Below are 188,492 nucleotides of genomic sequence, written 5' to 3' on the forward strand. Positions count from 1 at the left end.
AGCTGACAACGAGCCTGGATCCGACGCCGCGGCATCCGGGGACCGCACCCTGGCTCCAGCATGCCTGCTGGCGTTCTCTTCCGATGTTGGACGTGGAGCATGCCCGCCGCAGCCTGACCTGGGCGAAGGTGCGGTTGGTCCCGGGCAAGAAGTCGTTGGATGAGTTCTTGCTGTTGTCGCTCGTGCTGGACGTCGTCGAAGCGGACGAGGTGGCGGAGCAGTTCGGGTTGGACCACGCGTTCCTGAGCCAATGGTTCTCCCATCTGGTGGACTGGCGGAAGGCGTTCCCTCCACACCAGTGGCTCCGGCTCCTCCTACGGGCCCGGGTGCTGGGCTTCCCCGTGTCCTCGAAACAGCTTCATCCCCACATCAAGAGGGTCGGTCCCCGAGCAGCGGCCCGGATCGCCCTGGACGAAGGCGAGCTGCTGGCCTTGAGGCTGCCGCTGAAGGGCGCCAGCCTCCTGGAGACGGCCCGTCAGCTCTTCCGGCAGAGTGAAGACCCAGTCGGTGCCGTCCTGGCTTCGCTGTTCAGGACGGTGGCGCTCCTGCGGACACCGCTCGTGAACATGGAAGGAGTGCGCGAAGAACTGATTTCGGATCTGGCCCGCCTCCCGCTGACCGCCCACCTGGGCCCGATGAAGCTGCTCGGTGCGAGCGGCCCGGCGGCGAAAATGCTCCCCCGGCCCCTGCTCGACCTGATGGGGCACAACAAGGACTGGAGGGAGATCCTCCTGCGAGTCGGGGGCGTGCTGCTGGCCTTCGAGGATCTGCGTGATGGGGGCGACCGATTCGATTCGCTGAGCTGGGAACGGGGCTACTCCAAGTACACGTCCTCGGAAATCCAGGGGTTGCAACGAGCGCTCGCGCGCTCCAAGGCCTTGGCCTTCGAGGACGAGCCGCTTGAGAACACGGGCTCCTTCAGCGCCGGGCCCCTCCCCCCCACGACGGTCCACAGCGAACTGCTCTTCACCGCGAGAAGCCGCACGTCAGAGGCGCCGAGCGACTTCGGCGCGGTCGTCGTCGACCTGACCTCGAGCGAAGGCGCGCGAACCGAAGCGTTCTTGCTGACCCAACGCGAACCCTACGGGCCGGCGGCGACCAAAGCCGGCGATCGTTTGTTGTCATTGCCCTCTGTCACGCGCTGGAACGGCGGCGAAGTGGCCTTCGAGGTGGACACCGCCGTCGCGGGAATCTGCTGGGAAGCAATGGTCGCCCGCTCACTCCGGCAGACCCGGGAGCAGCAACTCGATCTCGACCTGCGCCGCAGCAGCGCCCAGGGATTTCAACCGACCGCACTGAGGGTCCGCCAACCACTGCACGTCGGCGTCGAACTGGGCGATGCCCTATCCCAACGACGCCTTGGTCAACGCTGGTTGGAGACAGCGCCGAAACGGACGGCCCGAGTCCTGGGCGGTGGCGAGGACGAAGCTCCCCATGGGGAGTCGGCCACGGTGGATCTGCTGTACCTGCGGGCCTCTCCCATCGTGACAGCAATAGGTCCCTGGATGGAACTCACGATGAGCGGACACTCCGAGAACCGCTTCCGGGAGCGGGGGCGACTCATCTCCGCGGACAACTTGCTCGCGTGGATGAAGCATCTGAGGGTCTGCATTCTCGCGGGCCCGCAGTTGCAGGATACCCAACGTGTCGAGAGTGATCGTCTCCATGCCGCCACCGCCCGGGCCTTCGCTTGCGAGCTGGCGGATTCGGGACAACTCACGGCGGTCCTGGTGCTCCCCTCTTTGCCGGAGGGTCTTGAATTCGAAATGAATGCGCTCGTGGCCCAGGCGTTCACCCAACAAGATTGGGCACGTGCGTTGAGTTCAAGGGTACGAGAGATGCGCACCCATCTTTTTCAAGCACTCGGGCAGACCGACGACGCATGGGAAGTCGCGATGGATTGTTGTCTCTACATGCCACCCCAGTCGCAGCTGCACTTCTGACCGCCACTTCCCCCGTGGAGCGACCCATGTCCGGTTCCGAAGACCCGCTCGTCCTCAACGGCATCGACGGCGTCACCGGACAGTACCTGGTGCAACCCGTGGAACTCCCGGCGGCCGCGGAGGTGGCGGAGCCCAGTGGGCACGCGCCCTACTTCGACGCCTGGAAGAAGTGGCTCGAACTCATCCCCCGGGGCCTCGCCTACGCGCTGCCGTTCGACGTGGACTCACAGGATCCCACCCAGGCCGGTTGGGGCGTGGTGTTCCACGCGCAGGCGTCCGACGAGCTCCGCAAGGGCCTGGAGCCGCTCATCGCCCACCGGCGTGAACTCGTGGAAGCGGACCGGATGCACGTCCTCGCCTACCAACCGGGTGAGACGGCGCATCAGTTCCTCGCGCGCCACGGGGTCGGCGTCGGTGACGTGGACCCCACGCGCGTGCCGTTCTACCTGCTGCTCGTCGGCGGGCCGGAGGACATCCCGTACGACCTCCAGCACGCGCTCTCCCTGTCCTACGCGGTGGGCCGTCTCTCCTTCGACACCCCGGCCGAGTACGCGCGCTACGCCGAAAGCGTGGTCACCTACGAGACAGGCGCCACGGTCCCCAACCACCGGCAGGTGAGCTGGTGGGCCCCGAAGCACCTGGGCGACCGCTCCACCCACCTGAGCGCGGACGACCTCGTCACCGCGCTCGCCCGGGGTGCATCCGCGGACCTTCCGCCCCAGCTCACGAAGACGATCGCCGCGAAGCTGCGCTACGCCAGCCGCGATGCCATCGAGGACGACGCGACCAAGGAGTGGCTGCTCTCCGCGCTCCACGGTCGGGACGTGCGTCCGGCCGTGCTCTTCACCGCGTCCCACGGCGTCGGCTTCCCCTCGAACGACGCGCGCCAGCGCTCCGACCAGGGCGCCCTGCTGAGCCAGGACTGGACCGGCTTTGGAGCGATGGCCCCCGCGCACTACGTGGCGGCGTCCGACATCCAGGACGACGCACGACTCCACGGGCTGGTGGCCTTCTTCTTCGCCTGCTTCGGCGTCGGCACGCCCGCCCATGACGAGTTCCCCATCAACCCCGCCCGGAAGGGCGAGGCACTCGCCCCCGCCGCCTTCGTCGCGGCCCTGCCTCGGCGGCTGCTGTCCCATCCGGCTGGCGGCGCGCTGGCGGTGATTGGCCACGTGGAGCGGGCCTGGGGCTTCTCCATCAAGCCCCTGCACCTGGCGCAGTCCACCCTCCATCCGTTCCGCAACACGCTCGCGAAGATCATGTCCGGCCAGCCCGTGGGCCACGCGCTGCGCGACTTCCGCGACCGGTTCTCCGACGTGAACAACATCCTGCTGACCCACCTGGATGCCAACACGTCCAACGGCAAGCTCGCGCCCCGCGACCTCATCCACCGGTGGATTGAACGCAACGACGCGCGCAACTACGTGGTGCTCGGCGATCCCGCCGTGCGCATCCGCCACACCGAACTGCAGGCGATTCCCTGAAAGGAGCATGACCCCATGCGAACGCTCATTCTCAGCGACCTCCACCTCGGCAACGGCGGGCCCTACGACATCTTCGCGGGCGCCGCGGAGCTGCCCGCCCTGCTGGACTCGCTCACCAGCGCGCCCACCCACGTGGTGCTCAACGGTGACAGCTTCGACTTCCTCCTCAACGACGACCCGCTCGCGGTGGACCCGAAGCGCACCCTCGAACAGGCCCGGGCGCTGGTGAACTCCGCGCAGACGGCGCCGTCGCTGAAGGCGCTCGGCCGGGTGCTGGCCTCGGGCGGGCGCGCGACGATGGTGGTGGGCAACCACGACCTGGAGCTGGCCCTGCCGGACGTCCAGGCCGTGGTGCGCGCCGCGCTCGCGCAGCCCGCCTCCGTCGCCTCACGGCTGGAGTTCCGCGACGGCACCGCGCCCCTCCAGTTGGAAGTGGGCGGAGCCCGCGTGCTCGTCACCCACGGCGAACACACGGACGTGACCAACCGCATCGACTACGACTCGCTCCTGTCCTCCGAGCGCGACAGCCGCTTCCGCTATCCGCCGGGCTCCGTGCTGGTGAAGAGCCTGCTCAACCCGCTCAAGCACCAGCACCGCATGCGGTACATGGACCTGCTCAAGCCGGACTTCCAGGGGGCGGTGATGGTGGCGCTCGGCGTGAAGCCCGACGCGCTCAAGGTCCTGCTGACCTCCGGCACCCTCACCCTCCTGCGCCGGCTGATCCAGAACAAGGGCATCGCGCCGGCCTTCGCCTTCCCGCCCACGGACGATGCCCAGGCGGCCACGGAGGCGGAGTCACACCTGGCGCAAGCGATCGCGGACGTGGACCTGGAGGACGATGAGGTGAACGCGCTGCTGTCCGCGTTGGATCCGGATCAGCTCAACGCCTTCGAAAGCCCCAGCGCCCTGGGCCGTGCCCGCTTGAAGCTGTGCAAGGCGGGCTTCGCGCTCTACGCGCGCCTGCACCGCACGGTCGCGGGGAAGACGGGCACGGACTACTTCGCGCTCGAACCGGGCAAGGACGAACTCGCGGAGAGCGAACGGCTGGGCAAGAAGTTCGGACCCCAGGCGGTGGTGATGGGCCACACCCACGCGGCGCGGTGGCACCAGGGCAACGGGCGCGTGTTCGCGAACACCGGCACGTGGATCTCCCTCCTTCGCCTCCCCTCCCCGGACGCGTCCGACGAGGACTGGGGCGAGTACCTCGCGGAACTCCAGACCAACCCCGCGCTGGAGCCGTCCCGCCAGAAGCTGGCCCGGCTGGAGCACCGCTTCACCTGCGTGGAGGTCGCACCGAACGCTTCGGGAGCGACGTTGCGGCTGGCCCAGTGGAAGGACCAGGGGCTCCACACGCTGGGCAGCGCGGAGCTCAAGGCAGGAAGCTGAGCCGTCAGCGCGCCGCGGGCCTGTCGGCCGAAGCGGACAGCACGCCGTGCAGCACGGCCAGCATCACGGCGCACGCGAGGATGTGGGGCGCGACGTAGGCGAGGCCCCACTTCTCCGCGATGACACCGGCAAGGCTCGGCAGCGCCGCGACGCCCGCGGTGGCCGCGCTCACCTGGAAGCCCACCGCGTGCGCGGACACGTCGGTGCCCACCCGGCGCGGCGTCTCCGACATCAGGCCCGGGAAGATGGGGGCCAGCGCGAAGCCCAGCAGCACGAGCCCCACGAAGGGCGGCACGCTGGGAATCGCGAACAGCAGCGCGCCCACCACCGCGAGCCCCGTGCTCGCGCGCAGCATCCGCACCGAGCCCAGGTGTTCGACGATGAAGCCCGACAGGATGCGACCCACCAGCAGGCTGCCCCAGTAGAGGCTCACCCAGGTGCCGGCCTCCGCGGTGTGCAGGCCCCGGCCTTCGGTGAGCACCGTGAAGCTCCACTGGCCGGCCGTCACCTCCACGCCCGTGTAGAAGAAGAACGTGGCGATCTGCAGCCACACCCGGGGCCGCCGCAGCGCCTCCGCCGCGCTGGCGGTGGGCACCTCCGCGTGGGCTTCGCCTTCGGGCCGCACCGGCGCATCCCACTGCCGACGCATCACCAGGAACATCAGCGCCAGCGTGCCCAGCACGGCGCCGATGACCGCGTACCCCGTGCGCCACCCGAAGCCTCGCGTGAGCAGCGCGGTCATCAGCACCGGCCCCAGCGCCGCGCCGACGCTGTAGGCTGCATGCAGCCAGTTCATGTGCTTGGGCCCGAAGTTCTGGGCCGCGTAGTTGTTGAGCGCGGAGTCGATCGCTCCCGACCCGAAGCCGATGCAGCACGCCGCCAGCAGGAAGAGCGCGAACACGGACAGGGTCGCGTATCCCGCGAGCCCCAACGCCACCAGCCCCGTGCTCACCGCCAGCAGCAGGCCCAGCTTGAGCAGGCGCATCAACCGTCCCGCGAGCAGCCCGGACACGAAGTACGCGACCGCCGCCGAGGACAGGATGGCCCCCATGCCCGCCTGCGACAGGCCGAAGGTGCTCCGCAGCGACGGCCAGGCGACCCCGAGCACCGCGTCCGGCAGCCCCAGGCTGATGAACGCCAGGTAGGCGAGCGTGAGGAGCGCGGGACGCGGACGGGGAATGGGCACGGAAGCAGTCACGGCCGCGCAACGTAGACCGCGCCCGGGCATTCCCTCCGTGCATTTCGGTGACATTCATCAGGGCCTTGACGTTGTCACTGGTGTCAGGCCCTAGGGTCCGTCGGCAGGAGAGCAGGATGAACATCGGAGAACTCGCCCGGCGCACGGGCAGCAGTGCGCGCTCCATCCGCCACTACGACAAGGCGGGGCTCATCACGTCGTACCGGAGGGACAACGGCTACCGCGACTTCGAAGAGGAGGCCGTCCCCCAGGTGATGCAGGTGGCGCGGATGATCCGCCTGGGCTTCTCCCTGGAGGAGATCGCCACCTTCCCGCCCTGCATGCTCCGGCAGGTCACCACCGCCGTCTGCCCGGACGCCCTCGCGGCCCACCGCGAGCGGCTGGCGGAAGTCGACCAGCAGCTCTTCGACCTCGCGCGCCTGCGGGAGCGACTGATCTCCGTGCTGGACGCGAACGCAGCCCCTCTACCCTCCACCGAACGAGCACCCCATGAACCGTCGTGACGTGATGAAGACCGCCCTCCTGGGCGCAGGCCTGCTGCCGGGAATCGGCCTCGGCGCCGCGCCCGCCCCTGCTCCGGCGAAGCGCGACAAGCCCCGGACGTATCTGCTGGTGCACGGCGCGTGGCACAACGCCCTGCACTGGACCCGCGTCTCCGAGGCCCTGTCCGCCCGGGGGCATCAGGTGGTGGCCATCGACCTGCCGGGGCACGGCCTCAATGCGCGCTTCCCTGCCTCCTACCTGACGGGCCCCGCCGCGCGCTTCGCGGAGGAGAAGTCGCCCCTGGCGGATGTGACGTTGGACGACTGCGCGGCGGCGGTGGTGTCCGCGCTGGAGAAGCTGAAGGGCGGGCCCAAGCCCATCCTCGTGGGTCATAGCGCGGGCGGCACCGTCATCACCCGGGCGGGTGAGCAGGCGCCACAGCTCATCGGCCGGCTGGTGTATCTGAGCGCGTACTGCCCGCTGCGCCTCCAGAGTGCCAGCGGCTACGGCGCGCTCCCCGAGGCCCGCACCGGACATGGTGAAAACCTCTTCATCGGCGACGCGGTGAAGGTCGGCGCGGTGCGCATCAATCCTCGCGGCGACGCGGCGTACCTGGAGGCCCTGCGCGCGGGCTTCTACCAGGACGTAGACCCCGAGGGCTTCCTTCCCTTCGCGCTCACCCTCACGCCGGACATCCCGCTGTCCCTCTGGGTGGGCAAGGTGGGGGCGACGAAGGAGCGCTGGGGACGCATCCGACGCAGCTACATCCGCTGCACGCAGGACCGCGCACTGGCCCCCGCGCTCCAGGACCTGATGATCCGCGAGGCGGATGCGTTCACTCCAGGCAACGCCTTCACCGTCGAATCCCTGGAGTCCTCCCACTCACCGTTCGCGTCGCAGCCGGAGAAGCTGGCCGCGGTGCTGAGCGGCCTGCGCTGAGCCGAGCACCTCAGAAGATGGACAGGCCCGTCAGCGTCGTGAACCGGTCCAACGCCTCCATGCCCGCCACCGAGTTGCCCTGGGCATCCAACCCGGGGCTCCACACGCACAGGCCGCAGCGGTTGGGGATGATGGCGATGATGCCTCCGCCCACGCCGCTCTTGCCCGGCAGGCCCACGCGGTAGGCGAACTCGCCCGCGGCGTCGTACGTGCCGCAGGTGAGCATCACCGCGTTGACCTGCTTGGCCTGGCTGCGCGTGAGCAACCGCGCTCCGTTCGCGCGCTCCCCATGGCGGGCGAGGAACCCGCACGCCCGGGCCAGGTCCGCGCAGCTCATCGCCAGCGAGCACTGCCAGAAGTAGTGCTCCAGCACCTCGGAGACGGGGCTCTCCATGTTGCCGTAGCTCGCCATGAAGTGGGCCAGCGCGCGGTTGCGGTGGCCGTGCTCCGCCTCCGACGCGGCGATGACCTCATCGAAGTCCACCGACGGGTTGCCACTCTCCGCGCGGAGGAAGTCGCGCAGCGCGCCCCGAGCGTCCCCGGTGAGCTGTTGCAACCGGTCGGTGATGACCAACGCGCCCGCGTTGATGAACGGGTTGCGCGGGATGCCGTGCTCGTACTCCAACTGCACCAGCGAGTTGAACGGATTGCCCGACGGCTCCTTGCCCACCCGCCGCCACACCGCGTCCCCGTCGCGCGACAGGGCCATGGCCAGGGTGAAGACCTTGGAGATGCTCTGGATGGAGAAGGGCTCGCGCCAATCGCCCACGCCGTACACGTCCCCGTCCACCGTCGCGAGCGCCATGCCGAACCGGCGCGGATCCACCGCCGCCAGCGCCGGGATGTAGGTCGCCACACGGCCCTGCCCCACCACCGGCCGCACCGCGGCCCACACGTCGTGCAACACCGCCTGATAGTCCATGAGGCGCCATCCTCATCCACAAAGGGCGTTCGGCCTTTCAGAAAATCCGTGCGGCGGTGTCTGCTGTTTTCATGCGCCTCTTTTCAACCACCCTGCTCTCCCTCGCCCTGCTGGGCACCGTCCCCACGGCCTGCTGCAGCAACACCTCCTCGGCCTCGAACTCCTGCCAGGGCCCGGACGTCACGCCCACCGACCCGGGAACCGTCCAGGTCACGCAATTGGGTGCCGGGGAGCTGAACGCCGGTGGTCAGAAGTGGCCCTACCAGTTGCTGAAGCTGGAGGTGCCCGGCCGGGCCGCCACCTACGCGCAGTGGTTCCCGCCCCGGAAGCTCGGCGTGTCCCCCACGGTGATGATCACCAAGCCCTACGACGGCATCACGTGGACGGGCGAGGCCGTGGACGCGAAGTGGGCATCGCGTGGCAATGGCCTGCACCCCGATGACAGCGAGCCACACTACGGGCCGGGTTCGTCCCCCATCGCCTTCACGCCCACGACGCCGGAGATCATCTCTGGCGAGGCGTTCATCTACCTGGCCCATGACTTCGGCGTGCTCGCCGTCTTCGGCCGCTTCTACGCGGGCGGAGACCTCCAGAACGACCGCGACGACATGAACGCGGGCATGCGCTTCCTGGCCCAGGCGTCCAACGTGGACACGTCGCGCATCGGCGTCTTCGGCGGTTCGTGGGGCGGTTACGAGGCGCTCTACGCCGCGGCGGATGCCCCGGCCAGCGTCATTCCCAAGGTGGGCGTCGCCATCTCCCCGCTGTCCGACTTCGCCCAGGAGGTGGACTACGTAAGCCGCGTCGTCCCCTCGCGCGTGAGCGACCCGGCGATGCGCACGCGCTACCAGCAGTTCTTCGAGCCGTACTTCCGCCGCATCTTCGCCACCACCGGCGGCGACCCCGTCACCACGTCGGGCGCGGACTATTCGCGCTGGGACGCGGCCCACCTGCTCGACAAGGTCCAGACGCCGTTCCTCATCCTCCACGACGACTGGGACACCCTCATCCCGGTGGAGCACACGCGCGCGCTCGTGTCCCTGGCGCCCCACCGCTACACGCCGCTGTACTTCCAGAACGCGGGCCCCGTGAACTGGAACACGCTGGCACCGGACCACGGGCCCACGCTCGCGGCGAATGGCACGGTCCTCATCACGCTGAGCGTGGCGCACCTCATCGTGAAGCTGGGCGCCGCGGAGCAGACCCTGCTCATCCCCCACGCGGACGGCACCGTGCGCACGTGGCTGCAGGGCGTGCGCGCCCTCCAGCAGTTGGACCGCGATGTGACGGACGTGGCGCCCCGGCTCCTGGAGCTCACGGATCCGCGCGTGCAGATGTACGAGGCCACCGTGGGCAGCGTGCAGCCCGGCGCGGCCTTCGTCGCGGCCCAGGTCAACGCCGTCTGGGGCACGGCCTTCACCGATGCGAACATCCGCGCGGCGCTGGAATCAGGACTGCCGACTCCGTAGCGAGCCATGGGGCACCCTCAGAAGGGTGATGCGCTACCGCTTGAAAGCCGTGTAGACCGCCATCCATGACCCGATGGAACACCCGATCATGGGGCATGCTGGCGGTCCTCGGGCTCGCCTTGGCGACGACGGGCCTTGGGGGTACAGCTCGCGCCCAGGCCGGCAATGCACCGGTTGCCCTGGCGCAGGCGCCGTGCACCTCCAAGGACTCCACGGTGAGTTGCTGCGTGAAGACGCACCCACTGGCACCGGAGCGATGCGGCGCCACGAAGCTGGAGGCGGAGGAGATCCTCTTCGCCGCCAAGGTAGCCATGGCGTTGGCCAGGCCAGACCTGCCGGAGTGGAAGCGAGCCTGCATCGAGAATTATGTGAAGTGCCAGGACGAGCACTGGATTGGTTCCTGCTACGCGTGCTTCCGGTACTGCGAGGGTCAACAGGGCGAATGGCCGCGCGACAAGTGCCATCGCAGGACAGGAGACGACTGAGCATGTCAGAGGACATCGACTGGGATCCGGTACGAGAGTTGGCCGCGCGCGTAGAAGCGGGCGAGACGCTGACGCTCACCCCACAGGTGCGCGAGTTACTCCTGCGCACGGCACGCCAAGTGGGGATGCCGGCGTCCGCCGCACGGACGGCTGTCGAAGACGTGGGCGCCGCCACTACGCTGTTGCGTGAGACCCGCGCGCGCATCCGAGACGGCTCCATCCGCCTATCGCTCACGGAGATGAGGGCGCGCGACCTCGCACGGGCCGGAGACACGGCCGGCGCGCGGAAGCTCCTCGAAGACCTGCTTGCCGTGGAAGTGGTGCCTCTCTACCTGCAGGAGGCGAAACTGGCGCTGGAGGAACTGGACTGACGGCCGACCCTCCGCGCGGCACTGGAATCCGGCCGAACGACACCGTGGAGCGCCGCCTGCTTCAACGCAGGCCCGCACGCTTCGCCAGCTCCTGGGCCAGCGCGCGCAGCTCCTCGGCGCCTGACGCGTTCGGGCTCGTGTCGAACACCACCTCGTAGCCCAGGCCCGCCTGGTTGATGGACTCCGAGCGCGGGATGCGCGCGCGCAGCACCGGCACCGTCACGTCCTTCAGCGCCTCTTCCATCGCCACGTTGGTCGCGGGCGTGCGCCGGTCCCACAGGTTCACCGCGGCCACCAACTGGCCGCCGTCCTCGCGAACCTCGCGCCACGCCGTTTCAATCTCCGCCAGCCCCTGCAACGCGAACGCGCCCGTGGGCACCGGCGCCACCACCACGTCCGCGAAGCACATCACCGCCTCCGTGAACGCACCAATGGACGGCGGCGTGTCCACGAGGATGACGTCCGGCGTCCACGACAGCGTCTTCAGCGCGCGCGGCAGCGCCTGCAACCGGTGCCCCCAGCCGAACAGCTCTCGCTCCAGCGCCGCCATGCGCGGAGCCCCCGGCGCGATGTAGAGATTCGGCCGCTTCGGCGACGCCACCACCACTTCGTCCAGTTTGTGCTTCGGCCGGGGCCCGAAGGCGTCCGCCACGCACGGGCCGTCACGCGTCTCCAGGCCCAGCACCAGCGACGCGTGCGCCTGCGGATCCAGATCCAGCAGCAACACCCGGTGGCCCGCGTCCGCCAGCGCCGCCGCCACGTGCGCGCACAGGGTCGTCTTCCCCACGCCTCCCTTGATGGTGCAGAACGCAATCGTCGGCATGATGGACTCCGCTCCTACCAGGATTCCGCCGCCCGCTGGGCCGCGCCGGAATGGACCGCCCGCCCCATCCCGTGCGCTCCAGAATGGAGCAGCCCTCCGTCATCCCCTCACCCAGCCCAATGATTCCAGGCCCTTGGCGCTGGCACCGGACGTGCTCTGTCCCCTCCACGTCAGGGCGCCTCGCAAGGGTGCCGGAAGCTTCAGGAGGAACATCATGGAAATCCGGTTCTTTGGGGTTCGGGGCAGCATCGCGGTGTCGGGTTCTCGGATTGGTGGCAACACGGCGTGCGTGGAGGTGACGAGCCAGGGCGAGCGGCTGATCCTCGACGCGGGCACGGGCATCCGCACGCTGGGCGAGGTGATGCTGCGCGAGGGCGCCCCGCAGAAGGCCACGATGTTCTTCTCGCACCTGCACTGGGACCACGTGCAGGGCTTCCCCTTCTTCACGCCCGCGTACCTGCCCACCACCGCGCTGACGCTGTACGGCCCGGGCGCCAACGGCGCGCAGGCGCTGGAGTCCACGCTGTCGCAGCAGATGCGCCCGCCGCAGTTCCCGGTGCCGCTGTCCACCATGCGCTCGAAGATGGCCTTCGGCTCCGCCATGCATGGCCAGACGGTGGAGGTGGGCCCGTTCAAGGTGACGCCCATCGACGTGCCGCACCCGGACGGCTGCATGGCGTACCGCGTGGAGGCGGATGGCCATTCCTTCGTGTACGCGACGGACGTGGAGCTGCCGGAGCGCCTCACGTCGGACGTGGCGCGCCACTTCGAGGGCGCGGACGCGCTGTGCCTGGACGCGCAGTACACGCCCGACGAGTACGAGGGGAAGAAGGGCATGTCCAAGAAGGGCTGGGGCCACTCGACGATGATGGACGCGGCCAAGGTGGCCAAGGACCTGCACGCCGGGCGACTCTTCCTCTTCCACCATGATCCGTCCCACGCGGACGACCTGCTGGAGGACATGGCGCAGCAGGCCCGCGGCCTGTTCCCCTTCACCGAGCCCGCGCGTGAAGGCCAGCGCATGCTGCTGGGCCGCGCGGCGGGCGCATGAGCCTCACGAGTCCGGAGCCCTGCGCTACACTGTCCCGCGAGCCCTTCACGCTGCCGCCGCTTCCTGCCGCCATGCCCTCGTCCCCGCCGGATGTGTCCCAGGTCCTGCTCCCCTTTGGCGGCCTCGTCGGGCGCGAGGTGGACCTGGATGCCTTCCTCCAGACGCTCGTGGACCGCATCGCCATCACGCTGCAGGCGGACCGCGGCACGCTCTGGCTGTTGGATCCGGTGCGCCGCGAGCTGTTCAGCCGCGCTGCGCACCTGCCGGAGGTCGCGCAGATCCGCGTGAAGCTGGGCCAGGGCGTGGCGGGCTACGTGGCGGAGGCCGGTGAGCCCGTGCACGTGCCAGATCCGCGCGGCGAGCGGCGCTTCTTCGCGGACATCGACCGGATGACGGGCTACCGCACCATCAGCCTGGCGGCGGTGCCCCTGCGCGACGCGGCCGGCGCGGTGTACGGCGTGCTCCAGGTGCTCAACCGCCTGGGCGGCGGACCCTTCACGGAAGACGACACCCAGAAGCTCACCGCCATCGCGGCCCAGGTGAGCACCGCGCTCCAGACGACCAGCCTCTACCTGGAGCTTCAGCGCGCGAAGGATCAGCCGCAGGCCCCGGTGGGCTACTTCTTCAACCGCATCATCGGAGAGGCCCCGCCCCTCAAGGCCCTCTACCGGCTGGTGCAGAAGGCCGCGCCCACGGACGCCACGGTGCTGCTGCGCGGGGAGAGCGGCTGCGGCAAGGAGCTCTTCGCGCGCGCCATCCACGTCAACGGGCCCCGGCGGGACAAGCCCTTCGTGAAGGTGGACTGCGCGGCCCTGCCCGCGTCCCTCATCGAGAACGAACTCTTCGGCCACGAGAAGGGCGCTTTCACCGGCGCCGACCACCGCATGCCCGGCAAGTTCGAGGCGGCCGACGGCGGCACGGTGTTCATCGACGAGTTGGGGGAGCTGCCCCAGTCCGTGCAGGGCAAGCTCCTGCGCGTGCTCCAAGACCGGGAGTTTGAACGCGTGGGCGGCACGCAGGCCGTGAAGGTGGACGTGCGCATCGTCGCGGCCACCCATCGCGACCTGCCGCGCATGGTGGCCGAAGGGAAGTTCCGCGAGGACCTCTACTACCGCATCAAGGTCGTGGAGCTGCTCCTGCCCCCGCTGCGCGAGCGCGGCGCGGAGGATATCGAACGGCTCGCGCGCCACTTCGTCGCCACCGCCGCCCGGCGCCACCGGCTGACGGCGCCGCGCCTGAGCGTCGCCGCGCTGGAGCGCCTCAAGCGCTACCGCTGGCCCGGCAACGTGCGCGAGTTGGAGAACTGCATCGAGAGCGCCGTGGTGCTGTCCGAAGGAGAGATCCTGGAGGAGCACCTGCCCCTGCCCTCCCTGGACCGCCCGCTGTCCTCCGCGCCACCGGAGTCCATGGTCCGGGAGGCCCGGGAAGCGCCCGGTACGTCGGGGGAGGCGCCGCTCCTGCTTCCGCTGGCGGAGGTGGAGCGCCGTCACATCCTGCGCGTGCTGGAGGCGGTGAAGGGCAACCGCACCGCGGCGGCACGGACGCTGGAGATCGGTCGCAACACGCTCAGCCGAAAGCTCAAGGAGTACGGGCTGGCGGACGAGGGCTGAGCGTCGCCCCGTCCGTCCTGGCGCCGCTCTGCCCCCCAACAGGCAGCCACCCGAGGGGTGCCCTGTTTGATGGTGCCCTCCAGCGAGGGGGAAGGCCACCTCTCCTCAGGGCCGTTGTGCGAACCGCGAGGACCGGATTCCGGGAGGCGGTGACCGTTCTCCTCCCTGGGGTTCCCCGTGCAGGACGTGCCCCCTGGGGGAGGAGTACGTCATGGCGGATATCCTGGATGTTCCGGCGAGCAGACGGCCCGCCGAAAAACCCGAGACACACACCGGCCGGATCGTCCTCATCTCCCTGGTGGCCGCGCTCGGCGGCTTCCTCTTCGGCTTCGACACCTCCGTCATCAACGGCGCCGTCGGAGCCCTGGAAACCCAGTTCGCCGCGAGCAGCTGGGCGTTGGGGCTGGCGGTGTCCTCCGCGTTGATTGGCTCCGCGATTGGCGCCCTCTGCGCGGGCGCCGTCGCGGACCGCTTCGGCCGCACGCGCACGATGATCATGGCCTCGGACCTGTTCATCGTGAGCGCGCTCGGCTCCGGCCTCGCATTCTCACTCTGGGACCTGAGCTTCTGGCGACTGGTGGGCGGGCTGGGCGTAGGCGCCGCCAGCGTCGTGGCGCCCGCGTACATCGCGGAGAGCGCCCCGGCGCACCTGCGCGGACGGTTGGCGTCGCTGCAACAGCTGGCCATCGTGGTGGGCATCTTCGTGGCCCTCCTGGGGGACTTCGCTATCGCGCGCTCCGCGGGCTCGGCCTCCAACCCGGGCTGGTTCGGCATCACCGCGTGGCGCTGGATGTTCTTCAGCGGCCTGCCACCCGCGCTCATCTATGGCCTCGGCGCGATCTTCATCCCCGAGTCTCCGCGCTATCTGGTGGCCAAGGGCCGTGAGCAGGAAGCGCTCCGCGTGCTGCGCGACATCGAAGGAGACACCGCCCCCACCAAGCTCGCGGAGATCCGCCGCTCCGTTCGCCAGGACCGCAGGCCGCACCTGGCGGACCTGAAGGGGGGCCGGTTCGGCTTCCTGCCCATCGTGTGGATCGGCATCGTGCTCGCGACGCTCCAGCAGTTCGTGGGCATCAACGTCATCTTCTACTACTCCAGCGTCCTCTGGCAGGCGGTGGGCTTCTCCGAGCAGAGCTCGCTGCTCATCACCGTCATCACCAGCGTCACCAACATCCTCACCACGCTCGTCGCCATCGCCTACGTGGACAAGATTGGCCGCAAGCCGCTGCTCATCATCGGCTCCGTCGGCATGGCGCTCACGCTGGGCCTGCTCGCGTACCTCTTCGGCACCGCGCCGCAGGACGCCACGGGCAATCCCGTCTTGCAGGGGACCGCCGGCACCACGGCGCTCATCGCCGCCAACCTCTACGTCGTCTTCTTCGGCTTCTCGTGGGGCCCCGTCGTCTGGGTGCTGCTGGGCGAGATGTTCCCCAACCGGATCCGCGCGCTCGCGCTGTCCATCGCGGCCATGGCGCAGTGGGTGGCCAACTTCGTGGTGTCCGCCACGTTCCCGGCGCTCAAGGCGCTCGGGCTGGGCTGGGCCTACGGCCTGTATGCCGCGGCCGCCGTGTTCTCCATCTTCTTCGCCGTCCGCTTCATCAAGGAGACGAAGGGCCGCGAACTGGAGTCCATGTAGTCCCGAGGGGTAGGCGAAATGCTCGAAAGCCCGTACGTCCGTACAGGCGTACGGGCTTTGTGCACCTTCACGCGTTGCCTGGGTACAAAGACACCTGATCTATTTGACACCCGGGGTCAGGGCCTTCCAGCATCTGACTCATGCTGAAACATTCCCCCTCGCGAAACCGACTCACAGGCGTTCTGCTCGCCTCCCTGCTGCTCGCACTGACGGCCTGCCCCGGCACGGATGAGCCGGATGAAGACGGTGGCACCCCCGTCACGGACGGTGGCACCAACTCGGACGGCGGCCCCATCGACGAAGGTCCCGCGTTCTGTGGCGACGGCAAGAAGCACTCGACCGAAGCGTGTGACGACGCCAACACCGTGAGCGGTGACGGCTGCACGTTCAACTGCAAGGAGATCGAGATCGGCTTCGACTGTCCGACCCCCGGCCAGAAGTGCGTGGTGGGGACGGCCTGTGGCAACGGCGTCGTGGAGCCGGGCGACCCGGACGCCGGCGTGACGGGCGAAGTGTGCGACGACCGCAACAAGGCGGACGGCGACGGCTGCTCGGCGAACTGCAAGGCCATCGAGCCGGGCTGGACCTGCCCGTTCCAGGGTCAGCGCTGCCGCGCGGCCCAGTGCGGCGACGGCAAGATCGCGGGCGACGAGGAGTGCGAGGACGGCAACACCACCAACGGCGACGGCTGCAGCAACACCTGCCGCCTGGAGCCGGGCTACAAGTGCGACCCGGGCCAGCCGTGCGCGAAGACGACCTGCGGCGACGGCAAGAGGGAAGGCACGGAGCAGTGCGACGACGGCAACAACGACATGGGCGATGGCTGCTCGCCCCTGTGCGTGCTGGAGCCCAAGTGCGTGAACGGAACCTGCCAGCCCATCTGCGGTGACGGCGTCATCCTCCCCGGAGACACCACCGAGGAGTGCGACGACGGCAACGTGCGCGCCAACGACGGCTGCTCCGCCACCTGCAAGCTGGAGGAAGGCTTCGCCTGCACCCGCGTCACCGAGACCCCGCCGAACTCCGTGGAGATTCCCGTCGTCTACCGCGACTTCCGCGGCATGAACCAGCCCGTCGGCGGCGCCTACCCCGCCACCCGGCACCCGGACTTCGATGACCTCAACACCGGGGATACCGGCATCGTCGGTCCGCTGTACACGGGCACGCTCACGAACAACAAGCCCACCTACGCGAAGGCCACTGGCAGCACCCCCTCCACCCACGGCAAGGTGGCGTTCGACCAGTGGTACCGCGACACCCCGGGCGTCAACGTGACGGTGGTCAGCACGCTGAAGCTGGACAAGCAGGGCAGCGGCGCCGGCTCCTACCTGTTCGACAACCAGAGCTTCTTCCCGCTCGACAACCTCGGCTGGGTGAAGCTGGGCCAGGAGAACAAGCAGAACGACGGCAACGGCACGCCGCGCAACTTCAGCTTCACCAGCGAGGCGCGCTACTGGTTCGAGTTCAAGGGCACCGAACTGCTGAGCTTCCGCGGTGACGACGACGTGTGGGTGTACATCAACGGCAAGCTCGCGCTGGACCTGGGCGGCGTCCATGGCCCCCAGAACGGTGAGGTGTCGCTGGCCAACGCCACCACGGTCAGCAACCTGGGGCTGGTGAAGGGCAAGATCTACGAAGTCGTCGTGTTCCAGGCGGAGCGCCACATCACGGGCTCTTCGTACAAGCTGACCCTGAACAACTTCGAGACCCAGCGCACCAACTGCGAGTCCACCTGCGGCGACGGGCTCCCCAACCCGGGCGAGCAGTGCGACAAGGGCAACGCCAACGGGCCGGGCTACGGCAAGTGCAGCCTGACCTGCATCTGGAACGCCCGCTGCGGCGACGGCATCACCCAGTACAACTTCGGTGAGACCTGCGACGACGGCAACGACAACAACCTCGACGACTGCCCCAACAACTGCATCTTCGATCCGGGGTGAGTCCGCTGAAGCCCCGGTGCCTTCAAGGCCGGGGCCCTGCGTCCGGACCCCTCACAGGGTCCGGGCGAGCATGAACGCGGCGGCCAGGGACAGTCCCCCGGCCGCCGCGCAGTGTTTCCAGGCCCCGCGGGACAGCACGCCCCCGGTGCCCATGGCCTCGTCCCCCAGCACCACCAGCGCCGACACGCCCGCGGCCAGCACCAGCAGCGCCCCACCCACCGCCTTGACGAGCACGTCCGGCGACACGCGCACCAGGGGTTCGTCGCGAGGCCACGGGACGAAGAGCACCAGGCCCAGGGCCAGCGCGCCAAAGCCGGCCAGCAGCCAGCGGGGCCGGGCCCGCGCGGACATCCGTCCCAGGGTGAACACCGCCAGCAGGAGCACGGCGAGGCCCGCCGCGCACGCCGGCACCCAGAGGATGCGACCCAGGTCCTCGCCCATGCCCTACCCCCGCCCCACGGGCCCCTGAAGGACACGGAGCCCGGCGGGAGCAAGGTGGGAACGGGAGAACGGGGCGGCAAGCCCCTCGAAGAGAGCGGGCGGCTACTCGCCGCCGGTGGCGACCTTGCGCACCGGACGCGCCTGGAGCGTGCCCGACACCTTCAGGTCGTCGTAGGTGCACTTCATGTTGCGGCACCCCAGCGCCAGCTTGCCCACGCGGCCCTCGAAGCCGGGGAGCATCTTCGTGGCGAAGAGCTTGTTGTTGAGGAACGCGTCCGCGCGCACGCCGTTCTTCTGCTTGCGCAGTTGGAGGCGCACCAGGAACGGGCCCTGCCGGGGCAGCGGCATCTCGTCACCGACGAGGTTGCGCGCGTCCTCGGCGCTGTTGCCCACGACTTCACGCCCGTCCTCGGCGGAGATGTAGCGCCACGACAGACGCATGCCCACGTCCGGGATGGCGAAGACGGACACCTGCACGTCGCGGATGCGGAACGCCAGCTCCCCGAAGTGCTGCGCGTCCTCCTCCACCAGGTACTCACGGCCCAGCGGCTTCACGTCCATCAGCGTCTCCGCCGTGAAGTCGTCGCTGGTGAAGTAGCGGTGCGCCAGGTAGGCGCGCGGCACCAGCTTGTTGCCGTCCGTCTCCATGCCGCCCTGGATGGCCTGCAGTTCGCCATCCACCATGCGCCACGTGCCGCTGTGGACGTTGATCTCCTCGGTGCCCTGGCCGAAGCCCACCTTCAGCGTGGAGGCCGTGCCGCTGCCAGCGGGAGGGGCCAGCGTGAAGTCGGAGAACACCTCGCCCTCCGTGTTGGCCGGCCACTGCGCCTGGCCCGGCTTCACCTTCAGCCCCTGCGTGCCGATGACGTACTTGTCGTCCTGGCCCAGGTGCAGGCTCACCGGCCCCACGAAGGCGCGCACCCCGAAGCCCAGCAGCGCGAGTCCCCCCACCACGGACAGGCCCGTGCGCACCCGGCCCCAGCCCGCGTTGAACTTCTCCAGGAGGACGCTCTCCGCCCCCGGGGCCGCCTGCCCCGCGGGGACGATGTCCGCGCGACGCACGCGCGCCAGCTCCGCCCCGGGCACCGCCTGGTGCGGCGACGACGAGGCGGACACCAGGGACTCCAGCGCCTCGCACACCTCGGTGGCGGTGGCGTAGCGGGCCTCGCGGTCCGTCTCCAGCAGGCGCTCCACCACCGGATCCAGGCGCGGATCCAGGCCGCGCACGCGCTGGGACGGCAGCTTGAAGCGGCCCACGGGCAGCTCGCCGGTGAGCGCCTCGTACATCATCACGCCCAGCGAGAAGAGGTCCGCCCGGCCATCCACGTTCTTCGCGTCCCGGCGCTGCTCCGGGGCCATGTAGTTGAGCGTGCCCATGGCCACCGACGTGGCGGTGAGCTGCTTCTGGGAGTCCGGCTGCCGGATGCCCGCGAGCCCGAAGTCCGCCACCTTCGCGTTGAGCCGGCCATCCAACAGGATGTTCTCCGGCTTCAGGTCGCGGTGGATGATGTTCTTCTCGTGCGCGGCCTCCACCGCGCGCGTCACCTGCAAGAGCACCTTCAGCGCCTGCTGGGGCGAAATCGGCTCCGCGCCGCTCAGCGCGTGGCGCAGCGACTGGCCCTCCACGTACTCCATGACGAAGTAGTAGTGCTCGCCCTGCACGCCCCGGTCGATGATCTGCACGATGTGCGGGTGGCTCAGGGCCGCCAGCGCCGTGGCTTCCTTGTCGAAGCGCGACACGAACTCCGCGTCCTTCGCCAGCCGGGGCGGCAGCACCTTCACCGCCACCGTGCGGCCCAGCGACTGCTGGCGCGCGAGCCACACCTCGCCCATGCCGCCGCGACCCAGCACCTCCAGCAATTCCAGGCCCGGCAACTGGGGCTTCGCGCCCGTCAGCACCGTCTCCGCGTTCTCGATCTGGCGCACGGCCGTGTCCACCGCGGGCCGGGGCCGGGCCGCCTGGGGACGCACCACCGTGGCCCCCTCCCCGTCCGCCGACGCGTCCAGCGCCTGGGCCTGGGGGTCCGACGCCGGCAGCGCGACCCCGGACGTGTGCCCGGAGAGGCCATCCACCGGGGCCGGAACGACGCCTCCGGGAACCTCTGCCTCACCCGACTTCGCCACGCCATCCGGTCGCAGGACGTTCATCTCGGCTTCCCCCGGGGAATCGGAGACGGCTTCCGCCCGCACGGACAGCGAAGGCGACCCGGCCAGGGCCGTTGCCTCCGCAGGTCCGCCGTAGGGATCCGTCTCACGTCCCAACCTGCTGTCCTCCCTGTCCGTCCCGACACCTGGATCGGCGGAAGGTGACATCGACACCGGTGGATTTCCCACCGTGCGCGGCACGAACGTCACCGCGACACCTGTTTCCTCGTCACTGTGGACAGGCGGCTTGCTGAGCGACGCGTCGGCCGGACGGATGCTGGACACGTCCGCGCGCCGCACCTCGAACCGGATGCCGCAGCGGCAGACGACCTTCTGGCCGCTCACGTACACCCGGGTGTCGTGCACCGTGCCGCAGTTGGGGCACGACTGCGTCGTGGTCATGGCGCGCATGGCTTCAGCGAACCTTGCGCGAGGTGGAGGTGGTCAGCTCCGCGCCGTGCACGCGGAAGGTCTGCACGCCCTTCTCCTTGCCCTTCACCTGGAGCATCGGCAGCTCCTCCACGTCGAAGCCCGGCCCTGACTTGCGCACCGTCGCCTCCGACGCCAGCACCTCGCCGCTCTTGGCGATGCCGCACAGCCGCGAGGCGGTGTTGACGGTGTCGCCAATGGCGGTGAACTCGTGCCGCTCCGCGCTGCCCATGTAGCCCACGACGGCCTGTCCCGTGTTGACGCCAATGCCCACTTCAATGGGCTTCTTGCCGTCCAGCACGCGCTGCCGGTTGAGCTCCGTGACCGCGTCCTGCATCTCCAGCGCCGCCCTCAACGCCCGGCCCGGATCATCCGGATGCGACGAGGGCGGACCCCACACCGCCATCACGCAGTCCCCGATGAACTTGTCCAGGTTGCCTTCGTAGCGGAACACCACGTCCGCCATCGCGGTGAAGAAGCTGTTGAGCATCGACACCACCTCCTGCGGAGAATCACTCTCCGCCAGGGTGGTGAAGCCGCGGATGTCCGCGAACAGGCAGCTCACCTCCGCGAGCCGGCTCTGGCGCAAGTCCTCCGTGCCGCCGTTGATCACCGCGTCCGCCACCGCCTTGGACAGGAAGCGCGACAGCTCCGCGCGCGTCACCGCCTCGTTGCGGATCTGCTCCGCCAGGGCCGCGTTCTCCAGCGCGATGCCGGCCTGCGCGGCGATGCCGGACAGGATGGTCAGGTCCTTCTCCGAGAAGGCGTTGATCTGCTGCCGGCTGTCCAGGAACAGCACCGCCTGGATGTCGCCGTTCACCATCAGCGGCACCGCCATGGCGGAGCGGATGCCCTGCGCCACGATGCTCTCCGCCGCGGAGAAGCGCTCGTCGATGATGGCATCCGCCGTCAGCACCGCCTTGCCCGTCTCCACCACGCGCTTGAGCACGGTGTCCGACAGCATGACGTTCACCATCTTGCCCTGCCGGTGGTGCACCGCGGCCGGAATGAACTCCCCCTCCACGCCCACCTTCAGGATGACGCCGTGGTCGGCCGCCAAGAGCTCGAAGGCCACCTTCAAGATCTGTTCGAACAGGTCCGCCTGGTTGCCCTTCAGGCTCACCTGCCGGTGGAACTCATGCGCGATGCGCAGCTTCTCGTAGTCGCGGCGCAGGGCGGCGTTGTCCGTCACCTGCTCCGCCGGCCGGAAGTTCTGCGGCACCTGGTCCATCTGCGCCAGGAAGGCCGGCATGGAGACGGCGTTGGCCACCACCGTCACGCCCGGCAGCGTGGGCGGGTTGCCCTGGCCGGGCGCGGCCTCGCCGTTGTGGAAGACGAGCCGGGAGGAGCCCAGGGCGATCTCGTCCCCGTCGCGCAGCCGCATCTCCCCCGCCACCCGGCGCCCGTTGACGAAGGTGCCGTTGGACGAGTTCAGGTCGCGCAGGACGAAGTCCCGCCCCACCTTCTCGATGGTGGCGTGCTCCTTGGACACTTCGCGGTCCACGAGCCTCAGCGTGTTGGACGGGTGACGGCCGAGCGACGTCGTCGGCCCCAGGGGAAACTCCCCCAACGTCCCGTCCGCGAACCGCCCCGTCAGGTGCGGCCCGCGCGGGTGCGACCCGGACCTGGGCGGGAATGGGGCGGGTGCCTGGTTCACGCGCGAATCCTCACCGGCCCGGACACTACCAGAGCCCTCCGCCCCAAAGGAACGCTCGCGTCACCCCACCCCTTCCGGGCCACCGGCGCCCTGTACGGCCGGTCAGTCCCCAGGCTCATCCCCTGGCTCATATCGAAGGTGGGGCCACCGTCCCCGGGGCCGCGGGGGCCGCTGACGCGGGCGGACGGGCGCCGGGAGAGCGGAAGGCCAGACCAATGGACGGCTGGAAGGTCACCCCACCCAGGTTCCGTTTGGCCCCGAAGAGGTCCGGCCTGCAGATGACGTAGCCGCCCGTCAGCTCGGCGTAGACGTGCACGTAGCGGTAGCCCAGGGCGAAGCCCACCGTGGAGCCCACGAAGTGGCTGCTCACCGACGTGGGCAGGCTCACGTCGAAGCCCGTCACCGGGGCGCCCTGCTGGGAGAAGTCAACCAGCTGCGGGTCCATCCGGGTGTGGCTGTAGACATACTTGGGGGCCCCATAGAGTTTGAACACATCGCCGTACTCGGCGCTCAGGTAGAGCGGCACCTCCACGTCGAAGCGGTTGAAGTCCCCCAACCGCACCACCTCCAGCACGTCCAGCACCGCCCCGGAGAACAGGTGCTTGGACACCCCCAGCCCCAGGGCCAGGTCGTAGGAGCGGTTCTTCGCCTCGCCGCCGTGCGCCAGTCGCACCTTGCCGTCGAAGCGCAGCGAGTTGCCGCTGAAGCGCCCACCCAGGTCCAACCCGTCCACGATGCCCACCCGCACCATCAGCTCCGGGTTGACGCCCGGCGGGGCCACCACCAGGGCGATGCCGGCGGTGAGCAGGCGCTGCTGATCCTCCTCGGAGAGGTTGTAGGGCCGGCCCTCCTCGATGGCGTCCCTCGCCTCGCGCCCCTGGTCGATGCCCACGTCCACCACGTCCACGAGGGTGCCCACCGGCACGAACACGCCCATGCTGCCCGTCACCTGGACCTGGCCTGGGGACAGCGTCTTCGCGGTCTGCATCGTGGAAAGGGGGGTGGCACAGCCCACCGTGACGCCGGCGAGTCCCAACAGGAGCAGGACGGGAAGAGATCTCATGGGGTTGCAGGTTAAGCCCATTTCGGGTGTGAACGCTTCAATCCGCGCGTCCACGCTGCTAAGGGGGCTGTCGTGCGAATCAAGCAAAAACCCGAGGACTTCTCCGTGAAGGAGTCCTACCGCTTCGACGAAGCCGCCAATGGGCGGCATCGTGTCTACCTCATGGACAAGCAGAAGTTGTCCACCTTCGACGCGGTCAACCGCCTCATTACGAAGTTCGGCTTGAAGCCGGGCTCCATCAGCTACTGCGGCCTGAAGGACAAGCAGGGCCGCACCGAGCAGATCATCGCGGTGGATGGCGCTGACGTCGACATGCAGGAGCCCGACCTCCGCCTGAAGTTCCTGGGCCGGACGGACAAGGCCCTGTCGGCGCGCAACATCACCTCCAACCGCTTCTCCGTCACCGTGCGCGCCCTGACGCACGACTCGCTGGCCCCGCTCAACCTGGCCACCGCCGAGGTCAACCGCCTGGGCGTGGTGAACTACTTCGACAGCCAGCGCTTCGGCGCGCTCAAGCATGGCCAGGGCTTCATCGCCAAGGACATCATCCGGGGCGACTTCGAGGCCGCGCTGCACAACTACTTCGCTCGTCCCTCGGAGCTGGATCGCACCGAGGACGCCAAGGTGAAGGGCTTCTGGCGCGACAACTGGGGCCAGTGGGACGCGCGCGTGCCCTTCGAGGGCGCGAAGAAGTACCACCGCATCCTGCGCTCGCTGCGCGACCATCCGAACGACTGGATGCGGGCGTTCCTGCAGATCGACTCGGACTACCGGGCGATGATCCTCTTCGAGTACCAGAGCTTCCTCTGGAACGAGGGCGTCCGGCGCTACCTGCAGTTGCTGCTGCCGCGCGAGCACATGTTCCCCATGCGCTACCAGGCCGGCACGCTGCTGCACTTCCGGGACGCGAGCCCGGAGGTCCTGAACACGCTGCGCGAGGCGACGTTCCCGCTCGTCGGGCCGGACTCCACCTTCAGCGACCCGAAGGTGGCGGAGGCCATGGCGTGGGTGGTGGGCCGGGAGAAGCTCAAGCTCTCCGACCTGCGCATCAAGAACGCGGAGCGGCTGCTCTACTTCAAGGAAGAGCAGCGCCCGCTGCTGATGCACCCGCACAAGCTCGTCGTGGGCCGCACGCAGAACGACGACGTGAACCGGGGCGACATCAAGGTCAACGTGGCCTTCACGCTGCCCCCGGGCGCATACGCCACGCTCGTCATCAAGCGCCTGTTCCACTTCGAGTACACCGAGGACACGAAGGACGAAGTGCGCGCGTCGCAGCGTCCGCGCCTCGTCGCCACCGAACGGGCCGAAGCCCACGTCGAGGAGGCCCAGGCCGCGAAGCGTGAAGCCGAGGGCCCGTCGCGCCACCGCACGCTCGCCAGCCACAGCACCCGCGCGCCCGCCCGCGCCACCAGCCGGGATCCGCGTCCGGGCGGCCGTGGCGAACGCGTCAACGTTCCCACCCGTCCTGAACGTCCGGCCCCGCACGCCCGCCCCGCCCGTCCCGCCCGTCCCGGTGCCGCCAGCCGCGACGCCGCGACGGAGACGGCCAGCGACAGCGCCCCCGTGGCGTCCGCCCCCAAGCGGGCCTCCAGCCGCGATGAGCGGTCCGGCACGGAGCGCAAGGCCGGCCGCTTCGGCACGCCTGGCCGCGAGGAGGCTCCCGGCAAGGAAGCCCGCCCGCCCAGCCGCATCGGCCGGCTGGCCCGGCCTCCCCGGGGACTCGACGCTGCCTCCGCCCCCGAAGGCCGGTCCGACCGGGCTGAGCGGACGGGTTCGCCCCGCCGGGATGAGCGCTCCGCGCGTCCGGCCCGAGCGCCTGCTCCCCCGCCCGCCTTCACCGCCGCGCCCGTGCCGGAGCCGGAGATCCCCCTGGGTTTCCGCGCCAAGCAGCAGAAGCGCAAGGACGTGAAGGCCGAGGCCCGGGTGGAAAAGGCCGAAAAACAGCGGCTTGCGGCGGCCAAGTCCGTGAAAAAACAGAAGAGGAAGTGATGTCGGGGGGCGTCGCAATGGCCTGCCGCGACGCCCGTAGGACAAGGCGTGAACGCTCTTGCCCTCGACTCGCTGCCCATGGCCATCGGAATGCTGATGGCTGAGGACGCCGCTCCGCTCCCCTGGAAAGCGGACGTGCAGGCCGCCCGCAAGGGGGACCCGTCCGCCTTCGAAGCCCTCGTTCGCAGCGTGCAACGCCCGGTGTACGGCCTGGCGTTGCGCCTGCTGCAGAACGACTCGGAGGCGGCGGAGGTCGCGCAGGAAGCGCTGCTGCGCGCGTACCAGAACCTGCACCGCTACGACGACGCGCGCCCGTTCGACCTCTGGGTGCTCGCCATCACCCGCAACCTCTGCCTGGACCTGCTCCGCCGCCGCACCAAGGTGCGCACCGAAGAGCTGGAGCCCATGAAGGAGGTCCTCCCCAGCCACGAGGCGTCCCAGTTGGACGGCGCCATCGCGCGCGAGGAGCGGCTGTCGCTGGAGGCCGCCATGGAGACGCTCTCCGTGGACGACCGTGAAGTGCTGGCCCTCTATTACGTCCAGAAGCGCACCACGAAGGAGATCGCGCAGATCATGGGCTGCGCGCCCGGGACCATCATGGCCCGGCTGTTCCGGGCCCGTGAGAAACTGCGCAAGAAGATGACGCCCGCAGAGGAGGAGATCCGATGAGCCCCTGCCCCGACCTGGAAGTCCTGTTCGCGGAGCTGGAGGCGGGTGAAGGCCCCGGCCTGGACCACGCCGCGGAGTGCGAAGCCTGCGCCGCGCGGATGGAAGACCACCGACTGCTGGAGCAGGACCTGTTCCGGCTGGCGGATCCGCTGCCGCCCCCGTCGCTGGTCGTCAACATCATGGCCCGCGTCGCCGAAAGCCCCGTCCCCCAGCGGCGCGAGGTGTGGACGGGGCTGGCCATCCTGCTGACGTCCCTGGGCGCGGGGCTGGGCTTCCTCTTCTCCAGCGACCAGGCGCTCGGTCGCTTCGGCACCGGCTTCGCTTCCACCGTGGGCAACAGCCGCGCGTTCGTGGAAGGCCTGTTCAGCGGTGCCCATGCCCTCTGGAGCACCGCGGGCGTGGCGGTGGCGTGCTTCATCGCGGTGGTCGTCCTGTCCTCCCTGTTCGGGCTGAAGCGGCTCGTCGGTTCCCCTCCTCCGTCCCTCTCCGAAGCCTGAGCGTGACCATGAAGATCCTCCCCCGACTGCTGCTCCCCACGCTCCTCCTCGGCGCCCCGCTCGCGCTCGCGGAAGGGCCCCCGGCGCCCCCCTCCGCCACCACCGCGCCCACGCGCACCATCGACGTGAGCTTCCGCGGCTCCCTGCGGGACGCGCTCAAGACGATCGCGGAGAAGGGCGGCCTGAACCTCGTCGTCACCGGCGACCTGGACACCCCCGCGGAGGTGCGCCTGCGCGGCATTGGCGCCGAGCAGGCCCTGCGCACGGTGGCCCGCGCGTACTCGCTCCACCTGGAGCAGGACGGCTCCATCTTCACCCTGCGCCCGCTCACCGCCCGGGAGAAGGAAGCCGGCTCGGCCGGCAACGCCCCCGTCGCCCCGCCCGCCGTGCCGGTGCCTCCGATGGTGGCCGCCGCGCCGCCGCCGGCTCCACCCGAGCCCGTGGACGCCGAGGAAGCCGCGGAGCTGGAGGAGGCCGCCGCCACCGCCCACGCCGAGGCCGCGAAGGAGCAGGCCGAGGAGGCCAAGCAGCGCGTGCGCGAGGAGATCCGCGACTTCCGCGACAGCTTCAAGAACAAGCGGGGCCGGCGCGGCACCCGGGACGTGGTGGCGCGCGGACAGAACCTGGAGGTGAAGCAGGGCGAGTCCGTGGAGAGCGCGGTCGTGTACGGCGGCAACCTCATCGTGCGCGGCACGGTGGAGGACGACGCCGTCGCCTTCGGCGGCAACCTGGAGATCCACGGCCACGTGGAGGGTGACGCGCACGCCTTCGGCGGCAACGTCATCCTGGGCCCGGACGCACAGGTGGAAGGCGACGTGTCCGCCTTTGGCGGCCAAGTGCAGAAGGCGGACGGCGCCAAGGTGGAGGGCAGCCTGGAGTCCTTCGGCGGCGCGGGCCTGGGCCGCATGGTGGCCGGGGAGATCAAGCGCGGCATGACGGAAGCGCGCAACCCTGGCGCGGCGGTGGATCCCTCGGATTCGGACCACGATGACGACGACCGTGGCAATGGGGGTGGCGGACTGGCGTCGTTCATCCTCCAGTTCGCGCTGCTCTTCGGGCTGGGCTTCCTGGGGCAGATGTTCTTCCCGGCGCGCATGAAGGAGCTGGGCGAGGAGATCCGCAGCCGCCCCGGCCAGAACGTGTTGGTGGGGTTCGTGGGCACGCTGGCGCTCATCCCGCTGACCATCGTCCTGTGCATCACCCTCATCGGCATCCCGGTGGCGTTCGCCCTCCTGGTCGCCTCCATGCTGGGCACGGCGCTGGGGTACGCGGCCGTCGCCAGCGAACTGGGCACGCGGCTGCCGGTGATGCGTGGACGCAAGACGCAGGCGGTGGTGCTGGCCCTGGGATTGGGGGTGCTGCTCCTCATCAGCCACATCCCGGTGCTGGGCGTGCTGCTCAACCTCTTCCTCACCCCGCTGGCGTTCGGCGCGGTCATCCGCACCCGCTTCGGCTACCGCCCCCGGGGCATGCCGGAGCCCATCTTCCCCCGGGACGAAGCGCCCGTCTGACGCACCGGGCCTCAAGGCCGACAGGGTTTGCCACACCGCATCAAGGAAGCCCCGCTCCCCGCGCACCGGGAGTGGGGCTTTTCCTTCTCCAACAAGTGCCGCGCTCACACGCCATCACCTGGGCTGTCGGCGCGAGGTGTTGACGGGGAGCGAGCGGACGCCGACAGGCTTTGACCGCCCGGGTCCGGTGCGCCATTTTGCGCGGCACCCATGCGACGCCTCCCAGACGCAACCCCGCGCGGCAGGGCCATCACCGTGGACCTCGAGGGCGAGAGCATCCCCGCCATCGAAGGCGAGCCGGTGGCGTGCTCCCTCATCGCCGCGGGCGAGAACGTCCTCTCCCGCTCCGTGAAGTACCACCGCCCGCGCGGGCCCTTCTGCTTCGCCGCGGCCTGTTCGCACTGCCTCATGCGCGTGGACGGTCTGCCCAACGTCTACACGTGCCGCACGCCCGCGAAGGAAGGCATGCGGCTGGAGCGGCAGAACGCGTACCCCTCCGCGAACGTGGACATCTTCGCGACCATCGACTGGTTCTTCCCCAAGCGCTTCGACCACCACGAGATGTTCGCGGGCGTCCCCATCGCGGAGGACGTGATGGCGAAGGTGGCCCGGCAGCTCGCGGGCCTGGGCCTGTTGCCGAAGGAGCCCGGCCCCGAAGCCCTGCCCTCGCGCACCATCCACATCCGGGTCGCGGTGGTGGGCGGAGGCCCTGCGGGCCTGGAGGCGGCGCGCGTGCTGGCCGGCAAGGGCGTGCCCTTCCTCCTCCTGGAGCGCGACGCGAACCTGGGCGGACGGCTGATCCACGGCACCCCGGAGGAGGGAGCGCCCTTCGTGCCGGAGCCCACCGCGTTCCCGCAGGGCAGCGTGCTCCGGCGGGCCACCGTCCTGGGCCTGTACGACGACGAGCACGGCCGCTACCTCGCGGTGGCGTCGCAGGAGCCCGAAGGCCTGCGGCTCTTGAAGGTCTACGCGGAGCGCTTCCTGCTCACGGTGGGCGGCCATCCCCCCACCCTCCCCTTCGAGAACAACGACCTGCCCGGCGTGTTCGCGGGCCGCGCGGCGAGCCTGCTGCTGCGCCGCCATGACGTGGCCCCGGAGGTCGCGACGCTGGTGGGCCACGGCCCGGAGCTGCACGCGCTGGCGGACTGGATGTCCCAGCGGGGTGTGGAGGTGGCCGCGGTGGTGGACCTGAAGGGCCCGCTGCCCGCGAACGCGCACCCCAAGGCGTGCGTGGGCGACGGGCTCAAGGCGCACGGCCTGCGCAGCGTGGGCGCGCTGAGCTTCACGCCCCAGGGCGGCCGCAAGCAGAAGGTGGCGTGTGACGCCATCATCGTGTCGGTGCCGGTGACGCCGGGCTTCGAGTTGGCGCGCCAGGGCGGCGCGAAGGTGGAGTTCGACGCGAACGCGGGCCACTTCCGCGTGGACGCGGACGCGGACGGACGCACGCAGGCCGCGGACGTGTTCGTCGCGGGCGACGTGGCGAAGGTGGGGACGGCGAAGGACGCGGCGGCCATGGGCCAGCGCGCGGCGCAGGCGCTGCTGGGAGGACTGTCATGAGCAAGGCGCTCGTCTGTACCTGCGAGGACGTCACCGTCTCCGACATTGAACACGCGCTGGAGCGGGGCTACCAGGACGTGGAGTCGGTGAAGCGCTTCACCGGCTTCGGCACCGGCATCTGCCAGGGCAAGAGCTGCCACTCCGCGGTCGCGGCGCTGCTCCAGAAGTCGAAGGCACTCAAGTCCGAAGCGGTGGTGCCCTTCACGCCGCGCCCGCCGCTGTACCCCACGGAGCTGCGCCTGCTCGCGAGCGCCCCGGTGGACGAATCCGTGCCCCCCATGGGCGGCGTGCCCCAGGAGCTGGAGCACTTCCCGTCCGCGCTGCGGCCCCAGGGCCCGGTGCCGCGGAAGGCGAAGGTGGTCATCATCGGCGGCGGCATCATGGGCCTGGCGCTGGCGTACAACCTGGCGCTGCGCGGTGAGACGGACGTGGTGGTGCTGGAGCGCGGCTACCTGTGCGCGGGCGCGTCCGGCCGCAACGGCGGCGGCGTGCGCATGCAGTGGGGCACCCCGGCGCTGATCGAGCTGGCCAAGCGCTCCATCGACTTGATGAAGGTCTTCGCGCGCGACCTGGGCGTCAACGTGTGGCTGCGCCAGGGTGGCTACCTCTTCCTCGCCAAGCGCAAGGACACGGCGCTGCGGCTGGAGAAGAACGCCGTCCTGCACAACAAGTACGGCGTGCCCACGCGCATCATCACCGCGGACGCGGCGCGCGACATCGTCCCCGGCCTGACGATGAAGGACTGCCTCACCGCGGCCTACAACCCGGAGGACGGCGTCATCTTCCCCTGGGCCTTCCTGTGGGGTTACGCGCAGGGCAGCGTGAAGCGCGGCGTGAAGGTGGAGACGTACACCAACGTCACCGGCTTCGAGACGAGCAACGGCCAGGTGCGCAAGGTGAAGACGGACCGGGGCGACATCGCCTGCGACACCGTGGTGCTCGCCTCCGGCGCGTGGAGCCCCCAGGTGGCGAAGCTCGCGGATGTGGCCCTGCCCAACGAACCGCACCGGCACGAGATCCTCAGCACCGAACCGCTCAAGCCCTTCCTGTCGCCGCTGGTGTCGGTGCTCGACACGGGCCTGTACTTCAGCCAGTCCATGCGCGGCGAAATCGTGGGCGGCATGGGCGACCCGAAGGAGCCCGCCGGCCCCAACATGGGCAGCACCCTGCGCTTCGTGTCGCGCTTCGCCCGCGCCCTCACCGAACAGCTCCCCAACGTGGGCCAGGTGAAGGTGCTGCGCCAGTGGGGCGGCCTCTACGACGTCACCCCGGACAACAACCCCATCCTCGGCCGCACCCCCGGCCTGGACAACCTGCTCCAGATGTCCGGCTTCGTGGGCCACGGCTTCATGATGGCCCCCGCCGTCGCGGAGCGGATGGCGCAGTGGATGACCTCCGGCACCTCCGACGAACTCTTCACCCGCTTCAACCTCCGCCGCTTCGAGAGCGGCACCCTGGAGCGCGAGGAGATGATCATCGGATAGAGGGGCCCGGCGCCCACCCCGCCCTGTCTCCGCTTGGGACAACAGGGCGGGACTGGTTGTCCGTAAAAGCGGCACTCCTTGAAATACACGTAAGCCCCCGGGATGGCTGGGGATTCGCCCGGGGATGTGACGTTTCTTTACAAACGCAACCGGGTTGCACGGAGCATCCACGCACCACCCCTGGGGCGGCGGGGTGGCGGGCTCCCTCTGGGACACCCCTTGGCACGCGACGTGCCTTGCCCTTCGCGCCGCGCAATGCAGCGCGAAGGAGGTTCCCGTGGTCGCGAAGAAGCTCGTGGGTGCGATGCTGGTGATGGGCCTGACGGCGTGTGGTTCCATGGACCCGCAGGACCTGCCGGACGCGGAGCCGAACGGTCCGCTGGCGTCGCAGGAATCCAACGTCATCGTGGGCACGCTGAACTGGGTGAGCTCCACGTCCCTCACGGGCACGCAGTTGGCGAAGTCCAAGGCCGTGGGCTACCTCTCCATCCCGGCGGTGGGCAGCCGTTGCACGGCGTGGCTCGTCTCCAACGACGTCATCATCACCAACAACCACTGCGTTGGCAGCAGCGCGGACGCGGTGGGCGCTCGCGTGTCGTTCAACTACGAGGACAACGTCGCGTCCGCTTCGCGCATCTGGTACCCGTGCGCCACGTTCATCAAGACGTGGAGCGGCGATGACATGACGGCGCTGCGCTGCTCGGCCGTCAACGGTCAGCTGCCCGGCGCGGTGTACGGCTTCCTCGCCGTCTCCAGCACCAACGCGGCGACGAACGCGTCCGTGTACGTCGTCAACCAGAACTGCGACTACTACACGACGCCCTCCTGCGTGCCGACGAAGAAGTCCTCGCCGGGCTCCGTGCTGAACGGCAACTACAGCACCACGGACATCTCCTACAACGCGGACACGCTGGGCGGCTCGTCCGGCTCGCCCGTCATCTCCACGTCCACGAACCAGGTGGTGGCGCTGCACCACATCGGCGTCGGCGGCAACTCGCAGGGTCGCGGCACGGCCAACACCGGCGTGAAGGCCACGCGCGTGAAGGCCCGCCTCGCGGAGATCGGGCTGTAGTCCGTCCTCACGTCGCGGACGAAGGTTCCCCCTGGGCCAGCAGCACCGGCCTGGGGGGTTCGTGCGTTCCGGGCCCGGAAGGCGAAAGCAGCAGCTTCCTGCGCAGGCCGCCCAGGGCCAGTCGCCCCAGGCCCCGCTTGAAGGAGCGCGGCAGCAGGCGCAAGAGCCGCATCATCCACCGGTGCCCCAGGCCCGGGTACACCAGCGCCTCCCCCCGCTCGAAGCCCGCCAGGGACTCGCGGGCGCACTGGCGCAGGGACAGCTGGAAGAAGGGCGTCACCTCTTCGTCCAGCGCGGGCTCCATCGCGAGCGGCCCCGCGGCCACGAAGGTGACGGGGATGCCCGCGTCCTTCACCTCCAGGCGCAGGGATTCGCTGAAGCCATCCAGGAAGCGCTGCGTGGCGGCGAACGTCACCGCGCCCGGCAGGAAGAGGCGCGCCGCGCCCGAACCGATGGTGAGGATGCCTCCCCGCCCCCGCTCCAGCATGGGCCCCAGCAGCCGGTGCGTGAGCATGGCGGGGGCCAGCACGTTGGCGTGCACCAGCTCCTCGATGCGCTTCCAGCGTTCGTCGGCGTACAGCCCGCTGGAGGAGTGATCCGCGTTGTTGATGAGCACGTCCACGCGCACGAAGTTGCGCTCCAGGTGCGCGAACAGGTCGTCCACCGCGCCGGGATCATCCAGCCGGCAGGCGCGCAGCATCACCCCCAGGGTGGGGTTGCGCAGCAGCAGCTCCTCGCGCAGGGCCTTCAGCGCCTCTACCTCGCGCGCGACCAACACCAGGGTCCTGACGCGGGGGGAGAGCAGGCGGGCAAGCTCGCGGCCGATGCCGCCAGCGGCGCCAATGATGAGCACGGTACCGTTGTCGATGGGAGGGCGCATGGGGGTGAACCTCGGGTGGAAAGTTGCCCACGCCAAGGGGGACCTGCGTGCCTGCTCCGTTGCTCAACATCCCGCGACCGGCCGCTCGCCCTCAGGGCGGGCGGACGTGCCCTGTTGTGCACCTTGGGAGGAGGACATCCATGGCTGGCCCTTCACGCATCCTCGTGCCGGTGGACCTGAAGGACGGGTCCCGTTCCGTCGTGGAGTATGCCCTGCAGCTCGCGCGGCCCTTCGGGGCGACGGTGGACATCATCCACGCCTGGGAGCCGCCGCAGTACGTGGCGCCCGACCTGCTGGTGGCCTCACCCGGGTGGGACGCACAGTCCCTGGAGACGATGGCGCGCGACACCGCGGGCAAGGAGCTGTCCGCGCTCCTGCGCTCCCTGGAGAGCAGCGCGCCCGTGGCCCTGTCCCACCGCGTGGTGATTGGCGAGGCGGCCAACGTGGTGCTGGAGGAGGCCGAGCGCGGCAAATACGATCTCGTCGTGATGGGCACCCATCAGCGCAAGGGCATCACCCGCATGCTGCTGGGCAGCGTGGCGCAGAAGGTGGTGGGCCGCGCGGCGTGCCCGGTGCTCACGCTGCACGTCACGCCGGAGAGCTAGGCCCTCAGGGCTCCGCCCACTGGCGCAGGAGGTTGTGGTACACGCCCGTCAGCATCACCAGCGCGGGGCTCCCGGGCACCTCGCGCGTGAGCTGCATGATGGACGTGTCCATGTCGAAGAGCAGCGCGCGCTGGGATGCATCCCGCACCATGCTCTGCACCCAGAAGAACGACGCCAGCCGCACGCCGCGCGTCACCGGCGTGACGTGGTGCAGGCTGGTGGACGGGTAGATGATGAGGTCCCCCGCGGGCAGCTTCGCGGAGTGGTTGCCGTACGTGTCCTCCACCACCAGCTCCCCGCCGTCGTAGCTGTCCGGCTCGCTCAGGAACAGCGTCGCGGACACATCCGTGCGGATGCGCAGCGACGTGCCCGCGAGCGGCCGGATGGCGTTGTCCACGTGCGAGCCGAAGTCCATCCCCGACTCGTAGCGGTTGAACAGCGGCGGGAAGACGCGCTGGGGCAGCACGGCGGAGATGAACAGCGGGCTCTTCTCCAGGCCGGAGAGCACCAGGTCCCCCAGCTCCCGCGCGGCGGGACTCCCTTCGGGAAGCTGGAGGTTCTTCTTCACCTGCGCGGACTGGCTGCCCGCGGTGGCGCGGCCATCCTCCCACGCCGCCTTCTGGAAGACGGCGCGGCAGTGGACGACCTGCTCGGGCGTGAGTACCTGCGGGATGTGCACCATCATGAGGACATCCTCCCACGCCCGGCCCATACCGAGCGCGCGGCTAGAACCGCACGTTCGCGGACAGCACCGCCGAGCGGCCTTCCGCCGGCACGGCCTGACCGCCGTAGTACGAGTCGTAGTAGAGCTTGTCGGTGAGGTTGTAGACGTTCAGCTGCAGGTCCACCTTCTTGAACGCGTAGCTGGCGAACGCGTCGAAGCGCCAGTAGTTGGGCACCTTGGAGAGCAGCACTGTCGCGTTGGCGGGGTTGTTCACCGGAACCACGTCCTGGAACACGGCGCCGCCGCCCACGGAGAGGTTCTCCAGGATGGCGTACGTGGTCCACAGCGAGAAGCTGCGCTTGGGCGTGTTCACCAGCCGCTGGCCTTCCAGGAAGTCGTTGGTGTGCTCCTGGATGCTCGCGTCCAGGAACGTGTAGTTGGCGAACACGTTCCAGCCACGCACGGGCGAACCCGCGACGCCGATGTTGTAGCCCTGCACCCGCTGCTTGCCCTCCAGGATGGTCGCGGGCCCTTCCGGATCGCTGTTAGGCACGCGGGCGTTCTTCTTGTTCGTGCGGAAGACGGCCGCGTTCATGCTCAGGCGCTCGGCGATGACGTCGGACTTGGCGCCGATTTCAAACGTCTCGTTCTTCTCCGGATCCAGGCTGACGGTGTCGTTGGCCAGCGTGGCCAGCTCCGCGCTCGGGTTGGAGGACGTGCCGTACATGCCGTAGACGCTGGTGTTCGCCACCGGGTGGAGCACCACACCCGCGCGCCAGTTGAACAGGCCGTTCTCCTGTTCGAACGGCGTCGTCTCACCCGCGGCGCTGGTGGATGAATAGTCGCTGTGCAGGCTGTCGTAGCGAAGGGTCCCCAACAGCTCCACGTACTGGCCCACCTGCACCTGGTCGGACGCGTACACGCCCAGGTTCACCTGCCGGCTCTCGTTGGAGGACCCGAAGACGCGGCTGACGGCGGAGAGGTCCGGGTTGTGGTCCGGGTTGTACAGGTCCGCGGGCAGGTTGGGGCCCGTGGGCAGGCCCACCGCGGTGAGGTTGTTGCGGTCCTGACTGCGCTGCTCACGCGACAGGTCCAGGCCCACGTTGGCGGTGTGCTTGAGGAAGCCGGTGGTGAACACGCCGCGCAGGTCGGTCTGGTTCGCCAGGTACGTGTTGTCGTTGTTCGTCTCGAAGCGCTGCCGTCCGATGGTCGTCGGAGCACCCGCCGGCGTCAGGCCGCGCGGCGCGGTGGGCCGGGCGAAGCGGTCCACGCCGCCGTAGCGCAGGGTGTTGGTGAGCTTCAGGTTGCTGCCCAGGTCCGCCAGCACGCGCGCCGTGCCGATGTGGACGTTCACGCGCTCCACGTCGGAGTCCTTCACGCCGTAGAAGTTCTCCCGGGGCACGCCCAGGGTGACGGACACCGGGTAGCCGTTGAAGTACGGCTGGCCGTAGTCCGGCACGCTGTTCTCGTGCTGGTAGAAGTAGTCCACTTCCAGCGCGACCTTGTCCGCCAGTTGGAAGCGCGCGGACGGCGCGATGCCCGCCCGGTTCTCCGTGACGACGTCGCGGCCCGCCACGTCCGCCAACTGCCCCGTCGCGCTCACGCGCAGTTGGATGCGATCAGACACCTCGTGGTTGACGTCCGCCTCCACGCGGCCAGACGGCGCGGTGCCGCCCGACAGCCGCAGGTTCTGGAACGACCCCTTGCGCGGCTTCTTCGTCACCAGGTTGATGGCGCCGCCCGTGGAGCCTCGGCCGAAGAGCACCGACGACGGGCCGAAGTAGACCTCCACGCCCTCCAGGTTGAACGTGTCGCGGGTGAACCAGCCCAGGTCACGCACGCCGTCGCGCAGCGTGTCCGTCTGGGCGGAGAAGCCGCGCAGCGAGAACGAATCACCCTGCCGGCCACCCTCACCCGCCGTCACCGTGATGCCGGACACGTTGCGAAGGGCGTCGCGCAGCGTCGTCGCCTGCTGCTCCTGGATGACCCGCTCCGGCACCACCGTGATGGTCTGCGGCGTGTCCACCAGCGGCCGGGGCAGGCGCGCCAGACTGGCCTCCGTCGCGTTGTACTTCGACGCCGCGCCCTCCACCTCCACCGTGGGCAGGACGAAGACGTCGTCCCCGCCCTGCGCCGTGGATTCCGCCCCCGTCACCGGAGCTTCCGCAGCAGCGGGAGTCGCGCCCTCCACCGGACGGGCCTCCTGCACGGGCGCCGCGGGCTCGGCGGCCACCGGGGCCTCCTGCGCCACCGCCCCACCCGCCGCCAGCGCGGAGGCGAGTCCCACCGCGGGCCCCCAGGGCCACAGCGCGCCGCGCACGCCTCCAGGGTTTCCATTCGATGAGCGGATTGCAGAACGACCGGGCTTGGCTGTGGACACGGGTCCCCTCGGGAAGAGTGGTGCGGCTAAATGAGAATGATTCTCATATGCAGGACCCTGTTACATGTGACAAGATATTTCTTCCCCAAAAGAGCTGTGATTGAGGTCGCCGGGCAAACCCAGCACTGCCAGACATCAGGCGTTCGAATGCCACACGCCTGGGAGTGAAAATGCGTCGGCCCGGAGCCGCTCGCGCGGTCCGGGCCGTGGATGTGATTCATGAGGGGACTCTCACAAACACAATACCCGGCCAATCCCGGATATTGTGTTTCATGAGGGGAATCTCAGGCAGCGTGTGTCTTGGACTCCGGGGACTCGGGGACTGCCGCGGCCGGTGTCGTGGTCTGGGTCCGGCGGCGCGGGAAGAACCGGCGCCAGGACAGCGAATAGCCGGTGTAGACCAGGAAGACGGCGCCGAACGACGCGAGCGCGGCGATGAGCTGACCTACCCACCCCAGCGCCTCGCCAGTGTGCAGGAAGCGCAGCCACGTGCGCACCTTGCGGCCGCTGTTGAAGTCCGCGTACGTCTCCGTGCGCAGCGCCTGTCCCGTGAACGGATCCAGTGACACCTGGACCGACGAGAACAGCGGCCACCGGTCCTGCTCGCGCACCGTGAAGGTGCTTGCCTGCGGACCGCCGCGCCCGGCACCGCCTGGGCCTCCGGGCCCACCCTCCGCGCGCGGGCCACCCTCGGGCCGACCGCCCCCTGAGTTCCCCTGCGGCGGCGTGGGCAACCGCAAGGTGAGCGTCTCCCAGGGCTTCGCCTGCTTCATCACCACCGCGAAGAGCGCATCCAATTCCTGGGGCGCGGTGCCGGGCGCAGGCGTGGGCACGGGCACTGGCGGTGAAACATTGGGCCCCTGCGCATTGGGCGGCGGGTTGCCCGTGAGCGTGAAGACCAGATTCGTGGCCCACTTGTAGGAAATCACGCTGGCCGACACCGTCAGCACCAGCAGCACCGGCAGCGACCAGAAGCCAATGACGTTGTGCCAGTTGAAGTCGCGCGCCTTGCCCTTGAGCCCGCCGCGGAACCACAGCGTCGGCCGCATGGCGCGCAGCGCCCACTTGCGCGGCCACCACAGGAACAGGCCCGTCACGCCCAGGAAGAAGAAGGCCAGGTTGCTCGCGCCGGTGATGGCCTTGCCAATGGGGCGCTGGTCGCCCGACACCGCGAGCCAGCGGTGCGCGTCCTCCATGGTGTTGAAGAACGCGCGCCAGCCCTGCGCCCCCTGCTCGCGCACCTCGCCGGTGAAGGGGTGCACGTAGACGGCGCTGTTGCGCCCGGTGGCCACCACCACCACGCTGTCCGCCTCTGGGTAGAGCGTCACCGCGGTGGGCTGCGCACCCGGCCGCGCCTCCTTCACCTTCGCGACCATCGCGTCCACGGACAGCCGGGGCGTGCCGGAAGGCGGCGGCGCCGCGTGACGGGCCTCGCGGTCCGCCCAGTCGACGATCTGCGACTCGAACGCGATCGCCACGCCAGTGAAGGACATCACCCCGACAACGAGTCCGACGGTGAGACCGGACACCAGGTGGATCCAGAAGAGGACGTTTCGGAGGAGGCCAGGCTTCATGGTGTGCGTCTCTTCGAGCAGGTCACTTCAATGCGAACTTCACGGGGATCACGACCTTGACGCGAACCGGGCGCCCGTCGTGTCCCAGCGCCGGCGAGAAGCGCCAGCGTGAAACGGATTCGATGGCCGCTTCGTCCAAACCGGGGACCGAGCGCTGGATGCGCGTATAGGCCGGCTCCACGCGCCCATCCGCGCCAATCACCACGTACACCATCACCACGCCCGTGATGCCGTCCTCACGGGCCCGGCGCGGGTAGTCCGGCTTGCCGTCGAGCAGCACCGGCAGCTTCATCACTTCCCGGGGGGAGAAGATGGCCGGCGCCGCGCCCAGCCCGCCCACGCGACCTCCCGCCAGCCCGCCCACGGTGCCGCCCTCCACACCACCCACCACCCCCTGCGGAACACCGGGCCCCACCGGAGCATCGGCCACCGCCGGGGAAGGATCCGGGGCCACCTCCTCGGGCGTCGCAGGCACCTCCTCCTTCACCGGCTCCAGCACCTTCACGGGGACCATCAGCTCCTGCTTCACCGGGCGCGGCCTGCGGGCCAGGGGCTTCACCGGCTCCGAGCGGGCCTGCCGCGCCTGCGTCCCTCCGCCCAGCGGCGGCGGGGGCGGCGCGTACGCCATCAGCACCAGCTCCGGCTCCGAAGGCTTCACCCGCGCGGGGGGCTCGCGGCCCGCCAGCGTCAGCCCCACCGCCAGCGCCACCACGTGCGCCACGGTCGCGGCCACCACCGAACCACCCCACCGTCCCCAGGCCCCCTCCGCCGTCGCATCCGCCGACAGGAACAGCCCACCGGACACCCGCACCTCGTTGATGCGGGCACCCGAGGCCTGGGGGCGCACGGGACCCGTGTCCAACCCATCGTCGAAGTTGAGAATGGTTCTCATTTTCACGGTGTGAGAGCAAATACCCCCTGGAAGGTGGGAACGTCAATCTGTAGCCGGGCTGAAAACATCCCGGCGCGTCAAGTCGGGACCATTTCGACGCCAAGGGCATGATTTTCCGGGGTAATTGGGAGCTTGAGTGCGTATAAAGGCATTCCGCTGGCACGGTTTTCCGCTGCCAGGGGTTGTCGCACCCCGGAGCGATGACCCACCCCCCTTCTTGATGACGACCGTCCCCGCCACCTCCGGGTGTGAAGCCCTCCGAGAGACCAGGATCGCCCTGGCGGCGGTGGTGTGCGCGGTGGCCTTCGCCGGCTTCCTGGGGCTGACGGGCCCCTCCTTCGACGCCCCCCGACAGGCGCGGGTGGAAACCTCCCGCGCCCCGACGGTGACGCGCACGCCCTCCGGCAAGGGCGCGCGCTGGGTGTCGGGCCTCCTCCATGAGGACCCGGTGGGCACGCCGGTGCCCGCCTCGCGCGATCAGGTGGACCCCGGCGGCGTCAGCCACCGCACGACACCGCCGTTCGTGCCCCGGCTGGACTCCCTGCGCGCGCTGCTGGCGCGCTACGACGCCCAGGTGCTCGCGCGGGCCCACAGCCTGCTTGCCCAGGCGCTGCCGTCCCGGCTCGCGCCGCTGGCGGACCGCCCCCGGACGGTGAACTGTCCGGCCCAGGGCCCCCCCGTCACGGGCTGAGCGTCGCGCACCCTTCTTTTTCGTGGGCCCGTGACCGTGAGGCTCCCGGTGTGCCTTCAGGAGCCCAGGCAGGCGGGCCCTTCTTCCACCCATCGCACCTTTCTCATCGCGCCTGCTTGTGCAGGCGCGAGAGGCCGCTTCAATGTCTTCGTCCCCTTCTTCCGACCCCACCCCCACCCCGCCGACCCCGGGTGGAGCCACCCACGACCAGTGGCAGGGCGCGCGCCTGTTGTGGAGCGCCCTGCTGTGCCTGGTCATCATCGGCGCGGCCATCGCCCTGGAGCGCTGCGTTTGAGCCCGCCCTAACTTCCAGTGAGCCCCCGGCTCCGCGCGGTCCAGGCGGGGTCGGGGCCCGCGAATCCGGACGTCCCACCCCCAAGGCGGGATGTCCCTTCCATCCACGACGGTCCCCTGCCCCCGCCCGCATCCCAGGGGTTGGACCGCCCCCGCTCCTCCGAGGCGCCTCCCATGCACGACGCCCACGCCTTCCTCCAAGCCCTCGCCACCGTCCTCTGTGTCGCGGCGGTCACCACGGTCCTCTTCCAGCGCCTGCGCCAACCGGTGGTGCTGGGCTACATCCTCGCGGGCGTCATCATCGGGCCGCACGTGCCCATCCCGCTGGTGGCGGACCCCAACATCGTGACGACGCTGTCGGAGCTGGGCGTCATCCTGCTGATGTTCTCCCTGGGACTGGAGTTCAGCCTGCGCCGGCTGTTCCAGGTGGGCCCCACCGCGGGGCTCACGGCCGTCATCCAGTGCAGCGTGATGGTGTGGCTGGGCTTCATCGTGGGCCGCGCCTTCGGCTGGACGATGCTGGAGAGCCTGTTCACCGGCTGCTGCATCGCCATCTCCAGCACCACCATCATCGCCAAGGCGTTCGACGAGCAGAACATCCGGGGCGCGCTGCGCAGCATCGTGGTGGGCATCCTCATCGTGGAGGACCTCATCGGCATCCTCTTGATGGCCATGCTCACCGCGGTGTCCACGGGCTCCGGCCTGTCCGCGGGCGACCTTGCGCTGACGGTGGGGAAGCTGGCCGCGTTCCTGGTGGGGCTGGTCGTCATTGGCCTGCTGGTGGTGCCCCGGGTGATGCGCGCCATCACGAAGCTCCAGCGTCCGGAGACGACGCTGGTGAGCAGCATCGGCATCTGCTTCGCCATCGCGCTCCTCGCGCAGGCGTTCGGCTATTCGGTGGCGCTGGGCGCGTTCCTCGCGGGTTCGCTGGTGGCGGAGTCCGGCGAGGGCAAGGAGATTGAGCATCTGGTGCAGCCGGTGCGCGACCTGTTCGGCGCGGTGTTCTTCGTGTCGGTGGGCATGCTCATCGACCCGGCGCTCATCCGCGAGCACTGGCTGGCCATCGTGGTGCTCACGCTGGTGGTCGTCTTCGGGAAGATCATCAGCGTCACGCTGGGCGCCTTCTTCACCGGAAACGGCACGCGCACGTCCGTGCAGGCGGGCCTGAGCCTGTCCCAGATTGGCGAGTTCTCCTTCATCATCGCGGGCCTGGGCCTGACGCTGAAGGCCACGGGCACCTTCCTGTACCCGGTGGCGGTGGCCGTGTCGGCCATCACCACACTGACGACGCCGTGGCTCATCCGCGCCTCCGGGCCGCTGGCCAACTGGGTGGACCGCAAGCTGCCCGCGCCGCTGCAGACCTTCGCGTCGCTGTACGGCAGTTGGGTGGAGAATCTGCGCACGTCGCCGCGCCAGAAGACGGTGGGCGCGAACGTGCGGCGCATGGCGATGATGCTGCTGCTGGACGCGGCGCTGCTCACGGTCATCGTCATCGGCACGTCGGTGATGCTGCCCCAGGTGACGGCGTACATCGACTCGCGCATCGAGGGGAACGTGACCTTCACCCCGATGATCGTCATCGGTCTGGCGGTCGTGCTGGCCCTGCCCTTCTGCGTGGGCATCATCCGCGTGGCGCGCCGGCTGGGCGTCGTCCTGGCGGAAGGTGCGTTGCCGGCGGTGCCGGGCGGCAAGGTGGACCTGGCGGCGGCGCCGCGCCGGATGCTCGTGGTGGCGCTGCAACTGGCGAGCGTCTTCATGGTGGGCGCGCCGGTGGTGGCCATCACCCAGCCGTTCCTGCCAGGCTTCCCGGGCGCGGTGCTGCTGCTCATCTCACTGGGAGTGCTGGGGTTCGCCTTCTGGCGGAGCGCCACGCACCTGCAGGGCCACATGCGCGCCGGAGCGCAGGTGATTGTCGAAGCGCTGGCGACCCAGTCCCACGCGAAGACGGGCGACGACGAACCCGCCCCGGACGTACTGCACAAGGTGCGTCAGTTGCTGCCGGGCCTGGGCGAGCCGGAGTCGGTGGCGCTCGCCGCGTCCAGCGCCGCGGTGGGCCGCACGCTGGCGGAGCTCAACCTGCGCGGCATGACGGGGGCCACGGTGCTGGCCATCCGCCGGGGGACCGAAGGGGTGCTGGTGCCTTCCGCGCAGGAGGTGCTGCGCGCGGGGGACATCCTGGCGCTCGCGGGGACGCACGAAGCCATCGACGCGGCGAAGGACGTGCTCGGCGGGGGCGCTGGAGCCGGGGTGGACGCCGCACCGGTGTGATGCGGTGGATGCAATGGGGGGACGGGGCCGGCCGTAGGCATGGCATGCCGTCCCCCTTCCGCATCTTCCGCGTCACGGAGGCTTCCACCATGCGCCGCCCCTTCCTGCCGACCCTCGTCCTCGCCTGCTCGCTGGCCGTGCCTGCGCTGGCGGCGGAGCCCGCGAAGCCGGCCAAGGCCCCCGTGAAGCGGGTCTGCGTCAACGTGAAGGACGGGAGCAAGGCGGTCCAGGGCACGGACCTGATCATCGAGCCCGGGGAGAAGATCAAGGACGCGGTCGCGGTGGACGGGGACGTCATCGTGAAGAAGGGCGCGGTGGTGGACAACGACGTGGCCGCCGTCCGGGGCCGCGTCATCCTGGAGGCCGGGGCGCGGGTGAAGGGCGACGTGGTGTCCCTGGGCGGCGAGGTGCGGGTGCCCGCGGGCGCGCGCGTTGACGGGAGTGCCCTGGCCCTGGGCGGCAAGCTCAAGGTGGACAAGCAGGAGGACGTGGGCGGTGAGAAGGTCAACTTCTCGATGGAGCTCAACGGCGAGGACCTGGTGAAGCAGGTCATCGGCAAGGCGCTCGACGAGGATCAGAAGTGCCACATCCTCGACGACGATGACGACAAGGATGTCTGAGGCGCGCGGCCCCGGCTGTCGCGCCGGGTGCGGTGTTTGGAGATGATGGGCTGAACGCCCATTGCCCCCCTGCGACCCCGGGTCGGATGGGGTTCATCCCTGCCATTCCCAGATTCCGTGCGATGCGAAGACGAACGGGCATCGTGCAGTGGTTCAACCTCGCGATGGGCTTTGGCTTCATCGCTCCCGATCGCCGGGGCGCGCACGTCGTCGTCCTCCGGGAAGACATCGAAGCGGAGGGCGACCCCATCCTCACCCGGGGACAGGCCGTCTCCTTCGAGTACTTCACGGGCCACGGGCGATTCACGTCAAACCGCTGGAGCCTTCCCTGGCTGCGGGTGACTGAACTCCAGGATGAGTTGGCCCAGCCCGAGGGGCGGGATGGGTTCTTCGCGGGCGTCCACAGGTTCAGCAAGGCCCGAGGAGCATCGCTTCCCACGGGCTCCCCGGGCTTCTCCAGGGGTGAACCCAGGGAACAGCATCATGGGACGTGGAACCGTGAAGTGCTTCGACCCCATCAAGGGCTTTGGATTCATCACCCCGGATGAGGGCGGACACGACCTGCTCTTTGAATTCGTCTGCCTGGCCGCCACGGACCGACCCGACTTCAAGGAGGGTCAACGGGTGGAGTTCGATCCCATTCCAGGCAGCGCGGCCCCCGAGGTGAAGAACCTCCGGCGAAGGGCGTAGGGCCACAAGGCGGGCCAGGGCAACGACAGACCTCCAACGAGGCTGGCCTGCTCAGCCCGTGCGATGGGCGGCCCCCCAGATTCCCACCTTGCCGTCGTCCATGCCCCAGCTCACGAAGCGTCCGTCCGGAGAGAACGCCACGGAGCTGCCCTCCATGTCGTCCAGGTCCGAATAGGCGAAGAGCTCTTGTCCATCGTGGGCGTTCAGCACCACGAAGGCGCTCGTGTCCGGGCTGGCCGCGATCAGGGAGCCCGCAGGGTTGAATTCCAACTGGAGGACTCCCGAACCCGGTCCTTTCATCACTCGCACGACGTCGAGTGAGGGCAGGCTCAGGAACAGCAGCTCCCCCGCCGTGTTCGCGGCGATGAGCTGGTCTCCTGAGGGGACGAACGCCACGGTCCAGATGCGAGAGGACTCGAAGGAGCGACTGCCCACCAGCTTCCCTGTCTTCGCCTCCCACAGGCGGATCGACGCGAGGGTCACCGCGCCCTCGCGCTCCTCGGCGGCCCCCGCGGCGGCGAAGACCCCATCGGGGGAGAGCGCACAGCCATGGAAGAGCGCGCGATCATCCCGTCGCCAGATCAACCAGTTCTTGCGCAGGTCCCAGAGCAGGACGCGTCCGCCCGGGGCCGTGAGCAACAATCGCGTGGCATCCAACGACAGACACGCCCCCGATACGGACATCCCGGTCTTCACCGTGGACACCAGGGCGCCGTCGGTCACCGACCAGGTCTGGAGGGCGCCCCGGAACGTCACGGACAGGAGGGTCTGGGAATCCGGCAGGAACCACGCCGCCACCCCACCGGCCAGCGGGCGCGTGAAGCGCGGCGTGCACCCGTCCGCCTCCAGGTCCCACCAGCGCAGTTGATCCTCCCCCCGGTTCCGGACCGACAGCAGGTAGCGCGACGACGCGTCCCAGCCCAGCACCTGTCTCAGGGCGTGCGGAGAGCGGTCCGGTTCGCCCAGCGTCCGCACCAGGGACAGGCTCCGTGCGGTGTCGGGGGTCAGCAGGGGGGAAGGCACGCGCATTCGCGGCCAGGATACGGGATCCGCCCCGAACAGGGCGTGCGGACCTGGACGCGCCCGTCGCCCCCCGCGACCCCAGGTCGGGATGGCTCGCTTCCCACCGTTCCAAGATTCAAGGACACCGCCTGGATTTCCCCAGGGGTGGCTCAGAGGGACGGCGACACGGCGACGGGAACCGTGAAATCCGGCCGCTGTAGCCCACGCGCCGTGTGGGCTCACACGAAGGAGGGCGGGCACGACTCCGGGCGTCACCCCTGGCGCACCCTGGGTGGTGTCCCCTCCGATTCCAGGTGGGGGCTTGAGCGCCGGAGGATGGAGGGCCTAAGACGCCTGCGCCCCTTCCCGGGGCTGCCGTTCCGAGGACACCCATGCTCAAGAAGATCGCCATTGGCCTTGCCGCCGCGCTGGTGCTGCTGCTCGCCTTCATCGCCACTCGCCCCGACACCTTCACGCTGTCGCGCACCGCCACGGTGCCGGGCACGCCGGACGTCGCCTTCGCGCTGGTGAACGACTTCCACCAGTGGAGCCAGTGGTCTCCGTGGGACAACCTGGATCCGAACCTGAAGCGCGTCTTCGGCGGCGCGGAGTCGGGCACCGGGGCCACCTACGCGTGGACGGGCAACTCCGACGTGGGCGAAGGCCGGATGACCAACGAGGAGAGCCGCGCGAACGAGTCCGTCCGCATCAAGCTGGAGTTCATCAAGCCCTTCGCCGCCACCAACACCACGACGTTCACGTTCAAGCCCGTGCAGGATGGCACCGCCGTCACCTGGACCATGACCGGTGAGAACGGCTTCATGAGCAAGGCGTTCTCGGTCTTCATCGACATGGACAAGATGGTCGGCAAGGACTTCGACAAGGGCCTCGCCAGCATGCAGGCCGCCGCCAAGGTCGAGGTCGCCAAGCGCGCGGAGGCCGAAGCCGCCCGCAAGCAGGCCGAGGCGAAGGCCGCCGAGGAGGCCGCCGCCGCTACCGCCGCCGCCGCGCCCACCGAGGGCGCTCCCGCCGTGGCCGTGCCCACGCCGTAGTCCCCACGCCAATCCCTTGCGGTTCCCGGCCCCTTGTTGCCTCCCAGGCAACAGGGGCTTCTTGTTTCACGACAATCTGTCATTGCACGACCCGGCGTCACTCCGGGAATCACCCATGGTATTTGTACTGCCTCTTCGACACTACGAGGTCTGGCAATGCCTGTGTTTCGTGGAGCCTCCCGGCTCGCGTTGTGCCTGCTCACGTTCGTCCTTGCCTGCGGTTCCACCGAACCTGATCCAACCCCTGGTGAGGACGACGAAACCGACAAGGTCGCCGCGCTCACCCTCTCCCCGAACGGGGCGACGCTGCTGGTGGGTGAATCCCTGACGCTGGCCGCCCAGGCGGTCGACAACACCGGCCAGGTGCTCAGGAACGTCCAGGTGACCTGGAGTTCCTACCTGCCGGAGTACGCCACGGTGACGAACGGCCGGCTGAAGGGCGTGGCCGCCGGCGGCACGGTCATCACCGCCAAGGCGGGGGCGGCGAGCGCGACCCTGTCGGTGATCGTGATGCCCACCGACGCGTCCCAGCCCTCGAGCGACGAGGTGCTGGCGTCCGCGCGTGAAGCCGGCCTCATCAACGACGAGGAACTGCTGGCCTACCAGGTGTACGCGGCATTCAGCGATCCCCGCCTGCCCCTCCAGTACAAGGCACGGGTCGAACGGGGGTTCGACGTCACCGTCCTCGAAGCGCTGCGCGAGCGCTTCGACAGCCTCTCCGCGCCGATGCAGCAAGAGCTCGGAATGTACCTGCTGCGCCCGGATGACCCGGGGAGCTGGCTCAACGCGCCCCTGCCCGACGCCCGACTGAGCAGCATGAGCCGGCCCACCTGCCGCCAAAGCGGCGGGGGTTGGTACTCCCTGTCGAAGTCCACCGCGAAGGTGAAGGTCTGGTTCGAGTACGCCGTCTCGGGTCAACGCGAGCAGGCCCAGCTCCTCGACGATGCCATCGAGAAGGAGATCTGGCCGAAGTTGATGGCGCTGGGACTCAAGGAGCCGCTCACCGACGAGGACTCCATCGGCTGCAACGGGGGCAGCTCCCAGCTCGACCTCTACCTGGTCCGCAACATGGGCGGCTACGGGTTGACCATCCCGGAAGGTCTCAGCAACACGCAGGCGCGCACCTACATCCAGCTCTGGGACGGGCTTGGCGATGGTGAACTCAAGGCCGGGGCGACGCATGAGCTGATGCACGCCATCCAGTGGGCCTACAAGACGAAGGACTGGCAGAGCCGCTACGGGTGGATCCGGGATGCGACCGCGAACTGGGCCATCGACCAGGTGTATGGACAGTCGCTGCAGCTCGAACACCAATACGCCGACTGCTTCATGAGCACCCCGGACCTCCACCTTGAGAACCGCACCAAGAACCACTGCACCGCGCCGGATGCGGGCGATGCCGCACGCGACTACGGCGCCTACCTGTTCTTCCAATACCTGTCGAAGAAGCACGGCCCGAGCGTCGTGGTGGCGGCGCTGGACAAGCTGACCACGGAGACCTCCAGCCTCACCGCGGTGGACTCCGTCATCCCCGGCAAGCTGGAGAAGGTCTGGCCGGAGTTCGCGAAGGTGCTCTGGAACCAGGCGCCCATCGACACCAAGGCGGAGTCCTTCAAGGCGTGGGACAACCTCACGGAAAAGGTGAAGTTCAAGGCGCTCAAGGGCGACCTGGCCGGCGCGCCCGAACACAAGGAAGAGCTTCCCACCGAGCTGAACAACCTGGCCAACAGCTACCACCACTTCACGTTCAGCGACCCGAACACGCGCTCCCTGCTGTTCCACAACGGGTGGTTCAAGAACATCACCGAGTCGAAGGATCCCGTGAAGGTACTGGCGCTCTGGAACGACGCGAGCGGGACGTGGCACGAGGAGGACTGGAGCGATTACGAGTACGTGGGGCTCTGCCGCGACATGAAGTCACAGCGGGCGCAGGACCTGATCATCATCACCAGCAACGCGAAGTTCGCGCCCGGCGGCGGCGGGAGCCTGACGGCGGCGAAGACGCCGTACCTCAAGCGCAGCAACGTGGGCTGCTGGAAGTACAAGGGCACTTCGAAGGCGGTCCTGATGGGGGCGGGCTGGTCGGGCCGGGGAAAGGTCACCGACGCGAACCTGGAGTTCCAGGTGCTGGGGGACTCCACGTCCACGGCCTATGAGCATCCGAAACTCCCGCACACGAAGCGGCTCGGGGCGTTCATGCTCATGATGCCCAGCGGCGACCTCACGCTCGACATCAGCTACTCGCGCCATGGCTGCAACTACTCGCACGGGCCCACGAAGTACTCGCTGGGGCCCACGGGCGGGGCGATGTTGATGAACCCGTTCAATGAATTGAAGTCAACGGAGCCCGACATCCAGGACTGGCTGTCACACGCATCGCGCTCGTACAGAGCGGCGCTCGGCGACGGACGCATCATCAGCGTCGCCGTCAGTGGCAAGGACTGCCAGGGACCGGAGCTGGATGCCCTTGGGAACATCCTCTTCACGGACTCGGGTGAACCCACCGCCACACCGGCGCTCGTGAAGCCGAATGGCGAGCTGTCCGGGACGGTCTCCATGTTCGACGGCGTCTTCAGTTGGACGCTGCAGCCGCAGATCGAACCCTGAGCCGCGGCGTCGCCGCAGGAGTCCATGGCTCCTGCGTCGGCCTGGCCGTCCTCTCAGGGCTCGGGGACGAAGCGGTAGAGGGCGCTCTCGATGTCGGACGTCAGGTAGACGGTACCCGAGCGCCCCACGGCGACGCCCGTGGGCAGGTAGCCCGGCGGGAAGGGAGCGCTCTCGGGCTGGCCGATGCGCAGCTTGCTCGCGACCACCGTCGATTTTCCCGTGGCCGGGTCGATGCGCACCAACTGCTTGCCCCTGGAAGATGTAGGTCCAGCCGTCGTTGACCATGTCGACGGGCTGCTGGCGGCCGGAGACGATCGCGGAAAAGTTGCGGATGCGCTCCTGCTGCCAGCCCGGCTGGAGCGACTTCGCCCAGGCCTCGTCCGTCGGCTGGTTGGCGCGCACGCCGACCCCCGAGGGGGTGCGCGGAAAGACATACAGCTGCCGGGCCGTGGCGCCCAGGTGCGGAAGCCCGGCCATCACCTGTCCGCGTCGGGCAACACCTCCACCCGCCGCTGGCTGGAACAGGCCATCCAGGCGGTCGTCGACGAAGGCGGGACCTGAAGGACCGCCGCCGCCCCTCATCCACGGGTCGTCAAGAATCAGAAAAGGGGCGGCCGTCTTCCGGCCGCCCCTCCCCTTCAGCTCAAACCCTCACCCGGCTACTTCGTGAAGGTGACAGGCCCGGAAGACAGCGTGGTGTTGTTCGCGCCGTCCACCGCGCGCACGCGCCACGTGTGCGTGCCCGTGGCCAGCCCGTTCACCGTCGTCTGCTCGGTGCCCACGCCGTACACCTCGAACTCCCACAGCGAGTAGCCGTAGGCCGTCGCGCGCTGCACGCCGCGCATGCGCACGTAGCGGCCCACGCCCGTGAGGCCCGTCCAGTCGTCGATGCCACCGTCGCCGGTGTCCACCGTCCTCAGGGCCACCCAGTTGGTCGCACCGTCCAGCGACGTCTCCAGGACGTAACGCCGGCCGTACGCGGCCTCCCAGTTCAGCAGGATGCGCTTGATGCTGTAGATGGCGCCCAGGTCCACCGTGATGGAGTCGGTGTCACCCGTCGTCGCCGTGCCGACGCTCGACCAACGCGTCGTCAGGCTGCCGTCCACCGCGTCGTTCGGGCTGCCGAACTCGGACGAGGTGGCCGCCACGTTCTTGCCCCGCGCCAGGTTCGTCCCGGCCGGGGTCGCCGCGCTCCGGAGGATGGTCGGCGTGCGGTCCGCCCCGTCCACGATGAGCACGTACTCCGACACGCCCGCGCCCACGTCCGTCGTCTGCTCCCAGATGAAGCGCGTGGCCGTGCCCGGCACCGCCTGGCCCGCCGACGGCGACAGCGCCGCGAAGGCCCCCGGAGGCGTCGTGTCGTTCAGCGTGAAGGTGAACGTGGGCGACTGCGTCACCCCGTTCGCCCAGTTGAACGCCTTGACGAACCAGGTGTGCGTCCCGTTCGCCAGCTTCAGGCTCTCCAGCGGAGCGGACGGCGTCTTGGTGATCGCCACCGGCGCCGCGTTGCCGTCGATGAAGACCTCGTAGCGCTGGATGCCCGTCTGCGGATCGCTGCTGGCGTTCCAGGTGAACGCCGGACGCGTGCCGGTGATGACCAGGTTGTTCGTCGGCGTCAGCAGGCTGAACGCCACCGGCGCCGTCGCATCCGTCAGGCCGAAGCCCTGGATGCCCGCGCCGTACTGGAACAGCGGGTTGCCGTAGATGGGCTCGATGTGCTCGCCCGCGGCGATCTTCGCGCGGATCGTCGTCCGCTCCGCGGCCGTCGCACCCAGGTCGTACGGCAGATCCCAACGCTCCAGCTGGTCGTTCTCCACGTCCGTGCCAATCTGGTTCATGGCACGCGGCAGTTGCCACGGCGTCTTGCCGCGAGGCAGCACGTCGCCGAACAGCACGTCCGCCACCGCGAAGCCACCCATGTCACCGGGTCGGTAGGCGATGAGGAACGCGTTGGAGATGGGCATCACGTTCGTCAGGACATACGGCCGCGGCATGATCATCACCGTGGTCGTGGGGATGCCCCGCGACTTGAAGCTGTTGATGACGCCGAACTGGTCGCCCCACTTCGCGTCGTGGGCCGGGCCAATGGGATCTCCAGGCAGGTACGGCTTCTCCTTGTCCCACTCCGTGCCGTGCGTGAAGTAGCTCTCACCCACCACCACGATGGCCGCATCCGGCGTCACGCCCGCGGGGGCGGCATCCTTGTAGACCGTGAGGCCCGCCGCTTCCGCGCGCGCCTTCACCGCCGTGTAGATGGTCGGATCGCCGAACTCGTAGCCATGGAAGTCCGACCGCCAGGTCACCATGCAGGACATGTCGTCCGCGCGGGGACCCGCGATGACGATCCTCCCACCCGCCGGCAGCCGGAGGGGCAGCGCGCCGTCGTTCTTGAGCAGCGTCATCGCGCCTTGCGAAGCGCGGCGGACCGCGGCCTTGCTGGTGGCGGTGTGCCACTCGGAGGTGCCCGCAGGGCCGTTCTTGTACGGGTCCTCGAAGATGCCCAGGCGGAACTTCAGGTCGAGGATGCGCCGCACCGAATCGTTGATGCGGGCCAGCGGCACCTCGTTCTCGAAGTTGGCCATCGCGGACGGCGTCGCGCCGCCCATGACATCCGAACCCGCCGTGGCGGACCGCACCCACGCGCCGGAAGGCAGCCAGTCCGAACAGATGACGCCGTCGTAGTTCAGCTTCGTGCGCAGGTAGTTGAGGATGCCCGGGTTGTCGCCCGCGCCGTACCCCTCCGGCCCCAGCAGCCAGCTACCAGCGTAGCCCGGCATGATGCCGCTGGTGCCCGCCTCGATGGCCGCGTGCCACGGACGCATGTGGTAGTGGATGGTGGTGCCGTCGTAGGTGATGCCCGCCTCACCGCCAGCGCCCTGGCCCGGCCAGTGCTTCGTCGTCACCCAGATGGAGTTCGGGTTCACTTCCGGGCCGCCCTGGAGACCGGCGATGAGCGCGCGGGTGATGCCCGACGCCAGCTCCGCGTCCTCGCCGTTGCCTTCCTGCGTGCGCGGATAGAGGACCTTGGTGTTCACCTCCGCCAGCGGAGACAGCGTGCCTCGGCTGCCAATGGCGATCTGCTCGCGGCGCTGGATGTCACCCATCTCATAGACGGTGTCCAGGTCGCGCGAAGCGGCGAGCGCCGGCTGCGTGGGCCAGCTCGTCTTGTAGCCGTGGATGGAGTCACCCGCGTCGATGTGCGGGATGCCCAGCCGCGTGGCCGCGGACGCCCTCTGGAACATCGGGATGTCCGTGGGGGACAGCGGCCCCATCTGGAAGCCCGCCAGCGGGTACTCCTTGGCGTCGTAGAACATCTGCATGGCCTTCTCATGCAGCGTCATGCGGCCCATCAGGTCGCTCACGCGCACGGAGATGGGGTTGCGCCAGTTCTCGTACGGTTCAATGGTGCCGTTCTTGTTCAGGTCGCGCGAGCCATTGATGATGTTGACGCCGTCCGCCTGCGTCTCCACCGTTGGCAGGTACACGCTGAAGTTGCCGATGTCGGAGCGCGGCGTGCTGCCCGACAGCGTCGCCACCACGTACCACTTGTACGTCCAGCGATCCGGCAGGTCCTCCGTGAAGGTGAAGGACGTGCCCGTCTGCGACGCCACCTGCGTGTAGCGCTCCAACAGGCTGCCCGGCGCCATCCAGTCGTAGTCGTTGCGCGACAGGTTGACGTAGAGCCTGTAGTTGGTCGCGCCCGTGACGGGGGCCCACGTCAGCGTGGGACGGCGCGTCGTGGTCACCATCGTATTGTTCGTCGGCGTCACCAGCCGGAACGAACCCGTCACCGGCAGCGGCGCGGGCGCCACGTACGGGTCCGGGATGATGGTTGGGTCGCGCGGATCCGTGGGGCCATTGCCCGTGGAGTAGATCTCCACGTTCCAGTCCGCGCCCTGCACCGCCAGCGCGCTGACGGACTGCCCGCGCTGCTGGCTGCCATTGTAGTCCACCACCGCCAGACGGATGTCCGTGTTGGGCTGGGTGGGCGAGAACTGGTTCTTCGACAGCGTCACCGTCGTGTTGGGCGGGAACGTGAGCTGGTAGGTGAACGGCCCGGGAGGGTTGCGCACGGACGGCGTGGTGTTGCCCTCCTCCGGCACCGGCGTGACGCTGATGGGCGCGGGCGACACGTTGATCTTCGCGTACGCCAGCTCCGGGAAGTTCAGCTTGAGGGTCTGGTTGGTGGTCTGCGTCGGCGGAGGGTTGGTGCCGCCGGACTGGTAGACCTCAAAGGACCACAGCGAGTAGCCGTAGCCGGTGCCGCGCTCCGTGCCGCGCATGCGGATGTAGCGGTAGGTGCCGGAGACCGGAATCTCCCGGCGGCCGATGACACCGTTGGTCACCGTGTTGAGGGTGACCCACGTGGTGTCGTTGTTGGAGCCGTCAATCGTATACGTCTTGCCGTAGGCGCCTTCCCATTCCAGCACCACCTTGCCCACCACCTGGGAGGAACCCAGGTCCACGCGGATCCACTGGGGATCCACTTCGGAGACGGAGGCCCAGCGCGTCGTGCCCAGGCCGTCGAACGCGAAGCCCGGCAGCAGGTACTCGGAGTTGCCCTCCACGCTGGACGCCGTGGCCGGCTTGTTCAGCGCCAGGTCCGTGGTGACGGGCGGAGGCGTGGTGCCCCCCGTCTCATAGATGGCGAACTCCCAGAGGGAATAGCCGAACGCGCCCGAGCGGGTGACGCCCTGCATGCGGACGTAGCGGCCGGTGGTCCCCGCCGGCAGCGACAGGTCATCCACCGCGCCGTCGCCGTTGATCACGGTAAGCGCGTCGGTGAACGTCGTGCCGTTGGCCGACACCTGGATCTTGTAGCCCGTGGCGTAGCCCGCCTCCCAGGTCAGCACCACGCGCGAAATCGTGCGCGTCTGCCCCAGGTCCACGGTGATCCATTCATTGTTCGTGAAGGCGCTGCCCCAGCGCGTGCCGCCATTGCCGTCCACCGCGTACTGCCCCAGGAAGATGTCTTCCGCGGAGGACGTCGTGGTGGGTCGGTTCAGAGCGACGTTCGTCTGGGCCTGGGCCGGCGCGGCCGCCAGCACGGAGACCAGCATCGCGACCGCGACGAGGGCCTTCCTTAGCCAGACACCGGGTGGTGCTTCGAGCAGAACGGGGCTTGTGCCCGTTCTTGACAAATCCGTTGAATATTCACACATTGGGGGACGACTCCTTGAGTAGGAACCACCGTGAGGCATGCGTCTGGACGCGCGACCAGGACGCGCGTCAAACGCAGAGGGACTGCCTTGGCTGGAGCCACTGCTTCCCCGCCCTGACGGCGCCGGACGCGGGGGCGCCGGTGACGTCAAGACAAGGCTCGGGCGTTCCGGCTGTCATCCTCGACAGCCGACCCACCCTCCTGGCACTGCGTCCTGCCTAGTTCGCGGTGAAGTACAAGTTGTCGAGCAGGAGAGACTGACCGGCGACACCACCTTCAGCGGCGAAGGTGAACGGTGACGACACGGCGTTGAGCTTCAGGCCCGCCGCGGTGAAGTCCGCGATGGGGATGGCCAGGTGATGCCACGCACCGTCATTCACATAGCCGTACTTGGAGGCGACGAGCGGATAGCCCTTCTCATCCGTCTTCACGCCGCTGGACATGCCGATCTTCACGTTCGCGAAGGCGGCTTCCGAGGACTTCATGCTGACGTGGAGCGTCTTCCACGCGTCCAGGTTGTGCACGTTGGTCCAGTGCACCCCGAAGCCCATCCACGGCTTGCCGTTCTGGACGATCTTCGTGGAGAACTTGCCCTCCACGCGGTCTCCCACGGGGTCGAAGATGTCCTCCACGTAGACGGTGTTGTCGTAGAGGTAGAAGTTGGTGTCCACGTTGTCGAGCACCACCTCTTCGGAGTGGCCCGTCTCGTAGAAGATGCCCACCATCAGGCGGCGCTGACCGTCCTCGAAGGGGAACGGCCCGGGCAGCACCTCCTCCTCGGGGTCCGTCCCACCGTCGTTGTTGCTCCCGATGGGGCCCTGGTCCGAGTAGTCCGCCGGGCCCGGATCCGGGCGGCAGGCGGAGAGCATCAACAGCAATCCAAACAACGGCGTCTTCATGGCTTCACCGCCCGGTCCGCACCACTGGAGGTCTTCACCATCACCCAGCCGCCCGTCACCGTGCCGCCCAGCTCCACGACGCCCTTGTACGCGGGCGTCACCAGGTCATAGGCGATGGTGCCGGACGCGTCGTACGTCACCGCGTCCGGGAAGTTGTCGAGCACGGACTGGAAGGCCTTCACCGCCATCTCCCGCGTCTGCGGAAGGCTGGCCTGATCCGCCAGGCCCCGCTGGTAGATGGCCGCGAGCTGGACGCCCACGTAGTACTGCGCCTCGCCGTACGGCCCCTGGGCCAGGATGGTGGCCCAGGAATAGAAGCCCGCCACGGGGCTCGCGCTGGCCTGGATGTCCCACTTCGTCTCGGTGCCCACGCCCGACAACCGGAAGGGGTTGTACGGGTCGTCCAGCACGGACGTGTTCGGGTAGACGCCCATCAGGGGGTCGGTGACCACGAAGGTCATGTCCTCCAGCGAGCGGCCGTAGATGATCGTCGGATCTTCGTAGCAGCCGGACAGCGACACCACGGCGGCCACCAGCAGAGCAGTCCTCATGATGCGTCGTCCCTCAGAGAGAAAGGATGGCATACGCGCCCACCTCGTATTCGCGGCCCTTCAAGCCCTCGGTGATGCCTCGCTCGTTGAGGCCCTCCGAGTACTCATCCAGCATGCGGACCAGGCCGCGCAGACCGAAGCGCGTGGACACCGCGCCCAGCACCGGCTTCTTCAACCCGTAGGACAAATCCCCGCCCAGCTGCACCGGGTAGGTGAGGTTGAAGACGCGGTGGTAGTCGTACGGGCCCCAGTCGTTGAAGCGCATCTGCGCCGCGAACAGCAGCGTGTCGTAGAGCGCGGAGGCGTCCAGGCCGAAGCGGTGGATCTGCCGGTCGTCCTCACCCGCGGACTGGTTGCTGCCCACGAACGCCGTGCCGAACAGGCGCAGGCGCTGGCTGGGATTGCCCACCATGCGCAGCGTCGTCTCCCACTCGTCGCGGGCGACGGGCGAGCGGCCGAAGGCGATGGTGCTGCCATCCGCGAGGATGGCGATGCTGGCGTCACGCGACGTGGGCTGGTGGCGGTAGACGATGTCCAGGCCCGCCGCGAAGGGCGCGTCCTCACGCAGATCCCGATCCCACGCCCAGAACCAGGTGCCGGGCGTCGGGTCGAAGGTGATGAGCAGCTCCGCGCCCAGCGTCTCGCGGTTGTCCAACACGGTGAAGGCATCCACCAGCACGCTGCGCGGCTTCACGCCCGCGAAGTACTGGCCCGTGGCGGGGTCGAACGCGTCGTTGATGGTCGGGTTCGGCCCGACGAGGGGCTTCTGGTAGAGCAGGTTCGGGGAGATTTGAATCATGCCGAACTGCAGCGCGGCGCCCAGCTGGCCGGCGTAGTGGTTGCCTCGGCCGCTCTCGCGCAGGCTCCAGCCGGTGATGATGTTGGCCTGCTCCGGTCCGCTGTCCGCGACGAGGCCGCGGATGGAGGACTGGAGGAGCCAGCGCACCATGCCCATGTCGTAGGTGAGCCGCGCCTTGGCGCCCAGGGTGTCCAGGAACTGCACCTGATCCTGGAGCACGTCGTAGCCGCTGTTGAGGTAGCTGGGCGCGTCCGCGGCCGCCTGCCGCGTGTAGGTGAACGTCTCGCCGATGCGCTGGGGCGCGGAGAGCAGGCCGCCCACGTCCAGGACCATCTTGCCGGTGGCGTACTGGAAGTTCAGCGCCGTCCTGCGCGCGATGCGCTCACGCACCACGGAGGCGGTGCTGGACGAAGCGCCCTGCGCCAGGTCCTCCTGGTGCACCAGGGTGATGTTCACCGGGCCCACGTTGTTGCGGTACTTGGCCACGGCGGAGGGGTTCGCGCCCCAGTACAGCTCCGGGCCCACCGCCACCTTCAGGCCCTCCAGGTTGCGCTTGCCGCTGAACACCACGCCGAAGGGCGCGTTGCCGTTGTAGATGTCCAGGTTCGGCCCGTAGTTGGCCTCGCGGTAGAGGCCGAAGAAGTCGCCCTCCTCGCCCCAGTGGTAGTGGCCGGTGCGGTAGTAGCCCTCGAGCGCGAAGTCCGCCCGGTCCACCTTGAACTCCGCCTGATAGAGCGCCAGCCGGTCCAACGGGTTGTTGGACGTCTGCGGTGAGCCGGGGGTGACGGGATTCGCCGTGCCCACGCCCGGCGTGGAGCGCGCGCCGCGGTTCTCGTAGAACAGGTTGTTGAGCCGGTTCTGCGCCACGTTGCCCACGACGTTGAACGACGCGCGGCCGTAGACGCCGCTGGCCGGCTGCACCGCCAGGTCGAAGTAGACGGACTGGGTGTGGTCCGCGGAGCTGCGGTTGGGACGCACCGTCGCGATGCTGCCGCGAGACAGCGAGCTGTCCAGGAGCAGCCGCAGGTTGGACACCCGCACCGCGCTCAGCTCCTCCGTGCGCGCCAGCGCCACCGACGACGTGTAGCTGCTGGTGAGCGCGGAGGGGCGGATGCCCGCGAAGAACTGGCGGATGGTGTCCGGGTTCGTCGTGGGCGCGTACGGATCCAACCGGAAGGCGGCCTGGAGCACGTAGTAGGCGGTGCGCGGCTGGATGCCGCTGATGCCGTTGTCGTCCGGCGGGCCCAGGGCCGCGATGCCGAACCACTCCTCGTTCATGTTGTTCTGGCCGGGGACGAAGTCGGACGTGTAGCCCCCGTTGGGCCAGGACGCGGTGGTGTCGTGGATGGAGAGGTTGGCCTCCTGGCCCATCTTCCACCAGCCGTCCACCCACTGGAACACGAAGCCGCCCACGGCCGTGCCCGACAGGCCCTGGCCGTAGCTCTCCAGGTAGATCTGCTCCCACTGCGTGCGCAGGTATTCGGCCTGCGCGACGTGGTCCTCGCGCCCCGCCTTGGCGTCGTACGCGTCCGCGCCGAACTCGGAGAAGAACACCGGCTTGTTGAGCTTCTGCTTCACCTCCGCGAACATGTCGCGCGCGGTGGCACCCCGGTAGACGTTCGTGCCCAGCACATCCAGGTCCTGGCAGTGCTTGGCGATGAGGTCGATGTACTGGAGGTCGCCGTTGGCGATGGACACGGGGTGGTTCGTGTCCCGCTTCTTCACCGTGCGCGTCGCTTCACCGTAGAGCGTGTACAGCGACTCCGCGCGGGCGGCGTCCTCGTGGCCGGGCAGCGCCTCGATTTCAAACGACGTCCAGTGCAGGCCGTAGTTGTTCTCGTTGCCGAGCAGCCACATCAGCACGCCGGGCACGTCGCGGTAGACTTCGACCTTCTGCGCCAGCGCGTCGAGGATGGCCTTGCGGTGCGCGGGGTTGGAGTAGTCGATGTTGGGGACCATCACCCCGTTGACGGCGTGGCCGTAGCGGCCCATCAGCGGGTTGAGCATCGTGTAGATGCCGTAGTTCCGGTAGATGTACTCGACCCACTGGGGCGGGATGTCGTCGAACTGGCGGATGGCGTTGATGCCCGCGTCGCGCAGCAGGCCCATCTCCTTGGCCAGCACCTGCTTGATGAAGTCCTCCGACTGCATCCAGAGCGAGTACCGGTAGTTCTCACCGATGGGCGTGTAGCCCCAGTTGATGCCGTGGATGGCGAAGTCCCGGCCGTCCACCTGGAGCTTGAAGCCGCGCTCGTCGTGGATCACGCGCGTCACCGTCGTGCGCATGGCGGCGCCGTGCACGGTGGTTTCGGGCGGGGGCGCGGGCGCGGCCACCGGGGCCGGTGCGGCCTCGACGGGGGCGACCGGAGCGGCCGGCGCCGTGGCATCCACGGGGCCCGCGGAGGGCGGCTGGCTGGCGGCCGGCGCCTGGATGGGCGCCCCTGCCCCGGGCTGCTGCGCCACGGCCTGCGCGCTGCACAGCGCCAGACACGTCGTCGTCAAAAAGAGCTTTTTCAAGCGGCCTGCTCCACGTCCAGGCCGTTCTGGGCCACGACGTCACGGTAGAGGTGGGCACTGTCCTTCGGGGTGCGCTGCTGGGTGGCGTAGTCCACGTAGACCAGGCCGAAGCGCTTCTCGTAGCCGTACGCCCACTCGAAGTTGTCCAGGAGCGACCAGGCGAAGTAGCCCGCCAGGTTCACGCCCTGCCCGATGGCGTCCGCGCACGCTTCCAGGTGCGTGCGCAGGTAGTCCACGCGCTGGGTGTCGTGCACGCGTCCGTCCGCGCTCAGGCCCGTGGAGTACGCGCAGCCGTTCTCCGTGATGTAGATGGGGCCCGGCTTGTATTCCTTCTCCAGGTGGACGAGCAGCTTCGTGAGGCCCTTCGGGTAGACCTCCCAGTCCATGTCCGTCTTGGCCGGGTTCACGAACACCGTGCGGGGCGCGTTCTTCTCCTCCGGGATGCGGTTGCTGCGCAGCACCGCGCGCGAGTAGTAGTTCACGCCCAGGAAGTCGGTGGGCTCCGCGATCGTCTTGAGGTCGCCCTCCTGGATGAAGTCCAGCTTCGCGTTCGGGATGCGACCCGCCTTCACGTGGTCCTCCACGACGTCCATGGGGTAGCCACGGCCGTAGAGGGGCTCCAGGAACCAGCGGTTGAAGCCGCCGTCGAAGTCGCGGCACGCGTCCGCGTCCTCGGGGCTGGGCGACGCGGGCTCGCCGGGCGTGAGGTTGAGCGTGATGCCCACCTCCGCGTTCTTCACGTTGGAGCGGATGACCTGCACGGACTTGCCGTGGGACAAGAGCAACTGGTGCGACGCGGCCAGGGCCTTGGACCAGTCCTTGTGGCCCGGCGCGTGCTCGCCGTTGCCGTAGCCCAGCACACTGATGCACCAGGGCTCGTTGTGGGTGATCCACCGCTTCACGCGGTCCCCCAGCGCGCGGCTCATCACGTCCGCGTACTCCACGAAGGCGTCGCCGGTGGCGCGCGCGGGCCAGCCGCCCTGGTCCTCCAGCACCTGCGGCAGGTCCCAGTGGTAGAGCGTGACGAAGGGTTCGATGCCCGCGCCCAGCAGCGAGTCCACCAGCTTGGAATAGAAGTCCACGCCGGCGGTATTCACCTGGCCCCGGCCGGTGGGGAGGATGCGCGGCCACGCAATGGAGAAGCGGTAGGACTTCAGCCCCATCCAGCGCATCAGTTCGATGTCCTCCGGCCAGCGGCGGTAGTGCTCACAGGCCACCGAGCCGTCGGACTTGTCGTTGATCTTCCCGGGCGTGGCGGCGAAGCGGTCCCAGATGGACTCGCCACGACCGTCGACCGTGGTGGCACCTTCAATCTGATACGCGGAGGTGGCCACACCCCAGAGGAAGTCAGGAGGAAACTGACGCATCGGCGGTAACTCCTTTCGAAGCTTCAAGGTGGCAGCGAACGAGGTGGTTCGCGGCCGGCAGGACGTCGGGGGGAGGAACGGTGGAGCAGCGCGGCTCGGAGACAGGGCAGCGCGGGGCGAAGGGGCAACCCACGAGCGGAGGCAGGCCCGTGGCGGGGCGCACCGGCAGCGCGGCCTGGAGGAAGTCCACGCCATCCGGCACGGCCGACAGCAACAGCTTCGTGTACGGGTGGCGCGGCTGGCCCAGCACCTGTTCGGCGCGGCCCGCCTCCACCACCGTGCCCGCGTAGAGCACGAGGATGCGGTCGGCCAGGTGCCGCGCGCTCGCCAGGTCGTGGGTGATGAACAGGATGCCGATGCCGCGCTCCTGCGTGAGGCCGCGCAGCAATTGCAGCACGCCCTTGCGCGTGGACACGTCCAGCATCGACGTGGGCTCATCCGCGATGATGACCTGCGGCTCCACCGCCAGGGCGCGCGCCACCGCCACGCGCTGGCGCTGGCCGCCGGACAGCTCATGCGGGAAGCGCTTGGCGAAGTGCTCCGCGGGCGTCAGGCCCACGGACTCCAGGAGCGACAGCACCTTGGTGCGCAGCCCCGACTTCGGCACCCGGCCGTGGCGCACGAGCGGCCGCTCCAGGTGATACGCCACCGTGTGCACGGGGTTGAGCGAGGCGAACGGATCCTGGAACACCATCTGCACGCGCCCGCGGTAGTCGAGCGACGCCTGCGCGCTGCCATCCGCGAGCACGTCGCGGCCCGCGAGGCGCAGGTGCCCCGCGTCGGGCATGTCCAGCCGGGCCAGCAGCCGGGCCAGGGTGCTCTTGCCGCTGCCGGACTCGCCCACCAGCGCGACGATCTCCCCCTGCTGGAGGGAGAAGGACACGCCCTTGAGGATGGGTCGACGCTCGCGAGAGAAGAAGCCTCCCACGGTGAAGCTGCGGGTGAGCCCTTCGGCCTCCAGCAGGGGCGCGCTCATCGGTGACCTCCAGGGATGGCGGCGACGCGCATGGACGGCCGGGACACCGACAGCTCCGGGGCCGCTGTCGCGTGCGACGTGACGGACACGTCGCCCGCGATGAGGTGCGGGAACGAGGACAGCAGCAGCTGCGTGTACGGGTGGCGCGCGTTGGTGCGCAGCCCCTCGGAGGTGTTCAGCTCCACCAGCTTGCCGCCCTGGAGGATGCCCACGCGGTCCGACAGCGCGAGCAGCAGCGGCAGGTCGTGCGTGATGAAGAGGATGGCGAAGCCCAGGCGCTGCTTGAGCTCCACCATGCGCTGGAGCAGCTCCTTCTGCACCACGACGTCCAGCGCCGTGGTGGGCTCGTCCATGATGACCAGCCGGGGCTCCAGGACCAGCGCCAGCGCGATGCCCACGCGCTGCCGCATGCCGCCGGAGAGCTGGTGGGGATACGCCGTGACGAGGTCCGGCGACAGGCCCACCATGCCCAGCAGCTCGCGCGCGCGGGCGTAGGACGTGGCGCGGGACACGCGGCCGTGCGCCGCCAGCGTGTCGTGGAACTGCTCACCCAGCGTCAGCACCGGGTTGAGCGCGCTCATCGCGCTCTGGAACACCATGGACACCTGGCGCCAGCGGAAGGCGCGCAGGCCGGCGCCCTCCAGCGCGGTGACATCCATGCCGTTGAAGAGGATGCGCCCCTGCGTGATGCGCGCGGAGGACGGCAGGAGGCCCAGCAGCGCCGAACCGATGGTGGACTTGCCGCTGCCGGACTCGCCCGCGAGGCCGAACACTTCTCCCGGCGCCAGGTCGAAGGACACCGTGTCCACCACGCGGGAGGCACCCTTCTCCGTCGCGTAGTCGATGCTCAGATCCTGCACGCTCAGGAGCACGCCCGGCGCGGGCCGGTCCACGTGCACCGGGGCCACGGTCCCCTTGGGCAGCGGCGCGGGCTTGTGCACGCGCAGCGCGGGGTTGGTCATCTCATCGATGGCGGAGCTCACCAGCGTGAGCGCGAAGCCCACGAGCGCGATGCACATGCCCGTGGGGACGAAGATCCACCACGAGCGCGTGAGCAGCGCCGCGTCGTTGCCGGCCCAGTACAGGTTCGTGCCCCACGTCACCGCGCTGACGTCGCCCAGGCCCAGGAACTCCAGGCCCACCTGCGCGCCCACCGCGTAGAGCGTGTTTCCAATGAACGATGAGCCCAGCAGCGACGCCATGTTGGGCAGCAGCTCCCGCGACACGATGCGCGCGTGGCTCTCCCCCGTCACCACCGCCGCGGACACGAAGTCGCGTCCGCGCAAGGCCAGCGACTCCGCGCGGAAGACGCGCGCGTTCCAGGCCCAGCCCGCCACCGTCAGCACCGCCACCATGCGCAGGGGGCCGGACGGCAGGTACGCGCCCAGCACGATGGCCAGCGGCATGCCGGGAATCACGAGGAACACGTTGGTGGTGAGCGACAGCACGTCGTCCACGCGGCGGCCCAGGTAGCCCGCCGTCACGCCCATGAGCGCGCCGACGAGCGTCACGAGCGCGCCCACCGCGAAGCCCACCGCCAGCGTCTCGCGCGCGCCCACCACCGTCTGGGCGAGCACGTCCTGCCCCTGGCCCGTGGTGCCGAACCAGTGCGCCGACGAGGGCGGCTGGTGCGGACGGCCGACCAAGTCCGTCGGATCCATCACGAACCAGGGGCCCACCAGGGCGAGCAGGAGGAAGAACAAGAGCAGGCTGCCGCCTACCGCCGCCTTCCGGTGGCGGAGCAGCCTTCGCAGGGAGTCACGCATTCGAGCGGGTCCTCGGATCCAACCAGAGGCAGATGAGGTCCACGGCGAAGTTCGCCGCGAGCACCGCGAGGGTGATGACCAGGAACAGCCCCTGCATCAGCGGGTAGTCCTGATTGCGCACCGCGAGGATGAGCAGGTAGCCCGTGCCCGGATAGGAGAAGACGATCTCCGTGAGCAGCGAACCGGAGAGCACGAAGCCCACCGCCATGCCGAAGCTGGTGACGTTGGGCAACAGCGCGTTGCGCGCCGCGTACCGCAGCATCACCTGACGGGGAGGCAGGCCGCGCGCGTGCGCCAGCCGGATGGAGTCCGTGCCCAGCGTGGCCACCATCGTGTTGCGCATGCCGAGCATCCACCCGCCCAGCGTCGCCACGACGATGGACATCGCGGGCAGCACCGCGTGCCGGGCCACGTCCGCGGCGAACGCGAACGTCATCCCCGGCTCCATGTCGTGCCCGTACGCGTGGCGCAGCGGGAACCACCCCAGCACGAAGCCGAAGAGGTACAGCGCCAGCATCGCCAGCCAGAAGTACGGAAAGGCCCCCAGGAACGCGAGCGCGGGCGCGAGGCCCGAGTCCAGCCACCCTCCCCGGTTCCACGCGGCCAGCACGCCCAGGAAGGAGCCCAGCGCGAAGCTGATGATGACCGCCACGCCCGCCAGCGCCACCGTCCACATCAGGCCGGTGCCAATCACCTCCGTCACCTGCGACGGGAAGTAGGCGTACGACATGCCCAGGTCGCCCTGCATCAGGTGCTTCAGGTAGGTGAAGTACTGGGCGTACAGCGGCGCGTCGGTGAAGCCGAAGGCGGCCTTCAGCGCGCCCATGGCCTCCGGGGCCACCTTGCCCTCGAAGCGCGCGAACATGGCCGCGGCCGGGTCACCGGGAGCAAGGCGCGGAATCACGAAGTTGAGCGTGAGCGAGGCCCACGCGGCGATGAGGTAGAAGCCCATGCGCCGGAGGATGTAGCGACCCATGCTCAGCGCTCCCTCGGGGTGAGCTCCGTCAGCACCAGCAGGCTGTCGGGCTCCGCGTGCGGCGCCAGCCGCGCGTAGGGGTTCTGTTCGGTGGGGAAGCCGGTGAAGCGCAGCGAATTGGACTCGCCCCACGACGGGTTGGGGAACAGGGGGATGGCGGGCGCCAGCGCGGAGAAGCGCTTCTGCACCGCGGACATCAGCGCGTGCTGCTCCTCCGGGGTGCCGGCGCGCTCGAAGCGCACGAGCAGCTCATCCGCCTCCGCGTCCCCCAGGCGGTGCCAGTTGGCCGCCGCCACCTCGCCCACCGGGCGCACCGTGCGCGGGGACAGGAGCCACTTGTAGAAGTTGTACGGCGTGGGCCCGTCCAGCGACCAGGAGATGGCCAGCTGGAACTCGCCCTTCTGAAGCCGCGTGAACCACGTGCCGAACTCGTACGTCTTGAGCTGCACGGAGATGCCCAGCTTGCGCAGGTCCCGGTTCACCACCTGCCCGGCCCGCACCCAGTCCGACCACCCGCTCACGACCTCCAGGTCCAACGCGAAGGGCTTGCCGTCCGGCAGGCGCCGCAGGCCGTCCGCGCCGCGCAGGATTCCCGCTTCGTCCAGGAGCCGGTTCGCCTCCGCCAGGTCGTAGCGCGTCCACGCGTCCTTCGCGACCTCCGCATCCTTCCAGCCGGTGTACGCGTCGTTGAGGGCGGTGGCGTCCGCGGGGCGGGTGTAGCCGTACATGGCCACCTCCACCAGCCGGTCGCGGTCCAACGCCATGCTCAGCGCCTTGCGCACGCGCACGTCGTCCAGCGGGGGGCGCGTGGTGTTGGGGTACAGGAAGACGGTGCTGCCGTAGAGCGGAAACCAGCGGTTGTGGTGCGCGGGGTCTCTTGCGACGAAGGTGCGGTCCACCGCCGGGACGAAGTTGCCGGCCCAGTCCACCTCCCCTTCCACGAGCGCCATGTTGGCCTGGTCGTTGGTGGGGAACGCCAGGAAGCGCAGCGCGGAGACCGCGGGCTTGCCGGGCATCCAGTAGTGCGGGTTGCGGCCCAGCTCATAGACCTGGTTGCGGAACAGCGTCACCTGCGTGAAGGGCCCGGTGGCCACCGGCTCCGGGTTGGTGAACGTCACCGGATCCGCGATGTGCTCCCAGATGTGGCGGGGCACGACGATCTGGTGCGCGATGTCGGAGAAGCCCGGCAGGTACACGCGCGAGAAGCTGAAGGCCACGGTGCGCGGCCCTTCCACCTTCACGTCGGTGATGAAGCGCCACACGCCGCCGGCATCCAGCGCCGGGTGCTTCTTCAGGAGGTTGAAGGTGAAGGCGACGTCCTCGGCGGTGAAGGGCTTGCCGTCGGACCAGAGGACGTTCTCGCGCAGCGTGAAGCGCAGCGTCTTCTGGTCCTCCGTCCACGCGTGCTGGGTGGCCAGCCACGGCACCCACTTGCCCTGCGCGGAGCTGAAGATCTGCATGCACTCGTAGACGCCGGCCCGGGTGGGCCAGCGCGCACCAGCGCCCGCGAACAACGGGTTGAAGTTGCGCACCCACGCGCTCTGCTGCTCCACGGAGACGAAGAGCACGCCGGGCGGACGCGGGCGGGGCTCCGAGGAGCACGCCAGCAACAGCACCAGCGGCAGGAACACGCGGGCGAACTTCACGGCGTCGGCCTCGAGTAGACGCGCACGTAGTCCACCTTCATCGTCTGCGGGAACACCGTGGAGGAGTCCGGAGGCCCCACGAACGAGCCGCCCACCGCGACGTTGAGGATGATGAAGAACGGATGGTCGTAGACCCACTTCCGGCCGCTGGGCAGGTTGTCCGGCGTGGCTTCGAAGTAGACGGTCTCGTCCAGCATGAAGCGGACGCGCTCGGGTTCAATCTCCACCGCGTACACGTGGAAGTCCGTCTGGAGCACGCCGCCGCCGACGGCGTGCTCGCGGCCGATGTTCTGCCCGCCGGAGTAGCCCGGCCCGTGCAGCGAGCTGCGCACGATGGAGGGGATCTGCCCCCGGTGCTCCATGATGTCGATCTCACCGCACTCGGGCCAGCCGACCTGATCCACGTCCGCGCCCAGCATCCAGAACGCCGGCCAGATGCCCCGGCCCGCGGGCAGCATGATGCGGGCCTCGATGCGGCCGTAGGTGTGCGTGAAGCGGCCCTTCGTGGACAGGCGCGCGGAGGTGTAGTCGTTGCCCTGGAAGCGCTCCTTGCGGGCGGTGATGGCCAGGTGGCCCTCGCCGTCCAGGGACGCGTTCTGCGCGCGGTTGGTGTTGTATTCGAACTGTCCGTTGCCCCACCCGTCCCCGCCCACCTCCGGGCGCCAGCGCTCGCTCGCGGGCAGCGAGCCCGCGGGGCCGTCGAATTCGTCCTGCCAGACGAGCTCCCAGCCGGTGTCCGGAGCCACCGTGTCCGGCTTCGGCGTCTCCGGCTTGTTGACGACCCCGGCGGCGGGATCACAGGACATCAGGCCCAGGCCGGACACGGCCAGGGCGACAAGGACACGACGCGACGTCATGCGGACCTCCCGACGTTCTGCGTGGGAAAGAGGGAGCGGTCCCGCAGGGCCGCCTGAAGCACCAGGGTGGCCGCGCCCACGGCGATGGCCCGCTCCCCCAGCGCCGACGTGACGATGCGCGTCTCCGCCATGGACACCGACAGCGCGCGCTGACGCACCGACGCGCGCAAGGGGTCGAGCAGCATCTCGCCCACCGACGAAATCTCTCCGCCGAGCACCACGATGGCGGGGTTCAACAGGTTCAGCAGGCCGCCCACCGCGATGCCCAGGTACGCGCCCATGCCGTCGATGATCTGCTTCGCGGCGGCGTCGCCCGCGCGGGCGCCCTCCACCAGGTCGCGCACCGTGGGGCCCTTGCGGCCCCGCGTGCCCATCAGCTCGCGCGCGCGCTCGGTGAGCGCCGTGGAGCCGATGAGGGTGACGAGGCAGCCGCGCAGACCGCACACGCAGAGCGGCCCGTTGGAGTCCACCGCGATGTGCCCGATTTCGCCGGCCGTTCCGCCCGCGCCCCGGTACACGTCGCCGTGGATGATGTGGCCGGCACCGATACCGGTGGCCAGCTTGATGTACGTCAGGTCCTCGCCCCCGGAGCCCGCGCCCCAGAAGCACTCCGACAGCGCGCCGAGGTTCGCGTCGTTGTCCACGAACACCGGCATGTCGAAGGCCGTTTCGAACCACTCCTGCACGTCCACGTTCTTCCAGGCGGGCAGGATGAGGGGCGACATCTTCCCGGGCGACGCCGGGTGCACGGGGCTGGGCACCGCCACCCCCATGCCGACCACGGAGCGCCGGGGAACGCGTTCGGCGTCCAGGCACTCCTGCACCAGCTCCTTCGCCTTCTGCAGCGACCCTTCCGGATCGCCGCGGACCGCGTGGCTCGCCTTGCTCTGCGTGCGCACGCGGCCTCGGAGGTCCGTGAGGACGACCGTGACGTGGGAGGCGCCCAGTTCGACGCCCACCAGGCTGAAGGCCTCGTCACAGAAGCCGATGAGCGTGGGACGGCGGCCCCCTCGGGAGACCCCGGCGCCAATACTGCGCACCAGGCCCGCATGCTCCAGGTCCGCGACGATGGCGGAGACGGTCGACGGACTGAGCTCCGTGCGCCGGGCGATCTCCGCCCGGGAGATCTGACGCTCGCGCCAGATCATGTTCAGCAACAGGCCGCTGTTCTGCGCGCGCATGCCCGCCGCATCGACCGTCAGTACCGCCATTCCCGCTTTCATCGTCCGCTCACGTTCTGTGTCTGGGTTCGCGCGTCACGCGCGGTGGGACGTCAGTGCCACTGGATGTCGTCGAGGAAGAACACGAGTGGATTGACTTCCAGTCCGCCCGCCGCCCAGCCGAAGCCACCGCCGACATTGCCGTAATTGACGATGCCGATGTCAATCGTGTACCGCGTGGGCACCGCGTTCAGGGTCAGGTCCCCGGTCTCGATCTTGAACTTGTCCTTGGTCGTGGTGCCGTTGCCCACGAAGAAGCCGACAGCCTCTCCGCCCTTCTCACCCCAGGCGTAGAAGGACACCGACGTCGCACCCTTCGGAACAGCGAAGCCTTCCTCGCCGCCCCAGTTGCCCGCCGGGAAGTGCCAGTAGACACCCGCCCAGTTGTCCCCACCCACTTTGGTCGCGGTGAACTTGTGGCAGTTGCCCAGGCCCGTGCCCGGTCGAGGCGAGGCACAGACGGCATCGTCCACGATGCCACCCTGAATCGAGCCGTTGCCCATGTAGCCGCTGGCACCCCAGTTGCCGTCCACAGCCAGGGGGAACGCCGACTGAGGACCCGCGTCCGTCGTCGTGCCGGCATCCGTCTCCGTGCCCGCGTCGGTGGTGGTGCCCGCATCGGTGGTCGTGCCCGCGTCGGTGGTCGTGCCGGCGTCGGTGTTCGTGCCCGCGTCCGTCCCCGTGCCCGCGTCCGTGTTCGTGCCCGCGTCCACCTTGGTGCCCGCGTCGGACTGGGGCGTCGGGTTGTCCGTTTCCTCGGGGTCACATGCGCCAATGAGCCCCGCGACCGCGAAAACTCCGGCAGCCGCCCACGTCCACGCGAAACGCTTGTTGCGATTCATGCGATCCCCTCCTGGTTGTCTTGCTGGGATGACTTCGTTCTTACGGCGAAGAAATCAGTCGTTGTTGGAAGTCGCCGCTCGTGTGCTGCGATGCGTTACGTCCGCCGCCGTGCGTCAGAGGAGAACCCCTTCCCCTGTCACCCTGGGCTCCTGCTGCATGGAGCCATCCCGCGTCCCCGCCCATCGCGAACACAGCCGAGTTCGTTCGATGGTCGAAGAAATACCAGCCCCGTTCACTGATTTGCAAGCGCGCGACGAAGCCGCACGCCCGGTAAACCGGGTAGGCGCGCCTGCCGCGCTGCGGCGTGGTGCATGCGGATCGTGCGGCAGGGGCCTGGAGCTGTGCGACCGCGCTGTCGCGGCAGGCAATACGCTCCGGCAACTCGCTGTCTTATACGGTCGCGTGAACGAAAAGCTCTTGACGGTTCGTCCAACACGCGGACCCGATCGTCGCGCCGACATGAATCGCCCGACCGGAATCGGCTCGGAGGCGAAGCGCTCCAGCGGCATCTGGCTCCTGCCCGCCTTGCCGAGAAGATCGGTCAAGGCGGGCACACGCTGACTTCATCACTCCCAGGCAGGGCCGACCGACAAGTGACCACCGCCTCCGCAGTTAAAGATCATCCGCGAAACACTTGGGTCATCAAGGGCGCATCAAGGCAGAAGCGTGCCCAGGTCGCTCCTCCAGACAAGGTACCCTCGAGTTCCATCCTGCCCCTCGACATGAAGGCACCATGTTTCCTTGGTGTAGTGGTCGTCCAAGATGCGGACCTGTTGCTGCGGCATGACCCGCCCGACGATGTCCCCAGGGTTCAAGTTGCCATAACGGTCGCAACTCTCCTTCGACTGAAGCAGTGGAGTTTCCACCGAGACCCGCAGATGCCTGAGCTTCTTCTCATCGGTGCACCCCAGGAATATCAAAACGATTCCGGCAAGCAGACGCTTCAATCGAACCTCACTGTAGAAACTTGAACGCCGGCCCCCAGGGTGCTGTCGATCCAGTTGGGGGAACACTCGCAGGGTAGTGATTGTTGCCCGACATCATCCCACCAAGAATGAGCGTTGTTGCATAATCAAACGGCGAGGTCGAATGCCCGGAGAGCGCCCAGCCAGTGGCGGCCCCCAGCGCTTCCTGACTGGGATGCGTGCAGTTCTTTGAAAGAAAATTGTAGTCCTTGGGACCATTGGCCTTTCCGAACGCAACAAGCGACGCCTCGAAGTCTGCTTCTTGTTGAGGGGTCAGGGGGAGGACCACGCCCGTTCCATTCCTGAACCCATTTTTCCCGAGATAGTCAGAAAATGCATTGACAGTCATTCCTCCGGGTCCCCAGGAGTAGGAGGTTCCATTGACGCGAGTGGAAACATGTCCAAAAGAAGAGGCTCCCCAGCCCGCCGCACTCCAGAAGATGACTTCCGCATCCAATCCCGTGCTGTCAGAAAAAAACACAGGGTTGTTCAGTGCATAGGCATAAGCCGGCCGAATATTGGGGCCTGTCGCAAGAAGCCGCTCAGGCTGCAAGTACCTGCCAATGCTCGGATCGTAGTATCGGTTCCAATTTTCGAAGAGATCTGTTTCGGCGTCGTAATAGTGCCCTGCGAAGCGCAGCGGGGTCCAGAAGGGCTGGGCCCCCGTCTGGTAGCGCTGGTACTCGTACCCCTCCAGGGCAGCACCGGTGGAGGTGTTGGGCCCGGAGCTGTCAGCTGCTCCCGCGCTGATGTTCACGCCGATTCCGTCCGCAGACAGCGGGAACCACGGTGTCACCACTCGGCCCATTTCCTGCTCCGAATAGGTCGCCAACACGTTCCAGGGAAAACCACTGCTCAGGACCGTGATCTCATCGTCTTCATCATGGAGGTCGATGAACTGGAACCGCGCCCGAGCACGCACCTGGACGTTGCTGTTCTCCGCAGGCTGCGTGAAGCCAGAGAAGGATTCACCGTCCTCATCCGGGTAGGGCATCGCGGAGCTGTCCGTCGTGGCTCGCCGGTTGACATGGCCGAACGGCTGGTAGTCCGCCGCCCCAGCCACCAGACCTTCGCCGTTCAACATCAGCACGGGCTTGCCTACGTGGTCCGTCACGGGGAAATAGACGCCGCACGCGGCAGCCTCTCCGTCGCGCCGACAGTCTGCGGTCGTATCCGACTCCCGCTCATCCAAGGTCGCGTCCAGCTTGCCCCGGAGGATCACCAGGGGTCGGCCCCCCAGCCAGACGTAGTCGTCAACCACCCGGAAGCTGCCCTGGTAGATCTCGTTCCATCCCTGATCCACCAAGAGTTCGTTGCCAATGCCATGGAAGAATTCATCCCGCTGATTGAACGGGTTGACCTTCGCGCGTCGCCGTCCCAGGGCGTCGTAGTAGTAGTTGTACGTCGCGCCGTTGACCTGCACGGCACGGAAGACGGACTCGCGCGCGGACCCCTGCCCGTCCGCGGCATTGAAGGGCGCGTAGCGCAGGTCCAGGACGTTCGCCGGACTGCCCGTGGAATTGGAATAGTGACCGGACTCCTTGCCCACCACCCGTCCATCCGCGTCGTAGGCGTAGGCCACGTCCTTGAACTGGCCATACGGAGGGGTCACCGACAACAAACGATCCGCCAGTGCTCCCGTACCGTAGACAAGGGTATCCGCCAGACTACCCGACCACTGGCTGAAGGCCGTGCGATTGCCACGCCGATCATAGCCAAACGTCTGGCTGCTGAAGGCCCCGCCTGTCGCATCATCGTTTCCCGAGGGCCGTGTCGCGGACGTCAGTCGCAGCGTCGGGTCGTAGTTGTAGATCTCCGTCCGGGGGGTCGTCGCCCCCAGCAGACACGTGTCGGTGCGTACGACCTGATCCGCCTTCCACGTGTACGTGCGCTTGTAGATGTCACCGTTATTGTTGCTGCTCCCCGGCAAGAACTCGTCTCGGACCACGCGAAGAGAACGCAGCCGCCCCGTCAGGTCCGAGTTCGCAGCTGACGGGAAGACCACGGAGCAGTTGGACGGAGCCAGTGTTCCATCGTCCCCCATGGCGTACTCCACCGACGCCGGACGGGACTGGAGGGGCAGCGGATTGATCTGATAGCCCCGCAGTCCGCCAAGGGGCTCCCAGAGAATCTTGCTCACCAACCGACGCGTCTCCGTTCCAGTGCTCGTGAACAGGGTAACGTCGATGGCGGACACCCGATGGGCGTTCGCATGGGTCCCATAGACATAGGAGACGGTGCGGCCATAGGGATATTGAATGTCTGTCAGCCGGCCCTCATAGTCATACGTGTAGCGCGTCTCAAGCGCTGGAGTGCAGCCATAGGCCGACGGGCGCTGACGCGACTCCGATTCCACCCGCCCAGCCACGTCATAGTGGTACCAGGTGCGCCCGAACGAGTCGTCCCGGTAGAGCAGCCGGCCTTCCGAGTGCGTCACGGAACTGCCGCAGTACGCCGGTATCGCGGCCTCCTGGTCGTACCCCAGCTGGAAGAGGGTTTCGTTGACAGGTTGGGTGCCACCACTCCGGCGCTTCGCGCTCTTCATGCGGCTCAGGATGTCGTGGCTGTACTCCAGCCATTCGCCACCCTGCCGCATGGCCTCCGTCTGCTTCACGAGCAGGTTTCCCCGCGCGTCGTACGACTGGCGCAGAGGCCCGGTGGCATGGGGCAGCTGCACCTGCACGAGGTTGCCAAAGTCATCGTACTGATAGGAGCCAGGCAAGCCGCAATTCTCCGTCAGAATGTCACAGCCCGTCCGAACAGTCTTTACGTTCCCCTGAGCATCATAGACCAGGACGGAGTGCTGCTGGATGCCCCCAGGCAGGAACTCGGACACGCTCTTGAGGCGGTCCGCGGTGTCGTAGCCCATCGAGGAACAGAGGGAGGACAGGGACGCATCCGGGTTGCGACAGAAATCAGGCGCATCATTGAATGGCAGACCCGTCGCCTTGAGATTGTTGTTGGCATCGAAGGCGCGAACCGAGGCGAAGCTGCCCATCCCGCCCCCCTGTCGGGTGTAGGTGGGTCGTGACTGGGGATCCTGATGATGGGTCACCCGCGTCCGGGCTTCTTCCACGCCATTGCGACGGGCGCGTGTCTCCTCCGTTTTCAGTGCTCCGCCCGGCCAGTAGGTCTTGAGCGACTTCTCGCTCCAGTCAATGCCATGCTCGTCATCAGCCAGGGCGACCCACTGGAGCTGGTTGGTCTTCTGGCCCCCCTGACACCCCACACCCGCGGCGGTGCCGGTCCGGTAACAATAGACAACCCAGATACCACTGGGAATCTGAGCAGCGCGAAGTTGCGCTCCATCGTAGCGAAGCGTCGTCGTCTGGCCGCCTTCGTTGGTCGAACTCACCACGCGCCCGCCCTGGTATTCCACCGTGACGATGCCGCCCTGGGGTGTGGTGATCCTGGTCGCGGAACCGCGCGCGTCGTAATCGCCGTACTCGGTGATGAGCGGCCCCCAGGCACACGTGTTGGATTCGCCCTGATGATAGGTATAGCGCGAAGCCTTCCACAGACGTCCCGCGTTGTTGCTGCGCTCGGTGGAGGGGGGCCCGTAGTAGTGATACTGCGTGATGGGATAGTCGGATCCCCCGCACTCCGTTGCTTCAGGGCCCGTCACGAGGCAGGGACCACGAACCTCCTTCAAGACCGTGCCTCCCGTGTCGGAGTCTCCCGAGCACCGATGGTGGTTGTAATAGAAGATGCCCACGTGTCGGGCCACCGGGCTCGTCCACGTGCCGGTCGCGTCGTCAAACGTCTGGGTGAATCCAGAACGAATGACGGACTTCGGGAACCGGGTCGCGGCATCATAGGTGGTACGGGTAATGGCCTGCCCTCCAGCCTGGAGGACGGAGGCGATGGTTTCGGTGGTGGAGGTCACCGGCTTCCAGGGGCTGGCGATCGTCCCCGGAGGAAAGCTGGCGAGGACATGGGTTGTCGTTACGCCTGGGATGCCGCCATTGCCCTGGAAGTCCTGGCCATAGACGCGTGACTCCTGCACCACGGGGCTGACGGTCCCCGGAACGGAACCCGTGCCTGCGGGGGCAAAGGACCTCTGGGTGACGTCGTAGCGTGCCAACTTGTTCCGGACGGAGCTCATGTACAGCGAGCCGTCGGCCGGCGTCTCGTATTCATAATTGATGTCCCCGGCGGCGAAGCTCACGCAATTGCCTGACAGGCAGGTGTCCTGGACGGAACTCAGGATGGCGTACGGGGCATAGAGCGTGCTGCGGGTGAAGAACTTGCGGCGGTACTGCACCGTCGTGCCGGCGGAGTCGCCGGAAGTCGCTGTCGTGGGCTCGGCTGAAGGAGGCACACAGTTCGGACCGCCGCCCATGGAGGACGGCCCATCGCAGTTGCCGGAACCCGCGCTCATGGCCATGGCCGAGCTCGTTCCACTGGACACCGTGGCGACCTTGCCCCCCTGATACTGATGCCCCCCGACGGGGGCTTGGTTGACAGAGACATTCCACGCCGTGGACGCCGCTGTCGTCGCCGTGGTGTCCTCGTAGGAGACGCTGTCCCCGGTTTCCGGAAAATCAACCCTGGAGAGAAGACCGGCCGCCTCGAAGCTGAGACCGGGCGCAAGAGGGTAGTGGTAGACCGCGATCGCTGTCTCCGCTGCGCTGAGAACAGGGTTGGCGGAGTTCGGATTCTTGCGCAGGTACAGCGTGTCCAGGACGCACTCCGTTCCTGGAACAGTGCCCGGGCGGGTATTCACGGCCCGGTAGGACAGACGCAGCCGGGCCCCCTCTTCCGTCGTCACCGTTGAAAGGTAGGGAACGCCATTGTACAGGCTGCTCTCACCCGGGCAGACGAACGCCTGGCCGTTCTGATTGAAGGGAGGGGGCGTCGCGTATGCCAGCGTGAGGCGGACGCGCGGAGTCCCTGCCAGGCGATCTTCCTCGATACGGGTCAGGAAATGGCGCCGCACCACGCCATTGGCCATCCACCTGGAGCTATAGACGTAACGGCCTTCGCCCGGTTTGACGAGCACGAAAGAACCATCAGCGGCCTTGAAGAGGCTGGCATTGGACCAGCGACTGTTCGTGCGGGGCGTGGCAAAGCAACCCGAGCCGGTGTCCTGGCAGGCCGCGAACTCAAGCACTTCCCCTTCTGTATCTCGCACGGCCCAGGTGCTGGCGCCCGGAACGGCCCCCTGGACGTAGACGAAGCTGTAGAGGGTGTGCCACCAACGTAGGGAGCTCTGGCGGGTCGGGCTGGAGCCAAAAGGCTTGGCGATATAGGGCTCCGTGCTGTTGCCCAACATCGACTGGTAGGACCAGAAGTTGTCGGTGGAGACGTATTTGCGCACGAAGTTCAGGCCGCCTTGCTCACCATGAATCCCCAGATCCGCGACGGTATGGCGCGTGGTGAAGTCCTTCAGGTTCACGCGGGGGGAAGACATGGATGAGACACCGGCGCCCGCAACCGTGGCGACGCTGCCCTCACAGACGTCAGGCTCGGGTTCCGGATCTTCCTTCGCGCCCTCCGCACCATCTCCTTTTCCCGTCCCCCCACCCGCGCCACCGCCCCCCCGGCCTGGGACATACGAGCCTGGACGCTGCCCAGGGGGTGGGTTTGTCAGGGTGAGGCCAGGCAGGGGAGCGCTGACGCCGCCACAGCGAATGGGATTGGAGTCGTCCCACGACCCACAGTCGTCATCAGCGACACTGGCGCTGGGCCCACCACCCGGCGAGCCAAAACCGCCCTGAGCATGGGCGCACACGGGACCGACCGCGCAATAGGTGCCACTGAAGGTCCTCGCTCCCGTGAGGCCATCAATCTGCGGTTTGATCCCCGCGCAGGTGTTGCCACATGCGTTGCTGTCCTCGCACGAGGTGCCGCCGGGCGCGCATTGGAAGTTCCGCGTGGGTCCCGTGGCGCAGTGCATGGCCTCCGCGATGTAGCCCGTCTCACTGCAGGGCTTGCTCGACACACAGCACTGAAAGTTGCCTCCGGCCTGAGTGCTGCCGGAGAGGCCGAACGTCGGGGCCTTCAAGCAGCCGTTCGGACCACTGCAGGAACTCTGCGAGTCATTGGATCCCAGGCAGTAGCCGACATTCAGCCCATCGCCACAGCCGCATGTCCAGCGCGTGTAGCCAAACCCCGGCCGTTGTTCGCAGTAGTCGAACGTGGAACTGCCCGCGCAACCCTCGTCCACGGCACCATCGCGGTCGTCGTCACATTGGTTTCCACAGACGTCCAAGGACTGGGACACAGGGGGCTGGCAGGGGCCGAGGTTCTCCCCGTCCACGCACACTCTCGTTCCGCCCGCGCCGCACGTGGAGCAGGCCTGGGGCTGGTTGTGGGCAATGCAATCGCCCCAGTCACCGGTGCCTCCGGGAGGGGCGGAACACTGTTTGAAACCGCCACAGCCACCGCTCATGTCGCAACTGGTGGTCGCCCCGAAGGAGCAGGTGGAGGCGGCCTCCACCGCGCCAAAGGGCGCCAGCAGGAGGACACACAACAAGACTCGGACAAACAATGGCATCACCGTCTCCGACGGGTAGGAAGCTGCAAGATTGATAGGGATGCGAAGCTCAGCCTCGCGGCGATGCTGCGGCGGCCGTCCACTGCGCGGGAGGAATGCAGACCCGGGCCTGGGCACCCGGGTGCACGCGGGTGCATTTCCACTGCGCAGGGCACTCCGATTCCGCGGCGCACTTCTGGCTGCAGAAATAGCCCTCATCGGGCGAAGCACCCGTGTGCAGACAGAGGCCGGACTTGCACTCGGAGTCACCGTGGTCGGTACAGGCCTCACCCACCGCCCTGTTCGCGTCCCGCGACAGGGTCGTGCGGTGCTCGCCCAGGACCGGGGAAGGCGATCCCACCGCGACAACAGGCTCCGGCGACTCCGTGGAGCAGGCCAGCACGCCGGCCAGAAGCCCTCCACACAGCCAAAGTGAGAGGGATTTCCTACGCCCCAAAGCAATCAAGTCGCCGCCCATGTCGATGAAGGATGAGGGCGCAAGCATTTGCAGTGTCCCCCAGTGAACACCGCGACATAGAATGGACGATGCTCCAATGTCAAGGCCATGGCCTGACACGCAGAGGCCCAGACGGGTGCACGCCCGGTCCCAATCAATCCCAGACATGTGTCAGTGCAGCGGAGGTCCGCCGATGATCTGGTGGACCATGGCGAGGAGCTGATCGATGTCGAAGGGCTTGGGCAGGAAGCCCGCGCACGGCAGGTGCTGCCAGAACTCCGGCGGGCTGGCGCTCATCATCACCACCGGCACGTCGCGCAGGACCGGGTCGCGCAGCATGGCCTCCAGCACGCCGGGGCCGTTGAGCAGCGGCATCATGTAGTCCAGCAGCACCATCGCCGGACGCTCGCGGGCCATCCGCTCCAGGGCCTCACGTCCGTTGAGGGCCGTGGCGGTGCGGTAGCCCTCGTCCGACAACAGGTCGCGGACGGCCTCCACGATGCCGAACTCGTCGTCGACGATGAGGACGGGCCCCATGGTCAGGTCCCTCGGCGCTTGCGGACGTTGCGGCGCGGCTTCGGGAGGGGTGCCTTGGCCGCGGCACGCTTGCGGACGTTGCGGCGCGGCTTGGGAGGCGGGGTCGGCTCCGGGGCGCGCGTACGCGCGAGGCCCGTCATCAACATCTGGCCTTCCGCGAAGGGCTGCCCCACCCGGAGCCCCTTGCCCGTGATGTGCAGCTCGCGCAGCGAAGGATCGTAGCCGCTGTTGCGCACCTTCAGCACCGCGACGAAGCGGCGCAGCTCGGAGTGCAGCTCCGCCAGGCGCAGGAACAGGATGTTCTCCGCCACCATGGAGATGCCCTTGAGCGGGAAGCGCACCTCCGGACCGAAGGCGGTGGTGGACTCGGCGGTGTAGACCAGCGTCACCTCGCGCACCCGGCACTCGTTGACGAGCGCCGCCAGGAAGCGCGCCACCCGGGCACTGCGGGTCGAGGCGCGGCGCAGCGCCTCGTAGCCATCCAGGAAGATGCGGCGCACCCGTCCACTGCGGATGGTGGTCAGCAGCTCGGTGCCCAGCTTATCGAGGATGTTCTCCGTGGGCGGCCGGAAGCTCACCTCCAGGTCACCCCGCTCCATCAGCGGCTGCAGGTGCAGCCCCACGCCCGCCGCCTGGGCGAGCATCCGCTCCGGCGCGTCGTAGAAGGCGAAGTAGTGGCCGCGCTCTCCCTGCCGGGCCCCTTCCGCCAGGAAGCTCAAGCCCAGGAGCGTCTTGCCGCTGCCCGGGGGCCCCAGGAGGATGGTGGTGGAGCCGGCGGGCACGCCACCCAGGAGCATCGTGTCCAGGCCGGGCACGCCAAAAGCGGCGCGCTCGTTCTTCCCAGCGCCGGGCACCAGGTGCCCATCCACCATCGACTCCAGGCGCGGGTAGATGGTGAGCCCGTCCCCGGTGATTTCGAAGCCGTGCTGCCCCATCTTGTACGCGCTGCCCCGGAACTTGCGCACGCTCAGCTCGCGCAGCGTGCGCACCCCGAAGGTGCGCTGCTGGAGCAGCAGCATGCCGTCCACCATGGTGTGTTCGGCGCGCAGGCCCTTCTCGCCTCCGGTGGTGAGCACCAGGGTGGTGCAGCCGATGAGGCCCGTCACGACCTGGAGGCCGTGGATGAATTTCTTGAGCGCCTGGCGCGACGGGGCCAGCTCCTCCGCGGCCAGCAAGCCGTCCAGCACCAGCAGCGAGGCCTTGTGCGCCTTGACCTCCTTGCGCACCAGCGCCGCGAGCGCGTCCAGCCCACCCTGTTCCAGGATGGTGAACGCGCTCAGGTAGCTGATGTTCCCGGGCACGCAGGCCGAATCGAAGAACGACAGCGTCTGGAGGTTGCTCACCAGGTCCGTGTGCGACTCGGCCAGCAGCGTCAGGTACAGCACGCGGCTGCCCTGGGTCGCCTGATGGAAGCAGATCTGGTTGGCGAGGATGGTCTTTCCCGCGCCCGGCAGCCCCAGGACCATGTACATGCGGCCCTTGCGCAGGCCTCCGCAGAGCACCGTGTCCAGACCTGGGATTCCCGTGGCCAGCCGCTGCTCTTCCCGTGGACCCGCCTGCCCCATCACACGCTTCCTTCCTGGGCGCGGCGCGCCGGTCAGGGCCGAAGCTTCCGGTCCTGACGACTCCATAGTTCAGCCGGACTTGAAAGGAGCAACAATCTGGGAATCGCCCAGTGGAGGACAACGCGGTCCCAATCTGCTGGCTGCCTACCGGGCGACGTGGGGGTCCGTCGCCTGCCCCCGGGCCCCGCTTCCCGTCAACGGCTTGAGGGACGCACGCAGGGCTTCAATCTGGGCGCGGGCCTGGTTCTTGAGCGACTCCAGGTCGTCCAGGGTCATCCCCTTGGTGGAGATGGGCGTGCCCACCGTCACCAGCCCGCGAGACGTGGCGAAGCGCCACGAGTGCTTGGGCAGCGCGAGCCGCGTGCCGCTCACCGCCAGGGGCAGCACGTCCGCCTGCGCCTCGATGGCGAGCCGGAAGGCGCCGTCCTTGAAGGGCAGCAGGTCCTCCGTCTTGGAGCGGGTGCCCTCCGGGAAGATCATCACCGGCATCCCCTTCGCGAGCCACGCCTTGCAGCGCCCCATGGCGCCGGTGGCCGAGTCGCGGTCGCCGCGCTCCACCGGGATGTCCCCCGCCATGCTCATCATCCAGCCCACCACGGGCACGCGGAAGAGGCTCTTCTTGCCCAGCCACTTCATCTCCCAGGGCAGGTGGGAGATGAGGAACGGATCCGCGTTGGACTCGTGGTTGCTCACCACCACCGTGTTGGGCGCGATGCCGTTGGGAATCACGCCGTGCGTGCTGAAGCGCCAGAAGGGCGTGAGCTTCGCGGCGGTGAAGCCCACCAGCCGGAAGCAGCGCCCCGCCACGTAGCGGCGTTTGTCGAACAGGGCGGTGAAGATGAACAGGGTGAGCTGGACGAAGAAGCCCACCAGGGCCACGAGGCCCACCTCGACCCAGGTCCAGATGGAGAGCAGTGCGTTCATGACGGATTGTCCCTTGGGCACGATGGTATTTCAGGAGAGGACGGCCGGATCCAGGTCCACGCTCACCGGACAGTGGTCCGACCCGTGGACGTCCGGATGCACCGCGGCCTTGCGGACGTAGCCGAGCGCCGCGGGGCTCGCGAGCACGTAGTCGATGCGCCAGCCGATGTTCTTCTCGCGCACGCCGGCGCGCTGGCTCCACCAGGAATAGTGGCCGCCCGCGGGGTTGAAGTGGCGGAAGGTGTCCACCCAGCCGGAGCGGATCCACCGGTCGAACTCCTCGCGCTCCTCCGGGCGGAAGCCGCTCGTCTCGCGGTTCTCGCGCGGGCGCGCCAGGTCGATGTCGCGGTGCGCGGTGTTGAAGTCGCCCATCACCAGCACGCGCTCGCCGTCGCGCAGGGGCTTCTCCAGCCGCGCGAAGAGGCGCTGGTAGAAGTCCAGCTTGAAGGGGATGCGGCTCAGGTCCCGGTCCTTCCCGTTGCCGTTGGGGAAGTAGCCGTTGACCACGGTGAGCTTGCCGAAGCGGGCGAACTGGAGGCGGCCTTCCGCGTCCATGGCGGGGGCGCCCAGGAGGGTGTCCAGGTCGTCCGGCTCATGGCGGCTGAAGAGGCCCACGCCGCTGTAGCCGGGGCGTTCCGCAGCCACGAAGTGGGTCTTCCAACGGCGGGGAGCGCGCACCTCCGCGGGAAGCTGCTCCACGCGGGCGCGCACCTCCTGCAACCCCACGATGTCCGCCCGGGCCTTGGACAGCCACGGGAGGAACCCCTTGCGGTGGATGGAGCGCAGACCGTTGACGTTCCAGGAGACGACTCGCACGCCCCCGCTTATGGCGAAAGCGCGCGGGTATTTCCAGCCCCCACCGTCCCTGGAAGGACGATGGGGGCCGGCCCTACTCAGTGCGTCACGGCTATTCGGTGGCGCTCGCCTTGTTCTGCGGGCCACGCGTGGTGCGGATGATGAAGTCCGCGCTGTTCACGTTCGTGTCGTAGCTGTTGCCTGCCGCGGCGTCGACGCCGCTGCCCTCCATGGTCGCGGCCGACGAGGTGGCCTTCGCCTTGCGCTCGTAGCTGCCAGCGGCGGCGGGGGTCCCGCTGACGGGGCTCTTGCCCTCGGCGGAGTCCGCGGTTCCGTAGCCCAGCGTGTCCACCGCGTTCGCGTCGTTGATGGCGGTGGTGAGGTTGGCGGGGCCCACGCGCACATGGCCGCCGCCGGCGCCCATGGCGAAGTTCGTGGCCCAGTTCGCGTCAGCGGCGACGCTGGTGCCCACGTAGCTGCCACTGCCCACCAGGTAGAAGCCGTGGGCGGCGATGCGCGCGCTCGTCGGCAACGCGAAGTTGCCGGTGTACACGGGGCCCGCAGCGCTCTTGTACTGGAGCCTCCAGCCGCCGATGTTCACTTCCGCGTTCGTGGGATTGTAGAGTTCGACGAACTCGTCGTTCGCGTTGGCGCCGGCCGCGGCGACTTCGCTGATGACGATGTGGTTCGTCGTGGGCTCAGAGGTGACCTTCGCCTGCGCGGACACCGACTGGCCGCCGAGCGTGGCGACCACCGTGCCCGTCGAGCCGGAAGCGCCACCCGTGAGGGCGAACTTCGCGGAGATCTGGTTGGCCGGCACCGTCACCGACGTGGGCACCGTGCCCACGCCACCCGTCGTGGAGAGCGTGATGATCGTGTCCGCCGCGGGCGGCACGTCGAGCGTCACGGTGAGGTTGACCGTCTTGCCCGGGGCCACTTCCACCGTCTCCGGCGACAGGAAGGCCAGCGAGGCGGCCTCGGTCTCACCGAGCACGCGCACCGTGGCGTTACGCGAATCCGAGCCCAGCGTGGCCGTCAGCGTCGCCTTGGCCGAACCCGCCGCCGCGTTCGCCGTCACGATGACCGCCGCCGAACGGGCACCCGCGGGCACCACCACCTGGCCGTTGTTGGCCACGGTGACCGAGGGGCTGGACGAGGTGACCTGCACCACCACGGCCGTGTCGGACGGGGCGCTCAGCGTCACTTCCAGGGACTCCGGAATCGTCTCACCCGTGGTGCCCGAGCGCGCGAAGGTCGCGGCCGGCTCCAGGGCGGTGAGCGTCACGGGGCTCGTGCCCGCGTCCGTCGTGCCGCCGTCCGTCTCCGTACCAGCATCCGGCGCGGGACCCGCGTCGGTGCCGCCGTCCGTCTCCGTGCCGGCATCCGTCTCCGAGCCCGCGTCCGTACCAGGACCCGCGTCGATGGCGCCGCCGTCCGTCTCCGTGCCCGCGTCCGTCTCCGTGCCCGCGTCCACCGGACCGCTGCCGCCGTCCGTCTCCGTGCCGGCGTCCGTCTCCGTGCCCGCGTCCGTCTCCGTGCCCGCGTCCACCGGACCGCTGCCGCCGTCCGTCTCCGTGCCCGCGTCCGTCGTCGTGCCCGCGTCCGTCTCCGTGCCCGCGTCCGTCGTCGTGCCCGCGTCCGTCGTCGTGCCGGCGTCCGTCTCCGTGCCCGCGTCCGTCTCCGTGCCCGCGTCCGTCGTCGTGCCCGCGTCCGTCTCCGTGCCCGCGTCGGTACCGGCGTCCGTCTCCGTACCCGCGTCCGTCTCCGTGCCCGCGTCGGTGCCGGCATCGTCGCCGGTCACACCGCCATCGGTTCCGGTGCCCGCATCGACCGTGGGGGTCGTGACCTGGCAGCTGTTGTTGCAGCGATCGCCTTCGTTGCGATTGCCGTCGTCACACGCTTCACCGCTCTCGACGATGCCGTTGCCGCAGACAGGATCCTTCGGGTCATCACCACCGCACGCGGACAACAACAACAGCACCGCTGACAAAGGGACCAGCAAGTGCCGGAAAGACAAGGACATGGAGACTCCGTGTTGAGTACAGAGTCTCTTCCAAACCACAAAATTACAGGGGGACGCAAACCCGCCGGGACACTTTTGCCGCCCCTTTTCTTGACGACCCAGGTCATCGGTTTCTTAAAACCCGACAACCCTGGGGAGTCCCCTTCCCGGCCGTCGGATCAGCCCGGAATGACGGGGGTTTGCGCGAGGGCCGGGGCCTCCAGCCCGTGGACCAGGAGGAAGCACCGGACAGCCTCGGAGATTTCCGTCCCGGCCTCCAGCAGGCCCGCATGGCCGGCGTCGTCCACCTGGAGCCATTCGGCCTGGGGCAGCGCGCGGTGCAGGCGCTGGACTTCGCTCAGCGGTACGAGCACGTCATCGCGCGCGGCGATGATCAGCACGGGCACCCGCACGGAGGGCACGACGTCCCAGGCGTGGCCCTCGGTGAGGCCGCGCAGGGTGCGCCAGTAGGCCTGGGGGCTCATGCGGTAGAGCGCATCCAGGAACTCGGCGATGTCCTCTCGCGGTGCCCGAGCGCGCAGCGCGCCCACGGCCCGGCCCAGCGGATCCGCGAAGCGGCTGCCGATGACGGCCTTCACCGCGGGCGCGACCACCGGCACCCAGGGCGTCCCGGCCCGCAGCAGTTGGCTCACGGCGGACAGCGCCAGACGCGGCCCCCTGCGGGGAGACGCCGCGCCCGGCAGCCCGGGCGTCCCCGCGATGAGCGTCATGGAGGGCACCAGCTCCGGACGTCGCCGGTACAGCTCCAGCAGGATGCGCACCCCCATGGAGAAGGCGATGTGGTGGGGCGGCCGGCCATTGCCGCGCGCCATCGTCTCCTCGGTGACGCGCTCCAGGTCATCCACGTGGACCTTCACGCGGTAGTCACCGTCGCGCGACTCCTCGCTGCCGCCGTGGCCCCGGTAGTCCCAGTGCACCACGCGGTGGTCCTGCTCCAGGTTTCCGACGATGTGGCGCCAGAAGTTCTCCGACGTCCCGATGCCATTGGTCAGCAGCACCGGAGGCCGGTCCGCGAGCGCCCGGTCCCGCACCGCCTCCGGCAGGCCCGCGCTGTGGTTGTGGACCGCCACCCGGGTGCCATCCGGGGCGGAGACGAAGTGCGTCGAGCGACGGTAGGGCATCCCTGCCCACCATGCTGCCGGGCAGGCGCGGGTGCAAGGCTTCCCCGCCCGCCTGCCCTGGGGCTTCGTCCACGTGGGAGCGCGCGAAGCTGGACGCAGGGCACGCCTCCAGGAGATCGTGTCCGCGAATGGTCAGCATAGAGGCGGAAGGGTTGGACGTGGTGGCCGTGCTCGCCCACTACGAGGCGCACGGCTTCGCGCGCCTGGGCCGCGTGCTGGACGACGCGGGCGTGGAGGCCCTGCGCGAGCGGGCGGACGACCTGATGCTCGGCCGCGTGGTGTACCCGGGCCTGTTCTTCCAGCCGGACGCCACCACCGGCCGCTACGAGGACGCGCCGCTGGGCCTGGGCTGGCAGGGGCCGTCCCTGGACTACCGCAAGCTGGAGAAGCTGGAGAAGGATCCGCGCTTCCTCGCGTGGCTGGAGAACCCGCTGTTCGAACGGATCGCGCGGGCCCGCATCCCGGGCGACATCGTCCTGTACCGCGCCATCCTCTTCCACAAGGGCCCGGCGGGCGGCAGCAACCTGCCCTTCCACCAGGACGGTGGGAAGCTGTGGGGCCTCACGCGGGAGCCCGACCTGCAGATCTGGACCGCGCTGGACGACGCGCCCGAAGGCGGCGGCTGCCTGGAGGTCGTCCCCGGCAGCCACCGGGCCGGGCTGGTGACGGCGCTGGGGGGCGTGATTCCCCCGGACCGCGTGGCGGCGGAGGACGCCGAAGCGCACGTGGTGTCCCTGCCGGTGCGGGCCGGCGAAGCGCTGCTCGTCCACAACCACGTGTGGCACCGCTCCGGCAGGGGCCGGCCCGGACAGCGGCGGCGCGCGTTCTCCGCCTGTTACATGAGCGCGGACACCACCTGCGTGCGCAAGAAGAAGGCCCCGCGCGTCTTCCCGCCGGTGTTCCGTCACCCGGTGCGCGGCGGCTGAAAGGCCCTATCATCCGGAGCGTGTCCGGACACCCGGGAGTCCTCGTCGCCGAACAGCCCCACTACCTGCCGTGGGTGGACTTCTACGAGCAGGTGGCCCGCGCCGGCACGCTGGTGGTGCTGGACGACGTGCAGTGGCTGCGTCGGGGCTGGCAGCGTCGCACGCGCGTCGCCCTGCCCTTCGGCGTGCCCACGCCGCCGCCCAGCGAGCCGGGCTTCCAGTGGATGTCCATCCCGCTGGAGGATCCGCACCGCGACACTCGCATTGGCGAGCTCGCGGTGGACGCGCGCCAGCCGTGGGCGCGCAAGCACCTGCAGACGCTGGTGACGCTCTACGGAGGGCGCCCCTACTTCCGCGCGCAGGTGCTGCCGCGCCTGGAGCCCTTCTACGACGCGGCTGCGCGCGAGTCCGGACCGGGGTCACTCCTGCGCGTGCTGCTGTCCAGCATGGCGCTCTTCTACGAGCCGCTGGGCCTCGCGCCGAACCTCGTGTGCTCCTCCACGCTGGAGCGCCGGGGCGAGGACAAGACGCAGCGACTGGTGGAGTACTGCCTGCAGACGGGGGCGCACACGTACTATTCGGGGACGGGCTCCACGCTGTACCTGAAGCCGGAGCGCTTCCGCGCGGTGGACGTGCGCCTGTTGTGGCAGCGCTTCCGTCACCCGGACTACGCGCAGGGGCGCGAGGGCCGCTTCGTGACGGGGCTGTCGGTGGTGGACGTGTTGGCCAACGTGCCGCTGGAGACGGTGCGCACGTGGCTTGAGCCGTCGCCGTGGGGGCCGTTCGCGGGGAACGGCCCCCAGCCCCTTCAGCGGGCCGACGCGGAGGTGGGGCCGGACGCGGGCTTGTCGAAGCGCACGAAGTAGCTGCGCACGGCGGCGTCCAGCAGCGCCGGGTCCAGGCGCGGATGACTGCCCTGGTAGTTGGCCATGTCGATGACCTGATCCAACAGGTCGCGCGGCTGACACGCGGCGAAGGGCCGGTGGTTCGGGCGGTAGTGCTCGTCGATGAGGTAGTCGATGGCGCGTGCGTCGTAGGGCACGCCGCGCTTCCTGCACATCATCTGGAAGATCTCGTGGAACTGCTCTTCGTCCGGGCGCTGCACCTCCAGCTTGTAGCGGACGCGGCGCAGGAAGGCGTCGTCCACGAGGTCGCTGGGATCCAGGTTGGTGGAGAAGGCGGCGAACACGTCGAAGGGCACCTGGAGCTTCTTGCCGGTGTGCAGCGTGAGGATGTCCACGTCGCTCTCCAGCGGGACGATCCACCGGTTGAGCAGGTCCTTGGGGGACACCTTCTGGCGGCCGAAGTCGTCGATGAGGAGCATGCCGTTGCTCGCCTTCATCTGGAACGGCGCCTCGTAGTACTTCACCTCCGGCGTGTAGACGAGGTCGAGCATCTCCAGCGTCAGCTCACCGCCCACCACCACCAGCGGACGGCGGCAGCGCACCCAGCGGCGGTCGTACGAAGGCGCGCCGGGTTCATCCTCCACCGCCTTGTGGATGTTGGCGTCGAACATCTTCACGACGAAGTCGTCGATGAGCAGCGCGTGGGGGATGAAGATGTCCCCCTCGTAGCAGTTCACCATGCCCTGGCAGATGGCCGTCTTGCCGTTGCCGGGAGGGCCGTAGAAGAAGATGGCGCGTCCGGAGTTCATCGCCGGACCGATGCCGTCGAAGATGTAGTCGCGGATGATGAGGTCGCCGAACTTGTCCTGCATCCGGTCGCGCGTGATGCGGTTGCCGCGCACGGTCTGCTGCTTCACGGCGGCGACCCATTCGTTGAAGGGCACGGGCGCAGGCCCGTTGTAGCGGTTGCGGTCGAGGATCTGCCGCAGCACGTCCGTCACGAACGTGGTGAGCTGGTAGATCATCGTGGAGCGGCCCACGCCGGAGCCGCCACCGCCGCGGATGTCGATGTACTTCTGCCGGCGCAGGCCTTCGATGATCTCATCCACCAGCGTGGTGGGCAGTTGCAGGCGGGCGGCCACGTCCATGCCGCGCATCTCGCCGGCGAAGAAGATGGCCTTGAGGACCAGCTCCTCCACGAACGTCGCGTTGAGACCACACTCCTGGAGGTTGCGAGGCTGCGTGGGCCAGAAGCGGTTCGCGGCCGGCGACTCCCCGCCGTCACGCCGGGGGCCCCGACGGTCCGGGCCTGCATACGCCTGGGGCGCCACGCCGCCGCGACGGTCCGGACCGGCGTAGGGCTGCTGCGGGTTCCCGGGGCGACGGTCCGCCGCCGAGCCTCGACGCTCCCCTTCGCCATTCGAGGGACCTGCGCGACGGTCTGAGTCCGCCGGGGGCGCGGGAGGAGGCCCGCCCCGCCGTTCGGAATCCGGGGGCGCGCTGGCGCGGCGGTCCGCGTCGGCGGGAGGGCCGGGGGGGGCGGTGCGCCGCTCGGTCTGCACGTCCACCACATCGTCGCTGAAGGGCGGAGGTGGACCCGGGGGGACCACGCCCGAGGCCTGCGCCGGGGCGCGGGGGCGAGGCATCGGATCGAAGATGACGGAGGGCAGCGGCGCGGGCGGCGGGGGCCGGGGGCGGGCGAACGGCTCCGCGGGCGGCGGGGGCGGCTGCTGGGTGGGAAGCGCGGTGGTGGTGGGCGAGCGCTGGCGCGGAGGCGGAGCCAGGACGGGGGTCGCGGGCGCGGCGGGCGTCTCCAGGGGGGTGACGCTGCGGTTCGGATCCTGCTCGGCGTCCTTGGAGGACGGACCCGCGCCAGGAGGGGGCCTGCGGAAGAAGTCGGTCATCACGGCTCCGGCAGAGGGGAGGTCACTCTACCCCACCGCCCACGGTGGGGTGTTAACTTCGGGGCATGAGCTTCTTCCAAGCACCCCCCGGACTTGGCAACCAGTACGACGACGACGCGTTCCTGCAGGGCTACCTCGCCCGGACCCTGCCGGAGGACCTCCGTCGTTCGATCACCGACGACCTCCGCGAGTTGGGAGAGCTGGGCGGCAAGCACTTCTACGAGTTCCAGCTCCGCGACCGGCTGAACGAGCCCGTGCTGACGCAGTGGAACCCCTGGGGCCAGCGCATCGACCACATCGAGGTGTCCCCGCTGTGGAAGGAGGCGGAGGCGCTGACGGCGCGCAAGGGCCTGGTGGCGGTGGCCTACGAGCAGAAGAGCGGCGCGCTCAGCCGGGTGCACCAGTTCGCGCTCAACTACCTGGTGCAGCCGTCGCTGGATGTCTATTCGTGTCCTCTGGCGATGACGGACGGCGCGGCGCGGTCGCTGTTGTCATTGGGCAACCAGCAGCTCATCGACCACGCCCTGCCCCACCTGACGTCGCGCGACCCGGCGACGTTCTGGACGTCGGGCCAGTGGATGACGGAGCGCACGGGCGGCTCGGACGTGGGCCTGACGCTGACCGAGGCGCGCCAGTCCCCCGAGGGCTGGCGGCTGTTCGGCACGAAGTGGTTCACGTCCGCGACGACGGCGCAGATGGCGCTGACGCTGGCGAGGCCCCAGGGCAACGGCCCCGGCGGCAAGGGCCTGGCGCTCTTCTTCGTGGAGACGCGGGACGCGGCCGGCAAGCTCAATCACCTCCAGATCAACCGGCTGAAGGACAAGCTGGGGACGCGCAAGGTGCCCACGGCGGAGCTGACGCTGGAGGGGACAATCGCGACGCCGGTGGCGGGGCTGACGGACGGCATCCGCAACATGGCGATGATGCTGAACGTGACGCGCACCTGGAACGCGATGGGCGCGACGTGGAGCATGCGGCGCGCGCTGGCGCTGGCGCACGATTATGCGAAGCGCCGGGTGCAGTTCGGCGCGCCGCTGTCGGAGAAGCCGCTGCACGTGGACACGCTCGCGGGGCTGGAGGCGGAGTTCCAGGCGGGCTTCCTGCTGGCGTTCCGGGGAGTGGAGCTGTTGGGCAAGCTGGAGACGCGCACGGCGACGGAGCAGGAGCAGTTGCTGCAGCGGCTGGTGACGCCGCTGGCGAAGCTGACGACGGGCCGGCAGGTGGTGCACGTGACGTCGGAGGTGACGGAGTCCTTCGGCGGCGCGGGCTACGTGGAGGACACGGGCCTGCCGCGCATCCAGGCGGACGCGCAGGTGCTGTCCATCTGGGAGGGCACGACGAACGTGCTGTCGCTGGACGCGCTGCGCGCGCTGGCGAAGGAAGGCACGCTGGAGGCGTACTTCCACGAGGTGGAGGGCCGGCTGTCGAAGGTGACGGATGTGGGCCTGCGCCCCTGCGTGAAGACGGCGCACGACGCGCTGGAGCACGCGCGGGTCTGGGTCTCCAGCGCGATGGCGAACCCGACGACGATGGAGGCCGGGGCGCGGCGGTTCTCGCTGACGCTGGGGCGCACGCTGGAGCTGGCGCTCCTGAGCGAGCACGCGCAGTGGTGCCTGGATAATGGGCACGGGCCGCGCACGCGCGCGGCGGCGCGGCGGTTCCGGCAGAACGGCGTGGACCTCATCCAGGATGAGATCGACCTGGATGACTCGCGGCTGCTGGGGTGAGGGCGGGATTCGGGACAGGTGCACTCGGACGGCGCCCCCATTAAGAAGCGGGCGCCATGTCCGTCCTGAGTCCCGAGCAGTGCCAGCGCTTCGCCGCCGATGGGTATCTCGTCCTGCCGTCCTTCGTGGAGGGCGGGACGTGCGCCCGGATGCGGGCCTCCATCCAGGAGCAGCTCGCCTCCGGTGAGGGGCCGGTGGAGTACGAGGCCGACGTGGCCTACCCGGGCTCCCCGGCCAGCCTGACGGAGGAAGGGGGCCGGACGGTGCGCCGGCTGCTGCGCGCCCACGAGCGCTCTGCCCTCTTCGCCGCGTGGTTCGACGACGCGCGGATGCTGGAGGCCCTGGGACAACTGCTGGAGGGCCCGGTGGTGCAGGCGCGGGCGCACCACAACTGCATCATGACCAAGCAGCCGCGCTATTCGTCGGACACGGGCTGGCACCAGGACGTGCGCTACTGGTCCTTCGCGCGTCCGGAGTTGATCTCCACGTGGTTGGCATTGGGCATGGAGACGCCGGAGAACGGCGGCCTGAAGGTGCTGCCCGGGACGCACCGGATGTCCTTCGCGCCGGAGCGCTACGATGACCGTCTGTTCTTGCGGCCGGAGCTGACGGAGAACGCGGCGCTGATCGCGGATGCGCAGTACGTGCGGCTGTCACCGGGGGACGTGCTGCTCTTCCACGCGCGGCTGTTCCACGCGGCGAGCCGGAACCATACGGTGGACACGAAATATTCGGTGGTGGCCACCTACCGGAAGACAGATAACCTGCCAATTCCAGGATCACGTTCGGCGCGGCAAGCCTGATCCCGCTCCAGACATGGCTTTTGCTGGTCGTTAAAGCAGTCCACGTTGGGTTCCTGCTACAATGGCATCCACACGTATTGCAGCAGCCCTGGCTGCCCGGTCTGGGCCAGCTACACGAATGCCTTCTCCAACAATGGCACCGGGGCGGAGCCCAACTGCAACGTTGCCTATCATCACAACTACTGCGACGACCTCGCATCCGCGCCATCACCGACGGTGCCCGGCACCCAGTGCTTCGCCAACTGAGCTGATCCAGGTTCTGGAATGAGAGGGCTGGATTTCAATTCCTGCCTGGAATAAGAGCCCTCCCATGACCAGTCCATCCCTTGCGTCTCTTTTTCCCCTCAGTCGAAGTCGGAGGAATGCCTTCCTCCAAGCCTTCCTGACCCTGGCTTTCGTGACGGGCTGTGAACCCCAGACAGCCCCCCCACGGACCCTGCACGCCATGGAGGAACCCGAGGTGCCGAACAACCCTGGCAACCCGGGGACTTCAAACGATCCAGAGCAACTGCCTGGTGTGATGTGCGCCCGCGTCTACAACGGCAGCGGGACCTTCCAACGTTCGTTCTGTGCCACCGGTCAGCTGGGGATGGCCTGTCGCGGGGCGCCCACCCTCACCTGTGGTGACGACAACACCGGCACCAGTCCCGCCACGGGGCCCCGGGCCATCTGGTACCAGAAGGCCATCGACTGGGCGAAGCAGTCTGGCCATCCGAAGGTGGTGCTGGATCCGGGCATCATCACCATCACAAATACGACCAAGATTCCCTGGGGTTGGCCCTGGCCCCAAGGCGTGGGCATCCACGTTCCGCCTGGAATCCACCTGGAAGGTTCCCAGGCCTACGACACGGCACCCACGGTCATCAACGTGGCCCACGCCAGCACGGATCTGGAATCCCTCATCATGGTGGCGGATCCCCTTTCCGACCTGTCGTTGCCCGCGCAGCTCGCCGACGCCAGCGTTTCCTACCTGACCCTGGTGGGGACCACGAACAGTGGCTACGACCGGGGACAGGCCTGCCCTTCCACGGGGCATTCGCTCAACTCCATCCTCGACCTGGACGGGCATGAGCCCACGCTGGCAAACGCCACGTGGCCGTTCATGCACGGCAAGCGGCTCATCACCACCGGCGTCCACGTCGCGCATTCCAACGTCACGAATGGCGCGCCGGTCAGCCTGCACCACCTGAAGATCGCCCACGTGGGTGGTGGCATCGCCTACGGGTGGAATACCATCTACAACAAGGAAACCCCCTCGTGTCAGACCCGGCCCGGCTTGAAGCTGACGGTGACGCCGAAGACAGGCGCCCCCTGCCCCACGGGCACGGTCGAGCGGAGGCTGCTGCTCAGCGCCGGGGCCAGCTCCTGCCGCCCCAACGTGTGCAATGCCGACGGCTCCATCCCCGCCGGGGATTGCTCCGCCATCTCCCCCTACCCCGCGGGCCTGAACCAGCTCCCCGACGGTTCGTATCCGCTCGTGCCCTATTGCATTGGCGTCGTTCCGACGACGGAGTGGGGAGCGCCCCTGTACTGTGCGTCCAAGCCGTATGAGATTCCGGGGAATCCCGACGCACGCTCGCAGGTGCACCACAACTCCATCTGCGACGTGAAGGTGGCGGTCAACATCGTGGGCGGCAATGTGGACGTGACCAAGAACGTCGCGATCCGCCATGCGACGGACCGGGCGAACTTCTTCGGCATGAGCACGGACGGACACCTGCCCTATTCACAGTCCACCACGTACTCGGAGAACTTCGTGTCAGGCTTCCAGCTGGGCTTCCTGACCGACGGCAGCCAGTACACGTACGTGGATGACTGCACCTTCCGCCGGCTGACGGGCTACCACCCCAGCGAGTTCGCGGACTTCCAGAATGTGCTCGACCTGCGGCAGTTCATGTTCGACGACGCCCAGCCCTTCTTCGCCCAGACGGAACCGCTGCGCGGCTTCATCGATCACGTCTACATCCGGGACAATCGCTTCTACAAAAACCAGATGGGCATCTCGCTGTACCGGGTCAACTGGGGGTTCGTAGGGTTCAACACCATCGATTCTGCGGGCGCGGTGGGCTCCGGTGACATCGGCGTGTTGACCTCGAATACGATCAACAGCTGGATCTACGGGAACACGATCCGCGACTTCGGACATGCCATCGACATCGCGGGGTCGCCCGGACAGCAGTCCACCCTGGGCTCCTGCTACAACGGCATCCACACGTATTGCAGCGACTATGGTTGCCCGCTCTGGGGCTCCTATCCGAACAGCTTCTCCGGCAGTGGCAGCCTGGGAGGCACCACCTGCAACGTCGCCTACCACAAGGGCTACTGCGCGGATGCCGCCTCCACGCCGTCTCCGACGTTCCCGGCGGGCGTCGAAACGCAGTGCTTCGCCTACTGAGACATCCGCCGTCTCCTGAATGAGCGTCGTCCAGGAAGGATCGCGGGCCCGGGAGCTTCTGCTCCCGGGCCTGTCGGAGTTCGGGCAGACCATACTGCTCCAAGAGGGAGGCTGAAGGCTGGCCCGTCCAGCGTCGTGAGGAGGGCCTTCGCTCAGGGAGCGTATTGATACCGCTCGACGATCTTTCCCTCTAGCGAGACGGCGTAGAGTTCGAACCAATCGAACTCGAAGTTCCCACCTGGGCCGATCCCTTCGCAGTAGTCGACTCGACGATTCACACGAACGATGTAGATGCCCTTCCCCTTGCCTACGACCACGTCCAGAGCGCGGGCCGTGAAGATGCACTCCCCCCGACGGGACTTCGGGAAGCGACTCACGACATCTTGGAGTGCGGCGTAGGAGGCCAGAATGGCGGGCCCATCCAGGGTCGCCATGGGCTGCACATCTTCCGGCCATTCAAAGCCTGAGGATGCCGCACCCTTGACGCCTGTCCCGGCATCCAGCACGGGCGCGGGCCGGGTCAGGGAAGGAACCCCGGCGTCTGGCTTCGATGCGACTTGAGGTGCCGCCAGTGTCCCTGCGTCCGAAAGAAGCGTCGCCAGAACAAGAATCGGATGAAGCATCATCGAAACGCTCCGGAGCGGATGACCTCCGGCCACGGACCTGGAGCTACCACCAGAAAGGAGCTGCCCTCGCGTCGGCGCAGCTCCTCATTCAGGTCGTAGCGTTTCACACCAACACAGGCGACCAGCGTCCCCACGAGCATTCCCGCAGCGGCGCGAGGCATGCCGCGCCTGGGCGACTCATGGAGACGCGGCACTGCTTTCAGTCCGGCTTGAGGGCTTCTTCCACGTACCGGACGCCCTTGGCCGTGATGGCCTTGCCCTTCTTTGTGTCCTGCGCGTAGCCGGCATGCAGGCGCAGCGCCTTGGCGGCGTTCGGCGCGGCGTACGTCACGCCCAGCCCGCTCCAGAAGCGCGACGTGGTGCCCGACGTGATCTCCACGTCCAGCGACCGCGCCAGGTACAGGGGGATCAGCGACCGCAGGAGCTGGTCCTTCTCCTTGCCGGCGGAGACCAGGTCCTTCTGGCGCGCGTGGCCTCGCAGGGCCGTCTCCAGCACCGACACCGCGTCCTCGCTCGCCGGCTGCGCCGCGGACTTCCTCGCCGGAGCCTTCTTGGCGGCGGCCTTCTTCGCCGGAGCCTTCTTGGCGGCGGCCTTCTTCGCCGGAGCCTTCTTGGCGGCGGCCTTCTTCGCCGGAGCCTTCTTCGCCTTGGGCGCCCGCTTGCGCAGCGCCGAGGGCACCAGCTCCATCCGGCCCTCGAACGGAATCTCCACCACCGTCCCGTCCACCTGCCGCTCGGGCATGGCGTTCCGCATGGACGCGATCACCTCGTGCACGGAGGCACGCGGCGGATCCGAATGCATGGGACGGGAAACACGGGTCGGCCGCGGCTCACTCGCGGGCGGCTTCCCCTGCGCGTAGTACCGCACCCAATCGCTCGCCTCTTCCACTGCATCCTTGAGGCCCACGCGATCGAGCAGCGACCCCAACCACCGAAGACTGTTGCGCACTTGGAGAACCCTCCCGTTCTGATCCACGCTACTACAACCCGGACAGACGCAACCTATATCCCCAGCAATACGGGTTCTTCCATGCCCTCGTGGGTATCCCTGGCGTTTCACACCGGGCCCACAAGCCATTCACGGGAACAGACGTGCAGATGTAGCGCCTTGATCCAGCGCCTCACTGACGCACCGCCCCCCCATTCGAGGCACGGAGCCGCTGCTTGCGTTCGGACACTCCTCCCCACCGAATCCCCAGCGTCGGGCTCTCGCTGATGCTGCTTGCGGCATCCAGCAGAAGTGCCGGGATGACGGGAGGAAGAGAAGGAGCAGCATCGGGGGCTTCGTCTTCCAGGGCACCCAGACCTGTCACCAGCCCAAGTCGGAAATCTATTGGTGCGAACTTCCCTTGTCCGAAAAGTGCCGCGCGCAAGCGATGGTTCACGAGCTGGCGCATTCCTGTGGATGGCAGCATGGCGATGGACTGGGCGTCCCAGGCAACAACGGAGATCTCAGGTGCAGATGAACCTCTCGTTCCTCGCGGCCCTCGCGACATCGCTGATGCTCACGCCGGGTTGCCGTCGCATCGTTCCTCCACAGGAAACGTCCGTGCCAGCGGCCCCCGCGCGCCCCCTCATTGAGTTCCAGTCTCCCCACTACGACGGCAAGGCACTCGCCGGCCGCCTTCTGGTGGGCTCGGAAGAGGGAACCCTGACGCTGGACCGGCGGCTCATCGAGAACAGCTCGGTGGAGGTTGTCGCCGTCCTGGACTGCGCGACGGCACAGCCCGTGGAGTTCCTGGTCGCGGACCGCTTCCCGCCGCCAGCCCGTGAAGAAGACCTCCTGAGGCTGGAGCCGGGATACTGGTTCGGGACCCAGGTCGACTTCCCGCTGTTCGACGAACAACTCAACGGCAAACCGGGTCCGGACTGCATCGAGATCACCCTCTCCTTCATTCCGAAGCCCCCCACCCCGGCGCTCACCACCACGCTCCGCGTGAGCCAGATCCCGGCCCCACCCGATGCCGGACAAGGGCCTCACTGACGCACCGACACCACGCTGCGCGTCTTCACGTTCGTCACCTTCCCCGAACGCTCCAGCATCCCCTCCCCCACCAGGAACAGCGCGCCGTGGATCTCCTTGCGGCACTGCGCATACACGTCCGAAGGCACCACCAGGTTCGCGATCCCCGTCTCGTCCTCCAGCGAGATGAAGCAGATCCCCTTCGCCGTCGGAGGCATCTGCCGGCAGATCAGCATCCCCCCCACCTTCACCCGCCGCCCCGCCGAAACCTGCTTCAGCCCCTCGGCCGTCACCGCCCCCATCCGCTTCAACGTCGGGCGCAACAACTCCAGCGGGTGCTTCTCCAGCGACAGCCCCACCGTGTCGTAATCCGCGCAGACCCGCTCGTAGACGCCCATGGGCGGCAATTCCACCGCCGTGCCGTCCATCGCCATCCCGAAGAACAGGTCGTCCGCGTCCAGCGTCCCCAGCGCCTGGATCTCCCACAGCGCCTGCCTCCGGGCCCCGCACAGCGACGACAGCGCTCCCGCCAGCGCCAGCCGCGTCAGCTCGTGTCTGGGAATACGCGCCCGGCGCGCCAGGTCCCCCACGCTCGCGTAGTCCCCGTTGCGGCAGGACGCCACCGCCCGGCCCGCGGACTCCCCCAGCCCCCGCACCATCCGGAACCCCAGCCGGAGCGCCCCGTCCTCCAGCGTGCAATCCCAACTGGAGCGGCGCACGTCCACCGGCCGCACCTCCACCCCATGCCGCTGCACGTCCGCCACCAGCGTGTGCGGCGCGTAGAACCCCATCGGCTGTGAGTTGAGCAGCGCCGCCGTGAACGCCGCCGGGTAGTGGCACTTCAGCCAACTGGACGCATACGCAATCAACGCGAAGCTCGCGGAGTGGCTCTCCGGGAACCCGTAGTGCGCGAAGCCCCGGAAGTGGTTGAACCACTCCTCCGCCTGCGGACGTGCGTAGCCGCGCGCCTCGCAGCCCTCCACGAACCGGCCCCGGTACGGGAGGATCCGCTCCTCCGCGTGCTTGTGGCTGAGCGCCCGCCGCAGCCCGTCCGCCTCCCCCGCGCTGAAGCCCGCCGCCACCATCGCCAGCCGCATCGCCTGCTCCTGGAAGAGCGGCACGCCCAGCGTCTTCTGGAGGATGCCCCGCACCGCGTCGCTCGGGTATGTCACCTGCTCCTGCCCGTGCCGGCGGCGCAGGTAGGGGTGCACCATGTTGCCCACGATGGGGCCCGGCCGGATGAGGGCGATCTGCACCACCAGGTCGTAGAACTCCCGGGGCCGCAGCCTTGGCAGCATGTTCATCTGCGCGCGGCTCTCAATCTGGAACACGCCCACCGTGTCCGCCTCGCACAGCATGTCGTAGACCTTCGGATCCTCCGGAGGGACCGTCGCCAGGGACAGCTCACGGCCGTGGTGCTCCCGGATCAACGCGAAGCACTTCGACAGCGCCGTCAGCATGCCCAGCGCCAGCAGGTCCACCTTCAGCAGGCCCACCGCGTTGATGTCGTCCTTCTCCCATTGGATGACGGTGCGCCCCGGCATCGCCGCGTTCTCCACCGGCACCAGGTCCACCAGCGGCTCGCGCGTCATCACGAAGCCGCCCACGTGGATGGACAGGTGCCGGGGCACGCCCTCCAGCTCCTTCGCCACCGACAGCGTCCGGAGCACCCGCCCGTCCGTGGGTGACAGGCCCGCCTCCTTGAGGACCTCCGGCGTCACCTGGAAGCCATGCGCCGAGGCGACCCGCGACAGCCGGTCCACCTGATCCAACGACAGCCCCAGCGACTTGCCCGCCTCCCGGAGCGCCAGCCGGCCCCGGTAGCAGATGACCTCGCACACCATGCCCGCCTTCTGGCGGCCGTGCTTCGCGTAGACGTACTGGAGCACCTCCTCGCGGCGCTCGTGCTCGAAGTCCACGTCGATGTCCGGCGGCTCCCGGCGCTCCATGCTGAGGAAGCGCTCGAACAAGAGCCCCATGCGCACCGGGTCGATGGCCGTGATGCCCAACGCGTAGCAGACCGCCGAGTTCGCCGCGCTGCCCCGGCCCTGACAGAGGATGCCCCGCCCCCGCGCGAACATCACGATGTCCCACAGCGCCAGGAAGTACCCCGCGAACTCCAGCGCCGCGATGAGCCGCAGCTCGTGTTCGATCTGCCGCGTCACCTCCGGCGGCACGCCCGCCGGGTAGCGCGTGCGCAGCCCCACCTCCGTCAACGCCCGCAGGTGGGTGTCCGCCGTGCGGCCCTCGGGCAGGTCCTCCTCCGGGAAGTGGTAGTGCAGCGCGTCCAGCGAGGCCTCACAGCGCGAGGCCAGCTCCACCGTCCGCGCCAGCGCCTCCGGCCGGTCCGCGAACAGCCGCGCCATCTCCCCCGGCGACTTCAGCGTCCGCTCCGCGTTCGGGAACAGCCGCGTGCCCGCCTGATCCACCGTCACCCCGTGCCGGATGGCGGTGAGCACGTCCTGCAGCGGCTGGCGCTCCCGGTGGTGCGTGTGCACGTCGTTGTGGACCACCAGCGGCACGCCCAGCGCGCGGGCCAGCGCGTCCGCCCGGGCTTCCCGGACCGCGTCCCCCGCCGACAGCGAACGGCTCAGGCCCACATGGAAGGCGCCCGGAAAGGCCTCCGCCAGCGGAGCCACCGCCTCCAGCGGCGCGGGGCCGGGCAACAGCGCGAGCAGCCCCGACGCGTGCTCCGCCAGCTTGCGCCAGGGCAGGCCCGCCTCGCCCTTGGGGTGCGTCATCCGGCTGTGGGACACCAACCGGCACAGGTTCGCGTAGCCGCCCGCGTCACGGGCGTACACCACCACCGGCGGGCCGTCCTCCAGCGTCAGCTCCGCGCCCAGGAGCAGCTTCACCCCGTGCTCCTTCGCCACGAGGTGCGCCTTCACCACGCCGTACAGCCCGTCCTGATCCGTCAGCGCCAGCGCGGACAGGCCCCGTCGCGCCGCCTCGGCCACCAGTTCCTCCGGATGGGACGCGCCGCGCAGGAAGGAGAAATGGGATCTGCACACCAGCTCGGCGTAGCTCACGCCGGATCAGGATACTGATCGGGCGTTCAGGCGCTAGATTGGATCTTCATGTTTCGAGCAGGTGACTTCATGGGTTGTCCCCGGGCCTGAGCGTCCTTCAACCATCAATCGCTTCACCTCCGGGCTTGAACTGTCATTGGGCATTGTCATGCTTCGCTAAGCCCAAGCGAGACCCTGGTCTGCCAGGAGCCCGCTTCCGAGGCGCGCGGAGAGGCTTGACGCAGGGCGCCCCGGCGTTGCCCGCTCGCGAGGTGGGCCAGGCCGGGGTGTCTGCCCTTACCCGCCAAAGCCAGCGCCCAAGCCGGAAGACATTTTTGTCGTGAGTCCACGACCGGCCGGCGCGGGTGATTCCGTATGAATTTGAGCAGGACGTTGCTCAACCCCACACAGGAGTCACCCATGAAGCTGCTCTCGAAAACCGTCTTCGCCAGCATCGCCGCCCTCTTCCTCGCCCCGATGACCGCCGTCGCGGCGCCGCGGCCCTGTGAGCTCCAGTGCAAGTACAACGGGTCCTGCACCTTGCTCTGCGACAACGGCGGCGATGTCATCACGTGCGGTGAATTCGGCGTCTGCGCGGGCGCGCTCCAGGCCGAACCGTCCGAGCCGCAGGCCGCCGCGCAGCCCGCGCCCTCCGAGGACGCGGAGCTGGTTTGCCGCGCGCCCGCCGCCGAGGCCCGGGGCTAGGCCCACGCAGCAAGCCACCTCCTGGAGCGGGGCGGTTCACACCGCTCCAGGAGCGCGGCCCTGGAGGGCTTCAATCCCTCTCACCCCAGCCCCCGGATCTCCTCCACCCAGGCGGGCGCCTCCGCCGTCTCCAGGAAGTCGCGCAGCGCGGCATGGACCGCCTCCGGCTGCTCCAGGATGCACATGTGCCCGCCACAGGGCAGCCGCACGAGCCGTGAGCCCTGGATGCGCTGGTGCAGCCGCTCCGCCCGCTCCGGCACCGTCACCAGGTCCTCGTCGCCCACCAACACCAGCGTCGGCGTCACGATGCGGTGCAGCTCCCCCTCCACGCTGCGGCGGTGGATGACGCCCTGCATCGCCCGCCACACCTCGCGCGGGTTGTCCGCGAGCTGCCGACGCAACAGGGCCCGCTCCGCCGCGCGCTCCGGATCCCGCATGAAGGTGCGCCCGAAGTAGAGCGACATGATGGGGTCCACCACCGGCCTGAGGCCCAGCCAGTGCGTCAGCGCCGTGAGCAGCCGGTAGCGCGCCAGCGTCAGGGGCAGCTCCGCCGCCGCGGAGGAGTCCAGGAGCACCAGCGACCGCAACAGCTCCGGATGTCGCGCGGCGACCCGCAGGCCCACGAAGCCCCCCATCGACTGGCCCACGAAGTGGCAGGGCGCCAGTCCCAGGGCCTGGATGACGGCCACCGCGTCCTCGTACACCGTGCGCAGGTCGATGGCCGAGCCACCAGGCGGGGGCTCGCTGTGCCCCTGCCCCCGGTGGTCGTACACGATGCACCGGTAGCGCCCCTGGAGGGCCGAGACCTGCTCGCGGAACAGCCGGGAATCCCACAGGAGCCCATGGCTGAAGAGCACGGGCTCCCCAGAACCTCCGGTGTCTTCGTAGTACAGTCGCGCGCCACGGATGGACAGGTACGGCATGGGCTCTCCCCCAGAGAGGACCCTGGGGTCCTCGCCCGCAACCCCTCCTCCGGGACGATTGTTTCCTGACGCCCGGCCGCCCGGTTTGACAGGAAGCCGAAGCGGCTGCCAAACAAGGACCCCATGGACACCACCGCCTGGCAGCTCTGGCTGATTGCCGCGATCGTCCTCGGGGCGCTCGAAATCAAGCTCTCCGGCTTCGTCACGCTCTGGTTCGCCGTGGGGGCGCTGATGGCGGCCCTGATGGCCGGCGCGGGGCTGGGCTTCGACGGTCAGCTCGTCGTGTTCACCCTGGTGTCCTCGGCCCTCTTCGGCGCGTCCCGGACGATCTTCAAACACGTTTTCATGCGCGACGCCGTGCGTTTGAAGACGGGTGTCGAAGCGATGATGGGCCAGGAGGCCGTGGTGATGGAGGCGCTGTCGGACCCACATGGGGGCACCGTGCGCATCAACGGCGAGCTGTGGATGGCGCGCTCCCTGTCAGGCCCCCTGCCCGAAGGCGAACGCGTCACCGTGGAGCAGATCGAAGGACTCAAGTTGTGGGTGCGACGCCCGTCGGCGTCCCACGAAGTCGCGCTGCCTCAGCCGCGACCCAAGAAGGAGAACGCAGGATGGGACTGACCATTGTTCTGCTCTTCGCGGCGGCCGCCGTCGCGTTCGGGCTCATCACCGGAGTTCGCATCGTTCCCCAGGCCAAGGTCATGGTCGTGGAGCGGCTGGGGAAGTTCCACCACGTGGCCTCCAGCGGCCTGAACATCCTCATTCCCTTCATGGACAGCCCTCGCGCCATGGAGATGCGCACCGGCACCCGCATCGTGCGCAACACGCTGGTGGATCTGCGCGAGCAGGTCATGGGCTTCGAGACCGTCCAGGTCATCACCCATGACAACGTCAACATGGAGGTCGGCTCCGTCATCTACTACCAGATCGTGGATCCGGGCCGCGCGCTCTACCAGGTGGAGAACCTGGCGCTCGCCATCGAGCAGCTGACCATGACCAACCTGCGCAACGTCATGGGCGGCCTCACCCTGGACCAGACGCTCACGAGCCGCGAGACGGTCAACACCAAGCTGCGCATGGTGCTGGACGAGGCCACCGAGAAGTGGGGCGTCAAGGTCACCCGCGTGGAGCTGCGCGAGATTGAACCGCCCCAGGCCATCAAGGCCGCCATGGCCAAGCAGATGACCGCCGAACGCGAACGCCGCGCCGAGGTCACCAAGGCCGAGGGCGACAAGTCCGCCGCCATCCTCCAGGCCGAGGGCGAGAAGATCTCCCGCATCCTGCGCGCGGAGGCTGAGCGCGACGCGGAGGTCGCTCGCGCCGAGGGCCACAAGCGCGCCGTGATGCTGGAGGCGGAGGGCAAGGCGGAGGCCACGCGCCTCACCTTCGAAGCCATCCACACCGGCCGCGCCACACCGGAGGTGCTCGCGCTGCGCTACCTGGAGACCCTCCAGGAGCTGGGCAAGGGCGAGAACAAGATGTTCGTCCCCTACGAGGCCACCGCCGCGCTGGGCACCCTCTCCATGCTCAAGGACGTCTTCGGCCGCGAAGGCGCCCCGGCCCCCGCGCCGGAGGCTCCCCGGCTGCCCGCGCGCAACCCGTCCGCCGCCGCGCTGAGCGCCCAGGCGATCGCCCGCAACGCCGCCGCCTCGGCCACCGCGCCCATGCCGGCCACCCGCCGCGTGCAGCCGCCCCCGTCGGACGAGTAGGCCCGGGCCGCCGGGAATCGTTGTCAGGGCACCGACGGTTTCGCTGTCGGTGCCCGCTTCACGGCGCGACCGGGCTTGCACTCCGCCCGCCGCACACCGCATGCTTCAACCGCAGCACCGTTGTTCGTTGTGCACGCGGGAGGACGTCACAGGTCTTCCCCCACGCGAGGTCGCTCCACCCTTGAAGCTGCACGCCTGAAACCCCGGTCCCTGGCTGTACCCCGCCGCCGCGCGTCCTGATGGGCGTGTGCGCTGGCATCCGGATTCAGGAGTCGCTTCATATGCCTTCGCCTTCCTTGCGCGCGCAGCGCGTCTGCTTTTCCTTCACCGATGCCATCCCCGTCCTCACCGACGTGGACTTCCACCTCGCCCCGGGCTGGACGGGCCTCGTCGGCCCCAATGGCGCCGGCAAGTCCACCGTGCTGCGCCTGCTGTCCGGGGAGCTGAAGCCCACGGCGGGGCAGCTCGCGTTCGACCCGCCCTCGCCCCTCGTGTGTCTGTGTCCGCAGGGCGTGGAGGCCCTGACGCCGGACATCGCCGCGTTCGCGGAGGCGTACGACGCGCTGGCGCGCAGGCTCCACGGGCAGTTGGGCCTGGACGTCACCGCGCTGTCGCGCTGGCCCACGCTGTCCCCGGGGGAGCGCAAGCGGTGGCAGGTGGGCGCGGCGCTCGCCCGCGAACCGGACGTGTTGCTGTTGGATGAACCCACCAACCACCTGGATGCCGAAGGGCGCGCGTGGCTGGTGTCCGCGCTGCGGCGCTTCCGGGGCATTGGCGTCGTCGTGTCCCATGACCGGGAGCTGCTGGAGACGCTCACCCACGCAACCCTGCGCGTGCATGACGGAGGCGCGCACCTGTATCCCGGCGCCTACTCCGACGCGCGCGGCCACTGGGAGGCGGAGCGCGAGGCGGAGGTCGCCGCCCACCAGCAGTCGAAGGCGGAGCGGGATCGCGCGGCGCAGCTGCTTGACCGGACGCGGCGCGAGCACGAGGGCGCCACCCTGTCGCGCAGCACCGGCCGGCGGATGAAGAACAAGTACGACAGCGACGCGCGCACGCTCGGGGCCTCCACGGTGGCGAGCTGGGCGGAGGCCCGCCTGGGCCATCAGGTCACCGTGAAGCGCCGGGAGCTGGAGCGCGCCGAGGCCGCGGTGGGCAGCTTCACCGTGGACAAGACGGTGGGCCGCTCCGTGTTCGTGGACTACGTGCGCTCCCCCAACCCGTGGCTCTTCACGTTCGACACGCCGGGCCTGAAGGCGGGCGACGTGGAGGTGCTGGGCCCCACGCACCTGGACGTGGACCGCGAGGCGCGCATCCGCATCGAGGGCCCCAACGGCGCCGGCAAGACGACGCTCCTCAAGGCCCTGATGGAGCAGTCCCGCGTGCCCCGCGAGAAGCTGCTGTACCTGCCCCAGGACCTGGGCGAGGCCGAGGCCCGCGCCACGCTCGACGCGGTGCGCGAGCTGCCCCCGGAGGAACGGGGCCGGGTGCTGTCATTGGTGGCCGCGCTGGGCGTGGATCCCCACCGGCTGCTCGCGTCAGAACAGCCGTCACCGGGCGAAGCGCGCAAGCTGTTCATCGCGCGCGGCCTGGGTCAGCACGCGTGGGCCCTGGTGCTGGATGAGCCCACCAACCACCTGGACCTGCCGTCCATCGAACGGCTGGAGGCGGCGCTGCGCGACTACCCCGGCGCGCTGCTGCTCGTCACGCATGACGCGCCCTTCGCCCGCGCATGCACCACCACGCGGTGGTTCGTCGCGAATGGGCACGTGCAGGTGGAGTGACAAACTGACTCCAATGATTCCCGGGGAGTGGGAAAAACAGGATTCCGCTTTCGCTTGGGATTGTTTGAATTTATTCCCGGCCTCCCACCCCCAAAGGAGTACTCATGTCACGGCCCACACCGTCATGGAGAGGCGTGTGTCTGCTCATCGCAGGCACGCTGGTATTCAACGGCTGCGGAAGCGACGTCACGTCGTCCGCGAAGAGCCAAACCCAGTCCCTCACCGAGGGACCGGACCTGGTCATCACCGACGTGAAGGGGCCCGCCAACGTGCGCATGGGCGACCCCTTCCTGGCCTCGGCCCGGGTCTGCAACCAGGGCACGGAGCCCGCCCATCCCAACGGCGGCTCGGTGACGCTCCAGTTCCTCCTGTCCACGACCCCCACCCAGCAGATCCTCCCGCCCGGTGCGCCTCCCTCTGCCCAGCAGGTGGTGGTGGCGGAGGTGGGCATGGGGCCACCCCTGGAGCCCGGAGAGTGCATCACCCGGACCCTGACGGTCGGCGCGATCCTGCCTCCCGCCGCGATGGGAGAGGGCGCCTTCTACCTGGGAGCGCTCATCGACACGGAGCAGGTCGTGGCGGAGGTGGACGAGCTCAACAACGGCTTCGTCCGCGGCCTGATGGGCGTGGGTGACCTCGCGGACCTCGTGGTGTCCGAGCTGAAGGTCCCCGCCAGCGCGCGCCCCGGGGACTACCTCCCCGTGGAGCTGCGCGTGTGCAACGCGGGCTCCACGTACGTGAGCGGCAGCAACGTGGCGCTGTTCGTCTCCACCCAGGACACGCTGTCCGTGCCGGCTCCGGGTTCGCCCCCGTCGCCGACCCAGCGCCAGGTGGGAAATGTGTACGTGCCTTCGATGGAGCCGGGCGTGTGCCTCACGCTCCAGGGGGAGGCCTCCGCCCAGCTCCCGGACGCGGCCACGCCCGGGCAGCCGCTCTACTTCGGCGCCATCGTGGACCCGGAGGGCTCCAGGGAGGAGCTGCGCGAGGACAACAACGTGCGCGTCGCGGGCCTGCTGAGCGTTGGCAACCAGGCCGACCTCGTGGTCACCGACGTGACGGGTGTGGACAACCTGTCTCCCTTTGGCTGGGTGAATGCGTCCGTGCGGGTGTGCAACGTGGGCACCGACTGGGCCAGCTCCGTGTCGGTGGACCTGCTGCTGTCCACGCTGCCCACGCTGTCGGGTCCCTTCAACCCAGGCTCCATGACGGAGTCAGTCATCGGCTCGGCGCAGACCTGGGGACTGGAGGCCGGACAGTGCGCCACGCTGTGGGCGCAGGGCTCCGTGTACGTGCCTCCGGCCGCCCTGCCGGACGCGCCGCTCTACGTGGGCGCGCGCGTGGATGGGGCGATGAATGTCCCGGAGCTGCGGGAGGACAACAACACCTTCGTGAAGGGGCTCGTCGGCGTGGGCCATGGCCCGGATCTGGTGATCCGCTCGCTGACGGCGCCCGATGACGCCATGCCCTCCGGGTCCTTCACCGCCGAGGCGAAGGTCTGCAACGTGGGCAGCGAGCCGTCCTACTCCGCCCGCCTGGAGCTGTTCCTGTCCACGGAGGACGCGGTGGTGCTTCCGGCCCCGAACGGCCCCATCTATTCGCGCACCCAGGTCCCGGTGGGCTCGGTGGAGGTGAACAACCTGTCCCCGGGCGACTGCGTGCTCCGCCGGGTGGAGGCGTCGGTCCAACTGCCCTACGAGGCTTCCTGGGGCATGAACCCGAACCCGCCCCTGACGCTGGGCGCCGTCGTGGATCCGCAGCGCACCACCCTGGAGCTGCGGGAGGACAACAACGTCTTCACGCTGGGGAAGCTGGGCGTGGGCTACGGCCCGGACCTGGTCCTGCGCGACCTGAAGGTCCCCGCGAACCTGGGACAGGGACAATCCTTCACCGCGACCTACACGGTCTGCAACGCGGGCAATGACAACGTGCCCGGCTTCGGGATCTCCCTGTACCTGTCCACGCACGCCACGGCGCCCGAACCCCGGCCCGTGTTCTACCCCTCGTATTCCAACCCGGCTCCTGGCTATCACCTCCTGGGCCGCGTGGATTCGAGCCCCTCCCTGCACGCGGGTCAGTGCATCGCGCAGCGGGCGACCTTCTACGCCTCCGGTGCACCGCTCCCGCCCGAGCAGCCCGTGTACCTGAGCGCCGTCGTCGACACGACGTACTCCGAGCTGCGGCGGGACAACAACAGCTTCGCCGCGGGACGCGTGGGCCTGGGCTCGTGGCAGCCGGACCTGGCCATCACCGAGCTCAACGCCCCCGCCAGCGCGCGGCAGGGCTACCCCTTCACCACCTCCGTGCGGGTCTGCAACCTGGGCACCGAGATGTCGAACAGCACCTTCGTGGAGGTGTACCTGTCCTCCGAACCCTCGCTGTTCGTGCCGGCTCCCTACGCTCCGAGCGGACCGCCGCCGTCGTCGCAGATGCCCGTCAATACCGTGTCGGTGCCGTCGCTGGGCGTCGGGGCGTGCATCACGCGGGAGGTCACCGGTACGGCCTCGCGGCCCTACAACTCCAACCCCCAGCAGCCAGTGTACGTGGGCGCCCAGGTCAATCCGTGGCACTGGTCCTCCCAGCAGGAGCTGCGCCGAGACAACAACGTCCTCATGGCGGGACGGATCAGCCTGGGCTCCGGACCGGATCTGATCATCACCGCGATGGACGCGCCCCCCAGCTTCGAACCCAACGCGCCGTTCTTCGTGTCCGCGCGCGTCTGCAACGTGGGCAATGATGCTTCGTCCCCCACGAGCGTGACGTTCCTCCTGGCCCAGGATGACCAGTGGAGCTCGCCTCCGGCCTGGGGGCCGCCGCCCCCGTACAGCAGCAACCAGCAAGAGTTCGCCACCCTGCCCGTTCCGCAGCTCGAGCCCGGTCGCTGCGCGACCCCTTCCGAGATGGTGTCCGCCTACGGGTGGTGGGGGTGGCAGGATCAACCGGTGTACGTGGGCGCCACCGTGGATCGCTCCCAGAACCTGATGGAGGTGCGCGAGGACAACAACGTCTTCGTGCTCGGTCGGATCGGCGTGGGGTACGGCCCGGACCTGGTCGTCACGGACGTGACGGGCCCCACCAACGCCCATCCGGGGCAGTACTTCACCGCCAACGTGACCGTCTGCAACCAGGGCACGCAGGACGCCTTCAACGCGTCGCGCGTGGATCTCTACGTGCTGGGCGTGCCCCAGCTTTCCATGCCGGCGCAGTACGGGCCGTCCTACCCGGAGCCGGTGGCCTGGACGTCGGTGGATCCGTTGGAGGCGGGAGCCTGTGTCTCGCTCCCGGTGGAGGGGAGCCTGAATGTCTACGGGAACCTGGACACCCAGACGTTCCACCTGGGCGCCGCCGTCGACACGTACCGGTCCGTCCAGGAGCTGCGCGAGGACAACAACACCTTCGTCGGCGCGCGCATCGGCGTGGGTTACCGGCCGGACCTCGTCGTCACGGCCATGGGCGGACCGGCCAGCGTCATGTCCAGCGGGACGCTGCGGGCACCCATCACCGTCTGCAACCTGGGCACGGCGCCCTCCCAGTCCCAGTCCGTGGAGGTCGTCCTCTCCACCGAATCCGTCCTGACGGAGCCGGTGCCCCCGCAGGACGGCATGGAGTTCTTCCCCACCCGGTCGCGGCTGGGGATGATGCAGGTGCCCTCGCTGCAGCCGGACGCGTGCACCACGGTGGACGAGCCCCTCTTCGTCACCCTGCCGATGGCGGCCCTGCCGGAATCGCCCCTCTTCCTGGGCGCGATCCTGCCCGTGTCTCCCTACATGGATCAGGAGCTGCGCACGGACAACAACGTCTTCGTGCGCGGTCGCATCGGCGTGGGCAGCGCACCTGATCTCGTCATCACGCAGGTCACCGCGCCGTTCTCCGTGCGCAACAACGCCCCGTTCACCACCACCGTGAAGGTCTGCAACCAGGGCACCGTCGCCGCGGGCACCAGCGCGGGCCGGCTGGAGCTGTTCCTCTCCAACGGCTCCACCCTGGAGTTCCCGATGGACGTCACCATGGGCTCGTCCCAGGTGTCCCTGGGCTCCGTGAACCTGGGCTCGCTGCAGCCCCAGCAGTGCACGACGCGCCAGCTCAGCACCCCCGCCATCCCGCCGCCCGGCGCCTCGGGCTCCGGGTTGTTCTACATCGGGGCCCTCGTGGACTCGCAGCGGTCGGTGACGGAGCTGCGCGAGGACAACAACACCTTCGCGCAGGGCTTCCTCGCGGTGCTGCCGTAGTCGTCGCACGCCGACGGTAGGACCTTCATCGTGTGAACGGGTGTCGGCCGGGGCCAGCGGGTGCCCGGGCGACACCCGTCGCCTTTTTCAGCGCCCCCTGTTCTTCAACGTCCGGCGTCCGTCCACTGGCGGTACCACGCCACCAGCCGGGCCACGCCCTCGTCCACGGACACGCGGGGCCGGAAGCCCGTCTCGTGCTCCAGGCGGGAGGTGTCCGCCCAGGTGGAGACCATCTCCGCCGCCTGCGCGGGCACGGACGTCACGCGGGCGCGCGTGCCCCAGTGCCGCTCCAGCAGGGCCACGAAGTCCCCCAGCACCACGGGCTCACCGTGGCCCACGTTGAGCAGGCGATGGGGCGGGCTTCCCCGTGGAGGCCGGTCGAGCACCCGCAGCACCGCCTCCGCCACGTCGTCCACGAAGGTGAAGTCGCGTCGCATCCGCCCTTCGTCGTGCAGCACCAGGGGCTCGCCCCGCGCCAGCGCGCGCAGAAACAGGAGCGGCGCCATGTCCGGACGTCCCCAGGGCCCATACACCGTGAAGAAGCGCAGGCCGCTGGTGGGCAGCCGGTGCAGGTGGCTGTACGCGTGCGCCATCAACTCGTTGGCGCGCTTGGTGGCGCCGTAGAGGTTGAGGGGTTGATCCACGGGCGCGTCCTCGCGGAACGGCACGGGCGTGGCCGCGCCGTACACGGAGCTGGAGGAGGCATAGACGAGGTGCGCGACGTTCGCCTCGCGGCAGCCCTCCAGCACGCGCACGAAGCCCGTCACGTTGGTGTCCGCGTACGCCGGGGCCTCCGCGTCCGGGGCCCGCACGCCCACGCGCGCCGCCAGGTGCACCACGCCTTCCGGGCGCGCGACCACGAACGCTTCGCGCAGCCGGGCCGCGTCGGTGATGTCGCCTTCGATGAAGGTGAAGCCGTGCGTCGCGGACAGCCTCGCGAGGCGCGCTCTCCGCAGCGCCACGTCCCCCGGTGCCGCGTCCAGCGCGTCCAGTCCCACCACCGCGTCACCGCGCGCGAGCAGCCGCTCACAGACGTGGGCTCCAATGAAGCCCGCCGCCCCCGTCACCAGGATCCGCATGCCCCCCTCTTCGCGCGGGGGGAAGCGCTCCGGAGGCCGGGGCTCACGGCACCACCTGCACCGCGTCGTTGACGGCCCGGCGCAGGAACGAGTTCCAGTCCCCCTGGGCCTGATACATGCTGACGACCGGCTGTGAGCGGAAGGTGTCCGTCCACAGCACCTGCCCGGAGGGGTCCACCACGCCCAGGCGCAGCACCACGTCCACCCGGCCCATCACCGCCGCGCCCGACGTGTCCAGCCAGTCCAGGATGACCACCACGCCGGCCTCGGCCTTGTTCTGCTGGATGAAGGACACCACCTCGTCGGTGAGCGGCACCGGGGCCTGCGACTGGCGCGTGGCGACCACCTCGAAGCCGCGCGAGGCGAGCACCGCCTCCGTCTGCCGCGCGATGACGGTGCGCGGGTTGCTTTCTCCAATCATGTCCTGGCGGAACGAACCGGACGGCAGCACGTCCACGCGCGAGCCCGACACCACCACCACCTTGCGGATGCTTCCCTGCGGGCGCACCTGCGGGGCGGCGCAGGCCGTGAGGACGACGGACACCAGGAGGGCCGGAAGGATTCGGGCGGGGCGCATCCCCTCACGCTAGGCCACAAGCGCCAGGGCCTCCACCGGGACCGCGCCGGCCTCCCCCTCAATCGAACAAGCCCTGCAGGTAGAAGCCCCCGTCCCGTCCGTCGCGGAACACCCAGGCGGGCCCCAGGCCCTCGAAGTGCACGCGGTAGTAGTCGCGCTGGTAGGGGGTGTCCGTCCACCACTCGCCCCCCAGGCGCTCCGGGCCCGCCATCGCCGTCACCCGGTGCCGCTTCCCCGCGAGCCGCGCCGCCAGCAGGTCCCCGGAGGCCGCCACCTCCGCGTCCAACCGCGCCGGCCGGGCCAAAAGCCGCGAGGGCCGCTCCCGGGCTGCCCCCGCCTCGCGCCACACGGTGACGGGCCCCTCCGGCTCCGCCGTGGACAAGAGCCCCCGCCGCGCCTCCGGGGGATGGAACGCCCGGGGGACGTGCGCGACCTCCGGCCGGTGCGCGGCCTCCAGGGACGCGGAGAACAGCGCCTCCTCGCCCAGCGTCGTCGCCAGGCGCGACAGCACGCCCTCCAGGGCCGCGTCCCCCTCCGGCGCGTCCCCCAGCGCCAGTTGCTGGCCCAGGTCCACGTCGTGCGCGTCCACCCGCACCGCGACCTCCGCCACCGGGGCCTCCAGCCGCAGCTCCCCCAGCCGGTGCCGGGCCAGCTCCAGCAGCAGCTTCGCCCGCGCCGTGGGCCGCGCCAGGAGCAGCGGCACCTGGGCCTCTCCGGTGGGATCCAGGCGCAGGACGAAGGTGAGCCGGACGGCCGCCCGCTGCCGTCCGGAGAGCCGCGCGCTCAACCGGTCCAACAGCGTCTTGAGCGCGAACTGCACGGGTTCGAAGGTGTCCGCGGGCGCGTCCAGCACCACCCGGTCCTCCAGCGCTTCCTCCAGGGCTTCAGGGTCGAACGGCGTGTCGTCCACGCCCCGGCACCGCGCGTGCGTCCGGGCCGCGGGCGCGCCCCCCCGCGCCACCACGGCCCCGGCCGGCAGCGCCGCCACCTCCCCCAGCGTGGACAACCCCAGCACGGTGAAGGCCCGCACCGCGTCGTCCTCCAGCGCCCGCAGCGGCAGCGGCGCGAGCGCCCGCGCGCCCTGCCCCTCCGGCACCACCTCCACCCGCAGGGTGCCGTGCCGCGCCAGCACCCGCGAGGTGAAGGCCTCCGAGGCCACCGTCACATGCCCCCGGTAGCCCTGCTCCGCGCAGACCTCCAGCACCCGGGCGCCCAGCTCCGGCTCGCCCCCCACCAGGTGCGCGGCCCCCGCGTCGAACCAGAGGCCATCCGGAGCGCTGCGCTGGAAGCCCGGGCACAGGCCAAGCAGCGACTCCCCCAACACGCGCAGCGCCTGCGCCTCGTCCTGGGGACGGTAGGGGAAGTGCTTCAGCCCAGGCTCCAGCGCGGTCGCCGCCGTCAGCGTCATCCCCATCCGCACGCCGACCTTCAGCGCGCGCGTGGACGCGAAGGCCACCCGGCGCTGGCCGCGAACCTCCTCCACCAGCACGAACGGCTGCCCCGAAAGCCCCGGGGATTCAATGACCTTGCGCTGCACCGGGAAGCGCGTGACGTGCAGGTAGCCCCTCCGCATGACGTGCCCTCAGCAGGCGCCCGACGACGGCGCAAGCCCCTCATGCAGCGAGGGCATGGGCGCGTCGCGGCCGGGGCGCTGGCCCAGGATGCCGCAGCCGTTGCGCACGCTATCTCCCGGTTCGCGGTAGAAGCCCGGCCCCGCGGCGCCAGCCCCCGCATCGGTGCCCAGGTCATCCACGTCCAGCAGCCGGGCCCCAGCATCCAGCCCCACCTCCGGGTACAGCGCCTGCCAGGGGCTCACGACGCGCGTGCCCACGCCCCCGCCCCGGCTGCGCTCCAGCTCCACGGACCAGCCCTGGACGCCCCGGGCCTCCAGCCGCAGCCGCGCCAGCCCATCCGCCGGGGCCTCCGGAGAGGTCAGCAGCAGCACCAGCGTGCCGCCCCGCGCCGCCGCGTCCGCGAGCTTCCGGGCCTCCGGCAGGGACAGCCGCTCCGGCCTCCCCGCCGCGCCCACGCCGTGCGTCAGGTCCACCACCACGCACGTGAAGGCGCCGCTGCGCGCGAGCTGCACGGCGGACCACACCCGCTGCGCGAAGAGCCGGGGCCTCACGACGAGCAGCCGCTCCAGGTCCACGCCCAGCGACGACGCCGCGGGCGGATACAGCTCCCGGGGGCCATCCACCCACGCGCACAGCCGCTGCTCCCGGTGCGCGGCCGCCACCGCGCGCAGGGCCAGGCTGGTGCGCCCCGACGCTGCCTCGCCGCACAGCTCCACGGAGTGCCCCAGGGGAAGCCCGCCCATGGGCAGGAGCGCGTCCACCGCGTCCACGCCCGTGCGCAGCACCGAGAGCGCGCGCCGGGGCGCGGCCTGGAGCTGACGGATCCGTTCGCGCAGCTCCTCCACCACCCCCAACCCCGACCGCTCCACCGCCGCGCCCATGTCGTCTCCCTCGCATGCGCACCCGCAATCGCCGCGGATGTCCGGCCAGTATGCGAAGCGGTCTGACACCCGCGCGAGGGGTTTGATGGCCGTTCCAACCTGTCGGGTCGGGTGCTTGCTCGGAGGAAAAAATGGATCCGCGCCGCGTCCCTTTTCGCGGCATCGGACATGGCGGGTCACTTGCTTCCGGCCACAACGAAAAAGGGCCCCGCGTCTTCACGCGAGGCCCTTCGTACGGGAACGCGCACGGAAGGCGCGCGGATCAGCCCATGACTACCCGGCGCACAGCACCTTGACCTCCACCTTCGTGTCGCCCACGCGCCGCAGGCACGGGCCCAGGAAGAACAGGCGCGCGGAGCGATCATCGCCGGACGGCTCGTAGCGGATGTCGCCGTTGGCCACCGTGCACGTCTGCACCGACCCATCCGCCCGCGTCACGTTCACCAACGCCAGCCGCGGATCCGGCAGGTTCACCACGTCCACGCTCTGCGCCACCGTGGCCAGCTCCGCGATGTCGACCAGCGTCTGCTGGTAGTTGCTCTTGCAGATGGAATCCAAATTCGCCCGCGTCGAATCGAACGCCTGCGCCAGGGCGCTCTGCCGGTAGCCGGGCCCGTAGGACGTCGGGCAGTCGACGTTGCGCACGTAGGTCTTCCCGCCCGACACCTCCGTCACCGCCTCCGCGCGCTTGTCCGTCAGCGCCACCGGCCCGATGGTCGCCCACAGCACCTCGCGCGACGCGCCCCGCCCGTCGTGCAGGTTCTGGAAGATGCGGTAGTACTCCTCCACCGACGTGAGCTTGTCCGCCTGAGAGCTGCACGCATCCACCGCCGGATCCTGGCCCAGCGCCACCGGCGGCGGCCGCACCGTGGAGCTGCAGTCCTCCTCGTCCGACACCACCACCACCAGCAGGCGTGCGCCATCCCGCAGGAAGCCGGCGTTGCCACCTTCCTCCAGGGGCTGCCGGGTCAGGGGCGAGTCGACCGCCAGCCGCACGGCCTCGAAGGGCGTCTCCTGCCCGCTGCCCATGGTGCCCTGGGCCACCAGCCGCTGGAACTTGTCCAGGAGCAGCGGATCCGAGCTGTCGATGAAGCGCTCGAGGGTGGGCTGCCCGGCCTCGTCCTTCACCGGCTGCAGGCGCCCCTCCTGATCCGGATAGGAGCGGATGCTGTCCGACCCGTCCCCCACGGTGAGCCGCTGATACACGGAGGTGGTGATGACCCCCACGCGGAACTCCTGCGCCACCCCGCTGCCGGCCTTGAACGCGGCCAGGAAGGCGGGCAGCTCCGTGGCGATGCCCTGCTGCTCCTCCTGCATGGAGCTCGAATTGTCGATGACGAAGAGGATGTCCGTCTTCTGGGGAGCGACCACCGGAGGGGTCGCCTCACAGGCCTCCGGCACCGTGGAGCCCGCGTCGTCGACGGGCGAATGACAGCCGACCGCCAGGAACGCGGACAGCGTCAGCAGGTGGGCACAGGTGTGGATCTTCACGTCGGCCTCCAGTGCGGAGGCGCACCCGCGCACCGCATCAAGCAGAGAGGGGGCAAGCATGCCCCACCCCCCCTTCGGACGCGAGACTTCTGGGCCGTTAAAGGAGGAGCGTCGTACAGCCGACGAGGCACGGAAATAACGCACATCGCGTTTGCCATGTCCGGTTTGGTTGTTACGTTGGTTCATCCGTCGCAGAAATCAACCGGATGGTTCACCGGCCCGGCTGCTTGCTGACCGGGTTCAAGCAAGGAAGAGGCCGAACTCCATGTCTGACGAGAAGAAGAAGGGCACCGCGGCCAGCGCCATGCCCACCGCGATGGCCCCTCCGGGGCTCATCAACAAGGAAGACATCCCGCAGGTGTTGCCCATCCTGCCGCTGCGCAACAGCGTGTTCTTCCCCGGGGGCGTGCTGCCCCTGGCCGTCGGCCGCCAGAAGACGATCGCGCTGATCAAGGACGCCGTGCGCGATGATCAGGTCATCGGCGTCGTCACCCAGCGCCGCGCCGAGGAAGAAGATCCGGGCGCGTCCGACCTGTACACGATGGGCACCGTCGCCCGCATCGTGAAGCTGCTGAAGATGGGCGAGGACAACTACTCACTTGTCGTCCAGGGCCTCGCGCGCTTCCGCGTGATGGAGCTGGTGCAGGAAGCGCCCTACCTCAAAGCCCGCGTCGACGCCGTGGAGGACAAGACCTCCTCCGAGAACGTCGAAGTGGAAGCCCTGGGCATCAACCTGAAGAAGCTGGCGCGCGAGGTCATCGAGCTGATGCCCGAGCTGCCCGCCGCCGCCACGGAGCTGGTGGAGAGCATCACGCACCCGGGCCACCTGGCGGACCTCATCGCCGCGAACGTGGACGTGCCCATCGAGGAGAAGCAGGCCGTGCTGGAGACGGTCGACCTCAAGGCGCGCATGAAGCTCGTGCTGGAGCTGCTCAACCGCAAGCGCGAAATCCTCAAGCTCTCCAACAAGATCGACTCCGCCGTGAAGGGCGAGATGTCGAAGACCCAGCGCGAGTACTACCTGCGCCAGCAGTTGAAGGCGATCAAGGAAGAGCTCGGCGAGATGGGCGAGGAGGAAGAGGAGCTGGACGAGCTCCAGGAGCGCCTGAAGAAGGCCGCGCTTCCTCCCGAAGTGGAGAAGGTCGCCCAGAAGGAGCTCAACCGCCTGAAGACGATTCCGGCGGCCTCCAGCGAGTACACGGTCGCGCGCACCTACCTGGATTGGATCGCGGACCTGCCGTGGTCGAAGATCAGCGAGGACAACCTCGACATCGAGAACGCGCGCCAGCAGTTGGACAAGGATCACTTCGGCATCAAGAAGGTGAAGAAGCGCATCCTGGAGTACCTGGCCGTCCGCAAGCTGAAGAACGACATGCGCGGGCCCATCCTGTGCCTCGTCGGTCCCCCGGGCGTCGGCAAGACGTCGCTGGGCCAGAGCGTGGCGAAGGCCACCGGCCGCAAGTTCGTGCGCCTGTCCTTGGGCGGCGTGCGTGACGAGGCGGAGATCCGTGGCCACCGGCGCACCTACGTGGGCGCGCTGCCGGGCCGCTTCATCCAGAGCATGAAGAAGGCCGGGACGAAGAACCCGGTCATGATGCTGGACGAGATCGACAAGCTGGGCGCGGACTTCCGCGGCGACCCGAGCGCGGCGCTGCTGGAGGTGCTGGACCCGGAGCAGAACAACACGTTCAGCGACCACTACCTGGACGTGGCGTTCGACCTGTCGAAGGTCATGTTCGTCGCCACGGCGAACCAGCTGGATCCCATCCCCGGTCCGTTGCGCGACCGCATGGAGATCATCGAGCTGACGGGCTACACGTTCGAGGAGAAGCAGGCCATCGCCCGCATCCACCTCGTGCCGAAGCAGCTGCGTGAGCACGGCCTGTCGACGGACCACATCGAGATCCTGGATGACGCGCTGCTCATCCTGACGACCTCGTACACGCGTGAAGCCGGCGTGCGTAACCTGGAGCGCCGCATCGCGGACATCTGCCGCGCGGTGGCGGTGGAAGTGGCCGGTGGCAAGCTGGACAAGCAGACCATCGGTTCAGAGCGCGTGAAGGAGATCCTCGGGCCCGAGATGTTCTACTCGGAGGTCGCGGAGCGCACGGAGGTTCCCGGTGTGGCGACGGGCCTCGCGTGGACCGCGGCGGGCGGCGATCTGCTCTTCATCGAAGCGACCAAGATGGCGGGCAAGGGCGGAATGACGCTCACCGGCCAGCTGGGCGACGTGATGAAGGAGAGCGCGTCCACGGCGCTGAGCTACCTGCGCAGCAAGGCGGAGCTGCTCGGCATCAACCCGAACTTCCTCGAGAAGACGGACCTGCACCTGCACTTCCCCGCGGGCTCCATCCCCAAGGATGGTCCTTCGGCTGGCGTCACCATCCTCACCGCGCTCACCAGCCTGCTGACGGGCATCCGGGTGCGGCACGACACGGCGATGACGGGCGAGGCCACGCTGCGTGGCCTGGTCCTGCCGGTGGGTGGCATCAAGGAGAAGGTCCTGGCGGCGCACCGCGCGGGCATCAAGCGCGTCATCCTGCCGGAGCGTTGCCGCAAGGATCTCATCGACGTGCCGGATCAGGCGAGGAACGAGCTGGAGTTCATCTTCGCCACGCACATGGATGAGGTCCTCAAGGCCGCGCTGGAGTCCTCGCCGTTCAAGGAAGGAGCCGCGATTCCGTCGGCCACCTCCACCGAGACGCCCGCCGCCGAAGTCCGGGCGTAGCGGTCCTCTGAAGCCTTGAAGTGACGCGGGCAGGTTCCCTTCTTCGGGAGCCTGCCCGTTGTCTTTCAGGGATTGGCTCTCACGACACGAACAGACGGAGCACACCATGAAGTACGCCAACCTGGGTCACACGGGCCTGCGGGTCTCCCGCATCTGCCTGGGCTGCATGAGCTACGGCACGCCGAAGTGGCGCCCGTGGGTGCTGGATGAGGAAGCGTCGCAGCCCTTCTTCCGCCGCGCGGTGGAGCTGGGCGTCACCTTCTTCGACACCGCGAACATGTACTCGGACGGCGTGAGCGAGGAGGTGACGGGCCGCGCGCTGCGCCGCTACGCGAAGATGGACGAGGTGGTGCTGGCGACGAAGGTCTACTTCCCCACCGGCAGCGGGCAGAACGAGCGGGGCCTGTCGCGCAAGAACATCACCCAGGCGTGCGAGGCGAGCCTCAAGCGGCTGGGGGTGGAGACCATCGACCTGTACCAAATCCACCGCATGGACCCGAACACCCCCATCGAGGAGACGCTGTCCGCGTTGGATCAGCTCGTGCGCCAGGGCAAGGTGCGCTACCTGGGCGCAAGCTCCTCGTACGCGTGGCAGTTCGCGCGCGCGCTCGGGGTCTCCGAGCGCAACGGCTGGGCGAAGTTCGTGTCCATGCAGGACCACTACAACCTCGTCTACCGCGAGGAGGAGCGGGAGATGCTGCCCCTGTGCGAGGCGGAGGGCATCGGCGTCATCCCCTGGTCCCCGCTGGCCCGGGGGCTGCTCACCGGTTCACGCAAGTCGCTGGATGACCGCGAGGCCACGACGCGCGCGGGCTCCGACACGCTGTCGCCGGTGCTCTACAACCAGGCCGGGGACTGGGACGTGGTGGAGGCGGTGAAGAAGGTGGCGGAGGCGCGCAAGGCTCCGCCCGCGCAGGTGGCCCTGGCGTGGCTCTTGTCCAAGCCCGTCGTCACCGCGCCCATCATCGGCGCGACGAAGCCCGAGCACCTGGAGGACGCGGTGAAGGCGGTGACCCTCAAACTCGCGCCCGAGGAGATCAAGGCGCTGGAGGCCCCCTACAAGCCCCACGAGGTGCGCGGGATGTAGGGGAATCCTGCCGAAGAAGGTGGCCGCGCCTCAGTCTTCCTTCGCGAGCGCGTCCACCTTCTTCTCCAGCGGACGGGCCTCCTCGAAGAACGAATCCATCGAATGCGCCGGAGCCAGGCGCAGCGCAGGCGGCAGCAGCGACCGGGGGAACTCCAGCGCCTCGCTGAAGTCCTCGTTGCCCAGCAACTTCGGCACGTTCGCCAGCACCAGCACGCCCACGGACGCGACCGCGAGCCCGCGCGCCACGCGCTTGCCACTCCACCGCGTCACGTAATGCAGGTGCCAGTAGAGCCCCCACCCCACCAGCGCCAGGACCGCCAGCGTCCGCACGAAGCCCAGCCACGAGCCCAGCGAGAAGCTGAAGCTCAGCAGCGCGAACAGCGGCGGCGCCAACGCGAAGCCCATCAGCACCATCCCGCCGATGGTGGCGTGCACCCGGAAGTAGAAGCTGCGGCGCGCGATGCGGCTCGCCAGCGACCAGCCACCCGCCCACATCAGCGTCAGGCCGAGGGGCAGCACGCTGGAGAGCAGCAGGTCCCCCCAGTCCGTCTTCTGGAACTGGGTCAGCCGCTCGGAGATGAAGGACGTGGCGACCAGCGCCTGCATCGTCAGCGCGAAGGCCCGGGGGCGCTCGAAGAGGCGCTCGCGCGCGTCGGCCGGGGCCTCGTTGACGACGGTGTCCTCCACCGCGAAGCCGCGCGGACGGAAGCGCAGCACCGTGTCCCCCACGGACACTCGCGCGTCCGACGTGAGCACCAGCTCCTGGATGCGCGCCCACGGCGTCACGCTGAAGGTGCCATTCACGCTGCCCACGTCGCGCAGCAGCACCGCGCCGTCCTCGCGCCGCTCCAGGCGCAGGTGTTCGGCGGAGACCTTCGGGTCGTCCAGGATGACGTCGTTGCCGTAGCCGCGACCCACCGTCACGGGCCACTTCTCCAGCCGGTGGCGGGCCTGGACGGCGTCGCCTTCCAACACCTCCAGGAAGATCACTTCGTCCACGACAGGCCCTCCAGGTAGCGGCGCGCCAGCTTGTGCGCGTTCTCCGCGGAGAAGCCGCCCAGCGTGAGGCTGGTGTCCACGCCGTGCGTGGAGGCATTCAGCGTGGCCGCTCTCAGCACCAGATCATAGAGGCCCGGGAAGCGGCGGTAGGCGCGCAGACAGAGGGCCGCGCGCACCGTGAGGCCCTTCACGTCCACGAACTCCGACGTGCAGCGGAAGTTGGTGACGTCCTCGCGCGTGGCGGACACCGGATCCGGATCCTGGGAGAAGAGCGTGCTGTAGAGCGCGGAGAAGCGCATCGCGCCCAGCTTCTGGCTCGTCACGTGCTGGTGCAGGTAGGACACGACGCCTGTGCGGTGGCTGGACGACAGGAAGATGTCCTCTTCGGAGGAGCACTGGTAGCTCGTCACCGTGTAGGGCGTCTCCGGATCATGCGGCGTGTCGCCCCAGCACTTGAGGAACGGACTCCAGCGGCCCGGGACGCGGTACTCGCCCAGCACCTGCTTCGGGAGTTCCGTGGCCATCAGCCGGTCGGTGATTCGCTGTTGGTTGGCCAGCAACTGCTCGCGCACGGACGCCATCAGCGCGGCGGCATCCGGTGGGGCTGTCAGCTCCAGCGTGCGATCCAACAACTGCCGCGCCCGCGCCACCGGCACGAGGAAGCCCACCTGGTTGCCCATGGTGGCCACGTTGACGCCCACCACGCCACCCTCGCCGCTGAGCGTGGGCCCACCGCTCATGCCGGGGTTGATGGCGCCGGAGAAGTGCACGCGCTCGTAGAGGGCGTCGCGCACGAGGCCGTTGTACGTGCCCTCCACGATGGTGGTGCCCAGGTCGCGCGGGTTGCCCATGGCGAACAGGCGCGTGCCCTGCGGCGGTTCACGGTCCTCCAGGCGGAAGAAGTCCGCGACGGGCGCCTCCACCTGGATGACCGCCAGGTCGCTGGCCACGTCCACGGACAAGAGGCGCACCGGCACCGTCGAGTCACCGCGATCCAGCTCCGCGGTGTAGTCCTCCGGGTGGAGCACCACGTCGGAGACCACGTGGTAGTTCGTGAGCGCGTGGCCCTTCTCGCTCACGAAGAACGCGGAGCCGATGGAGGACTTGGTGCCGGAGCGGCGCTCGATGATGCGCACCTGCGCGACGCGGCCCTGGATGCGGCGGAACAAGTCGTGGGTGGCGGGAGGCAGCGAGGCCACCGGCAGCGGCGGCACCACCGGGTTCACGACGCCGGCATCCGGTACCGGAGCAACCGGGGGGGTCGGCGGGCCCGGGGGCGCGAGGGGCCCCTGCGCGAGCACGGCGACAAGAAGGAGGGAGAACATGGGCGCGGCACCGTATCCCAGCGCGAGCCGCACCGGGGATGCGTCGCACGGGCTATGCGGAAGCGGACCCCTCCCCCTGCCGGCGGCGGCGCCAGGCGGCATAGGAGACGAGCAACGCCCCCGCCAGGGTGCCCGCCAGCGCTCCGGCGAGCCGCTTGGAGATGACGCCCGTCACCGGGGCCTCCATCCGGAAGGTCTCCAGCGAGGCGCGCACCCTTGGGGCCATGGCATCCCAGCGGGCCGCGGGCGCGCTCACCGTGACCACGGCGTGGCGCCCCTCCGACGCGAGCCCCGTCACCAGCACCGTGCGCACCTGCCCTGCCTCGCGCAGCGTGGCCAGCACCTCCACCCGGGGCACCGGCCCACCAATGCGGTCCACCCGCTCCGGCGTCAGCGCCACGCCCAGCTCGCGTTGGAAGTGCTGGACCACGGCGGTGGAGAACGCGTCGCGCTCCGAAGGACTGGCGGAGAAGCCCCCATCCACCACGGCGATGAGGAACGTGGCCGCGTCCGGGCCCTCTCCATCCGCCAGCGCCGCGGACAGTCCGCGCGTGCGCGTCACATCCTCCGACACCGCGCCCGCGTGCGAGCCGGCGTAGCGCTCCCAGCGCGTCATCCGGAACGAATCCGGCGGACGGAAGCTGTAGCCATCCCGCCGCAGCTCCGTGCCCAGCGCACCGGACAGCGACAGCCAGACGCCGGTGAGGACGGGCAGGAGCACGGACGCAAGGATACCGTGAAGTCCCTGTGGTGGATCACACCGCACGTCGCGAATCACGCACCCATGCGTGGAGTGGGGCCTTGCGGCCCGGCGAGCGCTCCTGTTTGAGCGTGTGACATCCCGGGCGGGCACCGGCTACTGTCGCGCGCGAGATGACTCCTGCCGTCCGGGCCGACATGGAAGCACGTGCCGACCGCGCCCTGCGCCGGGGTGAGCTGGTCGAGGCGTTCGAGCTGTTCGAGGATCTGTCGCGCGCCTTCCCCCAGGAAGAGGCCCTGGCGCTCAAGCTCGCCCACCTGCGCGATTCCCTCCTGCCCCAGGAGCTGCAACACCTGCGCAACCGCGTGCGGGAACCCCAGCGGCTTCCGTTGGGCCCCGCGTCCGCCATGCAGGAGGGCGAGCGCCTCTTCACCCTGGGCGACTACGTGGGCGCCGCCGCCGCCTACCGCCGCGCGCTCCAGGAACGTCCGGGCAATGAATTGGTCCAGGAACGTCTGGAAGAGTTGTACCGGATGGCCCGCGAGATGCCCGTGCAGTCCCCCACCGACAAGGCCCTGCCCCCCCAGAAGGAGGACCGGCTCCAGGCCCTCCTGGATCGGCTGGCCTCCCGGCGCCGCCTCAAGCGCGACTGAGGGGTGTCCCCCTCGTCCGTCCGAGCGGGATCCGACGCGACGCGTGATTCGTGCGTTGCGCACCCTGCAGGTGGCACCTACAATCCGCACCGACGTTGCTGTCATAGTGTCGCCCGTCCCTACTGACACCTACGTCCGACTTTTCCTGGCCCTATGACCCGACCTCTCCGACTCGGAGTCCTCACCGGCGGTGGCGACTGCCCGGGACTCAATGCGCTCATCCGAGGACTCGTCCGGCGCGGCGCGCACGAGTTCGGGCATTCGTTCGTCGGCATCGAGAACGGCTTCATGGGGTTGATGGAGCCGGAGCTCGTCCGCCCGCTCGGCGTGGAGGACACGCGCGGCATCCTGCCCAAGGGCGGCACCATCCTGGGCACGTCCAACAAGGCGAACCCGTTCGCCTACCCGGTGCGCGAGGGCGCGGCCTGGGTGGAGCGGGACTTGTCGGATCAGGCGATGCGCCGCTGCGAGGAGCTGCGGCTGGACGGGCTCATCGCCATTGGCGGGGACGGCACGCTGTCCATCGCGCACCGGCTGGCGGAGAAGGGGCTGAAGGTCGTCGGGTGTCCGAAGACCATCGACAACGATTTGTCCGGCACGGACCAGACGTTCGGGTTCGACACCGCGCGGCTCATCGTCACGGAGGCGTTGGATCGCCTTCACTCCACCGCGGAGTCCCATGACCGGGTGATGATCGTTGAGATCATGGGCCGGCACGCGGGCTTCCTCACGCTGGAGAGCGGCATCGCGGGCGGCGCGGACCTCATCCTCCTGCCGGAGATCCCCTACCGCGTGGAGGCGGTGCTGGAAACGCTGCGTCGCCGGGCCACGCGCCGCCGCAGCTTCTCCATCATCGCCATCTCCGAGGGCGCGTACCCGGAAGGCGGGGTGCTGTCCGTGCTGGCGCAGGCGGCGGACATCCCGGGCCGGGGCGTGGTGCGGCTGGGCGGATCCGGCAAGGTGTGCGCGGATTTGCTCGCCAGCCACATCGATGCGGAGATTCGTGTCACGGTGCTTGGCCACCTGCAGCGCGGTGGCAGCCCGAGCGCGGCGGACCGCGTGCTGGCGACGCGCTACGGCTGCAAGGTGCTGGACCTGGTGCGGGATGGCGAGTGGGGGCACATGGTGGCGCTCAGGAACAACGAGATCGTCAGCGTTCCGCTGAGCGAGTCGCGCAAGGAGCGCCGCGTGGATCCCCAGGGTGACCTGGTGCGTTTCGCGCGGAGCATGGGCATCGGTTTCGGGGACTGAGGGAGGAAGCACACCACGCCATGTCGCTCGTCGGCCGCCATATCGGTCGCTATCGCATCCTGGAGGAGCTGGGCTCCGGGGGCATGAGCGTCGTGTACAAGGGGCTCGACACCGCCCTGGACCGCGAGGTCGCGGTGAAGGTGCTGCACCCGCACCTGGCCGGCAAGGACGAATCCCGACGCCGACTGGCCCGCGAGGCGCGCGCCGTCGCGAAGCTGCACCATCCGAACATCCTGGAGGTCTTCGACTTCTCTTCGGCGGAGGCGCACGACGCCTTCATCGTCACCGAGTACATCCGCGGCCGCACGCTCAAGACGTACCTGGACGACGGGCCCATGGAGCCGCCGGAGCTGGCGGCGATGATCATCCACGAGCTGGCGGCGGCGCTGGCGCACGCGCACGAAGCGGGCGTCATCCACCGCGACCTGAAGCCGGAGAACGTCATGGTGCGCGAGGACGGGGTCCTCAAGCTCATGGACTTCGGCATCGCGCGGCTCCTGGACATCGAGGACCGGATGACGGTGACGGGCGCGCTGGTGGGTTCGCCCGCGCACATGTCCCCGGAGCTCATCGAGGGCCTGGAGGCCGGGCCGGAGGCGGACGTCTTCAGCCTGGGCATCATGTTCTACGCGCTGATGACGGGCCGGCTGCCGTTCACCGCGTCCAACACCACCGCGACGCTCAAGCGCATCCTGGACGGGACGTACGAGGATCCGCGCCGCCGCGTGCCCGCGCTTTCGGACGAGCTGGCGGAGATCTGCGCCACGTGCCTCCAGCGGGATCCGCAGCGGCGCTATCCCAACGCGGGCAAGCTGCGCGACGCGCTGGCGGATGCGCTCGCGGGGCTGGGGTTCTCCCGCGTGGGCGAGGAGCTCATCTCCTTCTTCGCGGATCCGCCGTCGTACCAGCGGCTGGCGCGCCAGCGCATCGTCGCGGCGCTGCTGGAGCGCGGGGAACGGCAGCTCCAGGAGAAGCGGACGCCGCGCGCGCTGGCGTGCCTCAACCACGTGCTCGCGCTGGACGCGACGAACCAGCGGGCGCTCGGGCTGCTCAAGGGCATCCAGCGTCAGCAGCGGCGGCGCACATGGCGGCGCCGGGGCCTGCGCGCGGGCATCGGGGTGGGCGTGGCGATCGCGCTGGGCGTGGGCGGGTGGCAGTGGAACCGCGCGCGGAATGAGGCCGCGGATCAGGCCACGACCCAGGACAGGAGCCCTGGGAGTGGCGGCGCGACGGCTGCCGGCACGGCGGATCCGCGGGTCCAGGGCGGATCCAACGGCGCACCCGATGGAACCGTGGGTGCGGGTTCGCAGGCCGCGGGCGGGGGCATTGGCACTCCGACCGGTGCACCCAACGGCGCGCAGGGGACTGGCGGATCCACCGATCCGCGGGGCGCGGGCGGATCCACTCCCGCTCCCAAAGGAACAGCCATCCCGGGCGGAGCCACGGGCTTGGAGCCCACGGGCAAGGCCACCGGTTCGCAGGGCTCCAACGGGCCGGCGACGTCCGGCCGCGACACCCTGGTCCCCCCGCTCAATCCCGAAACGACGCCTCGCGCGCCGAACGGCAGCACTCCTGGCACGGGTCTCCCCTCCTCCACCGAGCGCAATCCGCGTCAGCCGCTCGTCGCCAGCGTCGAGCCCACGGACGACCCCATGGGGAAGCACGCCCGTTCGGGCCGGATGCCCGTGTCCATCCTCGTGCGTCCCTACGGCTCCATCCGCGTGGATGGCGGCCCGGCCAGCACCCAGCAGCTCGCGCAGCACGACGTGCACGTGACGCCGGGGCAGCACACCATCATCGTCTCGTGCGGGTACTGCGAGGACGCGACGGAGACCATCGACGTGAAGCCCGAGGGCGAGAACGTCTTCCGGCTGCGCGCCCTGCTCAAGCCCTCGCAGCTCACCATGGACTACCAGCCGCCGGACGCCATCGTGCGCGTGGGCGACGTGGAGAAGACCGCGCGCGACAGCGTCCAGCATCCCTTCGACATCCGCTCGCCCCGGGGCCCCGCCAGCTTCCAGCACCGCGTGGAGGTGGAGATCACCTCGCCCGGTTACAAGACGGAGAAGCGCGTCGTGCTGCTGGAGCCGGGCAAGCCCACCACCCTTCGCGGGAGCCTGTCGTCCGAATGAGCCGTGGCCCGCTGCGCATCCTCCTGCTCCTGCTGGCCCTCATGGGCCCTGCGTCCGCGCGCGCGCAGATGGCCAGCGCGGATCCGGAGGTCGCCGCCCTGCGCTCCTCCTTCGAATACGGCAAGTACGCGGAGGTGCTGGAGCGCGCGGGCCAACGCATCGACCGCGGGGACCTGCCGGAAGAAGACCTCGTGGAGCTGCACAAGCTGGCGGGCCTGTCCGCCTTCAACCTGAACCGCACCGAGGAAGCCGAGCGCCACCTGCGCGCCGTGCTCCGGTTGGATCCCGACTTCAGCCTGGACCCCTTCGTCGTCCCGCCTCCGGCCGTCGCCTTCTTCGAGGACCTGAAGAACCAGATGGCCGGCGAGCGCGACTTCCTCCGCCAGGAGCAGCGCCTGCGCCTGGAGCGCGAGAAGACGGAGACCGAGCGCCGCGAACAGGAGCGCGTTGCCCTGGAGACCCAGCGCCGCCGCGCGGAGGAGCTGGCCCGCCAGGTGACGGTGCGCACCGTGGAGAAGCGCAACTTCCTGGTCAACTTCGTCCCGTTCGGCGCCGGTCAGTTCCAGCAGGGCCGCAACAGCATGGGCATCGTCTTCGCTGCCACGGAAGGCGCGCTCGCCATCACCAGCATCATCGCGTTCTTCGCGTACGACTCGCTCTTCGAGGAGCGGTTCATCACCCTGGACAACGTCCTGGACGAGGACGGCCGCGCCTCCATTCCGGTGCGCTTCATCCCCACCGACCGCGCCCGGCAGGCGGACACCTGGCAGTTGCTGAAACTGGCGTCCGCCACCGGCTTCTACACCGTGTACACGCTGGGCGTGGTGGACGCCGTCTACCACCACGAGGATCAGGTGGTGACCAGCACCACCGTGGAATCCCGCCCCGAGCCGAAGCCTCCCGCCGTCTCCATGGTTCCGCCCCCGCGCCTGCGGCTCTACTCCACCCGGGGTGGGCTGGGCGCCGGTCTCTCCCTCACGTTCTAGCCCCGGACACCCTCCCGCTTATGGCCAGCCTCACCGTCCGCACCCCCGATGGAAAGGTCCGCACGGTCTCCCTGCTCAAGCGCATCACCAGCCTGGGACGTGGACCCGACAACGACGTGCCCCTGGAGGACGGAAGCGTTCCTCCCAACGCCCTGCACGTCACCTACGACGGCACCCGCTACGAAGTGGGCAGCCTGGGCGCCACCTTCCACGTCAACGGCAAGCGGCGCGACAACCACGCGCTGTCCACCGGCGATGTCGTCAAGGTGGGCGGCACCGAGCTCACCTTCTCCCGCGAGGACGCCCCCCGCGAATCCGTGCGCCGGGAGATCCCCGAGCGCGAGGTGTCCCTCTCCGCCGCGGCCGCGCAGTCCTCGGATTCGCACACGTCCGAATTGCCCGGCGTGGCGGGCCGCGAGCTCGTGCTGCTCAAGCGGCTGACCGCGTTCAGCGAGCGGCTGTCCGGAACCTACGACGTGGACCGCATCCTGGAGAGCCTGCTGGACGAGGCCATCGAGGTGACGCGCGCCGACAAGGGCTTCCTCATCCTGATGGAGAGCGGCGAGCCGCGCGTGAAGGCCGCGCGCAACGTGGCGCGAGAGAACATCGAGGACGCGGTGGAGAAGCTGTCCGACTCCATCATCGCCAAGGTGGTGAAGGACCAGCGCGCCATCATCGTCGCGGACGCGCTGGACGCGCCGGAGTTCAAGGCCAGCGAGTCGGTGGTGAACCTCAAGGTCCACTCCGTCATGTGCGTGCCCGTGATGCACAAGGGCGACCTGTTCGGCGTGCTCTACGTGGGCAACGACAGGTTGGTGAACCGCTTCGAACCCAAGAGCCTGGACATGCTCACGGTGTTCGCGGCGCAGGCGTCGCTGCTGTTGCAGAACGCGCTGCTCGTCAACGACCTGAAGCTCGACAACTCGGAGCTGCGCCGCAAGCTGGAGGATCAGCGCTACGGCGACATCGTGGGCGCCTGTCAGGGCATGCGGGACGTGTACAAGCGCATCGACAAGATCGCCCCCACGGACATCTCCGTGCTCATCACCGGAGAGACGGGCACCGGCAAGGAGCTCATCGCCCGGGAGATCCACCGCCGCTCGCCGCGCGTGAAGGGCCCCTTCATCACGGTGAACTGCGGCGCCATCCCGGAGAACCTGCTGGAGAGCGAGCTGTTCGGCCACGCCAAGGGCGCCTTCACCGGCGCGGTGGCCACCCGGCCCGGCAAGTTCCAGGCGGCCATCGGTGGCACCCTCTTCCTGGACGAAATCGGGGAGATGCCGCTCCAGCTCCAGGTGAAGCTCCTGCGCGCCCTCCAGGACAAGATCGTCTACAAGGTCGGTGAGAACCGCGGCGAGCCGGTGGACATCCGCGTGGTGGCCGCGACCAATAAAATCCTGGAGGAAGAGGTCAAGCGCAACGCGTTCCGCGAGGACCTCTACTACCGCCTCAACGTCGTCACCGTGAAGCTGCCGCCCCTGCGCGAGCGCGGCGAGGACGTCATCGTCCTGGGCCGCTTCTTCCTCCAGAAGTATTCGCGCGAGTTCAGCGCCAAGGCCCGGGGCTTCACGCCCGCCGCCGCCGTGGCGATGAAGAAGTACGGCTGGCCCGGCAACATCCGCGAGCTGGAGAACCGCCTGAAGAAGGCGGTGGTGCTGGCGGACAAGCCGCTGCTCGGCCCGGACGACCTGGACCTCAAGCCAGAGAACCTGGAGCCCATCATGCCGCTGCTCCAGGCCAAGGAAGAGTTCCAGAAGCGTTACATCAACGAGGTGCTGGCCCGGAACAACGGCAACCGCACCAAGACGGCCAAGGACCTGGGCGTGGATCCACGCACCATCTTCCGCCACCTGGAGAAGCTGGAGGCGGAGAAGACGGGCCGGCCCCTGCCCCCCGAGGAGGGGGAAGAACTGCTGTAGGCTCCATCTGCCTTCCCACCATGAATCCCCACGCGACGCGAAAGCACAGGGGCATCCTCAAGCCGCTCATGGCGGGCCTGGGCGCGGCTTCGCTCGCGGTGGGCTCCGGCTGCCTCATCCCCCAGGATGAAGCGCTGCTGGAGGGCGTGCCGCAGTTCAAGAACCGGCCGCCGCGCATCGTGGAGGAGCAGGTGGAGCCCTCCGAGCGAATCCTGCGCGCCTTCGGCGTGGGCACCTGCACGCAGGACTTCGGCGTGGTGGTGGAGGACCCGGACGTGGACGACCGCCTCACGGTGGAGTGGTACGTGGACTACAACCCGTCCGACCCCGTGGGCTTCTACCGGCAGATCGTCCTCGCCAACACCGGCCAGCCGCGCCGCGACGACCGGGGCACGCTGCACATGGATCTGCGCTCCGCCAACAACCCGCTGGGCACGCCGGGCCTCCACCTGGTGGAGGCGCTGGTGACGGACCGGCACCTCACCAACCGCCAGCCGGATCCGCCCGAGGAGGTGTTCCTCGCGGACGGCGGCATCGTGAAGGACCCGGGCTTCGTCACCTCGTACTCGTGGGTGGTGAACACCGTGGCGGGGGACTGCCAGTGAGGCGCGCGCTCCGGACCCTGGCCCTGGCGCTCTGGGTATCGGGGGCCGGATGTGGCCTGCTTCCCGAGGACGAGCCGCCGGATCAACTGGTGTGTCGCTCCGACGCCGAGTGCGCCGCGGGCCAGGTGTGCTTCGTGGACGGCTGCGGCAACCCCGGCGGCGACATCGTCGTGGAGGTGCAGGCCCACCCCCGGGCGGGGCTGCACGCGCAGGACTTCCCGGTGGACCGGCTGCGCCCGGAGCAGAACCTGGAGCTGTTCAGCCCGGTGCGCCTGCGCGGCGAGGTGTCGCGGGGCAGTGTCCCCGACACGGACGGCGGCACGACGCCGGTCGCCTACCACGAGCCCATCCACCTGCTCGCCACCGGGGAGTCCCGCCTCATCCCGGGCGTCGCGCGGCGGTACGAGACGACGCTCGTCCCGGACAACGGCGCGTGGATGCTGCCCGTGGGCAGTGGCGACTACACGGTGACGCTCACGCCGGTGGATCCCACCCTGCCCCCGCTGCTGCGCACCACGTCGGTGGATCCGGGCACTGGGGGCTCGGTGGCGTTCGAGCTGCCCGGGCCGGCCCGGCTCGTGTCGCTCGCGGGGACGCTGGTGCTCCAGGGCACCCAGCGCGTGGACGCGGACCTGGAGGTGCAGGCGCTGGATGAGCTGCTGCGTCCCCTGTCCCAGCGCGCGCGCATCACCCGGGCCACGGGGGCGTTCCGGCTGGCGCTCAGCGTGGAGGACGCCTCGCGCCCCACGGTGCTCCTGCGCGTGTCGCCGGTGAACGCCGGGGACCTGCTGCCCTCGAAGACCTTCGTGGTGGAGCCGTCCAACGGCCCGCTCGCGACGCTGGAGCTGGGCAACCCGGGGACGCCGGTGCGCGTGGAGGGCCGGGTGCTGGAGGGCGCACGCGGGGTGCCCATCGCCGGGGCCCGCGTCTCGATGCAAGGCCGGGTCAACGGCGGCGGCACCTTCCAGGGCGTGCCCGTGCTGACGGACAAGGACGGCCGCTACCAGCTCCAGTCCCTGCCCGGCGCACCCGACGCTCCGCTCACGCTGGTCATCGTCCCGCCGCCCACGTCCGCGGCACGCCTCACGCTCCAGCCAGTGACGGTGCCCCCACAAGACACCGCCCTGCCGGAGGTGAGCTGTCCTTCGCGCATGACGGTGACGGGCACCGTGCGACAGCCCGACGGCAGCGCCCCCGCGTCGGGCGTGCGCATCGTGGCGGAGCCGGTGGGCGCCCTGTCCGGCTGGCCCCAGCCACCCATGGGCTTCGAGGTCCCCCTCACCACCGACGCGCTGGGAGGCTTCCGGCTGGAGCTGGATCCAGGCGAGTACCGGCTGGACTTCCTGCCCGGGGAGAACCTGCCGCGCGTCAGCCGCTTCGTCTCCGTGCCGCCCCGGACACAGGAGGAGGAACAACTGGAGCTGGTACCCTTCACGCTGTCGCGGGGACGTTCGTTGAGCGGCCGCATCACCCTGCCGCCGGATCCCGCGGTGGCGCCGGACGGCATCGCGGCGAACGCGTCCGTGCGCTTCTTCCGCGTGGTGACGGTGGCGGGACGGCCCGCGTCGCTGCTGCTGGCGCAGACGGTGTCCGACAGCACGGGGCGGTACTCCACCGTGCTGCCCACACGCTAAAGCGGCTTCAGGGCAGCTTGCTGTTGCTGTCGCGGCGCGCGGTGTCGAAGGCGGCGTGCAGCGCGTCCACCGCACCGCCCACCTCGCTCGCGTACTGCACCGCGTGGATGGTGTAGAGGTCCTGCACCTTCGCGAGCTGCTTGTAGACGGCGCGCAGTTCGCCCCGGGCCGGGTCGCGCGAGTCGAGCGCGCACTCGGATTCGGACTTGCGCAGGCGCGTCAGCCACTCGGTGCGGTAGCGCATCCACTCCTGGTCGACCTTGCGCGCGGGCAGCACGTGCACGAGCTTCTCGCGCTCGGCCTCCAGGTCCTTCCAGTGGCGGTCCGCGGCGTCCAGACACTCGCGCACGGTGAGCGGCGGAGTCACGGCCGGGGGTCGCTCGGGCGTCATCGCCGCCACGGAGTGCCCCACGTTCCAGATCATCCACAGCGAGAACAGCGTGGACAGCGTGATGTGGACCCCATACGCGGCGCCACGGAAGCTGCGGAAGCGGGGGTCTTTCCGGGGTTCGGGAGCGGACACGGGGTCCAGGTCTTACGACCCTGGACCCCGGGTGGCAATGCTTCCGTTTCCCGCCGTCCAGGGGCGGACGGCCCCCGGCAGCAGTCCCGGGAATTCCGGTTACTGACCCGCGGGAGCGGCCGTCTGGGCGGCAGGAACCGCCGCGCCAGGAACACCGGCGGGGGCCGCGGCGTCACCACCGGAGGCCGCGCGCTTGGCGGACGACAGCCGGCCGCGGAACTGCGACAGGTACTGGGTGGCCGGGTACGTGGCCAGCGCGTCGCGCACCGTGTCCGCCGCCTTATCGTACGCGCCCGTCTCCTGGTACGACTGGGCGAGCAGCAGCATGGCGTAGTCGCGCGTCTTGGACTTCTTGTCGCCGTCCACGAAGCGGGCCAGCAGCGGCACCGCCTTCTCGTGCTGGCGCAGCTGGTTGTACGCCGTGCCCAGGAAGAAGGACGCGTCCAACGCATCCGCCTCACCGGGGTTCATGGCGAGGAAGCGCGACAGATCCGACACCACCCCGTTCATCTCATTGCGGCGGAAGGCCTGCTTGCCGCGCTCGAAGGCGGCGTCGCCCGTCTCGCGGCGCAGGGCGGCGGCGCGGTCGTTGAGGGCCTGGCGCTCCAGCGAGGACAGCCGCTGCGTGTCCAGCTTCACCAGCGCGTCGATGCCCTTGAGGCGCTCGTCACCGGGCAGCGTCGTCATCATCTTGTAGACCTCACCCGCGGCGCGCTGGGCTGTCAGGTGCGCGGTGGCGTCGCCCCGCTGCTTCTCCAACTGGGTGCTCAGGTCCGCGACCTGCTTCTCCAGACGCTCGCGTTCATTGGTGGAGCTGGAGCTGCGCGCGCCACTGACCAACACGGCGCCACCGACGGCGAGAATCGCGAACAGCGCGTAGGCCACCGCCGAGGAGAGCCACTGCCGCTTCTGGAAGTCCTCGTGACGCTTGCCAACCGCCTTCACCTCCGCGTGGAGGTTCTTCAGCAGGTTGTCCGTCTTGATGACGAGGTTGCGCGATTCGATGACTTCCCGGCGAAGCTCTGAGAGCTCCTTCTCGAGATCGGTCTTCGGCGATTCAGAGGGGGGCATGGACATCTTCCTGGGACCGGAAATGACTTCGGCCGACTCACGCATGCTAGGGGACTCTCCTGGATGAGGGGCGGGTTCTTTTTCCGCTCCCCAACAGAGCTGTCCGCCACGGTCATTCCCCGACCGCCTGGATGCCTGCGTGCCTGCCTGCCCGGATCGCCGTGTCCTGGGAGTGATTAGAACGTCGGCAGCGGCCGGGACGGATCCGGTGGGAACGTATAAGTCACGCCCAGCGAGAACCAATTGCCGCCGTTGCTGAAGCTGAAGGGTCCTTTGAATCTCGCGGCATCGGGCGACTCCACCGGGCCGCGCAGGAACATCAGGCGGTATTCGGCGGTGATGCCCCACTTCGCGGACAGTCGCAGCGTGGCGCCGAGCGACCCCACCCAGGCCTGCCCCACGTTCTCCTGGAGCGCCGAGCCCTCGCGCTTGGAGGAGGTGACGGTGGGCCCGGTGTGCAGGCCCACGAACGGCACCAGCCCCTGCGGCCCGATGTCCAGCACGCCCTGGAAGCGCAGGCCCACGAGCAGGCCGTACGAGAGCGTGCTGACCTTGCGCGACACGGTGGTGCCATCGCTCAGGCCTTCGGTCAGGCGCAGGTTCTGGATCGTGCCGAACAGGTCCAGGCCCAGCTCCACCATGTCCGACACGGCGTACGCGAACGTCAGCGCGCCCACGGGGGCACCGGAGGATTCCGGCGCGCGCTCCAGGCCCGCGCCAGGTCCCTTCGCGCCGTACCAGGACTCGTACAGCGTGGCGTTGGAGGTCAGCCGGTAGCCGGCCTCCACGGTGACGCGGCCCACGCCGTCCAGGTTGGTGGGCGCGTCACCTCCTCCCTCCTCCTGGGCGAAGGCGGGCGAGCAAAGCAGGGCGAGCAGCAGGGGCGCACGGCGGAGCATCACGGAGGAGGACACGGATCTTTCTGCCGGCGCGACAGGCGCGGTCCGGTGCTACAGGCGTGTGGCACACCGTAGCCCCCACCCCTGCCCCGTCAACATTCCGGCCCGGGCGCGGCGGCGCGCGCACAGTGAAGCCACCGCCGCGAGCCAGCACCGCGTTCGAGCAGGGGTTCGGCACCCCGTCGCCCTGGACTGCCCGGCGCACGCACTGCTCCCCATCGTAGGAGCGGAGCTGGCCCAGAGGCGTCGCATGTGCGGCCTGCAGTGAACGATAGGAAAAATAAATCCAGCGTGTCGATCTCCCCTCCCCTCGTTCGACGCACCTATGAACCCGCGGGAGGGCACACTTCCCGCTCACTGGAGGCAATCCCATGCGTTTCATGATGCTCGTGAAGGCCAGTCCCGAAAGCGAAGTCGGCAAGCTCCCCACCACCGAGGAACTGGTCGCCATGGGGAAGTACAACGAGGAGTTGGTGAAGGCCGGCATCCTGCTCGCAGGCGAAGGGCTCCTGGCGAGCTCCAAGGGGACGCGGGTGCGCTTCTCGGGGAAGCAGTCCACCGTCGTCGATGGTCCGTTCACGGAGACCAAGGAGCTGGTCGCCGGCTTCTGGATCATCGAAGTGAAGTCGAAGGCGGAGGCCATTGCCTGGGCGCGGCGCGTCCCCTTCGAGGACGGGGAGATCGAGATCCGCCAGGTGGCCTCCGCGGAGGACTTCGCGCCGAGCGACCCCACGGGTGAGCTGATGGCGAAGGAAGAGGCGCTGCGCGCGCAGATCGCCGCGAAGGCCTGATCAGCGGGCGCGTCGCTCCAGCTCCAGCAGGGGCATCTCCAACACCACCACCGTGCCGTGCGTGCACGGTGGGGTGAAGTCCGCGCGGTCCAGCTCACCCAGCAGCGCGCGAAGCTGCGCGTCGGTGAGCGGCGTGGCGGAGGCGCGGCGAGCGGCGTGACAGGCCATCACGCGCACGGCCTCCGCGAGGCTCGTGACATCCAGCGGAGCGCTGCGAGGCGGCAGCGCGCGCGAAAGGGCCTCCAGGAGCGCGCGGGGATCCACGCCCTCCAGGCCCGGAGGCACTGACTTGAGCGCAAGGGCGGTCCCTCCGAAGGGCTCCACGTCCACGCCCAGCAGGAGCAGCGCCTCCCGGCCCTCCACCAGGGACTTCACCGCGGCCAGGGACAGCTCCACCGTGGTGCCGAACAGCGACGGCGCGGGGGCCTTCGCCCCGTCGTCCAACCGGCGCAGGTACGCGGTGAGCCGGGCACGCTCCAGCGCGGCGTGCGGATCCAACACCACCAGCGTGCCGCCAGGGCCTTCGCAGACGTGGAAGCGGCTGCCCAAGAGGCCCATGGGCCGCAGCGCGACGAAGTAGCCCGGGGGTGGGGCCTCGTTGAGCTGCGGCTGCGCTTCACCGAACCCGAGCGTGCGGCCCGGCATCGCGGGGCCCGGGAACGGCCCCGGAGCGCCACCTCCAGGAGGAGCGAAGTAGGACGGGCTCAGCGGACGCGCGGGCTGCGAGGGTCCCGGGCCATCCATCGCGGTGGGCAGCGGCGCGCCCCAGGTGGCCTCCTGGGCGCGGGTGAGGAAGCGCTCCACGGCGTGCGCGTAGTGCGCGGCATCCCGGGGCAGCGGATTGGCGGCCTGCTGTTCGGGCGTGCCCAGCCAGGGGGACGCGCGGAGGACCCGCGAGAGGGCGGCGCTCACCGCGTCCTGCACACCCCGGGCGTCGGCGAAGCGCACCTCCTGCTTCTGGGGGTGCACGTTGACGTCCACCGCGCGCGGCTCCACGTCGATGTGCAGCACCACCACCGGCTGGCGGCCCGCGGGCAGGAAGTCCTGGAACGCGCGCTGCACGGTGCTGATGAGGCCGCGGTCGCGGATGTAGCGGCGGTTGACGAAGGTGTAGAGGCCGCGCGCGTTGGGCAGCGTGTATTCCGGCGACGCGAGGTAGCCCGTCACGCTCACGCCCAGCCGCCGCTCCTCCACCGGGAACAGGTGCGGGAAGGACGCGGACCCCAGCGCCGCGGCGATGCGCTCGCGCGGATCATGTTCGCTGGCGGGGCTGGCGAAGAGCTCATGGCCTTCGTGGGTGGCGAAGAAGCCGACCTCCGGGTGCGCGAGCGCCAGGCGCACCACGGACTCCTCGCAGTGCTTGAGCTCGGTGGCGCCCTGCCGCATGAACTTGCGGCGCGCCGGCACGTTGAAGAACAGGTCCTCCACGGTGATGACGGTGCCCACGCGAGGCGGCGCGTCCTCCACCGTGGGCGGCCCACCGCCCTCCACGTGGATCTTCGTGCCCTCGTGCGCTTCGGGCTCCGCGGTGTGCAGCGTGAAGCGGGACACGGAGGCGATGGCGGGGAGGGCCTCGCCCCGGAACCCCATGGAGTCGATGTGGAACAGGTCGTCCAGTTCGCGCAGCTTGCTGGTCGCGTGTCGCTCCAGGCAGAGCGTGGCGTCCTCGCGGTTCATCCCGTGGCCGTCGTCGGAGATGGTGATGCGGCCCACACCTCCGCCCTCCAGCTCCACGCGCACGGTGCGCGCGCCAGCGTCGAGCGAGTTCTCGCACAGCTCCTTCACCACCGACGCGGGGCGTTCCACCACCTCGCCGGCGGCGATCTTGTTGATGAGCACGTCGCTCAGGCGCGCGATTCGGGACATGGCGACTTTCGACCCTCCGCCACCTGGATGACGTTGTCCAGAACATCACGGCCGCACGCGGCTGACATTCCGGGACGGCTGGGCTAACACCCGACACCGCGAATGGAAGTGATCCGAGCAGGCAAGGGCCCGATGCGCATCGCGGTGACAGGCGCCAATGGCGACTACGGCAAGCTGCTCCTGCCGAGACTGGAAGCAGACCCGGCCGTGGAGAGCATTCTCGTGCTCGACACCAAGGAACCGCAAGGAACCCACAAGGTCGAGTTCCACCGGGTGGATCTCACCCGTTACGACGCGGAGAGCGAACTGACGGATGCGCTCACGGAGCGCCCCGTGGACGCCCTCTTCCACCTGGCCTTCCTCTTCGGCCCCATCCTCAACGGCCCGCTGGCGCATGAGCTGGAGGTCATCGGCACGATGAACGTGCTGACGGCGGTGGGCCGCGCGAAGCTGCCCCGGCTGGTGGTGCCGTCGCTCACCGCGACCTACGGGGCCCGGGGCAACAACCCCGCGCTGCTGCGGGAGAACTCGCCCCTGTTCGGCTGTCCGCACAGCCGGTTCGTGAACGACAAGGTGGAGGTGGAGGGCCAGGTGCGGGCCTTCCGCGAACGGCACCCCGACACCCGCACGCTGGTGCTGAGGTTCGCGCCCCTGCTCGGTCGGAGCCTGGACAATCCAGCCACGCGCCTGCTGACCCAGGCCGTGGTGCCTACGCTGCTGGGCTTCGACCCGCTCTGGCAGGCGGTCCACGAGGACGACGCGGGCCGGGCGCTGCACCTGGCCCTGCGGGCGGAGGTGGCGGGGGAATTCAACATCGTGGGGCGCGGGGTGCTGCCGCTGTCCGGGCTCATCCGCCAGGCAGGCGCGCAACCGCTCCCCCTGCCAGGGCCGTTGTTTCGTGGAGCACTTCGCGCGCTCGGGGTGATGGGGGCGGGCACGTTGCCGGTGGCCCTGCTCGACTACATGCATTACTCCTGGGTCGCGGACGGGGAGCGCGCCGAGTCCGCCCTGGGGTTCGTGCCCCTCCACCACGTCAAGGACGCCGCCGCGGCGCTCCGAAGGAGCCAGTCATGACCAAGGGTGTCCTCGGGAATGATCCCTTCCAGCGGGGCGCAGCGCCCCGCGCGGACGACGCGCGGGAGGACAAGGCCGCGAAGAAGGCGCCCGCGTCGAAGAACGCCAAGGGCGCGAAGGACAGCGCCGGGAAGAGCGCGAAGTCAGGGGGCAAGGCCCGCGGCGCCAAGGCTTCCGCGAAGCCGGCCCAGAGCCCGAAACCTCCGAAGGCCGGCAAGGGTCGGGGCACGGACACGAAGCCGGCCGTGACGGCCCCGAAGACCCCCGCCGTGGCGGTCCACAAGTTCGAGGCGCGGGCGAACGCGCGCGGCGCGACGTCCGGGTCGCCCCAGGAGCACGAGGAACGGACCGCGAAGGCACCGCACGCGACCCGCGAGGCCCAGGCGGCTGGCAAGCGCGGGACTCCGCCCCCGTCGCGCGGCGCGGACGCATCCCCCCCCGCCTCGCGGGATGTCAGCGGCACGCCGGCCGGCAAGCCCGGGCATGGCGCCCCGTCGTCCCGCACCTCGGCCCCTGCCCACCCGGGCGACGAGCCCGCGCTGCTGCGTGAGCCCGCCGCGCCCCGTCCCTCCGCCTCCGGGTCGCCGCCCTCCCGGCCGCAGGTGTTCGCGGAGGAGGTGCATGCCACCCGTCCCGAGGAGCGAACGGTGGACCGCGCGATGACGGAGGCCCTGGCCGCGGACGCGGCGGAAGCCGCCGCGAAGACCGCCGTGGACGAGCTGCTCCCGGGACACCCGGGCCAGGACCGGAACATCGAGCGCGTCCTCGCGACGGAGCTCGTCGCCGAACTGGCCGAGTCCGCGGTGCGGCAGGTCCTGGACGACGGCGACGGCACCGCCTCCGAACGGGACCTCGCCACTTTCGTCGCGACCCAGGTGGCCGAGGCCACCGCCGGGGTCGCCGTGGATGAAGTGCTGGACCGCCAGGCCACCGCCCCCGAAGAGCGGGCCCTCTCCACCGCCGAGGACGGCGATGCCCACGACCTGGACGAGGACGAAGAGGAGGTGTGGACCGCCGACGCCTGGCAACGGAATCCGGACAGCGTGCCCGTGAATCCCCCCGAGGAGGCGCTGGACGAGGACGAAGGCGAGGAGGAGGTGTGGACCGCCGACGCCTGGCAACGGAATCCGGACAGCGTGCCCCCAAACGGTTCCCAGGACGCGGACGACCTGCTGGAAGGCGTGGAGCGCGGCGAGCAGGACGGCGTGCACATCTCCGTCTCCGTCATCGCGGGCGCGGCCCCGACCAACGTGGAGCCTGAAGTCGAACTGCCCGACGAGTCCCACGACGAATTGCCGCCCAGCCGGCGCATCCCCCTGTCCCTCGTGACCGACGAAGCACCTCCCCGCCGGGACGAACCGGGGCAGGGAGCCTCCGCCTTCGCCGGGACGGAGGAAGCCGCCCAGCCCCAGGGGCTCGCGGGACGCGCGGCGGGCATGTTCTCCCTGGCGAGGGAGATCGCCGGTCAGGCGCTCGCGAGCGAGGGCCTGGGGCGCGCGGTCGGCGCGATGCACGGCCTGATGGAAGCGGTGCGCACCGGCCTGGGCACCGGCGGTGGCAGCCGGCTGGACGACTACGGCAAGGACGCGGGGCTGGTGGAGAACCTCCAGCCGGTCCTCGACTTCCTCTACGAGCAGTACTGGCGCGTGTCCGTGGAGGGCGTGGATCACGTGCCCCGGGGCGCGGCCATCCTCGTCGCCAACCACTCCGGCGCCCTGCCCTACGACGGCCTCGTGATGTCCCAGGTGCTGCAGCGCGAGCGCCCGGACCTGCGCGAAGCGCGGTGGCTGGTGGAGGATCAGGTCTTCCACGCCCCCATGCTGGGCACCCTCTTCAACCGCCTGGGCGCCGTGCGCGCCTCTCCGGAGAACGCGCTGCGACTGCTGGATGAACACCGGCCGCTGGTCGTCTTCCCGGAGGGCTACCAGGGCGCGAGCAAGCCGTTCGCGGAGCGCTACCGCCTCAAGCGCTTCGGCCGCGGCGGGTTCGTGAAGCTGGCCCTGCGCACCGGCGCGCCCATCGTCCCGGTGGCCATCGTCGGCGCGGAGGAGACCTCCCCGCTGCTGGGCCGCCTGCCCGGTGGGTTCCTCGGGTTCCCGTCACTGCCGCTCACGGCCCCGGGCCCGCTGCCGGCCAAGTGGACCATCCGCTTCGGCGAACCGCTGACCATGGAGGGCCTGCCTCCGGAGTCCGCGGACGACCTGGGCGAGGTGCAGCGGCTCACCGAACAGACCCGCGAAGCCATCCAGTCCATGCTCCAGGCCCTGCTGCGCGAGCGCCGCTCCGTGTTCGCGGGCTGAGGTCCTGGCGACCGGTACGACGGGGGCTCAGCCGCAGACGCGGTTGCGCCCCTGGGTCTTCGCTTCGTAGAGGCGCTCGTCCGCCGCGCGCACCAGCTCCGCGGGCTCGCGGTGGTGCGGCTCCAGCGTGGCCACGCCCACCGACAGCGTGACGGGAACGACCTGCTTGTCGAACTCGAAGCGCTGCCGCTCCACCAGCTTGCGCACCTTCTCCGCGAGCTGCCGCGCGCCGCCCAGGCTGATTTCGGGCAGGAGCAGCGCGAACTCCTCGCCGCCATAGCGGGCGAACACGTCCTCGCGGCGGATGCGCGTGCGCACCGTGGACGCCAGTTGCTTGAGCACCGAGTCGCCCGCGAGGTGGCCGAAGGTGTCGTTGACCTCCTTGAAGTGATCCAGGTCCAGCATCACCAGCGACAGCGTGCGCTCGTAGCGGCGGCTGCGGGAGATTTCGCGATCCAACTGCTCGTCGAAGTAGCGGCGGTTGTAGATCTGCGTCAGGCCGTCCATCGTGGTCAGCCGGTAGATCTCGTCGTGGTACGCCGCCTCGATGTTGCCGCCCGCGATGAACTTGAAGATGGTGCGGCCAATCTTCACCAGGTCGCCGTTCTGCAGCGCCCGGCCTCCCGCCGCCACGTCGTCGTTGACGAACGTGCCGTTGGTGGAGCCCAGGTCCTCGATGCGCACACCCTTCGTGGTGTTGGTGATCCGCGCGTGGTTGCGGCTCACCGCCTCCTGATCAATCTGGATGTCCGCCTTGGACGAGCGACCAATCAGGGTCTCCTCGCGCTTCAGATCGAACTTACGCCCCAGGTCCAGGCCGTAGATGACCACCAGCGCCGCGTCCAGGTTGACGGGGCGCTCGGAGATCTTCGAGATGACGGTGACGACCGTCTCCTTCTGGCCCATGGCGTCGGCAAACGTATCACCGCGCAAATCGTGAAAGCGAATTCACGGCCGGCGCAGGTGCCTTCCCAGGTCGTAGAAGCACTGACACCCCGGTACGTCAGGGCACCCGAACCGTGCGAACGGCGGTGACAGCCGGGCGCAGCGGCAGGTGCAGCCCGTCCACAAGGGACGCCGCGAGCACCACCTCCGCGCCCGAGCACGTGGCGGGCAGCGTGAGCGCCACCTCGCCCGACCGCGAGGCCAGGTCGCTCGACAGCCACAGGCCGTCACAGCCCGGACCGCCACCGCGGACGGTGAGCATCACCCCTCCGTCATCGGTGAGCGCGGGGCCCACGCGGAAGCCGTCCACCCGCACCCGCACGGTGGCACCGCGCGTCAGCGAAGCCCCCTCCCCTGGCTCCACCCACAGCACCTGGGGTCGGCCCTGGTGCAGCGTGGACACGGAGCGAGTCGCCTCCGCGAGCGCTTCCGGAGAAAGTCCCCCGGACTCCGCCAGCGCCGGGGCGCCGAGCGAAATCCCTTCGGCCGTCGTCACGCGCAGGGCCTCCACCGACAGCGAGGCGCGCGAGCCTTCCGTGTCGCCCTGGAAGGTGCGGTCCTCCAGGCCGGACGGAGGCACGGGCAGGCGCACGCCGGACACCGCGCGGCGGCCATCCATCACCACGGTCCAGCGCCGTCCGGCCGCGTTGGTGAAGGTCGTGCGCACGACGGTCGCCAGCGGCACCGTGGCGTCCAGGCGCCACTCGCGGGGCAGCAGGCCGTGCCACGGCAACAGGTCCGGGTTGTAGCGGGAGCCTTCCGGGACGGCGAGGAAGGCGTCGGAGAACGTCACCGGCTGCGTGCCCTCCGGATCAAACCGGGGCGCATCCAGGGGGGCGAACACCGCGCTGGTGGCGGCGCCCGCGGGCACTTCACCCGTCAGGGGGCCCGACGACGCGAGCGCGAGCAACCGGTAGGGCTGCCCCTCCAATCCATGGTGCGCCGGGGCCATGCGCACGCGCACGAAGCCCGGGGTCAGGAGGCCCGGCTGGGTGTCCGTGAGCGGATCCGACGGGTTGGCGTTGACGGCGGCGCCCAGACCCAACGGAACGAGTCCCCGGCCGGGCACGGCCACCGTGCCCAGCACCAGGGCGCGCTCCGGATAGCCCTCGCGGAGCAGGGGCAGCGCGGGCACGCGCACGACGAAGGGGAAGCCCAGCGGAACCTGCCGGAAGTCATGCGTCACCGGCGTGGTGCGCACCCCTTCTCCCCCGCCCGGGGGACGCAGCGTGAACTGCACGTCGCGAATGATCGACGAGGAGAACCGCCCGGACTGGGGCAGCGCGCGCGCCAGGAGCAGCAGCGGATCCGTACCCGGATCCATCATCCCCGCCGGAAGCTCACCCGACGGCACCTGCGCGGTGAGGGCCCAGGCGGAGCGCGTGCCACAGGCGCCCGTGCGCATGGCCTCCTCCGGCTCCGCCACATCGGGGAGCCCGGAATCACAGACGCCGGCGATTCCAGGCGCGATGATATCGGGCTGCGCCGAGACGCCGAGTCCGAACACCCAGAGGTTGTCGGGCACCTGGAACCGGCGCGTCGCGCCCCCCAGCTTCAAGTCCACCGGCCGCTCGGGCCCGGTCACCTGGGCGGGGGCCGCTTCCGACGCGAGCCCTGGCACCGACAGGCCCGTGAGCCCCAGGGCCAGCGCGCCCCCGGAACCCACCGGAGCGAAGTTTTTGAACACCGAGCGCACCCCACCCGCGCGGTCCGCCGGATTGCGGCGCAGGGGCAGGCGCAGATCGCGCGAGCCCTTCACGTCGTAGTGGGCCAGCGTGAGGTAGCCGAAGTCCTCATGGAACACGGACACGCCCACCTCGCCGCGAGCTGCGACCACGGCCACGCCCACCGCGTCCGTCGCCTCGCGGGCCAGCGTCTGGCCCAGCGTGTCCGACACCAGCACGGACGCCCCCTTGACGGGATGCCCGGTGAGAGCGTCCGTCACCAGCACCCGCAGCTGATCCGGGGCGGCATGGGGGGGCAACACGGTGATGCGCGCGCGGCAGGTGGCCTTCCCCACGCGGGCCTCCACCGCTTCGGCCTCCGCGCCGGGCGAGGCCAGCGTGAAGGTGGCGCTGGGGCCCGTGCCAGTCCCCGTCACGAGCGCGGTCACGGCCTTCCAGGTGATGCGCTCGCCGAGGACGATGGCCTGCCCCTTGGCGTCGGAGACCCAGGCCTCGAAGCGCACGGAGGTGCCCACGGGCGCTACGACGCGCTCCGGCACCACGTGACAGACGGTGGCGAGGTCCTCCGGGAGCGGCTGGCCGCAGGTGCCGTCACGGCACACCTCACCCTCCTCGCAGGCGTCATCCCCGGTGCAGAGGGCGGGGACACAGCGGTTCGCATCACAGCGACAGCCCAGCGACTGGAGCTCACAGTCGAGGATGGCGTGCTGCTGTCCCCGGCGCTTCACCGAACAGTCGTCGTCGCTCCGGCACGCGGCCTCGCAGCGCGACAGGGCGGTGTTGCAGAAGAAGAGGGACGCATCCGCGCAGTCCTGATCCACCGTGCACGCGGCATTCGGGCTTTCGCCCTGGATGAAGGGCGCGTCCGAGTCGCCCATCGCGCAGCCCATGGCGCACGCCAACAGCAATGCGAGCACGAGACCGGGGGACCGGACCGTCAGGGGAACTGGACGCATGGGGGAACTCCGAGGGGGACCGGCCTTGGGTGGACCTTACAGGGGGACCGCCCGTGACGCGACCCGATGAGCACCCCATGCGCACATCCGGAAACACCGTGTATGTCCGGGCGGCGGGGAAATCCGACGGGCGGGCAGGCAAGTGTCGGTTGGCATCCGGCGTCCGGGGTCCCAGAATCGCCCGACGATGGCGCGCAGTGAGCCGAAGACCCTGGAGAGCCTGCTTCCCAAAGTGCTGGCGCGCCTCGCCGGAGAGTCCGGCCGTGGGATGTCGCTGATGCCCCTCTGGGTGGCCGCGGCCGGGGAGAACACCGCGCGCCACAGCCGCCCGCACCACCTGGAGGGCAAGACGCTCGTCATCTCCGTGGAGAACGCCGAGTGGGCCCAGGCCCTCACCCGCCAGGCCCCGTCCCTCTGCGAGCGGCTCAACGAAAAGCTCGGCCCCGGCACCGTGACGGCGCTCGCCTTCCAGTTGGAGTCCCGGTGAGGAGGGCCGCGCTCCTGGGCGTGCTGCTCGCCACGGCATGGGGCCCCTTCCCCCGCGCCTCCGCCGAGCCACCATCCTCGAAGGTGGCCTCCGTCACGCCCACCGACCCGGGAGCCGCGGCGCTCACGCCCACCGTCGCGGTGGAGACGCCCCAGTCCCATGAGGCCCGGGCCCGCATGCACGTCGCGCGCGAATTCGAACGCGTGGGCCGGCGCGCGCCCACCAGCGACAAGGCCCTGGAGACCGCGGCGCGGAGGCTCGCGCGCGAAGCGCTGAGCGAGTTCACCACCGGCGCCCCCGACCTGCTCACCCTCACCGAGGCCGTCAGTGAATCCGGCGCCGCGGATCCGTCACCCCGCGCCCTGGTCATCCGCGCCTGGGTGCACGCGCACGCCATCGAGACCTTCCTCGCCCGCGCGGACTTCAACGAGGAGCGCGCGAGCCACTACGGCGTGGGCGTGGCGTTCCTGGGAGAGCGGGCCGCGCTGGTGTTGCTGATGGCGGACCGAAAGGCGGAGGTCCTCCCCTTTCCCCGCACCCTGGCCACCGCGAAGACGGAGCGCATGGTCTGCGGCCGGCTGGCGTCGCCGCTGCGAAGTCCCGAGGTCTTCATCACCCGGCCGGATGGCGAGGTGGAGAGCGTCCCCCTGTCGCGCGCACCGGTGGGCACCTCTGGCTTCTGCGCCCAGCTCCCCTTCACCCGCTCCGGCACCTACACGGTGGAGGTGGTGGGTCAGGGCGACGCGGGACCGGAGGTGGCCTCGCTGTTCCTCGTGCAGGTGGGCGCGCGCTCGGCGAAGAGCGCACGCGAGGCGACCCGCGAGCCCACCACGCTGACCGAGGCCCGTGACGCACTCTACGAGCGCATCAACGCCCTGCGCCGCGCGCACCACCTGCCGGAGCTCGCGCCGGATCCGACGCTGGACGACGTGGCGCTGCGCTACAGCACGCGCATGGCCGCCGAGGGCTTCTTCGCCCACGTCGCGCCGGACGGGTCCACCCTCACGCGCCGGCTCCCGGAGGGCACCCGCTACATCCGCGCGGGGGAGAACCTGGGGCTGGCGGCGGGCCCGCTCGCGGCGCACTTCGGCATCGAGCACAGCCCCGGTCACCGCAAGAACCTGATGGACCCCGCGTTCCGCTTCATGGGCGTGGGCGTGGCCTTCCAGAAGATCGACGGGCGCGACCAGGCCATCGTCACGGAGGTCTTCACCGCGGCCTCGCCCGGCGCGGCGGCCTCCACGGATCCGCTGTCGGACGCATACGAAGCGCTGGCCCGCCACCGCGCCACGCTCAAGCTGCCGCCCCTGGTGCGCAGTGAGGTGCTGGAGCGACTGGCGCGCGAACATGCACGGCGCTCGCTCGAACAGGATGAACCCTCCGCCGGAGCGGGAGACACGTCCCCCCTGCACGAGCGCGTGTTCTCGGTGCTGCCCGACGCGGGCACGGCGTCGGTGGACTTCTTCGTCGTGGGAGACCCGGGCGCCATCCCCGAATCCCGCAGCCTCGCCACCGCCACCAACACCCGCGTGGGCGTGGGGCTGGTGAAGGGCAACTCCAAGCGCTTCGGCCAGGGCCAGTACTGGGTGGCCGTCATCTACGCCGCGGTCCGCTGAAGCCCGCGCGCCGGAAGATTTCCGCGCAACCCCGGGGCCCATCCCGGGTTGCCATTGCGCATGAACGTCTCCACGCGGAACCTGGGCCTCGTCCTGTTCGTCCTGCAAATCGTCACCACCGGCTGCGGTGACGGAGCGCCTCCTCCCGCCACCAGCGTCCCGAGCACGGAAGACACAACCACCACCGAGGCCGCGGCGCTGGGCTGTCCCACCCCGTTCATCGGCACGGGCGACCACGACGTCGTTATCACCCACGAGGGGCGGGCGCACACGTTCCACGTCCACGTGCCCGCGGGCGTGCGCGCCTCCACGCGAGTCCCCGTGGTGTTCTCCTTCCACGGAGGCTTCGGCACGGCGGACGGCGCGGAGCAGACGGCGGGCCTCGTGCCCTTCAGCGACGCGAACGGCTTCGTGCTGGTGCGGCCGGAGGGCTCGCCTGCGACGAGCGGCCAGGTGTGGAACGCGGGCTCATGTTGTGGCGCAGCAGCGGAGACCGACCAGGCGGTGGACCACGTGGGCGCGGTGCGGGTCTTCCTGGACACGCTCCAGACGCAACTGTGCGTGGACAAGAAGCGCGTCTTCGCCACCGGCCACTCCAACGGCGGAATGTTCTCCTACCGGCTGGCGTGCGAGCTGTCGGACCGCATCGCGGCGATTGCCTCCAACGCGGCGTACCTGATGAACCGCGACCTGTCGGTGCTGCCCGCGCGGACGCTCTTCACCTGCGCGCCGTCCCGGCCGGTGCCGGTGCTGCACATGCACGGCCTGGCGGATGGCTGCGCGCCCATCAACGGCGGCGTGAGTGGTCTGGACCCCGCCATCCGGCCGACGGCGCGCTACGGCGTGGACCTGTTCCGGGTGAACAACGGCTGCGGCGCGACGCCCACGACGACGTATTCGCAGGGCACGGCGTCCTGTTCGACCTGGAGCGGCTGCTCAGCAGGTGCGGACGTGACGTACTGCACCGAGGGCGGCGCGGGTCACGTCTGGCCGGGCAGCACGCGCTACCCGGCGGCAACGCGCACGCAGTGCGGAGGCGACGTCACGTCGGACCTCCAGGCGAACACGATGCTCTGGAACTTCTTCACCACGCATCCCATGCCCTGAGCTGAAACGCAGGGCAGCCAACCGTTTTCCCTGGCCGGAAGGTCGGGGGCGGAGGCGCGACGAAGGGATGTCCACGCGGACTCCGGCCACGTCCCCCTTCGGGCGTGGCCGGAAAAACAGCGTCATGCGCCCCGAAACAAAAGGACGCGTCCGTCGATAACTAGACGGGGCGACGCTGGGTCGCGTAGGCCTCGAGCCCCATCTGCGGAGGCGCGAGGTTGGCGTACATCGGGCACTTCATGCAGGTGAAGGACTGCCACCCACGACGCACGGCCTCATCGAGGCAGTTGTCGTAGTGGTTGCAGTTCAGGTTGCGATGCGTCTCGACGCCTGCCCGCTTCGGGCCGGCTTCGGGATTGATGGTCTGCGGCAGATCGGATGGACACGGCTTCATGGAGCCTCCCCTATGAGCTGTTTCCCCCCCCGAGGTCTGTGAACGAGCGGTGCTACCGACGGCAGGTCCGCCTGATGACACGACGGCGGTCCGGAGTAGCGCTCAACGGCGGCGCAACGTAAGGATTCCCTCCGGCTCGCGCAACGGGTGGACAACCCCGCGAGACCAGCCCGTGGGCGCGGGATCTAGGACTTGTCGGGCCGACTGTCAAACCGACCCCCGCCCACCTGTTGGGGAATGTCGCCTTCAAACCTCTCGTTCCGATGCCGCAAGGCCGCGATGTGAAAGGAAGATTCCATGAGTTGGACCGGCTGGGTGGCGGGTTGGGTGACGGGGGTGGCGCTGGGACAGTCCCCGGCGACTCTGGAGGCCGTCCGCCTGCACCGGCCTGACGCGGCGACCCTCGCCCGGGCGGAGCTCACCGCCTGCGAGTCCGCGAAGTGCCCTGACGCCGGCCGCCTGGGCCTGCTCGCCGGCACCCTGGTCCTCTCCGACGGCGACGCGGCCCTGGCCCGGGACCTGCTTGCCCGGCACACCGCCCCGCCTCCCCTGGAAGCCTTCCAGGCCTTCTACCTGGGGCAGGCGCGCTTCTACGCGGGCGACCCCAACGGCGCGGCCAAGGACTTCGAACGGGCGCTGGAGAAGGCCTCCCCGGCCCTCGCGGTGCGCGCCCGGGCCCGGTTGGGAGAGGCCCTGCTGGAGGCCCACCGCCCCAAGGACGCGGCCCCGGTGCTGGAGTCGGCGGCGGCGGCGCAGCCCACGGCGGAGCTGCTCTTCCAGCGGGCGACGACGCGCGCGGCCACCGGCAACGCGGCGGGCCTGCGCGCGGACCTGAAGGCGGTGGCGCTGCGCTTTCCCACCCACCCGTACGCGGATGAGGCGCTGGAGAAGCTGTCCGCGCTCAAGCCCGCGGTGAAGCTGACCCTCCCCGAACACCTCCAACGCGCGAAGGGGTTGCTCTCCGCGGGCGCGGCGACCCGGGCCCAGGAGGAGCTGGAGACGGCGGAGAAGCGGTCGCTGGTGAAGGGGGCCCCCGCGCAAGCGCAGGTGGCGCTGCTCCGGGCCCAGGTGCTCTTCGCGCGAGGCAAGCCCGACGAGGCGGAGAAGGCGCTCGCGGTGGCGCGCAAGGGCCCACCGGCCATCGCCGCGGAGGCCGCGCTGGTGGTGGCGCGCCGGGCGCTGCGCTCGGATGACAACGTGAAGGCGCGCGGGCTGATGGCGGCGCTGGACAAGGCGTATCCGTCCCAGGCCGCGGGCGAGGAAGGCGCGTTCTTCGCCGCCTGGCTGGACATGCAGGGTGGCCGCTTCGAGGACGCGACGAAGTCCTTCGTGGACTACGAGAAGCGCTACAAGGGTTCGCGCCGCCGCGACGAGGCCATGTGGTTCCGGGCCCTGGCGCACCTGCGACTGGAGCAGTACCCCCGGGCGAAGCAGGCCCTGGAGGAGCTGATCACGGCGTATCCGAAGACGGCCCTCGCGCCGCAGGCCCGCTACTGGATGGCGCGCGCGGACGAGCTGGGTGGCGGCAAGCCGGCCGTGGTGGGCCCGGCCTACGAGGCGGTCATCAGCGCCGCGCCCGCGTCGTTCTACGCGCTGCTGGCTTCGGAGCGGCTGCAAGAGCTGGGGCGCAAGCCGCCGGCCGCCTTCCCGCAGCCGCCGCAACAGCTCACCCTGCCCCGTCCTCCGGAGCTGGAGCTGGCGGTGGCCCTCACGCGCGCGGGCCTCTTCCGCGACGCGGCGGACGAGGTGCAGTCGCGCGTGTCGGGCCTGCGCTCGGCGGACCAGGCGCTGCCGTTCGCGCACGCGCTCCTGCACCTGGGCGAGTACGGCCACGCGCACAGCGTGGCGGCGCGCTACCTCTGGGGCCGGGCTTTCGGAGCGAAGGCCCCGGATGCGCTGGCCGCGTTCTATCCGCGCGCGTTCGCTCAGGCGGTGGAGACGGAGTCCACGCGGCAGGCGCTGGATCCGTTCTTCGTTTGGGCCATCATGCGGCGGGAGAGCGCGTTCCGCCCGGAGGTCATGAGCGCGGCGGACGCACGCGGGCTGATGCAGATCATCCCGCCCACGGCCACGGAGATCGCGCTGAAGATGTCGGAGCCCGCGCCCGCGCCGGCGGACCTCTTCGCCCCGGAGCGCAACATCCGTTACGGCGCGTGGTACCTGGCGCAGTTGATGAAGCGCTTCGCCCATCCGGCGCTCGCGGCGGCGGCCTACAACGCGGGACCCAAGGCGGCGGTGCGCTGGACGCAGGAGCGGGGCACGCTGCCGTTGGACCTCTTCGTGGAGTCCATCCCGTACAAGGAGACGCGCGGGTACGTGAAGCAGGTGCTCGCGGACCTGTACCTGTACCACCGCTTCTACGAGAAGGGCGGCAGCCAGGCCCGGCTCGCGATGACGGTGCCTTCGCCCGCCACGGACGGCGTCAGCTTCTGACGGACGCCTCAGGCACCGCGAACAGCCCGGCGGCGTTCAATCTCCTGCTCCAGGGTCCGCACGACGTCGGACAGGGGCATGCTGCTGGAGTCCACGTGCACCGCGTCGTCGGCGGCCTTCAGGGGCGCCACGGTGCGCGCGGAGTCGGCGGTGTCCCGCTGCGTCTGATCCGTGAGGACGGCCTCCAGGCTGCTGTCCACGCCCTTCTGGAACAGCTCCTCGAAGCGGCGGCGAGCGCGCACCTCGGGGTCGGCCGCGAGGAAGAACTTCGCGTCCGCGTCCGGGAACACCACCGTGCCGATGTCGCGTCCCTCCAGGATGGCGCCCGCCTCCGTCTCCAGCGCGAGCCTTCGCTGGAGCGCGAGCAGTCCCGCGCGCACCACCGGCCGGCCTGACACCTGCGAGGCGCCCATGGAGATGACCGGCGTGCGGATCTCCCCGGACACATCCTCGCCGCCCAGGAACACGTGGTTCTCCTCGCCCACCACCTGGAAGTGGATGCGCACGCGCCCGAGCAGCTCGCCCAGCTTCACGTCGTCGTCGAACGCGATGCCCTCGCGCGAGGCCATCAGCGCCACGCAGCGGTAGATGGCGCCGGTGTCCACCAGCGCGAACCCCAACCGGCGCGCGAGCAGCTTGGACACGGAGGACTTGCCCGCCCCGGCCGGCCCGTCGATGGCGACGATGAACGGACGCGGGCTCATGACAGGATCTCCTTCAGCGCGCTCACGCACCGGGCGTTCTCAGAGGGCGTGCCCACGGAGATCCGCAGGCAGGTGGGAAAACCGTTGCCCGCCATCGGCCGGACGATGACGCCCCGGCGCAGCAGTTGTTCGTACACCTCGCCCGCGGGCCGGTGGCAGTCCACGAAGACGAAGTTGGCGTGACTCTCCGACAGCGTGACGCCCAGCTTCGGCAGCTCCTGCTCGTAGTAGCGCAGGCCCGCGTGGTTGTTCGCCCGCGTCTGGCGCACGTGCTCCGTGTCGTCCAGCGCCGCCATGCCCGCCGCCTGCGCCACCACCGTGAGGTTGAAGGGCATCCGCGTGCGGTGCACGTACCCCACCAGCTTCGCGTCCATCACCGCGCAGCCCAGCCGGATGCCGGCCAGCCCGTGGATCTTGCTGAAGGTGCGCAGCGCCACGAGGTTCGGGTGCGCGCGGAACAGCTCCACGCCGCTCGCGTAGTCGGGCCAGTCCACGAACTCCGCGTAGGCCTCGTCGTGAATGACGAGCACGTCCTTCGGCACCGCGGCCAGGAACGTCTCCAGGTCCTTGCGTCCGAACGCCGTGCCCGTGGGGTTGTCCGGGTTGGCCAGGAACACCATGCGCGTGCGCGGCGTGATGGCGCGGGCCATGGCCACCAGGTCGTAGCGGAAGCCCTCGCGCATGGGCACCTCCACGAACGGGCGACCGTGCGCCTGCGCGGAGATGCGGTACGCCGGGAACGAACCCTTGCACAGGAGGATCTCCTCCTCCGGCGTGGTGAACGTGCGCATCAAGAGTTCGATGAGCTCGTTGGAACCACTGCCGAGGACGACCTCCTCCGGCTTCACGCCCAGGTGCGAGGCCAGTCGGCGCACCAGGTGGAAGCTCGTCGCATCCGGGTACAGGTGCACGGACGTGACGGCGTTCTTCATCGCCTCCACCGCGCGGGGCGACGGGCCCAGCGGGTTCTCGTTGGAGGCGAGCTTGATGACGCCGGTGAGGCCGTACTCCCGCTCGGTCTCCTCGATGGGCTTGCCTGGAACGTAGGCCTTGAGCGTCTCGACGTAGGGAGGAACGAGCGGTCGCATGCGAGATGAACCTCTTACTTGCCGGAGAACATGCCCAGCGCGCGGAACTTGTTGTAGCGGTCGCGCACCAGTTCGTCCGGCGACAGCTCCGCCAGTTGGCCCAGGTGCTTGCGCAGCGTCTTGCCCAGCGCCTCGGCCGCCTTGGGCGGATCGCGGTGCGCGCCACCGGCAGGCTCGGGGATGATCTCGTCGATGATCTTCATCTCCAGGAGGTCCGGCGCGGTGGGACGCATCGCATCCGCGGCCTTGTCCGCCTTGGTGGCGTCGCGGAAGAGGATGGACGCGCAGCCCTCCGGGCTGATGACGGAATAGACGCTGTTCTGGAACATCAGCACGCGGTTGCCCACGCCAATGGCCAGCGCGCCGCCGGAGCCGCCCTCGCCCACCACCGTGGAGATGATGGGCACGCGCAGCCGGCTCATCACCTCCAGGTTGACGGCGATGGCCTCCGCCTGCCCGCGCTCCTCCGCGCCGATGCCCGGGTACGCGCCCGGCGTGTCCACGAAGGTGAGGATGGGCTTCTCCATCCGCTCGGCCAGCTCCATCAGCCGGCGCGCCTTGCGGTAGCCCTCCGGGCGGGGCATGCCGAAGTTGCGCGCCATGTTCTCCTTCGTGTTGCGCCCCTTCTGATGGCCGATGACCATCACCGGCTTGCCGTCGAAGCGCGCGAAGCCGCCGACGATGGACGGGTCCTCTCCGAAGTGCCGGTCGCCGCACATCTCGAAGAAGTCCGTGAAGAGGAACTGGACGTAGTCCAGGAAGTACGGCCGGGCGTTGTGCCGCGACAACTGCACAATCTGCCAGCGCGTCAGGTCGCTGAAGATTTCCGTCTGGAGCTTCTTCGCCTTCTTCTCCAGCTTCGAAATCTCGGAGGAGAAGTCCACCGTGCCGCTGGTGGAGAGGACCTTCAGCTCCTCGATCTTCTTTTCCAGCTCGATGAGCGGGCGCTCGAAGTCGAGCGCGTAGCCAATGCCGGTTGCCATGGCGCGGAACTAGCACCAGGGTTCAAGCCTTTCAACGCGCAAGCGGTTACGCACCCCTGGAATGTCCCAGGGCCCCACCCGTCTGGAGCGACATGGTCCTCGCCCTGTCCCTGCTGGCCCTGACGCTGTCCGCCACCCCGCCCACGCCCCCCTCGGGCCAGGCCCTCAACACCCAGGGATTCCGGCTCTACCAGGCCGGCCAGTACCCGGAGGCCCTCTCCCGCTTCCAGGCCGCCGCCCAGGCGAAGCCGGACTACGCCCTGGCCCACTACAACGTCGCCGCCACCCTGGGCCTGCTGCGCAAGCAGGGCAAGGTGTGCGAGTACAGCGCCCACCGCGACGTCATCGTCGAGAAGCTGACCACCGCCGTGCGCCTGGATCCGCGCCGGCTCAAGCGGGCCAAAGCCGACGCCGACCTGGACGTCATCCGGGACACGCTGGGCTGGCAGAAGCTCTTGGGCCGCACCCCGGAGAAGGTGGCGGACGTGCCCGCCCTCGTGCGAGCGGTGTCCTGGTACGGCCCTGGCGTCGGCGTCTACGGCACCACCCGCTCCCTGCGCTTCCAGGACGGCGGACGGGTGGAGTTCTGGCAGCGGGAGGTGGACGACTCCGGCACGCCCCGCGAGTCCCGCACCCCGGGCACGTACACCGTCCGGGGCCGGGCCGTGGAGGTGACCCTCAAGGGCCGCAAGGCCGTCTCCGGCACCCTGAGCACCGGGGGCGTCCTCACCTTCCCGGAGGCGCTGGGCACCTTCACCGACAGTCCCTCGGAGTGCGACGCCTGAGCGGGAAGTGACGCCCCGCGCACGCCTACACCCGCGCAAGGGCGCATCACCCTGGCGCGCCTGCCTGCCGGTGCCCATCGTGTTCCCGGGAGCGGGGGATGCCTGTGCACGGACTGAACGCGAGGCAGTGGGGGTTGGTGGCGATTGTCGCGGCGGGACCTTTCGTCCTCGCCTTCCTGTTGGGCGCGGCGGCGCCGGAGCTGCTGGCGCCGGTGCTCGGCACGCCGCTGGGAGGCCTGAGCTGGCTTGTGGCCACCGGGCTGGGAATCCTGGGCGGCGCCCTCTTCGCGCGCATCCTCGCGGCCCTGCAGCGCCCCCGCATCCAGAAGTCCCCGACGCTGCGGCGGGTGGGCACGCTGGGCGGAGCCGGGGCGGTGGTGAGCCTGTGCATCGTGCCGGCGGTGATGCTGCTGCTCGCAGGCCCTGCCCTGGCCACGTCCCTGGCGCGGGAACCGCTTCCAGCGCCCCAGAACCTGCGCTCCCTGCGCTCGAACGCCCTGGAGCTGCTGGGACAGGCCCGGCGCGTGCTCCCGCACCGGCTGCCGCTGTCCCAGCTCCTGCTGCCCGGCCCCCGGTAGGAGGCCGGCGCCCTCGTCAGGCCGCCTTGATCTTCGCGGGCGGCGCGGACAGCGCGTACCACGCGGTGCGGAACGCCTTGAGCTCGCGCAGTCCGGCGGGGTGACGGCCCAGCGCGGGCGCCATCGTCACCGGCAGGCCGATCTTCTTCTCGATGGCCTTCGCCGCGTTGAGCTCCAGCTTGCGGCGGTTCTCGCACTTCTCGCAGGTGGACTTGGGGCCCACGCGGTTGACGAGCACCCGCTCCACCTGGAGCTTGCGCTCCTTCAGGTACTCCACCAGCCGCTCCGTGCGGGACGCCGCCAGCTCCTCGCCGCGCGTGACGACCACGAAGCGCGACTCGCTGGGGGACGCCAGCGCGTCCTCGAAGCGCTTCACGTGCTTGATCATCCCCGCGATGTCATCCGCGAGATCCGCCAGGCCCTTGGCGCGGTGCTTGTTGAGCACCGTGTGCAGCGCGCCCAGCCACGTCTTCGCCGTATCCGCCAGCTCCACCACGCGCACGGACATCACCACCGGCGACGAATCCACCACGATGCGCTTGAAGCGCTCCTGCACCAGCGCGTCGGTGAGGACGGACATGGCCGCCAGCTCGTCGATGCCCGGGGGCGCGCACTCCAGCAGGTTGCGCAGGTAGAGCAGATCCGCCGGCACGTCGTTGCCCGCCTTGGGCGCGCCCTCGAAGGCCTTCTCCGCCTTCTCCTTCAGCCGCTTGCGCAGGGCATTGAACCAGCCCGCCATGTCCAGCTCGCGCGCGTACAGGCCCTTGGTGCCCTTCACCTGGGTCTCGGTGTCGGTCAGCCGGCTCTGCAGCACGTCCGACAGCGAGTGCGCCGGATCCGTGGAGATGAGGAGCACCGGCCCCTCCTTCTCCGTCAGCGTCACCGCCGCGGCGGCGGCGCAGGAGGACTTGCCCACCCCGCCCTGCCCCACGAAGAAGATGAGCCGCGTGGGCGGCAGCGGGGGCGCCGCGATGGGCGGCATGGAGGGCGCGCGCACCAGCGCCGGGGGACCTTCCGCCGCGCTGAACTCCAGCGCCTTGGTCTCCTTGCCGGCCGCCCAGACCTCCGCGAACTCCTTCAGCCCATCCAGTCCCCGGGGCGCCACTTCACGGCGGCCCAGCAGGTTCACCGGCACGGTCTTGTCAAGCGCCTGGTACTTGCGCACGTGGGGCGCCTGCAGCCCGCGGCGGCCCTGACACGACGAACAGCCCTCGTGGTCCTCCACCTGGTTGACGATGACCTCCGTCACCGGCAGACCGCGCTCACGCAGCTGGGTGAAGTACGAGCGCGTCTGCGCCTCGGGCACCGGCTCCGCCAGCGTCACGAGGTGGAACGCGGTGCGCGCCGGATCCTTCAGCAGCGCGAGCAGCTTCTCCGCCTTCTGGCCCACCTGCTCCAGGAACCCGCCCGGCGAAGCCGCGGCGGCCTCCGCCTTCTTGCCCTTGCCACCGGAGGCCGGCGCCTTGTCCTGCCCTGCGCGCACGAAGCCCAGGAACTTGCGCAACTGGGTCGGCATATCGAACAGGCGCAGCGTGTGGCTGCTGGGCGCCGTGTCGACGATGATCCGGTCGAACTCGCCCGCGTCCAGCAGATCCACCACGTGGAAGAGGGCCACCAGTTCCTCCAGCCCCGGCACCGCCTGCTGGTAGAGCTTGCCCATCTCCTCGTCCGACAGGTGCGTGCCCTTCACCGCCGCCTTCGCCAGCGCCGGGAGGTACTCCGTCAGGAACGGCTTGAGCAGCGCGGCGGGGTTCAGCTCCACGCCCCACAGCCCGCCTTCGCCCTTGCCCGCCTGCAGCTTGGTGGGCTTCGTCGGCAGCTTCTTCTTCAGCAGATCCGACAGCGATTGGACCGGATCCAGCGAAACCACCAGCACCTTGTGCTTGGGAGCGTCTTCGGAGAGCCTCACCGCGTACGCTGCCGCGAGCGTGGTCTTGCCCACCCCGCCCTTGCCGCCGAAGAAGTGAAGAACTCGCGCGTCGCTCATTGCGTGTAGCCTTCCTGTGCCCCCCCGGCGGCACCCCAGATGACTCACGTCGGACGACCGCGCCCAGGGGGGCGGAAGTGGCCCGGTATGAACCTTCCCGGCCGGGCCCTCACCAACGGGTGGGAGAGGCCCGGAGGATCCCCCGTCCAGGGGTGAAAAGTCAAGAATTGACGGGGGTTTTCGAGACCTCCCCCTGCCCTCCAGGCCGCCCGGGAAGGCCCTGCCCGCGCCACTTCTGGAGCGGTTTGAAGGGCTCGAAATCCCGGGAGATCCGCCTACCCGTGGGGTCAGCGGTTCAGATAGCTGCTGCTGGCGCCCAGGGGCCCGTCGTTGCCCTGGCCGCCCAGGCTTCCGCCGCCCGGCGAGCCCTGGGCCCGGTTCTCCGCCGCGTAGCGGTTGAGCTTGTTGTAGAGCGTCTTCTCGCTCACCCCCAGCACCTCCGCCGTGCGCGCCTTGTTGTTCCCGTTGCGCTGCAGGCTGCCCAGGATGTACTCGCGCTCCACGGCGTCCAGGCTCAGGCCGAACGGCAGCTTGAACGTGTGGCGCTCCGGGCCCTTGCCGGCCATGTCGGGCGGCAGGTGCTCGCGGGTGATCAGCTCCCCGTCGCAGAGGATGACGGCGCGCTCTACGGCATTGCGAAGCTCGCGGATGTTGCCCGGCCAGTCGTAGTTCTTGAGCACCTCCATGGCCTCCGGGTGCACGCCGGAAACTCGCTTCGCGGAGTCCCCACGGAACTTGTCCACGAAGTGCTGCACCAGGATGGGCACGTCCTCCCGACGCTCGCGCAGGGGCGGCAGGTGCAGTTGGAACACGTTGAGGCGGAAGAAGAGATCCTCGCGGAAGCGCTGGTTCTTGATCTCCTGCTTCAGGTCGCGGTTCGTGGCGGACAGCACGCGCACGTCCACTTCGATCTCCACCTTGCCACCCAGCCGGCGCAGGCGGCCCTCTTCCAACACGCGCAACAGCTTCGCCTGCAGGTCGATGGGGATTTCGCCCAACTCGTCCAGGAAGAGCGTGCCGCCGTGGGCCATCTCGAAGACGCCCGGACGGCGCTGATCCGCGCCGGTGAAGGCGCCGCGCTCGTGGCCGAAGAGCTCCGACTCGATGAGGGTCGCGGGGATGGACGCGCAGTTGATCGCGATGAAGGGCTTGTCTCGGCGCAGGGACAGGTTGTGGACCGTGCGGGCGACGACTTCCTTGCCGGTGCCGGACTCGCCGCTGATGGAGACGCTGGCCTTGGACGGGGCCACCTTCTCCATCATCTCGATGACCTTGCGCATGCCGGTGGAGCTGGCGATGAGGTCCGTGGAGCCCAGCTGCTTGAGGCGACGCCGCAGCGTCTGCACCTCGCGCATGGTCTCCTTCTTCTCCAGCGCGCGGTCGATGCAGACCTTGAGCCGCGCGGTGTCCAGCGGCTTCACGATGAAGTCGTACGCGCCCTCGCGGATGGCCTCCACCGCGGTGTCGATGGTGCCGCGGCCGGTGAGGAACACCACCGGGCAGTCGGGCAGCTCCTCGCGCAGGTTTCGCAGGAGCCACAGGCCGTCCGTCTCCGGCATGGCCAGGTCCGACAGGACGACATCAGGCCGGAACTCACCGGCCTTGCGGAGGGCGTCATGCCCGTCGAACGCGGTCTCGACCTTGTGACCCCACGCGGACAGCATCTCCGCGAGGGCCTCGCAGGTCTCACGTTCGTCATCCACGGCCAGGATTCGTGCGCTGCCCAAGGTGAAAACCTCCACTGCGATGAAGCGTGATGAAACCGAAGAAGCCCGTCAGCGCCCGAAAGGGGCGATCAGGCGCGCGGGAAGACGAGGCGGCAGGAGCCCGCCTGGATGCCGAATTCGATGCCCAGCTGGGCCGCACGGAGCGTCAGGGCCGCCACGGTGTCGGACGCCTGCTCGGGCCCCGTGGAGCCGTCCTCCACCTCCAGCACGGCGAACGCATCCTCCGCGCGCACGGAGACCACCACGGTGCTGCCGGAGTCCGCGCGGTTGAAGGCCCGCATCAGCACCTGCACCAGGAAGAACCCCAGCTCGGTGGTGTCCTCCAGCCGCGCCTGCACGTCCGGTTCAATGGCGCGCTGCACCTGCACCCGGCGCCGGCGGCTCTCGTGGCCCAGCACGTCCAGGGCCTTGCCAGTGGCGTCCGACAGCGACGCGTCCCCGGAAGGGCCCGCGCCGCGGAACACGATGAAGTCCGAGAACAGCTTGAGCAGGCCGTCCACGCGCTGGATCTGCTCGCGCATGGCCTTGAGGTTCTTCTCCTGCGTGGCCGGCACCTGGCCGGACTCACCCTTGAGCTTCTCGGAGAGGACCTCCAGGTGGATGGCCAGCGCGTTCAGCGGATTGCGCACGTCGTGCAGGAGGCTGTCCATCAGCGCCGGCACGGCGTCGTAGCGGGCAGCGCCCACCACGGGATCCGACACTTCCTGGACAGAGGACACACTGCTTGCCATCGCTGATGAGCTAACCACCTGGAACTCCTCGGAATTTCCGCCGCCCCACCCCCGCCGCCGCCCTACCGGAGCCAGGATTTAGGGAGCACCCTGGGGATTGGCAACCCTGGGTCGGTAATTCTTGCCGGAGTTCTGAAATTCCCGTGTGGAGACGCACACTTACGAATGCCCCCAAGTGTCTTTCAGCCAACGGGGATCCCATCCCCCTCCCACCGCGTGTCCAGGGTCTGTCCACCCGTGGACAAGGGAGGGCCCTCAGGTGCCGGGGGCGGGAGGCTGGGCGGCGGGACCCACGCCGATGAGCTGCAGGCCCAGGCGGGCGGCGTACTCGAAGATGCGCGGGTCCCGGTAGAACTCGCCGAAGACGATGCGCGTGCAGCCGCTGTTGGCGATCAGCTTGAAGCACGGCCAGCAGGGGCTGGCGGTCGTGTAGATGGTCGCTCCGTCGATGGAGACGCCGTTCTTGGCGGCCTGGATGATGGCGTTGGCCTCCGCGTGGACGGTGGCCACGCAGTGGCCGTTCTCCATCATGTGGCCCACGTCGTCGCAGTGGGGCAGGCCCCGGATGGCGCCGTTGTAGCCGGTGGACAGGATGGTCTTGTCGCGCACCAGCACCGCGCCCACGTGCTTGCGATCACAGGTGGCCCGCGTGGCCACCTGCAGGGCGATGTCCATGAAGTACTGATCCCAATTGCCCCGAGCGGACATGCGCGAACCTCCGGATGACGTGCCCCCGTGCTCTACCGCCGGGGCACGCCCTGTCCAGTTCGCGAATCCAGCACGGAACCTGCCACGTCCAATCAGCGACTCGCGGTCTTCTGCGAACCCACACCGTCCGCGTCCGTGCCGCGCTCCAGCAGGCGGCCGAAGCCCTTCGCCTGGAGGAAGCCGCGCACCTTGGCGCTGGGCGCGGCGAACGTCTCACCGGGCATGGGGACATCGAAGCTGAAGTTCTGGGCCGCCACCTCGAAGTCCACCTTCGCGGTGCGGTAGCCCTCCACGATGGCCAGCAGCTTGCCCGTCTCCAGGCTGAAGATGCCGCCGCCGGAGGCCCCGTACCCGATGGGTGCGTCCGTCTTCAGCATGCGCGGGTGCTTCGTCTCCTTGTCCCACTCCACCTGGGAGACCATGCCGCCGGAGATGGACAGCGCGCGGCCGTACGGAGACGCCGCCACCACCACGTCCTCGCCCGGCTCCAGTTCGTCGTCGCCGGCCAGGTCCGCCGCGGGCCACGTCACGCCCGTCACGCGCAAGAGCGCCAGGTCCACGTCCGGCACCTGGCCCGTGGCGACCACTTCCGCGGCGTATTCGTGCGACTCCGCGCGCCGGTCCAACACGACCTTGAGCACTGGGGCTACCAGGTCGCCCTGCTCCACCGCGTGCGCGTTGGTGAGCACGTAGCTGACGGGCCCCGCGTCACCGGTCTCCGTGCCAATCACGACGCCCGACGCCGAACGGCGCACCTTGCCGTCCTCCGTCGTCACCAGCCGCACGTTGAGCGGGAGGATGCGCCGCACCATCGCCTTGCGCGTCGGCTGGGCCACGGGCGCGGGCATCGAACGCACGCGCTCCACCACGAGCGGGGCCTGCGTGTGCATCGCGATCGGGGGCTCAGCCGCGCCCGGGGAGGGAGCACTGGCGCACGACACGAGGGCCAACAGGACGGGGGTGCCCAACAGCAACCGGTTCATCAACGCTCCAGGCAGGAAGAGGCGGGACGGGAGACGACGACACACGCGCGAGTCGGCAGCGGTCCCCATCATCCCGAGCCCGGGCCCGGATTGAAAAGCAGGCGGGCAGGCATCCTCTTCTTGCGGGTGCCTGCCCTGGCCCGTCCTCACGTCATGCGTAGCGCTGGCGCATGAGGAACAGGATGGCGTCCTTCGCGCAGAACTCGCAGTAGCCGTAGCGCTCCGCCATCGTCTTGAGCGTGCCCTGCACCTGGGCCTGCTCGCGCGCGGAGAGCTGGTTGCGGTCCTCGGAGAGGTACTTGAGGACGTTCTCCTTGTTCTTGCGCAGCACCCGCTTGCGCTCCTCGAAGTAGTGGTCGCGCAGGCGCTTGAACATGTCCGGGAAGATGCGCGGGTAGTCCATCACGCCCTCCGGGTTGTCCAGCCGGTGCGCGCCAATGGAGGCGATGAGCCCCCGGCGGAAGTCCGCGGGCGCCTCACCCTGCGGCATGACGATGGCCTCCACCTCCGCCATGCGCGCCTCGTCCGGCTTCTCCGACTCGCCCGTCACGCGGTTGCGCATCTTCTCCCCGCGCACCCAGTGGCTGACGCTCTGGATGTAGCGCTCCACCAGCTCCCGGTACTGGCCTTCCGAGACAAGCCCCATGGAGTCGCGCACCTCCGAGTCCACCCGGTCCAGGTACTCGGTCTCCACCACTCGCACGAAGGTTTCGTGGTCGTGGTAGCCGTCCATGACCTCCTGGAGGAGGAACTCGTAGACGCTCTTGTCCTTGCAGAGCGCCTGCAACTCCTCCAGCACCGCCAGCGCGTGCAGGCACTTGTAGTCGGGGTTCTGCGCGGCGTTGAAGAGCGCGGTCTTGATTTCACGCGCGCTGGCGCCGGAGCGGCCCTCGTAGTTCGGATACGACTCCGACTCCTCGTACATCTCCTCGCGCAGCTTGAGCAGCTCCTTGGTGTTCGTCGAGCTCAAGCGCCCGGGCGCCCCACCCTCCTCGTACAGGTGCAGCTTCTCCGCCGGCGCCACCTGATCCACCAGGGGCTTCACGTTGGGCGGGTAGCGGTCCGGGATGGGCTTCTTCAGGCGCGTGAGCACCGCCCACATCGCGGCCACCTCCGTCGCGTGCGGGGCGACGTGCTTGCCCACGCTGGTGGCGGTGATCTGCGCGTCGTAGATCTCCTGCTCGACCTTGTAGCGGCGCAGGTACGGCACTCGCACCAGCTCGATGCGGCCCTTGAACGACGCGAAGTCCGGCAGCTCCTTGAAGGCGGACAGGTGCTTCTCGTTGGACGAGGCGATGAGCACCTCGTCCAGCTGGAGGACGAAGGGCTCCAGGGGCACCTCGCTCGTCTCGCTGAAGCCCAGCAGGTACTTGAACGCCTCCAGCGGGCGCTTGAGCAGGTCCGCGTATTCGATGAGGCCCCGGTTGGCGTGCACCAGCGGGCCGTGCGGTTCGAAGAGCACGGTGCTGTGCAGCGCGGCGGGGAGGTTCAACTGGGTGCGGTCCGCGGAGATCTGCTGCGCGGCGGCGTCCACGCTCATCTGCGGCTCCACCGTCACCGTGCCCACCTGGTAGCGGCGCGACACGTAGAAGCGCTCCACCTGCACGTGCCGCAGGACCTTGAGGTAGTCCCCGCCATAGGAATTGAGCAGCGCGGTGTAGATGCGCCGGCACTTGGCGCACAGCTCGCCGTCGCGCAGGTAGTCGGAGAGGATGAAGTCCTCCGTCTTCCCGTCGCCCAGGCCCTTCTTCTTGAGCGCGCCCTCCAGCAGGCTCTTGCGCTCCGACGGGGGCACCGCGAACAGCGGGTGGTCGCGCAGCTCACAGGGCATCCGCAGGTCCAGGGACTCCGCATCCAGGTGGGCGAACGTGGTCAGCTCACCGTCGCCGGAGCCTGTCCCCGGGCGCTCCCCGAAGCCGATGGAGCCCTTGATGAGCTTCTCCGACGGGAAGACCCAGGCGATGCGGTACATGGCCCCCTGGGGCTGGCGGGAATAGTCCTCCATCCCCTGCTTCAGCGCGTTGACCAGGCTGGACTTCGCGCTGCCGTTGGGGCCGTGCAGCATGATGAGCTTGTTGATGCGGCCGGCGCGCACGAAGTTGCCCAGCAGGCGGTAGAGCGCGTTCTGGATCTCCTCCTGCCCGGCGACGCGGCCGTCCCGGTCCGTGGAGGGCGCGTCGAAGACCTTGAAGCGCCGGATGGTCCCGGTGGGGTGCGGCACCTGTTCGGTGCCGTAGTGGTCCATCACATCCCGCAGATACTGCGCCGCGTTGCGCGCCTGGCCTCGCGGGTCCGCGAAGAAGAGCGTCAGGTACTCCTCGAACGAGAGGATGGACCGGTTCTTGACGAAGTCGGCGCTGACCTGCGCGCCCACCTCCTGCAGATAGCCCTTCGCTTCCACGGCGGCTCCCCTCTGGTGCGTGGGTGAATCCCTCGGATGTAGCCACGGCGCAGGGCCGTCGCATGTGAACCCCGGGGGATGACCTTCGTTCCCGTCCCCCGGGATGTAAAGCGAGCCCCCCTCCCCCCAGGGCCGGTGTGTTCGGGGGCGAGCGACCGGCCAGGCCCGTGCCTCAAGCCCGAAGGTCGGGGGCGCAGCCCGGGGAGGCGGGCGTCGGGCGAACGGCGGATGGTAAGCGATTCGCGCACCCGGGACGGGTGAGATACGGTCCCGGGTGCTTCTCCTCGGAACCACGGAAAAGCCCCACCCGGAGCCCACACGCGATGCACAAGGAGCCCATCATCGGCATCGACCTCGGCACGACGAACTCGTGCGCGGCGATCGTCGAGGACAGCGGGAACGTCAAGCTCATCCCCTACAAGGGCGGCGAGTACACCATCCCGTCCATCTTCGCCATCGACGACAAGGGCAACGAGCTCATCGGTTTCGAGGCGAAGCGCCAGTGGCAGCTCAACCCGCGCAACACCGTCTACGGTGCCAAGCGCCTGGTAGGCCGCGCCTACGGCAGTGATGTCGTCGACACGATGAAGAAGGTCGTGGCGTACAACATGCGCCCCGGCGCGAAGAACGAAGTCACCCTGGACGTGGGCAAGCGGGAGTTCACCCTCCAGGAGATCAGCGCCAAGATTCTGGGGAAGATCCGCGAGGTTGCCTCCAACTACCTGAAGATGCCGATCAAGCGGGCGGTGGTGACGGTGCCCGCCTACTTCAACGACCGGCAGCGCCAGTCGGTGAAGGACGCGGGCAAGCTCATTGACCTGGAGGTGGTGCGCATCATCAACGAGCCCACCGCGGCGGCGCTCGCCTACGGCGTGGGCAAGGGGCTGGCGGAGAAGGTCGTCATCTACGACCTGGGCGGCGGCACCTTCGACGTCTCCATCATTGAAATCCGCGACCGCGTCTTCGAGGTGAAGTCCACCGGCGGCGACGTGTTCCTGGGCGGCATCGACTTCGACAACGCCATCATCCACCACGTCCTCAAGGACTTCGCGGCCAAGACGGGCATCGACCTGGCCACGGATCCGGTGGCCATGCAGCGCATCAAGGACCTGGCCGAGCGCACCAAGATCGACCTGTCCGCGCGCGAGGAAGTGCCCTTCAACATCCCCTTCATCACGATGACGGCGCAGGGCCAGCCCCTGAACATCGAGATGAAGTTCACGCGCAAGATGCTGGAGCAGCTGACCAACCAGCTCGTGGACCGCAGCCTCCAGATGGTCGCGCGCGTGCTGGTGGACTCCGGCCTGTCCACGAAGGACATCGACGAGGTGATGCTCGTGGGCGGCCAGACGCGCATGCCCGTCGTGCAGGACCGGCTCACCAAGTTCTTCGGCAAGCCGCCCAGCAAGGGCGTCCACCCGGACGAGGCCGTCGCCATTGGCGCCGCGCTCTACGCGCACTCGCTCCAGGACGACACCAACCTGCGCATCCAGTTGTTGGACGTGATTCCCATGGCCATTGGCCTGGAGCGCGGTGACGGCGGCTTCCACGTCGTGTTCCCGCGCAACGCGTCCATCCCCAACGCCAAGCAGCTCCTGGCCACCACCAGCGTGGACAACCAGACGGAGCTCGCCATGCGCATCTACCAGGGCGACCACGACGTGGTGGCCCGCAACGACATGCTGGGCGAGTTCACCTTCTCCGGCATCCCGCCGTCCAAGGCCGGCACGGTGAACGTGGAGATCATCTTCGACGTGAACGTGGAGGGCATCCTCACCATGAAGGCGAAGGACCCCGTCTCCGGCCGCGAGATGAAGACCACCGTGCGCGTCACCCAGAGCTGACACGGAAGGGCCCGTGCCCGGGGCGCTGCCCGGGCACCAGAAACACCACGGCGCCCCTGCCAGTGAAGGCGAGGGGCGCCGGGTGGGAACACCGACCGCTTGGGGGAAACCTCAGGCGGTCTTCTTTTCCTTCTCCATGACGATCTGCGGAGGCTCGTGCTTGGTGATCACCTGTTCGGTGATCTTGCACTCCTTGACGCCCTCGCGGAACGGCACGTCGTACATGATCTCCAGCATGGAGTCCTCCATGATGGCGCGCAGGCCGCGCGCTCCGGAGTGACGGCGCATCGCCTCGCGGGCGATGGCGCGCAGCGCTTCCTTGGTGAAGGAGAGCTTCACCTTCTCGATCTCGAACATCTTCTGGTACTGCTTCACCAGGGCGTTCTTCGGGATCGTGAGGATGGTGACGAGGTCATCCTCCTTCAGGTCGTTGAGCGTCGCGATCATCGGCAGACGGCCGATGAACTCCGGGATCATCCCGAACTTCATCAGGTCTTCCGGCTCCGTCATCGCCAGCAGCTCACCCACGCTGCGATCTTCCTTGTGGGTGATCTTCGCGCCGAAGCCCAGGCCCTTCTCACCCACGCGGCGTTTGATCACGCCGTCGATGCCGTGGAAGGCACCGCCGCAGATGAAGAGGATGTTGGTCGTGTCGACCTGGACATACTCCTGCTGGTTGTACTTCTTGCCGCCCCGCGGGGTGACGTTGGCGCGGGTGCCTTCGATGATCTTCAGGAGCGCCTGCTGCACGCCCTCGCCGCCCACGTCGCGGGTGGCGCTGGGCATGTCACCCTTGCGCGCGATCTTGTCGATCTCGTCGATGTAGACGATGCCGCGCGCCGCCTTCTCCACGTCGTAGTCGGCGTTGTGGAGCAGGTTCTGGATGATGTTCTCCACGTCCTCGCCCACGTAGCCGGCCTCGGTGAGGCTGGTGGCATCCGCGATGGTGAACGGGACGTTGAGGAAGCGCGCCAGGGACTGGGCGAGCAGCGTCTTGCCGGAACCCGTGGGGCCGATGAGCAGGATGTTGCTCTTCTGCAGCTCCACGTCCTCGCCGGTGGGGCTCTTCACGCCAGGGCGTGGCCGGGCGGCGGGCTTCTTCTGGTAGATACGCTTGTAGTGGTTGTAGACCGCGACCGAGAGGACCTTCTTCGCCTGGTCCTGACCGATGACGTAGTCGTCGAGGAACGCCTTGATCTCCAAAGGCGTGGGCAGGCTGACCTGGGGCTTGCCCTCCTCGCGTTCGTTCTCGTCCGCGATGATGTCGTTACACAGCTTGATGCACTCGTCGCAGATGTAGACCGTGGGTCCGGCGATGAGCTTCCGGACCTCACGCTGCGACTTGCCGCAGAACGAGCAGGACAGGTTGACGTGGTGCTCCTTCTTCACTGCCGCCTCCGAAGTTCGCCAGGCCCCGGTGCGCCCGAGGCCTTCTCCGCCGACCACCGCACTCCAACACCCTCGAAACCGCCCACGTCTCAGACGGCTCCAGGCCCACCTGCTACAGGCCCTTGACCCACTATAGGGCCCTCCTCCCCAGGCAGGAAGCCCGGTGGGGGTGGCCCCTTCACGGAGCGTTCAGCCCCGGTCAGGTCGGTGTTGGATAACAGCGACTCAGGCGTCCGTCACGCTCGACGCGAGTTCTTCGACATCATCCGCCAGGGTGGCCGCCCGCTCGGCGACAGCGTTCGGCACCCGACGGCTTCCGGCCAGCTCGGAGGCGAGCTTTCGCGCCAGCTGCGCCAGTTTCCGCACCTGGAGGCTCTCCGGGGGCGGCTCGGGCGGCGGACGGGGGAAGCGCTCGGTGAACTCCTTCTTGAGTTCCGTGGGCGACTTCTCCGGGCTCCAGATGCTGTCGCGCAGCGACTTGTACTCGGTGGGTGACAACTGCCCCCGCTCCTCGGCGTCGGCCAGGACTTCCACCACTTCGAAGGCAGGCGCCTTCTCGGGGAATTCCTGCTGCTGGAGCTCTTCGGGGGCCTCGTGCTTGGCCAGGAAGCTGAACGAGCGCGTGAGCTTCAGCGCCGTCTGCTTCTTGATGTGCAGTTCCTTGAGGCAATAGGCCTCGAAGGTGGCGTGGCCCCACTCCTCGTATTTGGCCTCGTCCCGGACCTGGACGAGCAGCTTGCCCAGTTCCGCCCAGGTGGACTTGAACTTCTTGGCGGCCACGAGGACGGTGTGGCGGAACGTTCCCGGGGGGACGCTCAGGGCCTTCTTCGAGATCTCGACTTCGGCGACGGATGCGGCGGACATGCCCTTTCTATCGGGCACGTCCGGGGGGTGGGCAAGAAAGTCACCCTACCCGCGCTTGCCGATATTGAACGAAAGACCCACGGTGGCGCGCTCCCCGTCGTAGGACTTGAAGGGCCACTTCTTCAGCTCCGCGAAGAGGCAGTCGTAGAGCGGGCCCTGCTTGAACTGGGGGTTGTCCACCCACAGCTTCGCCACGCGGCCGTCGTTGCCGATGACGAACTCCATCGGAATCTTCGCGGCCAGGCCCGGCGTGCGCTCGGCCTCTTCCTTGAAGCAGCGGAAGAGCGTGTTCCGGCTGCCGGACACGACGCGGTTGATGGCGCCCTGGTCGAACTGCTGGGCCATCTCCAGGCCGTCGGGATCCGTGGAGACACTGCCCGTCCGGGGCGGACGGCTGGTGGCGCTGGCCACGGCGGTGCCCGCGGGCTTCGCCGTCGTCCCGGTGCCGGTGCCCGTACCAGGAGCGCGGTCCGGACGGCGCGGGTCGTTGGAGGGATAGGCGAACAGGTCCTCGTCCCCGGCGCGCGACTGGGCCAGCCGGATGGTGGGCGGGTCCATGGTGATGCCGTCGCCCTCCTCGCTCTGGCCGAACCAGCCGTACACGGCCGCGTTGCGCGCGATGTACCAGCCCGCGACGCCCAGCAGCAGCGCCACGCCGGCGGCGACCCCGCCCAGCACCTTCACGCGGCGTTGGTTCTTCGCCTGCTCCACGAGCATCGTCGCGGCGACGCGGCCCTGGGCCTCATAGCGCGCGATGTGCACCTGGAAGGCGGCGGTGTCCCGCAGCGTGCGGAAGTCCCGCTCACCCGCGGGCGCCACCGGGCTGTCCGGGGTCAGCTCCCCCGTGTAGAGCTTTTCGACCACCTGGGACCCGGTGATGGGCCCCAGCACCAGGTCGCCCTGGCGGAAAAGCCACTGCGCATCACTGTCCACCGCGAGTTCTTGTTGTCCGGCCAGCATTCGCGCGGGAGTATCGTGTGTCTCCCCGCGCCATCGCAACGCCGTGGCAAAGACTCCTTCCCGACGAATTCCCGCCGTACTGTGGACTTGGTACCGCGGTGGAAACTTCCGCGGCTTCCAGCGCCAGGTAGAGGGTCCGACCGTCCAGGATGCCCTGGAGGACGCCCTTGCCCAGGCTGGATCGCCCGCGACGGTGATGCCGTCGGGCCGCACGGACCGGGGGGTCCACGCCCGGATGCAGGTCATCAGCCTGCGCCTGAATGAGGACGTGGCTCCGGCCGAACTGCCCCAGCGGCTGTCGCCCTTCCTCTCCCCGGACGTGGGCCTGTGCGTCGCGAAGCGGCCGCCGGGGTCCTTCCATGCGCAGTGGAGCGCGAGCGGGAAGGAGTACCGGTACCGGCTGACGCTGGGCGCGCCACCGTCGGAGGCGTGGCGGCCGTATGCGCTGGACGTGGCGGAGGACGCGACACTCCAGGGCGAGCGCGCGGTGACGCCGGAGCGGCTGGAGGCCTTGCTCGCCCGCGCCGTGGGCACGCGGGACTTCACCGCGTTCCACGAGCGCTCGAGTCCCCAGAAGGCGCGCACGTTGGCCTCCGCCACCCTGCGCGAGCGGGGCGGTGGGCTGTACGAAGCATGCCTGGAGGGAGATGGCTTCGCGCGCTACCAGGTTCGGTACCTGGTGGGCAGCGCGCTGAAGGTGGCCGCGGGGCTCCTGTCCGAGGAGCAATGGCACGCGGCGTTGGATGCGGGCACGTCCCTGGCCGGCTTCAAGGCCCCGGCGCATGGGCTGGTGCTGTGGGAGGTCCGCTATCCTTCCGCGGTGGACCCTTTCGGGCCCGGCGAGCGCCTCCATCCGCCCGGTCTGCCCGACTCGCCCCCCTTCACGTGAAGGGGCGCCGGGATGAAGCGCGGCGCTTTTTCAGTCCACGAAGCGCGCTTCGTACTTCGCCAGCAGGTCCGAAATGGCCTCCCGCAGGTACTCGCTCTGACGGATGCGCGTGGCGCGCGACAGCTCCTTCAGGGCATCGAGCTTCTCGCGGTTGAGACGAAACACGACCGAGGTGAGGCGGGGATTCATGTCCAAGTGCGCGACCTCCTACAGATGCGCACACCTTCTCACAGAGTCGGACATCCGCAAGAATTTCTCACGATGCCGAGCCTACCGGGATGATCCACTGAAGCCCGGTGAAGACCTCGGTGTCCGCGCGCAGTCCGGAGCCGAACCCGAAGGTGAATCCGAGCCCGCCGTACAGCGCGAAATGATCCGAGAGGGTGTGTCTGGCGCCGAACCCTATGCGAGGCCCCAGCCACGGCCCAGAAATCGGACGCACGGAAACACCGAGATCAAAAAAGGTCTGCCAGGACTCGGATCCGAAGACGCTGCGGTAGCCGCCGATCAACGCCAGTTCCTCGCCCGGCCCCCCACCGGTGCTGCCCCGCACGAGGAGGAACACCTCGTCCTGGTCGTAGCCGACGGTGAGCCCCACGCCCAGATCCAGCTGCGCGGCGAGGCCGGACGCGGTGGCGCTGCCGCTGATCCGCTCCGTGTACGTGGCGCCGGGCCCCGCGAAGAGGATCAGCGAGCGGCGGTGCATGTACGGGCCGTCGTCCACGTATTCGGCGGCGACGGCGGGCGCGGCCCCCAGGATCAGCAAGAGGCTGGGGACGCGGATCAGGAAGGACGGAAGGCGGAAGGCCTTCACCCCACCACCGGGAGCGGGAAGCCCTCGGCCCTACCCTGCCCTGCCGACTGGGGGGTGATGCCGGCGGCCTCGTTGAGCCGCCCGGAGCGGAAGGGCTCCAGGTCCAGCGCCACGAACTTGAAGCCCAGCGACTTGAAGGCGCCGTTGATCCGCTCGCGCACGGCGGCCTCGAAGAAGCGCGGGTACTCCACGCTGTCCAGTTCGATGCGCGCCACGTCCTGGTGGTAGCGCACGCGGAACTGCCGGAAGCCCAGGGTGCGCAGCTCCGACTCCGCGGCGGCGATCTGCAGGAGCCGGTCGCGCGTCACCGACGTGCCGTAGGGGATGCGCGACGCCAGGCACGCCATCTGCGGCTTGTCCCAGGTGGGCAGCCCCAGCGCGCGGCTCCACGCGCGGATCTCATCCTTCGTGAGCCCGGCCCGAGCCAGGGGCGATTCCACCTTGTGCTCCTTGGCGGCCTTGTGGCCGGGGCGGTGATCCTTGAAGTCGTCCGCGTTGAAGCCGTCCAGCACCACCGACAAGCCCAGCTCCGCGCGCTTCGCCTCGCAGAGGTCGTACAGCTCCGTCTTGCAGAAGTAGCAGCGGTTGGTGGGATTGGCGGCGTAGTTGGGGTTCGCCAGCTCGTTGCTGGAGACGACGACGTGACGGGCGCCCAGACGTCCGGCCAGCTCGCGCGCCTCCTGCTCCTCTTCCGGGGCGACGGAGGCGGACAGCGCGGTGAGGGCCAGGGCGCGCTCACCCAGCACCTCCACCGCGACCTTGAGGACGAAGGTGGAGTCCACGCCGCCGGAGAACGCCACCAGGGCGCTGCCATGCGCGCGCAGGGATTCACGCATCGCCTCCAGCTTGGGGCGGGACGCGTCACACAGGGCCTGGATCTGCTCGGGGCTCAGCATGGGGGAACTCCTAAAACGGAAGGGCCCCGGATTGCACGCGCATCGCGCACGCAACCAGGAGCCCTTCGCGAAAGAAAGACGGATTCGACGACTACTTGGCCTTGCGCTTAGCGGCCTTCTTCGCGGCCGGGGCCGGCTTGCCCACCCGGGCGGCGCGGGTGGCAGGACGCGCCTTGGCACCCTTGGAACCCTTGTCCGCCTTGGGGGCCGCCACCTTCGCCGTCTTGGCGCCCTTGGCACCCACCATGCGAACCGGAGGATCCTCTTCGTCCTCGTCGCGGCGGGCCTTCTTGGGCAGCGGGTTGGCCTTCATCTTCTTGCCGGTGATCGTCTTCAGCTCGTCCGTGGACATCAGGCCGAGGTCCAGGAGCGCCTGGAAGATCTTCGCCGCGCCGTCCTCCACGGACTCCGTGTCGGAGTAGATGGTGACTTCGGGCGAGTTGGGCGGCTCGTACGGCTCCGTGATGCCGATGAAGTTCGGGATCTCGCCGTTGAGCGCCTTCTTGTAGCGACCGGTGGTGTCGCGCTCGATGAGCTTCTCCGTGGGGCAGTCGACGTAGACCTCCACGTACTTGCCCACCGCGCGACGCACCTCCTCGCGGCTCGACTTGTAGGGGCTCACGCAGGGAACGAGCGCCGCCACGCCATTGCGGCTCAGCAGGTTGGCCACGAAGCCCAGACGGCGGACCACCGTGTTGCGCTCATCCTTGGAGTCGCCGATGCCCGCCCACAGGTCGTTCTGGAGATCGCCTTCGTCGAGGATCTCCACGTTGCGCCCGACCTGCCGGAGGCGGGCCGCGATGTAGGCAGCCGTGGTGCTCTTTCCGGTCCCGGACATGCCGGTCAGCCAGAGGGTAAAGCCAGTGTTGGGGGCCATAAGGGTTCAAACTCCCTGCGTCCGGAGCGCTTTTTGCACGCGGCATGGGACGCGGCAGATCCACTAGACCGCTGCTTTATAGACGAAAACCCACTGACTTGACAATTCGGACCCACCTTTCCGCAGGTGGGGGTTCCAAGCGATCAAGTGCCTGCCCTTACAAGGGTTTTTCAAACCTGAAATCCGGCAGTGGGATCGGAACTCCCTGAAAATCGCCATCCATCCACTGAGAGGATGAGGCAGAGGTCGCCCTTCCCTCCTGGATGGAGATCACCTCATACGACACACCCGGCAGAAGTAGGACACCTCCTGGAGCGGCCTGCCGGCGGTCCTCGGCGGAGAAGGTGGCGGCGGTGTCGATGTGGGAGTGGAAGACGCTGACCAGGGTCTCCCGCCGCGCATCCGCCTCCAGGCAGACCCGGAGCCACGCGTCCGAGGCGAAGGCGTAGGCGACGCGCGGGGTAGGAGAAACGTTGGGCAGCGGCACGACGCGCCAGGGGCCCTCCTCCCCTTCCCCACCCTCTCCTTGAAGGATCACGCCGCAGCCCTCATGGGGCCACGCGGCCTCCAGGTGGTGGATCATCCGGGCGAGGACCTCCGGAGGGAAGACGGGGCCACGCATGGCGGATCAGGGCTTCGCGGCCTTGCAGCGCGAGCACTGGCGCGGCTCCAGGTGCGCCACCGCGCCCGGGGCGCTCAACCACCGGCCGCCCAGCGACGGGCCCATGCCCAACCGCAGCCGCTGGAACACCAGCGCGCCCAGTGCCCCCAGGGCCACGCCCAGGGCTCCGTCCGGCGGCGTCCCCAGGTGGCGCACCGTTTCACCAAAGCACCAGACGCACCCGTCGGCACCCCGGAACACCACCGCGCCACGCGCGCCGTCACCGCCCAGCGCGACCCAGGGCGCCTCGCCGCTCCACGCCGCGGGCAGCTCCGCGAGCAGGCCGCCCCCGGGTGTGCCCGCCGCGTCCGGGTTCACCTCCGGCACCACCTGCGCCAGCATCGCGTCCACCGGCCGGCCCACGTCGTGCGCCGAGGCCAGGAACCCCGGCGACCAGGGGCCCATCGTCAGCCCTCCCACGCCCGTCACCGGCGTACCTCCTCCAGCCAGGTATGCCGTCGCGGTGAGGCCGGACGCGCCCAGGCCGTCCACCCGCGCGCCGCCCGACAGCAGGGCCTCCTGACCGCGCCCGCCCACCTCCCTCAAGAGGATCTGCCGGGAGTAGCGCAGGATCTGATCCTCGCTCAGTGCCATGCGGCCTTCAGCCTCCCGCCATGGCGGGGATGAGGGTGATCCGGTCCGCGTCCTTCACCGGGGTGTCCAGCGACTGGAGGGCGCGCACGTCCTCGTCGTTGAGGAAGATGTTCACGTACCGGCGCACCGCCCCGCGCTCATCGAGGAGCCGGGTGCCCATGCCGGGGTAGCGCGCGTCCAGGTCGCTCAGCACGTCGCGCACGGTGGCGCCCGTGGCCTGCACCTCGGACTGGTTGCGCGTCAGAGTGCGCATGGGGGTGGGAATGCGAACCGTGGCCATGATCACTTCCCCTGCTTTCGAACCAGCAACCGGTGGGTGCCGTCAGCGCGCGGCTCCAGCGACACCACCTCGTGGCCCTCGTCGCGCGCGCTGCGGGGCACGTTCTTCAGGGGCTCCTCGCCCTTGAGGAGCACCTCCAGCAGCGTGCCCGTGGGCAACGACTCCAGCTTCAGCTTGGTGCGCACATAGGTCATCGGACACACCTCGCGGGTGATGTCCAACGTCGCCGTCATGTCGGGCATGCGGTGTCCTCCTGGGACGAAGGGAATGGGGGCAGCGACTGGATGCCACACCCCGGACAGTCCGGCGCGCGCGTGACCTTCACCGTGCGCCCCTCCAGCGTCGCGCCGTCGAGCACGTGCAGGGTGGCCTCGCCGCGCGTCCGGCCCGCGGCGCCCGCCAGCAGCTCCAGCGCGAGCAGCGCCTGCACCGCGCCGATGAGCCCCGCCATCGAGCCCAACACGCCCGCCTGCGCGCACGTGGGCACCGCGTCCGCCGGGGGTGCTTCCTCATAGAGGCAGCGCAGGCACGGCCCTCCGGGATCGATGCGCAGGGCCTGTCCCTGCATGCGCAGCACGCCGCCGTACACCAGGGGCACGCCGGTGAGCACCGCCACGTCCGACAGGAAGAACTTGGTGGCCACGCCGTCCGTGGCGTCCACCACCAGGTCGTGCGCGCGGAAGAGGGCCTCCGCGTTGTTCGCGTCCAGCCGTTCGGGCAGGGCCTCCACGCTCAAGGTGGGAAAGGCTCGCAGCAGGCCGGCGGCGGCGGAGTCGGCCTTGAAGCGGCCCACGTCCCCGGTGCGGTGCCAGAGCTGGCGGTGCAGGTTCGTCACGTCCACCCGGTCCGGATCCACCAGCGTCAGATGGCCCACCCCGCCCTGCGCGAGCGCCAGCGACGCCGGACAGCCCAGGCCGCCCGCGCCCACCACCAGCACGCGGGAGCGCTCGATGCGGGTGGCGTGGGGAATGCGCGCGTGGTGGTCGGTATCAGGGTGGCCGTGCATGGGACTGGTGCTCCGCGAGGATCGAACGAATATGGTGCGGCGACTCCACGTCTGGATTCCAGGACGTTCCCGAAGCCTTCACTCCGTTGTCGCCACCGCCGCCGTCACAAGCGGCCCTCACCAGCCAGGACATATGAAAAACCTGACCGGCGCGCTCGTGTTTTCCACCCTCCTGTCCCTGGCTGTCGGCTGCCACAAGAACACCGGCGAGAGCCCGGACGCCGCCACCCAGACGGGCACCGTCCGCGAGGAGCTCAAGTCGGGCACCCCCGACGGCACCCAGCCCACCGCCGAGGCCGGCACCCCGGACTCGGGGGGAACCACCGCCTCCAGCTTCGACTCGGGCGCCAGCGACCGGCTGGCCCTGGAGTCATGCGTGGACGGCTGGCTCAAGTCCCACAAGCTGGACCGCTACGGCAGCAAGGAGGGCACCATGTACGCGGGCGGCACGCCCCTGTTCGACGAGCGCACCGGAGAGAGCCGCGACCGCCTGGAGTTCGTCTTCAAGCAGCAGCCGCAGGCGAAGGCGGCGTGCGTGGACGCGGGCGCCGGGAAATAGCGCCCGCCCCCGCCCTCGCCCGGCAGGCAAGACGACCGATTGGCTCCGGGAATTCCGCTCCCTGGGGAACGTCCCGTAAGCTGCCGGGCGCATGGACAGCGAGCTGAGAGACGGCGAGCAGCACCCGGCCCACGACCTGCGGGCCCGCGTCCGCGCCGTCCTGGAGCGCCGCAACCTCACGGACAACGTGTCCGCGGAGCAGGCGGCCGCCTCCTGGGAGCAGGACCGCTTCGTCGCCCGGGCCCGCGCCCTGTTCTACGCGCGGATGATGTTCCTCACGCTGGGCCTGCTCATCCTCGCGGTGCCCGCGTGGAGCGGCTACTTCGGCTTCAGCGGCCCCATCTCCTTCGTGGGCTACTTCGCGATGCTGCTCTACAGCGTCGCGAACCTGCTCGTCATCGACCACCCGAAGGCGGGCCGGTGGGTGACGTACCTCACGCTCTGCTTCGACCTGCTCATCACCGTGGTGCTCATCGCCCGGCCCCAGGTGGGCGGCGGACTCCAGAGTCCGCTGCTGGCGACGCAGCTCTTGTTCACCACGCTCTTCGCCATCCTCTTCCCCAAGCCGCTGGCCATCCTCCCGCCGCTGCTGGCGCTGCCCGTCACCACGCGGCTGGACCTGCTGTTGGACAGGTCCGTGACGGCGGTGGAGCTGCTCACCCTGCTCTGGTACCTGGGCCTCAACTTCATCATCGTCTACGTGCTCGTGTACCTGAACGAGCGCGAGGCCACCGCGCACCGCGAGGTGGTCTCCCTGCAGGGTGACTTGAAGGAGCTGGCCGTGGTGGAGGAGCGCAACCGGCTGGCGCGGGAGATCCACGACGGCCTGGGCGCGTCCCTGTCCTCCATGATCATCCAGGCCGAGTACATCCTGAACATGGCGATGGCGCGCGAGGACGACGGGCTGCGCTCGGAGATCCGCGAGATGAAGGCCACCGCGGAGGAGTCCATCGAGGAGCTGCGCCGCAACCTGCGGATGATGCGCGACGACTTCGAACTGGCGCAGGGCCTGGAGGACTACGTCAAGACGTTCCGCGATCGCACCGGCCAGGAGATCCGCTTCGAGCGCACGGGCCTGACGCGCAAGCTGCCTCCGGACGCGCAGCTCGCGCTGTTCCGCATCCTCCAGGAGTGCCTGTCCAACGCGGCGAAGCACGCCGAAGCGAAGGAGGTCCAGGTGCGCCTGGACTTCAGCGCCGAGGGCGTGCACCTGGTGGTGCGCGACAACGGCAAGGGCTTCGACCCGGGCCGCACGCCGCGCGGACACTACGGCCTGCTCAACATGCGTGAGCGGGCGATGAAGCTCGGTGGTTCCATCGTGGTGGACTCGGCGCCTGGCGCTGGCGCCCAGGTGGCCTTTTCCCTTCCCTGTCTTTCAGCCTGACGCACCCGGAGCCCCGCCCCGTGGACCCGACCCCTGCCGCCCCCACCCTGCCCATCCGCGTGTTCGTCGTGGAGGACCAGACCAAGATCCTGAAGAACCAGCTCCGTCTCTTCGAGGGCCACCCGGACATCGACATCGTGGGCACCGCGCTGTCCGGCGAGGCCGCGATGGAAGAGGTGGAGCGCGCGGCGCCGGACGTGCTGCTGCTCGACCTGGGGCTGCCGCGCATGAGCGGCATCGACGTCACGCGCGAAGTGAAGGCGCGCTTTCCGAAGATGGAGATCCTGATCTTCACCATCTTCGACGAGGAGGACAAAGTGCTGGAGGCCGTGAAGGCGGGCGCCTCCGGCTACCTGCTCAAGGGCGCGACGGTGGACAAGATCGTCGAAGCCATCAAGGAGGTCCGCGCCGGGGGCACCGTCATCCAGCCGAACCTCGCGCGGCGCCTGCTGCGCCACTTTCGCGTGGAGCCGGACTCCAGCCCCGTGCCCACCGAACCGTTGGCCGTGGCGCCCTCCGCCGTGGACCCCGCGCCGGCACCGGCCCCCCAGGACACCTTCGCGCAGGAGCCCCTGCTCAAGCCCCTGTCGGATCGCGAGCGCGAGATCCTCCAGCTCATCGCCAAGGGCGTGTCCAACAGCGAGGCGGCCCGGCTGCTCACCCTGTCGAAGGCCACCATCCGCACGCACCTGGAGCACATCTACCGGAAGCTGGAGGTGACGAACCGCGTGGAGGCCGTCACCGAGGGCATCCGCAAGGGCCTCATCTCCGTGTAGTGGCGGACGCGGCCTCGCGCTCCGGGCGGAAACGCCCGCATGCGCGGGGTCCGGGCGTGGACTCCCTGATGCGTTGAGTCCCCACTTTTCACAGCCGACGCAGTGCGTGGCCTCTACAGTGGGGGAACTCTTCGTTCCAACCCTGGAGCCCCACCATGGACGTCCGCGCCGCCGTCGCCTTCGAGGCCGGCAAGCCCCTGAGCATCGAAACCGTGCACCTGGAGGGCCCCAAGGCGGGCGAGGTGCTGATTGAACTCAAGGCCACCGGCCTGTGCCACACGGATGAGTTCACCCGCTCCGGCGCGGACCCGGAGGGCCTGTTCCCCGCCATCTTCGGCCACGAGGGCGCGGGCATCGTGGTGGACGTGGGCCCCGGCGTCACCAGCGTGAAAAAGGGCGACCACGTCATCCCGCTCTACACGCCGGAGTGCCGCGGCTGTAAGTCGTGCCTGTCCCAGAAGACGAACCTGTGCACGGCCATCCGCGCGACGCAGGGCAAGGGCCTGATGCCGGACGGCACCAGCCGCTTCCGCCTGGGCAAGCAGGCCATCCACCACTACATGGGCTGCTCCACGTTCGCGAACTACACGGTGCTGCCGGAGATCGCCGTCGCGAAGATCCGCGAGGACGCCCCCTTCGACAAGGTCTGTTACATCGGCTGCGGCGTCACCACCGGCGTGGGCGCAGTGGTCTACACGGCGAAGGTGGAAGCGGGCGCGAAGGTCGTCGTCTTCGGCCTGGGCGGCATCGGCCTCAATGTCGTGCAGGCCGCGCGCATGGTGGGCGCCGACATGATCGTCGGCGTGGACCTGAACCCCGCCCGCAAGGAGATCGCGGAGAAGTTCGGCCTCACCCACTTCGTCAACCCGAAGGACGTGGAGGGCGACCTCGTCCCGTACCTCGTCAACCTCACCGGCGGCGGCGCGGACTACAGCTTCGAGTGCATCGGCAACGTGAAGACCATGCGCCAGGCGCTGGAGTGCTGCCACCGCGGCTGGGGCGAGAGCATCATCATCGGCGTGGCAGGCGCGGGGCAGGAGATCAGCACCCGGCCGTTCCAGCTCGTCACCGGGCGCGTGTGGAAGGGCAGCGCCTTCGGCGGCGCGCGCGGCCGGACCGACGTGCCCAAGATCGTGGACTGGTACATGGACGGGAAGATCCAGGTGGACCCGCTCATCACCCACACACTCAAGCTGGAGGACATCAACCACGGCTTCGAGCTGATGCACCGGGGCGAGTCCATCCGCAGCGTGGTGAAGTACGCATGAGCGCCGCGCCCACGCTCGTCAGCGAGCACGCGTGCTTCGGGGGGACACAGTCCTTCTGGAAGCACGCGTCCGAGGCCTGCGGCGGCGAGATGCGCTTCAGCGTCTTCACCCCGCCCCAGGCGAAGCACGGCAAGGTCCCAGTCCTGTATTACCTGGCGGGCCTCACCTGCACCGAGGAGACCTTCCCCGCCAAGGGCGGCGCGCAGCGCGTGGCGGCCGAGCTGGGCCTGATGCTCGTGGCGCCGGACACCAGCCCTCGCGGCGCGGGCATCCCGGGTGAAGACACCGACTGGGACTTCGGCACCGGCGCGGGCTTCTACCTGGACGCCACCCAGGCGCCGTGGAACGCGCGCTACCGCATGGGCACGTACGTCACGAAGGAACTGCCCGGCATCATCGGCGCGCACTTCCCCGCGCGCATGGACCGCGAGGGCATCTTCGGCCACTCCATGGGAGGACACGGCGCGCTCGTCACGGCGCTGCGAAATCCCGGCCGCTACCGCTCGGTGTCCGCGTTCGCCCCCATTGGCGCGCCCATCCGCAGCCCCTGGGGCAAGAAGGCCTTCGGCGGCTACCTGGGCCCGGATGAGCAGACCTGGCGCGAGTACGACGCCACCGAGCTGCTCCGCTCCGGCAAGCGCGTGCCGGCGCTGCTCGTGGACCAGGGCACGAAGGACAAGTTCCTGCCGGATCAGCTCCACCCGTCCTTCCTCAAGGACGCGTGCGACGCGGTGGGCCAGCCCCTCACCCTGCGCATGCAGGAGGGCTACGACCACGGCTACTACTTCGTCTCCACGTTCATGGAAGACCACCTGCGCCACCATGCGGCAGCCCTGAACGCGGCCTGAAAAGGCACCCCGGCGCGCCCCAGACAGGCCTGGGGCGCGCCTGCTTGTGTGTCAATCCCCTTCCCTCCCCGGCCTGGACGTGGGAGGCGTGGGGGCATGAGTGCAACTTTCAAGTCCCTGGGCCTGTCTCCCGAAACGCTGGGTGCCGTGAAGCGCGCCCGCTTCGGTACCCCCACGCCCATCCAGGCGCAGGCCATTCCTCCCGCGCTTTCTGGCCGTGATGTCATCGGCTGCGCGGCCACCGGTACCGGCAAGACGGCCGCCTACCTGCTCCCCATGATTGAACGCTTCGCGGGGGAGCGCGGCACGCTGGGGCTCATCCTCGCCCCCACGCGCGAGCTGGTGCAGCAGGTGGCCGAACAGGCCCGCTTCTTCGGCGAGCCCCGGCGCGTGCTGCCCATCACCATCATCGGCGGCGAGGACATGAACGCCCAGGTGGCCGAGCTGAAAGAGCGCCCCACCCTCATCGTCGCCACCCCGGGCCGTCTGGTGGACCTCTTGGGCATCAAGGCCGTGAACCTGTCGCACATCCGCACGTTGGTGCTGGATGAGGCGGACCGGATGCTGGACATGGGCTTCCTGCCGCAGATCAACCAGATCCTCCAGGCGCTGCCGCGCAAGCACCAGACGCTGCTGTTCTCCGCGACGCTGGGCGCGGACGTGGCGCGCTTCGGGCAGCGCGCGCTCAACAAGCCCGTGCGCGTGGAGGTGACCCCCAGCGGGACGCCCGCGCCGCGCGCGGATCAGCACCTGTACATGGTGAAGCCCGAGGAGAAGTGGCCGCTGCTGCTCACGCTGCTCGCCGAGGACGAGGCGAGCGCGCTCGTGTTCGTGCGCACCCAGGCCCGCGCGGACAAGATGAAGGAGCTGCTCGCCGCCGCGGGCCACAAGTCCGCCGCCCTGCACGCGGGCCGCACGCAGGCCCAGCGCAAACAGGCGCTGGAGGGCTTCCGCCGGGGGCAGTACCGCTGCCTCGTGGCCACCGACCTCGCCGCGCGCGGCCTGGACGTGGACGACATCGGCCACGTCATCAGCCTGGACATCCCGCATGGGCCGGAGGACTACGTGCACCGCATCGGCCGCACCGCTCGCGCGGAGGCCAGCGGGCGGGCGTCACTGTTCGCGCTGGACGTGGAGCGCCGCACCCTGCGCGACATCGAAAGCATCATCCGCCAGGAGCTGCCGCTCGCGGAAGTGCCTCGCAAGAGCCCCATCTTCCGCAAGGAGATGGAGGCGTTCCTCGCGAAGCAGCGCGACCCGGGTCCTCCCCAGGCCGACCATGGCCGCTCCACCCGGGCCGCGGATGCGACGCCCGGGCGCCATGCCCGCTCCCACGGCAAGGGCCAGAAGAAGGGCCCCGACCGTCAGTGATCGTGGTCCTCACCGGGGCCGTGCGCGTGGCCGTGCTCGAGTTCCTCGGGCGTCGCCGCGCGCACTTCCTTGATGGTGACCTCGAAGTGCAGCTCCTTGCCGGCGAAGGGGTGGTTGAAGTCCACCAGCACGGTGTCCTTCTTCACTTCCTTCACCAGGAAGTCGACCTCGTCCCCGTCCGGATCCGTGGCGCTCAGGATGCCGCCGGCCTTGATCTCCAGGTCCTCGGGGAACTCGGTGCGCGGAACTTCCTCGACGCCTTCCGGGTCGTAGTCCCCGTATCCGTCCGCCGCGGAGACGGTCGCCTTCAGCGACTCACCGGCGGCCTTGCCCTCCAGGGCCTTCTCCAGGCCGGGGACGATCTCCTCGTAGCCGTGCAGGTAGACGAGCGGATCTCCCGCTTCGCTCTCATCCACCACGACTCCGTCACCGAGGTGGAGCTTGTAATCAATGGCGACAACGCTGTCCTTGCCGATTTTCATGGGGCCCTCATAGCGCATTCAGCCATGCCTCGGTGGAAGGATGATGACCACCGTTACCGCGTGCACAACGACGTCCTACCAACGGATGCGCAGCTCGAAGCGGCCCGTACCGGTGTCGCTTTCCAGCACCACCGTGGGACTCGCGGCCCCGGACTGACGCAGCGCCTCTTCACAGCATCCCGCCGCCGCTTCCGCCGGGAAGGGGTAGCCCTGGAACGTCACCCGCCAGTCCTTCGGCGCAAGCTCCGTGGATTGAATCTCCACCGGCTCCATCACCGCACGGAAGCTCAGCGCCACCCGCTTCATCGCGCGCTCGGGGCCGGCCACCTTCAGGGCCACGTTCACCACCTTGCCCACCAGCGTCTCGAAGAAGCCGCGCACCAGGTCGCGCCCCATCTGCCGCAATGCCTCCTGGGGAGGCCGGCCCGCGTAGGCATACGCGAGCACCAGGTTCTGGCACCTCAGGAACACCGACGCCGGGTAGGAGGCGCGGGGCCGGTCCGGGTCGTACCCCGCCGCCGCCAGCCGCTCCCGCAGCGACGCGTCCATCCGGACGCAGCGCAGGAGCGACTCGAACAACGTGTTCTGGATGACGACCTCGGCCGGGGACATGTGCGCTCGAAGTGTGAAAACGCGAGGAGACCGGAAAGACGCGCGACAGTACCCGGTCGCTTCGGGGAAAGGATCCCCCTGCCAAAGGCTTCGCGGGGGCCAGTGGTTTCAAGCCCTTGGCAGGTCTTGAGCATCAACCGTCCGCGTCCGGAAACGAATTCCGAGAAGGGCCGTCCGTGAGCCAGACGATGGGGAGCGTCACGGACGAAGCGCTCATGGACTTGTTCTGTCAGGGAGATCACTCGGCTTTCGAGGCGCTCTTCGCCCGGCACGCCGGACGTGTGCACGGGTTCCTGACGCGCATGGTGAGGGATGGACCGCTGGCGGAGGACCTCATGCAGACGACATTCCTGTCGGTCATCCGCGCCCGGGGGCGCTACGAGCCGGGCACGCGCTTCACCCCCTGGCTGCTGACCATCGCGGCGAACGCGGCCCGGGACGCCCTGCGGCACCAGCAGCACGTGGATGCCCATGCGCACGCGACCCCGGAAGGTCCCACGTCGGTGCCCGCGCCCGAAGGCGACCCGGTGCTGCGTCGGCGCATCGAGGACGCGCTCCAGCAGCTCCCCGTGGAGCAGCGCGAGGCGGTGGTGCTGAGCAAGCTGGAGGGCTGGTCCTTCGACGAGATCGCCCAGATGCGTGGCATCCGCGCGGGCGCGGCGCGGCTGCGGGCGCACCGGGGCTACGAGAAGCTGCGCGAGCTGCTCGGCGGGCTGGAGGAGGTCTGATGCCCGCCCCTTCCGACCCGCTGTCCTCGCCCCCGCCCCGGTTGGATCCCCGGGCGATGGAGCGCGCGCTCGCCGCGTCGCGCGCGGAGCTGTCCCTGCGGCAGCCGGTGCGGCGCTGGCGGTCGCAGGCGGCGGGGTTGTTCGCCGCGTGCGCGGGCATGGCGCTGGCGGTGACGGGCGTGCTCATGGTGCTGGGACAGGCCTCGGGTTCGGCGTTGATGGGCCGAGCGCCCATGCTGGCGATGCTGCTGTCCACGAGCGCGGTGTGTTCGTGGGGCGCGCTGGCGCCACGTCGTCGTCCGCTGCGGTGGGTGGGCGTGGGGATGGCGGCGGTGAGCGCGGCGCTGCTGGTGCTCACCCGGGCGGCGCCCCTGGGCCCGTCCAATCTTCCCGCCTGGGTCTGCACCGCGGGCCATGTGTCGATGGCGCTGGTGCCCCTGGTGGTGGCGGTGGTGGCGCTGCGCTGGACGGCGTTCGATCCGCTGCGCGCGGTGGTGGCGGGACTGGCTGCGGGCACGGTGGGCGCGTTCGTGGGCGAGCTGGCCTGCGAACAGGGCGCCGGACACGTGGCCGCGTATCACCTGGGCGCCTGGGCGCTCCTGGCCCTGATGACGTGGGGCCTGTCGAAACGACTCAAACCCCGGACCTACGCTCCATGAAGCACGACCCCTCTCTGATCCTGACAGAAGACGTGGACGGCGCGCCGGTGCGCATTGGCGCGGCGGTGATGATCGTCCGCACGGAGCCGGACGACCCCATCACGGAGCGGTTCCTGGACCGTGTGGGCGTCGTCGTGGCGCTGGTGTTCGATGATCCATCCCGGCAGTACCCAGCGGATCCGCTCATCCAGGTGCGCGTGCACGGCGTGGGCGAGGACCTGTTCTTCGCCCGCGAGGTCGCCGCCGTGCCGCAGGGTCACTTCATCGCGTTCGGTTCGTCCAGCTCCACGTAGTGGCGGAAGATGCCCTTCGGGTTGAAGGGCTGGGCGCGCTTGGAATTCTTGTACGCGGCGATGCGGGGACGCTCCGCGATGCGCTCACGCAGGGCCATCACGCCGGGCACCTGCGGGGCGATGCGGCGCATGGCGTTGGGGAACGCGTAGAGCAGGCCCTCCACGAGCTGGAACAGGCCCAGCTCCGGGTAGCTGAAGTCGCCGCCGAGCAGATACCTGCCACCGCCCCGCGTGTTCGCCTTCAGCACGCGTTCGAAATAGCCCAGGTACTTCGGGATGCGCTGGGTGCGGAAGACTTCGGCGCGGGCCTTCGCGGGCTCCTTCTGCTCTTCGTAGGTCTTCATCACCGCGATGGGATGGTGCGTGTCGTGCGCCTCCGCCACCACGTCCGCGACGGTGAGCTGGAATTGACGCGCGTGCAGCCGGGCTGCCTCGTCAGGGGGCACCAGGCCGAAGCGTTCGCCCAGGTAGGAGCAGATGTTGGGAGCCTGGGCGATTTCGAGGTCGCCCACCTTGAGCACCGGCGGCGCGTACGCGGGCACGGCCCCCTGCCCCAGCGCCTCCATGACGGCCCTGGCCCCACCGCCCTGTGACTCCGGCAGCAGGCCCACGTCCACCCAGTCCGCGCCCGCCTCCTCCAGCACCAGTCGCACGAACTCGCCACGGCCCGGGAGGCCCGGCCAGTAGTACAGGTGAAACTTCGCGTCGCTCATCGTCGTGTCCTCGCGTGGGAGCCGGCGCGCATCCTCCGCCCGTGAGGCCCCCGTAACGGAAGGACCGTGTCGGGGGAGGATTCAGTCCCCCACAGTCCAGCACGGGCGGGGTGTCGAAAACCGCTAGGATGCCAGCGCATGCCGCGCGGCCCGGGAAGGGTCCGGGGCATCCACCACCGGGGAGCAGGCACCTGTGATCAGTCCGTCCATGCGTTGGGTTGGCGTTGGCCTCCTGGGGGCCTTCGCCGTGGGCCTCTTCGTCGCCTCCGTCGTGCTGTATCGGAGCGCCTCCGACTTCCAGGCCCATGCCGTGAACGTGTCGGGCGTCATCAGCGGCCACGAAGAAGACCGGTGCAGCGGCAAGGACCGCAACAAGCGGCGCTACCACTACACCTGCTTCAAGTACCGCGTGCGTTACGACGCGGAGGGCGGCTCGCGGGAGGCACTGGTCGAACAGGTGCGCTCGGACCGACCGGACCGGATGGGTGAAAAGGTGGAGCTGCGTCTGGACCCGCGCACGCAGACGGTGTTCTTCGCTGGCGCCGAGGGCCCCTGGTTGGGCCCCGTCATCACGGCACTCTTCGGCCTGCTCTGCCTGGGAGGCGCCGTGCTGTTCTTCAAGCTCACCGACCCCAACAGGAGGTGACGCCTACCGGGGCATCCGTCCCGAAGCGCAGAAGATCATCTCGCCGATGTACGTGGCATCCGCCTTCGTGCGCTCCTCGATGAGGCGCGCATCGAGCGTGTCGATGCCGAGCTCCTCCTCCGTGGCCACGCCCCGCTCCAGGATGCGCGGAAGCATCGCGCGCATGATGGGGCCCACGGAATGGTGCATCTCCGGGGTCTGCACGATGGCCTCGGCCCGCAGGTGCTCCACCGTGAGGCCCGCCCGCGTGAGCGCGGAGGCGAGGCCGAAGCCCATGTGCACGTTCCCACCTTCGCGTTCGACGGTGCGCCACATCCACTCACGCACCCGCGCGTGAAGCGGGAGGGGCCTGAGACTCGTCGGCGCCACCGTCGAGTCGTGCTCCTGGAAGGCCATCAAACCCCCGGGGCGCAGGACCCGGGCCAGCCCGCGCAGCGCTTCCACGGCGTCCGGCTGATACATCAGCACGCGTCTTCCGACGGCGGCGTCGAACTGGCCGTGCTCGGAGGCGAGCGAGCGGAAGTCGCCCTCCACGAAGGTGATGCGGGAGTCCTGGACCGTCTCCCGCGCCATCGTGAGCGCGCGTGAATCGATGTCCACGCCCACCACCTGTCCGCGCTCGCCCACGAGGCGCGCGATGATCAGGGAGACCAGGCCCCTGCCGCAGCCGACGTCGAGCACACGCATCCCCTCGCGAATGCCCGCGTCGACCAACATGCGCTCCGTCACCGCGGTCACCGCTGTCGCCAGATCCACCATCGTTCCGCTCCTTGCCGTCCCCTCTCTGTAGGAGGGCAACGGCAGGAAGCGAAGGGCGGCGATTGGGAAGGCATCGGCCGATCTTTCGATTCGGCCCGGCAGCGGGCTGGGGCTTCACGGTCAGGCTCAATCCCTCCTTTGCGCCACGCGCTCGGGACGGTCGCCCTGGAGAACCAGGGCGGAGGCGACCTCACCTGTGTCCGAACTGGACCAGACAAGCACTTCCGTCCCTCTGGCGTACCCACGAACAAAGGAACGTGCGGCAGCGGAAATCGCGATGGCGCCACTCGCCGCCCCCGTGTCGCCAAGGGAGAGCGCGGGACACCGGGGCGCGGTCGGCAGGTCATGGGTGCCCGACAGACGCACGAGCGCACTTCCCCACTCCCGCGCTCGGGCATCCTGCCCGTTCAGGTCTCCATAGGCGTCGAGGACGACCCGGCGCCCTCCGAGGGTTCGCGTCAGGACTTCCGCCAATCCCAGCCCCGAGCCGGAACTCCGACGCTCTCGATTGTCGGGCTCCATCCCGACGTGGACCGCATCGATGAACGCCTCCATCCGGGCACCACGCCGACGCGCCTCGGTCTCGCCTTCCAGCAGGAGCGCCGCCGCGGCCTGTCCTGGCATCAACCCCACGGGTCGCTCCGGAGTCTTGAGCATCCCCCGTTGCGCCAGCCACATGACGTCGTCACCGCCCACGAGGCTGTCCACGGCCAGGACAATGACGCGCTTTACCCGACCCTCGTGAAGCACCTGCCCGGCCACATGGACGGCCTCCAGCACCGAGCCATGGCCCGACATGAAACGCCGCCCCGGCCCGGCGACGCCCGGCAGTTCCAACTCCGCCAGGACCGCTGGAACGAGCCGCTCTCCCAACAGCGCTTCGAATACCGGCCCCAGTTCCTCCATGCGCGGACGCGACAAGCAGAGGAAGACCGCCGTGGCGGACCAGAACGCCCGGTCCCCTCGATCCAGACCTGCGTACCGGACAAGGTCGCCCAAGGCATGCGCCGCCATGAGGGTGTAGAGCCCAAGCCCTTCGAACCCGTTCGTGAGGCCCTGGAGCGGATGCCCCACGACACGCGCCACGCCCTCCTCTTCATCCTCCGAGTAGACGTCGAAGCGCAGCGGCGCGGGGCGGGCCATGCCGCAACGAAGCGCCGCGCACGAAGAGACGACGTCGTCCCCCAGGGTGCTGAGCATTCCCATCCCGGTGAGGGCCAGCCGCATGACCGACTCCTGTTCGTCGTTCAGCCCATGACGGGTGACGGCAGTACCTGCGTGAGGTCCCGCAGGATGGAAGCGGGGATGAAATCGTACCGACCCTCGGTCTTCAGTCCCCGCATCCGGGCCAGCCTCACGAGCGCGGCCCCCTCGATGAACACCTGGGCCTCCGTGTGGTCAAAATAGGGATCCACCGGGCGGGTCTCCCGGTCCTGCTCGATGGCGATACGCCAGTCATCCGTCAGCGTCCGCAGCGCCTCCTCGAAGTCCCGCTCATCCGCGCGGAGCACGGCGTCGACAGCGCGCAGGCGCGCGGTCCCTGTCGCCTCCAGCAGGGCTGCCAGTCTTCGCCCATCCGTGGGCTCCACCTTCCCGTCGATGAGCGCGGGGAGGAGTTTGAAGAAGAGGAAGTCCTCCTCCTCTTCCACGTCGGACCACCACGTCCCTGGCATCAAGCCATCCATTTCCCGAGCCAGATCCCAGGCACCAATGCAAAGCGCATCCAGCAAGGGGAGGCCCCGGCTCCGAGCCAGGAGCGAGCGAGGGACGACCACGTCCGGCTCCTGCATGCGCAGCAGCATCTGATACGTCTCCGCGCTGCTGAAGAGGTTCTCGGCCAACTCACGCACATCATGGTGGGCCAGCAGATGGCCAATGCCGATGCGCCGGTAGAGCTGGCTGAGCTCCAACAGCTTCGATGGCTCCGGCTCCGCGTCCGAGAGCTGATCCAGGTGCCGCATCAGCAGGGTACCCAGGTTCCGGAGGGTGAACTCCAGCGTCTTGAGACTCACGTCAGGAACCCTCCCAGCGGCAGAACCGCCAGCCCGCTGTCCAGCCCCTGGGCCTTGAGCGCGTCCAACAGGTCGGAGCGGATGAGCTTCACGTCCGGGTGTTCCGCCAGCCGGAACAGCTTCGCGTCCGCCGGGATCTGGTCCTCCCGCACCTGTAACTTCTCGATGACGCAGATCTCCTTCACCCCGGGCGTGGTCGCTTCCTCATCAGAGAACAAGGTGAAGGAGGATCGTTCGAAGTCGAAGCAGGGAAACTTCAGCAGCGGATTGACGAGGAGGTATTTCTCGGGCCGGACCTTGCCCTTCTTGTCATGGAGGACAAACGGCAGAAATTCCGCCTGCACTCGGGTCACGCCCTCGGCTTCGAAGAGCCCGCACACGTTCTCCGAGGCAAGGATGAGTCGGGTCGTCGTATGAATGAAGTTCGTGAAGCGAGGACCCGACTTCGCTGAGAGTGTCACCACCGTGGCCGGATGAAAGTCCATCCCAATGGGTACGCCCCAGCGGGTTCGAATGGGCTTGGGGAGGTGGCGCCCGGTGAACGGTTCGGTCGCGGCGATCTCCGGGCCCGGGAAGTGCGGCAATGTGAAGTAGGAGAATCGGGTCTGGGGCATCGTGGGTCACAGTCCATGACTCGGGAACAGCAGTGGTCCTAAAGGGACAATTGCCTATTCACAATCTGTTCATACAAGCTTTGCGCCCGCGCATCCAACTCGCGCTTCAAACGGGCTCCCGCCTTCTTCTCGGCCTCGTGCGCATCCTCTTCGCTCGCGGCGAGCTCCTCGTCGATTCGCGCGGCGAGCTTCTCGATGGAGGACTCGACCTGCTCGGAGTACGCCTCATGCCCGGTCGAGCCCCAGGGACAGTGGGCCGGGAGCCCGAGGATGTCCGCGATGGTGACGTCATCCGGCAGCAGGATGACATTCTTCTCGTTGTGGACGTTCCACTTCGACTCCATCAACACGGAGAGGCGCTGTTGGAACGAGGTCTGTGCGTCGGACAGGCGCAGCATGCCGTTGCGCAGCGACGTGTCCGGGATGATGTGATGGTGCTCGTGGTCATACGGGTACCACGCTCCCAGCCGAGCAAGGTCGTGGTTCGGCGCGAAGCCCACGGGGGCCACCACGCCCAGGGCCTGGGCTTTCAGGCTCCCCGCCAATCCCAGGTACCGGGCATTGACGAAGCGCGGCTCCAGCGTGTGCCCGACCTCCCAAGCCTTGTCATTCATGGCCAGGCGCTTGAAGGCATCCGAGAACGCGTCGAAGTACCGGTTCAAGAGTTCGCTCGGGTCCAGCTTTCGCAGTGCCTCCACCTGCTTCAGCGTCACGAACCACCGGAAGTGGAAGCGGCCAGGGAGTTTTTCTCCGCTGGCCTTGGCCGCCGAACGCTCCTGGGAGAGGTCGCGCAGCCTCTTCTCCGACACCTCCCGATGGGCCTTGAGCGACTCTGCGTATTGCTTCTTGAGTTCGCCCTGCTTGCCGCGGACCTGCTCGACCCGGGAAGCGTCCGGCTTGTATTTCGCCGCACGCGCGCCCTTCGAGATCTTGAAGCTGTTGTTCTGGTAGTGGCAGGGGTGTCCCTGCCAGTCACCCTTGGGGATGTAGTGCTTCCAGATGCAGCCGCTCCCGTGGGGCTTCTTCTCGTGCTCCCGCTTGAGCGCTTTCTGTGTCTGGTAGTGCTTCGCGGCCACGGTTCCCCCCATCCAAGCCCTCTGGCCTGGGGGGACAGCATTGCCTGACAGGCCGTTGACGGCCACGAGTCGCTAGTGACCGCCGCTGGTGGCCTTCAACCCCACGATGGCCACCAACAACAACCCCAGGAAGAACAGCCGGGGCGCGGTGGCGGGCTCGTGGAAGAGCACCATGCCCATGACAGCGGCGCCGAACGCGCCAATGCCCACCCAGACCGCGTAGGCCGTGCCAATGGGCAGCGTCTTCGCCGCATAGGACAGCAGGCCCATGCTGGCGATGATTCCCGCGATGGTGAGGATGCTGGGAAGCGGCCGGGTGAAGCCCTGCGTGTACTTCAGGCCAATGGCCCAGGCCACTTCCAGCAGGCCGGCGATGATGAGGAGGATCCACGACGACATGACGCACCACTCCCGTGAGAGCGTCGTCTTGTCGTGACCGGGTACGGCGCACCTCGTCCGGGCTCCGAGCCCCCACCCCGGGGGCTCGCACGCATCCTCCACCCTAACCCCGCGCGACCTCCTCCGCCACGGCTTCCCGGGCGCTCAGAGCGAATGGCCCAACAGCCACGCGTAGACGTCATGCCCCGCCGAGCCATCGAACGTCCGACCCCAGGAATCGTGCCCGACGCCCGGGTAGAGCGTGAGGAGCGCCGCGGGGTTCGCGGCGGGCGAACAGGTGGTGTTCATCTGGTTCACCGGATTGATGGAGCCCCACTGGGAGACCTGTCCATCCGCCGTGCCGTGGAAGGCCCACACAGGCAGCCCCGACGCCGCCGCCGGGCAGAGGTTCAGGCTGGAGGCATTCCCCGCGATGGGGAGGATGGCCGCCAGCTTGTTGTAGTGCACCGCCGCATAGGCCCAGGTCTGGATGGCGCCCGCGGAGATGCCCGTCAGGTAGATGCGGCTGGGGTCCACCCGGTAGTGCACCTTCGCGTACTCGATGATGGCGTCGATTTCCCCCACCGAGATGAACGCGTTGAAGCGCTGGGGCGCGATCAGGATGAATGGAAAATCACGTCCGTTGCGGATGAGCCGGGGCGGCGCGTTGAGGCCCATCACCTTCTCGAGGGCCGTCGCACTGCCATTGCCCACTTCCCCCGTCCCATGCAGGAAGACCACCAGCGGGAACGTTTCGGTGGGCGCGTCGTCGTAGCCCAGGGGCAGATACTCCCAGAAGCCCAGGCTCATCCCGGGCACCGTCCCATACGGACGGGCCAGGATTTCTCCCTGTGCCGCGAAGGCACCCTGCGCGGGAAAAACCACCAAACCCAAGCACAACATCAGACGGCGCATTGCAGTCATGAGTCCTCCCAGGGGAGGACCCAGTCTAACAAACATGCCTGGGGTTTAACTTGAAAAACATGTAAAACTAGATAGAATCAACATCAGTGTAAAAGTCCAGAAAGGACTCCCTGCCATGAAGCTCAAGAACGTAGGCATTGCCGCGGGTGTTTCCCTGTTCGCGTTCGGCCTGGTGGCGGAGGCGGCGGAAATCTTCCGCAATACCGGCACGCTCTCCGGCTGGAACGCCATCAATCGGGAGCACAACGGCACGGTGAACGAGGTGACGAACGTCACCTATGAGGGGCCGACGGCGCTCAAGGTGACGCAGATCTACGACCCGTCCTACAACGGCCGCTACCATTCAGAGGTCGTGAAGAACAACGTGTACCGGCGCGGCGACACGGGCTTCTACGGCTTCGCGTTCCGGCTGCAGGCGGACTGGCAGTTCCAGCCCCAGTCCTACAACATCGCGCAGTTCATCGCGGACTTCTCCAACACCGGCTGTGACGACTACATGCCGTCCACCATGGTGTGGCTCTCCGGCAACCAGCTCTTCACGCGCGTGAAGCAGGGCTCGGTATGCAATCAGAAGACGGTCACCTTCGGCAACCTGGCCACGGTGACGGCGGGGGAATGGCACAAGGTCATCATCCAGGCGAAGTGGGCCAGCGACGGCACCGGCTTCTTCAAGCTCTGGTTCGACGGCATCAAGGTGCTGGAGCAGTACAACCTGAGCACCACCGTGTCCGACGACCGCTACTTCCAGTTCCGCGTCGGCCTGTATGCCAATGGCTGGTACGACAACGGCTACATGCAGGGCAGCCAGGGCAACCGCAGCATCTGGTTCGACGAGATCGCCGCCGGCACGACCTTCGCCGACGCCGATCCCTCCCAGTGGTAGCCGCGCGCTAGGCTTCCGGAAACGCGACCGCCGGGCCCAGGACTGGGGGCACGGCGGTCCGCGTCTGCTTCTCCCGCCGCGCCAGCTCCCGCGCCCCCAGGAAGCCCCTGCCGAGCACACCGAAGATGAAGATGCGGATGACGAGTCCCATCAGCGCGGACACGCCCGCCACATTCTCCGAGGTGATCGCCAGATACACCGTGGAGAGGGTGTCGAACGAATACAGCAGGATGGCCAGCAGGGGCGCCACCCGTGAGCGCTTGAACATGAAGAAGCCCAGCACGGCCAGCACGCCTCCGAAGAGGAGGTTGGACGCGCTCACCGGGAGCTGCTGGCGCACCTTGTTCGTGATGACGAGCGACACCATCGCGAGGCCCACGCTGAAGGCCGCCAGCCCGTAGAGCAGGAACGTGGCGGTGCGCACCTGCTGGACGGGATCCGTCGCTTCGTCGGGCAGTGGCGCGCCGTCGCGCAGCACCTGTAGCTCCGGCGTCGGCACGTGGAGCAGCTGCACGTGCAGCACGCTGTCGTCCGGGAGCTTGAACTCCACGCCCTGCTCCAACTGGAGATGGTCGGCCACCTCACCGACGGGCTGGTCGTCCAACTCGACCTTCAGGTCCCGCCAGTTCCCGCTCCAGGACAACTCCAGGCGCCGGGGACCGCCCTCTTCCAATGCCAGCTTCAATGCACCCATCGATGGACTCCCTTCCCCGGCTCAGAGGTGGTTGTACAGCCCCAGGAAGGCGAGAAAGAGCATCACCACGTGGAACCACCCCACGTTGCGCGCGATCAGCGCCGGATCCCGCCCCGACGCGGGCGCCGTGCCGGCCTCGATGGCGTTGAGTTCCTGCTGTCCCAACACCAGTCCGACGACCCCCGGGGCGAAGCCGCAGAAGCCCACGGTGGCGAACACCAGCGACAACATGGCCCGCCCGGAGGGCTTCTCCGTCCGGCCCAAATCCTGGCAGGCGGGACACAGCCCGTGCGCCCCGAGCCACTTGCGGCACAGGACACACGTGAAGGTGCCACACCGGGTGCAGGTGCCTTCCGCGAGCGTTTCAGGATGTCTGGGACAGAGGGCGGCGGGTGCTGCTTCCATCCCAGACGCATACCATTCCCGCGCGGTGTCACGGAATCCCCCCAGCCTGTGTCTTGGAAAGACGTGAAGGATTGGGAATTCCGGAGGGCTCGGCACGAGGAGACGCGGCGCAGTGGCTCCCGGTCGCCTAGACTTGGGGCATGTGCCGGAACATCAAGCCCCTCTTCAACTTCGCGCCCCCCGCCACCGACGATGACGTCCGCGCGGCGGCGCTCCAGTTCGTCCGGAAGATCGCCGGCACGCGCAAGCCGTCCAAGCAGAACACCGACGCCTTCGATGTCGCCGTCGAGGAGATCTACCAGAGCTCGAAGCGCATGCTCGAAGGACTGGTGGCGACGACCCCGCCCAAGGACCGGGCGAAGTTCGAGGCCCTCAAGAAGCTGCGCTTCAAGAGGGCCGAACCCCGCTGAAGTCTCAGGGCACCTGGG

Annotated in this window: 160 protein-coding genes and 1 riboswitch; of the genes, 74 read left to right on the forward strand and 86 right to left on the reverse strand. The window is 69.2% G+C overall.

The annotated features are described in order from the left end of the window. From OV208_RS39195 to OV208_RS39205, 3 genes are all read left to right on the forward strand, one after another. Window positions 1–1,943 (forward strand): hypothetical protein (locus OV208_RS39195; protein WP_267579088.1); only part of this gene is annotated, 1,943 nt, incomplete at its 5' end. Between the two features lie 26 nt (window positions 1,944–1,969). After that, window positions 1,970–3,427 carry a C25 family cysteine peptidase gene (locus OV208_RS39200; RefSeq protein WP_267579089.1) on the forward strand — a complete coding sequence of 486 codons (1,458 nt, stop codon included), beginning with the start codon at window positions 1,970–1,972 and terminating at the stop codon, window positions 3,425–3,427. 15 nt (window positions 3,428–3,442) lie between these two features. After that, window positions 3,443–4,813: a metallophosphoesterase gene (locus tag OV208_RS39205; protein ID WP_267579090.1), complete on the forward strand. Its 1,371-nt coding sequence runs from the start codon at window positions 3,443–3,445 to the stop codon at window positions 4,811–4,813. A 4-nt stretch (window positions 4,814–4,817) separates the two neighbouring features. Here OV208_RS39205 and OV208_RS39210 read toward each other — a convergent pair whose 3' ends face one another. After that, complete coding sequence (locus OV208_RS39210; RefSeq protein ID WP_267579091.1) at window positions 4,818–6,011, reverse strand: MFS transporter; 1,194 nt, start codon at window positions 6,009–6,011, stop codon at window positions 4,818–4,820. Window positions 6,012–6,127: 116 nt separating this feature from the next. Between OV208_RS39210 and OV208_RS39215 the strand changes: the two genes are divergently transcribed. Further along, window positions 6,128–6,514: a MerR family transcriptional regulator gene (locus OV208_RS39215; protein WP_267579092.1), complete on the forward strand. Its 387-nt coding sequence runs from the start codon at window positions 6,128–6,130 to the stop codon at window positions 6,512–6,514. Further along, window positions 6,501–7,433 carry an alpha/beta fold hydrolase gene (locus OV208_RS39220; RefSeq protein WP_267579093.1) on the forward strand — a complete coding sequence of 311 codons (933 nt, stop codon included), beginning with the start codon at window positions 6,501–6,503 and terminating at the stop codon, window positions 7,431–7,433. The genes OV208_RS39215 and OV208_RS39220 overlap by 14 nt, the downstream gene beginning before the upstream one ends. A 10-nt stretch (window positions 7,434–7,443) precedes the next feature. On the opposite strand, the gene OV208_RS39225 is transcribed toward OV208_RS39220, so the two are convergent. Beyond that, window positions 7,444–8,355 carry a glutaminase gene (locus OV208_RS39225; RefSeq protein WP_267579094.1) on the reverse strand — a complete coding sequence of 304 codons (912 nt, stop codon included), beginning with the start codon at window positions 8,353–8,355 and terminating at the stop codon, window positions 7,444–7,446. 71 nt (window positions 8,356–8,426) lie between these two features. Here OV208_RS39225 and OV208_RS39230 point away from each other — a divergent pair, with 71 nt between their 5' ends. The 3 genes from OV208_RS39230 (at window position 8,427) to OV208_RS39240 (ending at window position 10,680) form a co-directional block, all read left to right on the forward strand. Beyond that, complete coding sequence (locus OV208_RS39230; protein ID WP_267579095.1) at window positions 8,427–9,824, forward strand: alpha/beta hydrolase family protein; 1,398 nt, start codon at window positions 8,427–8,429, stop codon at window positions 9,822–9,824. Between the two features lie 227 nt (window positions 9,825–10,051). Continuing rightward, window positions 10,052–10,309 carry a hypothetical protein gene (locus tag OV208_RS39235; protein WP_267579096.1) on the forward strand — a complete coding sequence of 86 codons (258 nt, stop codon included), beginning with the start codon at window positions 10,052–10,054 and terminating at the stop codon, window positions 10,307–10,309. Window positions 10,310–10,311: 2 nt separating this feature from the next. Further along, the gene (locus tag OV208_RS39240; protein ID WP_267579097.1) at window positions 10,312–10,680 is read left to right on the forward strand and encodes a DUSAM domain-containing protein; all 369 of its coding nucleotides are present in this window, start codon (window positions 10,312–10,314) and stop codon (window positions 10,678–10,680) included. A 61-nt stretch (window positions 10,681–10,741) separates the two neighbouring features. Here OV208_RS39240 and OV208_RS39245 read toward each other — a convergent pair whose 3' ends face one another. Next, window positions 10,742–11,503, reverse strand: a complete 762-nt coding sequence (locus OV208_RS39245) for a ParA family protein (protein WP_267579098.1) — start codon at window positions 11,501–11,503, stop codon at window positions 10,742–10,744. A gap of 214 nt (window positions 11,504–11,717) precedes the next feature. On the opposite strand from OV208_RS39245, the gene OV208_RS39250 reads away from it, so the two are divergent. The 4 genes from OV208_RS39250 to OV208_RS39265 all read left to right on the forward strand — a co-directional run bounded on the left by OV208_RS39250 (window position 11,718) and on the right by OV208_RS39265 (window position 17,740). Then, window positions 11,718–12,554, forward strand: coding sequence for an MBL fold metallo-hydrolase (locus OV208_RS39250; protein ID WP_267579099.1), 837 nt, complete (start codon window positions 11,718–11,720; stop codon window positions 12,552–12,554). Beyond that, window positions 12,551–14,164 (forward strand): sigma 54-interacting transcriptional regulator, encoded by a 1,614-nt coding sequence (locus OV208_RS39255; protein ID WP_267579100.1) that lies wholly within the window; start codon window positions 12,551–12,553, stop codon window positions 14,162–14,164. Before OV208_RS39250 ends, OV208_RS39255 begins: the two co-directional genes overlap by 4 nt. 211 nt (window positions 14,165–14,375) lie before the next feature. Beyond that, on the forward strand, window positions 14,376–15,800 hold the full coding sequence (locus OV208_RS39260; protein ID WP_267579101.1) for a sugar porter family MFS transporter: 1,425 nt from the start codon (window positions 14,376–14,378) through the stop codon (window positions 15,798–15,800). 140 nt (window positions 15,801–15,940) lie between these two features. Beyond that, complete coding sequence (locus tag OV208_RS39265; protein ID WP_267579102.1) at window positions 15,941–17,740, forward strand: DUF4215 domain-containing protein; 1,800 nt, start codon at window positions 15,941–15,943, stop codon at window positions 17,738–17,740. A 51-nt stretch (window positions 17,741–17,791) separates the two neighbouring features. Here the strand turns inward: OV208_RS39265 and OV208_RS39270 are convergent, their stop codons facing one another. The 4 genes from OV208_RS39270 to OV208_RS39285 form a co-directional block, all read right to left on the reverse strand. Then, entirely contained in the window at window positions 17,792–18,181 is a 390-nt protein-coding gene (locus OV208_RS39270; protein ID WP_267579103.1) for a hypothetical protein, read from the reverse strand. A gap of 102 nt (window positions 18,182–18,283) precedes the next feature. Beyond that, complete coding sequence (locus OV208_RS39275) at window positions 18,284–20,728, reverse strand: serine/threonine-protein kinase (RefSeq protein ID WP_267579232.1); 2,445 nt, start codon at window positions 20,726–20,728, stop codon at window positions 18,284–18,286. 13 nt (window positions 20,729–20,741) lie between these two features. Beyond that, the gene (locus tag OV208_RS39280; RefSeq protein ID WP_267579104.1) at window positions 20,742–22,412 is read right to left on the reverse strand and encodes an adenylate/guanylate cyclase domain-containing protein; all 1,671 of its coding nucleotides are present in this window, start codon (window positions 22,410–22,412) and stop codon (window positions 20,742–20,744) included. 127 nt (window positions 22,413–22,539) lie between these two features. After that, complete coding sequence (locus OV208_RS39285) at window positions 22,540–23,475, reverse strand: hypothetical protein (RefSeq protein WP_267579105.1); 936 nt, start codon at window positions 23,473–23,475, stop codon at window positions 22,540–22,542. A 72-nt stretch (window positions 23,476–23,547) separates the two neighbouring features. On the opposite strand from OV208_RS39285, the gene truD reads away from it, so the two are divergent. From truD to OV208_RS39320, 7 genes are all read left to right on the forward strand, one after another. Next, on the forward strand, window positions 23,548–25,467 hold the full coding sequence (truD, locus tag OV208_RS39290) for a tRNA pseudouridine(13) synthase TruD (protein WP_267579106.1): 1,920 nt from the start codon (window positions 23,548–23,550) through the stop codon (window positions 25,465–25,467). 78 nt (window positions 25,468–25,545) lie between these two features. Next, window positions 25,546–26,136 (forward strand): RNA polymerase sigma factor, encoded by a 591-nt coding sequence (locus tag OV208_RS39295; protein ID WP_267579233.1) that lies wholly within the window; start codon window positions 25,546–25,548, stop codon window positions 26,134–26,136. Further along, window positions 26,133–26,633, forward strand: a complete 501-nt coding sequence (locus OV208_RS39300; protein WP_267579107.1) for a hypothetical protein — start codon at window positions 26,133–26,135, stop codon at window positions 26,631–26,633. Before OV208_RS39295 ends, OV208_RS39300 begins: the two co-directional genes overlap by 4 nt. 8 nt (window positions 26,634–26,641) lie before the next feature. Continuing rightward, complete coding sequence (locus OV208_RS39305) at window positions 26,642–28,144, forward strand: polymer-forming cytoskeletal protein (RefSeq protein ID WP_267579108.1); 1,503 nt, start codon at window positions 26,642–26,644, stop codon at window positions 28,142–28,144. Window positions 28,145–28,354: 210 nt separating this feature from the next. Continuing rightward, the gene (locus OV208_RS39310; RefSeq protein ID WP_267579109.1) at window positions 28,355–29,701 is read left to right on the forward strand and encodes a 2Fe-2S iron-sulfur cluster-binding protein; all 1,347 of its coding nucleotides are present in this window, start codon (window positions 28,355–28,357) and stop codon (window positions 29,699–29,701) included. Then, window positions 29,698–31,185 carry an FAD-dependent oxidoreductase gene (locus tag OV208_RS39315; protein ID WP_267579110.1) on the forward strand — a complete coding sequence of 496 codons (1,488 nt, stop codon included), beginning with the start codon at window positions 29,698–29,700 and terminating at the stop codon, window positions 31,183–31,185. Before OV208_RS39310 ends, OV208_RS39315 begins: the two co-directional genes overlap by 4 nt. Window positions 31,186–31,462: 277 nt before the next feature. Then, window positions 31,463–32,257, forward strand: coding sequence for a trypsin-like serine peptidase (locus tag OV208_RS39320; RefSeq protein WP_267579111.1), 795 nt, complete (start codon window positions 31,463–31,465; stop codon window positions 32,255–32,257). A gap of 7 nt (window positions 32,258–32,264) precedes the next feature. Here the strand turns inward: OV208_RS39320 and OV208_RS39325 are convergent, their stop codons facing one another. Then, complete coding sequence (locus tag OV208_RS39325) at window positions 32,265–33,137, reverse strand: SDR family NAD(P)-dependent oxidoreductase (RefSeq protein WP_267579112.1); 873 nt, start codon at window positions 33,135–33,137, stop codon at window positions 32,265–32,267. Between the two features lie 140 nt (window positions 33,138–33,277). On the opposite strand from OV208_RS39325, the gene OV208_RS39330 reads away from it, so the two are divergent. Then, window positions 33,278–33,742, forward strand: coding sequence for a universal stress protein (locus OV208_RS39330; protein WP_267579113.1), 465 nt, complete (start codon window positions 33,278–33,280; stop codon window positions 33,740–33,742). Window positions 33,743–33,746: 4 nt separating this feature from the next. Here the strand turns inward: OV208_RS39330 and OV208_RS39335 are convergent, their stop codons facing one another. The 4 genes from OV208_RS39335 to OV208_RS39350 all read right to left on the reverse strand — a co-directional run bounded on the left by OV208_RS39335 (window position 33,747) and on the right by OV208_RS39350 (window position 39,252). Continuing rightward, the gene (locus OV208_RS39335) at window positions 33,747–34,427 is read right to left on the reverse strand and encodes a Fe2+-dependent dioxygenase (protein WP_267579114.1); all 681 of its coding nucleotides are present in this window, start codon (window positions 34,425–34,427) and stop codon (window positions 33,747–33,749) included. A 40-nt stretch (window positions 34,428–34,467) separates the two neighbouring features. Continuing rightward, the gene (locus OV208_RS39340; protein WP_267579115.1) at window positions 34,468–36,726 is read right to left on the reverse strand and encodes a TonB-dependent receptor; all 2,259 of its coding nucleotides are present in this window, start codon (window positions 36,724–36,726) and stop codon (window positions 34,468–34,470) included. A gap of 344 nt (window positions 36,727–37,070) precedes the next feature. Further along, on the reverse strand, window positions 37,071–38,360 hold the full coding sequence (locus OV208_RS39345) for a PepSY-associated TM helix domain-containing protein (RefSeq protein WP_267579116.1): 1,290 nt from the start codon (window positions 38,358–38,360) through the stop codon (window positions 37,071–37,073). Between the two features lie 22 nt (window positions 38,361–38,382). Then, the gene (locus OV208_RS39350; protein ID WP_267579117.1) at window positions 38,383–39,252 is read right to left on the reverse strand and encodes an energy transducer TonB; all 870 of its coding nucleotides are present in this window, start codon (window positions 39,250–39,252) and stop codon (window positions 38,383–38,385) included. Window positions 39,253–39,472: 220 nt separating this feature from the next. On the opposite strand from OV208_RS39350, the gene OV208_RS39355 reads away from it, so the two are divergent. The 6 genes from OV208_RS39355 to OV208_RS39380 all read left to right on the forward strand — a co-directional run bounded on the left by OV208_RS39355 (window position 39,473) and on the right by OV208_RS39380 (window position 43,815). Beyond that, the gene (locus tag OV208_RS39355; protein WP_267579118.1) at window positions 39,473–39,943 is read left to right on the forward strand and encodes a hypothetical protein; all 471 of its coding nucleotides are present in this window, start codon (window positions 39,473–39,475) and stop codon (window positions 39,941–39,943) included. 142 nt (window positions 39,944–40,085) lie between these two features. Continuing rightward, window positions 40,086–40,238, forward strand: a complete 153-nt coding sequence (locus OV208_RS39360; RefSeq protein ID WP_267579119.1) for a hypothetical protein — start codon at window positions 40,086–40,088, stop codon at window positions 40,236–40,238. 173 nt (window positions 40,239–40,411) lie between these two features. Then, window positions 40,412–42,505: a cation:proton antiporter gene (locus OV208_RS39365; RefSeq protein WP_267579120.1), complete on the forward strand. Its 2,094-nt coding sequence runs from the start codon at window positions 40,412–40,414 to the stop codon at window positions 42,503–42,505. Window positions 42,506–42,594: 89 nt separating this feature from the next. After that, window positions 42,595–43,125 (forward strand): polymer-forming cytoskeletal protein, encoded by a 531-nt coding sequence (locus OV208_RS39370; RefSeq protein ID WP_267579121.1) that lies wholly within the window; start codon window positions 42,595–42,597, stop codon window positions 43,123–43,125. A 122-nt stretch (window positions 43,126–43,247) separates the two neighbouring features. Further along, on the forward strand, window positions 43,248–43,673 hold the full coding sequence (locus OV208_RS39375) for a cold-shock protein (protein WP_267579122.1): 426 nt from the start codon (window positions 43,248–43,250) through the stop codon (window positions 43,671–43,673). Further along, the gene (locus OV208_RS39380; protein ID WP_267579123.1) at window positions 43,609–43,815 is read left to right on the forward strand and encodes a cold-shock protein; all 207 of its coding nucleotides are present in this window, start codon (window positions 43,609–43,611) and stop codon (window positions 43,813–43,815) included. Before OV208_RS39375 ends, OV208_RS39380 begins: the two co-directional genes overlap by 65 nt. A 51-nt stretch (window positions 43,816–43,866) precedes the next feature. Here the strand turns inward: OV208_RS39380 and OV208_RS39385 are convergent, their stop codons facing one another. Next, window positions 43,867–44,838 (reverse strand): WD40 repeat domain-containing protein, encoded by a 972-nt coding sequence (locus OV208_RS39385; protein ID WP_267579124.1) that lies wholly within the window; start codon window positions 44,836–44,838, stop codon window positions 43,867–43,869. A gap of 371 nt (window positions 44,839–45,209) precedes the next feature. Between OV208_RS39385 and OV208_RS39390 the strand changes: the two genes are divergently transcribed. Then, a complete protein-coding gene (locus OV208_RS39390) occupies window positions 45,210–45,869 on the forward strand; it encodes an SRPBCC family protein (RefSeq protein WP_267579125.1) in 660 nt (219 codons plus the stop codon). A gap of 156 nt (window positions 45,870–46,025) precedes the next feature. Next, window positions 46,026–48,476 (forward strand): Ig-like domain-containing protein, encoded by a 2,451-nt coding sequence (locus OV208_RS39395; protein ID WP_267579126.1) that lies wholly within the window; start codon window positions 46,026–46,028, stop codon window positions 48,474–48,476. 53 nt (window positions 48,477–48,529) lie between these two features. On the opposite strand, the gene OV208_RS39400 is transcribed toward OV208_RS39395, so the two are convergent. Beyond that, window positions 48,530–48,682, reverse strand: coding sequence for a hypothetical protein (locus tag OV208_RS39400; RefSeq protein WP_267579238.1), 153 nt, complete (start codon window positions 48,680–48,682; stop codon window positions 48,530–48,532). Here OV208_RS39400 and OV208_RS41305 point away from each other — a divergent pair. Continuing rightward, window positions 48,669–49,037: a hypothetical protein gene (locus OV208_RS41305; RefSeq protein WP_324291457.1), complete on the forward strand. Its 369-nt coding sequence runs from the start codon at window positions 48,669–48,671 to the stop codon at window positions 49,035–49,037. The two genes, OV208_RS39400 and OV208_RS41305, sit on opposite strands and share 14 nt — an antisense overlap. 98 nt (window positions 49,038–49,135) lie before the next feature. Here OV208_RS41305 and OV208_RS39410 read toward each other — a convergent pair whose 3' ends face one another. The 13 genes from OV208_RS39410 to OV208_RS39470 all read right to left on the reverse strand — a co-directional run bounded on the left by OV208_RS39410 (window position 49,136) and on the right by OV208_RS39470 (window position 74,432). Next, complete coding sequence (locus tag OV208_RS39410) at window positions 49,136–53,536, reverse strand: discoidin domain-containing protein (protein WP_267579127.1); 4,401 nt, start codon at window positions 53,534–53,536, stop codon at window positions 49,136–49,138. Between the two features lie 319 nt (window positions 53,537–53,855). Beyond that, window positions 53,856–54,536, reverse strand: a complete 681-nt coding sequence (locus OV208_RS39415; protein ID WP_267579128.1) for a putative glycoside hydrolase — start codon at window positions 54,534–54,536, stop codon at window positions 53,856–53,858. Beyond that, complete coding sequence (locus OV208_RS39420) at window positions 54,533–55,087, reverse strand: hypothetical protein (RefSeq protein WP_267579129.1); 555 nt, start codon at window positions 55,085–55,087, stop codon at window positions 54,533–54,535. The genes OV208_RS39415 and OV208_RS39420 overlap by 4 nt, the downstream gene beginning before the upstream one ends. Window positions 55,088–55,100: 13 nt before the next feature. After that, on the reverse strand, window positions 55,101–58,403 hold the full coding sequence (locus tag OV208_RS39425; RefSeq protein WP_267579130.1) for a glycoside hydrolase family 2 TIM barrel-domain containing protein: 3,303 nt from the start codon (window positions 58,401–58,403) through the stop codon (window positions 55,101–55,103). Further along, window positions 58,400–59,770 carry a GH1 family beta-glucosidase gene (locus OV208_RS39430; protein ID WP_267579131.1) on the reverse strand — a complete coding sequence of 457 codons (1,371 nt, stop codon included), beginning with the start codon at window positions 59,768–59,770 and terminating at the stop codon, window positions 58,400–58,402. The genes OV208_RS39425 and OV208_RS39430 overlap by 4 nt, the downstream gene beginning before the upstream one ends. Next, complete coding sequence (locus OV208_RS39435) at window positions 59,751–60,746, reverse strand: ABC transporter ATP-binding protein (protein WP_267579132.1); 996 nt, start codon at window positions 60,744–60,746, stop codon at window positions 59,751–59,753. Before OV208_RS39435 ends, OV208_RS39430 begins: the two co-directional genes overlap by 20 nt. Further along, window positions 60,743–62,512 (reverse strand): dipeptide/oligopeptide/nickel ABC transporter permease/ATP-binding protein, encoded by a 1,770-nt coding sequence (locus OV208_RS39440; protein ID WP_267579133.1) that lies wholly within the window; start codon window positions 62,510–62,512, stop codon window positions 60,743–60,745. The genes OV208_RS39435 and OV208_RS39440 overlap by 4 nt, the downstream gene beginning before the upstream one ends. Next, window positions 62,505–63,488, reverse strand: a complete 984-nt coding sequence (locus OV208_RS39445; protein WP_267579134.1) for an ABC transporter permease — start codon at window positions 63,486–63,488, stop codon at window positions 62,505–62,507. Before OV208_RS39445 ends, OV208_RS39440 begins: the two co-directional genes overlap by 8 nt. A 2-nt stretch (window positions 63,489–63,490) precedes the next feature. Then, window positions 63,491–65,134 carry an ABC transporter substrate-binding protein gene (locus OV208_RS39450; protein ID WP_267579135.1) on the reverse strand — a complete coding sequence of 548 codons (1,644 nt, stop codon included), beginning with the start codon at window positions 65,132–65,134 and terminating at the stop codon, window positions 63,491–63,493. Further along, window positions 65,131–65,991: a glycoside hydrolase family 16 protein gene (locus OV208_RS39455; protein WP_267579136.1), complete on the reverse strand. Its 861-nt coding sequence runs from the start codon at window positions 65,989–65,991 to the stop codon at window positions 65,131–65,133. Before OV208_RS39455 ends, OV208_RS39450 begins: the two co-directional genes overlap by 4 nt. Continuing rightward, window positions 65,988–67,202: an ROK family transcriptional regulator gene (locus OV208_RS39460; protein WP_267579137.1), complete on the reverse strand. Its 1,215-nt coding sequence runs from the start codon at window positions 67,200–67,202 to the stop codon at window positions 65,988–65,990. The genes OV208_RS39455 and OV208_RS39460 overlap by 4 nt, the downstream gene beginning before the upstream one ends. Window positions 67,203–67,264: 62 nt before the next feature. Beyond that, entirely contained in the window at window positions 67,265–68,053 is a 789-nt protein-coding gene (locus tag OV208_RS39465; RefSeq protein ID WP_267579138.1) for a hypothetical protein, read from the reverse strand. Window positions 68,054–69,008: 955 nt separating this feature from the next. Further along, a complete protein-coding gene (locus OV208_RS39470; protein ID WP_267579139.1) occupies window positions 69,009–74,432 on the reverse strand; it encodes an RHS repeat-associated core domain-containing protein in 5,424 nt (1,807 codons plus the stop codon). Between the two features lie 364 nt (window positions 74,433–74,796). Here OV208_RS39470 and OV208_RS39475 point away from each other — a divergent pair, with 364 nt between their 5' ends. Continuing rightward, window positions 74,797–74,934: a hypothetical protein gene (locus OV208_RS39475; protein WP_267579140.1), complete on the forward strand. Its 138-nt coding sequence runs from the start codon at window positions 74,797–74,799 to the stop codon at window positions 74,932–74,934. 1,191 nt (window positions 74,935–76,125) lie between these two features. On the opposite strand, the gene OV208_RS39480 is transcribed toward OV208_RS39475, so the two are convergent. The 6 genes from OV208_RS39480 to OV208_RS39505 all read right to left on the reverse strand — a co-directional run bounded on the left by OV208_RS39480 (window position 76,126) and on the right by OV208_RS39505 (window position 82,919). After that, on the reverse strand, window positions 76,126–76,491 hold the full coding sequence (locus OV208_RS39480; RefSeq protein ID WP_267579141.1) for a response regulator: 366 nt from the start codon (window positions 76,489–76,491) through the stop codon (window positions 76,126–76,128). Between the two features lie 2 nt (window positions 76,492–76,493). After that, complete coding sequence (locus OV208_RS39485; protein WP_267579142.1) at window positions 76,494–78,056, reverse strand: ATPase domain-containing protein; 1,563 nt, start codon at window positions 78,054–78,056, stop codon at window positions 76,494–76,496. 144 nt (window positions 78,057–78,200) lie between these two features. Beyond that, window positions 78,201–78,980, reverse strand: a complete 780-nt coding sequence (locus OV208_RS39490) for a lysophospholipid acyltransferase family protein (protein ID WP_267579143.1) — start codon at window positions 78,978–78,980, stop codon at window positions 78,201–78,203. A gap of 30 nt (window positions 78,981–79,010) precedes the next feature. Then, window positions 79,011–79,796, reverse strand: a complete 786-nt coding sequence (locus OV208_RS39495; protein WP_267579144.1) for an exodeoxyribonuclease III — start codon at window positions 79,794–79,796, stop codon at window positions 79,011–79,013. Window positions 79,797–79,887: 91 nt separating this feature from the next. Next, the gene (locus OV208_RS39500) at window positions 79,888–81,798 is read right to left on the reverse strand and encodes a lamin tail domain-containing protein (protein ID WP_267579145.1); all 1,911 of its coding nucleotides are present in this window, start codon (window positions 81,796–81,798) and stop codon (window positions 79,888–79,890) included. Between the two features lie 158 nt (window positions 81,799–81,956). Continuing rightward, a complete protein-coding gene (locus tag OV208_RS39505; protein WP_267579146.1) occupies window positions 81,957–82,919 on the reverse strand; it encodes an alpha/beta fold hydrolase in 963 nt (320 codons plus the stop codon). A gap of 128 nt (window positions 82,920–83,047) precedes the next feature. Between OV208_RS39505 and OV208_RS39510 the strand changes: the two genes are divergently transcribed. Together OV208_RS39510 and OV208_RS39515 are read left to right on the forward strand one after the other, a co-directional pair. Further along, on the forward strand, window positions 83,048–83,845 hold the full coding sequence (locus tag OV208_RS39510; RefSeq protein ID WP_267579147.1) for a phytanoyl-CoA dioxygenase family protein: 798 nt from the start codon (window positions 83,048–83,050) through the stop codon (window positions 83,843–83,845). A gap of 20 nt (window positions 83,846–83,865) precedes the next feature. Continuing rightward, entirely contained in the window at window positions 83,866–84,711 is an 846-nt protein-coding gene (locus OV208_RS39515; protein ID WP_267579148.1) for a WbqC family protein, read from the forward strand. On the opposite strand, the gene OV208_RS39520 is transcribed toward OV208_RS39515, so the two are convergent. Next, entirely contained in the window at window positions 84,654–86,594 is a 1,941-nt protein-coding gene (locus OV208_RS39520; protein WP_267579149.1) for an ATPase, read from the reverse strand. The genes OV208_RS39515 and OV208_RS39520 overlap by 58 nt on opposite strands. Window positions 86,595–86,659: 65 nt before the next feature. Between OV208_RS39520 and OV208_RS39525 the strand changes: the two genes are divergently transcribed. From OV208_RS39525 to OV208_RS39540, 4 genes are all read left to right on the forward strand, one after another. Then, window positions 86,660–88,321, forward strand: coding sequence for an acyl-CoA dehydrogenase family protein (locus OV208_RS39525; RefSeq protein ID WP_267579150.1), 1,662 nt, complete (start codon window positions 86,660–86,662; stop codon window positions 88,319–88,321). 56 nt (window positions 88,322–88,377) lie between these two features. Then, window positions 88,378–89,124, forward strand: coding sequence for a phytanoyl-CoA dioxygenase family protein (locus OV208_RS39530; protein WP_267579151.1), 747 nt, complete (start codon window positions 88,378–88,380; stop codon window positions 89,122–89,124). 45 nt (window positions 89,125–89,169) lie between these two features. Next, window positions 89,170–89,370 carry a hypothetical protein gene (locus OV208_RS39535; RefSeq protein ID WP_267579152.1) on the forward strand — a complete coding sequence of 67 codons (201 nt, stop codon included), beginning with the start codon at window positions 89,170–89,172 and terminating at the stop codon, window positions 89,368–89,370. A gap of 214 nt (window positions 89,371–89,584) precedes the next feature. Further along, window positions 89,585–91,519: a NosD domain-containing protein gene (locus OV208_RS39540; RefSeq protein WP_267579153.1), complete on the forward strand. Its 1,935-nt coding sequence runs from the start codon at window positions 89,585–89,587 to the stop codon at window positions 91,517–91,519. 152 nt (window positions 91,520–91,671) lie between these two features. Here OV208_RS39540 and OV208_RS39545 read toward each other — a convergent pair whose 3' ends face one another. Both OV208_RS39545 and OV208_RS39550 read right to left on the reverse strand, forming a co-directional pair. After that, window positions 91,672–92,145, reverse strand: coding sequence for a hypothetical protein (locus tag OV208_RS39545; RefSeq protein WP_267579154.1), 474 nt, complete (start codon window positions 92,143–92,145; stop codon window positions 91,672–91,674). A 199-nt stretch (window positions 92,146–92,344) separates the two neighbouring features. Continuing rightward, window positions 92,345–93,094 (reverse strand): hypothetical protein, encoded by a 750-nt coding sequence (locus OV208_RS39550; protein WP_267579155.1) that lies wholly within the window; start codon window positions 93,092–93,094, stop codon window positions 92,345–92,347. A gap of 513 nt (window positions 93,095–93,607) precedes the next feature. Between OV208_RS39550 and OV208_RS39555 the strand changes: the two genes are divergently transcribed. After that, window positions 93,608–94,129 (forward strand): hypothetical protein, encoded by a 522-nt coding sequence (locus OV208_RS39555; protein ID WP_267579156.1) that lies wholly within the window; start codon window positions 93,608–93,610, stop codon window positions 94,127–94,129. Here OV208_RS39555 and OV208_RS39560 read toward each other — a convergent pair. After that, window positions 94,123–97,137 (reverse strand): error-prone DNA polymerase, encoded by a 3,015-nt coding sequence (locus OV208_RS39560; RefSeq protein WP_267579157.1) that lies wholly within the window; start codon window positions 97,135–97,137, stop codon window positions 94,123–94,125. The genes OV208_RS39555 and OV208_RS39560 overlap by 7 nt on opposite strands. Before the next feature lie 399 nt (window positions 97,138–97,536). Here OV208_RS39560 and OV208_RS39565 point away from each other — a divergent pair, with 399 nt between their 5' ends. Beyond that, window positions 97,537–97,821 carry a hypothetical protein gene (locus OV208_RS39565; RefSeq protein WP_267579158.1) on the forward strand — a complete coding sequence of 95 codons (285 nt, stop codon included), beginning with the start codon at window positions 97,537–97,539 and terminating at the stop codon, window positions 97,819–97,821. An 80-nt stretch (window positions 97,822–97,901) separates the two neighbouring features. Here the strand turns inward: OV208_RS39565 and OV208_RS39570 are convergent, their stop codons facing one another. Further along, window positions 97,902–98,744, reverse strand: a complete 843-nt coding sequence (locus OV208_RS39570; RefSeq protein WP_267579159.1) for an alpha/beta fold hydrolase — start codon at window positions 98,742–98,744, stop codon at window positions 97,902–97,904. 123 nt (window positions 98,745–98,867) lie between these two features. Here OV208_RS39570 and OV208_RS39575 point away from each other — a divergent pair, with 123 nt between their 5' ends. The 4 genes from OV208_RS39575 to OV208_RS39590 all read left to right on the forward strand — a co-directional run bounded on the left by OV208_RS39575 (window position 98,868) and on the right by OV208_RS39590 (window position 106,463). Continuing rightward, the gene (locus tag OV208_RS39575) at window positions 98,868–99,365 is read left to right on the forward strand and encodes an NfeD family protein (RefSeq protein WP_267579160.1); all 498 of its coding nucleotides are present in this window, start codon (window positions 98,868–98,870) and stop codon (window positions 99,363–99,365) included. Further along, complete coding sequence (locus tag OV208_RS39580; RefSeq protein WP_267579161.1) at window positions 99,356–100,453, forward strand: SPFH domain-containing protein; 1,098 nt, start codon at window positions 99,356–99,358, stop codon at window positions 100,451–100,453. Before OV208_RS39575 ends, OV208_RS39580 begins: the two co-directional genes overlap by 10 nt. A gap of 281 nt (window positions 100,454–100,734) precedes the next feature. Beyond that, window positions 100,735–102,237: an ATP-binding cassette domain-containing protein gene (locus tag OV208_RS39585; RefSeq protein WP_267579162.1), complete on the forward strand. Its 1,503-nt coding sequence runs from the start codon at window positions 100,735–100,737 to the stop codon at window positions 102,235–102,237. A 104-nt stretch (window positions 102,238–102,341) separates the two neighbouring features. Then, window positions 102,342–106,463 (forward strand): CARDB domain-containing protein, encoded by a 4,122-nt coding sequence (locus tag OV208_RS39590; protein WP_267579163.1) that lies wholly within the window; start codon window positions 102,342–102,344, stop codon window positions 106,461–106,463. 104 nt (window positions 106,464–106,567) lie between these two features. On the opposite strand, the gene OV208_RS39595 is transcribed toward OV208_RS39590, so the two are convergent. The 5 genes from OV208_RS39595 to OV208_RS39615 form a co-directional block, all read right to left on the reverse strand. Next, window positions 106,568–107,542 carry an NAD-dependent epimerase/dehydratase family protein gene (locus OV208_RS39595; RefSeq protein ID WP_267579164.1) on the reverse strand — a complete coding sequence of 325 codons (975 nt, stop codon included), beginning with the start codon at window positions 107,540–107,542 and terminating at the stop codon, window positions 106,568–106,570. A gap of 43 nt (window positions 107,543–107,585) precedes the next feature. Continuing rightward, a complete protein-coding gene (locus OV208_RS39600; RefSeq protein ID WP_267579165.1) occupies window positions 107,586–108,119 on the reverse strand; it encodes a hypothetical protein in 534 nt (177 codons plus the stop codon). 58 nt (window positions 108,120–108,177) lie between these two features. Next, window positions 108,178–109,692 (reverse strand): Y-family DNA polymerase, encoded by a 1,515-nt coding sequence (locus OV208_RS39605; RefSeq protein ID WP_267579166.1) that lies wholly within the window; start codon window positions 109,690–109,692, stop codon window positions 108,178–108,180. A 9-nt stretch (window positions 109,693–109,701) separates the two neighbouring features. Then, window positions 109,702–110,574: an ImuA family protein gene (locus OV208_RS39610; RefSeq protein ID WP_267579167.1), complete on the reverse strand. Its 873-nt coding sequence runs from the start codon at window positions 110,572–110,574 to the stop codon at window positions 109,702–109,704. 273 nt (window positions 110,575–110,847) lie between these two features. Continuing rightward, on the reverse strand, window positions 110,848–112,125 hold the full coding sequence (locus OV208_RS39615) for a VWA domain-containing protein (RefSeq protein ID WP_420715095.1): 1,278 nt from the start codon (window positions 112,123–112,125) through the stop codon (window positions 110,848–110,850). Between the two features lie 205 nt (window positions 112,126–112,330). Between OV208_RS39615 and lon the strand changes: the two genes are divergently transcribed. Together lon and OV208_RS39625 are read left to right on the forward strand one after the other, a co-directional pair. Beyond that, window positions 112,331–114,793: an endopeptidase La gene (lon, locus tag OV208_RS39620; protein ID WP_267579168.1), complete on the forward strand. Its 2,463-nt coding sequence runs from the start codon at window positions 112,331–112,333 to the stop codon at window positions 114,791–114,793. 106 nt (window positions 114,794–114,899) lie between these two features. Further along, entirely contained in the window at window positions 114,900–115,880 is a 981-nt protein-coding gene (locus OV208_RS39625; protein ID WP_267579169.1) for an aldo/keto reductase, read from the forward strand. 30 nt (window positions 115,881–115,910) lie between these two features. Here the strand turns inward: OV208_RS39625 and OV208_RS39630 are convergent, their stop codons facing one another. The 3 genes from OV208_RS39630 to OV208_RS39640 are packed head-to-tail and all read right to left on the reverse strand — an operon-like array spanning window position 115,911 to window position 118,925. Then, window positions 115,911–116,879: an FHA domain-containing protein gene (locus OV208_RS39630; RefSeq protein ID WP_267579170.1), complete on the reverse strand. Its 969-nt coding sequence runs from the start codon at window positions 116,877–116,879 to the stop codon at window positions 115,911–115,913. Then, window positions 116,867–118,204, reverse strand: coding sequence for a S1 family peptidase (locus OV208_RS39635; protein WP_267579171.1), 1,338 nt, complete (start codon window positions 118,202–118,204; stop codon window positions 116,867–116,869). Before OV208_RS39635 ends, OV208_RS39630 begins: the two co-directional genes overlap by 13 nt. Window positions 118,205–118,256: 52 nt before the next feature. Continuing rightward, window positions 118,257–118,925: a hypothetical protein gene (locus OV208_RS39640; RefSeq protein ID WP_267579172.1), complete on the reverse strand. Its 669-nt coding sequence runs from the start codon at window positions 118,923–118,925 to the stop codon at window positions 118,257–118,259. Between the two features lie 152 nt (window positions 118,926–119,077). Between OV208_RS39640 and OV208_RS39645 the strand changes: the two genes are divergently transcribed. The 7 genes from OV208_RS39645 (at window position 119,078) to OV208_RS39675 (ending at window position 128,084) form a co-directional block, all read left to right on the forward strand. Next, window positions 119,078–119,557 carry a hypothetical protein gene (locus OV208_RS39645; RefSeq protein ID WP_120545795.1) on the forward strand — a complete coding sequence of 160 codons (480 nt, stop codon included), beginning with the start codon at window positions 119,078–119,080 and terminating at the stop codon, window positions 119,555–119,557. Window positions 119,558–119,710: 153 nt separating this feature from the next. Continuing rightward, entirely contained in the window at window positions 119,711–120,808 is a 1,098-nt protein-coding gene (locus tag OV208_RS39650) for a 6-phosphofructokinase (protein ID WP_267579173.1), read from the forward strand. Between the two features lie 20 nt (window positions 120,809–120,828). Beyond that, window positions 120,829–122,940 (forward strand): serine/threonine-protein kinase, encoded by a 2,112-nt coding sequence (locus tag OV208_RS39655; RefSeq protein ID WP_267579174.1) that lies wholly within the window; start codon window positions 120,829–120,831, stop codon window positions 122,938–122,940. Further along, the gene (locus OV208_RS39660) at window positions 122,937–123,926 is read left to right on the forward strand and encodes a tetratricopeptide repeat protein (RefSeq protein WP_267579175.1); all 990 of its coding nucleotides are present in this window, start codon (window positions 122,937–122,939) and stop codon (window positions 123,924–123,926) included. The genes OV208_RS39655 and OV208_RS39660 overlap by 4 nt, the downstream gene beginning before the upstream one ends. A gap of 20 nt (window positions 123,927–123,946) precedes the next feature. Beyond that, window positions 123,947–125,845 (forward strand): sigma 54-interacting transcriptional regulator, encoded by a 1,899-nt coding sequence (locus OV208_RS39665; protein WP_267579176.1) that lies wholly within the window; start codon window positions 123,947–123,949, stop codon window positions 125,843–125,845. A gap of 20 nt (window positions 125,846–125,865) precedes the next feature. Beyond that, window positions 125,866–126,450 carry a hypothetical protein gene (locus OV208_RS39670; protein ID WP_267579177.1) on the forward strand — a complete coding sequence of 195 codons (585 nt, stop codon included), beginning with the start codon at window positions 125,866–125,868 and terminating at the stop codon, window positions 126,448–126,450. After that, window positions 126,447–128,084, forward strand: a complete 1,638-nt coding sequence (locus OV208_RS39675) for a carboxypeptidase regulatory-like domain-containing protein (protein ID WP_267579178.1) — start codon at window positions 126,447–126,449, stop codon at window positions 128,082–128,084. The genes OV208_RS39670 and OV208_RS39675 overlap by 4 nt, the downstream gene beginning before the upstream one ends. A gap of 7 nt (window positions 128,085–128,091) precedes the next feature. On the opposite strand, the gene OV208_RS39680 is transcribed toward OV208_RS39675, so the two are convergent. The 3 genes from OV208_RS39680 to OV208_RS39690 form a co-directional block, all read right to left on the reverse strand. Continuing rightward, window positions 128,092–128,607 carry a hypothetical protein gene (locus tag OV208_RS39680; protein WP_208726451.1) on the reverse strand — a complete coding sequence of 172 codons (516 nt, stop codon included), beginning with the start codon at window positions 128,605–128,607 and terminating at the stop codon, window positions 128,092–128,094. A gap of 99 nt (window positions 128,608–128,706) precedes the next feature. Then, window positions 128,707–129,723, reverse strand: a complete 1,017-nt coding sequence (locus OV208_RS39685; protein WP_420715096.1) for a tetratricopeptide repeat protein — start codon at window positions 129,721–129,723, stop codon at window positions 128,707–128,709. Window positions 129,724–129,854: 131 nt separating this feature from the next. After that, window positions 129,855–130,592, reverse strand: coding sequence for a hypothetical protein (locus OV208_RS39690; protein ID WP_267579180.1), 738 nt, complete (start codon window positions 130,590–130,592; stop codon window positions 129,855–129,857). A gap of 356 nt (window positions 130,593–130,948) precedes the next feature. On the opposite strand from OV208_RS39690, the gene OV208_RS39695 reads away from it, so the two are divergent. Then, window positions 130,949–131,368 carry a YciI family protein gene (locus OV208_RS39695; protein WP_267579181.1) on the forward strand — a complete coding sequence of 140 codons (420 nt, stop codon included), beginning with the start codon at window positions 130,949–130,951 and terminating at the stop codon, window positions 131,366–131,368. Here OV208_RS39695 and mutL read toward each other — a convergent pair whose 3' ends face one another. Beyond that, window positions 131,369–133,234 (reverse strand): DNA mismatch repair endonuclease MutL, encoded by a 1,866-nt coding sequence (gene mutL, locus OV208_RS39700; RefSeq protein WP_267579182.1) that lies wholly within the window; start codon window positions 133,232–133,234, stop codon window positions 131,369–131,371. Between the two features lie 102 nt (window positions 133,235–133,336). On the opposite strand from mutL, the gene OV208_RS39705 reads away from it, so the two are divergent. Then, window positions 133,337–134,308, forward strand: coding sequence for an SDR family oxidoreductase (locus tag OV208_RS39705; RefSeq protein WP_267579183.1), 972 nt, complete (start codon window positions 133,337–133,339; stop codon window positions 134,306–134,308). Beyond that, window positions 134,305–136,608, forward strand: coding sequence for a 1-acyl-sn-glycerol-3-phosphate acyltransferase (locus OV208_RS39710; RefSeq protein ID WP_267579184.1), 2,304 nt, complete (start codon window positions 134,305–134,307; stop codon window positions 136,606–136,608). The genes OV208_RS39705 and OV208_RS39710 overlap by 4 nt, the downstream gene beginning before the upstream one ends. A gap of 27 nt (window positions 136,609–136,635) precedes the next feature. Here the strand turns inward: OV208_RS39710 and OV208_RS39715 are convergent, their stop codons facing one another. Both OV208_RS39715 and OV208_RS39720 read right to left on the reverse strand, forming a co-directional pair. Then, entirely contained in the window at window positions 136,636–137,514 is an 879-nt protein-coding gene (locus tag OV208_RS39715; RefSeq protein ID WP_267579185.1) for a GGDEF domain-containing protein, read from the reverse strand. A gap of 97 nt (window positions 137,515–137,611) precedes the next feature. Further along, window positions 137,612–140,194 (reverse strand): carboxypeptidase regulatory-like domain-containing protein, encoded by a 2,583-nt coding sequence (locus OV208_RS39720; protein ID WP_267579186.1) that lies wholly within the window; start codon window positions 140,192–140,194, stop codon window positions 137,612–137,614. A gap of 187 nt (window positions 140,195–140,381) precedes the next feature. On the opposite strand from OV208_RS39720, the gene OV208_RS39725 reads away from it, so the two are divergent. Genes OV208_RS39725 through OV208_RS39735 form a run of 3 tightly spaced genes read left to right on the forward strand, consistent with a single transcriptional unit; the run spans window position 140,382 to window position 143,404 of the window. After that, window positions 140,382–140,681, forward strand: coding sequence for a DUF721 domain-containing protein (locus OV208_RS39725; protein ID WP_267579187.1), 300 nt, complete (start codon window positions 140,382–140,384; stop codon window positions 140,679–140,681). Beyond that, window positions 140,678–142,297, forward strand: coding sequence for a CAP domain-containing protein (locus OV208_RS39730; protein WP_324291458.1), 1,620 nt, complete (start codon window positions 140,678–140,680; stop codon window positions 142,295–142,297). The genes OV208_RS39725 and OV208_RS39730 overlap by 4 nt, the downstream gene beginning before the upstream one ends. Before the next feature lie 60 nt (window positions 142,298–142,357). Beyond that, the gene (locus tag OV208_RS39735; RefSeq protein ID WP_267579188.1) at window positions 142,358–143,404 is read left to right on the forward strand and encodes an alpha/beta hydrolase family esterase; all 1,047 of its coding nucleotides are present in this window, start codon (window positions 142,358–142,360) and stop codon (window positions 143,402–143,404) included. Window positions 143,405–143,564: 160 nt separating this feature from the next. Here OV208_RS39735 and OV208_RS39740 read toward each other — a convergent pair whose 3' ends face one another. Beyond that, entirely contained in the window at window positions 143,565–143,798 is a 234-nt protein-coding gene (locus OV208_RS39740; RefSeq protein ID WP_014396719.1) for a hypothetical protein, read from the reverse strand. Window positions 143,799–144,095: 297 nt separating this feature from the next. Here OV208_RS39740 and OV208_RS39745 point away from each other — a divergent pair, with 297 nt between their 5' ends. Beyond that, window positions 144,096–146,231 (forward strand): transglycosylase SLT domain-containing protein, encoded by a 2,136-nt coding sequence (locus OV208_RS39745; RefSeq protein ID WP_267579189.1) that lies wholly within the window; start codon window positions 144,096–144,098, stop codon window positions 146,229–146,231. An 8-nt stretch (window positions 146,232–146,239) separates the two neighbouring features. Here the strand turns inward: OV208_RS39745 and cmk are convergent, their stop codons facing one another. From cmk to OV208_RS39760, 3 genes are read right to left on the reverse strand one after another with little or no spacing between them, the layout of a single operon-like run. Then, the gene (gene cmk, locus OV208_RS39750) at window positions 146,240–146,935 is read right to left on the reverse strand and encodes a (d)CMP kinase (RefSeq protein WP_267579190.1); all 696 of its coding nucleotides are present in this window, start codon (window positions 146,933–146,935) and stop codon (window positions 146,240–146,242) included. Beyond that, window positions 146,932–148,023: a histidinol-phosphate transaminase gene (hisC, locus tag OV208_RS39755; RefSeq protein ID WP_267579191.1), complete on the reverse strand. Its 1,092-nt coding sequence runs from the start codon at window positions 148,021–148,023 to the stop codon at window positions 146,932–146,934. Before hisC ends, cmk begins: the two co-directional genes overlap by 4 nt. Before the next feature lie 14 nt (window positions 148,024–148,037). Beyond that, the gene (locus OV208_RS39760; protein WP_267579192.1) at window positions 148,038–149,006 is read right to left on the reverse strand and encodes an acetyl-CoA carboxylase carboxyltransferase subunit alpha; all 969 of its coding nucleotides are present in this window, start codon (window positions 149,004–149,006) and stop codon (window positions 148,038–148,040) included. A gap of 92 nt (window positions 149,007–149,098) precedes the next feature. On the opposite strand from OV208_RS39760, the gene OV208_RS39765 reads away from it, so the two are divergent. Together OV208_RS39765 and OV208_RS39770 are read left to right on the forward strand one after the other, a co-directional pair. Next, entirely contained in the window at window positions 149,099–149,791 is a 693-nt protein-coding gene (locus OV208_RS39765; RefSeq protein WP_267579193.1) for a tetratricopeptide repeat protein, read from the forward strand. A 98-nt stretch (window positions 149,792–149,889) separates the two neighbouring features. After that, on the forward strand, window positions 149,890–150,369 hold the full coding sequence (locus OV208_RS39770) for a hypothetical protein (RefSeq protein WP_267579194.1): 480 nt from the start codon (window positions 149,890–149,892) through the stop codon (window positions 150,367–150,369). Between the two features lie 16 nt (window positions 150,370–150,385). Here OV208_RS39770 and OV208_RS39775 read toward each other — a convergent pair whose 3' ends face one another. From OV208_RS39775 to OV208_RS39800, 6 genes are all read right to left on the reverse strand, one after another. After that, on the reverse strand, window positions 150,386–152,356 hold the full coding sequence (locus tag OV208_RS39775) for an ArsA family ATPase (protein ID WP_267579195.1): 1,971 nt from the start codon (window positions 152,354–152,356) through the stop codon (window positions 150,386–150,388). Window positions 152,357–152,643: 287 nt separating this feature from the next. After that, window positions 152,644–154,083 carry an enhancer binding protein Nla6 gene (nla6, locus tag OV208_RS39780; protein ID WP_267579196.1) on the reverse strand — a complete coding sequence of 480 codons (1,440 nt, stop codon included), beginning with the start codon at window positions 154,081–154,083 and terminating at the stop codon, window positions 152,644–152,646. A gap of 68 nt (window positions 154,084–154,151) precedes the next feature. Further along, the gene (locus tag OV208_RS39785; protein ID WP_120545728.1) at window positions 154,152–154,814 is read right to left on the reverse strand and encodes a histidine kinase dimerization/phospho-acceptor domain-containing protein; all 663 of its coding nucleotides are present in this window, start codon (window positions 154,812–154,814) and stop codon (window positions 154,152–154,154) included. Between the two features lie 255 nt (window positions 154,815–155,069). Next, entirely contained in the window at window positions 155,070–155,522 is a 453-nt protein-coding gene (locus OV208_RS39790) for a deoxycytidylate deaminase (protein WP_267579197.1), read from the reverse strand. Window positions 155,523–155,614: 92 nt separating this feature from the next. Next, window positions 155,615–156,505, reverse strand: a complete 891-nt coding sequence (locus OV208_RS39795) for a S1 family peptidase (RefSeq protein WP_267579198.1) — start codon at window positions 156,503–156,505, stop codon at window positions 155,615–155,617. Between the two features lie 151 nt (window positions 156,506–156,656). Next, entirely contained in the window at window positions 156,657–158,906 is a 2,250-nt protein-coding gene (locus OV208_RS39800; RefSeq protein ID WP_267579199.1) for a PrkA family serine protein kinase, read from the reverse strand. A 323-nt stretch (window positions 158,907–159,229) separates the two neighbouring features. Here OV208_RS39800 and OV208_RS39805 point away from each other — a divergent pair, with 323 nt between their 5' ends. Beyond that, window positions 159,230–160,750, forward strand: coding sequence for an Hsp70 family protein (locus tag OV208_RS39805; protein ID WP_267579200.1), 1,521 nt, complete (start codon window positions 159,230–159,232; stop codon window positions 160,748–160,750). Between the two features lie 111 nt (window positions 160,751–160,861). Here the strand turns inward: OV208_RS39805 and clpX are convergent, their stop codons facing one another. The 3 genes from clpX to OV208_RS39820 all read right to left on the reverse strand — a co-directional run bounded on the left by clpX (window position 160,862) and on the right by OV208_RS39820 (window position 163,963). Beyond that, complete coding sequence (gene clpX / locus OV208_RS39810) at window positions 160,862–162,139, reverse strand: ATP-dependent Clp protease ATP-binding subunit ClpX (protein ID WP_267579201.1); 1,278 nt, start codon at window positions 162,137–162,139, stop codon at window positions 160,862–160,864. 225 nt (window positions 162,140–162,364) lie between these two features. After that, a complete protein-coding gene (locus OV208_RS39815) occupies window positions 162,365–163,003 on the reverse strand; it encodes a hypothetical protein (protein WP_267579202.1) in 639 nt (212 codons plus the stop codon). Window positions 163,004–163,048: 45 nt separating this feature from the next. Beyond that, window positions 163,049–163,963: an AgmX/PglI C-terminal domain-containing protein gene (locus OV208_RS39820; RefSeq protein ID WP_267579203.1), complete on the reverse strand. Its 915-nt coding sequence runs from the start codon at window positions 163,961–163,963 to the stop codon at window positions 163,049–163,051. A 196-nt stretch (window positions 163,964–164,159) separates the two neighbouring features. Here OV208_RS39820 and OV208_RS39825 point away from each other — a divergent pair, with 196 nt between their 5' ends. After that, window positions 164,160–164,852, forward strand: a complete 693-nt coding sequence (locus OV208_RS39825) for a tRNA pseudouridine(38-40) synthase TruA (RefSeq protein WP_420715100.1) — start codon at window positions 164,160–164,162, stop codon at window positions 164,850–164,852. Between the two features lie 30 nt (window positions 164,853–164,882). On the opposite strand, the gene OV208_RS39830 is transcribed toward OV208_RS39825, so the two are convergent. The 9 genes from OV208_RS39830 to OV208_RS39870 all read right to left on the reverse strand — a co-directional run bounded on the left by OV208_RS39830 (window position 164,883) and on the right by OV208_RS39870 (window position 169,980). Then, a complete protein-coding gene (locus tag OV208_RS39830) occupies window positions 164,883–165,047 on the reverse strand; it encodes a ribbon-helix-helix domain-containing protein (RefSeq protein ID WP_120533031.1) in 165 nt (54 codons plus the stop codon). 61 nt (window positions 165,048–165,108) lie between these two features. Further along, window positions 165,109–165,666, reverse strand: a complete 558-nt coding sequence (locus OV208_RS39835) for a hypothetical protein (protein WP_267579205.1) — start codon at window positions 165,664–165,666, stop codon at window positions 165,109–165,111. Further along, window positions 165,663–166,562, reverse strand: coding sequence for an ATP-dependent sacrificial sulfur transferase LarE (gene larE / locus OV208_RS39840; RefSeq protein ID WP_267579206.1), 900 nt, complete (start codon window positions 166,560–166,562; stop codon window positions 165,663–165,665). The genes OV208_RS39835 and larE overlap by 4 nt, the downstream gene beginning before the upstream one ends. Before the next feature lie 91 nt (window positions 166,563–166,653). Continuing rightward, window positions 166,654–167,439 carry an adenylyl-sulfate kinase gene (gene cysC, locus OV208_RS39845; protein ID WP_267579207.1) on the reverse strand — a complete coding sequence of 262 codons (786 nt, stop codon included), beginning with the start codon at window positions 167,437–167,439 and terminating at the stop codon, window positions 166,654–166,656. Between the two features lie 157 nt (window positions 167,440–167,596). Beyond that, window positions 167,597–168,061: a Mov34/MPN/PAD-1 family protein gene (locus tag OV208_RS39850; RefSeq protein ID WP_267579208.1), complete on the reverse strand. Its 465-nt coding sequence runs from the start codon at window positions 168,059–168,061 to the stop codon at window positions 167,597–167,599. Between the two features lie 6 nt (window positions 168,062–168,067). After that, complete coding sequence (locus tag OV208_RS39855) at window positions 168,068–168,694, reverse strand: ThiF family adenylyltransferase (RefSeq protein ID WP_267579209.1); 627 nt, start codon at window positions 168,692–168,694, stop codon at window positions 168,068–168,070. Between the two features lie 7 nt (window positions 168,695–168,701). Continuing rightward, window positions 168,702–168,974, reverse strand: coding sequence for a MoaD family protein (locus OV208_RS39860; protein ID WP_267579210.1), 273 nt, complete (start codon window positions 168,972–168,974; stop codon window positions 168,702–168,704). A gap of 2 nt (window positions 168,975–168,976) precedes the next feature. Then, entirely contained in the window at window positions 168,977–169,216 is a 240-nt protein-coding gene (locus OV208_RS39865; protein WP_120544336.1) for a sulfurtransferase TusA family protein, read from the reverse strand. Beyond that, the gene (locus OV208_RS39870; RefSeq protein ID WP_267579211.1) at window positions 169,204–169,980 is read right to left on the reverse strand and encodes a HesA/MoeB/ThiF family protein; all 777 of its coding nucleotides are present in this window, start codon (window positions 169,978–169,980) and stop codon (window positions 169,204–169,206) included. Before OV208_RS39870 ends, OV208_RS39865 begins: the two co-directional genes overlap by 13 nt. 133 nt (window positions 169,981–170,113) lie before the next feature. Here OV208_RS39870 and OV208_RS39875 point away from each other — a divergent pair, with 133 nt between their 5' ends. The 6 genes from OV208_RS39875 to OV208_RS39900 all read left to right on the forward strand — a co-directional run bounded on the left by OV208_RS39875 (window position 170,114) and on the right by OV208_RS39900 (window position 176,186). Further along, window positions 170,114–170,539 carry a hypothetical protein gene (locus OV208_RS39875; protein ID WP_267579212.1) on the forward strand — a complete coding sequence of 142 codons (426 nt, stop codon included), beginning with the start codon at window positions 170,114–170,116 and terminating at the stop codon, window positions 170,537–170,539. A gap of 91 nt (window positions 170,540–170,630) precedes the next feature. Next, window positions 170,631–171,923, forward strand: a complete 1,293-nt coding sequence (locus OV208_RS39880; RefSeq protein ID WP_120533040.1) for a sensor histidine kinase — start codon at window positions 170,631–170,633, stop codon at window positions 171,921–171,923. A 20-nt stretch (window positions 171,924–171,943) separates the two neighbouring features. Further along, a complete protein-coding gene (locus tag OV208_RS39885) occupies window positions 171,944–172,699 on the forward strand; it encodes a response regulator (protein WP_267579213.1) in 756 nt (251 codons plus the stop codon). A 155-nt stretch (window positions 172,700–172,854) separates the two neighbouring features. Beyond that, entirely contained in the window at window positions 172,855–173,967 is a 1,113-nt protein-coding gene (locus OV208_RS39890) for an S-(hydroxymethyl)glutathione dehydrogenase/class III alcohol dehydrogenase (protein WP_267579214.1), read from the forward strand. After that, a complete protein-coding gene (gene fghA, locus OV208_RS39895) occupies window positions 173,964–174,815 on the forward strand; it encodes an S-formylglutathione hydrolase (RefSeq protein WP_267579215.1) in 852 nt (283 codons plus the stop codon). Before OV208_RS39890 ends, fghA begins: the two co-directional genes overlap by 4 nt. A gap of 96 nt (window positions 174,816–174,911) precedes the next feature. Beyond that, window positions 174,912–176,186: a DEAD/DEAH box helicase gene (locus OV208_RS39900; protein ID WP_267579216.1), complete on the forward strand. Its 1,275-nt coding sequence runs from the start codon at window positions 174,912–174,914 to the stop codon at window positions 176,184–176,186. Here the strand turns inward: OV208_RS39900 and OV208_RS39905 are convergent. Together OV208_RS39905 and OV208_RS39910 are read right to left on the reverse strand one after the other, a co-directional pair. Continuing rightward, window positions 176,180–176,668 (reverse strand): FKBP-type peptidyl-prolyl cis-trans isomerase, encoded by a 489-nt coding sequence (locus OV208_RS39905; protein ID WP_120545432.1) that lies wholly within the window; start codon window positions 176,666–176,668, stop codon window positions 176,180–176,182. The two genes, OV208_RS39900 and OV208_RS39905, sit on opposite strands and share 7 nt — an antisense overlap. A 75-nt stretch (window positions 176,669–176,743) precedes the next feature. Beyond that, the gene (locus OV208_RS39910; protein ID WP_267579217.1) at window positions 176,744–177,280 is read right to left on the reverse strand and encodes a DUF2378 family protein; all 537 of its coding nucleotides are present in this window, start codon (window positions 177,278–177,280) and stop codon (window positions 176,744–176,746) included. Window positions 177,281–177,468: 188 nt separating this feature from the next. On the opposite strand from OV208_RS39910, the gene OV208_RS39915 reads away from it, so the two are divergent. The 3 genes from OV208_RS39915 to OV208_RS39925 are packed head-to-tail and all read left to right on the forward strand — an operon-like array spanning window position 177,469 to window position 178,960. Next, window positions 177,469–178,008: an RNA polymerase sigma factor gene (locus OV208_RS39915; protein WP_267579236.1), complete on the forward strand. Its 540-nt coding sequence runs from the start codon at window positions 177,469–177,471 to the stop codon at window positions 178,006–178,008. Next, complete coding sequence (locus OV208_RS39920) at window positions 178,008–178,667, forward strand: DUF1109 domain-containing protein (RefSeq protein ID WP_267579218.1); 660 nt, start codon at window positions 178,008–178,010, stop codon at window positions 178,665–178,667. Before OV208_RS39915 ends, OV208_RS39920 begins: the two co-directional genes overlap by 1 nt. Continuing rightward, on the forward strand, window positions 178,664–178,960 hold the full coding sequence (locus tag OV208_RS39925) for a Carotenogenesis protein CarS (protein WP_267579219.1): 297 nt from the start codon (window positions 178,664–178,666) through the stop codon (window positions 178,958–178,960). Before OV208_RS39920 ends, OV208_RS39925 begins: the two co-directional genes overlap by 4 nt. On the opposite strand, the gene OV208_RS39930 is transcribed toward OV208_RS39925, so the two are convergent. Beyond that, window positions 178,924–179,673 carry a glutathione S-transferase gene (locus OV208_RS39930; protein ID WP_267579220.1) on the reverse strand — a complete coding sequence of 250 codons (750 nt, stop codon included), beginning with the start codon at window positions 179,671–179,673 and terminating at the stop codon, window positions 178,924–178,926. The two genes, OV208_RS39925 and OV208_RS39930, sit on opposite strands and share 37 nt — an antisense overlap. Window positions 179,674–179,881: 208 nt before the next feature. On the opposite strand from OV208_RS39930, the gene OV208_RS39935 reads away from it, so the two are divergent. Further along, a complete protein-coding gene (locus OV208_RS39935; protein ID WP_267579221.1) occupies window positions 179,882–180,319 on the forward strand; it encodes a DUF3592 domain-containing protein in 438 nt (145 codons plus the stop codon). Window positions 180,320–180,322: 3 nt separating this feature from the next. On the opposite strand, the gene OV208_RS39940 is transcribed toward OV208_RS39935, so the two are convergent. The 7 genes from OV208_RS39940 to OV208_RS39970 all read right to left on the reverse strand — a co-directional run bounded on the left by OV208_RS39940 (window position 180,323) and on the right by OV208_RS39970 (window position 186,061). After that, the gene (locus OV208_RS39940) at window positions 180,323–181,078 is read right to left on the reverse strand and encodes a class I SAM-dependent methyltransferase (protein WP_267579222.1); all 756 of its coding nucleotides are present in this window, start codon (window positions 181,076–181,078) and stop codon (window positions 180,323–180,325) included. 126 nt (window positions 181,079–181,204) lie between these two features. Further along, window positions 181,205–182,305 (reverse strand): hypothetical protein, encoded by a 1,101-nt coding sequence (locus OV208_RS39945; protein WP_267579223.1) that lies wholly within the window; start codon window positions 182,303–182,305, stop codon window positions 181,205–181,207. Between the two features lie 20 nt (window positions 182,306–182,325). Beyond that, the gene (locus OV208_RS39950; RefSeq protein ID WP_267579224.1) at window positions 182,326–183,090 is read right to left on the reverse strand and encodes a hypothetical protein; all 765 of its coding nucleotides are present in this window, start codon (window positions 183,088–183,090) and stop codon (window positions 182,326–182,328) included. After that, window positions 183,087–183,704, reverse strand: coding sequence for a hypothetical protein (locus tag OV208_RS39955; protein ID WP_267579225.1), 618 nt, complete (start codon window positions 183,702–183,704; stop codon window positions 183,087–183,089). The genes OV208_RS39950 and OV208_RS39955 overlap by 4 nt, the downstream gene beginning before the upstream one ends. A gap of 38 nt (window positions 183,705–183,742) precedes the next feature. Beyond that, the gene (locus OV208_RS39960) at window positions 183,743–184,780 is read right to left on the reverse strand and encodes an AHH domain-containing protein (protein ID WP_267579226.1); all 1,038 of its coding nucleotides are present in this window, start codon (window positions 184,778–184,780) and stop codon (window positions 183,743–183,745) included. Window positions 184,781–184,852: 72 nt separating this feature from the next. Continuing rightward, a complete protein-coding gene (sugE, locus tag OV208_RS39965; RefSeq protein ID WP_267579227.1) occupies window positions 184,853–185,179 on the reverse strand; it encodes a quaternary ammonium compound efflux SMR transporter SugE in 327 nt (108 codons plus the stop codon). A 17-nt stretch (window positions 185,180–185,196) separates the two neighbouring features. Beyond that, window positions 185,197–185,268, reverse strand: a riboswitch (guanidine-III (ykkC-III) riboswitch). A 55-nt stretch (window positions 185,269–185,323) separates the two neighbouring features. Then, window positions 185,324–186,061: a dienelactone hydrolase family protein gene (locus OV208_RS39970; RefSeq protein ID WP_267579237.1), complete on the reverse strand. Its 738-nt coding sequence runs from the start codon at window positions 186,059–186,061 to the stop codon at window positions 185,324–185,326. Window positions 186,062–186,197: 136 nt separating this feature from the next. Here OV208_RS39970 and OV208_RS39975 point away from each other — a divergent pair, with 136 nt between their 5' ends. Next, window positions 186,198–186,965 (forward strand): polysaccharide lyase, encoded by a 768-nt coding sequence (locus tag OV208_RS39975; protein WP_267579228.1) that lies wholly within the window; start codon window positions 186,198–186,200, stop codon window positions 186,963–186,965. 7 nt (window positions 186,966–186,972) lie between these two features. Here OV208_RS39975 and OV208_RS39980 read toward each other — a convergent pair whose 3' ends face one another. Then, the gene (locus OV208_RS39980; protein WP_267579229.1) at window positions 186,973–187,659 is read right to left on the reverse strand and encodes a hypothetical protein; all 687 of its coding nucleotides are present in this window, start codon (window positions 187,657–187,659) and stop codon (window positions 186,973–186,975) included. Between the two features lie 21 nt (window positions 187,660–187,680). Further along, a complete protein-coding gene (locus OV208_RS39985; protein WP_267579230.1) occupies window positions 187,681–188,064 on the reverse strand; it encodes a hypothetical protein in 384 nt (127 codons plus the stop codon). A gap of 140 nt (window positions 188,065–188,204) precedes the next feature. Here OV208_RS39985 and OV208_RS39990 point away from each other — a divergent pair, with 140 nt between their 5' ends. Continuing rightward, window positions 188,205–188,474, forward strand: a complete 270-nt coding sequence (locus tag OV208_RS39990; protein ID WP_267579231.1) for a DUF2277 domain-containing protein — start codon at window positions 188,205–188,207, stop codon at window positions 188,472–188,474. Window positions 188,475–188,492 lie beyond the last annotated feature (18 nt).

The organism is Corallococcus sp. bb12-1 (assembly GCF_026626765.1).
In the GTDB taxonomy this organism is placed as follows: Bacteria; Myxococcota; Myxococcia; order Myxococcales; family Myxococcaceae; genus Corallococcus; species Corallococcus terminator.

Excerpts from the sequence above, each read along its gene's own strand:
- OV208_RS39220 (WP_267579093.1), top strand. The coding sequence starts at position 6,501 with ATGAACCGTCGTGACGTGATGAAGACCGCCCTCCTGGGCGCAGGCCTG.
- OV208_RS39315 (WP_267579110.1), top strand. The coding sequence starts at position 29,698 with ATGAGCAAGGCGCTCGTCTGTACCTGCGAGGACGTCACCGTCTCCGAC.
- OV208_RS39335 (WP_267579114.1), bottom strand. The coding sequence starts at position 34,427 with ATGATGGTGCACATCCCGCAGGTACTCACGCCCGAGCAGGTCGTCCAC.
- OV208_RS39380 (WP_267579123.1), top strand. The coding sequence starts at position 43,609 with ATGGGACGTGGAACCGTGAAGTGCTTCGACCCCATCAAGGGCTTTGGA.
- OV208_RS39295 (WP_267579233.1), top strand. The coding sequence starts at position 25,546 with ATGGCCATCGGAATGCTGATGGCTGAGGACGCCGCTCCGCTCCCCTGG.
- OV208_RS39260 (WP_267579101.1), top strand. The coding sequence starts at position 14,376 with ATGGCGGATATCCTGGATGTTCCGGCGAGCAGACGGCCCGCCGAAAAA.
- OV208_RS39205 (WP_267579090.1), top strand. The coding sequence starts at position 3,443 with ATGCGAACGCTCATTCTCAGCGACCTCCACCTCGGCAACGGCGGGCCC.
- OV208_RS39355 (WP_267579118.1), top strand. The coding sequence starts at position 39,473 with ATGACGACCGTCCCCGCCACCTCCGGGTGTGAAGCCCTCCGAGAGACC.
- OV208_RS39745 (WP_267579189.1), top strand. The coding sequence starts at position 144,096 with ATGAGTTGGACCGGCTGGGTGGCGGGTTGGGTGACGGGGGTGGCGCTG.
- larE (WP_267579206.1), bottom strand. The coding sequence starts at position 166,562 with ATGCTGAGCCCCGAGCAGATCCAGGCCCTGTGTGACGCGTCCCGCCCC.
- OV208_RS39685 (WP_420715096.1), bottom strand. The coding sequence starts at position 129,723 with ATGCGTGAGTCGGCCGAAGTCATTTCCGGTCCCAGGAAGATGTCCATG.
- OV208_RS39940 (WP_267579222.1), bottom strand. The coding sequence starts at position 181,078 with ATGGTGGATCTGGCGACAGCGGTGACCGCGGTGACGGAGCGCATGTTG.
- OV208_RS39555 (WP_267579156.1), top strand. The coding sequence starts at position 93,608 with ATGAACCTCTCGTTCCTCGCGGCCCTCGCGACATCGCTGATGCTCACG.
- OV208_RS39310 (WP_267579109.1), top strand. The coding sequence starts at position 28,355 with ATGCGACGCCTCCCAGACGCAACCCCGCGCGGCAGGGCCATCACCGTG.
- OV208_RS39880 (WP_120533040.1), top strand. The coding sequence starts at position 170,631 with ATGGACAGCGAGCTGAGAGACGGCGAGCAGCACCCGGCCCACGACCTG.
- OV208_RS39850 (WP_267579208.1), bottom strand. The coding sequence starts at position 168,061 with ATGCGTGGCCCCGTCTTCCCTCCGGAGGTCCTCGCCCGGATGATCCAC.
- OV208_RS39505 (WP_267579146.1), bottom strand. The coding sequence starts at position 82,919 with ATGCCCTACCGTCGCTCGACGCACTTCGTCTCCGCCCCGGATGGCACC.
- OV208_RS39225 (WP_267579094.1), bottom strand. The coding sequence starts at position 8,355 with ATGGACTATCAGGCGGTGTTGCACGACGTGTGGGCCGCGGTGCGGCCG.
- hisC (WP_267579191.1), bottom strand. The coding sequence starts at position 148,023 with ATGCGACCGCTCGTTCCTCCCTACGTCGAGACGCTCAAGGCCTACGTT.
- OV208_RS39980 (WP_267579229.1), bottom strand. The coding sequence starts at position 187,659 with ATGGGTGCATTGAAGCTGGCATTGGAAGAGGGCGGTCCCCGGCGCCTG.
- OV208_RS39775 (WP_267579195.1), bottom strand. The coding sequence starts at position 152,356 with ATGAGCGACGCGCGAGTTCTTCACTTCTTCGGCGGCAAGGGCGGGGTG.
- OV208_RS39430 (WP_267579131.1), bottom strand. The coding sequence starts at position 59,770 with ATGCGTCAGTTTCCTCCTGACTTCCTCTGGGGTGTGGCCACCTCCGCG.
- OV208_RS39585 (WP_267579162.1), top strand. The coding sequence starts at position 100,735 with ATGCCTTCGCCTTCCTTGCGCGCGCAGCGCGTCTGCTTTTCCTTCACC.
- OV208_RS39665 (WP_267579176.1), top strand. The coding sequence starts at position 123,947 with ATGGCCAGCCTCACCGTCCGCACCCCCGATGGAAAGGTCCGCACGGTC.
- OV208_RS39500 (WP_267579145.1), bottom strand. The coding sequence starts at position 81,798 with ATGTCCTTGTCTTTCCGGCACTTGCTGGTCCCTTTGTCAGCGGTGCTG.
- OV208_RS39650 (WP_267579173.1), top strand. The coding sequence starts at position 119,711 with ATGACCCGACCTCTCCGACTCGGAGTCCTCACCGGCGGTGGCGACTGC.
- OV208_RS39570 (WP_267579159.1), bottom strand. The coding sequence starts at position 98,744 with ATGCCGTACCTGTCCATCCGTGGCGCGCGACTGTACTACGAAGACACC.
- lon (WP_267579168.1), top strand. The coding sequence starts at position 112,331 with ATGTCTGACGAGAAGAAGAAGGGCACCGCGGCCAGCGCCATGCCCACC.
- OV208_RS39600 (WP_267579165.1), bottom strand. The coding sequence starts at position 108,119 with ATGCGCCCCGCCCGAATCCTTCCGGCCCTCCTGGTGTCCGTCGTCCTC.
- OV208_RS39435 (WP_267579132.1), bottom strand. The coding sequence starts at position 60,746 with ATGAGCGCGCCCCTGCTGGAGGCCGAAGGGCTCACCCGCAGCTTCACC.
- OV208_RS39930 (WP_267579220.1), bottom strand. The coding sequence starts at position 179,673 with ATGAGCGACGCGAAGTTTCACCTGTACTACTGGCCGGGCCTCCCGGGC.
- OV208_RS39820 (WP_267579203.1), bottom strand. The coding sequence starts at position 163,963 with ATGCTGGCCGGACAACAAGAACTCGCGGTGGACAGTGATGCGCAGTGG.
- OV208_RS39855 (WP_267579209.1), bottom strand. The coding sequence starts at position 168,694 with ATGGCACTGAGCGAGGATCAGATCCTGCGCTACTCCCGGCAGATCCTC.
- OV208_RS39375 (WP_267579122.1), top strand. The coding sequence starts at position 43,248 with ATGCGAAGACGAACGGGCATCGTGCAGTGGTTCAACCTCGCGATGGGC.
- OV208_RS39655 (WP_267579174.1), top strand. The coding sequence starts at position 120,829 with ATGTCGCTCGTCGGCCGCCATATCGGTCGCTATCGCATCCTGGAGGAG.
- OV208_RS39910 (WP_267579217.1), bottom strand. The coding sequence starts at position 177,280 with ATGTCCCCGGCCGAGGTCGTCATCCAGAACACGTTGTTCGAGTCGCTC.
- OV208_RS39300 (WP_267579107.1), top strand. The coding sequence starts at position 26,133 with ATGAGCCCCTGCCCCGACCTGGAAGTCCTGTTCGCGGAGCTGGAGGCG.
- OV208_RS39440 (WP_267579133.1), bottom strand. The coding sequence starts at position 62,512 with ATGCGTGACTCCCTGCGAAGGCTGCTCCGCCACCGGAAGGCGGCGGTA.
- OV208_RS39575 (WP_267579160.1), top strand. The coding sequence starts at position 98,868 with ATGGACACCACCGCCTGGCAGCTCTGGCTGATTGCCGCGATCGTCCTC.
- OV208_RS39415 (WP_267579128.1), bottom strand. The coding sequence starts at position 54,536 with ATGAAGACGCCGTTGTTTGGATTGCTGTTGATGCTCTCCGCCTGCCGC.
- OV208_RS39735 (WP_267579188.1), top strand. The coding sequence starts at position 142,358 with ATGAACGTCTCCACGCGGAACCTGGGCCTCGTCCTGTTCGTCCTGCAA.
- OV208_RS39875 (WP_267579212.1), top strand. The coding sequence starts at position 170,114 with ATGAAAAACCTGACCGGCGCGCTCGTGTTTTCCACCCTCCTGTCCCTG.
- OV208_RS39695 (WP_267579181.1), top strand. The coding sequence starts at position 130,949 with ATGCGTTTCATGATGCTCGTGAAGGCCAGTCCCGAAAGCGAAGTCGGC.
- OV208_RS39710 (WP_267579184.1), top strand. The coding sequence starts at position 134,305 with ATGACCAAGGGTGTCCTCGGGAATGATCCCTTCCAGCGGGGCGCAGCG.
- OV208_RS39635 (WP_267579171.1), bottom strand. The coding sequence starts at position 118,204 with ATGTTCTCCCTCCTTCTTGTCGCCGTGCTCGCGCAGGGGCCCCTCGCG.
- OV208_RS39725 (WP_267579187.1), top strand. The coding sequence starts at position 140,382 with ATGGCGCGCAGTGAGCCGAAGACCCTGGAGAGCCTGCTTCCCAAAGTG.
- OV208_RS39490 (WP_267579143.1), bottom strand. The coding sequence starts at position 78,980 with ATGAACGCACTGCTCTCCATCTGGACCTGGGTCGAGGTGGGCCTCGTG.
- OV208_RS39485 (WP_267579142.1), bottom strand. The coding sequence starts at position 78,056 with ATGGGGCAGGCGGGTCCACGGGAAGAGCAGCGGCTGGCCACGGGAATC.
- fghA (WP_267579215.1), top strand. The coding sequence starts at position 173,964 with ATGAGCGCCGCGCCCACGCTCGTCAGCGAGCACGCGTGCTTCGGGGGG.
- OV208_RS39305 (WP_267579108.1), top strand. The coding sequence starts at position 26,642 with ATGAAGATCCTCCCCCGACTGCTGCTCCCCACGCTCCTCCTCGGCGCC.
- OV208_RS39420 (WP_267579129.1), bottom strand. The coding sequence starts at position 55,087 with ATGAGGACTGCTCTGCTGGTGGCCGCCGTGGTGTCGCTGTCCGGCTGC.
- OV208_RS39795 (WP_267579198.1), bottom strand. The coding sequence starts at position 156,505 with ATGAACCGGTTGCTGTTGGGCACCCCCGTCCTGTTGGCCCTCGTGTCG.
- OV208_RS39720 (WP_267579186.1), bottom strand. The coding sequence starts at position 140,194 with ATGCGTCCAGTTCCCCTGACGGTCCGGTCCCCCGGTCTCGTGCTCGCA.
- OV208_RS39785 (WP_120545728.1), bottom strand. The coding sequence starts at position 154,814 with ATGGCAAGCAGTGTGTCCTCTGTCCAGGAAGTGTCGGATCCCGTGGTG.
- OV208_RS39365 (WP_267579120.1), top strand. The coding sequence starts at position 40,412 with ATGCACGACGCCCACGCCTTCCTCCAAGCCCTCGCCACCGTCCTCTGT.
- OV208_RS39905 (WP_120545432.1), bottom strand. The coding sequence starts at position 176,668 with ATGAAAATCGGCAAGGACAGCGTTGTCGCCATTGATTACAAGCTCCAC.
- OV208_RS39985 (WP_267579230.1), bottom strand. The coding sequence starts at position 188,064 with ATGGAAGCAGCACCCGCCGCCCTCTGTCCCAGACATCCTGAAACGCTC.
- OV208_RS39715 (WP_267579185.1), bottom strand. The coding sequence starts at position 137,514 with ATGGGCCAGAAGGAGACGGTCGTCACCGTCATCTCGAAGATCTCCGAG.
- OV208_RS39350 (WP_267579117.1), bottom strand. The coding sequence starts at position 39,252 with ATGAGAACCATTCTCAACTTCGACGATGGGTTGGACACGGGTCCCGTG.
- OV208_RS39565 (WP_267579158.1), top strand. The coding sequence starts at position 97,537 with ATGAAGCTGCTCTCGAAAACCGTCTTCGCCAGCATCGCCGCCCTCTTC.
- OV208_RS39255 (WP_267579100.1), top strand. The coding sequence starts at position 12,551 with ATGAGCCTCACGAGTCCGGAGCCCTGCGCTACACTGTCCCGCGAGCCC.
- OV208_RS39360 (WP_267579119.1), top strand. The coding sequence starts at position 40,086 with ATGTCTTCGTCCCCTTCTTCCGACCCCACCCCCACCCCGCCGACCCCG.
- OV208_RS39250 (WP_267579099.1), top strand. The coding sequence starts at position 11,718 with ATGGAAATCCGGTTCTTTGGGGTTCGGGGCAGCATCGCGGTGTCGGGT.
- OV208_RS39740 (WP_014396719.1), bottom strand. The coding sequence starts at position 143,798 with ATGAAGCCGTGTCCATCCGATCTGCCGCAGACCATCAATCCCGAAGCC.
- OV208_RS39200 (WP_267579089.1), top strand. The coding sequence starts at position 1,970 with ATGTCCGGTTCCGAAGACCCGCTCGTCCTCAACGGCATCGACGGCGTC.
- OV208_RS39765 (WP_267579193.1), top strand. The coding sequence starts at position 149,099 with ATGGTCCTCGCCCTGTCCCTGCTGGCCCTGACGCTGTCCGCCACCCCG.
- OV208_RS39890 (WP_267579214.1), top strand. The coding sequence starts at position 172,855 with ATGGACGTCCGCGCCGCCGTCGCCTTCGAGGCCGGCAAGCCCCTGAGC.
- OV208_RS39970 (WP_267579237.1), bottom strand. The coding sequence starts at position 186,061 with ATGTTGTGCTTGGGTTTGGTGGTTTTTCCCGCGCAGGGTGCCTTCGCG.
- OV208_RS39330 (WP_267579113.1), top strand. The coding sequence starts at position 33,278 with ATGGCTGGCCCTTCACGCATCCTCGTGCCGGTGGACCTGAAGGACGGG.
- OV208_RS39825 (WP_420715100.1), top strand. The coding sequence starts at position 164,160 with ATGCCGTCGGGCCGCACGGACCGGGGGGTCCACGCCCGGATGCAGGTC.
- OV208_RS39390 (WP_267579125.1), top strand. The coding sequence starts at position 45,210 with ATGCTCAAGAAGATCGCCATTGGCCTTGCCGCCGCGCTGGTGCTGCTG.
- OV208_RS39240 (WP_267579097.1), top strand. The coding sequence starts at position 10,312 with ATGTCAGAGGACATCGACTGGGATCCGGTACGAGAGTTGGCCGCGCGC.
- OV208_RS39770 (WP_267579194.1), top strand. The coding sequence starts at position 149,890 with ATGCCTGTGCACGGACTGAACGCGAGGCAGTGGGGGTTGGTGGCGATT.
- OV208_RS39975 (WP_267579228.1), top strand. The coding sequence starts at position 186,198 with ATGAAGCTCAAGAACGTAGGCATTGCCGCGGGTGTTTCCCTGTTCGCG.
- OV208_RS39790 (WP_267579197.1), bottom strand. The coding sequence starts at position 155,522 with ATGTCCGCTCGGGGCAATTGGGATCAGTACTTCATGGACATCGCCCTG.
- OV208_RS39265 (WP_267579102.1), top strand. The coding sequence starts at position 15,941 with ATGCTGAAACATTCCCCCTCGCGAAACCGACTCACAGGCGTTCTGCTC.
- OV208_RS39805 (WP_267579200.1), top strand. The coding sequence starts at position 159,230 with ATGCACAAGGAGCCCATCATCGGCATCGACCTCGGCACGACGAACTCG.
- OV208_RS39345 (WP_267579116.1), bottom strand. The coding sequence starts at position 38,360 with ATGAAGCCTGGCCTCCTCCGAAACGTCCTCTTCTGGATCCACCTGGTG.
- OV208_RS39760 (WP_267579192.1), bottom strand. The coding sequence starts at position 149,006 with ATGGCAACCGGCATTGGCTACGCGCTCGACTTCGAGCGCCCGCTCATC.
- OV208_RS39615 (WP_420715095.1), bottom strand. The coding sequence starts at position 112,125 with ATGCTTGCCCCCTCTCTGCTTGATGCGGTGCGCGGGTGCGCCTCCGCA.
- OV208_RS39465 (WP_267579138.1), bottom strand. The coding sequence starts at position 68,053 with ATGAATCGCAACAAGCGTTTCGCGTGGACGTGGGCGGCTGCCGGAGTT.
- OV208_RS39275 (WP_267579232.1), bottom strand. The coding sequence starts at position 20,728 with ATGACCACGACGCAGTCGTGCCCCAACTGCGGCACGGTGCACGACACC.
- OV208_RS39230 (WP_267579095.1), top strand. The coding sequence starts at position 8,427 with ATGCGCCTCTTTTCAACCACCCTGCTCTCCCTCGCCCTGCTGGGCACC.
- OV208_RS39610 (WP_267579167.1), bottom strand. The coding sequence starts at position 110,574 with ATGGGCGCGGCGGTGGAGCGGTCGGGGTTGGGGGTGGTGGAGGAGCTG.
- OV208_RS39525 (WP_267579150.1), top strand. The coding sequence starts at position 86,660 with ATGAGCTTCTTCCAAGCACCCCCCGGACTTGGCAACCAGTACGACGAC.
- OV208_RS39455 (WP_267579136.1), bottom strand. The coding sequence starts at position 65,991 with ATGACGTCGCGTCGTGTCCTTGTCGCCCTGGCCGTGTCCGGCCTGGGC.
- OV208_RS39670 (WP_267579177.1), top strand. The coding sequence starts at position 125,866 with ATGAATCCCCACGCGACGCGAAAGCACAGGGGCATCCTCAAGCCGCTC.
- OV208_RS39935 (WP_267579221.1), top strand. The coding sequence starts at position 179,882 with ATGCGTTGGGTTGGCGTTGGCCTCCTGGGGGCCTTCGCCGTGGGCCTC.
- OV208_RS39460 (WP_267579137.1), bottom strand. The coding sequence starts at position 67,202 with ATGGCGGTACTGACGGTCGATGCGGCGGGCATGCGCGCGCAGAACAGC.
- OV208_RS39945 (WP_267579223.1), bottom strand. The coding sequence starts at position 182,305 with ATGCGGCTGGCCCTCACCGGGATGGGAATGCTCAGCACCCTGGGGGAC.
- OV208_RS39645 (WP_120545795.1), top strand. The coding sequence starts at position 119,078 with ATGACTCCTGCCGTCCGGGCCGACATGGAAGCACGTGCCGACCGCGCC.
- OV208_RS39815 (WP_267579202.1), bottom strand. The coding sequence starts at position 163,003 with ATGTCCGCCGCATCCGTCGCCGAAGTCGAGATCTCGAAGAAGGCCCTG.
- OV208_RS39270 (WP_267579103.1), bottom strand. The coding sequence starts at position 18,181 with ATGGGCGAGGACCTGGGTCGCATCCTCTGGGTGCCGGCGTGCGCGGCG.
- OV208_RS39955 (WP_267579225.1), bottom strand. The coding sequence starts at position 183,704 with ATGCCCCAGACCCGATTCTCCTACTTCACATTGCCGCACTTCCCGGGC.
- cysC (WP_267579207.1), bottom strand. The coding sequence starts at position 167,439 with ATGGCCCCCAACACTGGCTTTACCCTCTGGCTGACCGGCATGTCCGGG.
- OV208_RS39530 (WP_267579151.1), top strand. The coding sequence starts at position 88,378 with ATGTCCGTCCTGAGTCCCGAGCAGTGCCAGCGCTTCGCCGCCGATGGG.
- OV208_RS39595 (WP_267579164.1), bottom strand. The coding sequence starts at position 107,542 with ATGCGGATCCTGGTGACGGGGGCGGCGGGCTTCATTGGAGCCCACGTC.
- OV208_RS39900 (WP_267579216.1), top strand. The coding sequence starts at position 174,912 with ATGAGTGCAACTTTCAAGTCCCTGGGCCTGTCTCCCGAAACGCTGGGT.
- OV208_RS39860 (WP_267579210.1), bottom strand. The coding sequence starts at position 168,974 with ATGGCCACGGTTCGCATTCCCACCCCCATGCGCACTCTGACGCGCAAC.
- OV208_RS39870 (WP_267579211.1), bottom strand. The coding sequence starts at position 169,980 with ATGCACGGCCACCCTGATACCGACCACCACGCGCGCATTCCCCACGCC.
- OV208_RS39370 (WP_267579121.1), top strand. The coding sequence starts at position 42,595 with ATGCGCCGCCCCTTCCTGCCGACCCTCGTCCTCGCCTGCTCGCTGGCC.
- OV208_RS39925 (WP_267579219.1), top strand. The coding sequence starts at position 178,664 with ATGAAGCACGACCCCTCTCTGATCCTGACAGAAGACGTGGACGGCGCG.
- OV208_RS39660 (WP_267579175.1), top strand. The coding sequence starts at position 122,937 with ATGAGCCGTGGCCCGCTGCGCATCCTCCTGCTCCTGCTGGCCCTCATG.
- OV208_RS39605 (WP_267579166.1), bottom strand. The coding sequence starts at position 109,692 with ATGCGGAGGGGCTACCTGCACGTCACGCGCTTCCCGGTGCAGCGCAAG.
- OV208_RS39590 (WP_267579163.1), top strand. The coding sequence starts at position 102,342 with ATGTCACGGCCCACACCGTCATGGAGAGGCGTGTGTCTGCTCATCGCA.
- OV208_RS39445 (WP_267579134.1), bottom strand. The coding sequence starts at position 63,488 with ATGGGTCGCTACATCCTCCGGCGCATGGGCTTCTACCTCATCGCCGCG.
- OV208_RS39395 (WP_267579126.1), top strand. The coding sequence starts at position 46,026 with ATGCCTGTGTTTCGTGGAGCCTCCCGGCTCGCGTTGTGCCTGCTCACG.
- OV208_RS39470 (WP_267579139.1), bottom strand. The coding sequence starts at position 74,432 with ATGTCTTCCCCCCGCGTGAACCTGAAGGACTTCACCACGCGCCATACC.
- OV208_RS39480 (WP_267579141.1), bottom strand. The coding sequence starts at position 76,491 with ATGGGGCCCGTCCTCATCGTCGACGACGAGTTCGGCATCGTGGAGGCC.
- OV208_RS39920 (WP_267579218.1), top strand. The coding sequence starts at position 178,008 with ATGCCCGCCCCTTCCGACCCGCTGTCCTCGCCCCCGCCCCGGTTGGAT.
- OV208_RS39545 (WP_267579154.1), bottom strand. The coding sequence starts at position 92,145 with ATGATGCTTCATCCGATTCTTGTTCTGGCGACGCTTCTTTCGGACGCA.
- OV208_RS39285 (WP_267579105.1), bottom strand. The coding sequence starts at position 23,475 with ATGAGATCTCTTCCCGTCCTGCTCCTGTTGGGACTCGCCGGCGTCACG.
- OV208_RS39865 (WP_120544336.1), bottom strand. The coding sequence starts at position 169,216 with ATGCCCGACATGACGGCGACGTTGGACATCACCCGCGAGGTGTGTCCG.
- OV208_RS39410 (WP_267579127.1), bottom strand. The coding sequence starts at position 53,536 with ATGCTGGTCTCCGTGCTGGCGGCCGCGCCGGCCCAGGCCCAGACGAAC.
- OV208_RS39625 (WP_267579169.1), top strand. The coding sequence starts at position 114,900 with ATGAAGTACGCCAACCTGGGTCACACGGGCCTGCGGGTCTCCCGCATC.
- OV208_RS39915 (WP_267579236.1), top strand. The coding sequence starts at position 177,469 with ATGGGGAGCGTCACGGACGAAGCGCTCATGGACTTGTTCTGTCAGGGA.
- OV208_RS39245 (WP_267579098.1), bottom strand. The coding sequence starts at position 11,503 with ATGCCGACGATTGCGTTCTGCACCATCAAGGGAGGCGTGGGGAAGACG.
- OV208_RS39520 (WP_267579149.1), bottom strand. The coding sequence starts at position 86,594 with ATGACCGACTTCTTCCGCAGGCCCCCTCCTGGCGCGGGTCCGTCCTCC.
- OV208_RS39990 (WP_267579231.1), top strand. The coding sequence starts at position 188,205 with ATGTGCCGGAACATCAAGCCCCTCTTCAACTTCGCGCCCCCCGCCACC.
- OV208_RS39705 (WP_267579183.1), top strand. The coding sequence starts at position 133,337 with ATGGAAGTGATCCGAGCAGGCAAGGGCCCGATGCGCATCGCGGTGACA.
- cmk (WP_267579190.1), bottom strand. The coding sequence starts at position 146,935 with ATGAGCCCGCGTCCGTTCATCGTCGCCATCGACGGGCCGGCCGGGGCG.
- mutL (WP_267579182.1), bottom strand. The coding sequence starts at position 133,234 with ATGTCCCGAATCGCGCGCCTGAGCGACGTGCTCATCAACAAGATCGCC.
- OV208_RS39580 (WP_267579161.1), top strand. The coding sequence starts at position 99,356 with ATGGGACTGACCATTGTTCTGCTCTTCGCGGCGGCCGCCGTCGCGTTC.
- OV208_RS39510 (WP_267579147.1), top strand. The coding sequence starts at position 83,048 with ATGGTCAGCATAGAGGCGGAAGGGTTGGACGTGGTGGCCGTGCTCGCC.
- OV208_RS39215 (WP_267579092.1), top strand. The coding sequence starts at position 6,128 with ATGAACATCGGAGAACTCGCCCGGCGCACGGGCAGCAGTGCGCGCTCC.
- OV208_RS39325 (WP_267579112.1), bottom strand. The coding sequence starts at position 33,137 with ATGCGCCCTCCCATCGACAACGGTACCGTGCTCATCATTGGCGCCGCT.
- sugE (WP_267579227.1), bottom strand. The coding sequence starts at position 185,179 with ATGTCGTCGTGGATCCTCCTCATCATCGCCGGCCTGCTGGAAGTGGCC.